Here is a 224,346-nt window from a genome sequence, read left to right as displayed (position 1 = left end):
ATCGAGGTTGCCGCGATCGGGGTGCCCGACGAAAAATGGGGCGAGACCGTCGGCGCTGTCGTGCACCTCCGATCGAGTGATGCGGTGGGGATTCGCGACGTTCTCGAACGCCATTGCCGCGCACGGCTGTCGTCGTTCAAGGTGCCCCAGCACTGGTTCCTCATCGATGCGCTTCCGGTCACGCCGACCGGGAAGGTCCGGAAGTTCAAGCTCCTGGACGCGGTGACCGCAGGCGAGCTGCCGCCGCTGACGTGATCCACCCGGCACCGGGCACGGTTGTCCGGTCGCCACCCTTCAGTTAATCTAATATTGATTAAGTAGCCGAGGAGGTGCGCATGAGCTCGGACATCGAGCAGCGGCGCTCCGTGCTCCGATCCCGCTTCGCGACCTGGACGCCCCGCACGCTGGACGGCTGGCTGGCGCACTGCGCCGACAAGTACGCCGACAGGCCCTTCGTCATCACCGACCAGCGCACCGTCAGCTACCGCGAAGCCGCGACGTGGGCGACCCGGCTGGCCGACGGCCTTGCCGTGCTGGGCGTGCGGCAGGGCGACCGGGTCGGCTTGCTGATGGCCAACCACCTGGAGTTCGTCCCGCTGAAGTTCGCGATCGCCGCGGCGGGCGCGGTGGCGATCCCGTTCAACTACCTGTATCGGCAGGAAGAGCTCGCCTACGTCCTGGCGCAGTCCGGGTGTTCGGTGCTGATCACGATGTCCGAGTTCGGCGATCTCGATTACCTGGGGATGCTGGACGCCATCGCCCCGGGCTGGGAGCGGGGGACCACCGGCACCCTGCCGGACCTGCGGCACGTGGTCGTGCTGCCGACCGGCGGCCCGGACCGCGACGGTGTCCACACAGTCGAGGGTCTTGCCGAACTCGGCGAGTCCCAGCCGGGCGCGGCTGTCTCCTCGTCGGTTCCCGACGACGTCGGCGACATCCTCTACACCTCGGGGACGACCGGCGCGCCCAAGGGCGTCCTGGTGACCCACGACGCCGTCCAGCGCACGGCGTACGCCTCCGCGCTGACGCGGGCGTTCGAGGACGGCCGGCGCATCCTGTTCTCCCTGCCCTGCTACCACATGTTCGGCTACGTCGAAGGACTGCTCGCGGCGATGGTCGTCGGTGGCGCGATCATCCCGCAGACCGCGTTCGACCCCGTCCGGTACCTCGAGGGCATCGAGCGCCATCGCGCGACCGACATCCTGTGCGTCCCCACGATGACCGTCGCCCTGCTGGAACATCCCCGTCGCAACGACTTCGACCTCTCGTCGCTGAACGCCATCCTGTCCGGCGCGGCGCCGGCGCCGGTCTGGCTCTGGGAGCGGGTCCGCGACGAGCTGGGCGCCACCGAGCTGGTCACGGGTTACGGCATGACCGAGTGCGGCGGGGCGATGACCCTCAGCCTCCCGGAGGACGACCTGTTCTTCGCCTCGAAGACCGTCGGACGGCCCAAGCTGGCCGGAGCCGCGGGCGTCGAGGGAACTGACGCGATCACGCAGTACAAGACCATCGACCCCGAGACCGGTCAGGACCTCCCACCCCACACCGAAGGGGAGCTTGCGTCCCACGGGCCGACCCACATGCTCGGCTTCTGGCGAAAGCCCGACGAGACCGCGAAGGCGATGGTGAGCGGGTGTGTGCGGTCGGGTGATCTCGGCCGGGTCCGCGAGGACGGCTACGTCGAGGTCACCGGGCGGAGCAAGGAGCTCTACAAGAGCGGCGGCGAACTCGTCATGCCCAAGGAGATCGAAGAGCTGCTCAGCCGGCACGACGGCGTGAGTCAGGTCTTCGCGATCGGCGTGCCGGACGAGCGATGGGGCGACGCCGGCTGCGTGTGCATCGTGCGAGCGCCCGGCGCCGAGATCACCGACACCGCCGTGATCGCCCTGTGCAAGGAGAAGCTCGCGCGGTTCAAAGTGCCGAAGCACGTGCTCTTCCTGACCGCCGAGGAGCTGCCGACCACGCCGACCGGCAAGGTCCAGAAGTTCCGGCTCGTCAAGTGGGCGCAGGCGCAGCTGGCCGCCGCCGACGGACGAAAGAACCGGACAGACAAAGTGGAGGCGACCCCATGACCGCGACGGTGCCGAACACGGCCGCACCGGATGCGCGACCCGACTACGCGTCACTCATCCAGCCCGACCGGGTGCACGGATCGCTGTACACGGATCCGCGGATCTTCGCCGAGGAGCTGGCGCGGATCTGGTACCGGTCCTGGGTCTACGTCGGGCACGTGAGCGAGGTGCCGGAGGCGGGCGACTACGTGCGCAAGAGCATCGGGCCGCAGGACATCGTCATGACGCGGGATCGCCACGGCGAAGTCCACCTCTTGCTGAACCGCTGCGCGCACCGGGCGAACCTGGTGTGCGAAGACGCGCACGGCAACTCGAGCTCGTTCCGCTGCCCGTACCACGGCTGGACCTACCGCAACACCGGCGAGCTGCTGGGCTATCCGTACAACAAGGGCTACGGCGGCAAGGGAAAGCTGGAACTCGGCATGGGCCGCGTCCCGCGGGTCGAGTCCTACCAGGGCTTCGTGTTCGGCAGCTTCGCCGAGGACGGTCCGACGCTGACCGAACACCTCGGCCCGGCGGCCGGCGAGCTGGACCGTCTTGCTCGGCTGTCGCCCGAGGGCGAGGTCGAGCTGAGCGCGGGTTGGCTCAAGCACCGCACGCGTGCGAACTGGAAGCTGCTCGCGGAGAACGAGACCGACGGCTACCACCCGCAGTTCGTCCACGGTTCGATCTTCAGCGTCACCGGCAGCCCCATCGGCGCGCTCTACAGCGACCAGTCGACGGCGGTGACCCGCGATCTCGGCAACGGTCACAGCGAGAACGACCTGCGTCCCGAGTTCCGGAAGTTCGGCGAGCCGATGCGCTGGTTCGGCACCACCGAGGCGCGCGTCCCGGACTATGTCGCGGCCATGCGCGAAAAGCACGGCGATGCCGCCGAGGAGATCCTCATCGAGGGCGCGCCGCACGTCATGATCTTCCCGAATCTGTTCATCGCCGAGATCCAGGTGTTCGTGATCCAGCCCCTGTCCGCCGACGAGTGCATCCAGCACTCCACCGCCGTGCAGCTCAAGGGCGCACCGGAGCTGAACAAGCGCATGGTGTCCCAGTCGATCGGTTCGGTCGGGCCCGCCGGGATGCTGCTGGCGGACGACACCGAGATGTACGAGCGCAACCAGCGCGGCGTCGCGATGCTGCAACCGGAATGGCTGGACCTGCGCCGCGGCCTGCACCGCCAACAGATCGACGAGCGCGGGCTGAAGATCGGCACCGCGACCGACGAGACCGGCATGCGCGGCTTCTGGTCGCACTACCGAACGCTGATGGAGGCGGACAAGTGACCGCGGCGACCACTTTGGACATCCGGCAGATCGAGCAATTCCTCTACCGCGAGGCCCGTTACGCCGACGAGCACGACTACGACGCCTGGGAAGCGCTGTGGACCGACGACGCCCTCTACTGGGTGCCCGCCGGTGACGACGCCGTCGACCCCTCGACGCAGGTCTCGGTGATCTTCGACAACCGCAACCGGATCGCCACCCGCCTCAAGCAACTGCGCACCGGCAAGCGGTATTCGCAGTCGCCGCCGTCGAACCTGCGACGGGTGATCTCCAACGTCGAGATCCTGGAAGAGGACGGCGCCGACACGGTCGTCGGAGCCAACTTCGTCCTGGTCGAGTCGCGGACCCAGGGAACGGAGATCTGGGCCGGCCGCACGACGTACCGGCTGCGTGTGGTCGACGACGAGATCCGGCTGGCCTACAAGAAGGTCCTGCTGGTCAACAGCGACCAGCCGATCCCCACCATGGCCTTCCTCATCTGACGGCGAAAGGAGACACCATGCCGGACAACGCCGAGACGGGCGCGATCCGCGGCCCGGCCGCGCCGGGCGTCGTCGGAAGCGAGTTCGCCGAGGTCGACGTGCGCGTGGACACGGCCGCGAACGGCCCCCGGCTGCGCCTGGAAGACGTGCGCACCGGACGCGTCCGCTTCCTCGACGCCCTTGAGCTCGAGACGATCGTGTGGCTGCCCGAAGGGCACCTCCAGCAGCTGCTGGACCCGTCGGCCGATCGCTGGCGCGAGAGCGCCCGGCCCTGATGCCGGTCACGGTCACCGATCCGGCGGAACTGGACCTCAGCCGGTACGTACGTCCGGGCGACACGGTGGTGTGGGGACAGGCCTGCGGAGAGCCGCTCACCCTGACCGAGGCGCTGATGGCGCAGCGAGCGGCCATCGGCGGGTTTCGCTGCTTCCTGGGCATTCCCGCGAGCCGGACGGTGCGGCCGGAACACGGCGACGTCGTGGAGTTCGTCTCGTACTGCGGCAGTGGCGGGAACAAGAAGCTGTATTCGGCCGGCGTGCTCGACGTGGTCCCGAGCCACTATTCGACGCTGCCGCAACTGCTGTCCGATGGTTCGCTGCGCGCGGACGTCGTGCTGCTGCAGGTCGCCCCGGCGGACGCGGACGGCCGGTACAGCCTCGGCATGGCCGACGACTACGTGAGCGCGGCCATCCCCGGCGCCCGCGTGGTGATCGCCGAGGTCAACGACCAGGTCCCGCGCACGCCGGGCGACTGGATGCCGACCGCCGCCGACTTCGACGTCGTCGTCCCCACCTCGCGGCCACCGGCGGAACTGCCTGCCCGCGAGGTACCCGAGCAGACCCGGCGGATCGCCGAACGCGTCGCCGGGTTGATCGACGACGGCTCGACCCTCCAGTTCGGCATCGGCGCGCTGCCGGAGGCCGTGCTCGCCCAGCTCGCCGACCGCACTGATCTCGGTGTCCACTCCGGGCTCCTCAACGACGCCGCGGCCGACCTGATGGCAGCCGGGGTGATCACCAATGCCCGCAAGAGCGTCGACCGCGGCCGTTCCGTCACTGGTCTGCTGATGGGCTCGCGGCGGCTTTTCCAGTTCGCCGACGGCAATCCGTCGATCCAGCTGCGCGGAACCCGGTACACCCACGACCCGTCCGTGCTCGCCGCCCAGGACCGCCTGGTCGCGATCAACTCGGCGGTCGAAGTCGATCTGACCGGGCAGATCAACGCTGAGGTCGCCGGCGGGCAGTACGTCGGCGCGGTCGGCGGCGCCGTCGACTTCCTCCGCGGCGCGGCCCGGTCGTTCGGTGGCAAGCCGATCGTCGCCCTGCCCGCGGTGGCCGGTGGCGCGAGCAAGATCGTGGGCCGGCTGTCCGGGCCCGTCAGCACCGCCCGGTGCGACGCCGGGTTCGTCGTGACCGAGTACGGAGTCGCCGACTTGCGCGGTCAACCGCTGAAGGTCCGCCAGGAGCGGATGCTCGCGATCGCCCACCCCGACCAGCGGCCCGCGCTCGAGGCCGCGATCGACAACGCTGGAGTCCTGGTATGAGACGAGCCGCACTGGTCACCCCGCTGCGCACCCCGGTCGGAACCTTCGGCGGCGCGCTGCGGCCGCTACCCGCCGAGGAACTCGCCGCGCTGGTGATCAAGGCCGTCGTCGAGCGCTCTGGGATCGACCCGGCCCGCATCGACGACGTCTCCTTCGCGCAGTCCTACGCGAACTCCGAGGCGCCCTGCATCGGACGGTGGGCGGCCCTGCGCGCCGGACTGCCGGTCGAGGTGCCCGGCTTCCAGACCGATCGCCGTTGCGGCGGCGGGCTGCAGGCGGTCGTCACCGCGGCGATGATGGTGCAGACCGGCGCCGCCGACGTCGTGGTCGCCGGCGGCGCCGAGAGCATGAGCAACATCGAGTACTACTCGACGACCTCGCGATGGGGCAGCCGCGCCGGCACCGTGTCTCTCTACGACCGGCTCGACCGCGGCCGCGAACGGTCCCAGCCGGAAGACCGGTTCGGGAAGATCAGCGGGATGATCGAGACCGCCGAGAACCTCGCGCGGGAGTACAGCATCACGCGCGACGAGGCCGACGCGTTCGCGGCACGCAGTCACCAGCGCGCCGCCGCGGCTTGGGAGTCCGGCCGGTTCGACGATGAGGTCGTGCCCGTCGACGTCCCGCAACGCCGAGGCGAGCCGGTGCGCTTCGGCCGCGACGAAGGCGTCCGCGCGGACTCGACGCCGGAGACCCTGGGTCGGCTGCGCACCCTCATGCCGTCGGGCACGGTCACGGCCGGGAATTCGAGCCAGCAGAACGACGCCGCGGCCGCGTGCCTGGTCGTCGCCGAGGACAAGCTCGGCGAACTCGGCCTCGAGCCGCTCGGCTTCCTCCGAGGCTGGGCCGCGGCGGGCTGCGAACCGGCCACGATGGGCATCGGGCCTGTTCCCGCGGTGCGCAAGCTGTTCGACCGCACCGGCGTCACCTTCGACGACCTGGACCTGATCGAGGTCAACGAGGCATTCGCCTGCCAGGTACTGGCGGTGCTGAAGGGCTGGAACGTCAAAGAGGACGAGGTCGCGGACCGCCTCAACGTCAACGGCTCCGGCATCTCCCTCGGGCACCCGATCGGCGCCACCGGGGTCCGCATCCTGACCACGATGCTCCACGAGCTGCGCCGCCGCGGCGGCCGGCTCGCCCTGGAGACGATGTGCATCGGCGGTGGCCAGGGCATGGCCGCCCTGATCGAAACGGCCTGACCGGCCGGGAAGCGAGAGCGATGTCTGCACCAGGGATCCTCGGCTACGCGAGCTACCTGCCGCGCTATCGCCTGCAGCGCGCTGAGCTGGGCAGCCTGCTCGGCACCCCGCCGGGCAAGGGCGCGCGGGTGGTCGCCTCCTTCGACGAGGACAGCACCACCATGGCGGTCGCCGCGGGAGCGGCTGTGCTGAACGCCGACCTGCCCGCCCCGGCGGCCCTCTACTTCGCGACCACCTCGCCGGCCTACTTCGACAAGACGAACGCCGCCGCGGTCCACGCGGGCCTCGGGTTGCCCACCGGCATCCTCGCGGCCGACGTGGCCGGGTCGGCGAGGTCGGCCGTCGCCGCCTGGCGAGCCGCCGCAGCCGGACGTGGCATGGCCGTCTTCGCCGACGTCCGCGTGGGCCGGCCCGGCTCCGCGGATGAACGTGCCGGTGGTGACGGCGCCGCCGCGTTCTTGTTCGGCGACTCCGACCACGCGATCGCGGAGATCCTCGCGGAGCGGTCCTCGACCCTGGAGCTGCTTGACCGGTGGCGGTTGCCCGGGGCGCCGTCCGCCGAGCAGTGGGAGGAACGCTTCGGCCTCGAGGCCTACTTGCCGCTGGTCCGCGAAGTCGCCCAGGAGACGCTGGCCGAGGCCGGTCTCACACAGGCCGACCACGTGGTGGTGGTCTCGCCGAACAGCGGAGTGCTCAAGCAAGCCCCCAAGGCCCTTTCCGGAGCCGTCTCGACCACGACGTCCCCGATCGGCCACGCGGGTGCCGCGGACCTCGGGCTCGGCCTGGCCGATGCGCTCGACCGCGCCGAACCGGGGCACACGATCCTCGTCGTCTCCGCCGCCGACGGGTGCGACGCGATCCTGCTCCGCGCAACCGATGCCCTCGCCCGGAAACGGCAGACTCGCCCGGTCAGCGCCGAGATCGAGGACGGCATCGACGTCCCGTACGTGACCTACCTGAGCTGGCGCGGTCTTGTCGAACGGGAACCGCCCCGTCGGCCCGAGCCCGAACGTCCCGCCGGCCCGCCCTCGCGACGCACGGGCGACTGGAAGTTCGCGTTCACCGGCTCCCGGTGCCGGGAGTGCGGGTTCACCCACCTGCCGCCGCAGCGGGTCTGCAAGCAGTGCGGGCGCACGGACGAGATGGCGGCAGTGCCCATGGCCACAGCCCGGGGGACAGTCGCGACTTACACGGTGGACCGCCTGGCCTTCTCGCCGTCCCCGCCGGTGATCGACGCGGTGGTCGACTTCGACGGCGGCGGCCGGTACACCCTCGAGGTCGCCGACGCCTTGCCGGACGACCTCGCCGTCGGCACGAGGGTGAGCCTGACCTTCCGCAAGCTGTTCACCGCGCAGAACGTCCACAACTACTTCTGGAAGGCGCGACTGGCATGAGCAGCAAGGGAATCCGCGACCGCGTAGCCATCGTCGGGATGGGGTGCACGCGGTTCGGCGAGCACTGGTCGGCCTCCGCCGAGGACCTGCTCGTCGACGCGACCGGGGAAGCCGTCTCCGCAGCCGGTGGGCTCGCTCGCGAAGACGTCGACGCCTACTGGCTGGGCACCCTCGGCTCGGGTCAGTCCGGTCTGACGCTGAGCAAGGCGCTCGCGTTGGACTACAAGCCGGTCACCCGGGTGGAGAACTACTGTGCCACGGGCTCGGAGGCATTTCGCAACGCCTGCTACGCGGTAGCGTCCGGCGCCTACGACGTCGTCATGGCGGTCGGTGTCGAGAAGCTGAAGGACTCGGGCTTTTCGGGGCTGCTGCGGTCCGATCCGCCGGGGGACGGCACCGCGCCCGAGCTGAGCCTGACCGCGCCGGCTGCGTTCTCGTTGCTGGACCCGGCGTACTGCGCCCGCTACGGCGTCGACCCGGCCGACATGCGGGCCGCGATGACCCACGTCGCCTGGAAGAACCACGCGAACGGCGCGCTCAACCCGCGAGCCCAGTTCCAGGGCGGGGTCACGAAGGAGAAGGTCGAGAAGGCACCCAAGGTGGCCGGGCGGCTCGGGGTGTTCGACTGCTCCGGTGTCTCCGACGGCGCCGCGGCGGCCGTGATCGTGCGCGCCGAAGACGCGCTCCGGTACACCGACCGGCCGATCTACGTGAAGGGCCTGTCACTGGCCGCCGGCCCCGGCATGGGCGCGTCCGACTCCGGCTACAACTACACCACCTTCCCCGAGGTCGTGCGGAGCGCGCAGGACGCCTTCGCCCAGGCAGGCGTCACAGATCCGCGGCACGAGATCTCGTTCGCCGAGGTGCACGACTGCTTCACGCCCACCGAGCTGGTTCTCATGGAGGACCTCGGTTTCGCCGAGCGGGGGAGTGCCTGGAAGGACATGCTCGACGGTGCGTTCCAGCTCGACGGCCGGTTGCCGGTCAACCCCGACGGCGGTCTCAAGTCCTTCGGGCACCCGGTGGGGGCGAGCGGCCTGCGGATGCTCTACGAGTGCTGGCTCCAGTTCCGCGGCGAGGCCGGTGAGAGGCAGCTGAGCGATCTGCGGCGGGCGTTGACACACAATCTCGGCGGGCGGCCGGGCAACTGCGTGTCCTTCGTCTCGGTGGTCGGTTCCGAGCTGGACTGACCACGAATTTTTATCTATATTAAATTCGAAACCGAGGGAGGCGCAGTGGAGCGCACCGAAGCCGAGCGGGTGACCGGCCGGGAGAAGCTGGCCGCGTCGCTGTACGACGCCCTGGCCCGCGGGGACCGCGAGCAGCTCGCGTCGCTGCTGCACCCCGACTTCGTCGGCCGCACGACCGCCGGCCTGCCGATGGACCTGGGCGGCACCTACCGCGGTGCCGACGCGATGCGCCGCGAGTTCTGGGGCGGGATCGCCCGGCACTTCGTCGCCCGCGCCGAGCCGGCGAGCTTTCACGCGGTGGACGGCGACAGCCTGCTCGTCATCGGGACCTACACGGGGAACGCGAAGGCGAGCGGAGGCGTCCTGCACGCCGACTTCCAGCACGTCCTGACCTTCGACGGGGACCGGATCCGCGGTCTCGTCCAGCTCACCGACAGCGAACGCTGGCACCAGGCCCTGAACGGCTCCACCGACGAGTTCCGCACGGTCGAGTACTCCGTGACCGACGGCGTCGGGATGCTGCGCCTCAACCGCCCGAAGGCGCGCAACGCGATCAACGAGGCGATGCCGCCCGAACTCATGGAGGTGGCTCAGCGGGCGGCGGCCGACACCACCCTCCGTGCGCTGGTGATCTCGGGCCACGGACCGGCGTTCACCGTCGGCGGTGACATCGGGGCCTTCGCCGATACGGCGCGGGACGATCTGCCCGGTGTGCTGCGCCGGATGACGAGGAGCTACCACACCGCGCTCCGTCTCCTGAGCGAGATCGATACGCCGGTCATCGCGAGCGTGCACGGCGCAGTCGCCGGTGGCGGCCTCGGCCTGCTCTACGTCGCGGACGTCGCGCTGGCCGCCGAGAACACGAAGTTCGCGACCGGCTTCGCGGCGCTCGGGCTGTCGGGCGACGGCGGGAACTCCTGGTTCCTGCCCCGCCTGGTCGGACTTCGCCGGGCGAGCGAGCTCTACTTCGGCGAGCGCGTGCTGGATGCGCGTGAAGCGCTCGACTGGGGGCTCGTGTCCGAAGTGGTGCCCGCGGACCAGCTCGAAGCGCGCACGGCCGAGGTCACACAGCGACTCGCCAACGGGCCCACGCGAGCGTACGGCGAAATCAGGCGGCTGCTGCGTGATTCGTGGGCAGCCGGCTTGCCCGAGCAGCTCCACGCGGAGACCGAGGCCCTGGCCCGGACCGCGGCCACCCAGGACACGGCCGGCGCGATCGATGCTTTCGTGCACAAGACGCGGCCGAACTTCGAAGGACGGTGAACATGACCGGTCTGGTCATCGACAACGACGACATCCGGCTCGTCCGGGAAAGCGTCGCGAAGATCGCGGCCAAGTACGGGCACGAGTACTTCGCCGAGCGTGCACGCAGCGGCGAAAACATCGGCGAGCTGTGGAAGGAACTGGGGGAGGCCGGCCTGCTCGGCGTGCACCTGCCGGAAGAGTACGGCGGCGGCGGTGCCGGCCTGTCGGAGCTGGTGGTCGTGGTCGAGGAACTCGCCGCGCACGGCATGCCGATGCTCATCGCGGTCATCTCGCCGGCGATCTGCGGCTCCATCCTGGCCGCCCACGCGTCGCCCGAGATGAAGAGCGACTGGCTGCCCGGCATCGCCTCCGGTGCACGGCGGATGGCTTTCGCGCTGACCGAGCCGGATGCCGGCTCGAACAGCCACAACGTCACGACCACCGCGCGCCGCGATGCCGGCGGCTGGACGATCTCGGGCGGGAAGTACTACATCTCGGCCGCCGACGAGTGCGAAGCGCTGCTGATGGTCGTCCGCGACGGCGAGAAGCAGGCGCCCGGACGCAGTCCGCTGTCGTTGTTCGTGGTGCCGACCGATTCGCCGGGCTTGACGCTGCAGCCGATCGAGACCGCGCTCGTGTCGCCGGACAAGCAGTTCACCGTCTTCCTCGACAACGTCCACGTCGGACCGGAGGCACTGATCGGAGAATCCGGGAAAGGCCTGCGGCAGGTCTTCGCGGGACTCAACCCGGAACGCATCCTGGCCGCCGCGCTGTGCAACGGCGTCGGCCGCTACGCAGTCGGGAAGGCGGCGGACTACGCGCGGGAGCGCCAAGTCTGGTCGGTACCGATCGGTGCGCACCAGGGCATCTCGCACCCGCTGGCGGAGGCGCACATCGGCGTCGAGATGGCCCGCCTGGCCACGACCCGTGCGGCCGAGTTGTTCGACGCGGGGCAGAACGCCGCGGAGGCGTCCAATATCGCCAAGTTCGTCGCGGCGGACGCCGCGCTCAAGGCACTGGACCAGGCCATCCAGACGCACGGCGGCAACGGGCTCGCGCGCGAGTACGGCCTCGCGGACCTGTGGTTCGTGACCAGGCTGATGCGCACGGCTCCGGTGAGCCGCGAAATGGTGCTCAACTTCGTGGCCCAGCACAGCCTCGGCCTGCCCAGCTCGTACTGACCGCCGTCCCAGGAGGAAGATCTCATGTCCGGAGTGCAAGACCGGGTCGTCATCATCACGGGAGCGGGTGGCGGTCTCGGCCGCGAGTACGCGCTGCTGCTCGCCGAGGCGGGCGCGAAGGTCGTCGTCAACGACCTCGGCGGCGCACGGGACGGCAGCGGCAGCGGTCAGTCCATGGCGGACGGTGTCGTCGCGGAAATCCGCGAGGCCGGCGGTCAGGCCGTGGCGAACTACGACAGCGTCGCCACCGAAGACGGCGCGGCCGCGATCGTGCAGTCCGCTCTCGATGTCTTCGGAGCCGTGCACGGGGTCGTGAACAACGCGGGCATCCTGCGTGACCGCGCCTTCCACAAGATGGCCACCGACGATTGGGAAAGCGTCCTCCGAGTGCACCTCTTCGGCGGCTACCACGTGACGAAGGCCGCGTGGCCGCACTTCCGCGAACAGGGGCACGGCCGGATCGTCGTGGCCACCTCGACCACGGGTCTGTACGGCAACTTCGGCCAGGCGAACTACGGCGCCGCGAAGAACGGCCTCGTCGGCCTGATCAACACGTTGGCGATCGAAGGACGCAAGCACAACATCTCCGCCAATGCTGTCGCCCCGATGGCCGCTACTCGGATGACCGAAGACGTCGCGCCGGCCGAGTTGCTGGCGAAGCTGGCCCCGGCACACGTCGCGCCCGTCGTCGGCCACCTGCTGAGCGACGAGTGCGCCGACAGCGGCTCGGTGTTCGTCGTGGGCGGCGGTCAGGTGCAGCGCGTCCAGCTGTTCCAGTCCAAGGGCGTCACCTTCGGTGAGGTGCCGACGATCGCGCAGGTCGCCGAGCGCTGGCCGGAGATCACGGACATGACCGGCTCCGTTCCCGGCACCAACCCCGTCGGCTGAAAGGCACGAGATGAGCAACCACGACTTCGACGTACTGGTCGTCGGTGCCGGAGCCGGCGGGCTGTTCACGGCCGCGCGGCTCACCCACCTCGGGTACCGCACCCTGGTGGTCGAGCGCCTCGAGCACGTCGGCGGCCGAGCGTCCACCCGGGACATCGACGGCTTCAAGGTGAACAACGGCGCGATCGTCATCGAGCTCGACGGCATCACGCAGGAGACCTTCGAAGAGGTCGGCGCGAAGTTCGACGTCCGGCGTCCGTCGCCGCCGATTCTCTACCGGATCGGTGGAAAGGACGTCGACGTCACCGGCGGCGGCTGGGGCTTCCTGCTGTCGAAGCTGACCAAGCAGGGCGCCAAGCTGGTGAGCGGCCTCGGTGCCGCCCGCAAGGACGACGGCCTGCCGGAAGACCAGATGACGACCGCGGAGTGGGTCTCGAAGTACACGAAGAACGAGGCCGTGCACGGCATCTTCCGCAACATGTGCGGGTCGGTCTTCGCCGTCGGTTCGGAAGACCTTCCGGCCAAGGTGTTCCTGACGTACTTCACCCGCAAGAGCGCGTTCAAGAAGTTCGGCTTCTGCCCCGAGGGCACCATCGGGATCTGGAACTCCCTCGCCGAGAACATCACGGCCGGCGGCGGCGAGATCTGGATGTCCAGCGCGGTGCGGTCGCTGACCGTCTCCGACGGCCGGGTGACCGGCGCGGTCATCGAGCGCGGCGGCGAGACGGTCGAGGTCACCACCAGGGTCGCCGTGAGCGACGCCGGACCGGCCGCGACAGTCGGCCTGCTCGGCGCGGACGACCTTCCCGCCGACTACCTCGAAGCCGTCCGGCGAGGCGACCGGCCGACGTCGATGATCACCGTGAACTTCGCCAGCCGGGAACGGCTCGTCGAGGCCCCCGGCATGCTGAGCTTCGCCAAAACCCGGCGGCTCTGCTACGTCGCGAACTTCACCGACGTCTGTCCCGAAATGGCCCCCGAGGGCTGGCATCTCTACGTCGGCACCGCGGTGCCGAAGCCATCGGTCGGATATTTCGACGAGGCAGCCGAAACCGAGTTGCTCCTGGCCGACCTCCGCGAGGAGATCCCGGGGTTCGACAGCGCCCGGATCCTGTCCACCGTCGTCACGCGGGACGAGTGGCCGCCGCAGCGCGCGGTCGCCGGGTTCGACCTGCCGCACACCACTCCGATCCCGAACCTGTGGAACGTCGGTGACGGGGTCAAGGAGTACGCCAACGGCGGCACCACGGCGTGCGCCGAAACGGCGAAGCTCGTCGTCGAGCAGATCGCCCGGCAGTACCCGGTCGAAGCCACCCGGTGACCGGAGAAAGGAGAACACCGTGAAGATCGTGGTCGACTGGAACAAGTGCACCGGTCTGGGCATCTGCGAGTCCCTCGCCCCCGACGTGTTCGAGGTGAACGACGCGGGGGAGCTGGAGCTGAAGCTGGAGGTCATTGCGGACGACCAGTTGTCCGAAGTGGAGGAAGCCGTCGCCGGCTGTCCGACCGAAGCCCTGCGCATCGAGCGCTGAACCGGAAGGGGTGCTTGATGTCCAGGAACAAGCTGGTCGTGGTGGGAGCCTCCCTCGCCGGTCTGCGTGCGGTGGAGGCGGCGCGCAAGACGGGGTTCGAGGGCGAGATCACCCTCATCGGCGCGGAGCGGCACCTGCCGTACGACCGGCCGCCGCTGTCGAAGGCCTACCTCGAGGAGCTGGAGCCGGGCGCCCTTCCCGAGCCGACGACGTTCCGCACCGAGGACACGCTGCGGGACGAGCTCGGCGTGCGGCTCCTCCTGGGCGATCCGGCCACCGCGCTCGACACGTCGGCCCGCGCGGTCATGGTCGGCGACCAGGCGGTGCCGTACGACGCCGCGGTGATCGCCACGGGCGCCACGGCGCGGACGCTGCCGGGGACCGGCCACCTCGACGGAGTCCACACCCTCCGAACGGTGGACGACGCGATCGCCGTACGGGAAGCGCTGGACCGAGGTGCGCGGACCGTCGTGATCGGGGCGGGGTTCATCGGCTCCGAGATCGCCTCGGGCGCCCGGAAGCGCGGCCTCGACGTCACGGTGGTCGAAGCGCTCCCCACGCCACTGGTGCGGGCCGTGGGAGAGGTCATGGGCAGCGCCTGCGCGTCCCTGCACCAGCTCAACGGCACCGAGCTGCGCTGCGGCACCGGCGTCGCGGCACTCGAAGGAGACGGACGGGTCGAGCAGGTCGTCCTGTCCGACGGCACCCGGCTGCCCGCGGACCTGGTGGTCGTCGGCGTCGGGGCGACGCCCGCCGTCGAATGGCTGGAGGGATCGGGCCTGCAGTTGGACAACGGCATCGTGTGCGACGAGTACCTGTACACGGGAGTGGACGGCGTCTACGCGGCCGGGGACGTCGCTCGGTGGCACAACCCGCTGTTCGGTCGCCTGATGCGGCTGGAGCACTGGACGAGCGCGGCCGAGCAGGGCGCGTTCGCGGCGCGCAACGCCCTGGACCCGTCCGCGGCGAAGCCGTACCAGACGGTGCCCTACTTCTGGTCGGACTGGTACGACAGCCGGATCCAGTTCGTCGGCTCGCCGCAGGCCGACGAGATCCGCGTCGTCGACGGCGACTTGGAGCGCGACGGCCGGTGCGTGGCGCTCTACCGCGAAGGGGATCGCCTGGTCGGGGCGCTGACGATCAACGGGCAAACGGTGATCATGAAGTACCGGGGCCAGATCATGAAGCGCACGTCCTGGGAGGACGCTCTTGCCTTCGCCGAGAAGCGCCGCCTCATGGCGACAACCTGATCGGCGGGTTTTCGCCGAGCCGCAGCCGGCTGCTGCGGGCTTGCGTCAGCGAGCCGTAACTGCAGATTTCTTAGCGCGGGTCTTGCGCGCAGGTGGCGAGACAGCGTCGGCGACGGCTTCCGGCGTGCCGAGCCCGTGCCGAGCCATCGACTGGGCGGTCTTGACCACCTGATCGAGGGTCCCACGGCGGGGGTTCCACCACTCCGCCGCCCAGCTGAGCGCGCCCAGGATCATCATCCTGGCCACCCGCGCGTCCAAATCGGCCCGGAGCAGGCCCGCGTCGGCGATCTCCTGGACCAGCTTCCGCCAGATGTCGCCGTACTCGGTCGCCTCGGCCGAGTAGCGGATCCGCAGGTCCTCCGGGACCTGGCCGGCGTTGCGGATCGACGCCGTCGCGTAGTCGGAGATCTCGAGCTCGTGGCGGAGGTGCGCCTCCACCGCGGCATCGAGCTTCGCCATGGGATCGGTGTCTTCGGGGAGCTCGGCCAGCGCCGCGGTGAGGTGCTCGCGCATTTGCGCGATCCCCGTCCACATGACCTCTTCGATCAGGTCTTCACGGGACGGGAAGTAGTAGTAGATCGCCGGGGCCTGCAGCTGCGCTTGGTCGGCGACGTCGGTGAGCCGGGTCCCCGCGTACCCCTTCCTGCTCAGGACGTGCGCGGCGGCATCGAGGATCCGCTCACGGGTGCGAGCGGACTTCGAGCCACCGGTCGGCTCCGGGGCGGAGCTCTGCGCAGGTTTTCTAGCCACGAATCGATTATATCGCCCCGGCCCGCGCGCACGGTCGGAACGGCGCGGCGGGCACGGCTCAGTAGCTCAGCCCGCCACGGGAGACGAGCTGGCCGGCGATGACATTGCGCTGGATCTCGTTCGTACCCTCGCCGACGATCATCAGCGGCGCGTCGCGGAAGTACCGCTCGGCGTCGAACTCCGTCGAGTAGCCGTACCCGCCGTGGATCCGGACGGCGTTCAGCGCAATCTCCATCGCGGTTTCCGAAGCGAACAGTTTCGCCATGCCGGCCTCCATGTCACACCGTTGACCTGCGTCGTAGCGCTCCGCGGCGTGCAGCACGAGCTGGCGCGCGGCCGTCAGCTTCGTCGCCATGTCGGCGAGGTAGTTGCCGATCGACTGGTGCTTCCAGATCGGCTTGCCGAAGCTCTCCCGCTCCTGGGCGTAGCGCAGCGCGTCGTCGAACGCGGCCTGCCCGACGCCGAGCGCTCGCGAGGCGACCTGGATGCGGCCGATCTCCAGGCCCTTCATCATCTGGGTGAATCCCTGACCCGGTGTGCCGCCCAGGAGCGCGTCACCCGGAACGTAGAGGTCGTCGAAGGCCAGCTCGCAGCTCTCGACACCCTTGTAGCCCAGCTTCGGTAGGTCGCGGGAAACGGTGAGGCCTTCACCGTGCTCGACCAGGAGGACGCTGATCCCGGTGTGGCGCGGGCTGGCCTTCGGATCGGTCTTGCAGAGCAGTGCGATCAGCTGCGAGCGCCGCGCGTTGCTGATCCAGGTCTTCGAGCCGTTGACGCGGTACCCGTTGCCGTCCGGACGCGCGGTCGTCGTCATCGCCTGGAGATCGGAACCGCCGCCGGGCTCGGTGAGCGCCATCGTCGCGCGGACCTCGCCGGTCGCCATCCGGGGGAGGTATTTCTGCTTCTGCTCCTCGGTGCCGAACACGAGCAGCAGCTTCGACACCACGGTGTGGCCGCCCATCGCGCCGGCGAGGCTCATCCAGCCGCGGGCGAGCTCGGTGGTGACACCCACGTAGCAGGGGGTGGACACCGGTGCTTCGCCGTACGGCTCGGGGATGGCCAGGCCGAAGATGCCGAGCACCTTCATCTGCTCGATGAGCTTCTCGGGATATTCGTTCGCGTGTTCCAGCTCGCGGGCGACCGGTCGCACTTCGCGGTCGACGAACTCGCGGACGACGTCGACGACGGCCTGCTCTTCCGCGGAAATGCTGCTCACCTGTTGCTCCTCGCTCCGACTGTGTGACACAGTCAGTTTATAGTCTAATATAGATTAAAAGAAGGAGGCCGGATGTCGGCTGAGGCACGTTACGCAGTGCGCCGGTGCTGCCTGTCGGTGCCCGCTTCGGACCCGTACAAGGTCGACAAGGCGTTGGCCTGCGGCGCCGATGAGGTGGTCTTCGACCTCGAGGACGCGGTCCCTCCCGCGCAGAAGCCGTCCGCGCGAGAGGTACTCGTCGAACGGCTCTCGATCATCCCCGCCACCGAAAAGCGGCTGACCGTCCGCGTGAACGCACCGCGGACCCCGTGGTGCCACGCCGACATCGAGGCATGCGCGAGCGCCGGCCCGGCAGTGCGGTCGATCATCGTGCCCAAGGTCGAGAGCGCGGGCGATCTCGCATTCGCCGATCGGCTGCTCGACGGCGCCGAGTCCGCAGAAGGGCGTGACGAACCGCTGGCGGTGCAGGCACTCATCGAATCCGCGGCCGGGCTCGCCAACCTCGCCGAGATCGTCGGAGCGTCGAACCGGCTCGACGCCCTCATCCTCGGCTACGCCGACTTGGCGGCTTCGCTCGGCCGCCTCGGCGACGCCGGGCTCGACGCTTGGCTGCCCGCGCAACACCAGGTGCTCGTGGCTGCGCGATCCGCCGGGATCGCGGCAGTCGACGGCCCTTACCTCGGCACCGACACCGATCCCGGCTTCAAGGACGCTGTCGCGAGGGCTGCCGCACTCGGCTTCGACGGGAAGTGGGTCATCCACCCCCGGCAGATCGACGACGTCGTAACTGCCTTCACGCCATCCTCCGAGCAGGTCGACCGCGCTCAGCGCGTCGTCGACGCGCTCTCGGACGCGCACGCCAGGGGAGCCGGCGCGGTCGAAGTCGACGGGCGGATGATCGACGAGGCACTCGCCGTCGAAGCCCGGCGTGTCCTGGCCCGGGTGGGTTCGTGATGACGACGACCGTGGCGGAAGGTCCCTTCTTCGACGAGCTGGAAGTCGGCCAGGTGTTCCGGAACGCGCCCGGTCTGACCTTGACTGCCGGGCTCGCGAGCGCGCACCGGGCGATCGTGGGTGGCCGGATGCCGCTCGCGCTCGACCAGGCGCTGGCCCATGAGGTCGCCGGCCGGTCGATCGCGCCGCCGGCACTCGTCTGGGACGTCGCGATCGGCCAGTCGACGGTGGCGACGCACCACGTGAAGGCCAACCTCTTCTACCGGGGCCTGGTGCTACGCCGGCAGCCGGAGCTGGGGGACACCCTGCGGACGGTGACCGAGGTGGCGGGCCTCAAGCAGAACAGCGCCCGGCCCGGTCGCCGGCCGACGGGGCTCGCGGCGCTCAGGATCACGACGAGCGACCAGGAAGGCCGTCCCGTCTTGGACTTCTGGCGCTGCGCGATGCTGCCGCTGCGGCACGAAGACGCGGTGACCGGGCACGCGGACGACCTGGACCGGATCGGCGTCGTACCGGGACCGGGGGCGTTGTCCGAATCGGTGCGTGGCTGGCGGCTGGACCGGATCGCCGACCGCGTCGACGGACCGCGATTCGCCGACCTGCGGCCGGGACAGGTGTGGGAGGTCGGCGGGGGAGACGTCGTCTCGAGCGGGCCCGAGCTGGCCCGGCTGACCCTCAACGTCGCGAAGGTCCATCACGACGCGGCCGCCGCCGGCGGCGAACGCCTCGTCTACGGCGGCCACACGATCGGGCTGGCCCTGGCCCAGGTCACGCGAGCCCTGCCGACCATCGCGGCCGTGACCGGCTGGCGCAGCTGCGATCACGTCGGCCCCGTCCGCGAAGGCGACACCCTGCGCAGCACCGTCGAGGTCGAGCAGGTCGAGCCACTGCCGTCCGGTGCCGGTCTCGCGCATCTCCGGTCGCGGGTCACCGCGGACGGCGAGCCCGTGCGGGACGTCCTTGACTGGCGTTTCGCGGCAGTGCTGCCCTGAACATCGAACGAGGAGGCCAACGACGATGACGTCGGGACCACTGACCGGATGCCGGGTGATCGAGCTGGCGGGTATCGGGCCCGGGCCGTTCGCCGGCATGACGCTGGCCGACCTCGGGGCGGAGGTGATCCGGATCGACCGCCCCGGCGGCGGCACCGTGTTCCCGGGCTGCCCGGAGGACGACATCCTCAATCGTGGCAAGAAGTCCGTGCTGCTCGACCTCAAGGCGCCGGAGGCGGTCGCGATCACGCTCGACCTCGTGGCGAAGGCGGACATCCTCATCGAAGGCTTCCGCCCAGGCGTCGCCGAACGGCTGGGCCTCGGCCCGGACGCCTGCTTCGCGCGCAACGAGCGCCTGGTCTACGGCCGGATGACCGGCTGGGGGCAGACCGGCCCGCGGGCGTCGGAGTCCGGGCACGACCTGAACTACATCGCGCTGACCGGCGCCCTGCACGCCATCGGCGAGGCCGGCGGCCCGCCGCAGATCCCCCTCAACCTGGTCGGCGACTTCGGCGGAGGCGGCACCTATCTGGTGATCGGCGTGCTCGCCGCGCTGCTTGAGGCACGGCTCGGCGGCCGAGGCCAGGTGGTCGACGCGGCAATCGTCGACGGCACAGCGCACCTGCTGGCCGGCACGCACGCGATGCTCGCGACGGGCACCTGGGTGGACGAGCGGGGAGTGAACCTCCTCGACGGCGGCGCGCCCTTCTACCGGGTCTACGAGACCAAGGACGGCCGCCACATGTCGGTCGGCGCCATCGAGGCGAAGTTCTACGCCGAACTGCTCGACAAACTGGGCCTGAACGAGGACCCGGCCGCGCAGCACGATCGAGCCGGCTGGCCGGCGCTGCGCGAGCGCATCGCCCAGACGTTCGCCGCGCGCACGCTCGTCGAGTGGACGGCGGTGTTCGAAGGCTCGGACGCGTGCGTCGCGCCGGTGCTCAGCCTGGCCGAGGCCAAGGACGATCCGCACCTCGCAGCTCGCGGGACGGTGGTCGAGACGGATGGCCGGCTGCAGCCCGCTCCGGCTCCGCGCTTCTCGCGCACTGCGAACCGGCTCGGAACGCCGCCCCCTTCGCCTGGCCAGGACACCCGTCAAGTCCTCACCGACTGGGGGATCTCCGACGTCGACGGTCTGCTCGAGCGCGGTGCCGCCGTCCAGCAGCCGTCTCCGAACCTGGAGGCCACCCCATGACCGCCACTCCGCCGATCCTCCCGGGCGAGCGTTGCCAGTGCCTCTGCGCACCACTCGGCCACCACTTCTCGTGCTGCACCGGGAACGCGGCACCCGACCTCACGGTGCCGTTCGTCTCGCTGCGTTCCGGGCGGCGCGTGCTCGAGGCCCGGGTGCAGGGATGACCACGGCACAGGACGGTTCGGTGGCCGGCTGGTTGGCCGGCCGAGTGCCTGAGTTGTCCCCGCCGGTCGAGGTACACCGGATCGGCGCCGGTCAGTCCAACGTGACCTGCTTGGTGCGAGACCGCGACGGCCGGGAATGGATCCTGCGCCGGCCGCCGGCCGGTGCCCACGACCGCGCGGCACACGACGTCCACCGGGAAGCCCGGATCCTGCGAGCGCTCGCGGAGTCGCCGGTCCCGGTGCCCGCCGTGGTGGCGACCGGCCGCGACGAGGCCGGAATAGAAGGACCCTCCTACCTGATGGAACGCGCGCCGGGAGCGGTGCTGGAAACCGAGAAAGACGCGGCCGAACTGTCGCCGGAGGAGCGGCTCGGCCTGAGCGAGCACGTCGCCGACGTGCTCGTCACGCTGCACAGCCTCACACCGGCCGACGTCGGTCTTGGTGAGCTCGGCCGTCCGGACGGCTACCTCGAGCGGCAGATCCGTCGCACCGAGCGCAACTGGGTGCTGTGGGGCGAGCTGAGCGAGGCCGCGGCCGAGTGGACCGAGTGCCATCGACGGCTGGTCAGGCGGATCCCTCGCCAGCAGCGGACCTCGATCGCCCACGGTGACTTCCGGCTGCCGAACCTGCTGGTCGAGCGCGGCCGCGTGACCGCTGTCCTCGACTGGGAGCTCTGCACGCTCGGCGACCCGCTCGCCGACCTCGCGTGGCTGGTGGACGATTGGAAGGGCCCGAAGGAGCCGGCCATCGCCATGCCGAGTCCGACCCGGGTCGGCGGGTTCCAGCACCGGGACCGGCTGGTGGACGCGTACTCGGCCGCCACGGGGCTGAACGTCTCCGAGCTGCCGTACTACCGGGCTTTCACCCACTGGAAGGCGGCGACGCTGCTGCAGGGCGTGGTGCTCCGGCGACGAGGCGGCGGGCTCGGCGACCACGGCGCCGTGGCGATCGTCGACCTCGAGTCCACCGTCAAGAGCTTGCTCGACGAGTCCCTCGAACTCGTCTGACCCACCAGGAGACGAAGTGCGTTCCGAAGACGACTACACCCACCCCGTCGGCTCGGAAGTCACCTTCAACGAGTCGATGTACTTCTTCTTCCACGACCCTGCCGCCGGAATCGGCGGCTTCCTCCGCTTGGCCAACCGGCCCAACGAGGGCCACGGCGAGATGACCGTCTGCCTGTACCTGCCCGGCGGCAAGGTCGCGTTCGCGTTCCACCGTCCCGAGATCGCGTCCAACGAGGCGTTCGACGCAGCCGGCCTTCGCTTCGTTGTGCGAAAGCCCTTTCAGCACATCGACATCAGCTTCGACGGCCAGGTCTTCCTCCTGGAAGATCCTTCCCAGCTGGCCGACCCTGGTGCCGCCTTCCGGAACAGCAAACAGGTTCCGTGCTCCATCGAGCTCATGATCACCGGCGCGGCGCCCGCGTTCGATCACTCCTTCGACACCGGCGAAGGTTCGTTCGCGCCCAACCACTACGAGCAACTGATCTCCGCACACGGCCACGTCCGCATCGACGGGAAGGCCACCGAGGTCACCGGCCCTGGCCTGCGCGACCACTCATGGGGCCCTCGCTCTTGGCAGGCGCCGTGGTTCTACCGGTGGATCCACGGGTGCACGGACGGCTTCGGCTTCATGGGCGCCTGGTTCGGCCGCCCGGACGGTTCGGCCGTCCGAGGTGGTTTCGTCTGGAACGGCACCGAAGTCGTTCCGGTCGACTTGCTGCGGATCTCGACGGAGCGAGACCACGCCGACGAACAGGTCGGCATCACCGTGACGCTGGAAGCCGGCGGCAGGGAATGGACCATCCTGGGCAAGGTGATCTCGAAGCTGCCACTGCGCAACAGGCGCCGTGACGAGGGCGGCGACCTGCAGGTCACCCGGATCGTCGAGGGGCTGGCGCAGTGGTCGCTACCTGACGGAACCGTCCTGTACGGCATGTCCGAATACCTCGACCAGATCATCGACCGCCGTCCCGCCGGTCTGGAAGTCTGAGGTCGCATGCAGAAATTCACCTTGCCCCTGGGACGGCGGCTGCCGCGTCGGGCCGAGCGGCTGGCGTGGCGGTGTTGCTTGGCTGCCCCTGTTTCTCACTCACGGCTTCCGGAAGCTTCGTCGAATGTGAGCAGGCCGGGTGAGCGAAGCAACATCCCCGGCACTAGTGAATGTGCGAGCCTCCGTTGACGTCGTAGGTGGCGCCGGTGATGTAGCTGGATTCTTCCCGGCACAGGTAGGTGATCAGGTCGGCGACGTCGGCGGTGCGGCCGTTGCGGCCGACCGGGATGCCGGCCAGCAGGGCGGCTTTCCGCTCGCCTTCGAGCAGGCCGCCGGTGATGTCGGTGTCGATGAGGCCGGGGGCGACGCTGTTGACGGTGACGCCGTGCGGGCCGAGTTCGCGGGCCAGGGCGCGGGCGAAGCCGAGCTGCGCTGCTTTGGCCGCGGAGTAGGCGACGCCGCCGAACACGCCGCCGCCGCGTTCGGCGGAGACGGAGGACAGGAACACGATGCGGCCGAAGCCGCGTTCGGCCATGCCGGGTGCGACGGCGTGGGTGATGTTGTACGCGCCGCGGACGTTCACCGCGAAGATGCGGTCCCACTCGGCGCCGTCCACTTCCAGGAACGGGGTGGGCGAGGTGATGCCGGCGTTGTTGACCAAGGCGCCGATCGGGTGGGCGTTCGCGGTGATGGTGTCGAGCGCGGCGGCCACCGAGGTGTCGTCGGTGACGTCGCAGCCCAGCCCGAGCGCGTGCACCCCGTGATCGGCGGCGATCTCCTCGGCCGCGCTCTTGGCGCCCACTTCGTCGAGGTCGAGGACGGCGACGTTCCAGCCCGCGCCGGCGAGGGTGTGCGCGGTCGCCCGGCCGATCCCGCGGCGGGAGGCGGCGCCGGTGACGATGGCGGTCTTGGCGGTGACGGACATGTCGTTTCTCCAGTCAGAGTTCGGCTTTGACGCGTGCGCAGAGCGAGTCGGTGGACAGCCCGTACCGGTTGTGCAGGGTGGGCAGTGCGCCGGCGGCGAGGAACTCGTCGGGCAGCGCGGCGGTGATGATCCGGGTTCCGGTGCGGCCGTAGGCGGCGGTGGCGGCGACGGCTTCGGACAGCCCGCCGATCACGGTGTGGTTTTCGCAGGTCACGACGAGCCGGTCGGTGCGGAGCTGGGCGAGGACGGTCTCGGTGTCCAGCGGTTTGATGGTGGGCACGTGCAGCACGGCGGCGTCGATGTGGTCGGCTTCCAGCCGGGCCGCGGCTTGTAATGCGCGCATGGTCATCAGCCCGGTGGAGACGAACAGGACGTCGCGGCCGCCGCGGAGTTCGGCGGCCTTGCCGAGCTCGAACCGGTAGTCGTACTCGTCGAGCACGGTGGGGACCTTGCCGCGCAGCAGGCGCAGGTAGGTCGGGCCGGGGTGCGCGGCCAATGCCGGAACGGCCTGTTCGATGTCGACCGAATCGCACGGGTCGACGATCGTCAGGCCGGGGCAGGCGCGCAGGATCGCGAGGTCTTCGGTGGCCTGGTGGCTGGGGCCGTAGCCGGTGGTCAGGCCGGGCAGGGCGCCGACGACGTTGACGTTGAGCCCGGGCTCGACGATGTCGAGGCACAAGAAGTCGTACGCGCGCCGCGTCGCGAAGACCGAGTAGGTGGACGCGAACGGGACGAGCCCGGCTTCGGCCATGCCGGCGGCCGCACCGAGCATGGCCTGTTCGGCCATGCCCATCTGGAAGAAACGGTCCGGGTGCGCGTCGCGGAAGACGTGCATGTCGGTGTACTTGGCCAGGTCGGCCGACAGCCCGACGACCTCCGGGCGCTCGTCGGCGAGGCGGCTGAGCGCGTGCCCGAACGGGGCCGGGCTGGTGCGCTGGCCGGGGTCGGCGAAGGAGGCGATCATCGCCGAGGTCGTCAGGCGCTTGGTCGGAGCGGTGGTCACAGGTGGGCTCCTTCGAGCTGGTCGCGGGCGGCTTGCCATTCGTGCTCGGCCACGGGCATGAAGTGCGCCTTTTCCCGGTTTTCCAGGAACGGCACGCCGCGGCCGATGCGGGTGTCGCAGATCAGCACTGACGGGCCAGCGGTGTGGGTGCGGATCTCGTCGAGGCCGTCGAGCAGGGCCGGGATGTCGTTGCCGTCGACGCGCACGGCGTGCCAGCCGAACGCGCGCCACTTATCGGTCACCGGCTCGGTGCGGAGCACGCCGGGGGTGGGTCCGTCGGCCTGGAGGCCGTTGACGTCGACGACCGCCGTGACGTTGCCGAGTTCGTGGTGGGCGCACGCCATCGCGGCCTCCCACGTCGAGCCTTCGTCGAGTTCGCCGTCGGAGAGCAGGTTGATCACGCGGGCGGGATTTCCCCGGTGGCGCAAGGCGAGTCCCATTCCGCACGCGACGCCGAGGCCGTGGCCGAGGGAACCACCGGAGATTTCCATGCCGGGCGTGTAGGAAGCCATGCCGGACATCGGCAACCGCGACTCGTCGGCGCCGTAGGTTTCGAGCTCCTCGAGCGGGATCGTGCCGGCTTCGGCGAGGGCGGCGTAGAGCGCGATGGCGTAGTGGCCGATCGACAGCAGGAACCGGTCGCGGCCGTCCCAGTCCGGGTCTTCGGGGCGCAGCCGCAGTTCGCCGTCACCGCGGGCGTAGAACACGGCGAGGACGTCGGCGACACCCAGTGCCTGGCCGATGTAGCCCTGGCCCTGCACCTCACCCATGGTGAGCGCGGACCGGCGGATCCGCGTGGCGGCGGCACGCAGGCGCGCGACGAGTTCGCCGCGGTCGCCTGTGCGCGCCGGGGCGGACAGGGGACTGACCGAGGTCATGAGCTTCTCCTTGGGGTGCAACGGTTTCAGCCGATCGGGCTGGGGGTGGGAGTGAGGGAGCGTTCGAGCGCGTCGACCTCGGCGCGTTCGGCCGGGCCCCAGGTCTCCCGGGTCAGCAGCGTGGCGACGAGGCCGAGCAGGCCGTAGGCGCTGAACAGCAGGGCCGGGCCGAGCCAGCCGACGCTGCTGAACAGAGCGGTCGCGATCAGCGGGGTGAAGCCGGAGACGACGGCGGACAGCTGGTAGGACAGCGAGGCGCCGCTGGTGCGGGTCCGGGCGTGGAACAGTTCGGAGAACCAGGCGCCCTGCACGCCGGCGAGGCTGTTCTGGCACACCGCGTAGCTGACGACGAATGCGAGCACGACCGCGATGGCGCTGCCGGTGTTCAGCACGAGGAAGAGGGGAATGCCCCAGGCCAGGGTGATCGCCGTGCCCAGCAGGTAGACCGGGCGGCGGCCGACGCGGTCGGTGAGCGCGCCCCACAGCGTCGTCGCCGCGACACCGAGCCCGGCGGCGAGCATCAGCGCGAACAGCGTGACGGAGCGGTCCGCGAGCTTCTGAGTGGAAAGGTACGACAGCACGAACGTGACCGACAGGGCGTAGCCGGCGGTTTCGGTGATCCGCAGGCAGAACGCCTTGAGGACGTTGCGCCAGTCCGTGCGTAGCACCTCCAGCAGCGGGTTCTTCGCGACCTCGCCCTCGGACTTGAGCTCCTCGAACGCGGGCGACTCCTCGACCTTGAGCCGGATCACGATGCCGACCACGATCAGCACGGCGCTGAGCAGGAACGGGACCCGCCACGCCCACTGGTCGCCGAGCGGCACGCTGACAAGGAACGCCGTGTTCGCCAGGAGCAGGCCGACTGGGAAACCGGCCTGGGTGAGCCCGGTGTAGAGGCCGCGTTTGCGCCACGGGGCGTGTTCGAAGGTCATCAGGATCGCGCCGCCCCATTCGGCGCCGAACGCCAGTCCCTGCACGACGCGCACGATCACCAGGAGGATCCCGGCCCAGACGCCGACCTGGGAGTAGGTGGGCAGGGCGCCGATCAGGACCGTCGCGATGCCCATCACCAGCAGCGAGCCGACGAGGACGGGTTTGCGCCCGATCCGGTCGCCGAGGTGCCCGCCGATGATCCCGCCGAGCGGGCGCACCGCGAAGCCGACCCCGAGCGTGGCGAACGACAGCAGGGTGCCGGACAGGGGATTGCTGGACGGGAAGAAGGCGTCGTTGAAGTAGAGGGCCGCGGCGGTGCCGAAGCCGATGAAGTCGTAGGTCTCGATCGTCGCGCCCACCGACGAGCCGAGTGCGACCCGCCGCCGCGCCGGCGTGCCCTCGAGTGCGGCGCGGGTCGGCTCGGCTCCCGGCTGGCTTCGTTGTCCGGACATGAGATCTCCAGTGATCTGTCGGTCCAAGGTCGAGAGTTGACTGTCAACACTCAACAGATGGCGTTCACCATGCAGCCGCGCGCCGGGATCTGTCAAGCGGTCGGCTGACGCCTCAGCTGCCGGCGGCGCCGCTGAAGTGGTCGGCCGCGGCGGTCATGTGCTCGTGCACGACCTCGAGGGCTTTGTCGAGGTCACCCTCGTCGATGGCGTCGATGATGGGGGAGTGCCGCGTCGGCGTCATCATGCTGGGCGCGCCTTCGGGACCCCGGTTCATGATCGTGATCCGGATGCGTCCTTCCAGGTGGCGCCACGACTCCACGAGCATCGCGTTGCCGGACAGCTCGCACAGTTTCAGGTGGAAGCCGAGGTCGGCCTCCACCCGCGCGGCGAAGTCGTCACCGGCGTCGGCGAGCGACTTGATCGCTTCGCGAAGCGCGGCGACCGCTTTCTCCCGGCTGGGCCCGCCGATGATCTCCGTGACCGCGAGCCCCTCGAGGGCGGCCCGCACCCGGAACAGCCCCTGGATCTCGCTTTCCGACAGCGAGTTGACCCGCAGCATGCCGCGCATCCCGGCCTGGACGAGGCCTTCCTGCTGCAGGTGCCGCAACGCCTCGCGCACGGTCCCGCGGCTGACGCCCAGCCGTTCGGCAAGCTCGACCTCGCCGAGGTGGTCGCCCGGCCGGTACGCGCCGGACATGATCGCCGAACGCAGCGCGTGCAGCACGCGCTCCCGCAGCGTGCTGCGGTCCATCGTCGGCAGCGGTTCGACGGACAAGGCGTCTCCTCTCGACAGTCGTCAGTCTAGTTGCCGACAGTCAACGGCCGACTCCTGACTGACGGTACTCGCAGAGTCAACTCTCGAGTGCCGACTGCCGAGTGTTGACAGTCAAGGTGTCGCGAGTCATATTGAGCGCCCGAACACAGCGCGTCCTCAATGGAGAAGGAGAGCACTGTGCCTCCTGGCAACGTCGTCGTCTCCGGTACCGGAGTCGTCAAGAGCTTCGGCGCCACCCGGGCGCTCGACGGCGTGGACTTCGTCCTGAGCGCCGGCGAGATCCACGCGCTGCTCGGCGGCAACGGAGCCGGCAAGTCCACTCTGATCAAGATCCTTAGCGGCGATGAGCTCGAACACGGATGGCTCCTAAGCACGGGGTTAGCCGGTCGGATGGCCGACGGATCGGCTGTACTCGACTGCGGCGATCGAGGCGTGGATTTGCTCGGCGGCTGGGACGGACAGGGCTGCGTTGACGACGACGGTGAGGCTGCGGCGGCAGATGTCGATGAAGAGCGGATCGATGTCGGAGTCCTCGCACAGTTCCTGCAAGGCGGCTTGCCAGTGCGGGAGGTCGTTGTCCGGGCCGAGGCGTTCCCAGGGGACGATGATCCACTTGCCGCGCTGGAGTGCGCCGGCGATGTCCTGCGGATCGGACACCCAACGAAGGGCGGTCATTGCGCTGCCCGGGAGTCGGTGAAGCCGGCGGGGATCCGCCAGCCGGGGTGGGGGTCGAGGTGGACCCGGCACACCGTCCGGTGTCCGGTGAAGGCGGTGCGGCCGTGCAGCCACCTCCGGTTGTTGACCACGTAGCCACAGCCGGCGGCCGCGGGGACCGAGACCGCGTGGCGGTGGATGGCCTGTCCGAGTACCGGGAGCCACCGCTGGGTGTGCGGTGCGAAGCGTGCCAGCTCGTCGCGCCGCAGCCGCATCCCGACCAGATGGCCGGGGCCGGGTTCGAAGACGTTGCCGACGATTCCGGCCGAGCCTCCGTAGTAGGCCCCGCGGCGCGTGGAGAGGTCGGCGAGCGCGTCGGGAGCGGTGTCGGCCAGCTCGCCGTGGACGGCTTGGCCGTCGACGAGGACGTAGTCGCCGCCGCGCTCGGCAGGGCGCACACACGCCGCCAGCACCAGCCCCGGCGGCTCCAGCCGGTCGGAGCAGTCGGTGTGCGGCGCCAGGGGCTGCTGGCTGAACCCGGCCTGCCCGGGCCGTGGCCGGACGTCGCGGCGGTCGGCCAGGACGGTGATTCCCGAGGGGTTGCTGTCCCGGTGCGGCACGATCCGGCCGAGCCGGGCCGCCAGCTGCAGCAGTTGCTGTTCGCTGCGCACGCCGTCGAACAACGCGACGCCGCGCTGCGCCAGGACCGCGGCCAGCTCGCCGGCGCCGCCGACCGCGGCCACGTCGACGTGGCAGTCCGACAGCACGGTGGCGAGCATCCCGGTGTCTCCTCTCGGCTCATCTCGTTCGGCTTGCTCAGCAGACCGGGTGGTCGCGGGCGCCGTCCACTGACAGATCGTCAACCTCGGAGGTGCACCGGCGACGCCGTTGCGCTGCTACGGTCGGTGACGCGTTGTGTCGGTCGGCAGGGGAGCTGGTGCTGGTGGCGGAGTCCGGATACCCGGTGTCGATCAAGGGTGTGCTGGTCCGGAACGACCGGGTTCTGCTGGTCCATAACGAGCGCGACGAGTGGGAGTTGCCGGGCGGTCGGATCGAGCCCGGCGAGACACCTGAGCAGACCGTGGCGCGGGAAATCACCGAGGAAACCGGGCTGCCCGTCGATGTCGCCGAGATCCTCGACGCCTGGATGTACCACATCGCCGTCGCGAACAAGGACGTGTTCATCGTGACCTACGGCTGCACCACCACGTCCACGGCGGCCCCGGTCCTGAGCCACGAGCACAGCTGGATCGCCGAGTTCGCCGAGCACGAGGTGCCTGGGCTGCGGATGCCGGAGGGGTACAAGCGCTCGGTCGCCACCTGGTTCGACCGTCTCCGCACCTCGGCGACGGCGAGGTAGCGGGCCCATGGCCGGCTGCGAACGCTGCGGCGCCGCACTCAGCCGCCACGCTCGCATGCCGGTGTGCCCGACCTGCCAGGCCGGCACTACGACGCTCTCGGCACGGCCGCCGCGTCTGGCCCCGGCGGTGTGGATGTGGTCCGACCCGGCCGCCGCGGAAGCCTTGGCCTCCCGTGACCTCGCGATCATCCTTCGCGCCTACCGGGCTGCGAACCATCTCAGCCAGGAGGCGCTGGCCGCCGTGCTTGGCTACGACAAGTCGTACATCGCGATGATCGAGACGCGCAGGCGGACACCCGGCGATGTCGGCGGGCGCCAGCACATCGCCAGCGCCCTCGGCCTGCCCTTCCACGTCCTGGGTGTCACCGATCCCGACGGCGCCGACTTCGCCGCGCTCGTGCAGTTCGGCGACAGTGTCGTCCGGCTGGCCGAGGTCGCCCGCCGGTCCGGCCGGGCCGTCGAAGCGGTCAACGAGCTGTGGCCGCTGGTCGCCCGGCTCGAAGCCCGGGCCGCCGACGGCCGCATCGAGCGCGACACCCTCCACCTGCTGGCCTCCGCCCGCCTGGCCCTCGGCGTGTCGCTCGGCACTGTGCTGCCCGAGGAGCGACTGACCGGCGCCGCGGCCTGGACCGGCAAAGCCCTCGTCCTGGCCCGCCATCTCGGCGACGACCATTTCCTCGCCGACACGTTGCGGATGCACGGCAACGAACTCCGCAAGGCCGGACGACTCCCCGCCGCTGTCGCCCGCCTCGAACACGCCGTCGCCGTATCCACCGACGCGGGTGGACGGGGATCGGCGTTCGCACTGCTTGCTCGGGCAGCGGGGGAGACCGCCATGCCGGACCGGTTCATCCACGCGATCGACGCCTGCCGCAGGCTGCTCGACTCCGGGACCGGCCGGGGAATGCTGCTCAATCCCTTTACCCTCCGCGAAATCCATGCCCGCGGGTTGCTCTCCCTCAACCGCCCCGGCGATGCGCTTCGTGCCCTCGAAGGCGCCGACCCCGGAGAGCCGACAGCGCCGCAGTGGCAGGTCATCGAACGCGTCACTACTGGAGAGATATTGGCTGCCGGCGGCGAGCGCACCGGTGCCGAAGACGCCCTCACCGCGGCCATCACGACTGCCGAACGACGTCGGTTGCCTCATCAGCTGCAGAGAGCAATCCGCGCTGCCGACCGCAGCGGCTTGACCCGGGTTGGCTCGGCAGGCCGGGCGGCACTGCAACGCCTGCGCGGCCTTCTGGCTTCAGCGGCGTAGTGCAGCCGCAGCGAGCCTGCGCCTCAAGGCGTTTCGCATGACGGTCCCGGCCGGAAGTCGGCGCAGGTGACTGATCCGCGTTCGAGAGCCTTGAACGTCGACCGGTAGCCCTGGACTGCGTCGGGTTCGCTGACGAAGATGATGTTGTCCTGGTGTCGCAGTGCGACGGTGAAGGCACTGCCCTGGCCTTCGTAGATCGTGAAGGCATCGATCGTCTTCGCAACGGCCGGAGGAACGATCCTGATTGCCAGGCCGGGAAAGTTGGATGCTGCCCGAAGAGCTTGAAGCTGCGGTTCGATCGCCGGGGCCAAGGCCGCAGCGCCGACCAGAACGGTGCGGTGGCCGGTCCAGCCCTGATCGAGCTGCCGGACTTGGTGTTCGAAGATCGCCTGGTCGAGGTCGTCCGGCGCCGCAGCGCGATCCTGCGCAATTGCCCGGATGTACTCGGTCGTCTGCAGTGGTTCAGGGACCACGTGCGGCGCCCATTCGAAGGTGCGGACCGCGAGCTCCTCCAAGGCTCGTCGGTGACTGGTCGAGCCCGCGCCGAGGGCTTCGATGGAAATCGGGTCTTCGAGATGCCGCCGGAGCCGCATGACGCGGTCGTATTCCTCCGGACTCACCCGGAGGAATCCGAGGACGTGCGCCACGTCCTCGATCGCCGGTGCGCGCTTTCCGGTCTCCCAAAGGGATAAGGCTTGCGCTGATACCCCGAGCTTGTGTGCCAGCCTGCGCAGCCCAAGTCCTTCTGCGGTGCGAGCACCACGCAGAGAAGCACTCAGGGCGAGCAGAGCCGGAAGGCAGGGGCTTGCCTTGGTCATGCGCATTCTCGTTCCATGTCGCGGGCTGCCGGGATGATCCCGGCATCGATGTCATCGCCGTGGGAGCGGAGCAGATCGGGTAGTTCGCCGATCTCGTCGGCCAGCTTGTGGTGCTCGTCCGGCGTTGCGGTGCCGTCTCGAAGCTGGATGACAAGCAAGGAGATTCGCAATTGTGTCGCTTCGAGAACGTCGACGAGGTTCTGGGTGTCGCGGGTCATGTCAGCGCCGGGCCTGGCAGCGGGTCTGTCCCTATTGGAGAGTCTGCGCAGCCCGACGAGAACCCGGCAGAGGTGGACATAGTCCGGGTGCTCCGCAATGGACAGATCGGTTTCGGAAGGCCAGGTGATCGTGGTTGACGCCACCGTGCTCCACCACCCCGGGATAGTTCATTGCGCCACATCGTCGGACCAGCCCATCACTTGGCGCAGGACATCTTCCGGTGGGCCGTCGAGAGGTCCTCGCAGCGGGAGTGCTCCGTCCTTTCCCCAGTCACCCAGGGCGAAACGAGCCCCGATCGCACGCGGCGGAGTCTCCAGCACTTCGATGCGCACGACGTCGTGATGGGCATCGGTCGTCCGGTGGCCGACCAGCGTCTCGGGTTTGGTCGAACCGGCGGGAGCGCCACGCCACTCCCAACCGCGGCGCCGGGACTCGTCGATGGCCGCGCTGGATCGCTCCCAAGCCAGGACAGCTTCGTCCCAACGATCAGAATCGGTCATTGTGCCTCCGGGGATCACGCCGCCGCAGTCGTCGCCACCACGAGGCGCCACGCCGGTTGTTCCGGCAGGAGCGTTGATCGACGGCAAGACGCCCGCGGCAGGCCGGGCAGGCGCAGCGCGGAGCCGCGATCATCGGCGCAGCTGAGAACTGGGCGCCGCAGATCCCGCGGTAGGAACCGAGGTCTCGCATTCCGTCGACGAAAGCAGCCTCCGTGACGAGGTGGTTGGTACCGGTCGATGCCTCGGTGACCCAAAGCAGGCGTGGGGGCGTGCGGTGTCTTGCAGGTGCGGTAGCCATCGTGAAATCTCCGCGGTCGGGCTGGATCGAAAGGAACGTTGAACACCCGGCCGGTGCGCTGGGTCGGGGGCAAGCACACCGACCGGGCTGATCAGGGGCGGCTGTCATCTCGCTGCTCAGCCGGTTCTGAGGCCGGTCATCTCCGGTCACCCGGCAGATCGAGGATCAGCATCGCCTGGGCGTGGCTGACCAGTTCCGCCATCGCCTGCCGGGGCAGGTACGCAGGCGGTCCCTCGGCGCCGACCCGGATGGCACGGACAGGTCCGTCGGTCGTGTCGATCAGGCCGAATGTGACCTGCGTCGCCGAGCCTGCCGGAGTTCGTGCGGGGACGATCAGCGGTGTTCCGTGCCAGTGGTGTCCTCGCATGTGCGTCTCCCCGTTAGGCTGTCAGGGCCAGGAGCTGGGCGCTGACGGTGCTACCGAATGTTGGTAGCAAGTGTCAGCGCTGGTAGCGCGGCTGCGCAATGACCTAATCGGGTGAGCTCAGCGATCGGCTCCACCTGCACTAGCATGTGCTGCATGGCTGGTAGCACCGCGAGGCGCCGATGAACCTCGGCGACGCGCTGAAGGAGGCGCGCGAGTCGCGTGGAGTTTCGCTGAGGAAGCTGGCCGTGCTCATCGGTCGCAAGGAGTCGGATTCCGGGCTGATCTCGCGCTGGGAAACCGGCGAGCGCAACCCCAAGCCGGACGACGTGGCATCGATCGTCGAAGCGCTCGGTATCGGAGATGACGCTGGCGCCGAGTTGATGGCGCTGGCCGCCAATGTGGGGCAGGGCGGACGTTGGCATGCCGTGACGGTGGTGGAGCGGCGGCAGCAAATGAACGCGCTGCTGGCCGCGGAGCGGACGGCGACGACCGTCACGCACCTGGCTCCGCTGTTGATCCCCGGCGTTCTCCAGACCAGCGCGGTCATCCGCGCGATCATGGTCGACGCGGAAGTGCCCGCCGACGAAATCGACGAACGCGTGGCGATCCGGATCGGCCGACGCGACCTCATCACCCGCAAGGCGCCGGCAACCCTTGATGTGTTGCTGGGTGAAGCGGCAATCAGGCATGTCATCGGCGGTCGTGACGTCTGGGTCGAGCAGCTGACATATCTCTCGGAGATGATCGAGCTGCCCAACGTCAATGTGCAGATCGTGCCGTTCGAGGCCGGGTGGACGCCGGTCCTCACTGGCTCGTTCATCCTGTTCGACTCGGCTCAGGCGCCGTCGATCATCAATCTCGAGCTGCATCGCGGCGGTCTGATGCTCTACGCCGAGGAAGACATCGCGGTGCATCGGCGGAAGGCCGAGGTAGCGCGTAGGAAGGCGATGAGCGCGGAGGCGAGCCTCGAACTCATCGTGAAGGTGAAGGGTGAGCTGATGGAGGCGGAGAAATGACGAACTCGACCGGCTGGTTCAAGTCGAGCTGGAGCTCCGAGACCGCGGATTGTGTCGAGGTTCGCCTCGGTGACGACGTCGGCGTGCGTGACTCGAAGGCGCCGTCCGATGGGCAGCTTTCAGTCGACCCGGCTGCTTGGGGCGCGTTCCTGGGGTGCCTCACGGAAGCCTGACCAGGCGCGCGGTTAATCGAACGCATGTTCTAGTCGCGTGGTAGGTTCACGTCGTTCGAGGTCGCGGGTCCGGGAGGTCGAAGTGGCGTGGTTGCTGAGGGAGCGAGCCACCGGCTGCGAGTGGCGCATCGGCGACAGTGACCTCGCCTGGGAGGCCGGCGGCTACGACACCGCCAGGTTCGAACTCCACGTCCTCGATGAGGAAGTCATCGGGGCGCCGGACGGCCTTCCCGGCTCCCGTCGGAAGTCGGCAGCCTGCGCCAGCACCTCGTAAGCCCGCTCGGCGGCCTTGATGATCACCGTGTGGCGGCCGAGCTCTGCCGTTCCTACGATGATCACCTCGGGTGCGGGGATCGCGGGGTGGTGCCGGATGACGGGGATGCTTCGTCTGGCCGTCGGATTGGCAGTGGGCCTGGCGCTCACGCCGGTGACCGTGTGCCTGCTGCGCCGGTTGATGAACTTCAAGCTGTCGAGCCTGTGGGTTGCTGCTGTGGTCGTTGTCGTCGCGGCCGCGGGAGCGGTCGTGGCGCTCTGGGTGCCGGCCGCGATGGCCTTTGGCGCTGCATTCGCCGTACTGGGCGTCCCTGCGGCGGCTGTCGACGCCGCCGAGCATCGCATCCCGGACTTGCTCAGCCTCCCGCTTCTCGGCGCAACCGTTGTCGCCGCAATCGTTGCCGCCTTGCTCGGCGATGACGTCGGAGGCGGCCTGCGCGCCCTCGCCGGCGGTGTGTTTTGGGGCGCGGCGCTGCTGCTGTCCTACCTGGTTACCGGTCAGCCGGGCCCCGGGGACGTCAAACTCGCTCCGAGCGTCGGCATTTTGCTGGGCTGGTTCGGCTGGTCCTGGGTCCTGGGCGGCTTCCTCGCGACGTACGTCCTCACCGCGGTGGCGGGCTTGGCCGGCGTGCTGCTCCGCAGGTACTCGTTCCGGGAGGGGCAGGTGCCGATGGGGCCGTCCATGATCGTCGTCGCTTTCGTGTGCGGCACGCTGGCCCAGCTCGGGTCAGGCTGAGCGACGGGCGCCTTCCGAGTCCTGGCTCCGGCGGTGCCGCGCCTGGTCGACGATGTCCGCGTGCTCGCTTACCCAGTCGGCGAGCGGCTGCATGGCTTCGAGCGCTTCCCGCGTCGCCGGGGCCAGCGAGTAGATGACCGACGGTGGGAACACGCCTGCTTCCTGGTCGCGGACGATCAAGCGGTCGGCCGTCATCGTCTTCAACGTGCGTGTCAGCACGCTGGCATGGAGGACCCGCGGCCGGCCGGACCAGCTGTTCGCCGCCGCGGCGGCGTTGAGTGAGCCGACCAAGTCGAGGAGTTCGGTGTAGTGCTTCGGGCCGCTCTTCAATGCCAGCAGGATCGCCGTCATCCAGTCGCCGCCGAAGAGCTGCTTCGCGTCGTGCAGCTTCCGCAGGCGCTCGGCGTCCTCGGCGGTGATCGCTTGTGTGCTCGGTCGAGTCATCGTTCCCTCCCCGGTTCGATCACCCCAGGCTGTTGATCTTAAGTTTCCGCAGGTCACGTCTCAACTATCGAACGGGCATTCACTTGATTGGGTCTTAATTTCAGTTAAGACGCCTGGTCGGCGGTACCGTCGAGGGGAGCTGAGGAGGGGTGATGGCCGAACGCGGGCGTGACTTCGCGGACAAGCTGAACCACCTGTTCGCCGTCACGAAATCGCCGGAGGGCGAGGAGTACAGCAACGACTTCGCCGCGGACTCGATCACGGTCGCCGGCACGAAGATCTCCGGCACGTACATCTGGCAGCTGCGCAAGCGGAAGCGGGACAACCCGACGATCAAGCACGTCGAGGGGCTGGCCAAGTTCTTCGGGGTGCCGGTCAACTACTTCTTCGACGACGGCGTGACCGACCGCGTCGACCGGCAGCTCCGCGAGCTGGCCGCAGAACAGGAACGCGTCAAGGCGAACGCCGGTGACCAGGAAGCGCAGCGGATCGCGATGCGGGCCGGTGAGCTGACTCCGGATCGCCGTCAGCTCGTCATGGACCTGCTCGACGTCGTCTACCGCGACCAGCAGGCAGCGCGGGAGCGAGGGGAGCGGTGAACGAGCGGCTGCTGCGCCGCCGGTGCCGGCGGCTGCTGAAGGAGCTGGAGATCCGGCCTCCGCTGGACGTCGTCGAGCTGTGCCGACGCGTCGGTGAGCGCCGCGGCAAGCCGATCAAGCTGCTGGCCCACTCCATCCCGGTGCCCGGCCCCTTCGGCGTTTGGATCAGCACCCGCCCGGCGGACTACATCCTGTACCAGCGCGAAACCAGCAGGCCGCACCAGAACCACATCATCCTGCACGAGCTGGGCCACTTGCTGGCCGGTCACGAGAGTGATCCGTGTGATGACGAGCTCCTGGCCGGGCTGTACCCGGACATGTCGCCGGAGAGCCTGCGTCAGCGCTACCCGGATCTCGAGCCGGACGCCGTTCGCCGGGCGCTTCGGCGTACCTCGTATGACACCGACCAGGAGCGCGAGGCCGAGACGACGGCAACGATCATCCTCGAGTGGGCGTCGGTCCTGGACCAAGTCGGCGTCAGCGGAAGATCGAGCGAGGCCGCCCAGGAAATGGGGGCCGCGCTCGAAGGCCGTCTGGGGTGGCTGTGACGCCTCTTGTTCTCGCCTACGGGATCGTGTCGGGTGTCCTCCTGCTCTGGCTGGCCGGGAGGTTGGCGCGGAACCCGAGGAACACCGCGCTTCGCAGTGTGACGGCGCTGGTGGCCTGCCTGGCCGTTGCGTTCCCGTTCGGTGCCGCGGCCGACAAGGGCGCTCATGCGTTGGGCCTGCCGCCGATGATCTCGCGGCTGATCCAGCACGGTCTCCTGCTGGTCGGCGTGTACAGCCTCGTGTGCTTCTTCCTGTTCTCGGCGCGGGAGCGCGCGACCGCCCGGCGACGCGCCGGCTGGTACGCCGCCCTGCTGCTGGGAGCCGAAGTCGTGCTCCTCGTTGCCGCGCTGGCAACACCGGTCTCGGCTCGCACCAACGACCAGTCGGTACCCAGCGTGGCGGTCTTCTTCATCGCGGCCGATGTCTTCATGGCGGTCGGCTTTGCGACGGCAGCGGTCTGGGCTTGGCGGTACGCGCGCGAAGCAGGCGGCAGGCTGGCGCGAGGGCTGCGGATCGCCGCCGTCGGCCTGGTCGCGATCGTCTTGGCGAACTGCGTCTTCGTGCCCGCGATCGTGCTGGGGTTGGTTTACAACGTCGGGGTCGCTGATCGCGCCGGATCCGCCGGGACGGTGGTGGGCGCCATCGCCGTCACCGTCCTGCTCATGCCAGGTGTCCTGCTGTTCCTGGCTGGAGTCAGCTATCCCGCCTTGATGACCAGGGTGGGCGCGGTGCGAGTCTGGTGGCGTCACCGCCGCGGGTACCGGCAGCTCGCGCCACTGTGGACGGTGCTGCATTCGGAGTTTCCCGATGACGCACTGGACCGGGTTCCGGCTGCGCCGTGGCGAGATGCGCTTCGGCTACGAGGAACACACCGCCGGTACTACCGCCGGGTCGTCGAATGCCGCGACGGCTTGGTGCGGATCAGCCCGTACCTGGCGCGGACCGACGCTTCCGCCGATCTCCCGAGCCGTCTGCAGGAGGCGCTCGCCGCGCACGCGGCTGGTGAATCTGTCCCCGCGAAGGCGGTGCCGGTCGCGTTGCCGGAAGGCGACGGACTGGACGCTGACGTTCGCGAGCTGGTGCGACTGGCTCGGGGCCTGGAGATGAGGGGAGCGGGATGACCAAAGCGCTGATCATCGGCGGAGGTATCGCAGGGCCGGTGACGGCCATGGCCCTGCAGAAGGCGGGCATCGACTCCGTCGTCTACGAGGCTCACGAGACGGGCGCCGACGACGTCGGCGCCTTCATGACGATCATGAACAACGGCTTCGACGCCCTGCACGCGATCGACGCCGACAAGCCGGTGCTGCAGGCGTCCTTCCCAGCTGACCGCGCGTTGTTCTGGAGCGGCTCGGGCAAGAAGCTCGGCGAATCGCCCATCGGCGGCGGCTCGGCAGGCGGTGGGTACGGGCCGCACACCATCAAGCGGGCCGAGCTCTACCGGGTGCTGCACGAGGAAGCCACCCGGCGCGGGATCACGATCGAGCACGGCGAGCGGCTTGACGACGTCGACACCGACATCGAGCACGGCGTGGCGGCGATCTTCGCGGACGGCTCCCGCCAGGAAGGCGACCTGCTGATCGGCGCCGACGGTATCCACTCGGCGACCCGTGTCCTCATCGACCCGGAGGCACCCGAGCCGCGGTACACCGGAACGGTGGTGCTCTGCGGCTATGCCCGGCAAGCGCCGGTCGATCCGGTGCAGGGCGTGTACCGGATGATCTACGGCAAGCGCGTGTTCTTCGCCTACACGACCGCGCCGGACGGCGAGACGTGGTGGTTCGTGAACTTGCCGCGTCCGGAGCTGTCGAAGGCGGAGCTCGCGGCGACGTCGCTCGAGGAGTGGAAGCGGCAGGCGACGGCGTTGCTCCGCCGTGACCGGTCTCCGGCGGCGGCGATCGTCGAGGCGTCGGAGCAGATCCGCGCGAGCAACGGCTACGACATCGCCTCGACGCCGAGGTGGCACGCCGGCCGGATGGTCGTCATCGGCGACGCCGCCCATGCTGCGGCGCCGAACGCCGGTCACGGCGCGTCGATGGCCATGGAGGACGCCGTCGTCCTGGCCAAATGCCTGCGCGACCTCCGTGAACCGGCGGCGGCGTTCCGTGCCTACGAAGCGCAGCGCCGGGAGCGAGTCGAGCGGTTGGTGGCGACCAGCGCCAGGATGGGCAGCACGGCTACACCGGGGCCCGTCAAGCGGCTCATCCGCGACATGGCGATCTCCAAGCGGCTCAAGAGCGGCCCGCGCAACACGGCTGCGTGGCTGACCCAGCACCGCATCGACTGGGACACGAAAATCGGAGGGTAGGTCCCGACGCTACGCGGCGAGCCCTCGGTATGGCCGCACGACGGCTTCGACGAACGCGGTCAGCTGTTCGTCGATGTGCGCCCTCCCTTCGGTGTCGTTGTCGATGAGGTGAACCCGGCCGGAAACGGTCTTCTGAGCCTTGAGTAGCGCGAAGTCGTCCTTGCGGTAGAGGGCTTCTGCGGCATTGCTGGGCAGCCGGTGCTCGTCGGAAACGATCAGGTTGATCGACTGGCCGGCCACCGAGATCCTCGGCGGCTCGCCTCGCTTGGCCAGCCGCGCGGCGCGCACCGCGTCATGGGCTCGGACGTGGATGACCTGGGAGGCAGCCAAGACTTCGTCGCCGAAGACCTGGAGTGCTCCGATGGTGTCGGCCCGGGCGAATTCGACGAGCGTGATCGGGCTGCTGCGCCGGTTCTCCCACACGCGGTGGCCGAGCGCGTGGAGCGCGGGGCGAAGGTTTTCCTCACGCTCCACTTGGAATGCGCCGCCGAGTTGGGCGCTGAAACCAGTGCCGCGACCGTCGCCCAGCAGCATCAGCGAGTGCAGGAAGTCTTCGAACGCGTAGACGTAGTCGCTCAGCTCGTCCACCTGCAGCCTCCACCGCCGGAGTTCCTCGGCCAGGGCGCGCCGGACCAGCGACTTGCCGGCGCCTGGCAGCCCAGTGATGAAGATGACCGGCGCGCGGTGCCGGAACGCAAGGTGCCGCAGCACCGCGTCTTCGGCTTTGGGAGACAGCTGGTAGGTGGTCCGCAGTTCCCGGATCCGGTCGGCGAGGTGCGGCCAGGCGTCATCGGACGTGCCGCCCAGGACTTCACTGGCCAGAACCGACTCCAAGGGCTCCGACTTGCCCCAGATCTCGTCGAAGTGGCTTCGGAACACCTTGGCAGCCGAGATCTCGTCCAGCCGCTCGGGCCGGTCCTTCCCGCCCCTGCGCCGGTTGAGCACCGTGTGGTGCTCCGAACCGGAGAACACGTGGTACGAAAGGTGGTCAGAGGTGAGCGTGCGGGACACGCGGACCTCGATATCGGCACCGAGAAGCTCGGCTCCGGCCGTCAGAGACTTCGGTTCGGCGCGGGTGATCACTCGCACCCCTCGACGGCTGTTGATCTGCGACCACGATTCCTGGATCTTGGCCAACACCTTGGAGACGCCCGCGGGCAGGAGATTCGGGACCAATGCGTCGAGACGATCGACCTGGTCGTTCTTGGCGACGACGAGCATCTCGGCGAGGTAGTTCCGGCGGGTCATCCGCTGGGAGAGCCCGGTCGGCAACCGGGTGCGTCGCCACAACGACCGGACGATCGCCACAATCAGAGTGACGGTCACGCCGCTGGTCACCGGCACGACGAGCTGGCTCCAGTTCATCGTGATCCCCTCCTCGCCGTCTTCTCGGTGGGAGGTTCGACGTCCACACCACAGATCTTCGCAGCGACTTCACTACCCGCCACCTGGACGAGTGAAACGCCCGGATTGCTGATGCCAAGTCACCACGTGCAACGCCGGTTGGTCCGATGATCTCGACACGCTGGCCGGGACGCGGCGGAATGAATTTCGTCAGAACTTCCATGCGTACTTGGAAGTCCGTGTCATGCGCCGTTTGCAGGGCGTGGCACCACGGCCTGTAGACCGGATTCATAGCAGGAACATGGATCGGTTTGGAGGCCAGAATGCCGAATTTGAATTCTCTTCGCCAGGCGGCTCGGATTACTGCCACGGGTTCTGTCATGGTCGCCTTGCTTGGCGCGGCGTTGACGCCGGTCGCGGATGCTGCTGCCAGCTACGACCTCAGGGATTCTTGCGGCTACCAGGGCTGGGGCGAATACCGGCATTGCGACGGTGGTACAGGTTCTACCGTCATGCTCGACGTCCAGGACATCTGGGGCAACATCTACCACTACTGCGTGGGACCAGGTGTCACCGATCTTCAGCCGGTGATCAGATGGCGTGTCACCGGCGCCTGGTGGAACGGTGGCGTCGGCTGTGCCCCCGGCTACTACGGGCCGGAGTGAAGCACACATTCGAGTGAATAGAACTGTGTTGTCTCGTGTCGTCTCGCTTGCCCGGTTTGATGAACCTGATCAACGGTTCGTCAGGGAGGTAGAACAATGATGCAAAGCTGGTTCTCGGTCGCGGGGCTCATTCTCGTTTCGGCGGGATTGGTGAGTTGCACGGGAGAAACGCGAGGACAGGCGCCGAGCGCCCTGCCTTCCGGGGTGTCACTGCCGTCGGGTTCGAAGCCCGTCCGGCCCGAGGATGAAGCCTCTCAGGCCGCGTTGGCTGCCTACGAGCTCTACTGGCAGATCAGCGAACAGGCTGGTCGTGCTCCCCGCGAGAAAGACTGGCGGCCGGAGCTGGCGAAGGCCATGGCCGACCCGGCGCTGACCGACTACGTGAACGAGGTCGCCAACCTCGCCTCCGTGCCGGCACATACCGTCGGCCGGTATAGGCGGGCGCCGAAGGTGACCTCGGTGTCCCTGGGCGAGCCGCCACGCGTGGTCGTCACCGACTGTCTTGATGCCACCGACGAGCACCTCGTGAGCGACAAGGCCGGCGAGCCCGGCCGGAACCTCGACAACCCCGACCAGCCACGGCGGTACGAGTTCGAGGCCCAGGTCGTCCGCTACCCGAACCCCGACCGCTGGCTGGTCCAGCAAGTCCAACCACGCCTGGAGAAACCATGCTGAAAGGAAGCTGCCTCCTGGCCGTCGGCCTGGTCGCCGCCGCCCTGCCTGCGGCGTACGGCCAGACGGGCCTGGGAGGATGCAAGTCGGTCGGCACCCGCGGGATGTGCTGGGTCGAGGCCACCGACCCAGGACGCCCAGGATCCGTGGGCTCTCCGCAACACGGCTCGGGACCGGCTCAGCAAGCTGGTGGCCGCACATCCGGGCCGCAGTTCGCGTGCGTCGACCAGCCGTGGACACCGCCGCCCGCGGGCGACCCGCTGTGGGGTGGCCATTCGCCATCCGAAGGCTCGTTGAAACTGCTGATCTGCCAGGGCGGCGGAGCACTGCAGGGCTGGCCGCGGGTGGTGTTCACGCCGAACGGGCAGCCCGTCGCCGTGCCGCAAGTATCACCGGCCGAGCTGGCCGAACAAGCCATCTCGGCGATGGGGTTGTCGGCTCCGGACATCCGGCTCGCGCCCCCGGCGGACTCCCCGCACGGTGCGACCATCGGCTTCCCGGTGTGGATGTGGACCGCCCGTCGCGAAGCCACCGTCGGTCCGATCACGCGGACCGCGAGCGCGGGTTCGATCACCGTGACCGCCACGGCGACCTTGGCGAAGATCGACTGGTCCATGGGCGACGGCGCAACCACCAGCTGCACCGGGCCCGGCACGGAGTTCAGCGACGAGCAGGCCGGCCAGCCCTCGCCAACCTGTGGTCACGTCTATCAACGGCTCGTCGCCGGAGGCGTGGCAGGGATCAACGCCACGAGCCGCTGGGAGATCCGCTGGTCCGGCGGCGGGCAGAGCGCGTTCCGGACCTTGGCGTTGACCTCGTCGGCGCGCCTGCCTGTTCGCGAGATCCGCACGCTGAACACCCGGGGGCCGCGATGACGACGCGGGTACAGCAGTTGCGTGGAGTCCCTGACGTCCCGCCGCCGGCGCCGGTTCCGCTCCGGCCGCCCCGGCGTCGCCGCTCCAAGCTGCTTGTTCTCTTCGGTGTGGTGCTGTCCGCGCTCTCGGCCGCGGGCGTGGTGTGGGTCTTCCGCGCGACCGACGAGGCGGTGGCCGCGGTCGGCGTGGCCCGGCCGGTCCGATACGGCGAGATCATCCCCGCCGAGGCGCTGCGCGAAGTCCAGGTCCGGCCTGACCCCGGTGTCCGGCCGTTGCCGTGGGACCGGCGGTTCGACGTGGTCGGCCGGACGTCACCGACCGACTTGCAGCCGGGTGAGATCGTGACGCCCGACGTGGTGTCGGATGCTGCCGCGGTGCCTGGTGCCGGGCAGCAGTTGATCGGTGTGCCGGTCAAGCCCGGACAGCTGCCCGCGGCGCCGTTGCAACCCCGCCAGCCGATCCTTCTCGTACCCGCTGGTGCCGAGGCGTGGCCGCCCGTCCGCGGCGCGGTGATCAGCGTGAGCGACCGCGACGCCACCTCGACGCAGGTGGTGGACGTCGTCGTGCCGGAAGCGAACGGCGTCGGGTTGGCCTCTCGCGCGTCGGCCGGCGGTGTCGCGATCGTCGTGCTGCCGAAGGACCGGTGATCGACGTGCTGATCTCCTTCATCTCGGTGAACGGCAGTCCCGGCGTCACGACTGCGGCGATGGCGATGACGTGGGTCTGGCCGCGGCACGCGGTGGTCGCCGAGTGCGACCCGACCGGTGGCCGCGCGTTGAGCGTGTTCGACCCGGACGGCCGCCACGGGCGGACTGGCGTGTTCGAACTGATGCTTCAGGCGCGGGCCATGCCGCTGCACCGGGCGATGTCCAGTCAGCTGCTCGTCCTGCCGGACGGCACTGGCCGCCACCACCTCCTCCCTGGCGTCAATGCACTGAGGGAGGCCGAGAGCCTGGATTGGCGGCGGCTGACGTCGCTGTTTTTGGACTTGGAGACGGTCGACGTTCTGGCCGACTGCGGTCGGTTCCGCAGCCGGGCCACGCCGGCCGCGGTGCTGTCGGAGGCAGACCTGGTCGTAGCGGTGGTGCGCAACTGCCGCGGCTCGCTGCAGACTTTCGCGAAAGCCGTGGATGTCGTCCGCGAGGAGCACGGAGTCTTCGACAACGAAGGGCTCGTAGTCCTGCTCGCCGATCCCGAGCCGCGGACCCACCAGCGCTATCCGGCCGGCGAGATCGGCAGGGAACTCGGCCTGACCATCGCCGGCACCCTGCCCTGGGACCCCGCCAGCGCCGCGCAGTTCACCGACCGCCACCGGCCGGGCCGGAAGTTTGAGACGTCGCCGCTGCTGACTCAGGCGCGGAAGGCCACGGACGAAATCGGCCGCCGCGCGATGGAGCGCATGAGCTGGCTGCGGAAGCCGCCGCCGGTGGTGAACGGCCATGTCCGTTGACGCCGCCGCGTTCGCGGACATCGACGAGATCGTCGACCGAGTACAGCAGCGTCTGGCGCCGCTGGTTCAGCAGCAGATCGCGTCGGGAGAACGGGATGAGCGGGCAGTCGCGGAGATCCTGCTCGACGACGTCCTCGCGACGGTGATCAAGGAGTGGGCTGGCTTCGGGCGACCGTTCCTCGACTTCGAGCAGGAGCAGGCAGTCAGGTCGGCGGTGCTGGCGGAGATGTTCGGCCTTGGCCGGCTCGAGGCGCTGCTGGCCGACGACGAGGTCGAGAACATCGACATCATCGGCAGCGACCCGGTGTGGCTGTCCTACCACGACGGCCGCGTCGGCAGGGCACCCCGGATCGCCGCGACCGATCAAGCTGTTGTCCAGTGGCTGCAGCGGATTGCCGCCCGGATGGGCCGCACCGAGCACACGATCAACGACGCCCGCCCTCTGCTCAATATGGAGCTCCCGGGCGGGGAACGGCTGTCAGCGGCGATCGGCGTCACCGACCGGCCGCACGTCTCGATCCGCCGGCACCGCCTGCCGACCGCGGGCCTGGAAGCGCTGCGGCAGCGCGGCATGCTCTCGACCGCCCAGCTGGCGCTCCTGCGGGCGGCCGTCCGGGCGGAGAAGAACATCGTTATCTGCGGCCGGCAGAAGGCCGGGAAGACGACGCTGCTGCGCGCACTGTGCTGGGAGGTTCCGCCCACCGAGCGCTTCGCGACGCTGGAGACCGAGTTCGAGCTCGGCCTACACCGTCACCGGGACCGGTTCCCCGCGGTGGTCGCGTTCGAGGAGCGGGAGGGCAACACCGAGCGCTGGGAGAACGGCCGACCGATCGGTGGTGTCGACCTTCCGCGGCTGGTGTGGCAATCGCTGCGGATGCACACCGCGCGCACGGTCGTCGGCGAGGTCCGCGGAGGCGAGATCGTCCCGATGCTCAACGCGCTCGCCGCCGGCGGTGCCGGGTCGCTGTCCACCTTGCACGCGCGCAGTGCCGCGCAGGCCATTCACCGCATGGTGCTGCTGTGCCTGGAGACGAACGCGGGCTGGACGCCCGAATTCGCGTACGAAGTGGTCGCGAACACCATCGACCTGATCGTCCACGTCGACTTGGTGCACGAGCCCGGTCGTCTCGATCGCCACGTCGCCGAAGTCGTCGCCATCGAACCGGGGGAGTACGGACGCCCGGCCCGGACCTACCTCTTCGCCTCGGCGGACGGCCGGCGTCCCGTGCCGACGGGGAACCTGCCGACCGACATCGAGGACTACGAGCGCGGCGGCTTCGACCGCACCTGGCTCACGAGCAGCGGCGACGGCGGCTGGCTGACCGAGCGGAGCGCGCGATGACCGAGTTCATCCTGACGCTGGCCGGCGCGGGTGCAGGCCTGGGCCTTACTCTTGCCGTCCTCGGCATCCACGGGCTCGAGCCGAACGATATGCCGGCGTTCCGGCGCGGCCGGCGGCTCCTCAGCTGGTGGTCGGCCCGGCGGCGCAGCTCCGCGCGCTGGGCGGTGGCCTGCGGTGCAGGCGCGCTCGTCTGGCTGGTCAGCGGCTGGCCGGTCGCCGGACTCGCCATCGCCGCAGCCGGCGTCTTCCTGCCGTGGCTGTTCGGCGCAGTCAAGGTCGCCACTGAGCGGATCGAAAGGTTGGAGGCGCTCGAGGACTGGCTGCGACGCATTGCAGACGTGCTGCGCGCGGGCAACGCCGGCCTCGTCGGCGCGCTGCAGGGCTCCGCTCACGACGCGCCGCCCGCGGCCCGCGATCAACGCCGAGGTCACCACGCTGGGGCAGCGGCTGCGCACTTGGGACGTCGATGACGCTCTCCTGCAGTTCGCCGACGACTTCGATGACCAGATCGGCGACGCGGCCGCGGCTGGCCTCTGCGTCGCCCACCGGCAGGGGACCGGCACCGCCGAACTCCTGACCACCTTGGCCCGCCAGATCGCCGCTGACGTCGCGGCCCGCCGGGACGCGGAGACAGAACGGGCCCGAAGGCGGTCCGCGGCCCGGATCCTGCTGGGGCTCTGGGCCGTGATGTTCGTCGGGTTCGCCGCCTTCGGCAGCGACAGCTATACGTCGGTGTACAGCTCGGTCGGCGGTCAGCTGGTGCTCGCGGTGGTGCTGGGTGTTGTCGGCGTTGCGGTGGTGTGGCTGCGCCGGCTCGGTGTCGAGCCCCCGGCTGCACGGTTCCTTCCTCGGGAACGGCCATGAGCCCCGTGGCGGCGCTGATAGTCCTGGCGATCGCGGCGGCGATCGGCGTGACGTTGGTCGTGGCGGCCTTCGCGCCGACGCGGCCACGGCTCGCCGACGTCCTTCACGGGACGCCGCAGGGGCTACGCCATGGTCTCGTCGCGCGGGCGGACCGGATGAAGCTCATCGCGAAACCCGCTGATCTGGCGTTGGTCGGGCAGTCTCGGGAGTCCTTTGTGGTTCAGCGGGTCGGCTTCCTGCTCATCGGTGCCTTGTGGATCCCGGTCCTGACCATCGTTCTGGCGCTGGTCGGCGCGGCACCGCCGATCGTGCTGACCGGCGCAGCGTCCGTGGGGTGCGCGCTCCTCGGCTGGCAGCTGCCGGTGATCGTGCTCAACAGCGAGGTCAAGCACGCCCGGGCGGCGTTCGCCGGCGCACTGGCGGCCTATTGTCGGCTCGTCGCACTGGGACGGCTCGGCGACCGCGGCCCGGTCGAGGCATCGCGCTACCCGGCCACGCTCGGCGAGGGTTGGGCGTTCCGGCGGATCAAGCTGGCCATCGACGAAGCCACCCTGCGCGGCCGGATGCCCTGGGACGGTTTCACCGAGCTGGCCGAGGAGACCGGCGTCCGCGAGCTGAAGGACATCGGGCACATCATCGCCAGCGCCGGGCAGGACGGCGCCAGCATCGTCGGCACCCTCCGCGCCAAGGCTGCGGCCCTGGACGAGAAGCAGCTCGCCGACCGCAAGACCGGCTCGTCAGTCCGCTCAGACCGCATGGACATGCCCGTCGCCTTGCTCGGTCTGGCGTTCATCGCCTTCCTCGCGTTCCCCGGCCTCTACCTGATGCTCCACACTTAAGAGAGGAGAAGATCATGCACGGCAAGATCACGTTCTGGTGGCTCTACCTCCAGACACGCCTGAGCGAGTTCGCCGAGGAAGGTGAACGCGGCGACGAGAACATCACCAAGGCGTTCTACGCGGCGCTCGGCATCACCGTCGCCACGCTGATCGGCGCTGGCATCACGGCCTTCGTCAACGGCAAGCTCCCGCTGATCGGCGGCCACTGATGCTGGCGGGCGAGCGCGGCGACGACAACGTCGCCGCGGCCATCATCTTCAGCGCCATCCTGCTGGTCACCTGGGCGATCCTCCAGGTCGCCGTCGTGCTGCTCGGCCGCGGCGTCGCGCTCGAAGCCGCCCGCGACGGCGTCCACGCGGCTCGGCTCCCGCCGGTCAACACTGCGGCCGCCGCTTCTGCTGCGGTCGGCTACGTCACCAGGGCCACCAGCTCGTGGCTGAACGACGTCGCCGCGCATGCCGAGATCGACGGCCGCAACGTCTCGGTGACGGTCACCGGTGAAGCCGTGTCGCTGGTGCCGTTCGCGCAGTTCTCGATCAGCCAGACTTCGTCCGGCCCGATCGAGGAGCTGCGGCCGTGAAGCCGTCCGAGCGGGGCGACGTCACCATCGAGGCGGTCGTCGGCGTCGTCGCGCTCTTCCTGATCCTCGGGCTAGGCCTGGTCGGCCTGCGGGTGCTCGTCGCCGACTCGGCTATCGACGAAGCAGCCCGCTCCGCAGCCCGAGCGGCGTCGATCGCTCGCGACGGCCAGGCGGCTGCGGTCACGGCGGACCGGCGTGCCCGCGCGGTGCTGGCCGAGCAGAGGTTGGCGTGCAGCAGCCTGAACGTGGCCGTGGACACCCGCGACTTCGCCAAGTCGCTCGGAGAGACCGGATACGTCGTCGCGACCGTGACCTGCGTCGTGCCCCTCGTCGACTTGGCTCCGGAGATCGGCGGCTCGAAGACCCTTCGATCCGAGTTCCGCTCGCCGATCGACCGGTACGGCGCCCGATCATGAGGTCGCTGCGCGGAGACCGCGGATCAGCGTCGGTGCTGATCCTCGGGTTGAGCGTTGCGGTGCTGGTCGGCGTCGGGTTCGCCGTCGACGCCACTCGCAAAGGCGAGGCCTACTCCCAGGCAACATCGATCGCCGAGGAAGCAGCACGTGCCGGCGGCCAGGCACTGCGCGCCCGTGCATTGGCCGAGGGGACCGATGCCGACGTTGATCCTCAGCTGGCGGTGGCCGAGGCCCAGCGCTACCTCACCGCGTCCGGTGCCGGCGGAACCGCGCGGTGGGACGGCCGGCGTCTGATCGTCGAGACGACGATCACGAGGCCCACCGTCTTCCTCGGCTCGATCGGCATCCCCGCCTTCACCGTCCACGGCACCGGCGCGGCCGTCGTGGTCTCCGCGGGATAGGAGGAACGCGATGCGAACGGCAAGGCTGTTCCTGGGCGTCGCCACCCTCGTCATGATCATCTTGGCTCCGCCCGTAGCGCTGTGGCAGTGGCGGTCCGCCTATCTGCCTGACCACGTACCCACGGCTGGCGAGGCAGTCGCGTGGCTGACGAGCGAGGACAACGGCCGGCTTTTCCTGCTGCTCTTGGTTGCCGCGGGCCTCGTCGCGTGGCTGCAGCTGGCCGCCGCGATCGTCGTGGAGGTGTTCGCTCGCCTCCGCGGGACGACCGTTCCTCGCCTGCCCGGCTTCGGTTGGGCCCAGCGCATCGCCGCGGCCTTGCTGCTGGTCATGCTGACTGGCACGGCTGCCGAAGCAGCTCAAGCGCCGAGCGGCGACGAAGGCCAGCCCACACACGTCGTCGTCCCCGGCGACAACCTGACGAAGATCGCCGCCGGAGACCTCGGCAATCCATTGCGCTACCGGGAGGTCTTCGACCTCAACCGCGGCGTCCTCCAGCCCGACGGCCGGTCCCTCCAGAACCCGGGTCTTCTGCGGCCGGGCTGGGTTTTGCAGCTGCCGCACGACGACCACACCGACTGCGAAGAGATCGTCGTCCGCCCCGGCCAGACGCTGTCTCAGATCGCTCGCGAGGAACTCGGCGACGCTGGACGCTACCGCGAGATTTTCGACCTCAGCCGCGGTCGGCTCCAGCCCGGCGGATACCAGCTGGACGACCCCGACACGATCCGCCCAGGCGATGTCCTGCGCATCCCCCGCCTGCCAAAGCCCGCCGTCGGTGGCGGTGGAGCGCCGGCCGCCGCGGCGTTCCTCCGTGCTCCGGAATCCTGCCAGCCTCCCGAACCGCAACCTCCGACCCCGCCTGCCCAGCCGGCGAAGCCCCCGCCCAGCGTCCGAACCCCGTCCACGCCAGGTCATCCCTCGAGCGTGGCCACGCCATCCGCTGACACCGACGACAGCGCATCGGTCGTGCTGGCCGGCATCGGTGGCCTGCTTGCCGCGGGCCTGCTGACCCTGCTGGCGACCCGGCGACGACGCGCACAGCAACGCCGGCGTCCCGGCTACCGCATCCGAAACAAGCCGCCAGGCAAATTCGAGAACGTCCTCCACGCCGCCGCACGGCCCGCCACCGTCGACGAGCTTGACCAAGCGCTGCGAACCCTCGCCCGAAATGCGGGCGAACAGCTGCCGAACCTGCAGGCGGTCAAGGTCGGAGCCGACGGGATCAGGCTCCAGTTGGTCAAGGGGAGCAAGCCGCTCGAACCGTTCGTCAAGGCCGGTACGGCCGAGTGGCGGTTGGATCCGTCGGCGGGCCTTGACGGCGGCGGCGAATCACCGCCGTACCCGACGCTGGTGTCGCTCGGGCACACCGCCCGCCGCGACCTCGTGCTAATCGACCTGCGCGAAGCCGGCGTCCTCACCCTCGGCGGAAACGGCTACGCAGTCGAGGCCGTCGTCCTCGCGATGGCCTGGGACCTCGTGGCGGCGCCATGGGCGGCGCGCACGCAGATCACGTTGGTAGGTGCCGGGAAGACGTCGGCCGAACGCCACCCGGGCCGATTGCGGTTCGCGCCAGGTTGGGACGAAGCCATCGACTCGCTGGAGCCCGAGGGCGGCCGGCCTCACGTGGTGCTGTCGGTCATTCCCTTGAGCGAGGACATCGCGCAACGGCTCCCGCCCGATGGGCTCGACGCCGTCGTGGCGGCTTGCGGCGACGTCCGTATGCCGAGTGCATGGCACCTCGAGATCGGCGATCAGCGCGCCGCCGTAGACGCGCTGGGTGAAGAGGTCGAGCTGCAGAGGCTCACGCCGACCCAGGTCGACGAACTCGTCGCGGCGCTTGCCGAGGCTGATGCCCCGGTGCAGGTCCCAGCCGAGGGCTACTACAACGTTCCGCTCGACGAGAGTGGAGTACCGGAACCGGTCCAGGCTGTAGCGCTGCCCTCTCTGCAGGTGTTGGGCCCGGTCCGCCTGCATGGAGCGGACCCGCAAGCTGTCGAGGGCAAGAAGCTGAACCGCCTGACCGAGCTGGCCGCATTCCTGGCCCTGCATCCCGGCGTGACGGCCGACGAGATCTCCCGTCAGCTCGGCACGGACGCCCAACCGTGGTCAGCGGCTACCCGCCAGGGCTACATCTCGCGGCTCCGGACCTGGCTCGGCCGCGACGAGGACGGCGAGCTGTACGTCCCGAACGTCGACGCTCGCCACGGCGGCTACCGGATGTCCGCCTCGTTCACCACCGACTGGCAAACCTTCCGAGACCTCGCGCGCCGCGGTCTCGGCGGGCGAGATGCCGTGTTCTCGGACCTGCAGCATGCACTGGACCTGGTCAAGGGGACACCCTTCAGCAACGTCTCGCCCGGCAGGTACGCATGGAGCTCGTGGCTCCAGCGGGAGATGACCGACGCGATCGTCGATGTCGCCCACACCCTCGCCGAGGTGCACCAGAAGGCGGGCGATCTGCTAGCCGCACGCCGCGCGGCGATGCGTGGCCTCCAAGCCGAGCCGGTGAGCGAGATCCTCTACCGAGACCTGCTCCGGATCGAGTACCGGGCGGGCAATCTCGCCGCAGTCCGCCGGACCGCCGACAAGCTCACCGCCTTGGCTGCCTCTCTGGACGTGGAGCTCGACCAGGAGACGAGCGCGCTGGTAAGCACGCTGCTGGCCGGCCGCCCATAACGCAGGGCAAGCATCCGGGGTAATTCATTGAGGCAATCGTGTAGGCGATAGTGAATTGTTTCTTCAGCAGTTCTGCTTGTCTCGCTGAGAGCACCTCTTGGTGGTTGATGTCGAGACGGCGAGACAAGAAGTCTCGCCGTCTCGGCCTTGGGTCTCGCAGGGTCTCGGTGAGCGAAATGGCTGTCTCGACAGAGAAGAAGAGCGCCGATCTGGTTCCGGCTGCGGGCATGACGCCCCGGCAGATCGGTTCTGAATGGTGTTACGATCAGAATCGCTCGCGTGGCGATGATTGTTCTTTCTCTGGTCGCGTTGAGCTCGTTCACGGGGCAAGCGCGCACAACTTGCGTACCCGGCTTGCTCACGCATCGGCAGATCTCCTCCGGTGGGCCGCCGACGCGTCGGCCGCTCAATCCGTCGAGGATGCCTGACTCTCCATGACTTCATTCGAACGTGTGATCATCAACCCGCCGGCTCCCGGCTTTGCCTACGGCCAACGAGACCGCCCTGCTGGGGTCTCGGGACCATCGGGACTCTCCGACCACGCTGTCTCGCCCCTGGGCATGCCCCTGGCCCTCCTGCGCGACGAAGTCCGTGTCGCGTTCCTGGGGCGAACCTCCACAGAGGAGCAACAGGATCCCCGGCAGTCGATCCTGCGCCAGTTGGGGAACAGCAAGACCGGCTTGCCCGAATCCTGGGTCATCGTCGCGCACTTCTACGACGTCGAGTCCGGCCGGATGGAACTCGACCGCCGCGGTCGCGGCGATCACTACGACCGCTTCGACATCCCCATCGCCCGCGACGGCGGCATCGCGGACCTCCTCGCCGAAGCGGCGAGACCGAACCGCCGGTTCGACGTCGTCATCTGCGAGAGCATCGCGCGAGTCGCGCGCCGGGCCTACGAGGGACTCTCGGTCGAGCGAGACCTCGAGCGGTACGAGGTCTCGCTGTTCGCTGCGAACGAGACCATCAGCGTCTCGGGCAGCCGGGCCCAGCGGATCCTGCAACGCCGGATCAACCAGTCCGTCGCCGAGTACGAGGTTCTGAACACTCTCGAACAGTCCTGGGGCGGAACCTGCACTCACGTCCGCGAGGGCTGGAACATCGGCAAGCCCTGCTACGGCTACAAAGCCAAGATCTTCCGGCACCCCAACCCGGCGAAAGCCGCGAAGGGATTCACCAAGTCTCGCCTCGAGCCGGACGGCCCCTGCGGTGAGACGGTCACGCAGATCGCTTCCTGGGCCTACTACGACCACCTGGGCACCGACACCATCGCGGACCTGCTCAACCAAGACCTCGTCAAGCATCCGCCACCGAGCCCGCCGGACAGCCGCCGGGCCCGGGGCTGCTGGAGCAGGTCGAGCGTCAACGACATCCTCCGGAACCCGAAGTACACCGGCTACCAGGTCTACAACCGCCGGGCCACCCGGTCCCGCAAGGGCAAGCACAACGACCCGGTCAAGTGGGTATGGTCGCCCGAGCCTGCCCACGAACCGCTGATCCCGAAGTGGATGTACGACGAGCTCATCGCCCGCCGCAGGAGCAAGGAGCGCTCCAGGGCGAGCAACGAGCCGAACTCACATCCGCAGACGAAGCGGACCTACCTGTTCCGCGGCGTGATCTACTGCCCGTGCGGCCGTCGCATGGTGGGGGAGATCCGCCACGGCCGGCCCTACTACCTGTGTCGGCCGAGCAACAACAACCGCGGACGGCCCGACAAGTACATGGGCCACCCGAAGACCCTCTACCTGCGCGAAGACGCACTCCTCGAAGCCGTCACCGCCTTCTTCGCCGACCGGGTCTTCGGCACGGATCGCCGGGCAATCCTCGATGCCCAACTGGCCGGGCTGGACACCGGAGAGGCCGACGAGCGTGCGGCCCAGCGCGCCCAGCTGCAGAAGGCTCTGGACGGCCTGGTCAAGAAGCAGGAGTCAGTCCTCGAGCAAGCGATGAACGGAGACCCCGACGACGCCTTCACCAAGGCCCTGAGGGGCCGCTACAACGACCTCGAAACCCAACGTGCGGATCTGGTTGCGAAGCTGGCGGCCGTCGACGAGTCGGCCGGAGCCGAGCCCGACAAGCCGAGCGCTGAAGCCCTCTCGATCCTCGACGCGCTGCCATACCTGGCGGTGAACCTGGCGAAGGCGCCGGAGGACCTGTTGAGGACCCTCTTCGAAGTGGTTCAGCTCAGCGTCCAGGTCCACGACGAGGGCGAGCATGCGACAATGACGATCACCCTGCCCGCCGACCAGGTCAACGAGGTGGCGGGCACAGCAGAGAGGATTGGCGACCAGATGAACCCGCAAGGGACGCCCGAGGGGCGCGCCCGTGGGGTTCTGGATCGTGCCCCCGGTGAGATTCGAACTCACACTGGACGGGTTTTGAATCCGTTGCCTCTGCCAGTTGGGCTACGGGGGCTCGACGCGGTAACCCTACGGGATCACCGAACTCACCCGGTGACCGGCCCCGGGTGTCGCGCCCGCCACTTCGTGGTGAACGCCATCTCTTCTTCTGGATCGTTCCCGGTAGGCTTCAGGTTCGCGGGAAGCCGCGAGACCCACCGTCCCGCCGAGTCTTCAGGAGGACCCCGGTGACCGATCAGGCTACCGAGGCCAACGTGCCGCAGCGTCGGGTACTCGTCGCGGAGGACGAGGCGCTCATCCGGCTGGACCTCGTCGAAATGCTGCGTGAAGAGGGCTACGAAGTGGTCGGGGAGGCCGGGGATGGCGAGCAGGCCATCTCGCTGGCCACCGATCTGAAGCCCGACCTCGTCATCCTCGACGTCAAGATGCCCAAGCTCGACGGCATCGAGGCCGCGGCCAAGATCACCGGCGACCGGATCGCCCCCGTGGTCATCCTCACCGCCTTCAGCCAGCGTGACCTCGTCGAACGCGCCCGGGACGCCGGGACCATGGCCTACCTCGTCAAGCCCTTCGCCAAGCGGGACCTGGTGCCCGCCATCGAGCTCGCCGTCAGCCGGTTCTCCGAGCTGCAGGCCCTCGAGGCTGAGGTCGCCGGGCTCACCGACCGGCTCGAGACGCGCAAGGTCATCGACCGCGCCAAGGGCCTGCTGATGAGCCGGCAGGGCCTCACCGAGCCCGATGCCTTCCGCTGGATCCAGCGCACCGCCATGGACCGCCGGACCACCATGAAGGCCGTCGCCGAGGCCGTCGTCGAGAGCATCGGGAACTAGCCGAACCCGGCGGCCGGCGGGCAGAATCACGGACGTGAAACTGCTCCCGGCCGTCGTGGCTCTGGCGCTCCTGACCGGCTGCGAAGCCGCTCCGAGCACCCCCGCGCCCACCACCTACGAGCTGCCGCCGCGGCAGGTCCGGCCCGACGAGACCGCCCTCAAGCTGCCGCCCGCGAAGAACGGCGACACCGAGTTCACCCTGATCGGCCTCGCCGCCGGGCTGCCCAGCATCACCGGCAGCCACGCCGAGATGCTCCCCAAGGGCCAGTACGTGCGCCTGCGGCTCGTCGTCACCAACACCGGCACGTCGAGCGTCCTCTTCGACTCGAAACGCCAGCTCCTGGTCGACGACCAGGGCGCCACCCACCCGTCGGACGAGCAGGCGATGCTGATCAAGCGCCAGCCCGCGCAGTTCGACCTCGGGCACAGCGTGCGCGTCGAGTTCGACCTCTACTGGGACATCCCCAAGGACCGGAAGCCGGTCGCGATGAGAGCCTTCGGCGGGCCCACCATCACCGACATGAAGAACGCCAACGGCACCGACATCAGGCTGTGAGAAAGGGGCCCGGCGAACAGCCGGGCCCCTCCCGCAAAGCAACTCAGACGCCCAGGTCGCCACCGAGGTAGGCGGCCCGCACCTTCGGGTCGTTGAGCAGCTCGGCCCCGGGCGCGCTTTGCACCACGCGGCCCGTCTCCAGTACGTACGCCCGGTCCGACAGCTTCAGCGCCTGCTGGGCGTTCTGCTCCACCAGCAGCACCGTCGTGCCGCGCTTGTTGATCTCGCGGATGATGTCGAAGATCTGCGCGATCAGCATCGGCGCCAGGCCCATCGACGGCTCGTCGAGCAGCAGCACCTTCGGCTTCGTCATCAGCGCGCGGCCGATGGCGATCATCTGCTGCTCGCCGCCGGACATCGTGCCGCCGAACTGCGTGCGACGCTCGTTCAGCCGGGGGAACAGCTCGTAAACCTCGTCGAGGTCGGCCTTCAGGTCGTCCTTGCGGGTGTAGGCACCCATCAGGAGGTTCTCCTGCACCGTCATGCCGGGGAACACGCCCCGGCCTTCCGGCGACTGGCCGATCCCGAGCAGCACGCGCTTGTGCCCCGGGGTCTTCGAGATGTCCTGGCCGTTGAACAGGATCCGGCCGCTGGTCAGCGGCCGCAGCCCGGAGATCGTCTTGAGCGTCGTGGTCTTGCCGGCGCCGTTGGCCCCGATGAGGGAGACGATCTCACCCTCGTCGACCTGGATGCTCATGCCCTTGAGGGCCGCGATCTTGCCGTAGTGGACGTTGATGTCCTGCACCTCAAGAAGCATCTTCGGACACCCCCAGGTACGCCTCGATCACCTTCTGGTTGTTCTGCACCTCGTGCGGGAGCCCTTCTGCGATCTTCTGCCCGAAGTCGAGCACCGCCAGCCGGTCGCTGATGTGCATGACCAGGCCCATGTCGTGCTCGATGAGCAGCACCGTGCGGCCGTCGTCCCGGATCTTGCGGATCAGCGCCTGCAGGGCGTTCTTCTCCGCCGGGTTCATGCCCGCGGCCGGCTCGTCGAGCAGCAGGAGCTTCGGGTCGGTGGCCAGCGCCCGCGCGATCTCCAGCCGGCGCTGGTCGCCGTAGGAGAGGTTCTTCGCGACGTTGTGCTCCACCCGCCCGATGCCGACGAAGTCGAGCAGCTCCCGGGCGATCTCGCGGCCCCGCTTCTCTTCCTTGCGGTGCCACGGCAGGCCGAGCGTCGCGCCGATCGCGCCCGTCTTGTGGTGCGCGTCGACGCCCACCATGACGTTCTCCAGCGCCGTCATGTTGTGGAACAGCCGGATGTTCTGGAACGTCCGGGCGATGCCGCGCTTGGTGACGCGGAACCGCTTCATCCCGTCGATGCGGTCGCCGTCGAAGCGGACCTGGCCCTCGGTCGGCTGGTAGACGCCGGTGACCACGTTGAACACCGTGGTCTTGCCGGCACCGTTCGGGCCGATGAGCGCGAAGATCTCGCCCTCGTTGATGCTGATGTTCACCTCGCGCAGGGCGGTCACGCCGCCGAAGCGCATGGTCACGTTGTCGAACTCGAGCAGGGTGTTCACTTGGCGACCTCCGCCGACGCATCGGAGTCCGGTCCGGCCACTTCGGCGCCCATGGCACCCATGCCGCCGGTTCCTTCCCGTAGTTCGGCCTTGCGCTGCCGGGACGGCAGCAGCCCCTCCGGCCGCAGGGCCATCATCAGGACCAGCACGAAGCCGAAGATGAGGATCCGGTACTCGGAGAGGAATCGGAACCGCTCCGGCAGCCACGCGATCACGAACGCGCCGAGGATGACGCCGGGCAGGTTGCCGGAGCCACCGAGCACGACCGCGGCCAGGATGGTCGCGGACAGGATGAACGGGAAGTTGTTCGGCTCGATGAACACCGCCTTGCTGGCGTAGATCGTGCCGGCGAAGCCACCGATCATCGCGCCGATCGCGAAGGCGAGCAGCTTGAACCGGAACGTCGGCACGCCCATCAGCTCGGCCGCGTCCTCGTCCTCGCGGATCGCCGCCCACGCCCGCCCGACGCGGCTCTTGTTGAGCCGCACCGAGAACACGATGACGAGCACGATCGCGAACAGCATCAGGTAGTAGTACGGCGCCGGGTCGAGGAAGAACTCGACCCCGAAGATCGGCTCCGGGTGCGGGACGTTCGTGATGCCGCGGGCCCCACCGATGGCGTCGGTGTTGTTCGCGGTGATCCGGACGATCTCCCCGAACCCGAGGGTCACGATCGCGAGGTAGTCACCCCGTAGCCGGAGTGTCGGCGCGCCGAGGATGACCCCGGAGATCGAGGCCAGGAAGATGCCGAGCACCACCGTCGGCCAGTACGACCACCCGTACGACGTGCCGATCGACGCCCACGTGTAGGCGCCGATCGCGAAGAACGCGACGAAGCCGAGGTCCAGCAGGCCGGCGTGACCGACGACGATGTTGAGACCGACGGACAGCAGGATGTACGTGCCGACCGGGAAGATCAGCACCGTCGTCCAGTCCGAGTCCGGCGACATGAACGACCCGATCCAGGGAGCGGGCAGGATCAGCGCGAACACGATCAGGGCGATGTAGACGCCGTAACGCTGCCAGTGGGGCGCGTCCGCCCACCAGTCCCGCATCCCGTCGATGGGGTGGAACCCGCCGCGCGCGGGCTTTCCGTTGCTGGTAGCCACTTCTTCGCCCTTCATGCGCGTGCCCGCTGCAGCGATTCACCGAGGATGCCGGTGGGCCGGAACATCAGGACCAGCACCAGGACGACGAACGCGGTGACGTCCTTCCAGGCCGAGCCGAGGAAGATGGAGCTCCAGTTCTCGACCAGGCCGAGCACGATCCCGCCGAGCAGAGCGCCGCGCAGGTTGCCGATACCGCCGAGCACCGCGGCGGTGAACGCCTTGATGCCGAGAAGGAAGCCGATGCGGTAGTCGGTGTTCTCGTACTCCATGACGAACAGGGCGGCCGCGACACCGGCCATGGCCCCGCCGAGCAGGAACGTGATGCGCACGATCCGGTCGATGCTGACACCCATCAGCACGGCGGCCTCGGGGTCCTGCGCCGTGGCGCGGATACCGCGGCCGATCCGGGTGCGGCTGACCAGCTGGTCCAGCACCACCATCACGATGACCGCGCCGATGATCACGAACACGTGGTCGGTGCGCACGACGCCGTTGCCGATCCGGAACAGCTCCTCGTGCGGGACGAACCGCGGTGCGGACTGCTGGACGCGGCCCGGCTTGTCGAAGAGCCAGGGGATGATCTTGAGGCCGAAGGCCTCCTGCAGGAACAGCGAGGCACCGATCGCCGAGATGAGGGCGGCGAGGCGGGTCGCGCCCTTCTTGCGCAGCGGCCGGTAGGCGAGCTGTTCGAGCACGATCGCCGAGCCGCCGGAGACCAGCGCGGACGCGACGATCAGCAGGAGCAGGATGCCGATCATCGAGAAGATCGTGAACGGCGCGGTGGGCGCGATCGTGACGAGGATGAACAGGGACGTCATCGTCCCGATCATGAAGATTTCGGAGTGCGCGAAGTTGATGAGCCTCAGCACGCCGTAGACCATCGTGTAGCCGAGGGCGATGAGGGCGTAGATGGAGCCGGCTACCAGGCCGCCGATGGTGCTGCCCAGAAACTGGCTCTGCAGATCTTGGAACATGACGTAGTTGCCTTACCTGACGGGGCGAGGATGGTCGCCACATTGGCGGGGAGCGGGGGTGCTGTGGCCGTCCACAGCGCCCCCGCTCCCGTGAGGTGTTCCGCTATTCCGTCAGCCGTTGATCTTGGCCTCGGTCGACGCGCCGAGGTTCTTGATGACCCCGCCGACGACCTGGTAGACGTAGATCGCGTTGGTCTGCGGCTCGCCGTTCTCCTTGAACTTGACCTGCTTCGACGCGCCCTTGAAGTCTTCCGTCTTCAGGAAGTCGTTGATCTTCTCACCGGTGGTGTTGCCGGCCTTGACCGCGTTGATGATGGCGGTCGCGGCGTCGTAGCCCTCGGTGGCGTAGATCGCCGGGTCGACGTTGAACTTGGCCTTGTACTTGGTGGCGAACTCGTTCTGGGCACCCGCGTCGGGGATGTTGCACGGGCAGCCGATGACGGCGCCTTCGGCGGCCGCGGCACCCGCACCGGAGACCAGCTGCGGGTCGAGCGAACCGTCACCGGTCGCGAAGATCGCCTTCACGCCACCGTCGCGGAGCTGCTTGAGCAGGCGGCCGCCCTGGGCGTAGTAGCCACCGAACGCGATGACGTCCGGGTTCGCGGCCTTGACCTTCTGGACCGTCGACGAGTAGTCCGACGCGTCCTTGGCGAACTTGTCGCGCTCGGTCGTGATGCCCTTGTCCTTGAACGTCTTCTCGAAGGCGTCCGCCAGGCCGACGCTGTACTCCTGGTCGTCCGAGATGACGTACGCGTTCTTCGGCGACTTCGCCGTGATGAGGAAGTTCGCGATGGCCGGGCCCTGGTCGTTGTCGTTCGCGACGACGCGGTGCCAGTACTTCCAGCCGTTGTTCGCCAGACCCGGGTTGGTCGCCGACGGCGACACGCTCGGGATCTTGCCCTGCTCGAGGACGCCGCCGACGGCCTTCGACTCACCGGAGAACGCCGGGCCGATCAGGGCCGTGATCTTGTCCGTCCCGATCGCGGTCTGCACCAGCGAGGTGGCCTGCTCCGGCTTGCCCTGGCTGTCGTAGTTCTTCAGCTCGAGCTTCACCTTGGGGTTCGTGGCGTTGTACTCGTCGATGGCGAGCTTGGCGCCGTTGTTGGGCGGGATCACGATCCCGGAGTTCTCCCCGGTCAGGTCGCCCATGAACCCGATCTTCAGCGTGCTGCCGTCACCACTGTTGCTGGACGAGCCGCCACCGGCGCAGCCCGCCAGCGCGAGCGACGTCGCCGCTGCGAGGGCGAGAACCCGTCCAAAACGCACTCCTGACACCGACTACCTCCCATGACCAACCAGCCGCCGGTAGGCGTTGCCCCCGACACAGGGGCTAGGTTAGGGCAGGAAGATATCCCTCTCGCCCGTCATGTGCACAGGCGGCCTCACTACTCTGTGTCCACATCGTGACGATCGCAACCGACACGAATTGCACGAAAAGGCGAACGACGTTTCGTTACAGCCCGCCGCTGGTCACGTAGCGATACTAAGTATCGGGGCTCGTTATGCGAATGGGTGACAGCCGTGTTTCCGCGGTATGTCATCGTCCATTTCGGCGGGCGGTGCGTGGCCGGTTTCCCGCCGATCCGCTGTTCACCCTGGCGGGGGTCCTGCCGAGCGGGCACCGCCGTAGGGATGCACCTTACGTCCGGTTCGCGCCGCCGATCGGACCAGCCCCCCGCTCAGGTCTGCCCGAAAGGCCGCCCCGCCGGACCCGGCCGCCACAACCAGCGGTTGTCGTGGCCGCCGGAACGGCTGTTGGACCCGCACCCCGTCCCGGCTGTTCGCTGGAGGCAGCCGAGAGACAAGGAGAGACGGGATGCGGGAAGCAGTCGAGGGCGTCGCGGCGGGGGTGCCGTTCGTGGCGCTGGCGCCGGCGGACCCGGCCGCGCCGGCGGCGGTGCTGGCGGGCTGGCACCTGATGGAGGAGCCCTCGAGCGAGCGGGCCTTCGCCGAAGCGGTGCCGATGACCGGGCTGCAGGCCTGGCGGGTGTACTTCGGCCTGCCGCTGACCGGGGCACGGCTGCCCGAAGGCGGTCCGGCGGAGCTGTTCCGGCTGGCGAGCGAGGACGCGGTGCTCAACGTCTTCGAGCCGGTCACGGAGCAGGCGGCGGCGGAGTTCCCCGCGGCGCTGGCCGAGCTGCGGGACCGGCTGCCGGGCGCGGTGGGACCGCTCGGCGTCTTCGGTGGCTCGGCGGGCTCGCTGGTGGCGCTGGAAGTGCTGGCCCGCGGTGGCGTCGAAGCCGCCGCGGTGGTCAGCCCGGTCGTACGGCTGGCGCCGGTGATCGGCCGCAACGAGCGGCTCTTCGACGTCACCTACCCCTGGACGCCGCGGTCCCGCGCCGTCGCCGACCACTACGACTACGTGCGCCGGGCCGGGGAGCTGACCGCGCCGCTGCTGCTGGTCGCCGGGGCGGACGACGACGTCGCCGTGCGCGAGCCGGCCGAAGCGCTGCGCGAGAAGCTGGGGACCGAGCTGGTCACGGTCGACGGGATGGCGCACGAGTTCCCGCCGGGAACCCCGGAAGCGAAGGCCGTCGACGCGGCCTTCACCGCGTGGTTCGCGCGGCGGCTGCGAGCCTGAGGTCGTCCTCCGGCAGCCAGGCGTGCTCCGGGTCGTAGGCGCACCAGTCCTCTTCACGGCTGGTGCGCCCGGCCAGCGCCAGCAGCCGTCGCAGCGCCGGGCTCGCCTTCCCGCGCCGCCAGACCAGCGACCACGGGAACAGCGGCGACGGCTCGAACGGCAGCACCTTGAGGTTGAGGTCGGGCGCGAGCTCCATGTCCGCGCCGGCGAGGGTGACGCGCCGCTTGCCGTAGCGCGTCTGCTCCAGGGTGTGCCGCAGGTCGAAGCTGACGCCGGAGTCGTCGATCGGGACGCCGAACCGGGCGCACAGCTCCTCGAGGTAGGACAGCCACTCGGCGGGGCCGCGCAGGCCGGGCAGCCAGATCCCGTCGGCGCGCAGGTCGTCGAGCCGCAGGATGTCCTCCTGGGCCAGCGGGTGTTCCGGGGCGAGCAGCGCGACCAGCGGTTCCAGCCGGACCACCCGGTGCTCCAGCTCGTCGGGCAGCGGACGGCCGATCCCGCTGACCCGGCCGACGGCGACGTCGAGCTCGCCGGACAGCAGCGGCTCCACGGCGTTGGCGAACCCGCCGCCGGCGACCCGGTCGATCCGCAAGCCCGGCTCCCGCGCGGCGAGCCGGCGGAGCAGGGCGATGGGGGAGAGCCGGTAGTCGACGACGTCGAGGCGCAGCGGCCGGTCGTCGGCGCCCATCGCGGCCACCGCGGCGTCGGCCACCCGCACCAGCTCGCGCGCGTGCGGGAGGAAGCGCTCGCCGTCGGCGGTCAGCTCGACCGAGCGGTTGGTGCGCAGGAACAACGGCGTCGAGAGCGTGTCCTCGAGCTTGCGGATCCGCTTCGACAGAGCCTGCTGGGTGAGGAACAGCGCCTGGGCGGCCCGCCCGAAGTGGCGCTGCTCCGCGGTCACGACGAACGCCCGCACCTGGCCGAGGTCGAGGTCCACCTCGCTCAGGCGCCCGGCGGGCGGTCCCGGACGACGCAGGTGAGCCGGGCGGTGCAGGTCCGCCTGCCCTCGTCGTCGGTCAGCACGATCTCCGCGGTGATGGTGCCCCGGCCCACGTGCAGCGGCGTCGCGACGCCGGTGACGGTGCCCGAGCGGACGGCCCGGTGGTGGGTGCAGGACAGCTCGAGACCCATCGCGGCGCGGTCCGGGCCCGCGTTCAGCGCGGCGACCGTCGAGCCCAGCGCTTCGGCGAGCACGGCGTTGGCGCCGCCGTGCAGCAGGCCGTACGGCTGGAGGTTGCCCTCGACCGGGATGGTGCCGACCACGCGTTCGGCGGTGGCCTCGAGGAGCTTCATGCCGACCTTGTCGTTCAGCTGCTGGTCCGCGGCGGCCGGATCGATCCCGGCGTAGTTGTCGACCGCGACGTCTGCGGCGCGTTCGGTCACGCAGTGCTCCTCTTCCTATGCGACACGTAAGAGTGTCGGACCCTCAGCCTAGACTCGGCCCCGTGAGCCCGAGTGAGAAGACGACCGTTGCCAACGCCACAGGAACCACCAGCCTCGCCGAGCGGCCGAAGCTGCTGCTGATCGACGGCCATTCGATGGCCTACCGCGCGTTCTTCGCGCTGCCCGCGGAGAACTTCAAGACGAAGACCGGGCAGGTCACGAACGCGGTCTTCGGCTTCACCTCGATGCTCATCAACCTGCTGCGCGACGAAGCGCCGACCCACCTGGCGGTGGCGTTCGACCTCTCGCGCAAGACGTTCCGCTCGGAGACCTACGCCGACTACAAGGCGAACCGCAGCACGACGCCGGACGAGTTCCGCGGCCAGGTGGACCTGGTCAAGGAGGTCCTCGACGTGCTCGGGATCCCGTCGCTGGTGAAGGAGAACTTCGAGGCCGACGACATCATCGCCACGCTCACGACGCAGGCGACGGCCGACGGCTTCGACGTCCTCATCTGTACGGGCGACCGCGACGCGCTGCAGCTGGTCACCGAGCAGGTCACCGTGCTGTACCCGAAGCGCGGCGTCTCGGAGATGACCCGGTTCACCCCGGACGCGGTCGAGGAGAAGTACGGGCTCACCCCGCGGCAGTACCCGGACTTCGCCGCGCTGCGCGGCGACCCGTCGGACAACCTGCCGAGCATCCCCGGCGTCGGCGAGAAGACCGCGGCCAAGTGGATCAGGCAGTTCGGCTCGCTCGACGACCTCATCGACCGCGTCGACGAGGTCAAGGGCAAGGTCGGCGACGCGCTGCGGGCGCACCTGTCGTCGGTCCAGCTCAACCGGCAGCTGACCGAGCTGATCCGCGACGTCGAGCTGGAGGTCGCGCCGTCCGGGCTGGAGCTGCGCCCGTGGGACCGCGAAGCGGTGCACGCGCTGTTCGACGAGCTGGAGTTCCGCGTGCTGCGCGACCGGTTGTTCGCGACGCTGCAGAGCGCCGAGCCGGAGGCCGACGAAGGCTTCGAGGTCTCGGGGTCCGCGCTCGCGCCCGGCGCGCTCGCGGCGTGGATCGAGGCGCACGCGGGGGTGGGCGAGCCGGTCGCGCTGAGCTTCCGCACCGTCGGCACGTCGGTCCGGTCCGACCTGCGCGCGGTCGCGTTCGCCGCGGCCGACGGCGAAGGCGCGTACGTCGACGTCACGGCGATGGACCAGGCCGACGACGCCGCGCTCGCCGCGTGGTTCGCCGACCCGGCGATCCGCAAGACCGGCCACGACCTCAAGGTCCCGCTGCACGCGATCCGCGCCCGCGGCTGGGCGCTCGCCGGGCTCGCCATGGACACCGCGCTGGCCGCGTACCTCGTGCGGCCCGGGCAGCGCACCTTCGAGCTGGACGACCTCGCGCTGCGCTACCTGCACCGCGAGCTGCGCTCGGAGACCGACGGCGGCGACGGGCAGCTGTCCCTGCTCGACGGCGGCGCCGAAGGCCTGGAGCAGAAGGAGATCGACGAGGAGCTGGTGAAGGCCCGCGCGATCTTCGAGCTGGCCGGCGCGCTCGACAAGGAACTCGAGCAGATCGGCGGCGCGCGGCTGCTCGCCGAGCTGGAGCTGCCGCTGCTGGAGGTCATCACCGAGCTGGAGATCGCCGGCGTCGCCGTCGACCTCGAGCAGCTGACCACGCTCGAAGCGCACTACCTCTCGCGCGTCACGCAGGCCGCCGAGGCGGCGTACGAGGTGATCGGCAAGCAGATCAACCTCGGCTCGCCGAAGCAGCTGCAGGTCGTGCTGTTCGACGAGCTCGGCATGCCGAAGACCAAGCGCACGAAGACCGGTTACACCACCGACGCCGAGGCGCTGCAGGGCCTGTTCGAGAAGACCGAGCACCCGTTCCTGCAGCACATGCTGGAGCACCGGGACGCGACGAAGCTGCGCACCACCGTCGAGGGCCTGATCAAGTCCGTCGCCGACGACGGGCGGATCCACACCACGCTGCTGCAGACGATCGCGGCCACCGGGCGGCTGTCGTCGACCGAGCCGAACCTGCAGAACATCCCGGTCCGCACCGAAGAAGGCCGCCGCATCCGCGACGCGTTCGTCGTCGGCGCGGGCTTCACCGAGCTGATGACCGCCGACTACAGCCAGATCGAAATGCGGATCATGGCCCACCTCTCGCAGGACGAGGGGCTGATCGAGGCGTTCAACTCCGGCGAGGACCTGCACACGTTCGTCGCGTCGCGGGCGTTCTCGATGCCGCCGGAGGAGATCACGCCGGAGCTGCGCTACCGCGTCAAGGCGATGTCGTACGGGCTCGCGTACGGGTTGTCGGCGTACGGGCTTTCGCAGCAGCTGCGGATTTCCACCGAGGACGCGAAGTCCCAGATGGAGGCGTACTTCGCCCGCTTCGGCGGCGTACGGGACTACCTCCACTCCGTCGTCGGCGAAGCGGCGAAGTGCGGGTACACGGAGACGATCTTCGGCCGCCGCCGCTACCTGCCGGACCTCAACAGCGACAACCGCCAGCGCCGCGAGATGGCCGAGCGGATGGCGCTGAACGCCCCGATCCAGGGCAGTGCGGCGGACATCATCAAGGTGGCGATGCTGAACGTCCACCGCGCGCTCGTCGAGGCGAAGCTGAAGAGCCGGATCCTGCTGCAGGTGCACGACGAACTCGTGCTCGAGGTCGCCGAGGGCGAGCGCGAGCAGCTGGAGAAGCTCGTGCGCGACGGCATGGGCTCGGCCTACGAGCTGGCGGTGCCGCTGGAGGTCTCGGTCGGCTACGGGCGGTCCTGGAACGAAGCCGCGCACTGAGACATCCGGGGCTTCGCCCCGGGCCGGGGGCTCCGCCACCCGGACCCCCTCAAGCAGGTCACGCTCCGCCACGGCCCGGATCACCGGGTCGTGGCGCGGGTGTACTCGGGCGGCCGTCGTCGGGTGCCGGTCACCGGGGCGAAGCTGTCGTTCATGGCCAGTGACTTCCAGCGACGCAAGATCTCCGGCGTATTCGGCGCGATGGACGCCGACGCCGACAGCTACCTGACCGAGACCGACTTCCGCGCGCTCACGGCGAGATGGCTCGACGTGAGAGGCACCGACGCGAGCACGCCCGAAGGAGAGAAGCTCGCCGCGATCATGATGGGCTGGTGGGCGACGCTGCTCGACGCGTCCGACCGCGACCGCGACGGCAAGGTGACCCTCGACGAGGTCCTCGCCGTCGTCGACGAGCTGCCGAAGATGCCGGGCGCGGTCACCGGCACGGCGGCGGCGATGTTCGAAGCGGTCGACGAAAACGGCGACGGCGCGATCTCGGCGGCCGAGTACCGGCGCATGATCGAGGCGTGGGGCGGCACTCCCGCCGACGAGGTGTTCGCGCTCCTGGACACCGATGGCGACGGCCGCCTGTCCCGCGACGAGTTCACCGGTCACTGGTACGAGTTCTGGGCCGGCGACGACCCCGCGGCGGCCGGCAGCTGGGTGTTCGGCCGCGTCTAGCTGCGCACGGTTTTTCCGACGTCTCTGACGGAAATACTCACCCGCACACAACACCGTTCGGCGTTCCTACCAACGGAGGACTCCGTTCGGGTGAGCCATTACCGCTGGGTAGGGAGGTCGGCGCCCACCCGGGAGCGATCACGGCGTAGGGTCCGCCGAATGGGGTTCGAGCGTGAGCGACGACGCTGGCGGGTCCGGCTGCACGACGAACTCGGCCGGGTGTGCGGTGCGGGCACGGTGCTGGACGAATACCACGTCCTCACGAGCGCGCACGTCGTCGAAACCGCCGGGGGGCCGCGGTCCGCGTTGAGCGTCGACTTCGTCGGCCTGGCCGAGGCATTGCCCGGCTCGGCCACCGTCGTCGAAGGCTGCTGGGTGCCCTCCGACGGCGGCGGCCGCGGCGATCTCGCCGTGCTGCGCCTCGACCGCCCCGAGTCCCGCGTCTTCCGCGCGCCGCTGCACCGCATGCCGCTGGGCGAGCACCAGCTCGTCCGCGCCTTCGGTTTCCCGCCGGGCTCGGTCGGCCGCTGGACCCACGCCCGGCTCGGCGGCCCCGAACAGCCCGGCGGTCCCGGCGGCGAGTGGGTGCGGCTGTTCCGCACGGCCGAAGCCGAACCGCTCGGCCCGGGCTTCGGCGGCACCGCGGTGCTCGACGAGGCGACCGGGCACGTCGTCGGCGTCGTCGTCGGCAAGGACACCGGCACGTGGATGATCCCGGTCGAGACCATGCTCGGGCACCTGCCGCAGCTGAGCATCTGGACCTCGGGCAGCCCGGCCGTCGACGCCAGTTTTTCGCGCCCGGTGGGCGAAGCCGTCGACGTGTCGTTCGTGCAGAGCGTCGTGGACTGGTTCGCCAAGGCCGAGCCCGGCACGGTCTGGGTGGTCGACACCGGCGAGGCCGGTTCGCCGGTGGCCGCGGCGCTGCGGTTCGGGATCGTGCTCGCCGACCGCGAACGCTCCCTGGGCGTGCCCGGCCTGCCGCCGGCGCTCGGGCAGGTGCCGCCGGCGGGCAGCGTCGACCTCGCCGTCGACGCGACCGGCCGCACCGCCGACGCCGTCCGCCACCGCATCGCCGACCGCCTCACGACCGGGGTCGCGGGCCGCACGTTGGTCGTCGACGCGATCGACGACTCGGCCGAACCCGACCGGCTCGTCGGCGAGGTACTGGCGCCGCTCGCGGGTCGCGCGGCCGAGCTCGGCATCCGCCTGCTGCTCGGTTTCCGGGAGGAGTCCTCGCCGGGGGTCGCGGCGATCCGCGCGGGCACGCTCGGCGCCCGGCCGGCACCGGATGACCTCGCGGGCCGGCTCGACGTACTGACGCAGTCGGTGGAGGAGCTGGCCGAGATCGAGGCGTACCAGCTGAGGGTGGCGACGCGGTTCACCGGCGTCGCGATGCTGCCGGCCCGCGCCCAGCGGCTGCGCGCGGCGCTGAAGCAGCTGCGCTCGGCCGAGGTCGACGGCGACGCGGAGTGGGTGGAGAAGCACATCGACGGCCACGAGCACGCGGTGGCCCCGGCGGTCGAGGACGGCCGCCGCCAGCGGGCGGTCCTCGACGGGTTGGTGGCTCGCCGCGAGGAGCTCCGGGCTCGTTTGGCGGCGGACAACGAGCTGGCGCGCGAACACGGGCTCGACGGTGACCCGGAGCTGGAGCAGGCGTACGTGCCGGCGAAGAGGCTGCTGATCGACGGCCCGTGCGAGCTGACGGCCGCGGCGACGGCGGTCGACACCTACGCGGCGGCGGTCCGCGCACGGCTGGAAGACCGCCCCTGAGCGGGACTTGAGCGCCGAAAACTGTCGGTGCCGGCCGGTAGAGTGGAAGACGGGGGGGCGCCCCCGCGGGCTGGAGTCGGTAGCCGCCTCTGGCCTGCCCTGCGGTCTGCCGGTGTTGGGGCGCGACTGCCGTTGCGAGCCGGTGCGATCTACCGGTGTTGGGGAGCGTCCGCTGTCGCGAAGCCGGCGCGGCCTACCGGTGCTGCGGAGCGCCCGTCGCCCCGAAGCCGGTGCCGCCTGTCGGCGGTGGAGTGCGCCGACCACCCCGAAGCCCGATTGTGACTACGGACGGTGGTACCGCGTCAAGGCGGGAAAGCGTGCCTTGACCCGGCACCACCGTCCGTGTTCTGGCTTCGGATCGGGGTGGGGGGAGGGGTCTGGGTGGGGGAGTGTCTGGGCGGGCGAGCCCCGGCTACCTGCGGCCCAAGCCGCGGATCAGCACCATCACCGCTTCTCGCACCTCGTCTCGCGTTCGCTGTGGCCCGAACACCTGCCAGTCCAACGCCACCACCAGCATCGTCCCGAACAGCCCCGCCGCCGCCGTCGGGATCTGCACCCCCTCCGGCAGCCGCCCCGCCGCGTCCAATCGCGACAACTGCTCCTTCACGATCGAGATGATCTCCTCGCGCAGCAGGGAAAGCGTTCCGTGCCACTGGCCCGGTGTCCGCCACAGCTCGCTCACCAGGATCTGCGAGAACCCCGGGTAGGCCGCGATGAACTCCAGCGTCGTGTCGACCTGAGCCTCGATCACGTCCAGCGGGTCCGCCTCGGACACCGCAAGCCGCAGGCGCGAGGCCAGCATGTCCACCCCGTACCTCAGGAGCCCGTCGACCAGGCCGTCCTTCGAGCCGAAGTTGTAGTACACCGTGCCCTTCGCGACGCCCGCCTCGGCCGCGATGTCGTCGACCGTCAGCCCGACCAGGCCCCGGCTCTTCGAGAGCCGCAACGTGGCCTCGAAGAGCTTCTGCTTCGTCCCGCCGCTCACAGGCTCAGCTCGGGCTTGAGCGCGGACACCGTCCAAACGCGACGTTTGCGCGCCGCCAGTGTCGACACCAGGATCCCGCCCGCCAGGTAGGCCAGCAGCACCCCGATGTCACCCAGGATCTGCACCGTGGCCCCGCTGTAGAACAGGTGGCGGAAGCCGTCGATCGCGTAGCCCATCGGCAGCACCACGTGCAGCGGGTACAGCGCGTCCGGGATCGTCTGCCACGGGAACGTGCCGCCCGCGCTGACCAGCTGCAGCACCAGCAGCACCAGGCCGAGGAACTTGCCGACCGCGCCGAAGAACGCGTTGAGCGCGTGCACCACCGACGTGAACGTCAGCGACACCAGCACCGCGAACCCGATCGCGCCCAGCGGGTGCGCGATGTGGATGCCGACCAGCCACGTCACCGCGCCGAACAGCACGATCACCTGCGCGACGCCCAGCAGCGCCGAGGACAGCCAGCCGCCGACCGCGACCCGGAACGGTGCCGCGCCCGCGGTCAGCGCCCGCGTCGAAAGCGGCCGCAGGATCAGGAACAGCACGAACGCGCCGATCCACGTGGCCAGCGAGATGAAGAACGGCGCGAGCCCGGCGCCGTACGTCCCCGCCGACGCCTCGCCGTTGGCGTTCACCGCCACCGGGTCCGCGATCGTGTTGGCCGTCGCGTTGCGGGTCGGGTCGTCCGGGTTCGGGATCTCCTTGAGGCCGGCCGAAAGCCCGTCGCGCAGCTTCACCGCGCCGTCCGCGAGCTGGTTCGTTCCGTTCACTGCTGTCTTCTCGCCGTCGCTGAGCTGCGAAGCGCCGTCACGCAGCTGGTTCGCGCCGTCGGACGCCTGCGCGATGCCGCTGGTCAGCTGCGGCGACGCGGCGGCGAGCTTGGCCGCGCCGTCGGACACCTGCCGGGCGCCGTCGGCCAGCTTCGCGAGGTCGCCGTTGGCCTGCTGGATCTTGCCGTTCGCCTGGTCGACGGGGGAGCGCAGCTGGTCGGCCCGCGCGACGATCGCCTGGACCTGCGTCTCCGGCACGCCGGCGTTGCGCAGGTCCGTGACGAGCTGGGTGCGGTAGGAGTCGAGCTTGCCCTGGATGTCCGACGACGCCGTCGCGGCCAGCGACGCCGCGTCGGCCACCTTCTGGTCCCCGGCGGCCACCTGCGACGCGCCGTCGGCCAGCTTCTGCGTCTGGGACGGCAGGGAAGCGGTGCTGCTCTTCAGCGTGCCCAGGCCGGTGGCCAGCGTCGACGAGCCGTCCGCGAGCTTCGCGGCGCCGTCGGCCAGCTGCTGCTGACCGGACTTCAGCTGCGTGGCGCCGTCGGCGAGCTGCGCCGCGCCGGTCGAGGCCTCCTGGATCTTGGCGTAGATCGTGGAGAAGCCGACGAGGAACCGGTCCGCGGCCTCGCTGCCGACCTTCTCCGCGATCGTCTTGCGCACCTGCTCGGCGACCTGCTTGGCGATGGTGCCCGACAGGTAGTTGTTGGCGTCGTTGGTGGTCAGCGTGATCGTCGCCTGCTGCGGCTGGAAGTTGCCGACCGACAGCAGCGCCGCGGAGAAGCCGCTGGGGATGCCGATGGCGAAGGAGTACTTGTCGTTGCGGACGCCTTCGCGCGCCTCCTGTTCGGACACCTCGTGCCACTGGAAGGTGCCGGACTTGACCAGCTCGTCGGTCACCTCGCGGCCGACGTTGCGCTGCTGGCCGCTCGAGTCCTTCGCCCCGGTGTCGCTGGTGAAGACGGCGGCCGGCAGCTTGTCGAGCCGGCCGTAGGGGTCGTAGTTCGCGTAGAGGTAGAAGGACGCGTAGAGCAGTGGCACCAGCACGAGCGCGACCAGCGCGAGCTTCGGCATCGTGCCGGCGGACAGGCGGCGCAGCTCGTTGCGCGCGATGCGGAAGGCGTTCATTCGGAGACCTCGTCAGTGCTCTCGGGGAGCTCTTCGGTGGGGGCGGGTTCGGGGGAGTGGTGCTGCGGCTCGGGCTGCTCGGCGGCACCCAGGAGCGCGGGGGTGAACGGCAGCGCGGACAGCGGCGTCGTCGCGGTCAGGACGACGACGGCCAGCCCGCGCCCGGCCTGCTCGCGCGCGAGGTCCGCCCAGCTGCCGACGTCGCTGGTGTGCCGGTCCGGCGTGTCGAGGACGAGCAGCCGGACGCCCTTGCGCTCGGCGGCCAGCTCCGTGAGCAGCCGGGTGCGCAGGGTGGGGGCGAGGTTCTCGAACCGCGTGCCGGCGAACGGCGCGGCGTCGTGCGCGGCGAGCCAGGCGGCGACGTCTTCCTTGCCGGCCGGGCGGTGGGCCAGCGCGAGCTCCTCGCCGACGACCACGCGCAGGGGCAGCGCGTCGTCGGGCTCGCTGACGCCGGGGGCGTCGACGACCGCGACGAGCTCGGGCAGGCCGGCGTCGGTGCCTTCGGCATGCACGGTGCCGGTGGTCGGCTTCAGCCGCCCGGCCAGCGCGAGGCCGAACGCGGTGACGCCGACGCCGGGCTCGCCGTGCACGATCGCCAGGTCGCCCTCGCCGACGGTCAGCGAGGTGGGCGGTAACAAGGTGCCGTGGTGCCCTTCGAGGGACACGCGATCGGCTCGGACCTGCACAGGGACTCCAGCGTTTTGAACTGACCGGTCAGTTCAAAAGCTAGTCCTCCGCGAGGTGGGCGGCAAGATCACCGGACGCACGTCACACCCGTGGGTGACTCACCGCAGCGCCGACGCCGGCCGGATCTCCCAGCTCGTCCACAGTGGGCGATAACCTTGCCGGTGCCAGAAGACCGACGACAGCGGGTTGGTCGGGTTGTAGTAGAGGTACGTCCGGGTGGCGCCGCCCCGGTGCAGCTCGCGGTGCACGTGGGCCATCAGCGCCCGCCCGAACCCGCTGCCGCGGTCGCCGGGCGCGGTCACGACGTTGTTCACGTAGCCCCAGCGGCCCGGCGGGAGCAGTTCGGCGGCCTCGTTCCCCGGCGCCGAATCCACCCACGCGCAGTGCGCGAGCGCGCGGGCTTCGCCGTCCTCTTCGGCCAGCCAGACGGGCGGTTCGGCCTCGGCGAGGGCCGCGCGCAGGCCGGGGCCGAGCAGCTCGGCGGTGTTGGGCCGGCGGGGCGAGGCGACGAGGCCGGTGTAGTCGAAGGTCGCCTCGGCGAGCGCCACCGCGGCGGCGTAGTCGGCCGGCCCGGCGCGGCGGACGGTGACCGCCGGGTCCGCTTCGGGCGGGGGAGCGGTCCGCACGCCGACCGCCGACAGCGGGACCAGGCCGTGGTCGAGGAAGGCGCGGATGGCCTCGGCGTCCCGGCTGGGCCAGAGCACGACGCACGCCGAATCGTCGTCCGTCGGCTCCGCCTCCAGCCGGCCCTTGAGCGCGCGCAGCAGCAGGTCGGCGCCTTCCGTGCCGGCATCGCCGAAGTACGGGAACAGCTGCCACGTGTCGGCGGCCGACCACAGCATCGGGACGTCGCCGGGGCCGAACCGGTGCCGCTGCAGGACCCCGGTGACCTGCGTACCCGCCGCCGTCGCCGCGTCCAGGCGTTCGCCGTCGGCGGGCGGCGCGGCGGGCGGCAGCAGTGCGTCGACCGCCGCGAAGCGCGCGCGGTGGGCGGCGAGCAACGGCTCGGCGATGTCCATGGGGCCCCCTGGTGCGTCGGTCAGGACCAGGCGGGTCGCCGGATCCACATCGTCCACAGTGGACGATAGCCCTGCCGGTGCCAGAACACCGGCGAGAGCGGGTTCGCCGGGTGGTAGAAGAGGAACGTACCGCGCGCGTCCGGCCGCAGCAGCTCGCGGTGGGCCGTCGCCATCAGCGCCCGGCCCACGCCGCCGCCGCGCGCCTCGGGCGCGACCGACAGCGTGTCGACGTACCCCCAGCGGCCCGGCTGGAGCCGCCCGTGGATGCTGTCGCCCGGCGCGGGCGAGGCCAGCGCGCACGCGGCCATGCCGACCGGCACGCCGTCGTCCTCGGCGAGCCAGACCAGCCCGCTGAAGCGCAGCGAGCGGACGACCTCCGCGCGCAGCAGCGCCCGCGCGCCCGGCCGGTCCCGGGCGGTGCCGACCAGCGACGTGTAGCGCCACTCCGCCAGGCGCAGTTCGGTCAGCGCCTCGACGTCGCCGTCGTCCGCGCGGCGGACGGTGACCCGCGCCGGCCCCGCCTCGGCCGGTGGTCCGGGCTTGCGCACCGCCAGGTGCGTCATCGGCGCGAAGCCGTGGGCGAGCAGGACCGCGGACGCTTCGGCGTCGCGGCTCGGCCAGGCCACCGTGCAGCCCGAGTCCGGCTCCTGGCGCGTCCCGCGCAACCGGTCGCGCCACGCGCCGAGCAGCGCGGCCAGGCCCGCCGCGCCGCTGTCGCCCGGCACCGCCGTCAGGTCCCGGATCTCCAGGGGGCCCCACAGCGCGGGCCACGACCCCGGCGCGTGCACGACGTGCGTGAGCAGGCCGCCCGCGCGGAGGCTGCCGGTGGCTACCACCAGCGGCTCGCTCGCCGCGGGCGGGGCCGCGATCGGCGGCAGGAGCGGGTCGAGCGCGGCGAACCGCGCGTTCTGCTGGGCTTCGAGCGGGTTCACGAGCGGTGCGTGCGGAAGATCGCGGTGCCAGGGAAGAGCCGGCCGCGCAGCGGGCTCCACTGGCCCCAGACCCGCGTGTGCCCCGCCGGCCACTCGGGCTCGACCAGGTCGGTCAGGGTGAACCCGGCCGCGGCCAGCGCGCGCACGTAGTCGCCGAGGGTGTGGTGGTACTCGACGTAGGTGGCGGTGCCTTCGTCGTCGACCTCGACGTACGGCGTGCGGTCGAAGTACGGCTGGGTGACGGTGAGCCCCTGCGGGCCCGGGTCGTCCGGGAAGATCCACCGTATCGGGTGGGTCACCGAGAACACCCACGGCGCGCCCGGCCGCAGCACCCGGTGCACCTCGGCGAACACGGCGTCCACCGAGGCCACGAACGGGATCGCGCCGAACGCCGAGCAGGCCGCGTCGAAGCTGCCGGACGCCAGCGGCAGGTACTCGGCGTTGGCCTGCACCAGCGGGACGTCGAGCCCGGTGCGGGCGTTGCCGTCGCGGGCGTGGCGCAGCATGCCGGCGGACAGGTCGGTCGCCACGGCGTGGGCGCCCTCGGCCGTCAGCCAGCGCGCGCAGGCGGCCTGCCCGCACCCGACCTCCAGCACGCGCTTCCCGCGGACGTCGCCGAGCAGCCGCGCGTCCGCCTCGCGCACGCCCTCCGGGCACCAGACGAAGTCGGCGTCGCCGAGGAACCCGCCGTGCTCGGCCTGGTAGTCGTCGGCGTCGGCGTCCCACCAGGCGAGGTTCGCGGCGGCCGCTTCGGCGCCCCCGACCTCGCGGTAGGCGACGGCCGCGGTGCCCAGCCGGTGCTCGGCCGCGTCGTGGCGCCCCGGCGCGGGCGGCTCCTCCGGTGGCATGATGGTGGTCTCCGGTCCGCTGCGTGTTTGCTTCCGCGAGGACCTTAGCGATCGAGGGGGACCCTGATTGTGCCCCCTAGCGGCCGCCGCGTACGATAAGTGTTAGCGCAGTGGGTTCGCGCTGCCTTCCGCTCAGCTTCTGGTTGGGACTCGGGTCGCGCACCGTATGCGGGGTCATGCCGCGGTCGTTCACTGGTGGACGTTTGCTCGCAGGGTCGTCGTATGCCGCCCATCGCGTCGACAACTGTCAACCCTCGATTCCCATCCACCGGAGCAACCCGCCTAATGACCACCGACACCGCCACCGCCCCGACCGCCCCCACCGGGCCCCAGCAGGTCGCCATCAACGACATCGGGTCGGAGGAAGACTTCCTCGCGGCGATCGACAAGACGATCAAGTACTTCAACGATGGCGACATCGTCGAGGGCACCATCGTCAAGGTCGACCGCGACGAGGTCCTGCTCGACATCGGCTACAAGACCGAGGGTGTCATCCCCTCGCGTGAGCTCTCCATCAAGCACGATGTCGACCCGGCTGAGGTTGTCACCGTCGGCGATGAGGTCGAAGCCCTCGTTCTCCAGAAGGAGGACAAGGAAGGCCGTCTGATCCTGTCCAAGAAGCGCGCGCAGTACGAGCGCGCCTGGGGCACGATCGAGGAGCTCAAGGAGAAGGACGAGCCCGTCAAGGGCACCGTCATCGAGGTCGTCAAGGGCGGCCTCATCCTGGACATCGGCCTGCGCGGCTTCCTCCCCGCGTCCCTGGTCGAGATGCGCCGCGTCCGCGACCTGCAGCCGTACGTCGGCCGCGAGCTCGAGGCGAAGATCATCGAGCTGGACAAGAACCGCAACAACGTGGTCCTGTCCCGCCGCGCCTACCTGGAGCAGACCCAGTCCGAGGTGCGCAGCGAGTTCCTCAACGCGCTCGCCAAGGGCCAGGTCCGCAAGGGCGTCGTGTCGTCCATCGTCAACTTCGGTGCCTTCGTGGACCTGGGTGGCGTCGACGGCCTGGTGCACGTCTCCGAGCTGTCCTGGAAGCACATCGACCACCCGTCCGAGGTCGTCGAGGTCGGCCAGGAGGTCACGGTCGAGGTCCTGGACGTCGACATGGACCGCGAGCGCGTCTCGCTGTCGCTGAAGGCGACCCAGGAAGACCCGTGGCGCCAGTTCGCCCGCACCCACGCGATCGGCCAGATCGTGCCGGGCAAGGTCACCAAGCTGGTTCCGTTCGGTGCGTTCGTGCGCGTCGAAGAGGGCATCGAGGGCCTGGTCCACATCTCCGAGCTGGCCGAGCGCCACGTGGAGATCCCGGAGCAGGTCGTCCAGGTCAACGGCGACGTCATGGTCAAGGTCATCGACATCGACCTCGAGCGCCGTCGCATCTCGCTGTCGCTGAAGCAGGCGAACGAGGGTGTCACGCCGGACACCGAGTTCGACCCGACCCAGTACGGCATGGCCGCCGAGTACGACGCCGAGGGCAACTACATCTACCCCGAAGGCTTCGACCCGGACACCCAGGAGTGGCAGGAAGGCTTCGACAAGCAGCGTGAGGAGTGGGAGCGCCAGTACGCCGAGGCGCACACTCGTTACGAGGCCCACATGAAGCAGGTCCAGAAGGCCGTCGAGGCCGACGCGGAGGCCGCGGCCGACGCGGCGACCGGCGTCGAGGGTGGCTCGGAGAGCTACACCTCGGGCTCGACCTCGACCGACACGAAGAGCAGCGGCGGCACCCTCGCCTCCGACGAGCAGCTCGCGGCGCTCCGCGAGAAGCTCTCCGGCGGTGCGTGAGCACTAGCGCTCTGAGCTGACGAACGAACCCCCGGTCCACTTCGGACCGGGGGTTCTTTCGTGTTCGGGGGATCAGCGGTTGCGCAGGTCCAGGCCGGTCATCATCGCGGTGACCCCACGGCGGTACATCTCTTCGTTCGCCTCGTCGGTCGGCGGGATGAACCAGTCCGGCAGCGGGGTCCGCGACGCCAGCATCAGCTCCGCCCCGACCAGGCCGTGCATCGCCGTCCACAGCTGGTACGCCGCGGCGCGGGCGTCGGCGCCCGGTGGGCAGACCCGCTCGACCCGGGCGATGAACAACGTGAACGTCGTCCGCAGGACCGCCGACCGCAGCGCCGGGTCCGGGTCGAACCCCGGCACCGGGCGCTCGAACATCAGCGCGTAGCGGACGGGGCTTTCGAGAGCGAACAGCCGGTACTCCAGCGCGAGGTGCAGCAGGTCCGCGACACCGTCCGGGCTCGACGGCGGCAGCCCCTCCAGCAGCTCCCGCAACGAGTCGAACGTGCGTTCGTACAGCGCGTCGAGCAGGCCCGCGCGGCCGCCGAAGCGGGCGTACACCGAGAGCGTCGACGCGCCGGCCGCTTCGGCCACCCCGCGCACCGACAGCCCCGAGACGCCGCGGTCGAACAGCACCGACAGCGCCGCGTCCAGGAAGCGTTCGCGGGTGCCCTGCTCGGCGGGGCGCATCGACAGGTGCCTGGTGGCCACGGCGCACCCCCTTCGCCCACGACGACGTCCGGGTGACCCACCCGCAGCAGAAGATACGATATCCGGACCGTCTTGGGAACAAGCCTCATGTCCGGATGTGCGGGGTTCCCGTCCGGCGGACGCATGTCCGAGCACGGCGCACCCGGGCATCGTCGACGTCATGAACGTTCCCGACAGCGCCCTCGCGCGAGAAGCCGCCGAGTACGTCCGCGACACGGCCGGCCCGCTCCTGTACGACCACTCGTCCCGCGTCTACCTCTTCGGCGCCCTCCAAGGCCGGCGCCGGGGCATCGCCTTCGACGCCGAACTGCTCTACGTCGCGGCGCTGTTCCACGACCTCGGGCTCGTCGAAGGCCACCGCACCGACCGGCGCTTCGAACTCGACGGCGCCGACGAGGCCCGGCGGTTCCTGCTGGACCACGACGTCGACGCCGAACGCGCCCGGATCGCCTGGACGGCCATCGCGCTGCACACCACCCCGGGCATCCCCGAGCACATGGAACCCGAGGTCGCACTGGTGACGGCGGGAGTCGAGTACGACGTCCTGGGCATCGGCTACGACGACCTGTCCGAGCAGGAGCGGGCGGCGGTCGTGGCCGCGCACCCGCGGCCGGACTTCAAGCGGCGCATCCTCGCCGCGTTCACCGAAGGCATCCGTGACCGGCCCGACACGACGTTCGGGAACGTCAAAGCCGACGTCCTGGCCCGGTTCGTGCCAGGCTTCACGCGCACGGACTTCGTGACCACCATCGAGGAATCACCCTGGGAGGACTGACCGCATGGAGCACCCCGAGCCCGGCACGGTGGTCGTCACCGCGAGCGGCGACGGCACCTACACGCAGCAGGTGACGACGGCGACGCACGAGCTGCTGGTCGACGAGCCGGTCGCGGTCGGGGGCGCGGACGCCGGGCCGAACCCGTACGAGCTGCTGCTGGCGTCGCTGGGTTCGTGCACGGCGATCACGCTCCGGATGTACGCGAACCGCAAGGGCATCCCGCTGACCCGCGCGACGATCCGCCTGCGCCACGACCGCATCCACGCGGAGGACTGCGCGAAGTGCGAAACGGAGCGCGGCATGCTGAGCCGGATCACACGCGAGATCACCCTCGAGGGCGACCTGGACGACGACCAGCGCGCGAAGCTGATGGCGATCGCGGACAAGTGCCCGGTCCACCGGACGCTGTCGTCGGAGATCGCGATCGAGACCCAGGAGGTCACCGGCTGAACACAGGCCGGCTCGAGGTGGGTTGCCGGCGGGGCGGCGCTGGCGACCCGGCCGAGCGGTGCCGGCGAGTCGGCGCTGCGGCAGCCGAGCGGGCGCAAACGTTCGCGGGCCGCCTGGAGTCCCTTTGCCGGCCAGGTGGCCTCCGGCGCGGCGGCAGCGAGCCGGCCGCAGAACTGCGGAGCCCGTCGAGTCGTGCCCAGCCGGCAGCTATGCCGCTCGAGCCGTCGCCGGGCGCACCGTTGCCGTGCCCACCGCCGGTACCCAAATGCGCTCGAGAGCCGCCGCGCGGGCCTTGCGGCGCAACCCCGCGAAGCTGTGCTTCGCCGGGACCAGCAGGGTGCTCAGCCACGTTCGGCGGTAGTCCGCCAGCGCCTCGGCCACGGGGCGGTGAAGTACGCAGTGCACCAAGCCCGGCGTGCCGAGCCGGTGCCTCCCGACGTGCTTGCTGTCCGCCATTGTTCCTCCGTGTGGGCGACCCTGTCGCGCGCACGGTACGCAATCGCGCCGGTGGACGTGGGTAAGCAACACGGCGTGTCCGGATATCGGTTGAGTCACGCGTCACGTTCGCCTTGCGGCTCACCCGTCCGTGTGCCTCAGGAGGGTCCGGCCGGGCCGCCGCAGGTCACCGTGCCGAACGGGATCCACGTCCGCTCCACCGTGTACAGCTTCGCGGACGGCGTGTGCCGGAGCCAGGCCTGCACCCGGTACACCCCGGACACGCAGGGCGTCGGCGGCGCGGGCGACGCCGTCACCACGCCGGGCACCGCCATCGCGAGTCCGCCCGCGCACAGCACGGCCGCCACCGGCCTGCCGATCTTCGTCATCCTCATGGCTCCCCCTTCATGACACCGGCATCGGAAATCGATTACCCGTGTTACGGGTCCACCGCCGCTGTCACACGAATGGGCGCACGGACGGCCCACCCGAGACGCCTGACTAGGGTGATCGGCATGTTGCGTGTGGGGTTGACCGGTGGCATCGGGGCAGGCAAGTCGACCGTGGCGAACCGGCTCGCCGAGCACGGCGCCGTGCTGATCGACTCCGACCGGATCGCCCGCGAGGTGGTCGCGCCCGGCACCGAGGGGCTCGCCCGGCTCGCCGAGGAGTTCGGCGAGGAGATCCTCGCCGCGGACGGCTCGCTCGACCGGCCCGCCCTCGCCGCCAAGGCGTTCGCCGACGACGAGTCGCGCCGCCGGCTGAACGCGATCGTGCACCCGCTGGTCGGCGCCCGCACCGGCGAGCTGATGGCCGCCGCCGCGCCGGACGCCGTCATCGTCCACGACATCCCGCTCCTGGTCGAAAACGGCCTCGCCGCGGCGTACCACCTGGTCGTGGTCGTCGACGCACCCGTCGAGGTCCGGGTCCGGCGGCTGGTGACGGCACGCGGCATGGCCGAGGACGACGCGCGGGCCCGGATCCGCGCCCAGGCGAGCGACGAGCAGCGCCGCGCCGTCGCCGACGTCTGGCTGGACAACGGTGGTCCGGAAGACGCCGTGCTCCTCGACGTCGACGCGCTGTGGGCCGACCGGCTGGTGCCGTTCGAGGCGAACGTCCGGCTCCGCAAGCCTCGCCCGCCGGTCTCCCCGAAGATCGCCGAGTACGACCTCACCTGGCCCGCGCAGGGCGAACGGGTGCTCGCCCGGGTCCGCGCCGCGGCGGGGGAGCTGGCGCGCCGTGCCGACCACATCGGCTCGACCGCCGTACCCGGCCTGCCCGCCAAGGACGTCCTCGACCTGCAGCTCACGGTGTCCACTTTGGACGACGCCGACACGCTGGCGGAACTGCTGTCCGACGCGGGGTTCCCGCGGCTGGACGGCGACTGGTGCGACGACGCCCAGGACGGCACCGGGACGTGGCCGAAGCGCCTGCATGTCGGCGCCGACCCGAAGCGCGCGGTGAACCTGCACGTCCGGTCCGAGGAGACGCCCGCCTGGCGGCTCGCGCTGCTCTTCCGCGACTACCTGCGCGCGAACCCGGCCGAGCGCGACGACTACCGCGACGTCAAGCTTCGCCTCGCCGATGCGCACGCCGAGGACGGCAACGTCGCCGCCTACGCCGACGAGAAGCAGGAGTTCGTCAACGGTGTCTTCGCCCGCGCGGAGAAGTGGGCCGCGACCACCGGCTGGACACCCTAGGAGCCGAGCAGCCCGCGTTCGAAGGCGACCGCCACCGCGGCCGCGCGGTCGTTGACGCCGAGCTTCGCGTAGACGTGGATTAGGTGCGTCTTGACCGTCGCCTCGCTGATGAACAGCTTCTTCGCCGCTTCCTTGTTCGTCGAGCCGCGGGCCACCAGGGTGAGCACCTCGAGTTCGCGCTGCGACAGCGGTTCCCGCGCCGGCTCGCGCATCCGGCCCAGCAGCCGGCTCGCGACGGCGGGGGAGAGCACCGCCTCGCCGCGGGCGGCGGCCTCGACCGCGCGGAACAGGTCCTCGCGCGGGGCGTCCTTCAACAGGTAGCCCGTCGCGCCCGCCTCGACGGCGGGCAGGACGTCGGAGTCCGTGTCGTACGTCGTGAGCACGAGGACCCGCGCCGGGTTGCCCAGCCGGGCCAGCTCGGTGATCGCCGCGACGCCGTCGGTGCCCGGCATCCGCAGGTCCATCAGCACGACGTCGGGGCGCAACCGCTCGGCCAGCACGACGGCTTCGGCGCCGTTCGCGGCCTCGCCGACGACCTCGAAGCCGCGGTGGGTGAAGATGCCGCGCAGGCCGTCGCGGACGACGGGGTGGTCGTCGGCGATGAGCACGGTGATCGTCATGCGGAAGCCTCCGGCGGGGCGGGGACGGCGGGCAGGACGGCCGAGATCGCGGTGCCGCCGCCGGGTTCGGACTCCACGTGCAGCGTACCGGCGAGCCGCTGGACCCGGCGCCGCATCCCGGGCAGCCCGAACCCGGGGCCGGGTCCGGGGACGAACCCCGCGCCGTCGTCGCGGACGTCCAGGGTCACTTCGTCGTCCATGTAGGACAAGGTGAGGCCGACCCGGGCCGCCGCGGCGTGCTTGTCCACATTGGACAGAGCTTCCTGGGTGACGCGCAGGACGGTCGACTCGATTTCCGGGTGCAGCGGCCGCGGGACGCCGGTGGTGGTGACCGCGGCGGGCACGCCGGTCCGCGCGCTCCACCGCGCCGCGACCCCGCCGAGCGCCTCGGGCAGCGTCGCGGAGTCCAGGTGCTCGGGGTGCAGGGCGTGCACCGAACGCCGGGCGGCGGTGAGGTTCTCCCGGGCGAGCGCGGTCGCGGAGTCCAGGTGGCGCTGCCATTCCGCCGGCTCGTCCTTGGCCAGTGCGGCGGCTTCGAGCTGCGTGATGATGCCGGTGAAACCCTGCGCCAGGGTGTCGTGGATCTCCTGCGCCAGCCGCTGCCGCTCGTCGAGGATCCCCGCTTCGCGGGCCTGGCTGAGCAGCTGCCGTTGCAGGCCTTCGTTTTCCGCCTGGGCCGCGGCCAGCTCGTCGAGCATCCGCCGGCGTTCCTCGTTCTGGCGGGCGACCGCCGCCGACAGCAGCCCGCCGCCCCCGATGGCCGCGGTCTGCACGACGATGATCGTGATCCAGACGCCCGGCCGCTCCCGCAGGGCGTGCACGGGACCGCCGTTGCCGAGCGTGTTGATCAGCAGCGAGGTCACCGCCAGTGCGGTGAAGGCGAGCCACGTGGGCCGCAGCCGCATGGCGGCCAGGAACGCGTAGATCATGAAGATGACGTACGTGACGTCACGGACCTCGAGGACGCTGCCCAGCCCGACGACGCCCACGAACGTGAGCAGGGCGAAGGCGGGCTGCTCGCGGAGCCGCACCGGCGCGAGGACCACCGTGCCGAGCACCCAGAGCGCGGCCGCGGCGACCAGGGCGCCGGTGAGCGCCCACCAGCGGCCGTCGTGCCCGCCGACGCCGAGGCTGACCAGCGTCGCGACGCCGAGCAGCAGCCCCGGCACGTACCGCTCGACGCGGTTCAGCCACGGCTGCCAGCCGCTCGGGGTCCGCGACGAGAGCGGCGGCCACAGCGACCGGCTCCAGTCGACGTGGAAGCTCACGCTCTCATGTCCTTGAGCCGAGGCCAGATCTCGGCCCAGCCCGCGGTCCGGCCGGAGAGCTGCCAGACGGGCATGTGTTCGCTCGCGTTGCGGACGCCGAGCCGGTTGCCGACCTGGCCGACGATGCGCGTATCCCCGAAGTACTTCGCGAGCTTCGAGGGGTCGTAGCCGACGAAGAGCACGGTATCGGCGTTGTCGGCCGGACGGCCGAAGTACCAGAAGCCGCGGCTCGGGCTGTACGCCTCGGGCAGCCCGCGCTCGGGCCCGTACCGGCCGAGCGCGCCCGCCTGCCAGTAGCCGCCGGTCACGATCGCCGTGCCCGGCGGCGCGGTCCGGTACAGCTCGGCGACGTCGTCGGCGAGGTCCGGCCAGCCGATCTCCTCGGCCGCGTAGGCGGGCCGCGGCGCGGCCGGGTGGTCGGCCAGCCAGTGCGCCGGCCAGACCGGCAGCGTGAACGGGAGACTGAACAGGGCCGACAGCACGAACACCGGCCACGTCGGCACCCACCGCCACCAGCGGGACGGTTCGAGCGCCTCGAAGTGCACGGCCGCCGCGGCCCACAGCACGCCGAACATCCCGGCCGCGTAGTAGTACCGCCCGTTGGCGACCAGGAAGACCGCGACGACGCCCAGCGCCGTCCAGCCGAGGAACCGGTACGGCCGCAGCCGTTTGCTCCCGACCAGCACGGCGACGCCGTAGAGGACGCCGAGCGCGCCGATCACCCAGCCGGCCCCGGCCAGCAGTTGCGGGACGAAGCTCCCGCGCCCACCCGCCGCGTCGACCTCGGCGCCGACCGCGTCGCCCATCCCGAGCTGCGGCCAGCCGTTCGCTCGCTGCCACAGCAGCGTCGGCACCAGCGAACCGGCGGCGATCAGCGCGCCCAGCCAGAGTTTCGGCCGCCGCAGCAGCTCCCGCGGGCCGAACGCGAGCACCGCGAGCCCGGCCACCACCCAGAACGCGCCGATGAGCAGCTTGTCGTTGAGCGCCACCGCCGTCACGACGCCGAGCCACACCAGCAGCTTGTCATCGCGGGTGCGGACCCAGCGCACCAGCAGCCACAGCACGAGCGTCCACAGCAGCGGGTCGATCGTCGACGTCGCCAGGTAGTGGCCGCTGCCGACGAACTGCCCGCAGATCGCGTACGCCGCCGCGGCCCGCGCCTGCGCCTTGCGCCGCCCACCCAGCTCGCGCGCGATCAGCGCGGTGACGATGACGCCGGCCGCGGTCGCGGCGATCGCCGGCAGCCGGAAGACGACGAGCGAGCCGGGCGCCAGGCTGTTCATCGCCCACGCGAGGAAGGGAACCAGCGGCGGCTGGTCGGCGTAGCCCCAGGCCAGGTGCTTGCCGGCGGCGAGGAAGTACAGCTCGTCGCCGAAGTAGCCGTAGCGGCCCGCCGTCAGCAGCAACGCGGTGGCCGTGCCCAGCGCCAGCAGCGCGACCGGCAGCCGGGCGAAGGGGGCGAGGTCGGCTTTCGCCTGGTCGGGTGCCGTGGCTACGGCGTCCATCGTGCTCCTGTCCGTGGTCGGCGCCGGTCCTTCCCGCACCCTACGTGGGGGCGCCGGCCGCCACCGCGCGGATGGTGACGCCGGGCTCATGTGTGCGTGTTCACCAGCTTCGGCCACAGCTCGGACCACGGCTCGACGCGGCCGGTCGCCAGCCACAACGGCACCCCGTCGAAGGAACTCGGCTTCGCCGCACCGGTGTCCACCTCGCCGATCGGCCGCAGGTCGGCGAAGTGCCCGAGCAGCGGCCGCGGATCCGCGCCGACGAACAGCACGCCGGTCGTGCTTTCCGGCGGCACGACCAGGGTCGCGTAGCCGCGGTTTCCGCTGGCCGGCTCGGGAAGGCCGAGGTCGCGGCCGTAGCGGTCGAGCGCGCTCGCCTCCCAGTACGTCTCGGTCACCACCGCGGTCCGGTCCCGGTCGGGCAGCCGCGCGAACGCGCCCGCCACCGAGCGCGCGCCCTCCGGCCAGCCGATCTCGGCGAAGGCGAACAGCGGGCTCGGCAGATACGGGTGCTCGGTCAGCCACGCCCGCGGCCAGACCGGCAGCGCGATCGGCACGACGAGCACCGCGGCCAGCGCGTAGCACGGCCAGGTCGCGACCCACCGCCACCAGCGCGCCGGCTCCCGGCGCTCGAGCGCGACGGCGGCCACCGCCCAGCACAGCGGGTACATCCCGGCGACGTAGTAGAACCGCCCGTTCACGGCGATGAACACGACGGTCAGCAGCACGGTCGTCCAGCCGAGGAAACGGAGTTCGCGGCTGCGCAGGAGCCGCCACAGGCCGTAGCCCAGCAGGACCGCGCCGACCGGCAGCCCGGCGACGAGCACCGCCGTCGGCAGGAACGTCAGCCTGCCGCCCCACGTGCCGCCGACCTCCGCCGAGATCGCGGCGCCCATGCCCAGCTGCGGCCAGCCGTGCGCGGCCTGCCAGAGCAGCGTCGGCACCAGCGCCACCACGGCGATCGCCGCGCCGGCCCACAACGCCGGACGCCGGAGCAGTTCCCGGGGCCCGCAGACGAGGATCGCGACCCCGGCGGCGAGCCAGAAACCGCCGATGAGGAACTTCGTGTACAGCGCCACCGCCGTCACCACGCCGGTCCAGACGAGCAGGCCGTCGGCGCGGGTGCGCAGCCAGCGGACCAGCAGCCACAGCACCAGCGTCCAGAGGAACGGGTCCACAGTGGACGTCGCCAGGTAGTGCCCGCCCGCCAGGAACTCCGTCGAGACGGCGAAAGCGGCGGCCGCGATCGCCTGGGCCTTCGCGCCGCCGCCCAGCTCCCGGGCGATCAGCGCGGTGAGCGCGACCCCGGCGAGCACGGCCAGCATCGCCGGGATCCGCAGCACGACCGGCGACTGCCCGAGCGCGTCCATCGCCTTGGCCAGCAACGGAAGCAGCGGGGGCTGGTCGACATAACCCCACGCCAGGTGGCGTCCGGCGGCCAGGAAGTACAGCTCGTCGCCGAAGTAGCCGTAGCGGTTCGCCGTCAACAGCAACGGGATCGCCATCAGCGCCGTCACCACCGCCACCGGCTTGACCGCGAACGGCCGGACGACGGCCGGGGCGGGTGCGGTCGTCACTCCCATCGGAACACCCGCGCTGCGATCGTCGTGCCGGCGACGGCGAACACCGCCATGGCGCCGAGCTGCAGCAGCTCGGGGGCGTCGCCGGCCCAGGTGGCGCGCAGCGCGTTGAGCGTCGACCCGAGCGGCAGGACGTCGGCGACGTGCTGGAGGAAGACCGGCAGCCGCTCCTTCGGCACCCAGACCCCGCCGAGGGCCAGCATCGGGAAGAACACCGCGCTGCCGATGCCACTTGCCGCCCGTCCGGTCGGCACCAGCGCGGCCACGAGCAGGCCGACCGAGAAGAGCGCGAGCGCTCCGAGCACGAGGGAAAGCAGGAACCCACCCGGGTTGCCGGGCAAGGGGATGCCGAGCGCGAGCCCGCCGACCCCGGCGATGAGCAGGACCACGACGACGGCGGCCGCCAGGTTGACCAGCAGCTGCGCGGCGAGCAGCAGGCCGGGCCGCACCGGGCTCGCGGAAAGCCGCTTCAACAGGCCCTTTTCCCGGTAGGTGCCCATGACGTTCGGGAAGTGCGTCAGTGCCAGCATGGCCAGCAGGATCGTGACGGCCATCGGCGCGATCACCGTGGCCAGCGCGCTGTGGCCGCCGTACTTCGGGTCCGGTTCGTTCGCGCCCGGCATCAGCCCGAACACCAGCAGCAGGGCGAGCGGGATGCCGACGACGATCGCGGGTGCGCCCGGGTCGCGCAGGAACACCTTGGCTTCGGCGGCGGTCAGCTTGGTCAGGACGGACATGGTTTCCCCCTTCAGTCCGGCCGGTGGCCGGTGAGCGCGACGAAGGCGTCGTCGAGGCCGGCCTGGTCGACGCGCAGGTCACCGGCGAGCACGCCGTGCCGCGCGAGCAGCGACGTCACCGCGTGGAGCACGTTCCCGCCGCCGCGGACGACGAGGCGGTCTCCCCGCCGCTCGACCGCGCGGACCTCGGGCAGTGCTTCGAGCACACCGGGGTCCAGCGGCGCCGACGGCCGGAACCGCACGACCTGCTCGTCGGTGACCCGGGCGACCAGCCCGGCGGGCGAGTCGACGGCGACGACCCGGCCGGCGTCGATCACCGCGATCCGGTCGCAGAGCCGTTCGGCCTCCTCCATGAAGTGCGTGACCAGCAGGATCGTCACGCCCCGGTCGCGCACGGTCTCGATCAGCCCCCACGTGTCGCGGCGGGCCTGCGGGTCGAGGCCGGTGGTGAGCTCGTCGAGCACCGCCAGCTCCGGGCTCCCGACCAGCGCGAGCGCGATGGACAGCCGTTGCTGCTGCCCGCCGGAGAGCTTCTTGTACGCGGTGTTCCGGTGCTCGGTCAGGCCGAGCGTGGCCAGCAGGTCGGCCGGATCCGCCGGTGCCCGGTAGAAGGCGGCGTAGAGGTCGAGCAGCTCGCCGACCCGCAGCTTGTCCTGCAGCCTGCCCTCCTGGAGCTGGACGCCGACGCGCTGGCGCAGCTCTGCGCGGTCGCGGCGCGGGTCGAGGCCCAGCACCGAAAGTTCGCCGCCGTCGGGTGTGCGGAGGCCCTCCAGGCACTCGACGGTCGTGGTCTTGCCCGCGCCGTTCGGGCCGAGGATCCCGAAGATCTCCCCGCGCTCGACGGCGAACGAGACGTCGTCGACCGCGACTTTGTCCCCGTACCGCTTGTGGAGGTGCTCGACCTCGATGACCGGCATGCCGCCGTCCCCCTTCTCGATCCGTTTCCGACGGTTCGAGAATCCCGCGACGGAGCGGTGCGGCGCGTCATCAGAACGATCCACCCCGCATCCATCGTTCGGAGGATGCGGCGCCCCCTAGGGGTGGCGGCGCCAGGTGAGCGCGATGTCCTTCGTGGACAGCCAGGCGGTGAGGTCGTAGCCGTGCGCGGCCAGCCCTTCGACCGCCGCGTAGGTGGTTTCCAGCGCGAACCGCGCGTCTTCGGCGGTGACCAGGCCGGCGGCGTGGGCCTCGAGGAGCTCGTCGGTGTCGATCACCCGCAGCGACAGCTTGTCCTTGAGCACGATGTCGACGTAGAGGTCGGTGGCGATCCAGCGGGGGCCGTCGCGGCGGACGCGGACGACGTCGAGGTAGAAGTCCTGGTCGCGTTCGTGGCCGGGGGAGAACCAGAAGTCGGTGAGCCGCAGGCCGAGCCGGGGCACCAGCCACGACTCGAGGTAGTGGAACTGGGCGCGACCCGGCGTCGGGCGGGCCAGGTACAGGCCGAAGGGTTCCTCGCGGTACTCCTCGACCTCCCGCCGGATGCCCTTCGGGTCGATGTTCGCGCGCGCGGCGGGGTCGAAGACCTCGACCTTCGGGGGGTGCAGTGCGGCCATGGCGCTCATCCTGCCGGGCGGGTCACGAATCGCGTATACCCGCCGCGCGCGCCACACGTTCGGGCTAAGGTGCGCCGACTGTGAGTGAGGGGAACCGGGGATGTTCGGGATCATCAGGCCGTGCCGGCACCGGCTGTCCGAAGGCCTGCACGCGGACTGGCTGGCGCACTTGTGCGGGTTGTGCCTGACGCTGCGCGACGAGCACGGGCAGTTCGCCCGCGTCGTCACCAACTACGACGGGCTGATCATCTCGGTGCTGGTCGAGGCCCAGACCGCGCGCGGCGACCTGCGCCGCGACGCGGGCCCGTGCCCGCTGCGGGGCATGCGCTCGACATCGGTGGCGCGCGGCGAGGGAGCCCAGCTCGCGGCGGCGGTGTCGTTGGTGCTGGCGGCGGCGAAGGTGGGCGACCACGTCGAGGACGGCGACGGCGCGTTCGGCCGCCGCTCGGTGGCTTCGGCCGCGCGCCGGGTCGCGGCTCGGTGGGCTTCGCAGGGGAGCAGTACCGGTGGCCGGGTCGGGTTCGACACGTCGGTGCTGACGGAGGCGGTCGCGCGGCAGGGGGTGCTGGAGCGGTCGGTCGGCCTGGGGGATTCGGCGTTGCTGGCGACGGAACCGGCGGAGCTGGCGACGTCGGCGGCGTTCGCCCGGACGGCGGAACTGGCCGGGCGGCCGGGCAATGTGGCGCCGCTGGCGGAGGCGGGCCGGTTGTTCGGGCGGGTGGCCCACTTGCTGGACGCGGTCGAGGACTACGCGGAGGACGCGGCGGCGGGGGCGTGGAACCCGTTGCGGGTCACGGGAACTTCGTGGCCCGAGGCGCGGCGCTTGTGCGACGACGCGGTGCTCGGGGTGGAGCTGGCGTTGCGGGAGGCCGAGTTCGCGAAGCCGGAGCTGGTGCACGCGTTGTTGGTGCACGAGCTGCGTCAGGCGGTGCGACGGGCCTTCGGCCATGGCGCGGCGCATGGTCATGGCGCGGACTTCGGGCACGGCCTCGCCGGGCAGCAACCGCCGCCGGGGTGGATCGGGCCGGGGCCGACTCCGCAACAGCATCCGCACCAGCCGCCGGGGTGGATCGGGCCCGGTCCGACCCCGCAGCAGCATCCGCACCAGCCGCCGGGGTGGGGTGTTTCGCCGCGGCCGCAAGGGTTTCCGCCGCCTGGGCCGGTTCCCCCGCCCGGCGCTCCCGGTCCGGGCGGCCGCGGGCCCGGCGGCCCGGGTGGGCCCGGAGGTCGCGGGCCAGGAGGCCCGGGTGGGCCCGGCGGCGGTGGCCCTGGAGGTCCGGGTGGGCCCGGCGGCGGTGGTCCCGGTGGTCCCGGCGGTCCTGGAGGCCCCGGCGATTCCTCCGGCCCCGAGCCCCTCGACGGCAAAGGCGGCGGTCTCTGGTACCCGAAGTTCGCCGTCCCGCCCAAGAAGCGCAACTTCTTCCTCGGCTGCGCCCTCACGCCGTACATGTGCTGCACCTGCCAGTTCTGCTGCCGCGATCCCTATCCTGGGCCGTGGAGCGGGAAACCCCACACGACCGGCGGCTGCGACTGCGGAGGCTGCGGCGGCTGTGACGGGTGTGACGGGTGTTGCGACTGCTGCTCCTGTTGCGACTGCAGCTGCTGAAGGGGGACCGGGATGACGATGGACGACCTGCACGACCGGGGCCGCGAGAACTTCGCCGAGCTGGTCGAAGACGGCACCAAACGGCTCGACGCGCTGTTCGCCACGATCCCGGCCCTGGGGGAGCTGGCCGTCGGCACCGTCTACGGCCACCTGCACGAACGTCCCGCGCTCGACAGCCGGACGCGCGAAGCCGCCACCCTGGCCGCGATCGTCGCGGCCGGGATGGTGGGGCCGCCGCTGAGCGTCCACCTCCGCACCGGCCTCGCCTCGGGGCTGTCGCCGGCCGAAGTCTGCGAAGTCGTCGTCCAGACGGCCGCGTTCGCCGGCTTCCCCCGCGCCGTTTCGGCCGCCGACCAGCTGAACCGTCTCTTCGAAGGCCACGGCCTGCCGATCCCGCCGCCCCCGGCCCCGCGCGAGGTGGTCCTGGCCTACCTCGCGGCACCCCCGGCGGAGGTCGCCGAGGTGCTGGCTGCCCTCCCGCGCACCGAGGTCCAGGCGACCGGCCCGGACCGGGTGCTGGTCTCGTGCTTCGGGGACGACCCGGTGCCCGGGGCCGTCCTGCACTGCGCCGTGGCCGGCGGCGAAGTCACGTCCGTCACGGTGTTCCGACCGTCCTGACCAGGGCCGACGGAAATTGTCGGTGGGCCGTCGTACTCTGGTCGACGTGGCTTTCGCAACCGAACACCCCGTGCTCGCCCAGTCCGACTTCCGGCCCGTCTCGGAGATCCCGCGGACCGGCGGCCGCTTCGAGGTGGTCAGTGACTACCAGCCCGCCGGTGACCAGCCGGCGGCCATCGACGAGCTCGAACGCCGGATCAAGGCGGGCGAGAAGGACGTCGTGCTGCTGGGCGCCACCGGTACCGGCAAGTCGGCGACCACGGCGTGGCTGATCGAGCGCGTCCAGCGGCCGACGCTGGTGATGGCGCCGAACAAGACCCTCGCCGCGCAGCTGGCGAACGAACTGCGCGAACTGTTCCCGCACAACGCGGTCGAGTACTTCGTCAGCTACTACGACTACTACCAGCCCGAGGCGTACATCGCGCAGACCGACACCTACATCGAGAAGGACTCGTCGATCAACGACGACGTCGAGCGGCTGCGGCACTCGGCGACGATGAACCTGTTGTCGCGGCGGGACGTCATCGTGGTCGCCAGTGTGTCCTGCATCTACGGCCTGGGCACGCCGCAGTCCTACCTCGACCGGTCGTCGAAGCTTTCGGTCGGCATGCAGCTCGACCGGGACGTCTTCCTGCGCGCGCTGGTGGACGTGCAGTACACGCGCAACGACATCGCGTTCGCGCGCGGCACGTTCCGCGCGCGCGGCGACACGGTGGAGATCATCCCGGCGTACGAGGAGCTGGCGATCCGCGTCGAGTTCTTCGGCGACGAGGTCGAGAAGCTCTACTACCTGCACCCGCTGACCGGGGACATCGTCAAGGAGGTCGACGAGGTCCGGATCTTCCCGGCGACGCACTACGTCGCGGGCCCGGAGCGGATGGAAAAGGCGATCCAGGGCATCGAAAAGGAGCTCGAAGAGCGCCTGGCGGAGCTGGAGAAGCAGGGCAAGCTGCTGGAGGCGCAGCGGCTGCGGATGCGCACGGCCTACGACATCGAAATGATGCGGCAGGTCGGGTTCTGCTCCGGTATCGAGAACTACTCGCGGCACATCGACGGCCGCGGGCCGGGTTCCGCGCCGGCGACGCTGATCGACTACTTCCCGGACGACTTCCTGCTGGTGATCGACGAGTCGCACCAGACGGTCCCGCAGATCGGCGGCATGTACGAGGGTGACATGTCCCGGAAGCGGAACCTGGTGGAGTACGGCTTCCGGCTGCCGAGCGCGGTGGACAACCGGCCGCTGACCTGGGAGGAGTTCTCCGACCGGATCGGGCAGACGGTCTACCTGTCGGCGACGCCGGGGCCGTACGAGATGGGCCAGGCGGGCGGCGAGTTCGTCGAGCAGGTCATCCGGCCGACGGGCCTGGTCGACCCGAAGGTGGTCGTGAAGCCGACCGAGGGCCAGATCGACGACCTGGTCCACGAGATCCGCGAGCGCGCGGACAAGGACGAGCGCGTCCTGGTCACCACGCTGACGAAGAAGATGGCCGAGGACCTGACCGACTACCTGCTGGAGCTGGGCATCCGGGTGCGCTACCTGCACTCGGAGGTCGACACGCTGCGGCGGGTCGAGCTGCTGCGGCAGCTGCGGGCGGGCGACTTCGACGTGCTGGTCGGCATCAACCTGCTGCGCGAGGGTCTCGACCTGCCGGAGGTGTCGCTGGTCGCGATCCTCGACGCCGACAAGGAGGGCTTCCTCCGCAGCGGGACGTCGCTGATCCAGACGATCGGCCGCGCGGCGCGAAACGTCTCGGGCGAAGTCCACATGTACGCGGACAAGATCACCGACTCGATGCAGCACGCGATCGAGGAGACGGACCGCCGCCGCGAGAAGCAGATCGCCTACAACAAGGAGCGCGGGGTCGACCCGCAGCCGCTGCGGAAGAAGATCGCGGACATCCTCGACCGCGTGTACAGCGAGGCGGAGGACACCGAGCAGGTCTCGGTGGGCGGCTCGGGCCGCAACTCCTCGCGCGGCAAGAAGCCGGAGCAGGGCGACCGGGTGCGCAGCTCGGGGATGCTGGTGGACAAGGACGTGTCGGCGATGCCGCGCGCCCAGCTGGCGGACCTGATCCAGCAGATGACCGACCAGATGATGCAGGCGGCCCGCGACCTGCAGTTCGAACTGGCGGCCCGCCTGCGCGACGAGATCTCGGACCTGAAGAAGGAGCTGAGGGGCATGGACGCGGCCGGCATCAAGTAGCCGGCCGCGCGGGAGGGCCGGGGCCGGGGGGAGCGGCGGAAGGGCCAGGGTGCAGGAGAGGGCCGCGGCGCGGGTGGCCCGCCGGATTGCCGGCAAGCGAGCCGCGATCCTGGCGCAGACGGGTTGCGCGCTTCCGGCGACCGAGCCGGGCCGCTGGGGCTACTCGGTCAGGTCCGAACGGGTGCCCGCTTTCCGCCGGCCGCGGCGCCCAGCCCAGCGCCGCTCAGCCGCTTCCTACTCCGGCGCCGGCGCTTCCGAGTCCGGCTGCAGCATCCCGAAGATGTTGCCCTCGGTGTCCGTGCAGTACGCCAGCCAGCCCACGCCCGGCACCGGATTCTTCGGCAGCGCCAGTGACCCTCCCGCGTCGCTCACCGATTCGAGCGCCGCGTCCAGGTCCGTTACCGCGATCGTGTTCACGTACCCGTGCACCGGGGCCGACTCCGCCGGTGGCGGGCCGACGCGCGGGACCAGGCCGCCGTCGATGCCGTTGCCCTCGCCCGTCGAAATCACCCAGTAGGGCGCCTCGCCCCAGCGCTCGAACTTCCAGCCGAACACCGCCGAATAGAACGCCACCGCGCGCTCGGGTTCGCCCGCGTGGATCTCGAAGTGGACGGGACGAGGCATGCGCGCCTCCTCGGGCCGGGCCGGCAACGGTGCCGTGAGACTACGCCCGGCCCGGCGAAACTCACAGCCGCGGCCGCTCCGAAAGGGTGAGGTCCGCGTCGAAGTCCGGGAACCCGGCCGGGGCGCTGCGGGCCGACAAGGCAGTGGCGGGCGGCAGGCCGGCCCAGCGCCGGACCGTCGCCGTCGCCGCTGCCGCGTCGGCCGCGGGCAGCTGGGCGATCTTCGACCCGTGGTTGCCGCCCGGCACGTAGTAACGGTACGAATCCCGGCTGCCGAAGCCCAGCTCGAACGGCTCCGCGCCCCACGGGTCGTTCGAGCCGTACACGAACAGCAGCCGCGTGCCGCGGGACTTCACCCAGAAGTCGATGTCCGGCATCGCCAGGTAGTCGAAGCGCGGCAGCCGGATCGACGCCGGCACGAACGTCTTCGGCTGGTCCGCGCCCGGGTAGCGCAGCAGGTCGCGCAGGTAGCCGTCGTAGGCCTCGGGCGAGCCCAGCTGGACCGCCGCCTGGTAGTAGTACGGGATGTACGGCGCCAGGTCCTGGTCGGAGTAGGTGTTGAGGCTCTCGACCTTCTCGTACCAGGCGTAGACGTCGGCCGCGGGCGCGCCCGGCGCCGGCACCGTCGCGCAGTCCGCCTGCTTCTGGTACTGCCAGAACGCGAAGTACGAGTCGATCACCGAAATCTCGAGCGACTTGTCGGCCGAGCCCACGATCGAGAACGTCAGTCCACGACGAGCCGCGTCCGCCGCGGCGATCGCGCCCAGTTCGTCACGCCGCTTCAGCGCGTCCCGCTGGATCGCCTTCAACGCGTCGCGGCACCCCGGGTCGTTGCCAACGCGGGAGAGGAACCGGTTGTAGACGTCGACCGGGTCGATCACGTCGTTCGGCGCGACGTACGGGATCGTCGCGTCGACGTCGTCGGGGAAGAAGCGCCGGAAGTACGTCGCGGTCATGCCGCCCTTGCTGCCGCCGGTGGCCAGCCACTTGCCCGGGTAGATCGCCTTGAACGCCTGCACCGCGCGGTGTTCGTCCGCGGCGGCCTGCCAGATCGTCAGCTGCTTGGCCCAGTTCTCCGGCTGGGGCCGCGACGGCGTGAAGTACCGGTACTCCATCGAAAGCTGGTTGCCGTCGACGATCTGCGTCGGCTCCGACCGGTTCGGCGCGGTGCTGACGTTGTAGCCGCTGGTGAAGGCGACCGTCGGCGCGGCGAAGTCGCGGTGCAGCAGGGTGAACCGCTGCTCGAACGTGCCCGCGCCGGGGTGGCGGTGGTCGGCGGGCTGGGTGAACGTCAGCTCGAAGAACCGGTACCCGGCCGGCGCCGGATCCTCTTTGACGACCGTCAACCCGGGGATCCGCGCCAGCGCGGTCTCGATGTCGGTCGCCGCGCTCGCGGCGGGCGCCAGGCCCGCCACCATCAGCACGGCCGCCACGGCAGTGAACAGTCTGCGCATGGAGCACCCTCCCCGGCTCGATCCCACGTGGGACCCTCACAGAACCGGGCGCGGTCGGCAATCGGCTGTCCGGGCGCAGAATCGGTCAGGTTCCGACTTTCGTCGGGTGGCGCGCGCGTCTCCTTCCGTGCGCAGCCGGGGGCACCGTGCGAGTTGTCCGGGTGATCAGCGCCACGTTACGGTCCGAATCCGTAGGCACCGGCATCGAGCGAGGGGTCCGCCATGAAGGTTTCCGACTGCCCTACGACGCAGGTCGAAGTCCGCATCGCCGCACGGCCGGCCGAGGTCTGGTCCTGGCTGCTGGACGTCGACCTGCCGGCCCGGTTCTCGACCGAGTTCCAGGGCGGCGGCTGGGTCGACGGCGCCGAACCCGGCCTGGGCGCGCAGTTCCGCGGCCGCAACTCCCACCCGGTCGCCGGAGAGTGGGAGACGGTCTCGACCGTGACCGGCTACGAACCCGAGCGGCTGTTCGCGTGGGCCGTGATGGACGTGACGAACCCGGCCGCGTCGTGGAAGTTCGAGCTCGTCCCCGACGGTGACGGCACGATCCTGCGCCAGTGGGCCCAGATCGGCCCCGGCCCGTCCAACCTGACGACGATCATCGGCTCGATGCCCGAGCACGAAGAGGAAATCGTCGCGATGCGGCTCGGCGAGCTGCAGGCCAACATGCAGAAGACGGTCGAGGGCATCAAGTCCCTCGCCGAAAGCGGCGTCCGCGCGGCCTAGCCGAGCACCCCGTCCACATAGGACTTGACGGCGGCGAGGGCCGCGGGTGACCGCCACAGCCGCTCGACCTCCGGGTCGTCGGAGTGGCGGTACTCGGCGATCCGCTCGTGGAAGGGCTGGCGGATCTGGGCCTTGGTGTGCGCGAACGGCTCGGCGGGCAGCTCGCCGAGCCGGGTCGCGACGGCCAGCGCCCGCTCGAGGACGTCGTCCGCCAGCTCGTCGACCAGGCCGCGGGCGAGGGCGTCCTCGCCGCCGTACGTCGAACCCGAGTAGGTGAGCGACGGCAGCGGCGCGGTGCCGTAGGCGCACCGCAGGATTTCCAGTGCCGCCAACGGGAACGGCACCCCGACGAGCAGCTCGGTCACGCCGATGGTGCCCGCGCCGAGCACGCGGTGGTCGCATGCCGCGGCGAGCACGGCGCCGCCGGCGATCGCGGGCCCGTTCAGCGCGGCGACCACCGGCCGCGGGCAGCCGAACACCGCCAGCAGCGCGTCGGACAGCAGCGGCAGGAACTCCGACACGTAGGACGCGCCGCCGTCGTGGAGCCGCTTGAGGTCCACGCCCGCGGAGAAGATCCGGCCGGTGCCGGTGAGCACCACCGCGCGGGCGTCGACGGCTTCCTCCAGCCGGAGGACGAGTTCGCGGCAGGAGGAGGTGTCGAGCGTGTTGGCCTTGCCGTGGTCGATCCGCAGCACGGCGACGTCGTGGTGGTGCTCCAAGGTGATCGGCACGCGCCCGACCGTAACCGCTCAGGTTTTACCGCTCAACCGGACGACACCGAAGTGCTCGCGGCGTGCCAGTTCGGTGACCTCCGCCGGCGTCGGCAGCCGGCCGGCCGGGAACTTCAGGCCGATCTCGCGCCCGGCGCGGCGCAGGCCCAGCTCGGTGATGCGGTCCAGGTAGGTCCGCGCGACCACGGCCTCGTCCTCGATCAGGACGCCGCGCATCGGCGTCGTCCGGCCGGCGAGCGTGACGTCGACGTCCGCGCCGCCCCGGAAGTTCGCCTTCCACTTCGCGGGCGTCAGCGCGAACAGGCCGTCGGCGTCGCGGTGGGCGGTCACCGGGAAGCGGTAGCGCCGGCCGGTCCGGCGGCCGGTGAAGGCGAGCAGCATGAACTCGCCGACCCGGCGGCCGAGCGGGCTGGGCAGGACCCTGCGCAGCACCACGTTGAGCGTCTTCACCAGCGGCGCGGGCGGCTGGTGCCATTCCACCACGGTGGTCATTTCCGCAGCGTACGCCGGGTGCGGGCGTCAGCTGGTGATGTCTTTTTGAGCGAACCGGCGCCCGGCGTAGAGGAAGAACACCGTCCCGTAGATCACCGCCGAGAGCAGTCCGCTCGCGAGGTTGGTCCAGTCGACGTCGGTCGAGATCAGGTCCATCCACGAGAACGCGTAATGCGTCGGCAGGTAGTTCCGGAGACCTTCCAGCGCCGTGATCTGGTCCAGGATCTGCGACAGGATCGCCACCAGCACCGCGCCGCCGACCGCGCCCAGCGGGGCGTCGGTCGACACGCTCAGCGCCAGCGCCAGGCCGGCCACCCACGCCAGCTGCAGGATGATGTACACAGTGGACAGTGCGATGGCCAGCAGGCTGTCGCCGAAGGACACCGCGTCGCCGGTCGGGCTGATCGCGTCGCCCGCGCCGTACCAGATCAGCCCGACGACCAGCGACATCACCGGCAGCAGGACGAGCGCGAACGCCGACAGCAGCCCGGACACGATCGCCTTCTGCCGCAGCACCCGCTGCCGCGGCACCGGCACGGCCAGCAGGTACTTCAGGCTCGACCACGACGCCTCGCTCGCGATCGTGTCGCCGAAGAACAGCGCCACGATCATCGGCAGCAGGAACGTCCCCGACACGAACAGCGCCAGCACGACGAAGTTCGGCGCCGAGGCCGTGGCCAGGTCGACGAACCCGCCGCTGCGCCGGTTCGGGTTCGACTGCCCGAGCTGGAACGCGATCACCAGGATGAACGGCAGGATCGCGACGAACCCGAGCAGGAACTGCGTGCGCCGCCGCTTGAGCTGGCGGCGCAGCTCGACGCCGAGCCGCAGCGTCCGCCGGGCGCTGTAGCCCTCGACGGCGCCGTCCGCCCCGACGCCGGCGTGTTCGGCCGAAGCGACGTCGCTCAGCTCGTCGAGCGCGTGCGGATCGGTGTGCACACCCTCGCTCATGATTCATCTCCGACCAGTTGCAGGAACGCGTCTTCCAACCGGCGCCTCGGCCCGGCCTGCTCGACCGCGACGCCGGCGCGCACCAGCGCGGCGACCGCGTCGGCGCGCGGCAGCCCGTCGAGGTTGGCGTGCACGAGGTCGCCGTCGACGTCCACCGAAGTGACCCCGCCGACCGCCTTGAGCGCCGCCGCGGCCGCGGCCGGGTCGTCGACCCGGAACGTCGCCTCGCCGCCGGCCGCGGCCAGCTCGCCGACCTCGCCCGCGGCGACCAGCGAACCGCGGTGCATGACCACGACGTGCGTGCAGGTCTGCTCGACCTCGGCCAGCAGGTGGCTGGACACCACCACCGTGCGGCCGGTCGCGGCGTACCGCTTCAGCACCTCGCGCATCTGGTGGATCTGGGGCGGGTCGAGCCCGTTGGTCGGCTCGTCGAGCACCATGAGCTCCGGCAGGCCGAGCATCGCCTGCGCGATCGCCAGCCGCTGCCGCATGCCCTGGCTGTAGGTCCGCACCCGGCGTTCGACGGCCGAGCCGAGCCCGGCGATCTCCAGGGCCTCCGCGAAGTGCGCCTTCTCCGCGGGACGCCCGGTCGCGGCCCAGTACAGCTCGAGGTTCGCCCGGCCGGACAGGTGCGGCAGGAACCCGGACCCCTCGACGAACGAGCCGATCCGCGACAGCACCGGCGCGCCCGGGGTGATCTTGTGCCCGAACACGCGGATGCTGCCCGCGGACGGCGTGATCAGGCCCATCAGCATCCGCAGCGTGGTGGTCTTGCCCGCGCCGTTCGGCCCGAGCAGGCCCAGCACCTGGCCCGGCTCGACGCGGAAGGAGAGGTCCTTCACCGCGACGAACCCGCCCGCGTACTGCTTGCGCAGCCCCTCGATCACCAGCGGGGTCGTGGCCAGCTCCGGGTCGACGTCGGTGGCCCGACGGCGGCGAAGCGCCGCGAAGAGCACCGCGGCCAGGCCGATCGCCAGCGTCACGCCGATGCCGACCAGCTGCCCCACCGGCGCCGGCGAACCCACCGACGTCCCGGGGACGACCGGCACGGCCAACGCGGTGCCGCCGGCCAGCGCGACCCGGAACACCGCGGGCGCGGCCGGGCTCGCGAACGCCTGGTCGGTCGTGCCGACGACCAGCCGCAGCGAGTGCCCGCCCTCGATCGGCCGGACGATGCCGGGCAGCGTCACGGTGACCTCGACCGGCGTACCGTCGGCGGGCAGCCCGCTCACCCGGAACGGCGCGATCGCGTTGGCGGGCAGCACCCGGGAGCCGTCCTGGCCGACGTCGTAGAGCTTCGCGAACAGCACCGCGTCCGGCTGCGGGTGCGCCGGGTCCGCGGCGACCTGCAGCCGCACGGTCGACGAGCCGCTGACGACGACCTGCCCGTCCACCGGCGCGGTGGTGAACTGCGCGGCCTGGCCCGGCGGGTCGTTGCCGAACAGCGCGCCCAGCCGCGACGAGCTGCTCGCGACGCCGTTGAGCCCGGGGATCCCGCTCACCGCCGAGGGGTTCGCCCCGGCCGGGCGCACGATCGGCTGCGCGGGACCGGACAGCGCCAGCATCCGCCGCTCGGTGGCCGGGCCGGTCAGTCCGGGGTAGGCGGCCGCGTTGACCGTGCGGACCGACGGCGTCCCGTTGGCGCGCAACGTGCCCTGGACGTCGTAGCTGAACCCGGTGCCGGGGTCGCCGCCGTTGACCGCGCTCCAGAGGAAGTCGCCGATCTTGGCGCGCAGCTGCGGCCCGGGCTTCCCGCCGTCGTGGCCGCCGGTGTACCAGATCGTCTTGACCTTGCCGCCCGCCGCGGTGATCTGCCGCGCGGTGGCGTCGGACTGGTCGAGGCCGAACAGCGTGTCGCTCTCGCCCTGCACCAGCAGCGTCGGCACGGTGATCTTGCCGGTCACCGACGCGGGGGAGACGCGGCGCAGCAGGTCGACGCTCGCCTGGCTCGCCTGCCCGGTCGTGCCCAGCTCGGTGTAGGCGCGGCAGACGGCGGCGGTGAACCGGCCGCACGGGTCGGCGGGCCCGCTCGGGCGCCCGCCGCCCGCACCCGCGGGCGCGGCGGGAACGGCGGCCGCGGCGGCGGTCCCGCCGGCACCGGTCGACCCGGTGTCGGTCTCCTGGCCGGCTTCGGGGGCTTCGGCCGATGGCGAACCGCTCGCCGCCGCGCCCGAGCCCGCCGAGAAGAAGATGCCGGCCCAGCTCTTCTTGAACACGCCGTCGGTGGCGAACGCGCCGGCGGCCGGGGTGCCCGCCGTCGTGGGCGCGGGCGTGGCCGCGTTCGGGATCAGGCCCTGCGCGAGGTCGTTGTAGGTGATCACCGGGGCGATCGCGTCGACGCGCTTGTCCGTGCCGGCCAGCAGGAGCGACAGCGCGCCGCCGTAGGACGCGCCGGTGACGGCCACCTTCGGGTCGCCGTTCGCGTCGAGCGTCACCTGGTGCTGCGCGACGAGCCGGTCGATCAGGCGGCTCGCGTCGGCGACCTCGCCGTCCGGGTCGTTGAGCCCGATCTTGCCGGTGCTCTTGCCGAACCCGCGCGCGGACCACGTCATGACGACGAAGCCCTTGCGCGCCAGCTCGCGCGCGTCGTCGGCGACGCTGGTCTTGTCCCCGCCGAAGCCGTGCGCCAGCAGCACCGCGGGCGCGGGCACGGTGGCGGGCAGAAAGGTGGTCGTGTCGATCTTGACCTGCTCCGTCGAGCCGGGGGCCGCGGGCAGGTCGATCATGGCGTCCTGCGTGGGCACCGGAGGCGGCGCCGCGGGCCGCGTGATCCAGAAAACCGCGCCGGCGGCCAGGACCACGACGACGGCGGCGAGCGCGGTGAGGCGGGCTCCGCGAGTGCGCGGGAGCGGAAGTCGGGGCACGGGAGAAACCTATTTGAGGTTTCCTGAGAGTGTCCTCACCGGCTCACGTCGATCACACGTCCGGGACCGCCTGGTGGACCCAAGTGACCGAAATTACAGGACCAACCCGGTGACGTGCGCGATTCCGGCTGGCGCTCGGGAGGGGAGAACCGGCAAACTGGACGCGCTGTGAGGGGAGTATTCCTTCGCGGCGGTGTCGTCAGCACGGTGGCCCTGCGCCCCCGGCACCGTCGGCCGGTGTTCACCGGCGGGAGAGACCTCCGGTTAGTTGCTCATGCGCACTATCCGGAGGTTCTGGTTCCATGACTGTCCCCCTGTGGCTGTGGATCGCCACGATCGGTGGCCTGCTCGCGCTGATCGCGCTGGACCTGGTCATCGTCGATCGCAAGCCGCACGAAGTGACCACGGGGGAAGCCGCTCGCTGGGTGATCTTCTACATCTCCTGCGCGATCCTCTTCGGCGCCGGCGTGTGGTTCTTCGCCGGGCACGACCCGGGCGTCGAGTTCTTCACCGGGTACATCACCGAGTACTCGCTGAGTGTCGACAACCTGTTCATCTTCATGATCATCATGGCGTCGTTCAAGGTGCCCGCCATCCATCAGCACCGCGTGCTGCTGGTCGGCATCCTGCTCGCGCTGGCCATGCGCAGCGTCTTCATCGCGATCGGCGCCGCGCTCATCGAGCAGTTCGTCTGGGTGTTCTTCCTCTTCGGCGCGGTGCTCGTCTGGACGGCGATCAGCATGCTGCGCGGCAAGGGCGAGGAAGAGGAGTACCACGAGAACGCCGTCACCCGGCAGGTCCGCAAGATCGCGCCGGTGACCGACGACTACCACGGCCACCACTACACGGTGAAGATCAACGGCAAGCGGATGATCACGCCGATGCTGCTGGTGATCGTGGCCATCGGCTCGGCGGACCTGCTCTTCGCGGTCGACTCGATCCCGGCGATCTTCGGCATCACGCAGGAGGCGTTCCTCGTCTTCACCGCCAACGCGTTCGCGCTGATGGGCCTGCGGCAGCTGTACTTCCTGCTCGGCGGCCTGGTGACGAAGCTGGTCTACCTCACCTACGGCCTCGCGGTGATCCTCGCGTTCATCGGCGCGAAGCTGTTCCTGCACGCGCTGCACGAGTACCACGTCGTGCCGGACTGGCTGGACATCAACAACTGGATCTCCCTCGGGGTGATCATCGTCGTGCTGACCGTGACCACGGTCGCGAGCCTGGCGAAGGCCCGGCGCGACGAACGCAAGCAGGTCGCCGCGTAAGTTCCGACTTAAGGTCGTTCGCAGCGCTAAGGATTTCCGGTACGGTCGGGGACGTGCGTCCTGCCGACATCGAAGCCCTCGTCGTCCCCGGTCGTCCCGCGCTGCGCGGGAACCTGCTGCTCACCGCGTTGAAGAGGCCCGACCTCGAGACGAACGCCGCGCACGGTTCGCTGCGCCGCGTCTCGCTCGACGGCGGGGAGACCGCGTGGACGCACGGTCCGCGCGACTCGGCGCCCGCGATCTCCCCGGACGGGCGCTGGGTGGCGTTCCTCCGCGCGGGGGAGGGCAAGGGTGCGGAGGGAAGCCCGCAGCTGCACGTCATGCCGGCCGACGGTGGTGACGCGCGCCGCGTGACGTCGTTGCACCTCGGCGTGGGCGAGCCGGTGTGGGCACCGGACTCCCGGCGGATCGCCTTCACCGCGCGCGTGCCGGAACCCGGCCGCTACGGCACCGAAGACGCCGACGGCGAGACGCCGGAGCCGGCCGCCGAGGCGCCGCGCCGGATCACGCGCATGGACTACCGCATCGACGACATCGGCTTCCTGCGCGACCGGATGCAGCGGCTGTTCGTCGTCGACGCGCTCGACGAGGACGCGCCCGACCCGGAGCCGCTGACCGGCGACGGCTACGACGTGACCGGCCCGGTCTGGACGCCGGACGGCACCCGCGTGGTCTTCACCGCGCCGCCGGACTGGGGTGCGGCCGAGAGCGACTTCCGCGACGTCTGCGCGATTCCCGCGTCGGGCGGCGAGCCCGAAGTCCTGGTGCGGGGCACGGGTTTCTCGGAGCGCCCGGCGTTCGGCGCCGACGGCACGCTGTTCTACTTCGGACAGTCCTTCGACGAGCACCGCGAAGCCGCGATGACCGGGCTGTACGCGGCGACGCCGGAGTTCGGCGCCGGCCCGGTCAAGGCGCGCCGGCTCACCGACATCGAAACCGTGGACTGCGAAGCGTCGGCGGGGCCGCCGGCGCCGCGCGAGGGCGACGTGCTGGTGGCCGTCCGCAACCGCGGCGCGGTGGAGCTGCGTGCGGTGCCCTTCGCCGCCGCGGACGCCCCGCTGGCCGAGCTGCCGGTGGTCTACGCGGACCGCACGGCGCTGCGGTCGTTCACGCTCGACGGTGCGGTGCTGGCGGCGGTGATCGCGACGCCGTCGACCTCGGGTGAGGTCGTGCTGCTCGGCGACGGCGAGCCGCGCGTGCTCACCGACTACTCGAAGCCGTTGCGCGACAAGGGCATCCGGCCGATGATCGAGCTGGAGACCACGGCACCGGACGGCTACCCGGTGCACGGCTGGCTGGTGCTGCCCGAGGGCGAGGGCCCGCACCCGGTGCTGCGCGTGGTGCACGGCGGCCCGTTCACCCAGCAGGACTGGGCGGTGTTCGACGAGGCGCAGGTGTACGCGGCGGCGGGGTACGCGGTGGTGCTCGGCAACCCGCGCGGGTCGGCGGGCTACGGCCAGACCCACGGCCACGCGATCACCGAGGCGTTCGGCACGGTCGACGTCGACGACGTCCTGGCGCTGCTGGACAAGGCCCTCGAACGGCCGGACCTGGACAGCTCCCGCGTCGGGATCATGGGCGGCTCGTACGGCGGGTTCATGACGAGCTGGCTGGCGGCCCACCACGGCGACCGCTTCAAGGCGGCGTGGAGCGAGCGCGCGGTCAACGCGTGGGACTCGATGGTCGGCAGCTCCGACATCGGCTACTTCTTCGTCGACGCGTACATCGGTGCTTCCCCGGAGGTGCAGCGCGAGAAGTCGCCGCTTTCCTACGCCGCGCAGATCAAGATCCCGTTCGCGGTGGTGCATTCGGAGCAGGACTGGCGCTGCCCGCTGGAGCAGGCGCAGCGGATGTTCGTCGCGCTGCGGCGGGCGGGCGCGCCGGCGGAGTTCCTGCTGTTCCCGGGGGAGGGGCACGAGCTGTCCCGCTCCGGCCGTCCCCGGCACCGCGTCCAGCGCTTCGAAGCGATCCTCGAGTGGTGGGGCCGGCACCTGTGACCGTGCCCGCGTGAACTTCGAGCTCGAGACGCGGCGGATGGTGCACTTCCGGGCGTGTCCGCGTGCCGGCGAAATCTCCGAGGAGATGGCGCGGGAACTGCGGCTGACCTCCGGGTGATCATCCCCTTGCCGGAAGCTCAGTTCAGCAGCGTGTAGTTCAGCTCTTCGCAGACCCGGCCGAGCGGGACGTCCAGGCCCGGGTGGTCCAGCGGCAGCAGCACGTCCGGCGCGATCGGCAGCGCCGCTCCCGCCGGCGGGTCCCACAGGCAGATCGCCGGGTCGCCCGAATCCATCGAAGAGCGGTACCAGAGGCCGTCCAGGTCGCTGAACGCGCCGCGGATCGCGCGCGCCCACGCCTGCGTCAGCTTCTTCGGCCCGCTCGAGATCTCCTGGGACGCGCCCACCCGCGTCGGCCACAGGCCGGTCAGGTCGAGCAGGCGCAGGGTGCGCGTCGGGCGGACGACCACCAGGCGCGGCCCGCGCGTGCGGCGGTCGACCGTCGAGCTGGTCTGGAAGACCTCCGCGACCGACGTGCGGACCGTGAGGCCGAAGTAGAGGACCCCGTTCGCGGGGTCGGTGACCGGCGCGCCGCCGCGGCCGGGCGACTGCTGGTCGAACCGGCCGTGCGGGAGCGGGCCGGTGTAGCGGAACGAATTCCACTGCTGGGGGTGGTTGCCGTGCGCCGTGAAGATGCGGACCAGCCTGGTCGCGGGCTGGACCGTGACCACGTCACTCGCACGGTTCAGCTGCCGGACCAGGACGGATCGGGCGGGCGGCAGCGGTAGCCGGGCCATGGGTCGGGGGTGGTCCGTCCTTGTCGGTGATCTTGCTCGGGGACGCTCCAGCCTAGAACGGCGAGCCGAGCGTGGCGATGAGGCGGGCGATGTGCTCCGGGTCACCCCCGGAGAGGAGCCACTGCCGCGGGGTCGCGGGGTGCTCGTTGATGACGAGGTCCGGCTGCGGTGTGCTCATGAACGCGGCGACGACCAGCGCGGGCTGGTCGTCGGGGAGGGCCTTGAGCACGACTTCGAGGCCGGGGAGCACGCCCGAGCCGGCGAACTGCCATGCGGGCAGCCGCCAGCCGCCGTCCTTCCAGCCGGTCAGCCTGCCTTCCTTGAGGCGGTGCCGGATGCGGCTGTCGTCGACGCCGAGGGCCCGGGCCGCCTCGTTGACGCTGAGCGCGCCTTCGGCGAGGACGGCGTGCGCGGCCACGGTGCGCGCGCGGAAGTCCGGTTCGCCTTCCCGGCGCGGCGACAGGTCCAGCCCGACGTCGGTGAGCGCGGCGCGCTGATCGGCCGAGAAGTAGTGCGAGGGATCGGGGTTCGGCGGGGACAGTCTGCGCGCCGCGTCTTCGACGAGCGTGAGGAACTCGTTCGCGTCGACCTTCAGGCCCGCCTTGGCGAGGATGTTCTCCAGCGCTACAGACATGGGAATCAGACTAACCCGAAACAGCGCGGGTGTGCGGGTTCGTGCGGTTTCTTGCCCTATCTGTGGGTGAATTCACCAGAGATCGACACTTACGGCACATCACTCAACACGTTGAGTAGGCAACTTCCGGTCAGTCTGACGGCATCGCGCGACGATGTCCAGGCTTGACAGTGTGCTTGCGCGGCCTTACGTTCCGTGTGAGTAAACGATTTCCGCTCCGTGCTCACAGGATCCGGCGGGTTCGCGCCGGTCATGGGGGACACAGGGGGTGGGGCGTGCCTGGGGGGCCCGGCACGAGCCGGCCCCCCGGGCACGTCGCTCCGGCCCCCGCGCACGGCGTCAGCGGCGCGAACTCTTCCGCTCGATCAGCGTCGCCTCGAGCGTCGTGGTCGTGGCCTCGCGGCTGCTGTCGGAAATCCGTGCCAGCAGGAGCTGGGCCGCCACGCGGCCGACCTCGTACGCCGGCTGGGCGACCACCGTCAGGGGCGGGTCGATGAGCGTCGTCCACGGGGCGTCGTCGAACGAGACGATCCCGACGTCACGCCCGGACCGCAGCCCGCGCGACGACAGCGCCTCCAGCACGCCGATCGCCATCGTGCTGTTCGCGACCAGCAGCGCGTCCGGCGGCGACGGCTCGTCCAGCAGCTCCAGTGCCGCGAGCCGGGCACCCTCGGCGCGGTACTCCGCCCGCCGGGACACGACGTTCGCTTCGCCGACGACGTCGGCGTACCCGGCCAGGCGGTCGTCGGCCGTGCGGACGCCCGCCGGCCCGGTCAGGCAGCCGACGCGGCGGTAGCCGCCCGCCTGCAGGTGCCGGGTCGCTTCGGCGGCCGCGTGGCGCGTGTCCACCAGGACCTGGTCGCCGGTCTCGGCCGGCAGCGGGCGGTCGACCGCCACCAGCGGCGTGCCCTGGCGGCGCAGGCCCTCGACGTTCGTCGACCGGCCGGTCGGCGACAGCACCACCCCGGCGACCCGCTCCTGCAGCGCGACCTCGATGTAGCGGCGCTCCTTGTCCTCGTTCTCGTCGGAGTTGCAGAGCACCACCGAGTAGCCCGACCGCTGCGCGAGGTCCTCGACGCCGCGCGCGATGGCCGTGAAGAACGGGTTTTCGACGTCGGAGATGATGAGCGCGAGGACCGCGGTCTCCTGCCGGCGCAGGTTCCGGGCCAGCCCGTTCGGGTGATACCCCAGCTCGGCGGCGGCTTCCTGCACGCGCGCGGCGAGGGTGGGGTCCACAGTGGACTTCCCGTTGAGCGCCCGCGACACGGTCGCCGTGGAGACGCCGGCCCGCGCCGCGACGTCGCTGATGGTGGCCACACGCCCTCCCTGATCACCGGTCGAGGGGAGAATAGCGCTCTTGGTGGTCGTTTACCGTCCGCTTACCTCCGCGAGTGATGGCCCACTTCCGGTTGACCGCCGGGGTTACGCCGAACGGAGCCGATCACGCTCCGCCACGTCCACAGTGGAGGGACGAGGGAAGTAGCTCCGCGGGGTCAGCCCGGTGAGGGCCCGGCAGTCCCGGCTGAGGTGCGCCTGGTCGGAGTACCCGGCGGCGGCGGCGAGTTCGGCGAGCCCGGCAACGTGCGGAGCGAGCCGGACGGCCCGCTGAAACCGGGTGACGCGCAGGTAGGTGGCCGGCCCGTACCCGACGGCTTGGACGAAGCGCCGCCGCAACCGCCGCTCGCTCACGCCGAAGGGCTCTTCGACCCGCGCGGCCGCGACATCGGGCGAGGTCGCCCGCGCGGTGCGGCTGGGTGGTGCTTCCCGCCGGGCCGGCATCGCCGCCCCCGGGCCGGTCTTCGCGGCGATCCGGGCCGGATCGGCTTCGTGCCGGGTCAACTGGGCGGCGGCTTCGGCGAGGGCGCGGGGGTCGAGCTTGGCGGCGACCGGGGCTGGGGCGACCTCGGCTTGGGCCAGGAGCGCGGCGGCTTCGGCGAGGGCGCGGGGGTCGAGCTTGGCGGCGATCCGGGCCGGGTCGACCTCGCCTCGCGCCAGAAGCGCCGCCGCCTCGCCGACGCCGGGCTTGGCGGAGATCCCGGCCGGGCCGCGCCCCGTCAGCAATGCCGCCGCCTCCGCGACCCGCGCCGCTCCCGCGTCCAGCCGCTCGATCAACTCCGCCACCGCCCGATCCGCCGGCGACACCTCCACCGCGGCGAGCCGCGACGCCACCGCCTCCGCCGGCGACAGCTCGCCCTCCAGCAGCCGCTCCGCCAGCACCTCGCCGTCCCGCCCCCACAGCTCGCCCAACGGCACCCGCCGGTCGCGCAGCTCGTCGGCCGCCACGCCCAGTACCGCCGGGGCGTGCCCCGGCTTGAACCGGACTCCCCGCACCACCGCCCCGGGCCGGGTCACCGACGACCACGCCGCCGTGTCCGGGCCCGCGATGAACACCCCGCCGTCGCCGACGACCAGGTCCAGGCAGCCGTCGGGGACGATCCGCTTGGGGCCCGCCGTCGCCGATCGCCACACGCAGCGCGCCACGCCCGCCAGCCGCCGGGGTGGTGCCGCCTCCTCGTACACACCCCCGATCATGCACCCGGGCACCGACAAAAACCGGAGGGCACCCGTTCGGGTGAAACCCAGCGGGTAACGGCTAACGCGCGGTGAGGTCACGGCGAGATAGAGGTCGACGCACCCGGCGAGGGTGCGCGCGACGAGAGAAGACCTCTTCATGGGTGCTCACACCGCGGGCCGTGACCAGGGCCGCGTCCGGTCGGCCGGCAGCGTCGTGGTCGTGCTGGGGGTGCTCGCCGCGGCCTTCGCGGTGACGTCGTTCGTGGTGCCGCGGTCCGCCCGCGGGCCGGCCAAGGTGGAGCCGGTCGCCGCGCCGGTCGTGCCGGCCGCCGTCGCCACCGTGAGCCACTCCGTCGTCTACGAGCTGCTCGGCGCGCACGGCGCCCAGGACGTCACCTACTCCGGCGCCGGCTCGGTGCTGACCCAGCACGCCGAGGTGGCGACGCCGTGGTCGGCCGCATTCACCCGGGTCGGCCCCCTCGGCCGCACCGAGTTCTACAGCGTCGCCGCGCGCAACCCCGGCCCCGGCGAGCTGCGCTGCCGGATCGTCGTCGACGGGGTCGTCGTCGCCGAGAAGGCCGTCGCCGAGGCGGGTCGCCAGTTCACCTGCGCCGTCTGACGGCACGATGAGCGGCGTGAACGACGCCGCGATCACCTTCGGGCCCGCCCTCGTGGCGGTGCTGGTCCTGCTCGCCGTCGCCGGGACGGCGGTCGTCCGGGCCGGCGGGCTCGGCCGGGGCCGGGACGTGCTGATCGCCTCCGTCCGGGCGGTGGCGCAGCTGGCGCTCGTGTCGTTCGTGATCACGGCCGTGCTGCGCTCGGCGCCCCTGACCGGCCTGTTCGTGCTGCTGATGTTCGGCATCGCCGCGGTGACGTCGGCCCGGCGCGCCGGCGGCTGGGCGAACCTGCCCTGGACGGCGCTGGCGATCGGGGCCGGCGTCGCGCCGGTGCTCGCGCTGGTCCTCGGCGCCGGGGTGGTCCCGCCGAAGCCGATCGCCGTGGTGCCGATCGCCGGCATCGTCATCGGTGGCGCGATGACCGCGACGTCGCAGGCCGCCCGGCGCGCGCTCGACGAGCTCAAGGCCCGCCACGGCGAGTACGAAGCCGCGCTCGCCCTCGGCTTCCTGCCCCGCCCGGCCGCGCTGGAGATCTGCCGCCCGTCGGCGGGCCACGCGCTGATCCCGGCGCTGGACCAGACCCGCACGGTCGGCCTCGTGACGCTCCCGGGCGCCTACGTCGGCGTGCTGCTCGGCGGCGCGGGGCCGAGCGAAGCGGGGCTGACGCAGGTGCTCGTGCTGATCGGGCTGCTCGCCGCGGAAGCCGTCTCGATCCTGGTGACCGTGCAGTTCGTCGCCGCGGGGAAGCTCAGCCGAGCGGCGTAGCCAGGTGGGCGGTGTCGTTGAAGCGCCGGATGATCCAGTTGTCGCCGTGGATCACCAGGTGCGAGATCGAGCCGTTGTCCGCGCCGAGGAACGCGAACCGCTCGATCGAGCGGCTGGCCTGCGCGAACACCTCGCCGATCACGCCGCCGTGGGTGAACACGGCGACGCGCTGATCGGGGTGCGCCTCGGCGATCCGCGTCAACGCGCCGCGCAGCCGGGCGCCGAACGCCTCGTCGGACTCCGCGCCCGGGATGACGTCCCAGCGCTGCTCGGCCCAGAGCCGTTCGATGATCGGGTGGCCGTCGGCGCTGTACTTGCGGAAGAGGCCGTTCTCCCAGTCGCCCAGGTGGATCTCGCGTAGGTCCCGTTCGACGGACGGGGTCAGCCCGAGCTTCTCCGCCAGCGGCGCGGCGGTCTCGGCCGTGCGCCGCAGCGTCGTCACGTAGATCGCGTCGATCCGCTCGCCGGCCAGCCGGTCGCCGACGCGCCGGGCGTGGTCGCGGCCGTCGGGCGCGAGCTCCGGGTCGGCCTGGCCCTCGACCAGGGTGAAGGGGTTCTCGCCCCGCGCGGGAGCCGACTCGCCGTGCCGCACCAGGAAGATCTCCGTCGCGCCCGGGGGCGGGCTGAAGCGGTGCTGGCGGTACTCGATCTCCTGCTCGGGCGTGCTCATGCTTCGACGGTACAGCGGCGCGAAGCGCCTCGGTTGAGGGTGGTGGTGGGGAGGAAGGCGGAGATTAGCCGAGTTGTTTGTCCACGAAACACCACCGCCACGTCTCGCCGGGCTCGAAGCTGCGCATGACCGGATGCCGGGATTCGTGGAAGTGCCGCGTGGCGTGGCGCCGCGGCGAGGAGTCGCAGCAGGCGACGTTGCCGCACTTCAGGCACATGCGCAGGTGCACCCAGGTCGTGCCCTCTTCGAGGCAGGCGGCGCAGGAGTCCGGCGAGCTCGGGTCCTTGTCGGCCCACTCGTGGGCCAGGTGCTTGCACGACCCCGCCGTCGCGGCCGGGGTGCGCAGTTCGCGGCCTTCGACGTCGGGTTCTTCCTCGTCGCGGTCCAGCATGGACTCTTCGATGTCGAGCCGCTCCAGGACCTTGCGCAGGACGTCGTCGTCGGCGCTGCCGCTGTCGCGGGCCTTGAGGAACTGGCGGCGCTCGACGTCGAGCAGTTCCAGGCGCAGGCGGCGGTAGGCGTCGCTCGGCGTCTCGGCCAGCGCGCTCTGGCGGCCGAGCTGCTCCCACGCCGAGTCGGCGCGGTGCTGCAGCCGGTCGCGCAGGCGCTGGATGATCTCCGGCGGGTCGTCGTCCGTCCGGATCTCCTCGAGCCTGGCCAGCGCCGCGCGGGTCATGTCGTGCAGGACGGCCGCCTCCTGCAGCGCGTCCTCCGCCGGGTCCGGCCGCGGCAGGCGCAGCTTCCGGATCAGCGGCGGCAGGGTCATGCCCTGCACGGCCAGGGTGCCGGCCACGACGACGAACGCCGCGAGCACCAGCACGGCCCGCTGCGGGGTGTCCGCCGGCAGCACGAACGCCGCGGCGAGCGTGACCACGCCGCGCATGCCCGCCCAGGCGATCACGGCCGAGTAGCGCCACGGCCAGATCTTCGCCCGCGGCTTCTCCGGCAGCAGGCGCCGTTCGAGGCGCTTCACCGTGCCGATGCCGATCAGGTAGAGCACCCGGGTGAGGATGGTCGCGCCGAGCACGGCCACGCAGATCCAGGTCAGCAGCGCCAGCGACAGGCCGCTTTCGGCGACCTCCGCGAGGATCCGCCGCAGCTGCAGGCCGATCAGCAGGAAGACCATGTTCTCCAGCAGGAACGCGATGGTCTGCCAGTTGAGCCGGGACGCCAGCCGGGTCGAGCCGGACAGGATCTGCGGTGCCTTGTGCCCGAGGATGAGCCCGGCGATGACCACAGCGAGCACGCCCGAGCCGTGGATCGCCTCCGCCGGGATGTAGGCGATGAACGGCACGGCGAACGACAGCGCGGTGTCGAGCACCGGCTCGTTCAGCCGGGCGCGGACGAACGCCGCCGCGAACCCGACGACGAGCCCGACCACGGCCCCGCCGATGGCCGCGCGGAAGAAGTCGGCGCCGACCTGCCACAGGCTGACCGACCCGGCCAGCGCGGCGATGGCCGTGCGGAGGGCGACCAGCGCGGCGGCGTCGTTGAACAGGCTCTCGCCTTCGAGCAGCCGGATCAGCTTGCGCGGCATCCCGACGCGGCGGGCGACGACGCTGGCGGCGACCGCGTCCGGCGGCGCGACGACGGCGCCGAGCGCGATGCCGCCGGCCAGCGGGAGGCCGGGGATCACGGCCCACGCGACCACGCCGACGCCGAGCGTGGTGAACACGACGAGCCCGACCGACATCAGCCCGATCGCGCTGCGGTTCTTCCGGAAGTCGACCAGCGACGTCTGGATGGCGGCCGAGTACAGCAGCGGGGGCAGCAGGCCGAGCAGCACGACCTCGGGGTCGAGGTGGACCTCGGGCACGCCGGGGACGTAGGAGGCGGCGACGCCGACGACGATCAGGCACAGCGGGGCGGACCAGTCCAGCCGCCGCGCTCCGGCGCTGACGACGAGGACGGTCACGACCAGGGCCACTATCTCTGCCGCGATGTGCACGGGGTAATCATCACCCGGGGGCCGCGGCGGGCGTCACCGGGCCAGCTCGGTGAGCACTTCGGCGACCAGCTGGGTGTCCATGTACTCGGTGATCTCGCGGATCCGGCCGTCCTCGAGGCGGAAGACGAAGCAGTACTCGTTGTCGTACCGCGCGCCGGTCTTGGTGGCGACGCTGCCCCGCGTCTCGACCACGACGACGTCGTCTTCGGCCACGAACCGGCTCGCGGTGCTGGTGTAGGTGCCCTCGAACTGCTCGCCGAGCGGGCCCAGCAGGTCGCGGCGGACGGACTCCTTGCCGGCGAAGGTGCCGGACCAGCTGTTGTGCCCGCTCACCGTCCAGGTGACGTCGTCGGCCATCGCGGCGAGCAGGGGGCGGATGTCGCCGGTCGCCCAGGCGTCGAAGGCGGTTCTCAGCAGTTGCTTGTTTTCGGCTGCGCTCATGCCTGGTAGTCAACACGCTGGAGCGCGCTCCACGCCAAGTTCGTAGGCTGGGCCGCGTGACGACGGTGGAGACCGCGGCCGGCGCCCTGCGCGGGTCCGAACGCGACGGAGTCCGGACGTTCCTCGGCGTGCCCTACGCCGAGCCGCCGGTGGGGGAGCTGCGGTTCCGGGCGCCCCGGCCGGCGCCGCCGTGGAGTGGCGTCCGGGAAGCGACCGACTGGGCCCCGCGGGCACCGCAGCCCGAACTGACCGGCCGTCGCTTCACCGGCGATGAAGACTGCCTCTACCTGAACGTCTACGCGCCCTCGTCGCCCGGTTCGTACCCGGTGCTGGTGTGGATCCACGGCGGCGGTGGCGTGATGGGCGCGCCCCACCAGTTCGACGCGTCCGCGTACGCGCGGCGAGGTGTCGTGGTCGTGACCGTCGCCTACCGGCTCGGCGTCCTCGGGATGCTGCACCTGCCCGGCGTCGCCGATTCGAACCTGTCCCTGCGCGACCAGGTCGCCGCCCTCGAGTGGGTGCGCGACAACGCCGCCGCGTTCGGGGGCGATCCGGGGCGCGTCACGCTGGCGGGGCAGTCCAACGGCGGCCGCACGGTCGGGACGTTGCTGGCCGTGCCCGCCACCCGGGGGCTCGTGCACCAGGCGATCGTGCAGAGCGGCACCGGCGTCGGCTCGGTCGTGCACACCCCGGCCGAGGGCGCGGCGGTCGCTTCGGCGGTCCTCCGGGAACTGGACGCCGCGCCGTCGGACCTCGCGACGCTGCCGGTGACGCGGATTCTCGAGGCGCAGCAACGGGTTTCGGCGGTGTCCGGGACCAAGGTGACCTACCGCGTGGTCGTCGGCGACGAACTGCTTTCCCAGCGACCGGTGGTCGGTGTCCGTGAAGTCCCGCTGTTGATCGGGACGACGGCCGACGAAGAGGACCTGTTCAGCTGGCTGCAATCGGGTGGCGCGAAGCTGCTGGGCGTCGGCTCGACGATGCTGACCCCCGAGGAGATCGAGAAGGCCGTCGCGGCCTACACCTCGGTTCTGCCCGATTGGCCCGAAGACCAGGTCCGCAACCGCGCGCTGACCGCGGGGGACTGGTGGATCCCGGCGATCCGCTTCGCCGAACGGCAGCCGGACGCCTGGATGTACCGGCTGGACTGGCGGATCGCGCCGCGCGGCAAGGGACTCGGCGCGGCGCACGGGCTCGACCTGCCGCTGGTGTTCGACGACATCCGCAACAGGAACTGGCGGTTCCTCTTCGCCGGCCGGAGGTTCCCGGCCGAGCGCATGCAGGCGGTGGCCACGGAGATGTTCGACGCGTGGGTCCGGTTCATCGCGACCGGCGACCCGGGCTGGCCGCGTTACACGACCGCGGACCGGGTGACGCGCCTCTTCGACGACGTCAGCGCGACGGTCAGCGACCCGGACCGCGAGCAGCGCCTCCTCTGGGACTGAGCCGGGGCGGCCGCGAGACCGCCCCGGCTCGGACCTAGACGGTGATCTTGTCGACGTTCGGGCCGCCGTTGGCGGTCGTCGCGGTCGCCTTGATCTTGTTCGTGCCGGCGGTCAGCGTGACCGGGATCGTGACCGTCTGCCACGTGTCCCAGTTGCCGGTGCCGCCGAAGGCCACTCCGGACGCCACTTTCGTGCCGTTGACCGCGATGTCCATCGGCCGGTTCGTCGTGGTGCCGTTGGCGAACCGCAGGACCACGTTCGCGCTGCCCGCCGCGGCCGCGGTCACGGTGAACTCCACCGCGCTGCCGGTCGCGTTGTCGTAGTTGACGAACCCGGTGCCCGTGTACCCGAGGTGGTTGGACTCCGCGACGCCGTTCGTGATCGTGGCGTCCTCGGCCTGGTAGTCCACCGGGGTGCCCGGACCGGGGTCGACCGTGCCGTCCGCCGGGATCGTCTTCGTCCCGGTGTTCCAGCCCGCGATCCGCACGGACGGCTTGGCGCCCTTGAGGTCCGCGGTCCGGTACGTCGCCGTCAGCGTCGTCGACTCGCCGGGCCAGAGGCTGACCTGGTTGTCGGTCCACCGCACCGGCAGCACCGGCGCGCCCGCCGCGCCGACGACGTGCGCGTCGACGAAGAACGCCGGCACCTTGCCGGACGCCGGGTTCGTCAGCGTCACCTTGGTCGTCGTGGTCCCGTCGGCGTTGGCCGTCGAGGTCGCGGTCGACCCCGGCGAGACCTGGGCCAGGCCGTTCAGCCCGGACAGGTCCGCGTAGGCCGACTGCGGCGTGTAGTACCAGTCGCTCGCGCCCCAGTTCAGCGTGTCGGCCTTGGTGGACAGCCAGTACACGTTCCGGCTGACCTCCTTGCCCGCCGAATCGGTGAGCACCAGCTTCGCCAGGTACGTCGTGGACAGCCCGCTCACCGAACCGATGGTCAGCGCGGTCGTCTTGGCGCCGTCGCCGCCCACCGAAACGGCCTTGGACTGGTTGAACTTCTCCGTACCGTCCAGGTTGTACAGCTTCACCGACGCGGTGAGGCCCGACGCCGCGTCGTGGTTGTGGTTGACCACCACGACGGACTTCGTGTCGTAGGAGTACTGGATGTGCAGCGGCTCGTTCGCCTTCTTGGCGCCGAAGTACGAGCCGTTCTGGTCGAGGTAGGCGTCGAACAGCTGCCAGTGCAGCGACGTCCAGCCGCTGTTGAGCATCCAGTAGATGATCCCGGTGGCCGGGTTCGAGCTGTCGCTGAAGTTGCGCGAGTGCGATTCGAACTCGGCGCGGACGTTCTCGTACTGCGCCAGCTGCGCCTTGCGGACGAAGTCGTCCAGGCTCGCCGGCTTGCCGTAGCGGGCGGTGAGCGCGTCGCCGAAGAGCTTCAGGTTGGCGAACGTCGAGGACGACGACCGGTGGTACTGCGCGGTCGACGGGCTCTTCCACATCGTGTCCAGCTCACTGGCCGACATCATGCGCTTGAGCGTGTCCATCGTCGGGATGTCCGGCCCGGCGCTGGTCTCGGAGTTGAAGCTCCACGCGCCGCCGAGGTCGCTGTGCGCCTTGTCGTACCAGTAGTTCGGTGGGACGTAGTCGTACGGCCCGTTCATCTTCATCCCGGACGACCCCAGCTGCGGCGACGACTTCGCCGACGCGGCCGGGACCACCGGCGTGGGCCAGTCCGCGGCGCTCAACGCGTCGAGGTAGTTCTTCTCGATCGTCGCGTCGGGCGCGAAGTCGCTGCCGATGAGGAAGGAGATGACGCTCGGGTGGTCGCGCAGCCGTTCGGCCTCCGCGGTCATCGACGCCTTCGCGACCGGGTAGTCGGCGGCGGTCCAGGGGTCGCCCTTCTCGTCGCCGTTGACCTGGCCTTCCCACTTGTCGCAGCACTCCCAGCCGGGCAGCGTCAGCACGCCCATCCGGTCGGCGAGGTCGAAGAACTCGTCCGGCTCGATGTGCCCTTCCAGGCGCACGGTGTTGAGCCCGAGGTCCTTGACGTAGGCGAGCTTGTCGGCCGCGTATTGGGCGTTCCAGCGCAGGAACAGGTCCGGCGAGTAGCCGCCGCCCTTGATCAGCAGCGGGCGCCCGTTGATCGTGTACGACCGGCCGCCGCTCGAGTTCTTGTTCGCCGTCACCGTGCGCACGCCGAAGCTCGAGTGCGAGGTGTCCGACGCGGTTCCGCCGACGCTCGCGGTCAGGTCGAGGTCGTAGAGCGGCTGCCCGCCCATCCCGGCCGGCCACCAGACCTGCGGGTTGTCGATCCCGACCACGTCGAAGGTGACGGTCTTCTTCTCCTTCGCCGCCAGGCTGACCGTCTGGCTGATCGGCTTGCCGGCGACCGTGCCGGAGACGGTCGTGGACACGGCGGCCGCGGAGTCGTTGCGGACGTCGGCCTTCACCGTCAGGTCGGCGTGGGACAGGCCGGTCAGCTTCGTGACGACGTGGCCGCCGCGCAGCGCCACCGGGCCGCTGCGCCGGACGAGGACGTCCCGCACGATGCCCATGTTCTGGTCGGGCGGGGTCTGCGCCCAGTCGATCCAGCCCATCGACAGGTCCTTGTTCGGGTCGTTGGGGTAGACCTTGAACGCGACGCTGTTCGTGCCGGCCTTCACCAGCGCGGTGATGTCCAGGTCGTGGCGGGTGTAGGCGCCGGTGACCTGCGTCTTGTCGGCGACGCGCGTCCCGTTGACCCAGACGTCGGCCTTGGACAGCACGCCGCTGAAGTCGAGGTAGGTGCGCTGGGTGGTGTCGGCGACCGTGAGGTCGGTGCGGTACCACCAGGGGACCTGGAAGTCCGCGGTGGGCACGTTCTTCATGTTCGTCGAGTAGAACGGGTCGGCGTACTTGCCGTTGGCCAGCAGGCCGGCGTAGACGGTCGAGCGCGGGCCGACCGGGTACCAGCCGGAGGTGTCGTACCCCGGCTTCGACACCGCGGAGTCGTCGCCGACCCGCGCCGACGTCTGGATCAGGAAGCCGGGGACGGCGGTGGCCGGGCCCGCGGCCGCGACCGTCGCTCTCGCCTGCTCCTGGCCGGTGGCCGCCGGGACGGTCGCCCCGCTCACGGCGACGGCGAGCACGGCCGCCGCCACGAGGATCCGGGTTCTTCTCTGCCGATAGCTCACTAGCGCGCCTCCTAGGCACCACGGCGGCGTGGGGGACGATCGTTAGGGAACTTTCCTAACAATTGCGGACGATCGTAGCGGCCCGGTCACCCGGAGAACAGGGGCGAATCGGTCAGACCCGGGCCGCCTGCCACGCCGCCGCGGCGCGCAACGCCAGCAGGAGGGGCAGTGAGCCGTCCTCCCAGATCCGCTGCGGAAGTGCCTCGCTGAGCGGGACACCGCCGGCCAGTGCGGCGCCGATCGCCGGGAGGTCGACGTCGAAGAGCGTCAGCCCGGCGCTGTAGAGGCGTTCGCCGCCCGCCGGGCGGCGGGCGGCGACCTCGGTGCTGTCGACCGCCAGCTCGGTCACGCCGAAGAACTCCGGCTTGGCACCGCGTTCCATCCAGCGCGCGAAGCCGACGACCTTCGTCTCGCGGACGTCCTGGGGCGTGAGCCCGCTCTCCTCGCACAGTTCGCGTTCCATGCCGGCGCGGATCGCGGTGTGCAGGAACCGGCGCGCGTTCTTGCCGGGAGTACTCAGGTCCTGCGGCTCGAGCGACCCGCTGCCCGACGGCGCGAGCAGCAACCCGCTCACGGCGTTGAGCGACGACTGCCGCACGGTGACGAGCTTGCCGTCGGTGGTGAAGGCGACCGTCGAGACGCCGATCAGGTCGGCGAGCGTGCTGCTGCCGAGCTCGCGCAGGGCGCCGTCGGTGTCGGTCAGCTCGGCCCGCCGCAGGTCGTACTCCTCGTCGGTGTCGGCGCGGGTGATGCGGAGCGTGCCGAGCTCGTTCGAGCAGACGGCGTCGAAGAACCGGGCGCGGTGCAGCCGGATGGGCGCGGGCCGCGCGCCGGCGGCCGGGAGCGGGTCCCCGCGCATGCCGACGATCGGGCCGTTGAGCCGCTGCTCATGCCCCTCACAAGCCCGGCGTTCAGACAGCGGGACGGGCGGGATCGCTTCCGGGTTGCCGCCGTCAAGCGCCGTTCTGTCCACAGGCACCCCCGATTGTGGACAGCTCGGCTGGGAAACGCGGTTTCGCGCGAGCTTGTCGGTGTGCGCCGATAGACTGGGACGGGGACGCCCCCCAGGGAAGGGCGGGGGACTCTCTGGGGTCAGCCGGCGGCCCGCAGCAACCGGACGTCCCGGGTGAAGGTGGCGACGCCGAGCGCGAGCGCGACGACGGACAGCACGACCCCGACGGCGCTCGGCAGGATGGTGACAAGCCCGAGCACCACGCCCAGGCCGGACGCGGCGAGCGGCCACTCCCGGGCGCCGATGAAGCCGAGGTAGTCCACCTTCGCCCGGGCGCGCCGCGTCAGTTTTCCCATCACCGCTTTGTTTGGCACGGCGCAGGCCCGGCGTGGGGCTATCTCCCGATCTCGAGGTCGGCCTTGAAGAGCGCGATCACGGCGAGCCGCTTCTCGTCGACGGCGGCGACGGTCGCTTCCTCGACGCCGCCGCCCGCGGCGATCCGCGAGTGGACGTCGAGCACGGTGGTCGTGAGCGCCCGGGCCGCCCCGGCGACCTCGGCGCCGGCCAGGACCTCGATCTCGGCCGTGGCGGCGTGCAGGCGGGCGTCCTCGGCGCGGGTCCTCTCGCCGGCCATCGCCTGGCCGTGGCTCGCGCTGATCGAACGGAGGTACTCGGCGTAAACGGCCTGCTTCAGCTTGCCGAGCGCGTCCTCCCGCTGCCACCGGCGGGTGCGCGCGGCGAGCAGGTGCTGGAGGAGCCCGCCGATGAGCACGCCGAGGAGAGCGCCGGTCACGCCGACGACGGCGGTGCCCATCAGGCTTCCGCGTCGAGGTAGACCCACTGGCCGTCCGCCCGGCGGAAGCCGCTGTTCTCCTCCAGGAACCCCTCGCGGCCGTGGTGGCGGTAGTGCGCCCGGAACTCCACCGTCCCCTCGGTGTGCAGCAGGCCGCCGCCGGTGCGGCCGAGGATCTCCAGCCGCGTCCACTCCTGCGCCGGGTCCAGCTGCAGCCGCCGCGGGCGGGTGTCCGGGTGCCACGTGCGCAGCAGGTAGGCGGTGTCCCCGACGGCGAAGGCGCTGAACCGCGAGCGCATCAGCAGCTCGGCCGTGGGCGCCGCGAGGCCGCCGTCGTGGAACCGGCCGCAGCAGGCGGCGTAGGACTCGGCGAGACCGCACGGGCACGAAGTCATGGCGGAATCCTCCCACTCCGACTGTCTACTCAGGACTAACCCGCGTTGACCGGCTTCCCGGTCTCCCGCGCCTCCTGGGCCCCGCGCACCGCGAGCCGGTCGGCGCGCTCGTTCTCCGGGTGTCCCGCGTGGCCCTTCACCCACAGCCACTCGACCTCGTGCACGCCGGCCGCCGCGTCCAGGCGCTGCCACAGGTCCGCGTTCTTCACCGGCTCGCGCGCCGCCGTCTGCCAGCCGTTCTTCTTCCACCGCGGCAGCCACTGCATGATGCCGTTGCGCACGTACGTGCTGTCGGTGTACACCCGGACCTGCGACGGCCGGGTCAGGCTCTCCAGCGCGCGGATCGGCGCCGTCAGCTCCATCCGGTTGTTCGTCGTCGGGGTGGCTTCGCCGCCGTACAGCTCGCGCTCGTGCCGCCCGTAGCGGAGGACCGCGCCCCAGCCGCCCGGTCCCGGGTTCCCGCTGCACGCGCCGTCGGTGAAGATCTCCACGTCCACGCGGCGACCCTACCGGTCCCGGCCCTCGCCGAGAGCCGCCACGCCGGGTTACGGTGAACCTCCGGAGGGGAACCATGAACGGGCGTGACGACACGGGCGAGGGCGCGCTCCTCGCTTACCTCGCCGATGCCGATCGCGACTACCTGCTCGGCCGGGGCACCCGGCGCCGGTTCCGGGCGAACGACGTCGTGCTCATGGAAGGCGACCCCTCCGACCACGTCCACGTGCTGGTCTCCGGCTGGGTGCGCGTCTCGACGATCGTCGAGGACGGCCGTGAGGTGCTCTTCGGCCTGCGCGGTCCCGGCGAGGTGCTCGGCGACCTCGCCGCCGTGACCGGACGGCCGCGCTCGGCGTCGGTGCGCGCGATCGAGCCCTGCACCGTCTTCCAGCTGACCGGCGCGGAGTTCGTCGACGTCCTGCACACCCGGCCGGAAATCGCCATCGCGACGATCAAGACCGTCGCGGCCCGGCTGCGCAGCGCCGAGTCCGCCCGGGTCGACTCCGCCGCCTTCGACGTCAGCCGCCGCGTCGCGGTCGTCCTGGTCAGGCTGGCCGAGGAGCACGGCAAGCGCGTCGCGGAGGGTGTGCTCATCGAGGCCGCGTTCTCGCAGGAGGACATCGCCTCGCAGATCGGCGCCGCCCGGCGTACCGTCGCACGAGCGTTGCGCGTGCTGCGGGAACGGGGGATCGTCGAGACCGGCCGCCGCCGGATCCTCATCCGCGAGCCGCGCGTCCTGCGGGCCTTCGCCCGTTCTGAGCCAAACGGCACACAACACCCGTGACAACGGGCATCTGAGCGCACCCCCTCTCGGCGGGATCCTGGGTTCCGGCCGGAAAAGAAAAGATGCCGACCGGCCGGATTCCCATTTTCGAGCGAGGTCGGGGAGTGCTTTGCCGTGAACGTCTACTGCAGGATCTTGACCCTGGTGAAATCGGTCTTCGCCGCGTTCGTGGTCGGCGCCGTCCTGGGATTCCTGACGGCGACCGGAAACGCGGCGGAACCGGACGCGCCGGCGTCGCACGGCTCCGCTCCGCTCCCCGTCTCGGCCTGGGTGCAGCGATGAGGAGGTGTGTGATGGAGAGCCACTCGATCTGGGCGCTGATCTTCGGCGCGAACTGACCCGCGGCGGCCCGGCCGGCCGGCTCGTGGGGGGTCGGCCGGCCGGGTATTCCGCGAATGCGGTGTCCATGATCTGTCATATCGGCGCGGAATCGCGCTTGGTAATGTGGTCGTTCGATTCCACCGGGGCACGGGAGGGGGTGGGATGCGGCCGGAGAACTCCTTCCCGTTCGTGCGCGAGCTGAACGAACTGCGCCGCGGCCGCGGGCTCGACGCGGCGGACCTGCACCAGCGGATCGGCCCGTGCCTGCGGGAAGCGTGCGAGATCACCGCCGCCGACCAGCCCGCCGCCGCCCGCCGGAAGCTCGTCCTGCGGCTCACCGAGCTGTGCGGGCGGCTGCCCGCCGACCTGCGGCTGGCCGCGCTCGCGGCGCTCGGCCTGCACGAAGAGGCCGCTGGGGAGTTCCTCGACCGGCGGATCTCGTGGCTGGCCAGCGTCCTGGACCGCGATCCGCGCACCGCACGCCGCCGGATCGACCTCGCGTTCCGCCGGCTCGACGAACTGCTCGGCGCGCCCCCGGCCGGGCGCGACCCGCACCCGCTGGCCGGCTGGTACGTCGAGTCGATGAAGGTGATGCTGCGGCTCGACCGCGACCCGCCGGACCTGCAGGAGGAACGCCGGATCGTCGCGGAGGTCGACGAGCTGGACGAGCTCGTGCTCTCGTTCAGCGTCCCCGCCGAGCCGGGCAGCGACCCGGTCCCGGACATCACCGCCGACGTCCTGTTCGGCGGCGAAATCGTCGAGGCGCGCCAGGTTTCGGTGAGCCACGCGCAGTTCGTCATGCGGCTGCCCAGCCCGTTGCGGCTGGGCCAGCGCCACGACTACGGGATCCGGTTCGCGCCGCGGCGCACGTCGCTGCGGCCCTACTACGTCATGACGCCCCTGCGCCGGTGCGAGGAGTTCTCGGTGCGGGTCCGGTTCGACCGCGAGGCACCGCCGTCGCGCGTGTGGCGGCTCAACGGCGTGCCGGGCCGGGTCATCGACGACGGCGTCGACTCCGGGGACGCGCTGACGGTCAACCGGGTCGGCGAGGTGGGGCTCGAGTTCCACGAGCTGCACCAGGGGCTGAGCTACGGCCTGCAGTGGTCCTTCGAGCCCCGGGAGGACTGAGGAGGCCATGCGCACCGTCCCGGTGGCCGCGACCGTCGTCCGGATCGGGATCGTCGCCCCGAGCCGCGGCGGCACCGCCCGCGCGGTGCACCTCGGCACGACCCTCGACGGGGTGCTGGACGAGGTGTTCGACCGCGTCCCGGTGCCGTACCGCACGCCGACGTGGTACCGGCGTCCCGAGGGGGACAACACGACGCTGGTCATCCCGCCGACCGTGCCGCTGCCGTGGGTGGCGGGCGAGTTCGCCGTCGAGCTGGCCGACGCGCTGCGGCGCCGCAACCGCCACCTCAACGAGTTCGGCAGGCTCCGGCTGCGCCTCGCGGCCGACCACGGCGACGTCGTGCTGCGCCCGCCGAACTTCGGCGGCGCCGCGGTCGCGCTGGCGGTCTGGCTGTGCGAAGCCGAGGTGCTGAAGGCGGCGCTGGCCGCGGCGCCGGAGCTGGACGAGCTGCTCATCGTCTCCGACCGGTTCCACGCGGCGCTCCCGGACGGACGGGGGTTCCGCCGCGTCGTCGTCCCGGCCGGTGGTGAGCGCGAACTCGCGTGGCTGCGGACCGGTCCGGATACTGGGACGCGGAATACCGGCCCCGGCGGTGGGTTGGCACCGTCGTAGCCGACGGAAAAGGGGCCCGCGATGAGCACGTTCACGAGCGAGTGGCAGGACTGGAAGACCCGGCGCGAAGAGGACCTCGCGGCACCGCACGGCTGGCTGGCGCTGGTGTCCCTCGACTGGCTGACCGACGCCCCGCGCGAGTACCCCGGCATTCCCGGCCGCTGGTGGCAGGACTCGGACGCGGCGTACGTCGACCCGGCCGGCGCTTCGCTCCTCTTCGACGGCGCCCCGGTCACCGGTGTTCAGCGGTTCGAGCTGGTCAACAGCGGCGCGGGCACGCGGGTGCTGGCCGGCGACGTCGAGATCGAGGTCGCCCGCCGCTCGGGGTACCTGATCCGCGTGCACGACCCGAAGGCCGAGGTGCTGCGCGCGTTCCACGGCGTCCCGGCGTACGAGCCGTCCCCGTCCTGGGTGCTGCCGGGCCGGTTCGAGCCGTTCGACTCGCCGCGGCCCACCACGGTCGGCGCGGTGGTGGAGGGCTTGAGCCACGTGTACACGGCGCCGGGCGTGGTCCGGTTCGAGTACGGCGGCTCGTCGCACACGTTGACGGCGTTCAACGGCAAGGACGGCGGTTTCAGCATCCTGTTCACCGACGAGACGAGCGGGGTGACGACGTACGCGGCGAACCGGTCGCTGCCGGTGCCCCCGCCGTCGGCCGACGGTGCGGTGACGCTGGACTTCAACCGGGCGGTGAACCTGCCGTGCGCGTTCACGGACTTCGCGACCTGTCCGCTCCCGCCGGCGGGCAACCACCTGCCGTTCGCGGTGGAGGCGGGGGAGAAGATCCCGCACGAGCGCGGGTGACTCCCCCGCTCCCCGTCAGTGGGCCACGTCGATGACGACGCGGTTGGGCGAGGTGAGGGTGAAGACGTTCACCGCGGTCCGCGACCGCACCCCGAGCCCGATCGTGAGGGCCGATTCGAAGTCCCCGGTGACGGCGACGGCCATGACGTTGCTCAGGTTCCGGGTCCGGAACTTCTGCGGCCCGGTGTAGGTGGGGTTCCCGTTCTGATCGTGCGCGGCGGCGGCGAAGACGGAGACGTTGACGAAGTACTGCCCGGTGAGCCAAACGACTTCCCCGCTCGGGTCGGCGGTGAGCTCATCGGTGAGCTGGTAGCTGAGGGTCCCGGGAACGTGCCCGGCGGAGAGGTCGAGCACGACCCGGTCGAAGCCGGGGTTGTTCCCGGTCCGGATGTTGGTCAGGGTCGGAGCGGTGGACTGGGCCTGAGCGGGCACGGCGGCGGCAACGCTGCCGGCGACCAGCAGGGCGATGGCGACGAGTGCGCGTCTGACGGGTCTGGACATGGTGGGCCTCCTGGCGGAGCGAACCGGTGGAAGTCCCAGCGCTGGGTCTGCTGAGGACGTCCGGTTGGTCCGGGAGTTGCGCGGGAGTCCCTTATCGTTATGCGGCTGCTTGAGGTTTCGTCAGTCGATTACAGGAAGTACTGCGCTGGGTGTGAATCGTGACGCGGGGAAGGCCGAAGCCGCGCTCGCGATCACCGCTCGACAGGTATGGGACGGAAGCCGTGGTCCGAGCGACTTCACGACGGCGTTCGCCGGAGCGACGGTGTACGCGCAGCGACCCGACCAGCCCGCGCTGCTGGTGACCGAGCTCGGCTCGAGAGGCCGATGGACGGTCGTGTTCTCGACGCTCGAACGGCTGGCGGCACACGTCGGCGATTGTGACTTCCTCGCCACGACGGGTGCGGATTTCCTGGAACTGGTTCCGCCGGGCATCGGTGTGATGGTCGATCCCGATGACGGGCATCGGTTCCCGATCCTGGTTCGCATGGCGCCGCCGGACGTGGTCGCGCGGGTATGGGCTGAGGCCCCGGGGACGGGCAGTGCCGTAGGGGAGTGAAGACGACCGTGTACAACGAGGGGGCGAAAGGTGGAGGGTCCGGGCTTTCACGTCGATGTGGATGTGCTGGAAAGCGCGTCGAAGAACATGAGCGCAGTGGTGCAGGACCAGGACAGCTTCGAGTTGCGAGGCCTGTGCGGGTGAGCCCGAGCTGTATGGACACGCCGGTGTGCACGACGCCCTCGCGGAGCTGTGCGGCCGGTGGAGCGTGGGTATCGATGCCCTGGTCGACCGCGCGAGCGACCTGGGTGATCTGCTCGGGAAGGCGGCCAGTGCCTATCGGGCGGTCGAGCAAAGCAACACAGAAGCGTTGAAGACCGATCCCGGCTGGGACGCCGTCACGCCGGATCCGCCGTTGGTGGGCGGCGTCTGATGGCCGAGCTCGGCCAGACAACGGACCCTCGGGCGCTGGTGCCCGGTGATCCGGCCGCGGTGTTCGAAAACGCCCGCGTCCTGAGTGCGCGAGCGAACACGACCGCGACGGTCGGTGACGCGCTGAAACGTATCGACACCGGAAGCTGGACCGGACAAGCTTCCGACAAGTTCCACCAAGAACACCAGACCGAGGTGCCGCGCCGGCTGCAAGCTGCAGACTCGCTCGACAACGCCGCCCAAGTGCTCGATGGCTACGCCGCTTCCCTCTCGTGGGCGCAAGGACAAGCGTCCGAGGCGATCACGAAGTGGCAGCAGGGGGATGAGGCAACCCGGCAAGCCAGGGCGGCCCATGAACGGGCGGTGTCGGAGGCCCAAGCACAAACGCAGGCGAACGCCCAACGTGGCGACCCGACGGTCGTGCAGCCTCCGTCCTTCACCGATCCGGGTGAAGCGCAGCGCCAGGAGGCGCGAGATATCCTGAACAGGGCGCGACAGCAACTGGCGGGAGCAGGCGACCGTTGTGCCGAGGCACTGCGGGTCGAGGCCTCGTTGGCGCCGCAGGACTCTCGTGCGCAGGCGGACGCGAATTTCTTCGGCGGGATCTGGGACACGATTTCCGGTGCCGGGGAAGCTCTCTGGACCGCGATCACCGATCCCGCCGAAACCGTGGCGGCGATGGCGCACAACGTCACACATCCAGTGGAGACCTTCAAGGAGATGGTGGCCTGGGACGATTGGGTCAACGGACACGGGGACCGCGCGCTCGGCAAGATCACCGGCGGGCTGCTGCTCTTCGGCGCCGGCAAGCTCGCCAAGGGTTTGCTCACCAAGGGCGAGCACGCCGGGGGCGATCACGTACCTGATGAAGCCCGTCCGAAAACACCGGTCGATCGGGCGAACGCGGTACGGGACGCGATTTCCGGCGAAGACGGGAATATCCCGGGCGTCGAGGACAGCAAGGGCGTGCGAATGGTGTCCCGGCAAGACCTCGACGGCATAGTTGACAATGTGCGCTCGAAGCTGGGAGAGCCCGACAAGGTCATCGAAACTCCCAAAGGTAAAATCGAGACCTGGCAGATCAGCGGCGACCCACCGTCCACGGTCACCTATCGTACGTTCAGCAAATCCGGAGGCCCCACGATCGACATCAACAAGGTGGACGGCCTCGACGAGGTCAAGCGGTTCCACGTGACGGGCGGAAGCCACTGATGAGTTCCTACCAGGAAGATCTGGACTACCTGCTGGACTACGCGCGGGAGGACTGGGTCGGGCTTTCGCCGGTTGGTGCGGTAGCGGGTGCTCTCGCGGGCAAGGGGGCCACCTTCGACCAGTTGACGTCGGCGCTGCTGGCCGTCATCGGCGACCTCAGCGACCGCGGGGCGGTGCCCGGTGATCTCGTCGATCAGGATCCGGGGTTCCGGCCTTGGCCGGGCACCAGAGACGAGCACCTTCGCCGCATCGCGGCCGAGGTCGCGGCGCTCGGGCGGCTTCCCGAAACCGGCGAAGTCGCGTGGATCCACGATCCTTCGGCCTAGGTCACCAGCCGCGGTCTTGGCCGGCGTCGCCAGGTCTGCAAGAGACGGGGTCGCCGAGTCGGCGCTCAAGCGTGGCGTGATGCCAACGAGACGACCCCGTTCGGGAAGATCCGCAGCTCACCAGCCGCGCTCGCGCCATTCCTTCAGCTTCGGCCGCTCCGCGCCCAACGTCGAATCGTCCCCGTGACCCGGGTAGAACCAAGTCTCATCCGGCAGCTCGTCGAAAATCCGCGACGACACGTCGTCCAGCAACGACGTGAAGTTCTCCGGCGAAGAAGTCTTCCCCACCCCACCCGGGAACAGCGAATCCCCCGTGAACAGATGCGGGTGCCCGGCAGGGTCGCGATACAGCAGCGCGATCGACCCCGGCGTGTGTCCCCTCAAGTGGATCACCGAAAGGGTGACCTGTCCCACCGTCAGCGTGTCCCCGTGCTCCACCAAGAAGTCCGGCGGCACCGGCAACGGCGGAGCGTCCAACGGGTGCGCCGCCGTGTTGGCGCCGTTCGCGCCCGCCACCGCGCCCAGCGCCTGCCAGTGGTCCTGGTGCTGGTGCGTGGTCACCACCGTCCGCAGCGCGGGCCGGTCCGGGCCGTGGCCGATCAGGTCCGAAATGCGCTCCGGGTCGTTCGCCGCGTCGATCAGCAGCGCCTCGTTCGACTCGCGGCACACCAGCAGGTACGTGTTGTTGTCCATCGGGCCGACGGACAGCTTGGTGATGGTCAGCGCGTCCAGGGTGCGCCGGGTGGCGTCGCCGCCCGGGTCGACGTGCCCCGTGTAGGTCTCCACGATGTTCACCTGGCACACGGTAGTCGTTTCGCTCCAACCGGTTCCACCCGCACAAGCGCTCCGGCGAGCGGACACGTAGGCTCACGGCGACCCCAGCCCAGCCGACCTCAGGACGACCGTGCCCACCTCCCCGACGCCGCGCCGGATCAGCTGGGACCTCCTCCGCGTCGTCGCCGTCCTCGCGGTCATCCTCGGGCACGTCACCCACCAGGGGGCCCTTCTCCACCCCGAGCTGACGGGGTACCCCTTCCGGGTGACCGCGCAGTTCGGCGCCGCGATCCTGCTGGTGATCTCCGCCTTCTTCGTCTGCGCCAGCCTCCGCAAGGGCAACCCGCGCCGGTGGCTGTGGAACCGTGTCGCGCGTCTCGTGCCCGCCTACCTGGTCGCCGTCCTGCTGACCTACGTCGTGACGCGGTGGGCCGCCATCTCCTTCAGCGGCCTGCCCTACCCGCCCGGCGTCACCGGGTTCCTCTTCGGCGTACCGCAGGGGCCACCGACGAACCCGTCGCCGTGGTACATCCCGACCTGGCTGGACCTCGTCGCCAACCTCGGCATGGTGCAGGAGTGGGGCATCCGGTCGGAGACGTTCTACTACCTCGACGGCTCCTACTGGACGCTGCCGGTGCAGCTGCTGGCCTTCACCGGCGCCGCCCTGCTGTGGCCGCGGTCGTGGCGTACCCACCGGCTGACCGTCGCCCTGCTCTGGGCGCTCATCCTCGTCCCGCTCGCGCTGCGCTTCCTCGTCTTCCCGCCCGGGACGGCGAGCCCGCTGGTCGAGACGTTCTTCTACGGCCTGGGCCTGCACCGGCTGCACGTCTTCGCGATCGGCGTCGCGATCTGGCTGTGGGCGCAGGGCCGGCTGAAGACGTGGCACGGCGCACTTTTCGTGCTCGCCGCCGTGGCCGCGCAGGACCTGCAGGTCTTCCCGTTCCACGTCGCGCTGCCGCAGGACGCGCGGCGCTGGCCGTCCACGATCGGGTTCGCCGTGCTGCTCCTGCTGGTCTGCCTGGCCGCCCGCGGCCCGGACTGGCGGTTCCCCGGACTGGCGCGGATCGCCCCGGCCGTCACGTGGCTCGCGGGCATCTCGTATGGTCTTTACCTGGTGCACCAGGAACTGGGCTACATCCTGGCCCGTGCCCTGCTCGACCTCGGCTTCCCCGGCTGGCTGCGGCTCCCCGTCGTCGTCGGCGCCGCCGTGCTGGCCGGCTGGGCGGTCACCGCGGGGGTCGAACGCCCGGCCCACCGGTGGCTCACCAGACGTCGAAAGCCCGAAGAACCGCAGGTCAAGGACGCGGAACCCGTTTTTGTCGGTGGTGGCTCGTAGCATGGGTCGCGGCCACCCGTGCATCTCGAAACCGGGTGAGCGACCGCAGCTGAAGAAGACATTGAGAGGACCCTGGCGTGGCTGATCGCCTCGTTGTTCGCGGTGCCCGCGAGCACAACCTCCGCGGCGTGGATCTCGACCTGCCCCGCGACAGCCTGATCGTGTTCACCGGCCTGTCCGGGTCCGGGAAGTCGAGCCTCGCCTTCGACACCATCTTCGCCGAGGGGCAGCGGCGCTACGTCGAGTCGCTCTCGGCGTACGCCCGGCAGTTCCTCGGGCAGATGGACAAGCCGGACGTCGACTTCATCGAGGGCCTCTCGCCCGCGGTGTCGATCGACCAGAAGTCGACCTCGCGCAACCCGCGCTCGACCGTGGGCACGATCACCGAGGTCTACGACTACCTGCGCCTGCTCTACGCCCGCGCCGGCAAGGCCCACTGCCCCAAGTGCGGCGAGGCGATCAGCAAGCAGACCCCGCAGCAGATCGTCGACCAGGTGCTCGCCATGGAGGAGGGCACCCGGTTCCAGGTGCTCGCGCCGGTGGTGCGCGGGCGCAAGGGCGAGTACGTCGACCTGTTCGAGAACCTGCAGCAGCAGGGCTACGCGCGCGTGGTCGTCGACGGCACGGTCCACGCGCTCACCGACCCGCCGAAGCTGAAGAAGCAGGAAAAGCACCAGATCGGCGTGGTCATCGACCGGCTGACCGTGAAGGCGGCGTCGCGCCAGCGGCTCACCGACTCGGTCGAGACGGCGCTGCGCCTGGCCGACGGGCTGATCGAGCTGGAGTTCGTCGACCTCCCCGAGGGCGACCCGCACCGCATCCGCGGCTTCTCCGAGAACCTGGCCTGCCCCAACGGCCACCCGCTGGCCATCGAGGACCTCGAGCCGCGCTCGTTCTCCTTCAACTCGCCCTACGGCGCCTGCCCCGAGTGCACCGGCATCGGCATCCGCAAGGAGGTCGACCCGGAGCTCGTGGTCCCGGACGACGAGCTGTCCCTGGCCGAGGGCGCGATCGCGCCGTGGTCGGGCGGCCAGAGCGCGGACTACTTCATCCGCCTGCTCGAGTCGCTGTCGGAGACCATCGGCTTCCGCATGGACACGCCGTGGCGGCGGCTGCCGGCGCGCGCCCAGAAGGCGGTGCTGCACGGCGTCGACGAGCAGGTGCACGTCCGCTACAAGAACCGCTACGGCCGCCAGCGCTCGTACTACGCGGCCTTCGAGGGCGTGATCCCGTTCCTCGAGCGACGCCAGGAGCAGACCGAGTCCGAGTACATGCGCGAGCGGTACGAGGGCTACATGCGCGAGGTGCCGTGCCCGGCCTGCCAGGGCACCCGGCTCAAGCCGGAGATCCTCGCGGTGACGCTGCAGCACAAGACCCGCGGCGACATGTCCATCGCCGAGGTCTGCGCGCTGTCCATCGCCGAGGCGTCGCAGTTCCTCGACGAGCTGGAGCTGGGCCAGCGCGAGGCGATGATCGCCGGCGCGGTCCTGAAGGAGATCCAGGCCCGGCTGCGCTTCCTGCTCGACGTCGGCCTGACGTACCTCTCGCTCGACCGCGCGTCCGCCACACTTTCGGGTGGTGAAGCGCAGCGGATCCGGCTCGCGACGCAGATCGGTTCCGGTCTGGTGGGCGTGCTGTACGTGCTGGACGAGCCGTCGATCGGCCTGCACCAGCGCGACAACCACCGCCTGATCGAGACGCTGACCCGGCTGCGGAACCTGGGCAACACGCTGATCGTCGTCGAGCACGACGAAGACACCATCCGCTCCAGCGACTGGGTGGTCGACATCGGCCCGGGCGCGGGCGAGCACGGCGGTCACATTGTCCACAGTGGACCGTACAAGAAGCTGCTGAAGAGCAAGGAATCGCTGACCGGGCAGTACCTGTCCGGCCGGCGGAAGATCGAGGTGCCGGCGATCCGGCGGCCGATCGACAAGAAGCGGCAGCTGACCGTCGTCGGCGCGCGCGAGCACAACCTGCGCGGGCTGGACGTCTCGTTCCCGCTCGGCTGCCTGGTCTCGGTCACCGGCGTCTCCGGCTCGGGCAAGTCGACGCTGGTCAACGACATCCTCGCGACGGTGCTGGCGAACAAGCTCAACGGCGCCCGCCAGGTGCCGGGCCGGCACACCCGCGTGAACGGCCTGAACAACGTCGACAAGCTGGTGCGCGTCGACCAGTCGCCGATCGGCCGGACCCCGCGGTCCAACCCGGCCACCTACACCGGCGTCTGGGACCACGTCCGCAAGCTGTTCGCCGCGACCACCGAGGCGAAGGTGCGCGGCTACCAGCAGGGCCGGTTCTCGTTCAACGTCAAGGGCGGCCGCTGCGAGGCGTGCGCCGGCGACGGCACGATCAAGATCGAGATGAACTTCCTGCCGGACGTCTACGTCCCCTGCGAGGTCTGCAAGGGCGCGCGGTACAACCGGGAAACCCTCGAGGTGCACTACAAGGGCAAGACCGTCTCGGACGTGCTCGACATGCCCATCGAGGAGGCCGCGGAGTTCTTCGAGCCGATCAAGGCCATCCACCGCCACCTGCAGACGCTGGTGGACGTCGGCCTCGGCTACGTCCGCCTCGGCCAGCCGGCGCCGACGTTGTCGGGCGGTGAGGCGCAGCGCGTCAAGCTGGCCAGCGAGCTGCAGAAGCGCTCGACCGGCAAGACGGTGTACATCCTCGACGAGCCGACGACCGGCCTGCACTTCGAGGACATCAGCAAGCTGATCGGCGTGATCAACGGCCTGGTCGACAAGGGCAACACGGTGATCGTGATCGAGCACAACCTCGACGTGATCAAGACCTCCGACTGGATCATCGACATGGGCCCCGAAGGCGGCTCGGGCGGCGGCACGGTCGTCGCCGAGGGCACGCCGGAGTACGTCGCCGAGGTCGAGGGCAGCTACACGGGCGAGTTCCTGCGGACGGTCCTCGCCGGCGAGTGAAGCGGCTACCGCTCCTTCCCGGTGGTCTGGTGGACCACCGGGGAGAGCGGGCCGTAGTGCAGTGCCCGGACGCGGAACGCCGAGTTCTCTTCGCCGGGCAGGAGTGACAGCGCGCACGTCGTCGTGTCCGGGTCGGTCACTTCCACCGGGTCGAAGTCCGGCGCGCCCGGACGCCGGATCTCCAGCAGGAAGCCGGCTTCGTCGCTCGTGCGGTCGGCCCACGTGAACGTCACGGTGTCGCCCGAAACCACCGTGTGCAGGTCCGTGGACACCGGGCCGCCGAACGGCTGTTCCCGGTAGTAGAACGGCGTCTCCGGGATCAGGTCCGGGTGGTGGTAGCTCGTCGTGTGCGGTGGCAGGAACCGCAGCGTCGTCCACGGCCCGGCGGGGTCGTTCGCGTACTCGACGCGGTGGCCTTCGCCGTCGTCCGGCCACGTCAGCACCACGTCGGTCGGTGACGTCAGCGAAGCGGTGAACGAGGGCGGCGGCGCGGCCGCCGAACAGCCCGCGGCCAGCAGCGCCACCAGCACGAGGGGTTTCGCGGACACGGCGGCTCCCGGGACGAGCGGGGCGGCGGTGCGGACGTGATCAGCTTAGGAACCCGCCCGCACGGCGACAAGATCGTGCCGATCACCGGGGCACACCAATCCGGCGGCGAACCGGCACCGAACCGGGCGAAACCGCGCTGAACCGTTTCCGGCGACCGTCCGTGTTCCCAGGTGTCGAGGTCCGCCGGACGGCGGTGCCGCCCTCACCGAGGAGAGAAACGCCATGAACCGTATCCGGCCGGTCGTCGTCAGCGCCCTCGCGCTCGCCGCCGTCGCCACGTTGTCGGCCTGCAGCGAGATGGCCTCCGGGGCGCAGGGGCCGGAACACGGCCAGCCGGGGCACAAGATGCTGTCGGTCGGCTCCGTCAACGGGCTCGGCGCGGTGGTCACCGACGCCGACGGCCGGACGCTCTACCGGTTCGACAAGGACCTCTCGCAGCCGCCGACGTCCAACTGCGACGGCGAATGCGCGACGGCCTGGCCGCCGGCGCTCGCCGGGGTGGCGACGCCGATGCTCAAGGGCATCCAGGAGACCCAGGTCGGCACGGTGACCCGGAAGGACGGCAGCAAGCAGCTCACGCTCAACGGCTGGCCGCTGTACCAGTTCTCGGGCGACAAGGCACTGGGCGACGCGAACGGCCAGGGGGTCAACGGCACCTGGTTCGCGATCGCCCCCGACGGCAGCAAGATCACCGCGGCCAGGGCCTCCGGGTCCTGACCCACGACGGATTCCGGGCAGAACGAGGAAGGACGGGCAGCCGATGAACACCATGGTCGCGCTGCGCTCGACGCACGCACCGCCGGTGGCGCTGAGGGTTGCAGTACTGTCCTCGCCGACTCAGAACACCGTCGGGAGGACGAGGGTGGCGATCGGAGGCAGGCGGCCTAAGAAGGCCAAAGGCGAAGACCTGATTCGGCAGCTGTACGCCGAACACGGCCGGAGCCTGCTGGCCTACGCGACGAGGCTGACCGGTGATCGGGCGGCAGCCGAGGACGTGGTCCAGGAAACGCTGGTCCGTGCGTGGAAACACGCCGACGACCTGCAGAACGACGGGAAGGGCTCGGTGCGCGGCTGGTTGCTGACCGTCGCGCGCAACCTGGTCACCGACCGGGCACGTGCCCGGGCGGCGCGGCCACAGGAGGTGGCCGAACCGGCCGAAGGCGTGCCGACGCCGGCCGTCGAGCGCGACCACGCCCAGGGCGTGGTCGACTCGATGACGGTGCTCGGCGCGATGGACGGCCTGTCGAACGAACACCGAGAGGTCCTGGTGGAGATCTACTACCGGGGACGGACGGTGGCCGAAGCGGCGAGAACACTGGGCGTCGCGCCGGGTACCGTGAAATCACGGTCTTACTACGCACTGAGAGCACTGAGAGCAGCGATGATTTCGAGCGGAACGGAGGTGGCGCGATGAACTCGGTCGACGAGAGTCACACGCAGCTCGGCGCGTACGCCCTCGGCGCGCTCGACGCGAGCGAGGCGGCCGACTTCGAGCGGCGGCACCTGCAGACCTGTGCGCAGTGCCGGTTCGATCTGAACGAGCTGGTGGCCCTGCGCGAGTCGCTCGACGAGGTGCCGCCCGAGGCGTTCCTCGACGGGCCGCCCGAAGGCGGGGACCTGCTGCTGCAGAAGACCCTGCGGCGGGTGCGCGAGGAAGAACAGGCCGCACCGGTCCGTTCCGGCCGTTCGTCCCGCCGGGGCCTGGCCCTGGTCGCGGCGGCCGTGCTCGTGGTGGCCGCGCTCGGCGGCGGCATCCTGGTGGGGCGGCAGACGGCGCCGGACAACGGCGGCGGTATCGCGGCTCCCGCTCAGGACGTGCCCGGCACGAAGAGCGTCGAAGGGCGCGATCCGACGACCGGCGTGCAACTGGCCGCGTCGGTGGCGCCGTTCCAGGGCTGGGTCCGGGTCAACGTCGCCGTGAAGGGCGTCAAGGCCGGTGAACAGTGCCTGCTGCAGGTCGTCACCAAGGAAGGCCAAGCCGTCACCGCGGGCAGCTGGAAGGTGTCCGAGAAGTGGGAGAGCCAGGGCTTCTCGCTCGACGGGTCCGCGCTGGTCGCGCCCGACGACGTCAAGTCGGTCGACATCGTCACGGTGGACGGCCGGAAGCTGGTCTCGGCCCAGGTGTGACGTGACGGGCGCGCGCTACCGGTTCAGCAGCGACTGGCTGCTGCCCGGTACCGCGCCCGAGCGGGTCTTCGGCGCGGTCACCGACCTCGCCGGCTACCCGCGGTGGTGGTCGGACGTCCGCGCGGTGCGCCGGGTGGACGACGACACCGCCGAGCTGGTCTGCCGGTCCCGCCTCCCGTTCCGCCTGGTCGTCCGGATGCACCGGGAGCACCAGGACGAACGGTCCGGCTTGCTGCGGGTCCGGTTGAGCGGCGACCTGGACGGGGTGCTCGCGGGAGCGGTCCGCGCGGCGGGCGCGGGCACGCTCCTGCGGATCACCCAGGACGTCCAGGCTCGCAAGGAGCTGCTGCGGCGGCTCGACGCGGTGGCCCGGCCGCTCTTCCGCGCGAACCACGCGCTGATGATGCGGCGGGGCCACCGTGGGCTGTCGGCCTACCTGGCCTGACACTCCGCCTCCAAGCGCCCCAATGTGGCCTTCGGTGCGTCAGACGCACCGAAGGCCACATTGGGTGCGTCTGACGCAACCAAGGCCACATTGGGGCGCACGTCCGAGCCCGGAGCCGTGCCGGCCACTCGAACCCGTGGCGTCGATCCCGTTGGTGGGTTCGCCGGGATCCTCGCCATCGCCGGTACCGTCTTCGCCGTCGCCGGGTTGCCCCTCAACTACCGCTACGGCAGCTATCCCCTCGCCCAGTACCGCCCCGGCATGGAGTACTCCGTCGGCCTCGTCGCCGCCTGTGCGCTCCTCGCCGGGATCCTCGGCCTCGTCCCGCGGACCCGCTCGCGGACCGGTCCCGCCCTGCTCGTCGGGGCCGGCCTCGCCGCCCTCTTCGGCTTGCTGCGGTTCCTCGGCGAAGCGCTCACCCTGTCCACCGGCTCGGACACCGAACTCGACGCCGGCTTCACCTTCGCGCTGCTCGCGCACCTCGCCTGGACCGTCGCCGGTGGGTGCGGCCTGGTCGCGCTGCGCCGGAACGGCGGGCCGCGCGCCGGGCCCGTGCGCGGGTGGGCCTCCTGGGCCGCCGTCGCGCTGGGGATCCTGGCCGCCGCCGGCTGGGTGTTCCAGCTCGCCGAACTCACCGCCTACGACTCCGACGGCGCCGGCCGCAACGGCGCCTACTTCCTGCTCGGGGCCCTGGTGGCCGTCGTCGTGCCCGTGGTCGCCGTGGTGTTGCGGCCCGTCACGCCCCTGGTGCTCGCCGCCGGGCTCGCCGGGCCGGTCGCGGTGCTGCCGCCGACCTTCGCGGCCATGGCCGACTACTCGTCGCTGACCGAAGCGGGGCAGGTCGTCGCCGTCGTGGCGCTCGTGCTGCTCGCCGCCGACGTCGTCGTGCTGGCCCGGGCGAATCAGCCGATCGAGCGACGGCCCTGAGTTGTCGCCCCGGCACCGCCGGGGTACGACGACGATCATGAAGACAGCGACAGTGGCAGCCGCCGTGGCGGTCGTGCTCGCCGGGCAGAGCCCCGCCCTCGCCGACGGTGGGGTGCAGGCCGACCCGCCCAGCTGGGGCCTCGACCGGATCGACCAGCGCGCCGGGCTCGACCACGCCTACCGCTACGCCACCGATGCGGCGGGCGTCTCCGTCTACGTGATCGACAGCGGCGTCGACGCGAAGCACCCCGACTTCCAGGGCCGCGTCGCGCCCGGGCGGGACTTCCTGAGCGGCGGCTCCGACACCTCCGACCCCAACGGCCACGGCACCCGCCTCGCCGGGATCGCCGCCGGCAAGGACTACGGCGTCGCGAAGGGCGCGCAGATCGTCCCGGTGCGCGTGCTCGACAAGGACGGCGGCGGCGCCACCGACCAGATCATCGCCGGCATCGACTGGGTCGCGCAGAACGCCCAGCAGCCCGCCGTCGCCGTCCTCGGCATCGGCGGGGTCCCGAACGACCGGCTCGACGCCGCCGTCAAGCGCCTCGCCGCCGTCGTCCCGGTCGCCGTCCCGGCGGGCAGCGAGACGGCGGACGCGAGCGGCTTCTCCCCGGGCCGGGTCGCCGAAGCGCTGACCGTCGGGGCGACCGACGCCCAGGACCACCCGGACAAGGCGTCGAACTTCGGCCAGGACGTCGACCTCTACGCGCCGGGTGTCGAGGTCCCCGGCCCGACCGCGGGCGGCACCGGGGCGGGGCCCGAGTCGGGCACCTCGATGGCGGCGGCGTTCGCGGCCGGCGTGGCCGCGCTGTACCTGGCCCAGCACCCGGATTCGACCCCTGCCCAGGTGGACCAAGCGCTTGTTCAGGCCGCGACGGCGAACGCGCTGACGGGTGTCCCGGACGGCACGGCCAACCGGCTGCTTTACGCGCCACCGGGATCCTGACAAGCTGCCCGAACGGCCACCCGGCCAATCCCCAGCGGCGCATGATGTCCATCACCCGGGACTGAACTCCCGCAGAGCGGGAAGAACCGGGTAACGTGCGTTGACTTACCGATCCAAATGGGAAGGACCGGGCATGTTCCGCAAGGTGCTGGTGGCCAACCGCGGGGAGATCGCGATCCGGGCGTTCCGCGCCGGCTACGAACTGGGCGCGGGGACCGTCGCCGTGTTTCCGCACGAAGACCGCAACTCCCTGCACCGGCTGAAGGCCGACGAGGCGTACGAGATCGGCGAACCCGGTCACCCCGTGCGTGCCTACCTCTCGGTCGACGAGATCGTCGCCGCCGCCAAGAAGGCGGGAGCCGACGCCGTCTACCCCGGTTACGGTTTCCTCTCGGAGAACCCGGACCTGGCGCGCGCGTGCGAAGAAGCGGGCATCACGTTCGTCGGGCCGAGCGCCGACATCCTCGAGCTCACCGGCAACAAGGCCCGCGCGGTCAAGGCCGCGCGCGAGGCCGGCGTTCCGGTGCTCGGGTCGTCCGAGCCGTCCAGCGACGTCGACGCGCTGGTCGCGGCGGCCGAGGAGCTGGGCTTCCCGGTGTTCGTCAAGGCCGTCGCCGGTGGTGGCGGGCGCGGCATGCGCCGGGTCGAGGACCCCGCCCAGCTGCGCGAGTCCATCGAGGCCGCCGCGCGCGAGGCCGAGTCCGCCTTCGGCGACCCGACCGTCTTCCTGGAGAAGGCCGTCGTCGAGCCGCGGCACATCGAGGTCCAGATCCTCGCCGACGGCGAAGGCAACGTCATCCACCTCTTCGAGCGCGACTGCTCGGTGCAGCGGCGCCACCAGAAGGTCGTCGAGCTGGCCCCGGCGCCGAACCTCGACCCCGAGCTGCGCGACCGCATCTGCGCCGACGCCGTCAAGTTCGCCCGCCAGATCGGCTACCGCAACGCCGGCACCGTCGAGTTCCTGCTCGACAAGCAGGGCAACCACGTCTTCATCGAGATGAACCCGCGCATCCAGGTCGAGCACACGGTCACCGAAGAGGTCACCGACGTCGACCTCGTGCAGTCGCAGCTGCGGATCGCCTCCGGCGAGACCCTCGCCGACCTCGGGCTGGCCCAGGACAAGATCTACCTCCGTGGCGCCGCCCTGCAGTGCCGCATCACCACCGAGGACCCGGCCAACGGCTTCCGCCCGGACACCGGGATGATCTCCGCCTACCGCTCGCCGGGCGGCTCGGGCATCCGGCTCGACGGCGGCACCGCCTTCTCCGGCACCGAGATCAGCGCGCACTTCGACTCGCTGCTGGTGAAGCTCACCTGCCGCGGGCGGGACTTCAAGACCGCCGTCGGGCGCGCGCGCCGCGCGGTCGCCGAGTTCCGGATCCGCGGTGTCGCGACGAACATCCCGTTCCTGCAGGCGGTGCTCGACGACCCGGACTTCCGCGCCGGGCGCGTCACGACGTCGTTCATCGAGGAGCGCCCGCAGCTGCTCACCGCGCGCCAGTCCGCCGACCGCGGCACGCGGCTGCTGACCTACCTCGCCGACCAGACGGTCAACAAGCCCAACGGCGAGCGCCCGAAGACGCCGGACGCCACGCTGAAGCTGCCGAAGCTGGCCAAGGACGCCCAGCCGGCGCCGGGGTCGAAGCAGAAGCTCGTCGAGCTGGGCCCGGCCGGGTTCGCGGAGTGGCTGCGCAAGTCGCCGCACATCGGCGTCACGGACACGACGTTCCGCGACGCGCACCAGTCGCTGCTCGCCACCCGTGTCCGCACGAAGGACCTCCTCGCGGTCGCGCCGGTCGTCGCGAACACGCTGCCGGAGCTGCTGTCGCTGGAGTGCTGGGGCGGCGCGACCTACGACGTCGCGCTGCGGTTCCTCGCCGAGGACCCGTGGGAGCGGCTGGCCGCGCTGCGCGAGGCCGTGCCGAACATCTGCCTGCAGATGCTGCTGCGCGGGCGCAACACCGTCGGGTACACGCCGTACCCGACCGAGGTGACCACCGCCTTCGTCGACGAGGCCACGAAGACCGGTATCGACATCTTCCGCATCTTCGACGCGCTCAACGACGTCGAGCAGATGCGGCCGGCCATCGAAGCCGTGCGCGAGACCGGGACGGCCGTCGCCGAGGTGGCGCTCTGCTACACCTCGGACCTGTCCGACCCGGGCGAGAAGCTCTACACGCTCGACTACTACCTCAAGCTGGCCGAGCAGATCGTCGGCGCCGGGGCGCACGTCCTGGCGATCAAGGACATGGCCGGGCTGCTGCGCGCGCCCGCGGCGACCAAGCTGGTCACCGCGCTGCGCAAGGAGTTCGACCTGCCGGTGCACATCCACACCCACGACACCGCGGGCGGCCAGCTGGCCACCTACCTCGCGGCGATCAACGCGGGCGCGGACGCCGTCGACGGCGCCGTGTCGTCGATGGCGGGCACGACTTCCCAGCCGTCGCTGTCCTCGATCGTGGCGGCCACCGACCACTCGGCGCGGACCACCGGGCTGGACCTGCGGGCGATCGGGGACCTGGAGCCGTACTGGGAGAGCGTGCGCAAGATCTACGCGCCCTTCGAGGCCGGGCTGGCGTCGCCGACCGGCCGGGTCTACGACCACGAGATCCCCGGCGGGCAGCTGTCGAACCTGCGCACGCAGGCCATCGCGCTGGGCCTGGGCGACCGGTTCGAGGACATCGAGGCGATGTACGCGGCCGCCGACAAGATCCTCGGCCACCTGGTGAAGGTGACGCCGTCGTCCAAGGTCGTCGGCGACCTCGCGCTGCACCTGGTCGGCGCGGGCGTCTCGCCGGCCGACTTCGAGGCGGAGCCGAACAAGTTCGACATCCCGGACTCGGTGATCGGCTTCCTGCGCGGTGAGCTGGGCGACCCGCCCGGCGGCTGGCCGGAGCCGTTCCGCACCAAGGCCCTGGAGGGCCGGGCGGCGGCGAAGCCGGTCGCCGAACTGTCCGAAGAGGACCGTGCGGCGCTCGCCTCGGAACCCCGCCGGACGCTGAACCGGCTCCTGTTCCCCGGCCCCACGAAGGAGTTCGAGGCGCACCGCGAGGCCTACGGCGACACGTCCGTGCTGCCCAGCAAGGACTTCTTCTACGGGCTGCGGCCGGGCGAGGAGTACTCGGTCGACCTGGAGCCGGGGGTCCGGCTGCTCATCGAGCTGGAGGCGATCGGCGAGGCCGACGAGCGCGGCGTCCGCACGGTGATGTCGACGCTCAACGGGCAGCTGCGCCCGATCCAGATCCGCGACCGGTCGATCGCGTCGGACGTCCCGGCGACCGAGAAGGCGGAGAAGGGCAACCCGAAGCAGGTCGCGGCGCCGTTCGCCGGCGTCGTCACGCTGCAGGTCGCCGAGGGCGACACGGTCGAGGCCGGCGCGACCGTCGCGACGATCGAGGCCATGAAGATGGAGGCGTCGATCACCGCGTCCGCCGGCGGCAAGGTGGGCCGGCTGGCGATCACCTCCGTCCAGCAGGTCGAGGGCGGCGATCTCCTGCTCGTCCTGGAATGACGCTGATCAACGCGGTCCCGCAGCGCCAAGGCGCCGTGGGACCGCGGGCGGCGGAGCTGCCGGACGGCTGCCTCGCGCTCGCGGAGCTGGCCGGGCACGTGCTCGGCAGGCCGGTGCACCACGTCCGGCAGACCCAGGCACTGTCCGAAGTGGACGGCGGGATCGCGTCCCGGGCGGTGCTGACCGGCCCGAACCGCGCGGCCCAGCTGGCGGCCCTGGAGGCCCCGGGCGGCCCGGTGCTGACGATCGGCGGCGACTGCGGCGTCGAGCTGGTCCCGATCGGCGTGGCGCGCTACCGCCACGGGCCCGGCCTGGGTGTCGCGTGGTTCGACGCGCACGCGGACCTGAACACGGCCTCGACGTCGCCGTCGGGGGCGTTCCACGGGATGGTGCTGCGGTCGTTGTTCGGAGAGGGCGATCCGGAGTTCGCGGCGGACCCGGCGCTGACCCCGGGGAGCGTGGCGCTGCTCGGAACGCGGGCGTTCGACCCGGAGGAGCGGGCGGCGGTCGTGCGCGGGCTCGCGGTCACGTCACCGGATGCCTTGACCGGCGTGGAAAAGCTGTACGTGCACGTGGATCTGGACGTGCTGGACGTCGCCGAGTTCCCAGGGCTGAACTACCCGGAGCCGGACGGGTGGACGATCGACCGCCTGGTTGCGGAGCTGGATGCCTTGGCGGGGTTCGAGGTCGTCGGCGCGGGGATCACCGAGTGCGTGGGGACTTCGCGCGAAGTCGAGGTCCTGGAACCGGTCCTGGCCGCGGTGGGCCGGCTTCTCACGGCCACGCCGCGCGAAGGGCGTTGATCGCCGTGTCCAGATCGGCGCCGAGTTCCCGGGCTTGGGTCGCGTAGGTCGTCGCGGCCTTGAGAAGCAGCTCGGCCGGGGCCGGGCGGCCTTCGGGGAGCGTCACGACCGTGCCGCGGGCGCGGGCCGTCGTCACCCAGCCCGCCGCCTCCAGTTCGCGGTACGCGCGGGCCACCGTTCCGGACGCCAGTCCCAGGTCGCGGGCCAGCTGGCGGATCGGCGGCAGGCGCGCGCCCTCCGCCAGCGCGCCCGTCGTGACCGCGTGGACCACCTGGTCGTGCACCTGCCGCCAGGGTGCCAGCCCGTTCTCGGTGTCGACGACGATCTTCACGCGACGGCCGGCTGCCGTTTCACCGGGGCCGTGACGGCGAGGAACGCGGCCAGCCCGGCCACGACCGCCAGGAGCGAGCCGAAGTCGCCGCCCGGCCAGCCGATCGACGTGCAGGCGCCGATGCCCAGCCCGATCGCCACCCGCGTGCTGCGCCGGCGCAGCGCGAGGTCGACCCGGGGGCCGCCGACCGCCGGGCGGCGCACCGCGAGCAGGGTGATCGCCGCGCAGATCACCGCCGCGCCCGCGGCCACCGCCAGCAGCTTCCACTGCGCCGTCAGCGCGAGGTGCGTGATCGCCCCGGCGACGGCCAGCACGCCGAGCACCAGCATCCAGGCCGGGACGATCCCCAGCAGCGTCCGCGGGACGAGGTCCGCCTCCCGGCGCGGGCCGCGGGACGGCCGCTGCGCCAGCAGTTCGGCGATCAGGCCGCCCAGCAGCAGGGTGGCGAAGAGCGAGCCCGGGCCGGTGTCGTCGACCAGCGGCGGCAGGGCGAGGAACAGCCACGGGTACCAGAACCGCCGTCGCTTCAGGTAGCGGACGGCGAGCATCACCTCGCCGGCGTCCGGGTCCGGTACGCCCCAGCGCACGAGCAAGCGCTTTCCCTGCTTTTCGCCCGGCCAGAGCACGATCAGGATCGCCAGGCCGATCAGCCCGGTGATGAGCGCGACGCCGAGCACGTTGTCCCACGGCATGCGGACCTCCTCGCTTGTATCAACCACACGATACAAGATGCCCGCGTAACCGCGCAGCGCGGCGCTCGTTGGAGGTTCGTCCGTTCGTATGCAGGCGAACGTGCAGTCGGCGGGGCACTTGTCAGCTTCCCGCAGCCGCGTCCGGTGAACTTGTCACGAACCTGACAAGAAATCGGTTTCCTCTCATTCGGGTGACACATTCGGCGCTAGCTTTTCGATGTGTCCGTTGTCACCCCGCTTCAGGTGCGGGGTGCCCGGCCACGCATGCGCGGGCCGGGGTCGGCGGGGCGGAGCGAAGGAGCTGCGATGTCGGTGGAGCGCGGATTCGAACACGCTGCGCCACCGGCCCCACTGCCCCGCAAGCTCGCCGACATCCTGCGGCCGGAGCTGGCCAGCCTCGCGGCCGAGATCGTCGACGAGATCCGCGCGACGATCCCGGCCTACGCGCGCCCGCTCGACGGCCCCTACGGCAAGTCGATCCGCGCCGGCGTCGAATACGCGATCACGTTGTTCGTCGCGCAGATCGCCGACCCGACCGTCTCGAAGGAACAGTCCCACGAGGTCCACCACCGCCTGGGGCAGAACGAAATGCGCGAGGGCCGCAGCCTCGACACGCTGCAGTCGGCGTACCGGGTCGGTGCGCGCGTGTCGTGGCGGCGGATCATGCGCGTCGGGCGGCGAAGCGGGCTTTCGTCGGCGGTGATGTCCCAGCTGGCCGACGCGATGCTGGCGTTCATGGACGAACTCGCCTCGGTCGCGCTCGACGGCTACCTGGAGGCGAAGGCGCGCACGGCGGGAGCGCTCGACACGTGGCGCCGCAAGCTGCTGCACCTGATCCTGGAGACGCCGCCGGCGTCCCCGAAGGCGATCGCCGAGCTGGCCCAGCTGATCGGCTGGCCGGTGCCGGCGGACGCGACCCCGGTGGCGGTCTGCCCGGCCGACGGCGTCGCCCCGGCCCGCCGCCACGCGGGCCTCGACGCCGACATCCTCGCCGAGCTCGACACCCCGGACCCGAAGCTGGTGGTCCCGGGCGAGTTGGGCGGCGCCCGCCTGGCGACGCTCCAGGTGGCCCTGCCGGACTGCCGGCTGTCGATCGGCCCGTGCGTCCCGCTGGCGTCGGTGGCGGATTCGTTGCGCTGGGCCCGCAACGCGCTGCACCTGGCCGAGCGCGGCGTCCTGGCCCCGCGCCCGGTGCTGCGCGCGGAGGAGCACCTGGCGACGCTGCTGGTCAACTCCGACACGGGCCTGGTCGGCACGCTCCGGCACCGCCTGTTCGCGCCGCTGGCGGACATGACGGGCAAGCAGCAGGAGCGCCTGCTGGAGACGCTGCGGGCCTGGCTGGACAGCCAGGGCAACGTGGTGGAGATCGCCGACCGCCTGGGCGTCCACCCCCAGACGGTCCGCTACCGCATGCGCCAGCTGCAGGCAACGTTCGGCGACAGCCTGCGCGACCCGGCCGCGCGGTTCGAGATGGAGCTGGCATTGCGCGCGGGCGCGGCGCCGTTGCCGTTGCGGTACCCGGTGAGCGAGCTGCTGCCCTCGCCGCGGGCCGGTGGTTCGCGTCCACAGTGGACGCCACGGTAGCCGGTCACGGTTCCTCCTGCTCCTCCTCCGCCGGGTCGCGGACTTCCCAGCCGGACCAGTCGGGGTACTCGTGGTGGTGAGTGGTGGATCTCCCGATCGCGCGACGCCGGGAGCAGGGTGCTCGATCCGGTCCAGCTGGTGGGCCGGGACCATCGGTGCGACGAGCGGCCGGAGTTCGGCGGTATCGGGTGCGCCGTGCCACCGCGCGGCCGTGCTCCTGGCCTCCGCGGCCGAGCAGGGGAGTCGTCGACGAGCACATCCGGGTCGAGCGCGGCCGGTTCTGCGGTGCTGATCCGGGACTACCGGTCCGCCGGGTCAGTGGCTCGCACGGTAGACCTCAGCGGGGATCGGCGCCACCGGCGGGCAGTTGCGGTGGTCGGCCTCCGTGCACAGCTGGATGATCGTCAGCCGCGCCGATGCTTGGTTGCCCGGGCCCGAGTTCTGGCCCGTGAACAGCGAACTCAGCTTTTCCGCCGCGCCGCAGTTCTTGAACGGGGGCAACGAGAAGCCGCGGTACTTCGGGTCCGCGTTCGCCGGGTCGGTGCCGATCAGGCCGCCGGTGAACGGGTCGTACTCGCCGATCATGTCGATCGGCATCGGCGTCGCCGAGACGCAGTCCGGGCCGGCGTCGAGCGGGACGCCGTTCACCTTGACGTCGCTGAGCCGCGACACCACGTCGAGGTGGTTGCGGAGGATGCCGTCGAACAGGGTGCCGAACGAGTGGATCATCGTGGCGCCGCTTCGGTAGTCGACCGGCAGGAACTCGACCGTCGCGGTGATCGGCAGGAACCCGTAGCCGAGGTAGGACACCGTCACCGGCGCGAACGCCAGCTCGCCGGTGATCTCGCTCCGGATCGGGAACCCGTCGGGCGTCGTGATCCGGAACCAGACGCCGTTGACCAGCGCGGCCGGCTTGCTGTGGATCTTGGCGCCGGTCTTGGTGATCGTGGCCGTGTTGTCGACCTGGTTCGGCTGCAGCGGCAGCACCATCGTGACGGTGTCGTCCGGCGGCGGCTCTTCGTCCAGCAGGGAGTGCTTCTGCGAGCCGCCCGGCTGAGGCGCCGGCGTGGTCTTCTTGCCCGGCGCCGGTTTCCCGGACGGCGGTGCGGCGGCCGCCAGCACCGCGACCGAGCCGAAGGAGAGGTCCTCGCCCGCGTCGGCGGTGCACGCCACCTGCTGGGCGGGCTGTTCCGGTGGTGCGCCCGTCGGGCCCAGCGCGAGCTTCGGTGCGGTCAACCGGATCTTGAGCAGGCCGGCGGTGGAGGGCGAGAACGCCGCGAGCTTCCCCTTGGCCGTCAGGAGCAGGTCGCCGTCGGCCGGGAGCGGCGTCGCGGCGATGGTCAGCGGGACGGCGAGGGTGTCCTTGACCTTGCCCTGCTCCAGCAGCAACTGGAAGGTCAGGCCGCCTTCGAGGGTGGTGGCGGTACCCAGCAGCTGCTGGGCGGCGGCGCGCGGTAGCGGAAACGACACGGCCAATCCGTCGATCGTGGCGGGCTTGCCCGTGGTCATCGAGGCGGGCAGCGTGGCCTCGGTCTTCACGTCGAGCTTCAGCGGTCCCACCGGGTCGGCGAAGACGCAGGTCGTCGCGACCGTCTTCGCGACCTCGCGCCCGCCCTTGCCCACGTCCGCGGCGGCGGCCCCGGGCGCGGCCGAACCCGTCCCGGTGAACGCGCCGGTGGTCACCGACACCGCGCACACCAGCGCGAGCGCGCCGCGGGTCGCCGTCCGCCGGGTCAGCCGTCGGGCCATGCCGTGCTCCTGTCCGTGCCGCGGGGAAACGAGCCGTAGGGATGGCCGGGGCCCCGGCCATCCCTACGGTGAAGCTGGTTCAGCTCGGTCACGTGATGACGAAGTTCGGCGAGAACGCGAGGTTCTGCGCCGGGCTCGTCGTCTTCGGCGTGCAGCTCATGTTCCAGTTCGCCCAGGTGTTGTTGGACGCCTTGTGGAACTGCAGGGCCGCGGTGATCGGCGTGCCGAGCGACAGGGTGTCGCTGCCCGCGGTGGCCGGCGCGGTGTAGGTTGGGACCGACGAGGTCGCCACTTGGCTGATGTTGACGGTGATCGGCCCGCCGGCCGGGTAGATCGTTTCAGGGATGTTCAGGCCGCTCGCCGGGCCGGAGACCGTGCCGCGGGCGGCGGTCACCGGCACGGTGGCGGTGCCGCGGAGACCGTCGTAACCCACCGCGGTGAGCAGCGAGTGGACGGCCGCGGAGATCGTCGCGGTGCCACCGACGTTGGTCGGCACGGCGGTGCCGCCGGCGGCGATCGAGTCCGGGCCGGTCAGGAACGCGGTGATGGCCACGTCCTGCTGGGGGATGCCGGGGAAGGTGCACCGGTAGGTCGCGCCGGCGTTGTAGGTCGTGTCGGCCGAGGCCACACCGGTCAGCACCATGCCGAGCGCGCTGACAGTGGCGGCGGTCGCGGCCGCCTTGAGGGACAGGTTCCTGAGTCGGGTCATGACTGCCAATCTCCTTCGATCATCCAGTTGACGTCTCGGGCGGGCGTTGCCCACGCGCCCTGCGGACCAAAGTGGTACCGCGAATTCCCCCGGTGTTTTCCCTGGTGCAGCCCGAACCCTCGCGAGGTGGCTGTGATAAATGAGGTTACTCGCCAGTCGGTTGCGCAACAAGGATGTCACGTGGTCGGTTTCCACCGGCCATTGGCCCGCTGAGTTCTTGTCAACTCCGGAGTAGTGCGGTGATGACCTTGGTGCGATTTTGACAAATACTCGCACGCGTTCCGATCGGTGGTTGTCCGCGTTACTATCGATACCACGCGCGCACCGTGACCGCGGGAATCGATTCAGCGAAAGAGGATGCCGTGGCCCCCCGTTTCCGCACCGCCCACCGCCGGGCCTCCGTGCTGCTCGCCGCCACCCTGGCCGCCGTGCCCGTGGTGTCGGCCGCGTCCGCTTCCGCACAGGCGCCGGACACCGGCGGCGTCGTCGAATGGGGCTTCTCGAACTACATCATGGGTCCGCCGCCGGAGGCTTCCGACGGGCTCAGCGCCGTCTCCATGGGCGGGATGGACGCCATGGGCCTGAAGGGCGGCCAGGTCCTGGTGTGGGGGGACAACAACTTCGGGCAGACCGAGGTCCCCGAGGCCGCGCTGTCGGGCGTGAGCGCGATCGCCGCCGGCTGGGGCCACGAGCTCGCGCTCAAGAACGGCGGCGTCCTGGCCTGGGGGAACGACTGGTACGGCCAGGCCGACGTGCCCGCCGACGCGAAGTCCGGCGTCACCGCCATCTCGACCAGCGCCATGCACAACCTCGCCCTCAAGGGCGGGCGCGTGCTCAGCTGGGGCCTGCGGTCGGACGTCCCGGCCGCGGCGACCTCCGGTGTCGTCGCCGTGTCCGCCGGAGGCGACCACAGCCTGGCGCTCAAAAACGGCGGGGTGCTCGCCTGGGGCGCCGACGACCACGGCCAGACCGACGTCCCGGCCGACGCCAAGTCGGGCGTCACCGCGATTTCCGCCGGTCACCAGCACAGCCTCGCGCTCAAGGACGGCCGGGTCATCGCCTGGGGCCGCAACGACAACCACCAGGTCGACGTCCCCGAATCGGCGCAGTCGGACGTCGTCGCGATCGAGGCCGGGTGGACCTTCAACTTCGCGCTCAAGAGCAACGGGGACTACGTCGCCTGGGGGTCCAACGACGTGACCGAGGGCGACCCGGTGAGCTGGGGTCTCTGCGGGCCGTTCCTCTCCCTCTCCGCCGGCGACCGGTTCACCGTCGCGCTCAAGGCGGACCCCAACGCACCCTGCTGACCGGCTACGAAAGAGGGGCTTCCCGCGCCGGGAAGCCCCTCTTCGCGTACCGGGTCAGCCTTCGGTCTTGGCCGCCAGGTCCAGGGAAATCGTGTTGCCCGGGCCCGACACCAGCGCGCCCAGTGCCAGGTCGGCGATGAAGCAGTTCTTGAAGTCCGGGATCGTGTACGTGCCGGTCACCGTGATCTTCGGGCCGAAGATGTCGACGTCCTTGGCGCTCAGGTCCAGGTCGAGCGGCTTGCTCGCCTTGCAGCTGCCCGGCACCGTCGGCAGCGGGAACACCGGGACCAGCAGGCCGGCCCAGATGTCGTAGATCTCCATGTTCGCCTGGGCGTGCGTGGTCAGCGTGCCGTCGGCGATGGTGCCCGTGGCCGGGCCCGTCGGGGTGATCTTGACCTTCGCTTTGATCTTGAAGATGCCCGACACCAGCGAGATGTTGGCCTGCGACGGCGGCAGCGTCAGGTCGGCGCGCAGGCCGACCGAGCCGGTCTGGTCGTCGATGATCAGGGCGCCGTCGAGGTTGCCCGGGCCCAGGGTCATCGCGCTGCCGGTCTTCTTGACGACCGTGCTGCCGGTGACCGTGTAGCCGACCGGGATCTCGACCACGTCGGCCGAGGCGGGAACGGCGGTGACAACGCTCATCGCGATGCCGGCGGCCGCCGTGACCGCGGCCGCGCGCGCCCATTTCCGGCCGTTCTTCCGAGTGCGCGACAAAGTAGGCATGCCGACTCTCCTTCACAGTGTGAAACAGCGGGGAAAACGGGGTCAGCGAGGGGTGAGCCCGGTGATTTTCCAGGTGTTTCCCTCACGTTCCGCGGCCACCGAAAGCTGGGCCGCGGCGGAACTGCTGGAATTGTTGTCGGCGCGGGTCGCCGATTGGTCGAGGAACACGAGCAGCCGGGCGTGGCCGTCGCGGATCTCCTGCACCGCGGAAGACGTCACCCGCGTCGTCAGCACCAGTTTCTGGGCCGGTGCCTTTTCCTTCACCTGCGCGAACAGCCGGTCGTAGGTGGTGCGGGCGTCCCCGCGCAGGACGTCGTCGGCGGCCTGCTCGGTGACGTCGGTCCGGTCGTAGGAGTAGGAGAAGATCCGGTTGAGCGCGAGCGTCACCGCCGAGGTGACCTCCGCGGTGGCCCCGACGTCGGTCAGGGCGTGGTTGGCCGCGGCCGGGTCGTCCGCCGCCGACCGCGCCGCCACGGTGAACGCCACGCCGGTCCCGGCGAACAGCACCGAGACCGCGACCAGCAGCGACAGCAGCCACTGGCGGCGCCGCGGCTCCTCGGCGGCGACCTCTTCGGTCGTCACTTCGGCTTCTTCGGTAGTGGTGCTCATCTCGCCCCCACCGGCAGCTCGTCGAGCGCACTGAGCTTCCAGCCGCCCTCGGTCCGGGTCAGCCCCGCGGCGAACCGGTTGCGCTTGGTCGCCGGGGCGACGCCTTCCTTCTGCGCGGTGATCTCCACCGACGCGATCAGCTTCGCGGTGCCGGCGTGCTCGTCCAGCTCGCTGAGCGCCGCGTCCAGCACCTTGCCGGTGGACACCGTGGCGTCCTGGGTGAGGGTTTTCTTCGTGGCGTCGTCGGTGTGGGCGAGCCGGTCGTGCAGCGGGCCGGTCGAGGCGTCGAGCCACTGGTCGAGCCCCTGGTCGAGCTGGTGGTAGTCGAGGGTGCACAGCCGCGCGACCAGCTCGCGGCCGGCGGTCAGCGCCTCGTCGCGCGCGGTGCCGTAGGTCAGCTCGGCGCTGTGCGCGGTGCGGTACCAGGTGAACCCCGACCAGCCCGCGAAGGCGGCGGTGACGACGACGGCGAGCACCGCCGCCCGCAGCGGCCACTTCACTTTCCCAGCCACAGCATCTCCTCGAGGGTCGGGGACACCGTCAGGCCGTCCGGCGCGGTGAGCGGGACGCCGGAGCCGGGCACCGCCGGCGCGGGGACCGGCAGGTGGGCCGCGTTCTGCGAGCCACGCACCGAAGTCGCGTCGCCCTTCTCGAGCGTGCACGACGCGCCGGTGTTGAACGGCAGCGGCGAGGTGTCCGTGCTGGGCCGGAACCGCGTGCCTTCGTACCCGGCCCGGCAGGGGACGGGGTCGTAGAACGTCAGCGCCATGCCGAGGTTGCCGTCGCCGCCGTCGAACGCCGTCGACGTCGCCGCGACCACCTTCGGCGTCGCGATCAGCAGCTGCTCCAGGTCGCCGGTGCGGGCCTGGACCACCTGCGCGGTGGTGAGCAGGTTGGCCAGCACGATCGGCAGCCCGGGGTCGGTCTCCTTCAGCAGGGTGCCCAGCTCGGACGCGGCGGGCGGCGCGGTGGCGATCAGCCGCCGCAGGTCACCGTCCGAAGAGGACAGCTGCGCGGCGAACAGCTTGGCGTTGCTCGTGAACGAACGCCATTCGGCCGAGGAGTCCAGCTGGGTCCGCAGCACGGTCGAGCCGTCGTCGATCAGCTTCGTCGTCTGCGGCAGGTTGGCCGCCGCGTCCTTCGTGAACGACGTCGCGGTGTCCAGCAGCACCTGCAGGTCCGGGCCGGTGCCGCGCAGCGCGTCGTCCAGCTCGTCGACGACCGTGCGCAGGTCGCCGGTCGGCACCGACGCGGTCAGCGAGTCGAGGTCGCCGAGCAGGTGCTGCACCGGCATCGGCAGCGTCGTCTTCTCCCGCGGGATGACCGAGCCGCCGGCCAGGTACGGACCGTCGGACGTGCGCGGCTGCAGGTCGACGTACTGCTCGCCGACCGCGGACCGGTTGGCCACGACGGCCTGGGCGTTCGCCGGGATCGGCGGCGCCGAGCCGTCGATGACGAGGTCGGCCTCCATCCCGGACGGCGTCAGCCGCAGCTCGCCGATCCGCCCGACGGCGACGCCGCGGTAGGTCACCTCGCCGTTCGTGAAGATGCCGCCGCCCTCGGCGAGCTCCAGCTTCACGGTGTAGCCGCTGCCGCCGAAGAGCCGGTCGATCCCGGCGTAGTTCGCGCCGACGAACGCGACCGTGACGAGCGAGATCACGACGAACGCGACGACCTGGACCCGGACCCGGGTGGTGAGCATCACTGACCTCCCGTCGGCAGCGGGAGGACCGGCAGGCCGGGCGGGGTGCCCTCGCCGGGCGGCGGCAGCGGCACCCCGGGCGCCGGGATGACCGACAGGTAGACGTTGAGGTAGTCGCCCTTGATCGCCGGGATCACCGCGTCGGTGTACGGGAAGGACGGCAGGATTTCCAGGGCCCTCGGCAGCGACGCCCCGGCGTCGGCGAGGCGGTGCAGGATCGGGGCGAGCGCCCGGAGATCGGCGACCAGGTCGTCCTTGCTCTTGTGGATGACGTCGGTGGCGACGCCGGAGAGGTCGTCGAGCGACTGCAGCATCGCCACGAGCTGGGTGCGCTGGTCGGTCAGCGTGCGCAGGCCCGGCGTCAGGTCGGTGAGCGCGCCGGACACCTGCTTGTCGCGGTCGGCGAGCGTCGTCGCGAGCCGGTTGACGCCTTCGAGGGCCGCGGTGATGTCCTGGCGGTGCGCGTCGAGGTCGGTGGCCAGGGTGTTGACGCCGGAGAGGAACGAGCGGATCTGCGTCTCGTTGCCGGTCATGACCTTGGACAGCTCGCGGTTGATGGTCTGCAGCTGCCCGATGCCCCCGCCGTTGAGCAGCAGGGAAAGTGCGCCGAAGACCTCTTCGAACTCGGGGTTGCGGTTGGTGCGCGACACCGGGATCACGGCGTTGTCGGCCAGCCGCGCGCCCGCCTTCGCTTCTCCTTCGGGGGCCGCGAGCTCGACGAACTTCTCGCCCAGCAGGCTGGACTGCCGCAGCCGCGCGACGGCGTCGGCGGGCAGCACGACGTCGCCGTTGACCTCGACGACGGCCTCGGCGGTCCAGCCGTCCGAGCCGAGCCGGATGGTCTCCACGCGCCCGACCGGCACGTCGCCGACCTTGACCGCGGCCTGCGGCACCAGGTCGAGGACGTCGGCGAACTGGACGGTGACGTGGTACGGGTGGTCGCCGACGTCGGCGCCGCCGGGCAGCGGCAGGTCGTAGACGCCCTTGAACTCGCCGGAACAAGCCGTTAGTACCAGGCAGCAGCCTGCCGCCAGTGCCGCGACGCGTCTCAGTGGTCTCATCGGCCGCCCGCCTCGTTCGTGTAGACGGATCCGGTCACCGGGAGCGGCAGGTAGTCGAGCAGGTCGGTGCGGCTCTGCAGTGCCCCGGTGGCGGGGTCGATCGTCTGGAGCAGGTTGGTCGCGGCCAGCGGCGCGGTTTCGAGGTACTCGGCCAGGGACGCGCGCTGGTCGACGAGCGTCTGCGTGGTCACCGCCAGCTTGTCCACATTGGACTTGATGAGCGCCCGGTTGTCCTTGAGGAACCCCTGGATGTCGCCGAGCGCGGTGCCGAGCGAGCGCAGGGCCGAAGCCAGTTCGTCGCGGTTGGCCGACAGCGTGCCCGACACCGACGAGAGCTGCTGGTTGACCTTGGCCACCTGGTCGTCGTTGGCGGCCAGCATGGACGTGAACCGCTGCAGCTCCCGGACGGTGGTGAACAGGTCGCCGGAGTTGCCCGCCAGGGTCCGGGCCAGCTCCGCCAGCTGCCGCACGGAGTCGTTGAACGCGGTCCCGTTGCCGCGCAGGTTGTTCGCGCCGGTGGTGAGCAGGTCCGACAGTGCGCCGTTCTTGTTGGCGCCGTCCGGGCCGAGCGCCTTGGTGAGGGTGTCGAGGCTCGCGTACAGCTCGTCCAGCTCGACCGGGGTCGCGCTGCGGTCGACGCCGATGGTCGCGCCGTTCACCAGCCGCGGCCCGCCGCGCGCCGGCTTCGAGAACTGGACGTACCGGTCGGCGACGACGCTGGGCGCGATGACGACGACGTCGGTGTCGGCGGCGATCGGCGCGGAGCCGTCGTAGGTCAGCGTCACCTCGACCTGCTCGCCGCGCGGGGTCACCGACTCGACCTGGCCGATCCGGACGCCGAGCAGCCGGACGTCCGAGCCGCTGTAGACGCCGACCGCGCGGGAGAACAGCACGGTGGCGCGGTCGAGGCCGGTGCCGGAGAAGACCCACCACAGCCCGGCCACGACGACGAGCGCCGTGACGACCGCCGCGGCGAGGAACCGGTAGGTGCGGGTGGCGTTCACTTCGGGGCTCCGAACTGCTTCGGCGGCGTGCACGGGTCACGGTTTTCGGGCAGCAGGCCGCAGAGGTAGGCGTCGAGCCAGCGGCCGTTGCCGAGCGCGTTGTTCGCCAGCCGGAAGTACGGGCCGGCCGCGGCCAGGCTCTTCTCCAGGTTGCCGTTCTGGCGGGACAGCAGGTCGGTGACGGTGTTCAGCTGGCTCAACGCGGGCTTGAGCGCCGCGGTGTTGTCGGCGACCAGCCCGGAGAGCTGCGTGGCCAGCGCCTGCGCGCCGGTCAGCAGGTCGTGGATGGCCTGGCGGCGCCGGTCCAGCTCGCCCAGCAGCAGGTTGCCGTCGGAGAGCAGCTGCTCGAAGTCCTCGTTGGAGTTCGCCAGCGTCGTCGTGATCTTGCGCGCGTTGGCCAGCAGGTCGGCGAGCTGGTCGTCGCGGGAGGACACCGTCTTCGACAGCGCGGACAGGCCGTCGAGCGCGGTGCGCACGTGGGCCGGGGCGTTGCGGAAGGTGTCGCTGATCGCGGTGAAGCTGTCGGCGAGCTGCGTGGTGTCGATCGAGCCCGCGGTGTTCGCGAGGCCGTTGAACGCCTCGGTGACGTCGTAGGGCGTGACGGTCCGGGTGCGCGGGATCGCCTGGTCCGGGTCCTGCACGGCGTCCCCGGTCGGCTTGAGAGCGAGGAACTTGCGGCCCAGCAACGTCTTGATCCGGATCTCCGCCGACGTCCGGTCGCCGACCCACGCGTTCTCGACGCGGAAGGTGACGAGCACGTGGTCGTCGGCCAGCTCGACGTCGCGCACCTCGCCGACCTTGATGCCGGCGACGCGGACCTCGTCGTCGGCCTGCAGCCCGGCCGCTTCCGAGAACTCGGCGCGGTAGGTGGTGCCGCCGCCGACGACCGGCAGGTTGTCGTAGTTGAACGTCACGGTCAGCAGCGCGGCGAGGACGACGCTCCCGGCGACGCCGAGGGCGAGCGGATTGCGTTCCTTGAAGGACTTCACGAGCCGCACCTCTCCGCCGTGACGGGCGTTCCGCGCGGGGGCGTGGTCTGCAGGGTGGAGCTGCAGAGGTAGAAGTTCATCCACGAGCCGTAGGAGGCGATCCGGCCCAGGCTGTTCAGCTTCTCCGGCAGCGTCGTCAGCGTCTGTTCCAGGCCCGGCAGGGTCTTGTCGTCGGCGAGGTTCTTCGTGACGCCGTCGAGCCCGGTGATGCTGTCCTTCAACGGCGTCCGCGCGTCGCCGAGCAGGCCCGCGGTGGCCGTGGAGAGGTCGCCGAGGCCGCCGATCGCGTCGCCGATCGCCGTGCGGTCCGCGGCCAGGCCGGAGACGAGCTCCCGCAGCGTCGAGATCAGCGTCGTCAGCGCGGTGCCCTTGCTGTTCACCGTGCCGAGCACGTGGTTGAGGTTGGTGATGACGTCGCCGATCAGCCGGTCCCGGCTCGCCAGCGTCGAGGTGAGCGAGCCGGTGTGGGCCAGCAGCTCCTCGACGGTGCCGCCTTCGCCTTGCAGCACCTGGACGATCTCGCCGGAGAGCTGGTTGACGTCGGTGGGCGAGAGCGCCTGGAACAGCGGCTTGAAGCCGTTGAAGAGGTCGGTCAGGTCCAGTGCCGGCGTCGTGCGGTTCAGCGGGATCTCCCCGCCGACCGGGAGGGTGCCCTTGCCGCCCGCGCCGCGTTCGAGCGCGATGTAGCGCTGCCCGACCATGTTGCGGTACTTGATGACCGCGCCGACGTCGGCGGGCAGCTGCCGGCCTTCGTCGAGGGAGAACTTCACGTGCGCCAGACTGTGGTCGGCGATCTCCAGCTCCTCGACCTGGCCAACCCGGACGCCGGAGATCCGGACGTCGTCGCCGACGTTCAACGAGGTCGCGTCGGTGAACGTGGCGCCGTAGAGGTCGGTGCGGCCGACGCCGGTGTTCGCGATGGACACGGCCAGCAGCACGGTCGCGGCCGTCGTGACCAGGATGAAGATCAGGCTCTTGACCAGCGGGGCGGCGAACTTCCTCACTTGAGCGTCACCTCCGTGCCGCGGTAGAGCGCGCCGACCAGCACGCTGCTCCAGTCCGCGACCTGCCCGGTGGGCACGCCCAGCTGCGGCGCCAGGATCGTGGCGAGCAGTTCCCGTTCCTGGGGCGAGTTCGCGACGCCGAGGTCGTCGCGCGTGCCGGTCACGAGCGGGTGCTGCGGCGCGCCGGGCGCGACCGCGGCGGTGCCGGTCGTCGGGGCGACGCCGCTGGGGTAGCAGCGCGGGCCGCCGCCGTCGGAGGGGTACATCGGGTCGTCCTTGCCGGGCACGTACTTGCCGCGCGCCTGGCTGACGGTGACCTGCGCGTGCATGCCGGGCTGGTTCGTGCCCTTGCCGAGCGCCTCGTCGACCGGCCCGCGCAGCGCGTCCATCGCCTTGATGGTGCACGGGAAGCTGGGGGAGTAGCGCGCCGCGACCTCCAGCGCCGAGCGGCTGTCGGCGGAGAGGGTGATGATGTTGTTCTTGTTGCGGTTCAGGAACTCCCGGACCTCACCCGAAGAACTCGAGACCTCCTGGTAGACGGTCGCGAGGTCGGGTGCCTTGTCCCGCACGGTGTTCAGCGTGACGGCGGAGTCGGTGAGCGCGTCCAGGAGGTCCGGGGCGATGTCGCCGTAGAGCCGGGACACCGACGCGAGGTCCTGGACGTCCTTGGTGAACGCCGGCAGCTGCGGGTTGAAGTCCGTCAAGTAGCCGGCGGCGGTGGAAAGCGTTTCGCCGATCTGCTCGCCGCGGCCCTGCAATGCCGTCGACACCGCGGTCAGCGTCGTCGCGAGCTTCTGCGGCTGGACGGCTTTCAGCAGCGGCAGCAGGTTGTCGAAGACGCGTTCCAGCTCGATCGCGTTCGCCGAGCGGTCCTGCTCGATCACGGACCCGGCGACCAGGTGCGGGGTACGGACACCGTCCGGAATGGACAGCTGGACGTACCGCTCGCCGAACAGCGTCTTCGGCACCAGCAGCGCGGAAACGTTGCCCGGCAGCATGTCCACCTTGTCCGGCTCCAGAGCAAGCGCTATCTCGGCGCCCTGCGGTGTCGCCCGGACCTCGCGGATCTCGCCGACGAGCACGCCGCGGGCCTTGACCTGGCCGCCCGCCTGCAGCTGGTTGCCGATCCGGCTCGCCTTGAGCGTCACCGGGACCGTGCTGACGAAGTCCTTGTCGTACACCTTGATCGAGAGCGTCACGAGCACGCCCAGCACCACCAGGAACAGCACGCCCGCGGTGCGGATCCCGGCCTTGCGGCGGGTTTCGCGTCTCATCCGGCCACCTGCACGGTGGTCGTCGCGCCCCAGATCGCCAGGGACAGGAAGAAGTCGAGCACGCTGATCGCGACGATCGCGGTGCGCACCGCGCGGCCGACCGCGACGCCCACGCCCGCCGGGCCACCGCTCGCGCGGAAGCCGTAGTAGCAGTGGGCCAGCACCACGACGACGCTGAACACCAGCACCTTCCCGAACGACCACAGCACGTCGCCCGGCGGGAGGAACAGCAGGAAGTAGTGGTCGTAGGTGCCCGCGGACTGCCCGAAGAACCAGACGGTGATCTGCCGCGAGGCGAGGTAGCTCGACAGCAGCCCGATCGCGTAGAGCGGGATGACGGCGAGGAAACCGGCGATCACCCGCGTCGTCACCAGGTACGGGACGCTCGGGATGCCCATGACCTCGAGGGCGTCGATCTCCTCGGAGATCCGCATCGCGCCCAGCTGCGCGGTGAACCCGCAGCCGACGGTGGCGGACAGGGCGAGGCCGCTCACCAGCGGCGCGATCTCGCGCGTGTTGAAGTAGGCGGAGACGAACCCGGCGAACGCCGACGTCCCGACCTGGTTGAGCGCGGAGTAGCCCTGCAGCCCGACGACCGTGCCGGTGGCCACGGTCATCCCGATCATCACGCCGATCGTGCCGCCGATGACGGCGAGCGCGCCGCTGCCGAAGCTGACTTCGGCCAGCAGCCGGACGATCTCGCGCAGGTAGCGGCGCAGCGCGCGCGGGATCCAGGCGATCGCGCGGAGGAAGAAGAGGATCTGGTCGCCGAGGACGTCGAGGAAGCCGAACCGGCGGTCGACGGCTTCGCGGACCCTCGCGGCCGGGGTGGTCGTCACCATGTCAGCTCCCCTTCGGCGGCACGAGCTGCAGGTAGACGGTGGTGAGCACCAGGTTCAGCACGAACAGCAGCAGGAACGTGATGACCACGGACTGGTTGACGGCGTCGCCGACCCCCTTCGGCCCGCCCTTGGGGTTGAGCCCGCGGTAGGCGGCCACGACGCCGGCGACGAACCCGAAGATGACCGCCTTGATCTCGCTGATCCACAGGTCGGGCAGCTGGGCCAGGGCCGAGAAGCTCGCCAGGTACGCGCCGGGTGTGCCGTGCTGCATGATCACGTTGAAGAAGTAGCCGCCGAGCACGCCGACGACACTGACCATGCCGTTGAGGAAGACGGCGACCCCCATCGCGGCGAGCACCCGCGGCACGATCAGCCGCTGCACGGGCGAGACGCCGAGGACCTCCATGGCGTCGATCTCTTCGCGGATGGTGCGCGACCCGAGATCGGCGCACATCGCGCTGCCGCCCGCGCCGGCGATGAGCAGCGCGGTGACGATCGGGCTGGCCTGCTGGATGATGGCGAGGACGCTGGCCGCGCCGGTGAACGACTGCGCGCCGATCTGCGTCGTCAGCGACCCGATGTGCAGCGCGATGACCGCGCCGAACGGGACGGAGACCAGGGCCGTCGGCAGGATCGACACGCTCGCGATGAACCAGAACTGCTGGATCAGCTCACGCGCCTGGAACGGGCGGCGGAACGTCAGCCGGACGACGTCGAGGCCGAGCCCGTAGAGCCGCCCGGTCTGCCGCAGCGCGGCGGCCCCGGGGAACGACGCCGTCGTCGTCCGTTCGGCCATTCGTGTGCCTCCCCAGCGGTTCCGGCGGCACGCCGAATACGCCCGAGATGAGCAAGGGGAAATGGTCCGAACGGGGTAACAAATGTCGGCCATTCACGGTCTCGGGGAACACCGTGCCGTTTCCTACTGGTCGGTACGCTAACGACGGCCCTGCTGGGAGACAAGAACTTGAGCGGGATCGCGCGGTCACGGGCTGGTAACCGCGCATTTCTTGTCCGGCGCTGACAAACGGACCGGATCTTGTTGTCAAAGATGGAAAAGAAAATACCGACCCGGCTGCCGGAAGTGCCGGAAGGGCACTTTTGTAGCACCCGGACACGCGGAAGGGCACCTCCAGCGCGTGCAGGTGCCCTTCGGTGCGGCGGGTCAGGACTTGAGGCCGGCCAGCAGCTCGTAGGAGCGGACCCGGTCGGCGTGCCCGTGGACCATCGTCGTGACCATCAGCTCGTTCGCGCCCGTGTCGGCCAGCAGCTGCTCGAGTCCCTTGTGGACCGTCTCCGGCGAGCCGATGATGCTCGAGCCGAAGCGCTCGGCCAGGAACGCGCGGTCCATCTCCGTGTACGGGTACTCGGCCGCTTCCTCCGGGGTCGGCAGCGCGATCGGGCGGCCGCGGCGCAGGCTCAGGAACGTCAGGCCGGACGGCCCGGCGAGGAACCGCGCGCGCTCGTCGGTCTCGGCGGCGACGACCGACACGCCGAGCATCACGTACGGCTCGTCGAGCACCCCCGGCCGGAAGTTCTCGCGGTACAGCTGCACGGCCGGGATCGTGTTCTCGGCGGCGAAGTGGTGGGCGAAGGAGAACGGCAGCCCGAGGCGCCCGGCCAGCTGCGCGCTGAAGCCGCTCGAACCGAGCAGCCACACCGGCGGCTGGTTGCCCTCGGCCACCACCGCGTTGACCCCGCGGGCCTCCGAATGGGTGAAGTAGCCGATCAGCTCCTGCAGGTGCTCCGGGAAGTTCTCCGCGGACAGCCCGCCCGGGCCGCGCAGCGCCAGCGCCGTCCGCTGGTCGGTGCCCGGCGCGCGGCCGATGCCCAGGTCGATGCGGCCCGGGTGGAACGCCTCCAGGGTGCCGAACTGCTCGGCGACGACCAGCGGCGCGTGGTTGGGCAGCATGATCCCGCCCGACCCGACGCGGATCCGCTCGGTCGCGTCGGCGACGTGCCCGATCAGCACGGCCGTCGCCGAGCTGGCGATGCCGGGCATGTTGTGGTGCTCGGCCAGCCAGTAGCGGGTGAAGCCCAGCCGTTCCGCGTGGCGGGCGAGGTCCAGGGTGTTGCGCAGCGTCTCGCCGACGGTGTTCCCCTCCGAAACGGGGGACAGGTCGAGCACGGACAGCGGCACGTCAGGCAGTGAGCTCACAACCGGGGTCAACGCCCCGGTGCCGCGTTTGCTTCCCGGCCCGCTGTGACGGCCTTCACGGACCGGGGAAGATGACGCATGGCCGAGCTTCCCCTCCGCGATCGAGCGGGCAACGTCCTGCTGGCCGTGCGCCAGGTCGCGGAAAGCGATCTCACGCGGCCGGCCGCCGCGGTCCCGATGCCGGCTTCCCTGGTCGTGGCCGTCCACGCCGGCGCCGTCCTGATGATGTTCGACCGGCGGCGGCAGCAGTGGGAGCTGCCCGGCGGCATGCGGGAGGCCGGGGAGAGCTGCCGGCGGGCGGCGGCCCGGGAACTGGCCGAGGAGACCGGCATCCGCGGGGTGGCGCTGACCTTCGCGGCGGTGGCCGAGTTCGCCCTGACCCGGCCCGCGCGCCGGGAGCTGCTCGCCGTCTACCGGACCGATCTCCCCGCCGCGCCCCGGCTCAGTCTCGGCGAAGAAGGGCTCGGCTTCCGCTGGTGGTCGCCCGGCGCGCCCGTGGGCGCGGACACGAGCCCGCTGGACGCGGAGATCGCCGCGCGGGTCTTCGCCTGAAGGCGGCCGGTTTTCCCGAACGGGCCCGGCCCGGCGCGCGACCCGATACCGTGGGACGGAAACCGGAACAGGGAGGACGGGGTGCCGCGTCCGGAGCGACCCTTGGATCCCGGGGACGACCCGCTGACCGCATTCGCCGCCGATCTGCGGCGGTTGCGGGAAAGCGCCGGGAATCCGACGTACCGCGAGCTCGGCCGGCGTGCGCACTATTCGGCCGGGACGCTTTCGGAGGCCGCCGGCGGGCGGAAACTTCCCAGCCTGGCCGTGACGCTGGCCTACGTCCGGGCCTGCGGCGGAGTACCCGGTGAATGGGAAGAGCGCTGGCACGCCGTCGCCGACGACGCGCGTTCGGAGGTAGCCGGCGCGCCGCCCGCGCCGGAAACCGGGGAAAAGCCGCCGTACGTCGGGCTGGCCGCATTCACCCCCGCCGACGCGAGCCGGTTCTTCGGCCGCGAGCGGCTGGTCGAAAAGCTCGTCACGCGGCTTTCGGGACAACGTTTTCTCGCCGTTCTCGGCGCGTCCGGTTCGGGGAAGTCGTCGCTGCTGCGGGCCGGCCTGCTGCCGTCGGTGAAGGACCCGGTCGTCCTGCTGACCCCGGGCGCCCGGCCGCTGCAGGAGTGCGCCGTGAAGTTCGCGGCCGCGCTCGGTCTCGCGCCCGGCGCGCTGCTCGACGACTTCGCCGCGCACCCGCGCAACCTCGGCCTCGCCGCTCGGCAGCTCGCCGAGCTGGACGACACTGACGTCGTGCTGGTCGTCGATCAGTTCGAAGAGGTCTTCACCCTCTGCCAGGACGAGCAGGAACGCGCCCGGTTCCTCGACGCGCTCGTCACCGCGACCACCGAGCCCGGCAGCCGGACCCGGGTCGTCCTGGGCATCCGCACCGACTTCTACACCCACTGCGCGCGGCACGCCGACCTCGCCGAAGCCATGCAGGACGCGCAGGTCCTCGTCGGCCCGATGACCACCGAGGAGCTGCGGCAGGCGATCTCGCGGCCCGCCGTCGACGCCGGGTACCGGGTCGAGACCGCGCTCGTCTCCCGGCTCGTCGCCGACGCCGCGGGCCGGCCGGGCGTCCTGCCGCTGCTCTCGCACGCCCTCCTCGAAACGTGGCGGCGGCGCCGCGGCACCACGCTCACCCTGGCCGGGTACGAGTCGACCGGCGGCATCGAGCGGGCCATCGCCCAGACGTCGGAAAGCACTTTCGCGCGGCTCTCGCCGCGCCAGCAGCGGCTGGCCCGGCAGGTCTTCCTCCGGATGACCGCGCTCGGCGAAGGCACCGAAGACACCAAGCGCCGGATCGGCCGCGGCGAGCTCGACACCGACGACGAGGACACCGCCGTCGTGCTCGACGGCCTCGCCGCCGCGCGGCTGGTCACCCTCGACGACACCGGCATCGAGATCACGCACGAGGCTCTCATCCGCGGCTGGCCGCGGCTGCGCGAGTGGCTCACCGAAGACCGCGAGGGCCTGCGCGTGCACCGCCAGCTCACCGAGGCGACCGACGCCTGGGAGGCCGTCGGCGAGGACCCCGGCTGGCTCCACCGGGGCACCCGGCTGGCCATCGCGCGGGAGTGGGCCGCGCGCCAGGACACCGCGCTGTCCCAGCGGGAACGGCGGTTCCTCGACGCCAGTCTCGCCGTCGAGCACGCCGAACAGGAGCGCGACCGCCGTCGCACCCGGCGGCTGCGGCAGCTCGTCGCGCTGCTCGCCGTGCTGCTGGTGGTCGCCGTCGCGGCCACCGCGTACGCCGTGCACGCCCAGAGCACGGCCACCGGCCAGCGCAACAGCGCGCTCGCGCAGAAGGTCGCCGGGCAGGCGCTGGCCATGCGGGCCACCAACCCCGCGCTGGCCGCGCAGCTCGCGCTCGCCGCGTACCGCCTCGACCCGAGTGCCGAAGCGCGCAGCAGCGTGCTCGGCGTGTTCGCGACGCCGTATTCGACGCGCGTCACCGGGCACACCGGCCGGGTCAACACCGTCGCCCTGCGCCCGGACGGCCGGGTCCTCGCCACCGCGAGCTGGGACGGGACCGCGCGCCTGTGGGACGTCCGGGACCCGCACCACCCGGTCCCGCTGGGCGTGCTGACCGGGCACACCGGCAACGTCAACAACGTCGCCTTCTCCGCCGACGGCCGCACCGTCGCGACCGCGGGCTTCGACGGCACCGCCCGCGTCTGGGACGTGCGCGACCCCGCCCGGCCGGGGCCCGGGATGATCGTCGAGCAGCACGAGGGCAAGTCCTACGCGGTCGCCTTCAGCCCGGTCGCGCCGCTGCTGGTGACCGGTGACGTCGCCGGCACGCTGCGGCTGTACGACACCACCGACCCGGCCCACCCGCGGCCGGCCGGGGAGCTGACCGGGCACACGTCGTACGTCAACAACCTCGCCTTCAGCCCGGACGGCCGGCTGCTGGCCTCCGCGTCGGCCGACAAGACCGCCCGCCTCTGGGACGTCGGGGCGCGGCGCCCGCTCGGTGTCGTGACCGGGCACACCGACGTCGTGCACTCGGTCGCCTTCAGCCGGGACGGGCACACCCTCGCGACGGCTTCGGCCGATCAGACGGCGCGCCTGTGGGACGTCACCGATCCCGCCGCGCCGGCGCAGCTGGCGTCGCTCGGCGCGCACAAGGCGATCGTCCGGTCGGTCGCGTTCGGTCCGGACGGGCACACCCTCGCCACGACCGGCTTCGACCGCACCGCGCGGCTGTGGGACGTCGCCGACCCGCGGCAGCCGCGTGAGCTGCAGTCCCTGCCCGGGCACATCGGCGCGGTCGGGTCCGTGGTGTTCGGCCGCGACGGGCGCACGCTCGCCACGGCCAGCGACGACCAGTCCGCCCGGCTCTGGGACCTGCCCGGCCCCGCCGTCCCGGCCCACACGGCGCGGGCGTGCCACGAAGCCTTCGGCCGCGGGGTGCTCGCGACCGGCGGTTACGACCAGGTCGTGCGGCTGCACGACCTCGCCGACCCGGCCGCGCCGCGGACGGTCGCCACGATCGGCGGCTTCGGCAACGCGGTCTGCGGCGTCGCGATCAGCCCGGACGGCCGTACGCTGGCCACCGGCAGCTGGGACCACACGATGACGCTGCGGGACATCACCGACCCGGCCCGCCCCGGGCCGCCGACGGTGTTCTCCCGCCCGCACGACGAGATCGACGCGGTCGCGTTCAGCCCGGACGGCAGGCTCCTCGCCACGGCGGGCGACGGCCACACCGTCCGGCTCTGGGACCTCGCCGACCGCCTGCACCCGGTCGAGATCGCGAAGCTGCAGGGCCACGACGACGACGTCCACACGCTCGCCTTCAGCCCCGACGGCCGGACCCTGGCCAGCGGCAGCTGGGACCACACCGCGCGGCTGTGGGACGTCTCGGCGCCCCGAGCCCCGCGGCCCCTGGCCAAGCTCGAAGGGCACACCGACACGGTCTTCTCGGTCGCGTTCAGCCCCGACGGCCGCACGCTGGCGACCGCGGGCGCCGACCGCGTGGTGCGCCTGTGGTCCGTCGCCGACCCCGCCGCCGCGCGGGTTTCGGCGGTCCTCGCCGGGCACACCGACATCGTCATGGCGGTGTCCTTCAGCGGCGACGGGAAGGTGCTGGCGTCCGGCAGCTACGACCGCACGGTCCGGCTGTGGGACGTCGCCCGCGCCGAGCCGTACGCGGTGCTGCCGGAGGAAGCGGACCGGGTCTACGCGGTCCAGTTCGCCCCTGACGGCCACACGCTGGCGGGCGCCGTCGCGGACGGCACGGTACGGTTCGCGGAGACCGATCCTGACCGGGCGGCCGAACGGATCTGCGCGGTCGCGGCTCCCCGGATCACGGAAACCGAGTGGTCGGCGAGCCTGCCGGGCATCGACTACGCCCCGCCCTGTTCATAACGAGTTGTTCGGCGTTGTTGTTCGGTGCCGACGCGCGGACACCGAACAACTTTTGTCCACTAGACATGCCCTCGGACGGCGTCCGTCCGCGAGACGTTTCTTCACCGGGGGTCTGAAGGGCTCCTTCGAGGGCGCGGGAAACCCCGCATCCCGCCTCTCGAAGGGGCCCTTCAGCGTGTCAGGCGGCCGGGATCCAGCCGGGGTCGGACGCCAGCACGATCAGCTGCTGCGTCGCCCGGGTCAGCGCCACGTACAGCACCCTGCGGCCGGTCGTCGACTCCACGATCAGATCGTTCGGCTCGACGAGCACCACCGCGTCGTACTCCAGGCCCTTCGAGTCCAGGCTGCCGACGACCTTGAGCCGCTCGTCCGCCTGCCCCGAGACCCAGGCGGCGACCTCCGGCACGCGGTCCATCGCCGTGATGACGCCGACCGTGCCCTCGACCGCGCCCAGCAGCTCCTTCACCGCCGCCTGCGTCGCGGCCGCCAGGCCCGCCGCCTCGACCGGGCGGACCTCCGGCTCGACGCCGGTCTTGCGCACGGCCACCGGCAGCTCGCCGGCCTCCGCGTGCCCCGCCACGACCTTGGCCGCGAGGTCGAAGATCTCCGCCGAGTTCCGGTAGTTCGTCCGCAGCGTGAACCGCCGCCGGGCCGTCTTCAGGCCGAACGCCTGGTCGCGCGCGGAAGCCGCCTCCGCGGGGTCCGGCCACGAGCTCTGCACGGGGTCGCCGACCACGGTCCAGCTCGCGTACTTGCCGCGCCGCCCGACCATCCGCCACTGCATCGGCGAGAGGTCCTGCGACTCGTCGACGACGACGTGGGAGTACTCGTCGTAGTGCTCCGGCCGCGTCGGCGCCCCGCCGGAGCGCTCCGGCTCGGCCTCGAGCACCTGGCGGCGCTTGCGCTTCGGCGGCGGCCCGATCAGCACGCGCAGCTCGTCGAGCAGCGCGACGTCCGCGATCGACCAGCCCCGCGAGCGGTCCGCGAGGTCCGCCGCCAGCAGCGAGATCTCCTGCCGGTTCAGCACGCCCTTGGCCACCGACGCCAGCCGCTTCTCCTCGCCCAGCCACTTGAGGACCTGCGCCGGGTAGAGCACCGGCCACCACACGACCAGGAACCGGTGGAAGTCGATCCGCTCGCCCAGGTCGGTGATCAGCTCGGCGCGGTCGATCTGCTTGCCGTCGGCCTTCGCGTACTCCTCGGCCTTCGCCGCCAGCGCGTCGAGCAGCAGCTCCGCCGCCCGGATCCGCGACCGGTTCGGCGGCGCGCCCTGCGTGTGGGCCTTGCGGCGGACCTTCTCCAGCTCCCGGGCGGTCAGCTTGAGGACCTCGCCGCGGTAGACGATCCGCATCTCCTCCGGCGCGCCCGGCGGCGTGTCGCGCAGCGCCCGCAGCAGGATCTTGCGCATCCGCAGCGAGCCCTTGATCGCGGCCAGCGGCGCCGCGTCCTGCCGGGTCGCCTCGAGCCCGTCGAGGACCTCGCCGAGCGCGCGCAGTTCGACGTTCGTCTCCCCCATCGAGGGGAGGACACGCGAGATGTAGCTGGTGAAGACGCCCGACGGCCCGATGACCAGGACGCCGGCGCCGCCCAGCTGGCGGCGGTAGCGGTAGAGCAGGTAGGCCGCGCGGTGCAGGGCGACGGCGGTCTTGCCGGTGCCGGGACCGCCGGTGATCTCGGTGACCCCGCGCCACGGCGCCCGGATGACCTCGTCCTGCTCCTTCTGGATGGTCGCGACGATGTCGCGCATCTTCTCGCCGCGCGAGCGCCCCAGCGCGGCCATGAGCGCGCCTTCGCCGACGATCCGCATGTCCTCGGGGACGGCGTCGGCGATCAGGACGTCGTCGTCGACGTCGAGGACGTTCTGGCCCGAGCAGCGGATCACGCGCCGCCGCACGACGTCCATCGGCTCCTCGGCGGTGGCCTGGTAGAACGCGGCCGCGGCCGGCGCGCGCCAGTCCGTGACGAGGTTGTCGAACTCGGCGTCGCGGATGCCGAGCCGTCCGACGTAGGTGCGTTCGCCCTCGCGGTCGTCGAGGCGACCGAAGACCAGCCCCTCGTACTCGGCGTCGAGCGACTGGAGCGTCTGGTTCGCGTGGTAGACCATCATGTCGCGCTCGAACAGCATCGACGCCTGCTCGAAGATCGCCTCGCGCTGGGCGCCCTGGCCGATCTCGTAGCCCTTCGTGCGCATCGCCTCGGCTTGGGTGCGCAGTTCGTCCAGACGGGTGTACACGCGATCGACGTGGGCTTGTTCGATGGCGATCTCGGCCCGTCTGACCCGAGGTTCCGACACGCATGGCTCCTTGACAGCTCTGGATCGCCTCCGAGGGCGAAGAACGACTCTACGCGTTGGCTCCGGCGGGCACACCGATGTCCCGGCCATCAGTGCGCCGTGTCATGCCGCCACAATCGGGGGGTGACCAGGATCGTGGCCGGGACGGCGGGCGGACGGCGGCTGAAGGTGCCGCCGAAGGGCACCCGGCCGACGTCGGAGCGCGTGCGGGAAGCGCTGTTCAACGCCCTGGAGACGGCCGGCGAAGTGGACGGCGCCCACGTCCTCGACCTCTACGCCGGCTCGGGCGCGCTCGGGCTCGAAGCGCTCTCCCGCGGCGCGGCGGACGCCCTGTTCGTGGAGGCCGACCGGCGCGCGGTGGACGTCCTGCGCGGCAACGTCGCGGCGCTGGGCCTGGGCGGCACCGTCCGGGCGGGGCAGGTCGAGACGGTCGTCGCGGCACCCGCGCCTTCGCCGTTCGACCTGGTACTGGCGGACCCGCCGTACGCCGTCGACGCGGCCGCGCTGGGCAAGGTGCTGGCGTCGCTGGCCGCGGGCGGCTGGCTGGGCTCGTCGGCGCTGGTGGTCATCGAACGCGCGGCCCGCGACGGCGCGCCCGCGTGGCCCGCCGGCTTCGCGCCTTCGCGCGAGAAGAAGTACGGCGACACGGCCGTCTTCTGGGCCGAATACACGCCTGTGGCGTGAGCCACGCGGCGCACACCGGGCCCGGCACGGTAGCGTCCGCGCCATGCGGCGTGCGGTCTGTCCCGGTTCCTACGATCCGGCCACCAACGGCCACCTCGACATCATCGAACGGGCCAGCGTGCTGTTCGACGAGGTCGTCGTCGCGGTGGGGGTGAACAAGAGCAAGAAGGGCCTCTTCGAGATCGAAGAGCGCCTCGAGATGCTGCGCGAGATCACCGCGAAGCTGCCGAACGTGCGCGTCGACTCGTGGGAGGGCCTCCTGGTCGACTACTGCCGCGAGAACGACATCGCGGCGGTCGCCAAGGGCTTGCGCTCGGTCAGCGACTTCGACTACGAGCTGCAGATGGCCCAGATGAACCGCGAGCTGACCGGCGTCGAGACGCTGCTGATGGCGAACAACCCGGCCTACGGGTTCGTGTCCAGCTCGCTCGTGAAGGAGGTCGCGGCCCTCGGCGGCGACATCGAGCACCTGGTCCCGCCGGTGGTCTACGAGCGGCTCTCGGAGAAGTTCCCGAAGCTCGGCCGCTGATCGGCCCCCTACGTTCGTCGGGACTTGCGGCCCGCTGCCGCCCGAGTTCACGTTCTCGTCTTCTGGCGATCACTCCGTCGGGTTACGGTCCGAAAATGACCAACTACCGATCACGCCTGGTCGCGATTGTCTTCGCGCTCCTGGCCACGCTGTCCATGGGGGTCACCGCCGCCGAAGCGGTGACGAATTCACCCGCGGTCGCCGCGCAGAACGCGTGCGGCAACCTCTCCGGGTTCTCGCACACGACGCTCTCGGCCCTGCCCGCCGAGGCGACGACGACGTACAACCTGATCCAGCAGGGCGGCCCGTTCCCGTACCCGCAGAACGACGGGGTCGTCTTCGACAACCGCGAAGGCATCCTCCCGTCGTGCGCGTCGGGCTACTACCACGAGTACACGGTGCCGACGCCCGGTTCGAGCAACCGCGGCACGCGCCGCATCGTGACCGGCTCGGGCGGCGAGTACTTCTACACGGGCGACCACTACGCGACCTTCAAGGTCATCGACATCTCCGGCGGCGGCACGACGCACGCCTGCGGCGACCTGTCGGGGCTGGCCAAGATCGGCTACTCCCAGCTGTCGTCGGCCGCTCGCACGGTGGTCGACAACGTCCGCGGCGGGGCATCCAGCAGCACGACGTACGAGAACCGCGAAGGCGTGCTCCCGGCCTGCGCGTCCGGCTACTACAAGCTCTTCACCGTCGGCACGAACGACCGCGTGATCTCCGGCAAGGCGGGCGAACTGGCCTACACGCCCGACCACTACGCCACGTTCAAGCGGATCGACCCGAATTCCTGAGTTCCCGTGCAACGCGCCGCGCTTTCCCGTCCGTGAGTACCGGGGGAACATCGGACGGGGAGGCGCGATGCGGGCTGGGGACGAATCGGGGTTCCGGGAGTTCGCCAGGGACCGGGCGCTGCCGCTGCGGCGGACGGCGTTCCTCCTGTGCGGCGACTGGCACCTGGCCGAGGACCTCGTCCAGCCCTGCCCCACCACCACCCTCAACGGAGGCGCTTCGCGCCGCTGTGTTCTCTCAATCGCGCTCATCAAGCTCTACCGGGTCTGGCCGAAGGTCGCCCGGACGGGGCCCGTCGACAACTACGCGAGACAGGTCCTGCTCCGCTGCTGGCTCGACGAGCGGCGACGGCCGTGGCGGCGCTACGAGCGCCACGACGGGGTCGTCCCCGAAGAGCCGCGGCCCGATGCGGCCGACGCCGGCATCTCCGGTGACCTGCTCCGCGCCCTCGCCGGGGTTCCGCCGAAGCAGCGCGCCGCCGTCGTGCTCCGCTACTGCGCCGACCTCCCGGTCGCCGAGGTCGCGAAGGTACTGCGCTGCTCGGAAGGAACCGTCCGGAGCCAGGCCGCGCGCGGGCTCGAAGCCCTGCGCGCGGCTCTGACGCGGCCCGAGGCCGCCGAGAGGAGCGTGTGATGACCGACTTGGAGACGCGGTTGCGCGAGGTGACGCTCGCCGAGCCGCCGCTGGGGTTCGACCCCGACGCCGTCGTGACGAAGGCGGCGAAGCGGGTGCGCAACCGCCGCGCGACGGTGGCGACTGTCGTCGTGACGCTGGCGATCGCCGGCACGGCGGTCGTGGCGCTGCGGCCGTCGCCCCCGCCGCCCGCGCCCCCGCCGCCCGCGCCCCCGGCGGCGACGTACCCGCCGCCGGTGATCATCGTGAAGCCCTCGCCGCGCAATGCCCTCGAGCAGCGAACGCTCGATCACCTGAAGGAGGCACTGCCCACGGTGCTGGCCGGTGCGCGCAAGATCCTCATCGGCGGCTTCTACAGCGTGGGCGGCGAGCTGCACCCCGACGAGCTGACGGCGACGGTGTCCTTCCTCGACTACGACGGGAAGGGGCACTCGTTCAACCTCGGCCTCATCGGCGAGCTGACGGTCTCGCGGAACATGGTCCCGGTGGCCCAGGCGTGCGCGGTGCGCCAGCGGGACCGCTGCGACAAGCTGCCCGACGGCAGCACGGTCGTGCTCGCCGAGCGCAGCGCCGTGCACTACCGGACCGACGGCACCGCGGTCGACGTCAACGACGTCGGCAAGCTCTACCCCGACGACGCGCCCGCGCTGGGTCTTCCCGCCGGTCCGGGCATCGCACCCTTCGCGGACGGCGCGACCTTCGACGAGCGGCAGCTGATCGCGCTCGTCACGGACCCGGGCTTCGCCGCCCGGTAGCGGAGGACACGCCCGGTGCCGGTGGCGTTCACCGGTTCGGCGCGGAAAACGGGCAGACTGGTCCCAGCGACAGGGGATTGGAGTTGCCGTGTACCGGGTTTTCGAGGCGCTCGACGAGCTCGTCACCATCGTCGAGGAGGCGCGCGGCGTCCCGATGACGTCCAGCTGCGTGGTGCCCCGCGGCGACGTGCTCGAACTCCTCGACGACGTCCGGGACGCGCTCCCCGCGGAGGTCGACGACGCCCAGGACGTCCTCGACAAGCGCGACGACCTGATCCACGCCGCCCGCAAGGAGGCGGGGGAGACGGTCGCGGGGGCGAACGCCGAGGCCGAGCGCACGATCGCGGAGGCGACGGACGAGGCGGAGCGCATCCTGGCCGACGCGCGCGCCCGGGCGGAGCAGATGCTCGCCGACGCCCACGACCAGGCAGACCGCACGGTGGCGGCGGGCCAGGCCGAGTACCAGAACCTCACGGACCGCTCGCGGGCGGAGTCCGAGCGCATGATCCAGGCCGGCCGCGACGCCTACGACCGCGCGATCGAGGACGGCCGCGCCGAGCAGGCGAGGCTGGTGGCCCAGACGGAGGTCGTCCAGGCGGCCCACGCGGAGTCGGCCCGCATCGTGGACGAAGCCCACGCGGAGGCCGACCGCCAGCGAGCGGACTGCGACGCGTACGTGGACGGCAAGCTGGCGGAGTTCTCGGAGCTGCTGGCGACGACGCTGCGGACGGTGGACTCCGGCCGCAACCACCTGCGCTCCCCGGCGAACCTCCCGAGCTCGGGCGGGCGGCCGACGCTCTACGACTATCAGGTGTGACGAGCTTCTCAGCCGCCACGTGACGTGCCCGGGTGCCAGCTCGAAAGGGGTGGCACCCGGTGCGTACCCTGGACTGGATGTCCGAGAACAAGACCCCCCAGCTCGACGACCGCAGCCCGTGGGTGATCGACACCCGTGAGCTCGGCCGTCACGCCGGCCTCAGCCGCGCCCTCACGCGCAGCGTGCCGGTGGAGACGCCGCTCGGCGTCCCCGACGTCATCACCATCGAAGCCGGCTCCGAGCTGGAACTCGACCTGCTGCTCGAGTCCGTCGTCGAAGGCGTGCTGGTCAGCGGCACCGCGAAGGCCACGGCGAAGGGCACCTGCGCCCGCTGCCTCGACCCCCTCACCGAGGAGGTCGAGGTCGAGGTCCAGGAGCTGTTCGCCTACCCGGGGTCGGCCACGGAGGAGACCACCGAGGAGGACGAGATCCCCCGGCTGGTCGACGACAAGATCGACCTCGAGCCCATCGTGCGCGACGCGATCGTGCTGGCCCTCCCGCTGGCGCCGCTGTGCACCGAAGACTGCGCCGGGCTCTGCACGGAGTGCGGCGTCAAGTGGGCCGATCTCGAGCCCGGACACGGGCATGAGAAGATAGACCCTCGGTGGGCCGCACTGGTCGAGCGCTTCGACGAGAACGCGGGCGAAAAGCCTGGGCCCAGCTGAGCAAGCCTGACGAGCGCCCCAGCTCGTTCCGGAGGAAAGTTCGCTCGCACCGCGAGCAGACCGTCATAAGGAGATCTACTCGTGGCCGTCCCGAAGCGGAAGATGTCGCGATCCAACACGCGCTCCCGCCGCAGCCAGTGGAAGGCGGCTCCGGTGCAGCTGGTGCCCTGCTCCAACCGCGCCTGCAAGCAGCCGAAGCTCCAGCACGTCGCGTGCCCGTCGTGCGGCCAGCACAACGGCCGCCAGGTCGTCGAGCCCGCCTGATCGGGTAGCCGACATGGGGGGCAAGACGCCCGGGGGACCACCCGCCGATCCGGCGCCGTTGCTCGAAGCGCTCGGGGTCACACTCGACCCCGAGCTGCTCCGGCTGTCGCTGACCCACCGTTCGTACGCGTACGAAAACGGGGGTCTGCCGCCGAACGAGCGGCTCGAGTTCCTCGGTGACGCGGTGCTCGGCCTGGTCGTCACCGACCACCTCTACACCACGCACCCCGACCTGCCCGAAGGTCAGCTCGCGAAGCTCCGCGCCAGCGTCGTCAACATGCACGCGCTGGCGCGGGTCGCCCGCGGGCTCGGCGAGGGCGGGCTCGGGGCACACCTGCTGCTCGGCAAGGGCGAAGAGCTCACCGGCGGCCGGGACAAGGCGAGCATCCTCGCCGACGGCCTCGAAGCCGTCATCGGTGCGGTCTACCTCGAGCACGGCATCGAGATCGCCCGCAAGCTCGTGCACCACCTCTTCGACGGCCTGCTCGCCGAAGCGCCGCTGCGCGGTGCCGGGCTCGACTGGAAGACGAGCCTGCAGGAGCTGACCGCGTCGGCCGGCCTCGGCGTGCCCGAGTACAAGGTCGAGGACACCGGGCCGGACCACCGCAAGGAGTTCACGGCCACGGTGCTCGTCGCCGGCCGTCCCCTCGGCCACGGCACCGGCTCGACGAAGAAGGAAGCCGAGCAGAAGGCCGCCGAGACGGCGTGGCGTTCGCTGTCCGCCGAGCTCGAAGCCGAGAAGAAGGACGGCGCGGAGTCCTGATCACCGGGAACCTCCGTTGACGATTTCCCGAACCGCTCAGTAGCGTGTGGCGATCCGCCGCGCTCGTTTCTTGACTGAGAGGTTTGGCGGAATGCGTTTGTTCTTCGTCCCCTTGCTCGCGGCGGCGCTCGTCGTCGTACCCGGACCGGCGGCGTCGGCCGCGCAGGTCCGCGTCACGTCGCTTTCGGCGCTGCAGTCCGCCATGGACAAGGCCAACCCCGGCGACACGATCGTGCTCGCCGACGGCTCCTACTCCGCGGGCTCGACGCTTTCGATCAAGCGGTCCGGCACGAGCGCCGCGCCGGTGACGGTCGCCGCGGAGCACACCGGCCAGGCCACGATCACCGGCTCGAAGACGTTCGCCTTCGCGAGCGGCGTCTCGAACGTGGTGCTGCGCGGGTTCAAGTTCCGGGGGAGCGCGCGGCTGAGCGTCCCGGCCGGCGCGTCGAACAACCGCTTGACCCGCAACGACTTCCAGCTCACGACCGACGGCAACTGGGTGACGGTCAGCGGCGACGACACCGTCGTCGACCGCAACGTCTTCCAGAACCGCACGACCCAGGGCGTGTTCCTGCAGATCCTCGGGCCGTCCGGCGCGATGGCGAAGCACGTCCACGTGCACCACAACTACTTCTACAACCACCAGTTCAGCGGCTCGAACGGCGGCGAGTCGATCCGGCTGGGGCTCAGCGACCACCAGTCGTACACGGCCAACGCCCTGATCGAGAACAACCTGTTCGAGAAGGCGGACGGCGACAGCGAAGCGATCTCGGTCAAGTCGTCCGACAACGTGGTGCGCTACAACACGATCCGCGACAGCAAGGGCTACATCGTGCTGCGCCACGGCAACCGCAGCACCGTCGAAGGCAATGTGCTGTTCGGCTCGGGAATCCGGTTCCACGGGAACGATCACAAGATCGTCGACAACTACGTGGCGAATTCCGGCGACCGCGCGATCGTGTTCGGGTCCGGCGACGAAGCCGACAGCGGGCCGACGAGCAAGCTGCACGACCGCCCCGACCGCGTCACGGTCGCGTACAACACCGTGCTGGGCAGTTCTTCGGTGATCGACGGCGACGGCGGCGACTTCAAGCCGAAGGACTGCGTGGTCGCGGACAACATCGTCAAGGGGACGTCGGGGCCGCTCGTGACGCTGCCGAGCGGGTCCACGGTCAAGTACGAAGGCAACATCACCTTCGGCGGCACCGCGGGGATCCCGTCGCGGTCGGTGGACCCGAAGCTGGTCAAGGACGCCGCCGGGCTGTACCGGCTGGCTTCCGGCAGCCCGGCGATCGACGCGGGCGTGGGGTCGTACCCGTTCGCGGCGAAGGACTTCGACCTGCAGGCGCGTAGCGGGGCTTACGACGTCGGCGCCGACGAGTACTTCGCGTCCGGCACGACCCGCGTTCCGCTGACGAAGGCCGACGTCGGACCCACCGCGCCGTAGGTGCCTTTTCGAAAACTGTCGTATCCCCCGGGCACAATGGCCGTATGCCCGAACTCCCCGAGGTCGAAGTCGTCCGCCTTGGCCTGCAGGCGCACGTCGCGGGCCGGACCATCCGCGAGGCGGAGGTCCTGCACCCGCGCGCCATCCGCCGGCACGCGCTGGGCGCGGAGGACTTCACGAAGAGGCTGATCGGCAGCCGCGTCGAGGCGGCGCGGCGCCGTGGCAAGTACCTGTGGCTGGAGCTGTCCGACAAGGAGGCGCTGCTGGCTCACCTGGGGATGAGCGGCCAGATGCTCGTCCAGCCCGAGGGCGCGCCGGACGAGAAGCACCTGCGGGTGCGGCTGCGCTTCGCCGACGACGGCCCGGAGCTGCGGTTCGTCGACCAGCGCACGTTCGGCGGCCTGGCGCTCGACGACGTGCACGACGTCGGCGACGACGTGCTGCTCCCGGACACGATCGCGCACATCGCGCGTGACCCGATGGACCCTGCGTTCGACCTCGACGCTGCGGTGCGCGCGCTGCGGTCGCGGCGCACCGAGGTCAAGCGGGCGCTGCTGGACCAGACGCTGGTGTCGGGCATCGGCAACATCTACGCGGACGAAGCGCTGTGGCGCGCCCGCCTGCACTGGGCCCGGCCGACGGAGAAGCTGACCCTCGCGAAGGGGCGCGAGCTGCTGTCGGCGGCGTCGGACGTGATGAACGCGGCCCTGGGCGCGGGCGGCACGTCGTTCGACGCGCTGTACGTGAACGTGAACGGGCAGTCGGGGTACTTCGACCGTTCGCTGGACGCGTACGGCCAGGAGGGAATGCCCTGCCACCGCTGCGGCACGGCGATCCGGCGGGAGCCGTTCATGAACCGGTCGTCGTTCTCCTGCCCACGCTGCCAGCCCCGGCCGCGCGCCAACTTGCGTTGATAAATGGTGTTCAGCTTTCAGCTAGGATGAATGTGCCTGGCAGCTGAGGGAGTGCATCGTGGTCAAGGAGCCCGGAAAGTCGACGCTGGCCGACAAGATCGACCGGCTGTTCCACGTGGTCCGCAGGCCCGATCGGGAGCCGTACAGCAACGAAGAGGTCGCGAAGGCGTGCCGCGAGGCAACGGGCGAGAGCTTCTCGACGACGTACTTGTGGCAGCTGCGCACGGGCCGCCGCGACAACCCGACGAAGCGGCACCTGGAGGCACTGGCCCAGTTCTTCGGAGTCCCCCCGGCATACTTCTTCGACGACGAGCAGAGCACGAAGATCGCGGAAGAGCTGGCGCTGCTGGGAGCACTGCGCGACGCGGGGGTCCGGGACCTGGCACTGAGAGCGGTGACGCTGTCCTCGGACGGCTTGGACACGATCAGCGACATGATCGACGCGATCGCCCGAAGGGAGGCCGGTCGCGGCACACCGAAGAGGGAGGCCTGAGGTGACGACGCCGGCCGCCGACCCGAGCCAGGGGCCGAAGGTGGGGATAGTGGCCGCGGCCGGGCGCTGCCGCGAGTTGTCGGTCGGGCGCGGGTCTTGGCCGCCGCGCTGCGGCGAGCCGCCGACCGGGCGTACGCGTCGGTTGCCCGCCGGGTCCTGCCGCAAGCCGTCGGCCGAGCGCTGCTGCCCTTGGCCGCCGGTCCGCCGCCGCTCCGAGACCCCAGCCGAAATTCGCGCCCCCTTCGCGTATCCCCTCCGCACCCGCCGCGTTGAACCGGCGAGGCCGTGGGGGTGCGGCGTGAGGGAGGGCTGACGTGGCGCAACCGTCGCGGCGCGCCGGGCGCGCTCTGTGGAAGCGAGCCCGGGAAGTCGCCGATTCCGTAGCCCTGCCCGAACCCTTCGATGCCGGGACCTTCGTCGCGAGCCTCGCCGCGACCCGGGGCCGGCCCATCGAGCTCATGCCCGTCAGCGCCCCCGAAGGCGCTCCCTGCGGGCTGCTCATGAGCACCGAACGCGCCGACTACATCCTCTACCCCACCAACACCACCGCCCTGCACCGGCGGCACATCCTGCTCCACGAGGTCGGCCACCTGCTCTGCGGCCACACCGGGGCCGACGGTGGCGCGGACGGCGTCGCCATCGACGCCGCCGCCGGGCGGCAGCTCATGCCGAACCTCTCGCCCGAGCTCGTCCGGCGCGTGCTCGGCCGCACCACCTACACCGAGGTCGAAGAACGCGAAGCCGAGCTCGTCGCGAGCCTGCTCGCCCAGCGCGCCGTGCGGCCCGAAGAACCCCGCGCGCTCGGCGCCGACGTCCCGGACGGCGTGCGGCGCTTCGACTCCCTCTTCGGCGGCCGGGGCCGCCGCCGGGCGCCGTGATCGAAACCCTCGCCTACCACCTCTGCCTGGTGGGGTTCGCCGGGTTCGGGTACAAGCTGGTCGAGGCGCGCCGCAGCCAGCCCGTGCGGACCATGTGGTTCCTCGCCGGCTTCGGCATCTGCATCGCCGCCGGCATCATCGTGCTGACGCCCGCGATGGCCAACCTCGCCGGACCCGGGCCGGTCGCCGAATGGGTGCTCAGCCTGGCCGGCGACGAGCTCAAGCTGGGTGCGATCGGGTTCGCCGTCGCGTTCACGCAGTCCGTCTGGCGCGGCGAAGGCGCGCGGCTCGCCCCGCACGCGCTGTTCACCGGCGCCACCATGGTGCTGCTCGCGGTGTGCTTCACGCTCTCCGAGCCGCACCGCGTCGGCAACGACACGGTCTTCTCTTCCGGCGGCCTGCCGTTCGCCCTCGCCGACAAAGTCGTCTTCCTCCTCTACAGCCTGATCAGCCTCGGCCTGCTGATCGCGGTGTTCGCCCGCAGCGCGTGGCACGCGGAGCCCGGCGCGCTGCGCACCGGGCTGTGGCTGCTGCTGGTCGGCGTGGTGGCGGCGTTCGCGTGGACGTTCTGGGACGTCGACGACGTCCGCCTGCTCGCCGAAACGGGGCGGATCGGCGCGCGCGAGGACCTGCCGTCGTCGGTGCTCGCCGCGGCGACGATCGGGTTCGTCGCCGCCGGCGCGACGCTCTCCGCGTGGTCGCCGGCGGTGTCGTCGGTGCTCGGCCGGGTCCGGGCGTACCGCGCGTACCGCCGCATCGAGCCACTGTGGACGGCGTTGCGCGCCGCGGTGCCGGGCATCGCGCTCGACCCGGGCCGCGAACTGGCGGGCGGCGCCGAATTCGCGTTGTACCGCAGGGTGATCGAGATCCGCGACGGCCACCTGGCGCTGCGGGCCCATTTCGACCCGGACCTCCCGGCCCGCGCCGAGACGGCGGCCCGCCGCGCCGGAGTCCGCGAAGCCGACCTCGCGCCGACGGTCGAGGCAGTGGCCCTGGCCGCGGCGATCGAAGCCGGCCGCGAAGGCCGCCGCTTCGAACCGGCGCGCCGCGAGCCCGGCGACCTGCGGGAAGCCGACGCGGACGTCGAAGCCGAAGCGGCCTGGCTGGTCCGGGTCAGCCGGGCCTGGCGGCGCGGCGCGGTGGTGGAGCGGGTCCGCGCTAGCGCGGGTAGCGGGCCCCGGTGACCGTCACCCGCAGCGTGTAGACCGAACTCGACGCCGTGATGAACAGGTCGTTCCCCCTCGCGCCGCCGAACGTGAAGTTGGCGCAGATCTCCGGCACCCGCAGCTTGCCGATCAGCGTGCCGTCCGCGGCGAAGCAGTGCAGGCCGTCGTGGGCCGCCGCCCAGACCTGGCCTTCGCTGTCCACGCGGACGCCGTCGAACACGCCGTTGTCGCACGTCCCGAAGACCTCGCCGCCCGAGAGCTTCCCGCTCGCGCCCACCGAAAACACCCGGATGTGGCTGGGCTGCTGCCGGGTGTCCACTATGTACAGCAGCGACTCGTCGGCGGAGAACGCCAGCCCGTTCGGCCGCGAGAAGTCGTCCGCGACGATCCGCACCTCGCCCGACGGGTCGACGCGGTACACGTGGCACGCGCCGATCTCGCTCTCCGCCCGGTACCCCTCGTAGTCGCTGTCGATGCCGTAACTCGGGTCGGTGAACCAGATCGACCCGTCCGAGTGCTCGACGACGTCGTTCGGGCTGTTGAACCGCTTTCCCTCGAACTCCGCCGCCAGCACGGTGATCGAGCCGTCGTGCTCGGTCCGCGTGACGCGGCGGGTGCCCTGCTCGCAGCTGATCAGCCGTCCGTGCCGGTCGACAGTGTGCCCGTTCGAGTACTGCGACGGCTGCCGGAAGACGCCCACCTCGCCGGTCGTCTCGTCCCAGCGCAGCGTCCGGTCGTTCGGGATGTCGCTGAACACGAGGTAGCGCCCGGCGGGGAAGTACGCCGGCCCCTCGGTCCAGCGGCAGCCGGTGTGCAGGCGCTGCATCCACTCGTCGCCGTTGACGCGCGCGAAGCGTTCGTCGAGCACCTCGAAGTCGGTCTTGACCAGATCCATTTCCCCATCTTCGTGCCAGGCGGCCGCGCTGGACACGCCCGTTCGGCGCTCCGCCGTGCGCACTACTGTGCAATGCGTGGTACCTTTCCAAGCGTAAGACTGGAGGGTGCAGTGGAGATCAGTCAGCTGCTCAAAGGGGTGCTCGATCTCGCCGTGCTCGCGGTGCTCCGCGAGGAAGACGGCTACGGGTACGACGTCCTGCGAAGACTCAGGAGCGCCGGCCTGGACGAGGTGGGGGACGCGTCGGTGTACGGGACGTTGCGCAGGCTCTACAAGGCCGGCCTGCTCACCTCGTACGTGGTGCCGAGCGAAGAGGGGCCGCACCGCAAGTACTACAGCCTGAACGAGCCGGGCCGGCTCCGCCTCGCGGAGTCGGGCAAGACCTGGCAGAGCTTCGCGTCGACGATGAACGTGCTTTTGGGAGAGGCAGCATGAGCGACAAGCCGACCGCCGTGCGGGTGTATCTGGCGCGGGTCCGCACCGCGCTCGCCGACCTGCCCGCGAGCGAGATCGAAGAGATCCTCGAGGACGTCCGCCCGCACCTGGCGGAGCTCGAAGCCGAGCTGGGGGAGGGCGCCCGCGTCGAGGCCCTGATCGAACGGCTCGGCACGCCCGAGAGCTACGCCGCCGAGCTGCGCGCGTCCGGCGGGTACCCGGCGCCGGCCGAGGGGACGACGCAGGTGCTCGCCACCGCGAAGGCCCCGAGCCTCGCGAAGCCGCGGATCGCATTCTGGGGCCTGGTGCTCAGCGCCCTGGCGCTCGCGCTGTTCGCGTTCGCCGCCGCGGTGCGCGTCGAGCCGGACGCGCTGCTGGGCGCCGTGCTCTTCCTGCCCGTCTTCCTCGTCAGCCTCATCCTGCTGCTGCGCGGCGGCGTCGAGCCGGTGCTGGCGCTGCCGGAAGTGGCCTGGCTGAGGCAGGCGCTCGCCAAGGGGCGGCAGCAGGAGGACTCCGGCAAGGCGATCAGCTACCTCGCGTCGCTGAAGCCGGCGTGGTGGGTCGTGTGCGCCGTCGTGCTGGTCGCGTTCGGGCTGCTGCTCATGCTGCGGTCGCGCAGCGCGGTGCTGCTGCTGCCGTTCCTGCTCGTCGCGGGCGGCGCGGCCGTGTGGGCGGGCCCGCGGCTGCGCGGCGACCGGCGGCTGCTGTGGGTCGCGGTGCCGATCTCGGCGTTCGTCATCGGCGGCATCCTGGGCGGCTTCGGCGCGGCGGTCGACCTCATCTCGCACCGCAACTCCTACTCGAGCTCGCCGTCGTACTACCAGTCGTCCGACCGGTACGGCAACGAGCAGCTGACCTACGGCGGCAACGAGGTCGAGAACGTCTACGCGTTCGACGCCGACGGCAAGCCGCTGACCGAGGTCTACCTCTACGACGAGGAGGGCCGTCCGCTCACGCTGACCCGCTACGGCTGCGAACGATCGAGCGGGACCAAGGAGAAGATCGGCGCGGACAACCGGTTCCCGCGGCCGCGGATCGAGCAGGGCGTGACCGACGACCAGGGCAACTACAACGGCTACAACGGGTACCGCTCGGCCTGCCGCGAGGACGCGGGCGTGCCGTTCAGCGCGGCGATCCCGAAGGTGACGGCCCCGCCGCCGACCTCGTCCACCGCACCGGCTTCCTCGTCGGCCCCGGCGACGCCGACGCCGACGAGGTAACGGGGGAACGGACGCCGGGAGCCGGTTCGGGGCCGCTCCCGGCGTTCACCCGATCCCAACGTGGGCGAAACGTGCCGCGAACGCGGGCGTGCTGAGCTGGGTGGGTGCCGGACACCTTCGCCCCGCGGACCCGGGTGGTCCACGGGTACGAGCGCGCCTACCGAATGGCCGGGAGCGGGCCCGCGCTGCTGTTCCTGCACGGCATCGGCGACGACTCGGCGACGTGGCTGGAGCTGCTGGCCTCGCTTGCGGCCGACCACACGGTGATCGCACCCGACCTGCTCGGGCACGGTGCTTCGGCCAAGCCGCGCGCGGACTACTCCGTCGCGGCCTACGCGTGCGGGATGCGCGACCTGCTGACCACGCTCGACGTCGACCGGGTGACGGTGATCGGGCACTCGCTCGGCGGCGGCGTCGCGATGCAGTTCGCCTACCAGTTCCCGGAGCGCTGCGAACGCCTGGTGCTGGTCGGCTCGGGCGGGGTCGGGGCGAGCGTGCACCCGCTGCTGCGGCTGGCCGCGGCGCCGGGGGCGGGGCTGGCCCTGCCGCTGCTGGGCAGCCGTCCGGCGCTGACGGCGCTGCGCGGGTTCGCCGGGCTGCTGCGGGTGTTCGAGGACACGGACCTGGACTACGTGCTGGCCCGCTACGTCCGGCTGCTGGAGCCGAGCACCCGGTCGGCGTTCCTGCGGACGCTGCGCTCGGTCGTCGACTGGCGCGGGCAGGTGGTCAACATGCTGGACCGCTGCTACCTGACCGGGGGAATCCCGACGCTGCTGGTGTGGGGCACGGAGGACCGGGTCGTGCCGAGCGGCCACGCGTTGCGCGCGCACCGGGCGATGCCGGGCAGCAGGCTGGTGCTGTTCGAGGGCGCGGGACACTTCCCGCACCGGTCCGACCCCGAGCGGTTCTTGGCGATCCTGCGGGAGTTCCTGGCTTCGACGGCACCGGCGGAGTACGACCGGGCGCGCTGGGGCGAGTTGCTGCGGGCGGGTCGCCCGGCGGGGACCCCGGATCCGGCGGGGGTTCCGGACGCTCCCGCGGTGGCTTCGGGGACCTGAGCCGGCGCGCCGCCGGTCCCGGAACCCCAGACGCGGCGAAGGCCGCCCCCGGGAGTCCCGGAGGCGGCCTTCACGAACAGCAGGGTCAGTGGCCGAACGCGCTGCGCGCCGCGAGGTCCGCCAGGAGCGCGCGGCCCTTTTCGGCGTTGCGCGGCTGGGAAAGGACGTCGTAGCGGCGGGCGACCAGCTGGCTCTGGGAGATGAACCCGCGCTTGTTGCGGTTCACCGCGTAGCCCAGCGCGCCGAAGAGCAGGTTGAACCCGAGCCCGGCGACCAGGCCGATCACGATCGGGACCAGGCCCGCGCCCGGGTTCAGCAGGCTGAGCACCAGGCCCAGGAACAGACCGAACATCGCGCCGGAGGTCGCCGCGCTGCTCAGCACCTTGCCCCAGGACAGCTTGCCGGCGACGCGCTCGACGAGCATCGGCTCCACGCCCACGATCGTGACGTCGGTGACCGGGAAGTCCGTGCCCGCGAGGTGGTCGACCGCGCGCTGCGCCTGCTCGTAGGACTCGTAGGAGCCGATCGGCCAGCCGGTGGGCATGGTCGGCAGCTGGGGCCGCGCCTGCTGCTGTCCGATCGCGTTCTGCTGCGTGAATGCTGTGGTCATCGATCTCACCTCTCCTGCCCCGTACAACGTGGGAGTACCCGGGATTCCTCCCGCCGGGACGAATTCACAGACTCTTCTCAGCCGGGCAAACCGCGCATACCGGCGGCGAGCGTAGGCCGGGTGGGCAGCGGGGGTGGTAGGCGGTGGGGTGATCGATGCCAGGGAGTGGGGAGGCAGCCGCGGCGCGAGTCCGGCGACCCGGACCCGGAGCGGTGGTGGAAACGGCGGGCCGGGAGCCGGCGCAGGATGCCGAGCGCCAAGGTGGCCGACCTCGCCGGGGGAGTCAGAGCACGAATCGAATGGCTCAAAAAGATACCTTTGCTCTAGTTGACCGCGCCGCTACGACCGGGTAGGAAGAACCCGCAAAGGATTCGCATCAAACCTTTGGGGCGGCTGATGGCACGCAGGCGAGGCATGCTCACCCTCGACGAGCTCCGGGCGCGCGTGGACGCGGGCACGATCGACACCGTGCTCGTCGCGATCACGGACATGCAGGGCAGGCTCCAGGGCAAGCGCTGCTCGGCGGAGTACTTCCTCGACGAGGTCGTCGGCCACGCCACCGAGGCCTGCAACTACCTCCTCGCCGTGGACGTCGACATGAACACCGTCGACGGCTACGCGCTCTCCTCGTGGGACAGCGGCTACGGCGACTTCGTGCTGCGCCCGGATCTGGAGACCCTGCGCGAAATCCCGTGGCACGAAGGCACCGCGCTGGTCCTCGCCGACGTCGAGCGCGTCGAAGGCGGGCCCGTGCCGATGTCGCCGCGGCAGATCCTGCGCCGGCAGCTCGACCGGCTCGCCGAACGCGGGCTCGCCGCCTACGTCGGGACCGAGCTGGAGTTCATCGTCTTCGACGACACCTACGAAGCCGCCTGGGACAAGCGCTACCACGGCCTCAAGCCCGCCAACCAGTACAACGTCGACTACTCGATGCTCGGCACCGCGCGCCTCGAGCCGCTGCTGCGCCGCATCCGCAACGAGATGGCCGGTGCCGGGCTCTACCCCGAGTCCGCCAAGGGGGAGTGCAACCCCGGTCAGCAGGAGATCGCCTTCCGCTACACCGATGCCCTGCGCACCTGCGACAACCACAGCGTCTACAAGAACGGCGCCAAGGAGATCGCCGCGCAGGAGGGCAAGAGCCTCACCTTCATGGCGAAGTACAACGAGCGCGAGGGCAACTCCTGCCACATCCACATCAGCCTGCGCTCCACGGAAGGGCGCGCCGTCCTGGCCGGGGACCACGACCACGGCTTCTCGACGCTGATGGAGCAGTTCCTCGCCGGCCAGCTCGCCGGGCTGCACGAGCTGACGTACTTCTTCGCGCCGAACGTCAACTCCTACAAGCGGTTCGTGCCCGGCAGCTTCGCGCCGACGGCCATCGCCTGGGGCACCGACAACCGCACCTGCGCCCTGCGCGTCGTCGGGCACGGCGAGTCGCTGCGCGTCGAAAACCGCGTGCCGGGCGGGGACGTCAACCCCTACCTGGCCGTCGCCGCGCTCATCGCCGCCGGCCTGCACGGCATCGAGAACGAGCTGGAACTGGAAGAACCGTTCACCGGCAACGCCTACGGCTCCGATCGCCGCACCGTGCCGACGACGCTGCCCGAAGCCGCCGCGGCCCTGGACGGCAGCGACCTGGCGCGCGCGGCCTTCGGCGACGACGTCGTCGACCACTACCTGAACGCGGCGAAGATCGAGATCGACGCCTACAACGCCGCCGTCACCGACTGGGAGCTGATCCGTGGCTTCGAGCGCCTCTAGCCCCGTCATCGGTCTCACCAGCTACCTCGAGCCCGCGAAGTTCGGGGTCTGGGAGACCGACGCCGTGCTGCTGCACCGGTTCTACGTCGACTGCGTCGTCGCGGCCGGCGGCATCCCGGTCCTGCTGCCGCCGGTGTCCGACGCGTACGACCGGCTGGTGTCCACAGTGGACGGGCTGGTGCTCACCGGCGGCGCCGACGTCGAACCCGCGCGCTACGGCGCCGAGCCGCACCCGGCCACCTACACCCGGCCGGAGCGGGACGCCTTCGAGTTCGGCCTCTTCGAAGCCGCCCGGCGCCGGGGCAAGCCGGTGCTCGGCGTGTGCCGCGGCCTGCAGGTGATGAGCGTCGCCCTCGGCGGCACCCTCGTCCAACACCTACCCGAAAGTGTGAGCTCCACCGAGCACCAGCCCGCCCCGGCGACGTTCGGCCGCGGCACGGTGACCCTGGCCGAAGGCAGCCGCGCGGCGGCGATCCTCGGACCCGAGACCAAGACGCTCTGCTACCACCACCAGGCCATCGACCGGCTCGGCGCCGGGCTGGAACCGGTCGGCTGGGCCGCCGACGGCACTGTCGAGGCCGCCGAAATCCCGGGCGAGTTCACCCTCGGCGTCCAGTGGCACCCCGAGCAGGACACCGACGACGTCCGGCTGTTCCAGGCTCTCGTCGAAGCGAGCAAGGAGAAGTAGATGACCACCTTCGACGTCCGGAACCCGGCCACCGAGGAGGTGGTCCGGACCGTCCCGCTGACCAGCGCGGAGGAGACCGACGCGGCGATCGCCCGCGCCCAGGCGGCGTTCCCGGCCTGGCGCGACGTCACCCCCGGCGACCGCGCGCGGCTGCTGCGCCGCTTCGCCGACGCCGTCGAGGCGGACATCGAAAACCTCGCGCGGCTGGAGGTCGAGAACTCCGGGCACACCATCGGCAACGCCCGCTGGGAGGCGGGCAACGTCCGGGACGTCCTCAACTACTACTCCGCCGCGCCGGAACGCCTGATCGGCAGGCAGATCCCGGTGCCGGGCGGCGTCAACGTCACGTTCCAGGAGCCGCTGGGCGTGGTCGGCGTGATCGTGCCGTGGAACTTCCCGATGCCGATCGCCGGCTGGGGGTTCGCGCCCGCGCTCGCCGCCGGCAACACCGTCGTCCTCAAGCCCGCCGAGCTGACCCCGCTGACCGCGCTCCGGCTGGCCGAGCTGGCGCGCGAGGCGGGCATCCCGGAGGACGTCTTCCAGGTGCTGCCCGGCAAGGGATCCGTTGTCGGCCAACGGTTCGTGGACCACCCGGGTGTGCGCAAGGTCGTCTTCACCGGCTCCACCGAGGTCGGCAAGCAGATCATGGCCGGCTGCTCGGCCCAGGTGAAGCGCGTGACGCTGGAGCTGGGCGGCAAGAACGCGAACATCGTCTTCGCCGACTCCGACCTGGAGAAGGCCGCGGCGACCGCGCCCTACGGCGTCTTCGACAATGCCGGCCAGGACTGCTGCGCGCGGTCGCTGATCCTGGTGCAGGCCAGCGCGTACGACCGCTTCATGGAGCTGCTCGAACCCGCGGTGCACGGCGTCGTCGTCGGCGACCCCGGCGACGAGAAGACCGAGATGGGCCCGCTGATCTCGGCCGCGCACCGGGAGAAGGTCGCTTCCTACGTGCCGGACGACGCCCCGGTCGCGTTCCGCGGCAGCGCGCCCGCCGGCCCGGGCTACTGGTTCCCGCCGACCGTCCTCACCCCGCCCGACCTGCGGCACCCCGCCGTGGCGGAGGAGGTGTTCGGCCCGGTCGTCGCCGTCGTGCCGTTCGCGGAGGAGGCCGACGCGATCCGGATGGCCAACGCGACCGAGTACGGCCTGTCCGGGTCGATCTGGACCCGCGACGCCGGCCGCGCGTTCCGCGTGGCGCGCGGCGTCGAAGCCGGCAACCTGTCGGTGAACTCGCACTCTTCGGTGCGCTACTGGACGCCGTTCGGCGGCTTCAAGCAGTCCGGCCTCGGCCGCGAGCTGGGCCCCGACGCCGCGGCGGCGTTCACCGAAACCAAGAACGTCTTTCTCAGCACGGAGGAGTAATGGTCCAGCGTTTCGAAGGCCGCGTCGCGGTGATCACCGGCGGCGCGAGCGGCATCGGGCTCGCCTCGGCCCGCCGTCTGGCGAGCGAGGGCGCGAAGGTCGTGATCGGGGACCTGACGCCGGATTCGGGCAAGGCCGCGGCCGACGAAATCGGCGGCGCGTTCATCCAGACCGACGTCACCGACGCCGAGCAGGTCGAGAACCTGTTCCACAGCACGGTCGAGCAGTTCGGCTCGGTCGACGTCGCGTTCAACAACGCCGGGATTTCCCCGCCCGAGGACGACTCCATCCTGACCACCGGCATCGAGGCGTGGGAGCGGGTGCAGCGGGTCAACCTGACGTCGGTGTACCACTGCTGCAAGGCCGTGTTGCCGCACATGCAGCGCCAGGGTCGCGGGTCGATCATCAACACGGCGTCGTTCGTGGCGGTGATGGGCGCGGCGACGTCGCAGATCTCCTACACCGCGTCCAAGGGCGGCGTGCTGGCGATGAGCCGGGAGCTGGGCGTGCAGTTCGCGCGGGAGAACATCCGCGTCAACGCGTTGTGCCCGGGCCCGGTGAACACGCCGCTGCTGAAGGAGCTGTTCGCGAAGGACCCGGAACGCGCGGCGCGGCGCCTGGTCCACGTCCCGGTCGGCCGGTTCGCCGAGCCCGAGGAGATCGCGGCGGCGGTGGCGTTCCTGGCCAGCGACGACGCCAGCTTCATCACGGCCTCGCAGTTCCTGGTCGACGGCGGCATCTCCGGCGCGTACGTCACCCCGCTCTAACGCTTGGTCGGTTTCTTGACGCCGTAGACCTCCCGCAGGTAGCTCCAGGCGGCGTTGAGCTTCTTGCGCTCTTCGGACACGAGCCTCTCGCGGCGGCGAAGCACGCGAACGGCGATCTCGGAGGCGAGGAAGGCCCCGGCGGCGAAGGTCACGACGCCGACGATGAGCGTCAGGGCGATGATGGTGGTGGTCATGGTCACAGCGTCGGGCGGGCGTGGGCGATTCGTCCCTGCGCAAAGCTAGCGGGTTTCGTTAGCTTTGTGAGGTGACGCACTGGCGCGCCGGCGAGTGGGCGGAAGCGGTCCGGACGGGCATCCGCGCGAGGGGCCTGTCCCTCGACGAGGCCGCCCGCCGGATCGGCGTCCCGACGTCGACCCTGCGCAGCTGGATCGAGCACCGGCACGCGCCGAAGGTGACCGTCTTCGACCACTGGGCGCAGCTCGCCGAGGTCACCGGGCTGAGCGAGGCCGAACTGCTGCGCGTCGCCGGCGTGCTGCCCGAGAGCCTCGCCAGCCCGGTGCACGTCGCCCAGGCGGCGAAGGCGCTGCGGGAGGGCATCGACCAGGCCGGGCAGTTCCTCCGGCAGGCCACCGCGCTCGTCTACTCCTCGCCCGGCACGCAGGTCGCCAACGCCATCGCCGCGTCGCCGATCGACTGGGAGATGCGGATCCGGTCGGCCACCCGCGGCGACGAGGTCCGCGTCACCTACCACCACTACGTCGGGATCGTGCCGCCGCGGGACTTCCCCCATGACGACGCCGAGGTGCGCCGGATCATCGAGCACGACATCCTCGGCGAGCTGTGGCGGCCGCTCGGCCTCTACTGGCGGGTCGCCGAGGTGCACGACTGGCACGAGCCGCCGCGGCTGGTCATCCAGGTGCCCGAGCAGGAGGCGACGCGCCCGCCCGCGCCGTCGCCGGTGGTCGCCGCGCCGCCGGTCGTGGTGCTGTCGCCGATCTGGGGGTACGGCGAGCTGCTGGCGTCGCTGGTCGCCGACGGGCTCGGGTTCGGCAACGTCGACTTCCGCTACTTCGGCCTCCCGGACGCGATGGCCGACCGCGTCCGGGTCACCGCGCGCGAGCTGGCCGAGCCCGCGCCGCGGCTGGTGCACTCGGTGCCGCCGATCATGCTGCTGCACGGACTGGCCGTGCCGGACCTGACCGGACGGCTCCCGGTCGTCGTCCGCTACGGGCCGCGCATGCGGGCACGGGCGGCGCGGATCTACCGCGAGCCGCTGCTCGAAGCCGGGTTCGCCGACCCCCTCGACGGCGCGCGGGCGATCGAAGAGGCGCTCTCGGTCCCGCCGGGCTGCTCGTACTTCGAGGTGACGCTCGCCGACGAGGACGTCTTCGACGGCGACCACCCCTCGCTGGACCGGCTCAACGACTCGGTGGCGTGGCTCGCCGAGCAGATCGTCGAGCAGGTGCTGCTGGGCGCCGGGCACCCGCCGGTGCCGGTGGGCGGGCCGCTGAAACGCCTGGTCCTGCCCTCGGGCCGGGTCCGGCGCCCGCCGGCGCTGGCCGGCCACGTGGTCCGCCGGGTCGCCGGTCGAGTGCCGCTCGAAGACTGATGTGGCGTTGCCCGGGTGAAGTAGACGGACCTCGAACCCGGCAGGTACCGTGACCGTCACAACTGCAGATCGGGCCGTAGAGCCGGGGCGGGAGAGCCCTCACGAAGTCAGTGGGGCACCGAAGGAGCAAACTCCCCAGAATCTCTCAGGTACCTGTTACCGCTTCGCGCGAGGCCACTCTGGAAAGCAGGCGCACCCGCGCCTCACCCAAGGTGAAAGCCGTGTCTCCCACGGTGAAACTCTCAGGTGCCATGACAGAGGGGGAGTTCCCAGCGCACCCGTGTGCCCGGCCCGAGGAGCTCCCCATCACTTCAACGCAGTTCGACGCCCGCCACATCGGCCCGTCCGAGACCGAGCGCGCGAAGATGCTGGCCGAATGCGGTTACGGCAGCCTGGACGCCCTCGTCGGCGCCGCCGTCCCGAGCGCCATCCGCGCGACGAAGGAACTCACCCTGCCGCCCGCCGCGTCCGAAGAGGACGCCACCGCGGAGCTGCGCGCTCTCGCCGCGCGCAACCGGCCGATGACCCAGATGATCGGCCTCGGCTACTCCGACACCGTGACGCCCGGCGTGATCCGCCGCAACGTCCTCGAGAACCCGGCCTGGTACACCGCCTACACGCCCTACCAGCCGGAGATCTCGCAGGGCCGCCTCGAAGCGCTCCTCAACTTCCAGACCATGGTCGCCGACCTGACCGGCCTGGCCACCGCGAACGCCTCGCTGCTGGACGAGTCGACCGCCGTCGCCGAAGCCGTGACGCTGATGCGCCGGGCGTCCAAGTCGAAGTCGAACAAGGTCGTCCTCGACGCCGAGTGCCTGCCGCAGACCATCGCCGTCGTGCGCACGCGCGTCGAGGCCCTCGGCATCGAGGTCGAGGTCCGCGACCTGCTCACCGGCCTGCCGGACGAGTTCTTCGGTGTCGTCGTCCAGTACCCCGGCGCGTCCGGCGTGCTGCGCGGCCGCGGCTTCTACCACGCGATTTCCGAGTCGGCGAAGGCCGCGGGCGCGCTGTTCACCGTCGCCGCCGACCTCCTCGCGCTCACCATGATCACCTCGCCCGGCGAGTTCGGTGCCGACGTCGCCGCCGGGTCGACGCAGCGCTTCGGCGTCCCGCTCGGCTACGGCGGCCCGCACGCCGGGTACATGTCGGTCCGGTCCGGCCTGGAGCGCTCGCTGCCTGGGCGCCTGGTCGGCGTCTCGGTCGACGCCGACGGCAATTCCGCCTACCGCCTCGCGCTGCAGACGCGTGAGCAGCACATCCGCCGCGAGAAGGCGACCTCGAACATCTGCACCGCGCAGGTCCTGCCCGCGGTGCTCGCGGCGATGTACGCGGTGTACCACGGCCCGGACGGCCTGAAGAAGATCGCCCAGCGCGTCCACGGCCTCGCCGCGGGCTTCGCCGACGCCCTGCGGCAGACCGGCGTCGAGGTCGTGCACGAGTCCTTCTTCGACACCGTCGTCGCGCGGGTGCCCGGCCAGGCCGCCGAGGTCCACGCGGCCGCCCGCGAGGCCGGGATCAACCTCGGGCACGTCGACGCCGACCACGTCCGCGTCGCCTTCGACGAGGTCAGCACCCCCGCGATCACCGCGAAGGTGCTGAAGGCGTTCGGCGTCGAGGCCGACGTCCAGGACGGCGTCGCCCTGCCGAACGGCCTGGCCCGCGAGAGCGGCTTCATGGGCCACGAGGTCTTCGGCACCCACCGTTCCGAGACGGCGATGCTGCGCTACCTGCGCAAGCTGTCCGACCTGGACTACGCCCTCGACCGCGGCATGATCCCGCTCGGCTCGTGCACGATGAAGCTCAACGCCACCACGGAGATGGAGCCGATCAGCTGGCGCGAGTTCGCCGGCATCCACCCGTTCGCCCCGGCCGAAGACGCGGCCGGGTACCACGAGCTGGTCGGGCAGCTGGCCGGGTGGCTGGCCGAGGTCACCGGCTACGACAAGGTGTCGCTGCAGCCGAACGCGGGCAGCCAGGGCGAACTCGCCGGCCTGCTCGCGATCCGCGCCTACCACCGCGCGAACGGCGACGAAGCCCGTGACGTCTGCCTGATCCCGTCGTCCGCGCACGGCACCAACGCCGCTTCCGCGGTGCTCGCCGGGATGCGCGTGGTCGTCGTGAAGTGCACCGACGAGGGCAACGTCGATCTCGAGGACCTACGGTCCAAGGTGGACACCCACCGCGACACGCTCGCCGCGATCATGGTCACCTACCCGTCCACGCACGGCGTGTACGAGCACGACATCGACACCCTCGCCAAGATCGTGCACGACGGCGGCGGCCAGGTGTACGTCGACGGCGCGAACCTCAACGCCCTGCTCGGGCTGGCCAAGCCGGGCGAGTTCGGCGGCGACGTCTCGCACCTGAACCTGCACAAGACGTTCTGCATCCCGCACGGCGGTGGCGGCCCCGGCGTCGGCCCGGTCGCGGTGCGCGCGCACCTCGCGCCCTACCTGCCGAACCACCCGCTGCTCGACGCGGCCGGTCCCGAGACCGGCGTCGGCCCGATCAGCGGCGCGCCCTACGGCTCGGCGTCGATCCTGCCGATCTCCTGGGCCTACGTCCGGATGATGGGCGCACCCGGCCTGACCGCGGCCACCAAGGTCGCCGTGCTGGCCGCGAACTACGTGGCTTCGCGGCTCGCGCCGCACTACCCGGTGCTCTACACCGGCCAGGACGGCCTGGTCGCGCACGAGTGCATCCTCGACCTGCGCCAGATCACCAAGGAGACCGGCGTGACGGTCGACGACGTCGCCAAGCGGCTCATCGACTACGGCTTCCACGCGCCGACCATGTCGTTCCCGGTCGCCGGCACGCTGATGGTCGAGCCGACCGAGTCCGAGGACCTGGGCGAAATCGACCGGTTCTGCGACGCGATGATCGCCATCCGCGCCGAGATCGACGAGGTCGCAGGCGGCAAGTGGAGCGCCGAGGAGTCGCCGCTGCGCGGGGCCCCGCACACGGCCGAGACGCTGGTCGGGGAGTGGGACAAGCGCTACGACCGGGAACTGGCCGTGTACCCGGCGGGTGTTTCGCGCAAGAACAAGTACTGGCCCCCGGTGCGTCGCATCGACGGCGCCCGCGGCGACCGTAACCTCGTGTGCTCCTGCCCGCCCCTCAACGCTTACGAAGGCTGAACCCGTGTCTCGCGAAACCTCTCTGCACGGAGTCCACAAGGGACTCGGTGCGCTGTTCACCGACTTCGCCGGCTGGTCCATGCCGGTCCGCTACGCCAGCGAGCTGGCCGAGCACAAGGCCGTCCGCGAGGCGGCCGGGCTGTTCGACCTCTCGCACATGGCCGAGATCCACGTCACCGGCAAGCAGGCGGCCGACGTCCTGGACTTCGCGCTGGTCGGCAACCTGACCGGGGTCAAGCCGGGCCGGGCGCGGTACACGATGATCTGCAACGCCGACGGCGGCGTCCTGGACGACCTGGTCGTCTACCGGCTGGAAGACGAGCACTACCTGGTCGTCGCGAACGCGGGCAACGCGAAGGTCGTCGCGGACGCCCTCGCCGAGCGGGTCGCGGGCTTCGACGCCGTCGTGGACGACAAGTCCGAAACCACGGCGCTGATCGCCGTCCAGGGCCCCAAGGCCGTCGAGATCCTGGGCGCGGTCACCGACGCCGACCTGGACGCGCTGAAGTACTACGCCAGCGTCCCGGCCTCGGTGAAGGGCCACGACGTCCTCCTGGCCCGCACCGGCTACACCGGCGAGGACGGCTTCGAGCTGTTCGTCGACGCCGACGAGGCCCCGGCGCTGTGGCGCCTGCTGCTGGAAGCCGGCGAGCCGCACGGCCTGGTCCCGGCTGGTCTCGCCTGCCGTGACACGCTGCGCCTCGAAGCCGGGATGCCGTTGTACGGCAACGAACTCACCGTCGAGCAGAGCCCCTTCGAAGCCGGGCTCGGCCGCGTGGTCAAGTTCGAGAAGCCGGGCGACTTCGTCGGCCGCGCGGCTCTGGAAGAGCGGTCCAAGGCCGACGTCCCACGCGTGCGCGTCGGCCTTCGCGGGTCGGGTCGCCGTGCCCCGCGGCACGGCTACCAGCTGCTGGTGGACGGCACCGAGATCGGCGAGGTCACCAGCGGTGCCCTGTCGCCCACGCTGGGGTACCCGATCGCCATGGCGTACGTCGATCGGGCGTACGCCGAGCCCGGCACCGAGCTCTCCGTCGACATCCGGGGCAGGATCGAGCCCGTCGAGGTCGTCGCCCTGCCCTTCTACTCCCGCGCGTAAAGGACTCCCAGCTGTGAGCATCCCCGAGAACCTGCAGTACACGAAGGAACACGAGTGGCTGAAGGTCGAGGACGGCATCGCCACCGTCGGCATCACCGCCTTCGCCGCCGAGTCGCTCGGTGACATCGTGTTCGTCCAGCTGCCCGACGCGGGCTCGACGATCACCGCCGGCGAGGTGTTCGGCGAGGTCGAGTCGACCAAGTCGGTCAGCGAGCTGTACGCGCCGGTCTCCGGCGAGGTCGTCGAGGTGAACGGCACCACATCGGACACCCCCGAGGTCATCAACTCCGACCCGTACACCGAAGGATGGCTCCTGAAGGTGCGTCTGACCGGGGACGTGCCGGACCTGCTCGACGCCGCCGCGTACGCCGCGCACACCCAGGAGAACTGATGCCGACTTTCGACGCCCACCTCGCCGACGTCGACCCCGAGGTCGCCGCCGCCGTCGCGGACGAGCTGACCCGCCAGCAGTCGACCCTGGAGATGATCGCCTCCGAGAACTTCGCCCCGGTGGGCGTGCTCGAAGCGCAGGGTTCGGTGCTGACCAACAAGTACGCCGAGGGCTACCCGGGCCGCCGCTACTACGGCGGCTGCGAGCACGTCGACGTCGTCGAGCAACTCGCCATCGACCGCGCGAAGGCACTCTTCGGCGCCGAGCACGCCAACGTCCAGCCGCACTCGGGCGCGCAGGCCAACGCGGCGGCGATGTTCGCCGTGCTCAAGCCGGGCGACACGATCCTCGGCCTCGACCTGGCGCACGGCGGTCACCTGACGCACGGGATGAAGATCAACTTCTCGGGCAAGCTGTACAACGTCGTCGCCTACCACGTCGACAAAGAGACCGGGATCGTCGACCTCGCCGAGATCGAGCGCCTCGCCGTCGAGCACCAGCCGAAGCTGATCATCGCCGGCTGGTCGGCCTACCCGCGTCAGCTCGACTTCGCCGAGTTCCGCCGGATCGCGGATCTCGTGGGTGCCCGCCTGATGGTGGACATGGCGCACTTCGCCGGGCTGGTCGCGGCCGGGCTGCACCCGTCGCCGGTGCCGCACGCCGACATCGTCACCACGACCACGCACAAGACCCTCGGCGGCCCGCGCGGCGGGCTCATCCTGTGCCGCGAGGAGCTGGCGAAGAAGATCAACTCGGCGGTGTTCCCGGGCCAGCAGGGTGGCCCGCTCGAGCACGTCATCGCGGCCAAGGCCGTCGCGCTGAAGATCGCCGCGAGCGAGGAGTTCAAGGAGCGTCAGCAGCGCACCCTGGAGGGCTCGCGGATCCTCGCGTCGCGGCTCTCGCGGGAAGACTGCGCCTCGGCCGGTGTTCGGGTGCTGACCGGCGGCACCGACGTCCACCTGGTGCTCGTCGACCTCGTCCAGTCCACTCTGGACGGTCAGCAGGCCGAGGACCGGCTGCACGAGGTCGGCATCACGGTCAACCGCAACGCCGTCCCGTTCGACCCGCGCCCGCCGATGATCACCTCCGGCCTGCGGATCGGCACGCCGGCGCTCGCCACCCGCGGCTTCCGGGCGGACGACTTCGCCGAGGTCGCCGACGTCATCGCCGAGGCCCTGAAGCCGGACTTCGACGACGCCTTGCGGTCGAAGCTGCGTGACCGCGTCGAGACGCTGGCCAAGAAGCACCCGCTGTACGCGGACCTTTCGCGATGAGCGCGTTGCCCGAGGGCCGGAAGCTGCTGCGTCTCGAGGTTCGCAACAGTGAGACGCCGATCGAGAAGAAGCCGTCGTGGATCAAGACGCGGGTGCGGATGGGGCCGGAGTTCACCGAACTCAAGGGTCTCGTGCGTCGCGAGGGTTTGCACACGGTGTGTGAAGAGGCCGGTTGTCCCAACATTTACGAGTGCTGGGAAGACCGTGAGGCCACGTTCCTGATCGGTGGGGATCAGTGCACGCGCCGGTGCGATTTCTGTCAGATCGACACGGGTAAGCCTGCTGCGTTGGATCGCACCGAGCCGCGGAAGGTCGCGGAGTCCGTGCAGGCCATGGGCTTGCGGTACTCCACGGTGACCGGCGTGGCCCGGGACGATCTTCCGGATGGTGGCGCGTGGCTGTATGCGGAGACCGTGCGGCAGATTCATGCGTTGAACCCGGGTACCGGGGTCGAGCTGTTGATTCCGGACTTCAACGCGGATCCTGAGCAGCTGGCCGAGGTGTTCGGGGCGCGGCCGGAGGTCCTTGCCCACAACGTGGAGACGGTGCCGCGGATCTTCAAGCGGATCCGCCCGGGTTTCCGGTACGCACGCTCGCTGGAGGTCATCACGAAGGCGCGTGAGGCCGGGCTGGTGACGAAGTCGAACCTGATCCTGGGCATGGGCGAGACCCCGGACGAGGTCGCCCCGGCGATGCAAGATCTGGTCGACGCGGGGTGCGAGATCCTGACGATCACGCAGTATCTGCGTCCCTCTGCTCGGCATCACCCGGTGGACCGGTGGGTCAAGCCGGAGGAATTCGTCGAGCACTCTCGCGCGGCGGAGGCGATGGGTTTCGCGGGCGTCATGGCCGGACCGCTGGTCCGGTCGTCCTACCGCGCGGGACGGCTCTACGCCCAGACCAAGGGTTACCGTGGAGAGGAGCTGCCGGAGAACCTGCAGCACCTCGCCGACCAGGGCCCGGCCGCGCAAGAAGCCAGCTCCCTGCTGGCGCGATAGGAAGGGGCGGATCAATGGCGATCAGCGTCTTCGACCTGTTTTCCATCGGCATCGGCCCGTCGAGTTCCCACACCGTCGGGCCGATGCGGGCGGCACTGACCTTTGTGGACGGACTCGGCGACGACCTGCCGTCGGTGTCCCGCGTCCAGGCCGAGCTGTTCGGCTCGCTCGGCGCGACCGGGTTCGGGCACGGCAGCGACAAAGCCGTCCTGCTCGGACTGTCGGGCGAACGTCCGGAAGAGATCGACACCGACACCGTGCCGGCCCGCATCGCGGCGATCCGCGAATCCGGCCGGCTGCTGCTGGCCGGCACGCACGAGATCGCGTTCGACGAGGACACCGACCTCACCATGCACCGCCGCAAGTCGTTGCCCGCGCACCCGAACGGCATGGTCTTCCGCGCGTTCGACGCGTCGGGTTCGCTGCTGCGCGAACGGACGTACTACTCGGTCGGCGGCGGGTTCGTCCGCGACGAGTCGTACGAGACGGACACGGTGTTCGTCGAGGACTCGACCCCGGTGCCGTACCCGTTCCGCACCGGCGCCGACCTGCTGGGGCACTGCGCGGCCACGGGGAAGCCGATCAGCGAAATCATGCTGGCGAACGAGCTTTCCTGGCGTTCTCGTGAAGAGGTGCGGTCGGGGCTGCTGGACATCTGGGCGGTCATGGCGGAGTGCGTCCGCAACGGCTGCACGCACGAAGGCGTCCTGCCGGGCGGGCTGAAGGTGCCGCGGCGGGCCCGTTCGCTGCACGAGAAGCTGCTGGCCGAAGACGGCGCGGACGACCCGTTGTACGCGATGGACTGGGTGAGCCTGTACGCCCTGGCGGTCAACGAGGAGAACGCGGCGGGCGGCCGGGTCGTCACGGCCCCGACCAACGGCGCGGCGGGCATCATCCCGGCGGTGCTGCACTACTACCAGCGGTTCATCCGGCACTCGACCGACGACGGGATCGTGACCTTCCTGCTCACGGCGGGCGCGATCGGCTCGATCCTCAAGCAGACGGGCTCGATCTCGGGCGCGGAGGTCGGCTGCCAGGGCGAAGTCGGTTCGGCGTCGGCGATGGCGGCGGCCGGGCTGACGGAGGTGCTGGGCGGCACGCCGGCCCAGGTGGAGAACGCGGCGGAGATCGGCGTGGAGCACCACCTGGGGCTGACGTGCGACCCGGTCGGCGGCCTGGTCCAGATCCCGTGCATCGAGCGCAACGCGGTGGGAGCGTCGAAGGCGATCCACGCGGCGCGGATGGCCATGCGCGGCGACGGCAGCCACGTGGTGACGCTGGACAAGGCGATCAAGACGATGCGCGAGACGGGCGCGGACATGAGCGTGAAGTACAAGGAAACCGCCCGCGGCGGCTTGGCGGTGAACGTCATCGAGTGCTGAGGCCGGCGGCGTCAGTTGCGGCGGTCCTCCGGTTCCGCCGCCAGCCGCAGGCCCACCTCGACCAGGCGCCAGCCCAGCTGCTGCTTTCGCGTTCCCGGGCTGCGGCTCGGCGTCGCCCGGCCCGGCGGGCGGTTGCGGACGCCGTGGCGCAGCTCGTCCTCTCGCTCGTGGACCAGGTCTTCCGCCATCAGGAAGTGCACCGGATCGCCCCCTGCGTCGATGTTCGGTGTCGGTGGTGCCATCGTCGCCGACCCTGGCCGTCCGGTTCCACTGGTTTTCCGCACCGCGAACACAGTGTGACCGCCGCGCGAGCCCGAAGCCACTCCGAAGGTGCGCCGCGGCCTAGACTCGCGGGATGGAGTCGACCTCGGTGGCGAATGCCGGTGAAGCGCTGTTCCGGCCGGTTCGCGCGGGCAACGCCTTCGAGGAGACCGTCGAGCGGCTGCTGCAGGCCATCCGCCTCGGCGTGGTCGGCGCGGGGGAGCGGCTGCCGTCGGAGCGCGAGCTCGCCGAGCGCCTCGGAGTCAGCCGCGTCACGCTCCGCGAAGCCATCCGCGCGCTCTCCGACGCCGGTTACGTGGAGTCACGGCGGGGCCGTTACGGCGGCACGTTCGTGCACGACACTCTCCCCGGCCCACCCGAACCCGAAGGCAAGATCGACGCCGCCGGCCTCGAGGACGCGCTGTGCCTCCGGTACGTCCTCGAAACCGGCGCCGCGGAGATGGCCGCCGCCCGGTCGCTGAGCCCGGCCGACCGCCGCCACCTCACCGGCACGCTCGCCGAAGCCGCCGGCGCGGACCTCGCCGACTACCGTCGCAAGGATTCCCGCCTGCACCTGGCGATCGCGGAGGTGACGGCGTCCGGTTCCCTGACCACGGCGATGGCCGACGCGCGCACCCGCGTCAACCAGCTGCTCGACCGCATCCCGCTGCTCCCGCCCAACCTCGAGCACTCGAACGCCCAGCACGAGGCGATCGTCGACGCGATACTGGCGGGCGACGCCCCCGCGGCCCGCCAGGCGATGGCCGAGCACATCGAAGGCACGGCGTCCCTCCTGCGCGCGTTCCTCTCCTGACGACGCTGACCGCGTCTTGACAGGATTCGAACAACTCTCGGTAGTCCTCCACAGAACCTTCTCACTCGTTCGGCCGTCATCCATTCGTGACCTTGTCGACCGAGGAGACAGCCGAAACCCCGGCGCAGCCGGACACCCCGCGCCGCCGGCGATGGCGGCGTTTCCGGCGGATCGCCTACTGGACCGTGGGCACGCTCGTCGGCGGTCCGCTGATCGCCTTCTGGGTCGCCTACCTCGTCCTCGACGTCCGCAGCCCGCAAGAGGTGCTCGCCGGGCTCGACAAGACCGTCGTGCTCACCTACTCCGACGGCTCCGAGCTGCTCAAGGTCGTCCCGGCCGACGGTGACCGCACCTTCGTGCCCTACGCGCAGGTGCCCGCGAAGCTGCGCGACGCCATCATCGCCACCGAAGACCCGACCTTCTGGGACAACCAGGGCTTCGACCCGACCGGCATCGGCCGCGCGTTCCTGACCGGCGTCGGCGGCGGGTCCGGGATCACCCAGCAGTACATCAAGAAGTCCACCGGCGACGACGACGCCACGCTTGGCCGCAAGTTCGCCGAGCTCGTGCTGGCCACGAAGATCACCCAGGAACAGAGCAAGGAACAGATCTTCGAAAGCTACGTCAACATCATCTCCTTCGGCCGCGGCACGTTCGGGCCCGCCGCGGCGATGAACGCCTACTTCGGCAAGAAGCTCGACGACTCGATCACCTGGAGCGAAGCGGCCTTCCTCGCCGGGATGATCCAGTCGCCCTCGGTGCACGACCCGGCCGCGTCCGGTGACGCGCACGCCGCCCGGCGCTGGGAGTACGTCCGGGACAAGCTCAAAACGCGCGGATACGTGAAGGCGAGCGAACCCATGGCCTACCCCGGCGCCGAGATCCAGTCGCCGTCCGAAACCCGCGCCGGCCGGCTCACCTATGACCAGTTCCACGTCAAGCAGGAGGTCCTCGCCGAACTGGAACAGGACGGCTTCCCGCTCGGCCGGCTGCAGCAGGGCAACATGACCGTCGAGACGACGCTGGACCACGGCCTGCAGGACGCCGCGAAGAAAGCGTTGCAGGACAGGCTGAAGGGCGAACCGAAGGAGTTCCGCGGCGCGCTGGTCTCCGTCGACCCGAAGACCGGTGCCGTCCGCGCCTACCAGGGCGGCGACCAGGGCGTCCGCGACTACGCGAGCACCCCGCACGCGGCGGGCTCGGCGTTCTACCCGTTCACGCTCGCCGCCGCGCTGCGCCGCGGTTACGGCCCGGACGTGCCGGTCCCGGCGCCCGCGGAGCAGGAGTTCCTCGGCGAGAAGTTCAAGTACCCCGAGGTCTGCGGCCCGAAGTGCACCCCGCGCACGGCGATGCGGGCGCACGCCGACGGCCCGTTCGTCGCGCTGGCGAAGAAGCTCGGGCCCGACGCGCTCAGCGAAACCGCGCGGCAGGCGGGCATCCCGGAGACCGTCGACGGCACGCCGACCATGCGCGAGAAGGACGGCTTCCTGATCGGCGCGGGTATCGCGATCGGCCGGTATCCGCTGCGGCCACTGGACCTCGCGGGTGCCTACGCGACGTTCGCCGCGGACGGCCGCCGCACGACCCCGCACCTGGTGGCGAAGGTGCGGGACGAAAGCGGCGCGGTCGTCTGGGAGCACACCGACACCGCGCGGCCGGCGTTCGACGAAGACGGCGACGAGAGCCGCCGCATCGCCCGGGGCGTCACCGGCACGCTGTCCGACGGGACCGGGGCCGCGCTGCGCACCGGCGAGGCCGAGCACGGCAACAGCCCCGACTTCCAGGACGCCTGGGCCGTCGGCTACACGCCCGAGCTGGCGACGGCGGTCTGGATCGGCTCCGACGACGAGCGCCGGCTCGTGGACGCGACCGGCGCCAAGCTCACCGGCGACGTCGTCCCGGCCGACGTCTGGCGCGGGTACACGGCCGCGGCACTGCGGGGGCAGCCGGCCCGGCCGATCGCCGTGGGGCCGCCCCCGGTGGTGCGGCCGCCGCGGTGACTCAGCGGACCAGGGCCAGCACGAACCCGTCGTGCCCCTTGGCGCCCACGGTCTGCACGGCGGTCGCGTCCAGCCGCGGCTCGGCGGCCAGGACGTCGAACATCTCGCGCGCGCCGAGGACGTTCGGGTCGGTGCTCGCGGCGTCGGCCACCGCACCCTGCCGGACGACGTTGTCGACGACGATCGTCGTGCCCGGCCGCGCCAGCTCCAGCGACGCGCGCACGTAGTTCGCGAGGTTGCTCTTGTCGGCGTCGATGAAGACGAAGTCGAACGGCCCGGTCAGCGTCGGCAGCGTGTCGAGCGCGGCGCCGACGCGGATGTCGACGACGTCCTCGCCGAAGCCCGCGCGCGCCAGGTTCGCCCGCGCGACTTCGGCGTGCCGCGGCTCGTATTCGCAGGTCACCAGCTTGCCGCCGGACGGCAGCGCGCGGGCCAGCCAGATCGTGCTGTACCCGCCGAGCGTGCCGATCTCCAGGATCGAGCGGGCGCCGGCCAGCCGGGCCAGCAGGTTCAGCAGCTTGCCCTGGTTGGGCGCGACGGCGATCCGCGGCAACCCGGCGGCGGCCGAATCGGCCAGCGCAGCGTCGAGCACGGGGTCGGCCGGGAGCAGCGCCTCGGTGAGGTAGTCGTCGACTTCGGCCCAGGTCTTGTCGGTCATGGCACCTCCGTCCTCAATCTAGCGGGCTGGGATCATGCTGGAGGATCGATCGGAAGCGGAAAGGTGGACATGGACGACTACCGCGTCGTCGCGGACGCCCTCGCCGCCGACATCGAAGCCGGCCGGCTGCGGCCCGGCGACCGCCTCCCGCCGCAGCGGCGGTTCGCGCGGCAGCGCGGGATCGCCGGCTCCACCGCCGCCCGTGTCTACGGGGAGCTGATCCGGCGGGGCCTGGCCGTCGGCGAAGTCGGGCGCGGGACGTTCGTCCGGGCCGCGAAACCGCCGCCCGAGCCCGCGCTCGCCGAACCCGGGGACGCGCGCGTCGACCTCGAACTCAACTTCGCCGTCCTGCCCGGCGAATCCGCGAAGCTGGCCCAGGCGCTGCAACCCCTGCTGCGGGACGACGTCCTCACCGCCGCCCTGCACCCGATCGGCGCCGCGGGCACGCCGGCCGCCCGGCAGGCCGCCGCCACGCTGCTCGCCCGCGGCGACTGGCGGCCGGACCCCGCGACCGTGCTCTTCACCGGCAGCGGGCGGCAGGCCATCGCCGCCGCGGTCGCCGCGTTCGTGCCGGTGGGGGAGCGGCTCGCCGTCGAATCCCTGACCTACCCGGTGGCGAAGGGCCTCGCCGCGCGCCTCGGCGTCGAACTCGTGCCGATCGAGACCGACGAGCACGGTCTCGTCCCGGCCGCGCTGGCCGCGGCCGGCCCGGTCCGCGCGTTGTACGTCCAGCCGACGCTGCACAACCCGCTCGGCACGACCATGCCCACCCGCCGCCGCGAGGAGCTGGCGGACGTCGTGAAACGGCTGGACCTGCCGGTGATCGAGGACGGCATCTACACGTTCCTGCGCGACGACGTCCGGCCGTTCGCCGCGTACGCACCGGAGCGGACGGTGTTCGTCGACAGCCTCTCCAAGCGCGTCGCACCGGGCTTGACGGCGGGATTCCTGGTGGCGCCGCCGGCGTGGACCCCTCGGCTCGCTTCCTCGGTGCGGTCGGGCGCGTGGGCCGCGTCGCGGTTCGCCGTCGAAGCGGCGACGCGGTGGATCACGACCGGCACCCTCGCCGAAGTCGAAGCCGCGAAACGCCGGGACGCCGCCGCGCGGGCCCTTGTGGTGCGGGAAAAGCTGCCGGGCCTGCGCGGCGACGCCGCGTCCTACCACCGCTGGTGGGAACTGCCGGAGCAGTGGCGGGCGGAGACGTTCGTCGCGGCGGCCGCGCGGCACGGCATCGCGCTGCTGCCGGCGGCGGCCTTCGCGGTCCTGCCCGGCCACGCGCCGAACGCCGTGCGGCTCGCCGTGTCCGCGCCGCCGGTGCCGGCCCTGGAAGCCGCGCTCGACGTCCTGGCGGCCCTGGTCAGCGGCAGCCCCGACGACCTGCTGGCCGACTGACAGCGGGTGCCAGCGGCGTGCCAGTGCGGTGTGCGGTCCGCACCAGGGGCCCGCGCCAGTCTTCGGTCATCGGCAACGAACCGGAGGAACAACCATGACCGTCACGATCATCGGCGCCGGCCTCGGCGGCCTCACCCTGGCCCGCGTCCTGCACGTCCACGGCATCCCCGCCACCGTCTACGAGGCCGAGGCCTCACCGATGGCGCGGACGCAGGGCGGGATGCTCGACATCCACGACTACAACGGCCAGCTCGCCGTCGAAGCCGCCGGCCTGACGGCCGGGTTCCGCGAGCTGATCCTGGAAGGCCGCCAGGCGATGCGGGTCCTCGGCACCGACGGCGCGCTGCTGTTCGAAAAGGCCGACGACGGCACGGGAGGCCGTCCCGAAGTCCAGCGCGGCGAGCTGCGGCAGCTGTTGCTGGACTCGCTCCCGGCAGGCACCGTCCACTGGGGACACAAAGTCACCGGCGCCCGCACCCTCGCCGACGGCCGTCACGAGGTGACCTTCGCCGACGGCGCCACGGTCGTCACGAGCCTGCTGGTCGGCGCGGACGGCGCCTGGTCGAAGATCCGGCCGCTGCTCACCGACGCCACCCCCGAATACACCGGCGAAGCCTTCGTCGAGATCTACCTCTACGACGCCGACACCCGCCACCCGGCCGCCGCGCGGGCGGTCGGCGGCGGCTCGCTGATGGTGCCCGCGCCGGACAAGGGGATCCACGCCCACCGGGAAAGCGGCGACACGCTGCACACCTACGTGTCGCTCACCCGGCCGCTGGAGTGGTTCGACGCCATCGACTTCACCGACCCGGCCGCGGCCGCCGCCCGGGTCGCGGCGGAGTTCGACGGCTGGGCGCCCGAGCTCACGGCGCTGATCACCGACGGCGACACCGCACCCGTCCTGCGCCCGCACCACACCCTGCCGATCGGGCGCTGGTGGGACCGGGTGCCAGGGGTGGCCCTCGTCGGCGACGCGGCCCACCTCATGCCGGCCAACGGCGAGGGCGCCAACCTGGCCATGCTCGACGGTGCGGAGCTCGGCGAGGCCCTCGCGGCCCACCCCGGCGACGTCGAGGCGGCGCTGGCCGCGTACGAGCGGGCCATGTTTCCCCGCGCCGAAAAGATCGCCGCCGAGGGCGTCGAGTTCGGCGAGCTCTTCACCGGCGAGGAGGGCGAGGACACCGCGCGGGTCCTGATCGACGCGTTCACCACGTTCCTCGAGACCGGGCGGGCTTCCTGAGCTCAGGGCGCGTACTTGCCCACGAAGCTCCCGCACGTGACGGCGCGGCCCGTGAGCCGGGCCTGGATCGCCTTCTCCAGGCCGAGGTAGTCGAACACCGGCGTGTCCGCCGGGATCGACTCCGGCACCGGGCCGCCCGTCGCGAGCTGCCGGATCGAGTCCGTCTCGAACAGCACCAGGTAGCCGCCTTCGCGGTTCAGCTCGTCGGCCCGCGCGAGCATGCGCTCGGGCGCGTCGCCGACGATCTCCAGCGGCAGCGGCCATTCGAGCGGGAACGGGTTGCGCAGGCCGAACGCGGGGTAGGCGAACGGGCTGTCCGGCAGGATCGCCGTCTTCGCCGCCGGGAAGCGGTCCAGGCAGTCGCGGATCTGCCGGACGAACGTGTGCGTCGAGGGGTTGGTGCGGATGCCGGCCATCGCCGGCGTGACGTCGCCGAGGTCCTCGGTCAGCCGGTCGTGGCCGAGGTCGAGGTAGGCGGCCTGGTCGTGGCGGGCGACGACGACCCAGCCGCACACCGCCACCGCGGTCAGGCCCGCCGTCGCGGTCACCCAGCGGCGGGCCAGCCGCGGCCGCGGCGGGACGACGTGGCTCAGCAGCAGCAACGCCGTCAGGGCGAGGGTGCCGGTGAGCAGCGTCGGCGTGTCGTTGCCCCAGGACAGGCTGGTCATGAACCCGGTGGCGAGCACGAGCAGCCCGGCCCACGGCACCTTCCGCGCGACGGCCGCGTTGACCGGCACGCTGACCGCGACGATCCACCACAGGACGTCCGCCCAGCGCGAGGAGCCGGTGAACCGGCCGTCGACGACCGTCCAGACCACCGCGGCGGCACCGGCGAGCACCAGCACCCAGGACGCGATCCGCCCGGCCGCGCCGAGCCGGTCACCCGGCAGCCGGACGGCCAGCAGCACCACGGCGATCGCGGCGAAGAAGGCCAGTTCCCGCACGGGCGCCCGGGTGAGCGCCTCGGGGTCTTCGAGCCAGAGCCCGAGCAGGCGTTCGCCGTACGCGGGAACGCCGCCGGTCAGCTGCTCGACCATCTCGGCGAACCCGCCGCCGATGCTGACCCACGCGACGTAGAGCAGCCCGGGCGCGCCGAGCGCGAGGAGGTCGAGGACGAACCGCAGCACGCGCCGGCTGCCCGCCCGGGTGGCCGGGTGCAGCAGCAGCCACAGCACGCCGATCACCGCGGCCAGCACGAAGCTCTGCTTGACGAACACCGCGCAGCCGAGCAGCACGAGCCCGCCGCGGCGGGCGAGCGCGTGGTTCTTGGAGAGCCCGGTGTCGAGGGCCCAGGCCCCGCACGCGGTGAGCGCGATGCCGTCGACGGTGTGCCAGGCCATCAGCGGGAAGGCGTTGAGGTTGATCAGCGACGCCGCCGCGACCATCGCCGTCATGCCCGGGCCCCACTCCAGCACGCGGCGGCGTGTGACGAGCGTGGCGAACGCGATGGTCGCGACGACGATCTCGACCATCGAAAGGAAGCTGGACCCGAAGAACAGCGGCATCGGCAGCGCGAAGTCGGCGACGTGCAGCACGGCGGACCCGAGCGGCCGCGCGGAGATGATGTCGGCGTGCGGGACTTCGCCGTGCAGCACGCGCCACGCCTGGGCGAGGATGAAGCCCTGGTCGGAGGGGTGGAACCCGAAGCGGCCGACGCGCAGTTCGGTGGCGAGGGCGAGCAGCACGACCCAGCCGGCGTGGAGGCCCCACCGCAGCAGGGGCCGCGCGGTCTTGGCGGACACGGGTTCCGGTGCGGCGGCGCGCGCAGGACTCGCCACGTCCACGCCTGCCCGCCTTCCGCTCCCCGATCACGCCCGGAAAGCGATGGTAGCGGCCGGGCCCGGCCCCGGCATGCACAGCACCACCGGGGCCGCCCCGCTCGGGCTCAGCCGAGGGTGTGCCTGGCCGTGCCGATCGCGGCCGTCTCGTCGGCCGCGGCGAACCGTTCCCCAGTGCTGGTTTCGCGCATTTCGAACTCCCCAGTTCACGCCCGTACCGGTGTACGGGACTCGCGCGAGGGTAGAAGTACCGTCGTCGTCAAATCCAGCGTTTCGGCGGAATTCGCGGAGATCAAGCACGACGGCGCCAGATCAGGCGGGTGATCGCCGCCGCGACCGCCGCCGGCGCGGGCCGGCGGGGCAGCCCGCGGGCCTCGGGCGCGGACTCCCGCATCGCCGAGTACGCCAGGTGCGCGGCGAACCGCGCGACCCGCGGCGCGGCGAGCGTCGCCAGCTCGGCGGCCCGGCCCTCGGGCAGGCTCAGGATCTCCGGCCGCTCCTCCAAGGCCTTCACGACGAGCGCGGCCGCACGCTCCGGGCTGCTCGACGGGATGCCGCGGTACCCGGTCGGCGCGATCATCGGCGTCCGCACCAGCGGCATCCGCACCGACGTGAACGTGACGCCGTCGGAGAGCGTCTCGCGCCCGGCCGTCAGCCCGAACTCCTCCAGCGCGGCCTTCGACGCCAGGTACGCCGAAAAGCGCGGGGTGTCGGTCTGCAGGCCCTGGGTCGTCACGTTGACGACGTGGCCGAAGCGCCGCCGCGCCATCGACGGCAGGAACCCGAGGATCAGCCGCACCGGCCCGAAGTAGTTGATCGCCATCGTGCGCTCGAAGTCGTGGAAGCGTTCGGTGGACAGCGCGACCGAGCGCCGGATCGACCGGCCGGCGTTGTTCACCAGCATGTCGACCGCGCCGTGCTCGCCGAGGACGTCCTTGACCAGCGCGTCGACGGCGTCGCCGTCGGTGAGGTCGCACGGGTACGCCGCGGCGACGCCGCCGGCCGCGGTGATCTCGTCGCGGACCTCGGCCAGCTCCGACTCCCGCCGCGCCACGAGGATCACCTTCGCGCCCTTGCGCGCCACGGCGAGCGCCGACGCCCGGCCGATCCCCGACGACGCGCCGGTGATCAGCACCGTCCGACCGGCCAGCCCGGGCCGGCGCCGGGCGCGGTCGGGGTCGAGGTGGGCCTGCCAGTACCGGTAGAGCGGCGCGGCGTAGTCCCGCAGCTCCGGCAGCTCGATCCCGCTGCCGAACAACGCGGTCGTCGTCCGCGCGGTGTCGAAGACGACGTCCATGCCGAGGTGCGACAGCACGTCCAGCGGGATGCCGAGTTCGTCCAGAACGGCGGCGCGGGTGGCCCGGCCGCCGGGCACGCGGTCGACGCCGCCGGCCGCCGCGTGTGCGAGCCGGGTGCCCACGCGCCGCACCACACCGGGCAGTTCGGCCCGGACCCGCGGTCCGCCGGCCGCGCGCGCGAAGGCGTTGTAGACGGAGTTGAGCGACTGCGGCCGCGCGGCGGCGAGGTGGTAGGTCGCCCCGGACGGCGCGTCCTGGTGCATCAGGTACTCCATCGCCTCGACGACGTAGTCGACCGGCACCAGGTTCGTCGCGCCCAGGTCGGGTGCGGCCAGCGGGAGCCGCGCGGGCAGGGCGGCCAGCCGCGAGATGGCGGGCAGGAAGAAGTACGGGCCGTCGACCTTGTCCATCTCGCCGGTGCGCGAGTCGCCGACGACGGCCGACGGCCGGTAGACGCGGAAGGGCAGGGACTGCTCGCGGACGAGCTTCTCGGCCTGGAACTTCGTCGCGTGGTACGGCGAAGGGAAGTGCTGCCCGAGGTCGAAGTCGGCCTCGGTGAACCGCCCGGCGTGGTCGCCCGCGACGGCGATCGAGGACACGTGGTGCACCAGCCCCGCCCCGGCCGCGGCGGCGAAGGCGAGCAGGTGCCGCGTGCCGTCGACGTTGGCGTGCCGGTTGGCCTCTTCGCCGGCGGTGAGGTCGTAGAGCGCGCCGAGGTGGACGACGTGGTCGAGGTGGGGGAGCACGGCGGGGTCGGCGCCGAGCCGCGGTTCGGCGAGGTCGCCGACCACCGGGTGCAGCTTCTCCGCGCCGGGCCAGGCCGCGGCCAAGGCGGTCAGGCGCTCGCGGGAGGTCTCGCGGACCAAGGCGTACACGGCGGACGTCTCCGGCCGCCGCAGCAGGCGGGCGACCAGGCGCTTCCCGATGAAGCCCGTCGCGCCCGTCACGAAGTAGGTCGTCATGGCCGGTCCCTTCGGTAGGGCACCGACTCTAACCTACTGGAAAGTAGGAACGGTAGTTGTCAGGTTTCGGTCGTCTCGTCGGCGGTCGCCACGACGGCGTCGCGCAGGGCGGCGCGCAGCCGTCCGACGTCGAGCGGGCCCAGTACGGCCGCTTCACCCGGCGGCGCGACCAGCACCACCTTGTCGTTGCTGACGAACACCGTCACGTCCCTGCGCCTGCCGGCCAGATCCCGGCAGCCGACCGACCATTCGCCCCGACTCATGGTCGCCGCCCTCCGTCTTCTCCTGGTGGTCTTTCTGCTGGTGGTCGTGCTCCGTGCGAAGAGGGGAGCGCGGCGCGGAGGCGCTATGACGCCGGTTCACCCGATCTGCCTACTCGCGGGTTTTCTCTTGCGCTTCGCGGATTTCCGGCGTATCCCCCGGTCGTGGCGACGCCCGTTCGGGAGTACCGTCCGCACCGTCTCGTCGACGTGGGAGGTCACTGATGTCGGAGCCGCGGAAGATCGTCATCGTCGGTGCGGGCCTGGGCGGGGCGTCCGCCGCGGGTGCGTTGCGCGAACGCGGCTACACCGGCGAAGTCCTGCTGATGGGGTCCGACCCGCACCGGCCGTACGAGCTGCCGGCGCTGTCGAAGGGCGTCCTGCTCGGCAACGGCGACGAACCCGACTGGGTGCACGAGGAGAAGTTCTACGCGGAGAAGGACATCCGGTTCACCCCCGGCGTCACGGCGACCCGGATCGAGCTGGGTGCCCGCCTGGTGCTGGACGACGCCGGCGGCGAGCACCGCTACGACCGCCTCGTCCTGGCGACCGGCTCCCGGCCGCGCTCGCTCCCCGTCCCGGGCGGCGACCTGCCCGGGCTGTACACACTGCGCAGCCTCGACGACTCGCTCAAGCTGCGCTCGGCGTTCGCCGAAGCGGAGCGCGTGGTGATCGTCGGTGCCGGCTGGCTCGGCTCGGAGGCCGCGGCGGCGGCGAGGACGCACAACGCGGACGTGACGGTCGTGGACCCGGTACCGGTCCCGCTGGCGAACGTCGTCGGCGAGATGATCGGCGGGGTGTTCCGGGACCTGCACGTGGCGAACGGGGTGCACTACCGCTTGGGGGAGCAGGTCGCGGAGATCACGGGCGGCCCGGACGGCGTCCGCGGGGTCCGGCTCGGCAACGGCGAGGAGCTCACGGCGGACGTGGTCCTGATCGCGGTCGGCGCGGCACCCCGGGTCGAGCTGGCCCACGCGGCGGGCCTGGAACTGTCCGACGACGGCGGGGTGGCGGTGGACGCGGGCCTGCGCACGGCGGCCCCGGACGTGTACGCGGTGGGCGACATCGCGGCGCACTTCCACCCGCGCTACGGGCGCCGCATCCGCGTCGAGCACTGGGCGAACGCGAAGGACCAGGGGACGCACGTGGCGCAGAACCTGCTGGGGGAGAACGAGCCGTTCCTCAAGTCGCCGTACTTCTTCACCGACCAGTACGACCTGGGGTGCGAGTACCGCGGTCTCGCGGACCCGGCTTCGGACGAGCTGGTCGTCCGCGGCGACCTGGCGTCCCGGGAGTTCACGGCGTTCTGGCTGCGCGACGGCGAAGTCGCGGCGGCGATGAACGTGAACATGTGGGACGACGGGGATGCGTTGGGAGCCTTGGTGGACGGCCGCGCGAAGGTGACGGCCGAACAGCTCAAGACGGCGGATCTGGCGTCGCTCGGCTGAGGCGTTCGCGGAGCAGCGCGTCGAGCCGCCGCCAAGCGGGTGACGACGCGTTGACCGCGCCCTGCACCAATGCCGGGATCGCGGAATCCCGGTCGTACGAAGGCAGTGCGGCGCCGTAGCGCGCCCGGGTCGCCGACACGAGCCGCTCGGCCAGCGCGTCGACGCGGGGGTCGTGCGGGTCGAGGTCGTGCACCCGGTCGTACTCGAGGACCAGTTCGAGCAGGGCCGGATCCGCCAGCATCGACGACTGGTCCCGGAAGTTCGCGCGAGCCGTCTCGGGGTGGGTGGCGAACACCAGCAGCCACAAGTCGTTCTGCAGCGCGACCCAGCGTTCGCTGAACCCGAGACCGGCCAAGCCCGCGAGGTGGTCCACGACGTCCACGGGCAATGCGGACAGCCGGCCGTCGGCGAGCCGCCGCAACTTCTCCCGGGTGGCTCGCAGCTCGCGGATGCGGGCGGCGAGGTCGTCGTCGATCTGCTTGAGCGCCGGAAGGAGGCCGTCACCCGAACGGAGGTCGCGGATGCGCGCCAGCGGCACGCCCGCCTCGGCCAGCGTCCGGATCTTGATCAGCTCGACGGCGTCGGCCGCGCCGTAGCGGCGGTAGCCGGACGCGTCGCGCGGCGGCTCCGGGAGGAGTCCCTTCGCGTGGTAGACGCGGATCGCCTTGGTCGTCACCCCGACGTACGCGGCGAGCTGTCCGATGGTGAGCACGCCGCCATCGTCGCACTTGACCTTGCCCCAGGGGCAAGGTTGCAGGATGCCCGGCATGGCGGACTACGAGATCCTGCGCGCGCTGGCCGACGAGGGCAACGAAACGGCGCTCGACCGGCTCGCCGACCTCGCCGACGCCCGCGGCGACGTCGACGGGCTGAGCGAACTGCTGGACGAGGGCTGCGACCACGCCGGCGCGCTGCTGACCCGCCGCGCGGTCGCCGCGGGCGACCTCCTGGAGCTGCAGCGGATCGCCGACGCCGGCCACGAACCGGCCGCGGCCGAACTCGAGCGCCTCCTGTCGTGAGTGGCCAGGGCGGTGCTAACCGTCCTGACCATTCACGACGACTCGCGCCGGGCGGGCCAGGAGCAGAAATGCCAGCAGCGCCAGCACGGCGAACCCCGCCATGGTCGCGGCCATCGGCACCGCCGTCCCCGGCCCGCCGAGCCCGACCAGCGGCGTCGCCATGGCGCCCACCACGAACTGCAGCACGCCCAGCAACGCCGACGCCGCCCCCGCCGACCGGGCGTGCGAAGCCAGCGCCAGCGAACTCGCGTTCGGCGTCACCAGCCCGACGCTCGACACGAGCAGGAACAACGACACCAAGAGGAAAGCCAGCGGAGCCCGGGTCAACGCGGACACCAGGACAAGCGCCCCGCCGAGAACCCCCTGCAGCAGCCCGGAAAGCAGCAGGACCCGCTCGGACACCCGTCCCACGAGCCGCCTGTTGAGCCGGCCCGCCAGCACGATGCCGACGCCGTTGGCCCCGAACACGACGCTGTACGCCTGCGGACTCAGCCCGTACCCGCCCTGCAACGCGAACGAAGACCCCGAGATGTAGGCGAACATCGCCGCGAACAGCAGCCCGGACGCCAGTGCGTACCCGGCGAACGACCGGTCGAGCGCCAGCCGCCCGTAGGTCCGCATCACCTGCCCGAGCCGCGCGGGAGACCGCGAAACCGACGGCTCGGGCAGGAAGAACGCCACCGCGGCCAGCAGCAGCGTCCCGAACGCCGTCAGCACCACGAACACCCCGCGCCAGGACGTCCAGTTCAGCAGCTGCCCGCCGAGCAGCGGCGCGAGGATCGGGGCCAGCCCGCTGACGAGCATCAGCGTCGAGAAGAACTTGGTCATCGCGGTGCCGGAGAACAGGTCGCGCACGGTGGCGCGGGCGATCACGATGCCTGCGGCCGCGCCGAGGGCCTGCACCAGCCGCGCCGCGACCAGCAGCCACGCGTCCGGGCTCACCGCGCACAGCACCGACCCCACCACGTACAGCACGAGCCCCGCCAGCAGCGGACGGCGGCGGCCGAGGGAGTCCGACAGCGGGCCGACCACCAGCTGTCCCAGCGCCAGGCCCGCGATGAACGCGCTGAGCGTCAGCTGGACCGTCGTGTCCGCCGCGTGCAGGTCGGCCGCCATCCGCGGCAGCGCGGGCAGGTACATGTCGATCGACAGCGGCCCGAACGCCGAGAGCCCGCCCAGGACGAGGACGAACTTCAGCTGCGACCGCCCGCTCGGCGCGGTACGTTCCGCCGTGGGGGTCATGTGCCTCCCGTAGGTCCTGATTCCGACCAGCGACGCGGTGACCTGCGCTATTCCGGCTGTGATCGGTGACACGGCGTGCTCGAATGAGCACTGAACCGGTACTGATCCGATCAATTTTCCGGCCGATTGGGCGTCAGCTCTAGATCGAGCGAACGGGCTGCGATATACATCGGATGTCTGGTCGGGCGGGTGAAGGGAAAATCCGTGCAGCTTGTGCGTCTCGGGGAGCCGGGGAGTGAGCGTCCGTTCGTGCGTGCCGACGACGGTACGGCCTACGAGCTGGGCGGGCTGACCGCCGACATCGACGGCGGTTTCCTCGCCGCGGACGGCGTCGCCCGCGCGGCCGCCGCGCTCGCCGCCGGGGACCTGCCGAAGGCCGACGTCGGGGAACTGCGGGTCGGTTCGCCCGTCGCCCAGCCGGGCAAGGTCGTCTGCATCGGCATGAACTACCGCCGCCACGCCGAGGAAACCGGCGCGACGCCGCCGACCGAGCCGGTCGTCTTCATGAAGGCGCCGGACGTCGTGGTCGGCCCCGGCGACGACGTCCTCATCCCGCGCGGCTCCACGAGCACCGACTGGGAGGTCGAACTCGGCGTCGTCATCGGCAAGACCGCGCGCTACCTCGAGAGCGTCGACGAAGCCCTGGACTACGTCGCCGGTTACGTCGTCTCGAACGACGTCTCCGAGCGCGCGCTGCAGTTCCGCACCGCCCAGTGGGACAAGGGCAAGTCGTGCGAGAACTTCAACCCGCTCGGCCCGGCGCTGGTCCCGGCGAGCGAGGTGCCCGACCCCCAGGACCTCGGCCTGCGGTTGTGGGTCAACGGCGAGAAGAAGCAGGACTCGTCCACCAAGGACATGATCTTCAGCGTGGCCGAGATCGTCCACCACCTGAGCCAGGTGATGGTGCTGCGGCCGGGCGACCTGATCAACACCGGCACGCCCGAAGGCGTCGCGCTCGGGCAGCCCGACCCCAAGCCCTACCTGCGTGACGGCGATGTCATCGAGCTCGAGATCGACGGGCTCGGCAGGCAGTGCCAGGTCGCGAGGCAGGCCTGACGATGGCGAAGATCACCGGCATGGAGGTCCTCGACGTCCGGTTCCCGACGTCGAAGGAGCTGGACGGCTCGGACGCGATGAACCCCGACCCGGACTACTCGGCCGCCTACGTCGTGCTGCACACCGACGGCGGCCCGGACGGCTACGGCCTCGCGTTCACCATCGGCCGCGGCAACGACGTCCAGGCCGCGGCGATCCGCGCGCTCGCCCCGCACGTCGTCGGCCGGGACGTCCCGGAGGACGCGGCCGCCCTCGGCGACCTGTCCCGCACGCTCGTCGGCGACTCGCAGTTCCGCTGGCTGGGTCCGGAAAAGGGCGTCGCGCACATGGCCGTCGGCGCGATCGTCAACGCCGCGTGGGACCTCGCCGCGCGGCGCGCGAACCTGCCCGTCTGGCGGTTCGCGGCGCGCATGACCCCCGAAGAACTGGTGTCGCTGGTCGACTTCCGCTACCTGTCCGACGCGCTCACCGAGGCCGAGGCGCTGGAGATCCTGCGGCGCGCGGAACCCGGTCGGGCCGAGCGCGTGAAGCAGCTCGAAGCCCACGGCTACCGCGCCTACAGCACGTCTCCCGGCTGGCTCGGGTACTCCGACGCGAAGCTCGTGCGGCTGGCCGAACAGGCCGTCGCCGACGGCTTCGAGATGATCAAGCTGAAGGTCGGCGGCAACCTCGACGACGACGTCCGGCGGATGAAGCTGGCCCGCGAGACGGTCGGGCCCGACGTCCGGATCGCCGTCGACGCCAACCAGCGCTGGGACGTCTCGGCCGCGGTCACCTGGATGACCGCGCTCGCGCCGTACGACCCGTACTGGATCGAGGAACCGACGTCCCCGGACGACGTCCTCGGCCACGCGGCCATCGCGAAAGCGCTTGCGCCCATCCGCGTCGCGACCGGCGAGCACGTCCAGAACCGCGTGGTCTTCAAGCAACTGTTGCAGGCGGACGCCATCTCCGTGCTGCAGCTGGACGCCGCGCGCGTCGGCGGGTTCAACGAGAACCTGGCGATCCTGTTGCTCGCGGCCAAGTTCGGCGTCCCGGTGTGCCCGCACGCCGGTGGCGTCGGACTCTGCGAACTCGTCCGGCACCTCTCGATGTTCGACTTCGTGGCGGTGTCCGGCACCGACGCGGACCGCTCGATCGAGTGGGTCGACCACCTGCACGAGCACTTCACCGACCCGGCCGTCGTCGAGCGCGGCCGGTACCTCGCCCCGACCGCACCCGGGTTCTCCGCGCGCATGCACGACGCCACGCTGCGCCGGTTCCGCTTCCCGGACGGTCCCGAGTGGACGGAGACCGCAAGTGAGTGAATTCGAGGGCCTGGTGGCCGCCGTCACCGGAGGCGCCTCGGGCATCGGCAAGGCGGCCGCGGACCTGCTGGCCGAGCGCGGCGCGCAGGTGGCCGTGCTGGACCTGAAACCCGGAGACGACGGCTTCCGCTGCGACGTCTCCTCGGACGACGAAGTGCGCAGCGCGATCGACGCCGTCATGGAACGCTTCGGTCGCCTCGACATCCTGGTCAACAACGCCGGGATCGGTGCGCAGGGCGACGTCACGGCCAACGACGACGACGAGTGGCACCGCGTGTTCGACGTCAACGTCGTCGGCATGGTCCGGCTCGCCCGGGCCGCGCTGCCGCACCTGAAGAACTCGCCGTCCGCGGCGATCGTCAACACCTGCTCCATCGCGGCCTGGGCGGGCCTGCCCAACCGCGCGCTCTACTCGGCCACCAAGGGCGCGGTGCTCTCGCTGACCCTGGCCATGGCGACCGACCACCTGCCCGACCGGATCCGCGTCAACTGCGTGTGCCCGGGCACGGCGGACACCCCGTGGGTGGGCCGGCTCCTCGACGCCGCCGACGACCCCGCGGCCGAACGCGCGGCCCTCGCGGCCCGCCAGCCGATGGGCCGGCTGGTCACCGCCGACGAGGTCGCGAACGCGATCGTCTACCTCGCGAGTCCCCTTTCCGCGTCGACCACCGGCACCGCGCTCGCGGTCGACGGCGGCATGTACGGCCTGCGCCCGCGCGGCCCGGTGCAACCCCAGTAAGACTTTCCGCTGTCATCAAGGAGGATGCGGTGCGCAATAGGGTGATCCAGGTGGCCGCCACGGCCGCCGTCTGCGGTCTGGTGCTGGCCGCCTGCGGGTCCACTAAGGACAATGCGGCGGCGCCCGCGGCGGGCGGCGGCGCGGGCGGCAAGGTCGGGGCCACGCTGCCCCTGCTGACCTCGCCGTTCTGGCAGGCCTACAACAACTACGTGCCCAAGATGGCCAAGGAGGAGGGCGTCGACGTCCTCCCGACGGTCAACGCCGACAGCGACCCGGCCAAGCTGATCACCGACATCGGCACCTTCCTCAACCAGGGCGTGAAGGGCCTGGTCGTGACGCCGCTGGACTCGGCCGCCATCGTCGCCGGGCTCAAGCAGGCGGAGAACAAGGGCGTGCCGGTCGTCGCCGTCGACGTCGCTCCCGAGAGCGGCAAGGTCGCCATGGTCGTACGGGCCGACAACAAGGCCTACGGCACCAAGGCGTGCGACGCGATCGGCGAGAAGGTCAAGTCCGGCAAGGTCGTGCAGATCATGGGCGACCTGGCTTCGGTCAACGGCCGCGACCGCTCGGAAGCCTTCCGCGACTGCATGAAGTCGAAGTACCCGGGCATCCAGGTGCTGGAGATCCCGGCCGAGTGGAAGGCCGACAAGGCTTCCTCCGGTTTGGACAGCATGCTGACCGCCAACCCGGACATCAAGGGCGTCTACATGCAGGCCGGCGGCGTCTACCTGGCCCCGACCGAGCAGGCCCTCAAGCGCAAGAACCTGTTCTTCCCGGTCGGCGACCCGAAGCACATCGTGCTCGTGTCCAACGACGGCATCCCCCAGGAACTGGCCGCGATCCGCGCCGGCGAGCTGGACGCCACCGTGTCCCAGCCGGCCGACGCGTACGCGAAGTACGGCCTGTACTGGCTGAAGAAGGCCATGGCGGGCGAGACGTTCAAGGCCGGGCCGACCGACCACGGCAGCACGGTCGTGGAGATCAGCCCCGGCATCCTCGAAGACCAGCTGCCCGCGCCCGTCATCACCAAGGACAACGTGGACGACAAGGCCCTCTGGGGGAACAACCTGTGACCGCGCTGCCCGCCGGCGAATCCGCCGTCCCGGTGGTCAGCGCCGTAGGTGTCGGAAAGCGCTACGGCCCGACCGTGGCGCTGCACGACGTCAGCCTCACCGTGCACCCCGGCGAGTCGCACGCGCTCGTCGGGCGCAACGGGGCCGGCAAGTCGACGCTCGTCTCCATCCTCACCGGCCTGTCCGCCACGGACACCGGGCACGTCGAGTTCGGCGGCGAGCCGGCCCCGCCACTGTCCAAACAGGACGACTGGAAGGCGCGCGTCGCCTGCGTGTACCAGCACGCGATGGTCGTCCCGCAGCTCACCGTCGCCGAAAACCTGTTCCTCAACCGGCAGGCGGGCGGCGGGTTCTCGATCGGCTGGAAGTCGTTGCGGCGCAAGGCCCGCGAGCTGCTCGACTCGTGGGACGTGCACGTCGACGTCGACACCCCGGCCGGCGAGCTGTCGGTCGAGGACCGGCAGTTCGTCGAGATCGCCCGCGCGCTGTCCTACGGCGCCCGGTTCATCGTCCTCGACGAGCCGACCGCGCAGCTGGACAGCCAGGCCATCGAGCGGCTCTTCGAGCGGATGCGCCAGATGCAGGCGGGCGGGGTGACGTTCCTGTTCATCTCGCACCACCTGCACGAGGTGTACGAGGTCTGCCAGGCCGTCACGGTGCTGCGCGACGCGAAGCACGTGCTCACCGCGCCGGTGTCCGAGGTCGGGAAAGCCCAGCTGGTGGACGCGATGACCGGCGAACCCGGCGGCCTGTCGGTCCGTGACGCCGCTTCCCGGGAGTCGCTGGAAGCGGACGCCGCCGAAATCCTTTCGGTGGACGGGCTCTCCGGCGACGGCTTCCGCGACGTCTCCTTCCGGCTGCGACGCGGCGAAGTCGTCGGGCTCGCGGGCAGCAACGCCAGCGGCAAGCACCAGGTCGCCGAGACGGTGTACGGCCTGCGGCCGCCGTCGGCGGGCACGATCCGCGTCGACGGGAAGCCGCTGCGACCGGGCGACATCCCGGCGGCGATCCGGGCCGGCATCGGCTGCGTGCCGCGCGACCGGCACCACGAAGGCCTGGTCCTGGAGCACTCGATCGCCGACAACGCCACTCTGTCCATTTTGGACCGGATCGGCCGCGGCGGGATCGCGTCCCCCTCCGCCCGGCGCGCGAAGGCCACGCAGGCGCTCGCCGACTACGACATCGTGGCCGCGAGCGCCGAGCAGCCCGTGTCGGACCTCTCCGGCGGCAACCAGCAGAAAGTCGTGCTGGCGCGGGCGCTGATCGGCGATCCGCGGGTCGTGGTGCTGATCAACCCGACGGCCGGGGTGGACGTGAAGTCGAAGGAGGCGCTGCTCGCGGTCGTCGACCGGGTGCGCGCCGAGGGCAAGGCGGTGCTGATCGTCAGCGACGAGCTCGACGACCTGCGCCTGAGCGACCGGGTCCTGGTGCTGCGCGCCGGGGCCGTCGTCGCCGAACACCAGGCCGGGTGGTCCGACGGCGACCTCGTGGCCGACATCGAAGGAGTCGAGCTTTCGTGACCGACGTGATGACCTCCCCCACGACGCAGCTGCCCGCGCCACCCCGGCGACGCAAGGCCGTCTGGCTGCGTGAACTCGCGCTCCTGCCCGCTCTGGTCGTGGTGTTCGTGATCGGCGGCCTGGTCGACGACACGTTCGTCGGCTGGAGCAACATCGTCAGCATCCTGACCGCGTCGGCGGCGCTGTCGCTGGTCGTGCTCGGCGAGTCGTTGGTGCTGATCACCGGGAAGTTCGACCTGTCGCTGGAATCCACGATGGGCCTGGCGCCGGCGCTGGGGGCGATGGTGGTGATCCCGGCCGCGTCGGCCGGCTTCGGCGTCGAACTGCCCGCGGCGATCGGGCTCCTGATCATCCCGCTGTGCGGCGCGCTGGTCGGGTTCGTCAACGGCTTCCTGATCGTGAAGCTGAAGCTGAACGCCTTCATCGTGACGCTGGCGATGCTCACCGTGCTGCGCGGGGTGCAGGTCGGCTCGACCAAGGGCAAGACGCTGTTCAACCTGCCCGACTCGTTCACCGACCTGGCCACGACGACGTTCGCCGGGCTGCCGATGTCGGTGTGGCTGGCGGCGGTGCTGTTCGCGATCGCCGGCTGGGTGCTGCGCTACCACCGCGTCGGCCGCGCGCTGTACGCGATCGGCGGCAACCGCGAAGCCGCGCGAGCGGCGGGCGTGCGCGTCGACCGGATCGCGTGGGCGGTGTTCGTCGTCGCCGGAATCCTCGCGGCGATCGGCGGGCTCGCGTACACCGGTTACGTCGGGGCCTTGGGCGCGAACCAGGGATCCGGCATGATCCTGCAGGTGTTCGCGGCGGCGGTGATCGGCGGCGTCTCGCTCGACGGCGGCAAGGGCACCCTGGTCGGCGCCCTCACCGGCGTCCTGCTGCTGTCGTCGGTGTCGAGCCTGCTCAACTACGCGCACGTGACGGCGGAGTGGCAGGGCGCGATCTACGGCGCCATCATCCTGGTCGCGCTGATCATCGCCCGGTACGCGGGCGGAAAGCCCCAGACCTGATGGTCAGCCGGTGATCATCGGATCACTGTCAGGAGGCTTCCGCGGCCGGCCCGTCGTCGGAATCGGGCACCGTCGGGTCGTCCGCGGTGCCCAGGGCGTTGCGCAGCCACTGCTCGACGCCCGCGACGTGCACGGTCGCCCAGGAGCGCGCCAGCTCGGGCTCGCGCGCGGCGATGGCCTCGTAGATCGCCGTGTGCTGCTCCCGCGTCTTCGCGACCGCGCCCTCCTGGGTGAGGCCGCGCCAGATGCGGGCCCGGGCGGTCGGCCCGGAGAGGCTGTCGAGCAGCGAGCACAGCACCGGGTTGCCGGAGCCGTCGGCGATCTTGCGGTGGAACTGCAGGTCGTTGGCGACCAGCGCCTCGACGGTCGGGGAGTCCTCCAGCTCGCCCAGCAGCTGGCCGAGCTCGGTGATGTCGTCGTCGCTCATGTGCAGCGCGGCCAGCGCGGTCGCGGCCGGCTCCAGGATCCGCCGCACGGCGAGGAAGTCGAGCACGGTGTCGTCGCGGTGGAAGTCGACGACGAACGTCATCGCGTCGAGCAGCAGGTTCGGCTCGAGGCTGGTGACGTACGTGCCGTCGCCCTGCCGGACGTCGAGCACCCTGATCAGGCACAACGCCTTGACGGCCTCCCGCAGGGAGCTGCGCGAGAGCCCGAGCCGCTGGGCCAGCTCGGCCTCCTTCGGCAGCCGGTCGCCCGGCGCCAGCTCGCCGGAGATGATCATGTCCTTGATCTTGTCGATCGCGACATCGGTGACGGGCATCGCGTCCGCCCTCCCTGCAACAGACCTCGGATGTTTCGGTGTTCGACCCCAGCGTGCCATGACCCGGCCAAGGAGTGGTGATGACCCACCAACGCGAACCGCAAAGAGTGGCCCTGCATACGCGGCTCAAGCCCGGCAAGGAGGCCGAGTACGAGTCCGTCCACGCCGTGATCCCGCCCGAGCTGGACACCGCCCTGCGGGAAGCGGGGGTGCGCACCTGGCGGATCTGGCGTAACGGTCTCGACCTCTTCCACGTCGTCGAAGTCGACGACTACGCGGCGATGCGGGCGGCCCTGCGGGACCACCCCGCGAACGTCCCCTGGCAGGCCAGGATGGCCGAGCTGCTGGCCGTCGAAGACGACTACTCCGGCGGCGACACCGGCATCGGGCTGGTCTGGGAACTGCCGGAAAAGGAGTGACGGCGTTGGAACTCTCCCTGTCCCCGCTGGGGCTCGGCTGCGCGCAGCTCGGCAACCTCTACCACGCGATCAGCGACGACACCGCGGCCGCGACCGTGCGCCGCGCGTGGGACGAGGGCGTCCGCTACTTCGACACGGCACCGCACTACGGCCTCGGCCTCTCCGAGACCCGGCTCGGCGCGGCGCTGCGGTCGTTCCCCCGCGACGAGTACGTGCTGTCCACGAAGGTCGGCCGCGTGCTGGAGCCGAACCCGGACGGCGCCGGTGGTGTCGACGACCAGGGCTTCGCCGTCCCGGCCGCGTACAAGCGGCGCTGGGACTTCAGCCGCGACGGCGTCCTGCGGTCCTTCGAAGACAGCTTGACGCGGCTCGGGCTCGACCGCGTCGACATCGTCTACGTCCACGACCCCGACGACCACTTCGAGGAAGCCCTGCGCGGCGCCTTCCCGGCGTTGCGCGAACTGCGCGAGCAGGGCGTGATCCGCGCGTTCGGCGCCGGGATGAACCAGGCGCCGATGCTGGCGGAGTTCGTCCGCCGCACCGATCTCGACGTGCTGCTGGTGGCGGGGCGCTACACGCTGCTCGACCAGCCGGCGCTCGACGAGCTGCTGCCGCTCTGCCTCGACCGCGGCGTCGCCGTCGTCGCCGGCGGTGCGTTCAACGGCGGCATCCTGGCGACGGCCGAGCCGGGCCGCTTCTACGACTACGCCGAGGCCCCGGCGGAACTCGTCGAGCGGGCCGGGAAGATCGCGGCGATCTGCGCGCGCCACGGCGTCGAGCTGCCGGAAGCGGCGCTGGCCCTGCCGATGGCGCATCCCGCGGTGGCGTCCGTCGTCGTGGGCGCGCATGATCCTGCGCAGGTCAGCGTCAACGCGCGGCGCGCGCGGGCCGCGGTGCCGCCGGCGCTGTGGACCGACCTGGTCGATGCGGGCTTGCTGCGCCCCGACGTCGTTCTCGCCGAAGGAGTCTCATGATCGACGCGCACCACCACCTCTGGGACCCCTCGCGGCGCGAGTACCCGTGGATGGCGGGGGCGGAGCTGGACCCGATCCGCCGTCCGTACACGGTGGACGACCTGCGCGCGGTGACCAAGGCGGCCGGCGTGCACGCGACCGTGCTGGTCCAGACCGTGTCGTCGGCGGAAGAGACCGCGGAGTTCCTGTCGATCGCCGCCGCCGAGCCGGTCGTCGCGGGCGTCGTCGGCTGGGTGGACCTGGCGGCGCCGGACGTCGGGGATCGGCTGGCCGCGTTCGAAGGCCCCTTGGTGGGGATCCGGCACCAGGTGGAGAACGAGCCGGACGACGAGTGGCTGCTGCGTCCGGAGGTCGTCGCCGGGCTGAACGCGGTGGCGTCGGCGGGGTTGGCGTACGACCTGCTGGTCCGCGCGCCGCAGCTGCCCGCGGCGGCCTCGCTGGCGGCGCGGCTGCCGGAGCTGCGGCTGGTGCTGGACCACGCGGCGAAACCGCCGATCGCGGCGGGGGAGTGGGAGCCGTGGGCGTCGGGCGTCGCGGCGCTGGCCGCGCACGAGAACGTGGTCTGCAAGCTCTCCGGGCTGGTCACGGAGGCGGACTGGACGGGCTGGGAGGTCGGCCACCTGCGCCGGTACGTCGACCACGTGCTGGACGTCTTCGGCCCGGCGCGGCTGCTGTTCGGCTCGGACTGGCCGGTCTGCGAGCTGGCGGCGTCGTACGAGGTGGTCCTGGACGCGGCGATCGCGCTGACCGGCTCGCTGTCGGACGCCGAGCGGCTGGACGTGTTCGAGCACAACGCCCGCCGCGGCTACGGCTTGGATGCGAGCGGGGAAACCTCTTCCAGGGGGTAAAAGAGGTTTCCCCGCCCGCCGCTGGGGTGGCCTAGAACTCTTCGTCGCTGATCATGGCGCGCAGCCGCGTCAGGGCGCGGTGCTGCGTCACGCGGACGTTGCCCGCGGAGATGCCGAGCGCTTCGGCGGTCTCCTGCGCCGAGAAGCCGACGGCGATGCGCAGGGTCAGGATCTCCTGCTGCACGCGCGGCAGCGAGGCGAGCAGCCGGCCGAGCCGGGCGCCGAGGTCGAGGTGCAGCGCGTGGGACTCGGGCTCGTTGCCGGCGACCAGCGGGCGCTCCGGGAGCTCGGGGACGGGCTCGGAGCGGTCACGGGCGACGGCGCGGTAGGCGTCGGCGACCTTGTTGGCGGCGATCGCGTGGACGAGGTACAGGAAGGAGCCGCCGCGGTCCTGGTAGTCCGGAAGGGCCTTCAGGACTGCGAGGCAGACCTCCTGGGCGACGTCGTCGGCCGAGAGGTAGGAGAGGTCGCGGCCGCCCATCCGCGCGCGGCAGTACCGCACGACGACCGGCTCGATCATCTGGAGCAGGTTGTGGATCGCGGCGGGGTTGCCCTCGCCGGCGTCCTTGACCAGAGGGTCGAGGTCCTCCTTCGTCAGGCGTCCGCTCGGCCTCGGAGATGACTCCAGGGTGCGATAATCGCGAACGTCGGAAGCGGATTGCTCGGTGGTCCTCGGCGGTGCTGTCATGGTCGTCTCCCCGGCCGACCCTCGACCGTCGCTGCCGGGGGGCTCCACTCTCCGTGACTTTCCGGTTGCAGATCTTCTCGGGCTCCCCCGCTTGACCTGCGCTCCGTGCGACGCTGGGTAATCGTAAGCACCTCTCGGGCCATCAGTCCAGATTTCAACGACCAATACCCCGTTAGCAGCAGCGACCGTGATGTTCCCGCGACCCGGCCGCGCACATTGCGATTAATCGGTTTCAGGATGTGCCGAGTTCACCCGTCAGTGGAGGACGGCCACGGAAGCGGCAGTCACGGTCACGGCGAGCGACGCGACCGCGGGCAGGAGCGGGCTCATCGCCACCGGCTGTTCGGTCCGCAGGGCGCGTTCCCGCCGCACGCCCACGCCCGCGAGCAGGGCGGATGTGGCGGCGGCGAGCAGGACGGGGACCACGGAGACACCCCAATGGCGCTGGGCGGCGGAGTGCAGGAGCAGTACGGTGCAGGCGGCGGAGGCAAGGGCGGTCCGCCGCCAGGCGAGCCCGGTTCGCTCGGCTTGAGCGCCGCCGGGGCCGGTCACGCGGGGGTCCGAAGGTGGATGACGGTACTTCTGACGTCGTGATAATCGCGAGGAAGCGGTATTCGGGCGGCGAAGCGGAATGAAGCGCGGCTGAGCCGAATGGCCGGAGCGGCGTTCTCCGAGGCCCGGGTAACCCGAGCGGGTGGGGTCCGAGTGAGTGCGGTCCGTGGTCGCGGGCTGGTGCGCGGGTGCGCCCTTGGCGCGATCGGACCCGGTCGCGCTCGTCCGGCGCGCGCCTTCTTCACTGCATGGCCGCCGTCACGATGAGGGCCGGCGGGGCGCCTGTGAGGACCGCGATCGTCCGGCTTCACGACACCACCAGCAGCACGGCCGCCGCCACGATCAGGGCCAGCAGGCCGCCCGTCAGGACCACGATCATCCGGCTTCGCGGCAACGGCTCCCCGGCCCGCATCGCGATCTGCACCCGCCGCCACCGCGGATAGGCCGTCGCCGCCAGCGCTGCCGCCAGCACCACGCACAGCCCCGCCAGTACCGCGCTCGCCGCCGCGGGCGACGGGACCAGCTGGTGCACCGCGACCCCGCCCGCCAGCAACCCCAGCGCCGTCCGCAACCACGCCAGGAACGTCCGCTCGTTGGCCAGGGTGAAGCGATAGTCCGGTTCGCTGCCGCCCGAATGGGGCGTGATGTCGTCCGAGGCCACGCCCCCAGACGCTAGCCGGTGTGGACCGCCGCGGCGCCTTCGGTGCGGTGCGCGAACACCCACCAGCGCAGCACCGCGAACCGCACGAACCCGCCGACCAGGCTGGCCAGCAGCAGCGTGCCCGTCTCCTCCCAGGACGTCGGCCGGTCGACCACCGCGTCCAGGATCGCCAGCACCGCCGAGCCGTACCCGGCGTAGAAGGCGAACGTCAGCAGGTCCTGCAGGTGCCGCTTGCCCGCGTTGCTCCGCCGCCCGGAGAAGGTCACGCGGCGGTGGAACTCGGTGTTGCCGACCGTCGTCAGCGCGATCGCGACCAGGTTCGCCACCTGGGAGCCGAGCTCGTCGCGCAGCAGCAGGAACAGTACGGCCTGCATGCCGGTCGTCACCACGCCGGCCACGACGTACCACGCCGCGTGCGTGCCCAGCTCGTGGTGGCGGTCGGGGTCGGTGGCGAGGAGCCGGCGCTCCAGTGCGCACCTGGTGGTGGCCATGATGCCAAGCTACCTTGCGTTCACAAACTTGTGAATGTGTTAAACCAGTTGAAGAAATGTGATCCCGGCGACACCGCCGGAGTTTCGGCCTTCGGGACCCCGGGTAGGTCATCACCGATGATGCCCATTGCCTACGCGCCGGGAGAGACCAGTGAGTGACCGTGACGCGGCCGAACCGGAAAGCTTGGACCCCAGCGAAGCGCTGGACGAGGACGAGCTGCGCGTGGACCCCCTCGAAGAAGGGGTGGAGCCGCCCGAGCACTGGAGCGCCGCCAACCGCTTCGGCACGACGCCCCGGGAGATCCGCGAGGGCGAGCCGATGGACCAGCGCCTCGCCGAAGAGGTGCCCGACACCGAGCCGGAACCCGTCCCCGAGCGCCCGCTCGCGGTGACCCCGGCGGACGAGCTCGACGAGTCCGTCGAAGACGCGCCGCCGGACTTCGAGCCGGTGGCCCCGGACGACGAGGTGCCGCGCCGGCACGCCGACTCGGATCCGCGCGAACAAGCGGATTACGCCGGCGGGTCCGTGGCGGACGCCATCCGTGAGGCGCGGCAGGGCTGATCCGCTCAGACTGCACGTCCGAACGGACGCCCCTAGCGTGGGGGCTTCCAGTGCATCGGACCGCGACGAAGGGAAGGCCGTAGATGCTGACCGTGACCGAAGCCGCCGCCGAGGCGATCACCGCACTGACCAGCCAGGGGGAGGGCGACGCCGGGCTCCGCCTGGCGGTGCAGAACGCCGACGGCGAGAGCGCGCAGCTCGCGCTGTCCGTCGCCCCCGAACCCGCGGAGGGCGACAGCGTGCTCGGCGCCGAGGAAGGCCCGAAGGTCTTCCTGGAACCGCAGGCCGCGGCGTTGCTCGACGACAAGGTGCTCGACGTCCAGGAGGACGAGGCCGGCGGAGTCGCCTTCGCCGTGCTGCCGCAGCACACGAGCTGACCTCGGCGGACGGGCCTTTCGCGGCGTGGCGGAAGGTCCGTTCGCCGGACCGGGCCGTCGGCAGGCGCGCACCGCTCGGGTCATCGCTCAGCCGGCGCGCCAGGTGCGCACCACCTCCTCCGCGCGAGCCCGCAGCAATTCCGCCGCGTGCTCCCGCGCGTACTCCAGCGACGGCGCGTGGTCGATCAACGCGCTGCTCCCCACCACGCCCAGCCGCTCCAGCCCGGCGGGATCTAGCTGGATCCGCCCCGCCAGCGCCAGCACCGGCACCCCGCGCGGACGCGCCCGGTCCGCGATCCCGGCCGGCGCCTTGCCGTTCAGGCTCTGCTCGTCGAGCGACCCCTCGCCGGTGATGACGAGATCGGCGCCGTCCAGGGCCTGGTCGACCCCGGTCAGCCCGGCGATGAGGTCGAACCCGGACTCGACGCTCGCCCCGAGCGCGATCGCCGCCGCGGCCACCCCGCCGCCCGCCCCGGCGCCCGGCACCCGCGAGACGTCCGGAGCCCCACCCACTTGGAGCGCGTGCGCCCACCGGCCGAGCGCTTCGTCGAGCAACGCGACTTCCGACGGCCCGGCGCCCTTCTGCGGCCCGAACACCGCCGCCGCCCCCGACGGCCCGAGCAACGGGTTCGTGACGTCGGTCGCGACGGCGACACTCACCCCATCCAGCCGCTCCCGCACCGGTGTCAGCTCCGTCGAGGCGACGCGCCTCAGCGTGCCGCCGCCCAGGCCGACCGGCGCGCCGAACGCGTCCAGCACGCCGGCGCCGAGCGCGCCCAGCATCCCGGCGCCGCCGTCGGTGCTGGCCGTGCCGCCGACCGTCAGCACCAGCCGGCGAGCGCCGTGCACGAGCGCGTCCATGAGCAGTTCGCCGACACCCCAGGTGTGCGCGGCCAGCGCCGTTTCCGGGCTGGGCTCGACGAATTCGATACCGCACGCGCGCGCCGACTCGATGTAGGCGGTGCCGTCCAGTACCGCGTAAGAAGCCTTGACCTGCTCTTCGAGCGGACCGCGGACCGTCAGCCGCACGATCCGCGCGCCCGCGGCTTCGAGGACGTCGAGGGTGCCTTCGCCGCCGTCGGCGACCGGGCACGTGACGACCTCGGCGTCCGGCAAGGCGTCGCGCACGCCGAGCGCGATCGCCTCCGCGGCCTCGACCGCGGTGAGACTGCCCTTGAACTTGTCGGGCGCGATGACGACCCGGGTCACGGCTTCACCTCCGTCAGCGGGGCCCGCCCGCCCAGCACTTCGACGACGTTGCGAGCGGCCAGCACGGCCATCTCGGTGCGCGTTTCCACCGTGGCGGACCCGAGGTGCGGGCTCAGCACGACGTCGTCGCGGCCGAGCAGCCGCGGTTCGACGTCGGGCTCCTTCTCGAACACGTCCAGCGCCGCGCCGGCGATCTCGCCGGCTTCGAGGGCGTCCGCCAGCGCGGCCTCGTCGACGACCGGGCCGCGCGTGGTGTTCACCAGGTAGGCACTCGGTTTCATGGCGCGCAACGCGGCGGCATCGATGAGGTGCCGGGTCTCGGGCGTCAAGGGGCAGTGCAGCGAAACGACGTCCGACCGCGCCAGGAGTTCCTCGAACGACACGTACTCCGCGTCGAAGTCCTGCTTCGACCGTCCTGAGTAGACGATCGACATCCCGAACGCCTGGGCCCGGCGGGCCATCGCGCGGCCGATCTGGCCGAGCCCCACGATGCCGAGCGTCTTGCCCTGCAGGCCCGAGCCGAGCAGGAACCCGAGGTGGAACGACCACGGCGTGCGCGAGCGCAGCAGCCGTTCCCCTTCGCCGATCCGGCGCGTGACGGCGAGCAGCAGGCCGAACGCGAGATCGGCGGTCGCGTCGGTGAGCACGCCCGGCGTGTTCGTGACGACGATCCCGCGCGAAGCCAGCGCCGGGACGTCGACGTTGTCGTACCCGACGGCGACGTTCGCGACCACCTTCAGCCCGGGGCCGGCGGCGTCGGCCAGCGCGCCGTCGAGCCGGTCGTGCAGCATCCCCACGACGGCCGAGGCGCCGGAGACGAACTCGTGCAGTTCGGCCGGCGTCAACGGCCGGTCGGCGGGCGACATCTCCACGTCGCCCGCCTCGGCGAGGAGCTTCACCGCGTCGTCGGGAATCCATCGGGTCACCACGATCTTGGTCACGCCGACAGCCTAGTTCACGGCACCGACGATTCAGCCGCGTCGAACCGGCGATCGGGATGACCGGCCCGCGGTGGACTTCGCCTTGCACGTGCTCACCGGCAGCAGGTTGAGGCACTTCGCAACGTCTCGACGGCGAGCGCGCCGGCCAGCTCGTGCGGGTGGTCCGAAGTGGACTGTGCGCCGAGGCGGCGAAGGCGGGCACCGCGGCCGGGGGAAAGTCAACGGGCCTCACCCGCCCCGGTCACGCCGATCGGCGTGGGTGATCAGACCCTGGTCAGCCGCACGACGGCACTCGCGTAACCGCTTCCCGGCAGGTCGACGTCGAGGCCGTGGCTCAGCAGCACCGCCCCGTCGTGCACGACGCCGCCGGAGTCGCGGTACCGCGCGGACGGATCCAGTCCCGCCAGGCGCGGTGGCGTGACCGGCCGGGCGAACTCCGTCGGACGCCGCCAGAAGAAGACGACCACCTCGCCGTCCAGGACGTACTGGACGGCGGTCAATGCCGACGTCGCCGGGTCCGCCAGCCGGTACAGCTCGCCGTGCTGCACGACCGGCCGGATCTCCTTGTACAGCGCGACGAGTTCCGCCGCTTCCGCCAGGTCGGCGGCGGACCAGCGAGGCAGGTCGCCGCCCAGCCCGAGCACCCCGGCCATCGCGACGTGGAAGCGGAAGCTCAGCGGCGCTTCGCGGCCGGTCGTCGGGTTCGGGCTGTCGGTGACCCAGGCCGACATCGTGCCCGCCGGGTAGAGCTGCCCGTAGCCGTGCTGGATGGTGATCCGGTCGGCGGCGTCGGTGTTGTCGGACGCCCAGATTTCGTCGGTGCGCGCGAGGATCCCGAGGTCGGTGCGGCCGCCGCCGCCCGCGCAGCCCTGGATCCGCAACGCGGGGTGGTCGGCGCGCAGCCGGTCCAGGATCGCGTGCACCGCGCGGACGTGGTCGACCCACACGCGCCCGGCCTCGCCGCCGGGCCAGCCCGCTTCGGTGAACGCGCGGTTCATGTCCCACTTGAGGTAGTCGATGCCGTGCTCGCCGACGAGCCGGTCGAGCCACTTGTGCGCCCAGTCCGCGACGTCCGCGCGCGCGAAGTTCAGCACGAGCTGGTTGCGCAACGTCGTCCGTTCGCGGTGTGCCATGTGCAGCACCCAGTCCGGGTGTGCGCGGTAGAGGTCGCTGTCCGGGTTGACCATCTCCGGCTCGACCCACAGCCCGAACTTCATCCCGTGCGCGTGGACGGCGTCGACGAGAGGCCGGAGCCCGTCCGGGAAGCGCTGTTCGTTGGGGGTCCAGTCGCCCAGTCCCGCGGTGTCGCCGGTGCGGGCGCCGAACCAGCCGTCGTCCATGACGAACAGCTCGGCCCCCAGTTTCGCCGCGGCCGCCGCGAGGGCCGTCTCGGTGGCTTCGTCGACGTCCCAGCCGGTCGCCTCCCACGAGTTGTAGACGATCGGCCGCAGCTCCTCGGGGTACGGCTGGACGAACTCGCGGACGTAGGCGTGCCACCGCCGGCTCGTGCCGCCGAAGCCGTCGGCCGCGTAGAGCCCGGCGAACACCGGCGTCTCCCACGTTTCGCCGCGCAGGAGCC

General features: G+C 71.1%; 227 protein-coding genes, 1 tRNA gene, 2 pseudogenes and 1 riboswitch (2 of these 231 only partly in view). Of the genes and pseudogenes, 133 read left to right on the top strand and 97 right to left on the bottom strand.

Features of this window, described 5'->3' with window-relative positions; all coding sequences use genetic code 11:
• The 15 genes from AB0J40_RS12350 to AB0J40_RS12280 form a co-directional block, all read left to right on the top strand.
• A protein-coding gene (locus tag AB0J40_RS12350) for an AMP-binding protein (protein WP_364451278.1) crosses the window boundary here: on the top strand, positions 1–255 show its 3' end. It extends 1,392 nt beyond the left edge of the window; 255 of the gene's 1,647 nt are visible here — the last part of the coding sequence; its start codon lies off the left edge, out of view; its stop codon occupies positions 253–255.
• Positions 256–335: 80 nt separating this feature from the next.
• Positions 336–2,072 (top strand): AMP-binding protein, encoded by a 1,737-nt coding sequence (locus AB0J40_RS12345; RefSeq protein ID WP_364451276.1) that lies wholly within the window; start codon positions 336–338, stop codon positions 2,070–2,072.
• Complete coding sequence (locus tag AB0J40_RS12340; protein ID WP_364451274.1) at positions 2,069–3,349, top strand: aromatic ring-hydroxylating dioxygenase subunit alpha; 1,281 nt, start codon at positions 2,069–2,071, stop codon at positions 3,347–3,349. Before AB0J40_RS12345 ends, AB0J40_RS12340 begins: the two co-directional genes overlap by 4 nt.
• Positions 3,346–3,831, top strand: a complete 486-nt coding sequence (locus tag AB0J40_RS12335) for an aromatic-ring-hydroxylating dioxygenase subunit beta (protein ID WP_364451272.1) — start codon at positions 3,346–3,348, stop codon at positions 3,829–3,831. Before AB0J40_RS12340 ends, AB0J40_RS12335 begins: the two co-directional genes overlap by 4 nt.
• 17 nt (positions 3,832–3,848) lie before the next feature.
• Positions 3,849–4,106 carry a hypothetical protein gene (locus AB0J40_RS12330; protein WP_364451269.1) on the top strand — a complete coding sequence of 86 codons (258 nt, stop codon included), beginning with the start codon at positions 3,849–3,851 and terminating at the stop codon, positions 4,104–4,106.
• Entirely contained in the window at positions 4,106–5,374 is a 1,269-nt protein-coding gene (locus AB0J40_RS12325) for an acetyl-CoA hydrolase/transferase C-terminal domain-containing protein (protein WP_364451267.1), read from the top strand. The genes AB0J40_RS12330 and AB0J40_RS12325 overlap by 1 nt, the downstream gene beginning before the upstream one ends.
• A complete protein-coding gene (locus AB0J40_RS12320) occupies positions 5,371–6,576 on the top strand; it encodes an acetyl-CoA C-acetyltransferase (protein WP_364451264.1) in 1,206 nt (401 codons plus the stop codon). The genes AB0J40_RS12325 and AB0J40_RS12320 overlap by 4 nt, the downstream gene beginning before the upstream one ends.
• Before the next feature lie 20 nt (positions 6,577–6,596).
• Entirely contained in the window at positions 6,597–7,970 is a 1,374-nt protein-coding gene (locus tag AB0J40_RS12315; RefSeq protein WP_364451261.1) for an OB-fold domain-containing protein, read from the top strand.
• Entirely contained in the window at positions 7,967–9,160 is a 1,194-nt protein-coding gene (locus AB0J40_RS12310; protein WP_364451258.1) for an acetyl-CoA acetyltransferase, read from the top strand. Before AB0J40_RS12315 ends, AB0J40_RS12310 begins: the two co-directional genes overlap by 4 nt.
• A 45-nt stretch (positions 9,161–9,205) precedes the next feature.
• Positions 9,206–10,423 carry an enoyl-CoA hydratase-related protein gene (locus AB0J40_RS12305; protein ID WP_364451255.1) on the top strand — a complete coding sequence of 406 codons (1,218 nt, stop codon included), beginning with the start codon at positions 9,206–9,208 and terminating at the stop codon, positions 10,421–10,423.
• A 2-nt stretch (positions 10,424–10,425) separates the two neighbouring features.
• Positions 10,426–11,586, top strand: coding sequence for an acyl-CoA dehydrogenase family protein (locus AB0J40_RS12300; RefSeq protein WP_364451252.1), 1,161 nt, complete (start codon positions 10,426–10,428; stop codon positions 11,584–11,586).
• Between the two features lie 24 nt (positions 11,587–11,610).
• Positions 11,611–12,474, top strand: a complete 864-nt coding sequence (locus AB0J40_RS12295) for an SDR family oxidoreductase (protein ID WP_364451249.1) — start codon at positions 11,611–11,613, stop codon at positions 12,472–12,474.
• Positions 12,475–12,484: 10 nt separating this feature from the next.
• Entirely contained in the window at positions 12,485–13,795 is a 1,311-nt protein-coding gene (locus AB0J40_RS12290) for an NAD(P)/FAD-dependent oxidoreductase (protein WP_364451246.1), read from the top strand.
• A gap of 19 nt (positions 13,796–13,814) precedes the next feature.
• The gene (locus AB0J40_RS12285; RefSeq protein WP_364451244.1) at positions 13,815–14,006 is read left to right on the top strand and encodes a ferredoxin; all 192 of its coding nucleotides are present in this window, start codon (positions 13,815–13,817) and stop codon (positions 14,004–14,006) included.
• A gap of 17 nt (positions 14,007–14,023) precedes the next feature.
• Positions 14,024–15,256 carry an FAD-dependent oxidoreductase gene (locus AB0J40_RS12280; protein ID WP_364451241.1) on the top strand — a complete coding sequence of 411 codons (1,233 nt, stop codon included), beginning with the start codon at positions 14,024–14,026 and terminating at the stop codon, positions 15,254–15,256.
• A gap of 45 nt (positions 15,257–15,301) precedes the next feature.
• Here AB0J40_RS12280 and AB0J40_RS12275 read toward each other — a convergent pair whose 3' ends face one another.
• Positions 15,302–16,006, bottom strand: a complete 705-nt coding sequence (locus tag AB0J40_RS12275; protein ID WP_364451239.1) for a TetR/AcrR family transcriptional regulator — start codon at positions 16,004–16,006, stop codon at positions 15,302–15,304.
• A gap of 58 nt (positions 16,007–16,064) precedes the next feature.
• Positions 16,065–17,222 carry an acyl-CoA dehydrogenase family protein gene (locus AB0J40_RS12270; protein WP_364451237.1) on the bottom strand — a complete coding sequence of 386 codons (1,158 nt, stop codon included), beginning with the start codon at positions 17,220–17,222 and terminating at the stop codon, positions 16,065–16,067.
• Positions 17,223–17,294: 72 nt separating this feature from the next.
• Between AB0J40_RS12270 and AB0J40_RS12265 the strand changes: the two genes are divergently transcribed.
• From AB0J40_RS12265 to AB0J40_RS12240, 6 genes are all read left to right on the top strand, one after another.
• A complete protein-coding gene (locus tag AB0J40_RS12265) occupies positions 17,295–18,176 on the top strand; it encodes a CoA ester lyase (protein ID WP_364451234.1) in 882 nt (293 codons plus the stop codon).
• Complete coding sequence (locus tag AB0J40_RS12260; RefSeq protein WP_364451232.1) at positions 18,176–19,168, top strand: MaoC family dehydratase; 993 nt, start codon at positions 18,176–18,178, stop codon at positions 19,166–19,168. Before AB0J40_RS12265 ends, AB0J40_RS12260 begins: the two co-directional genes overlap by 1 nt.
• Before the next feature lie 25 nt (positions 19,169–19,193).
• Complete coding sequence (locus tag AB0J40_RS12255) at positions 19,194–20,363, top strand: CaiB/BaiF CoA-transferase family protein (protein WP_364451231.1); 1,170 nt, start codon at positions 19,194–19,196, stop codon at positions 20,361–20,363.
• Positions 20,360–20,527 (top strand): hypothetical protein, encoded by a 168-nt coding sequence (locus AB0J40_RS12250; RefSeq protein ID WP_364451228.1) that lies wholly within the window; start codon positions 20,360–20,362, stop codon positions 20,525–20,527. The genes AB0J40_RS12255 and AB0J40_RS12250 overlap by 4 nt, the downstream gene beginning before the upstream one ends.
• Complete coding sequence (locus tag AB0J40_RS12245; protein WP_364451226.1) at positions 20,524–21,534, top strand: phosphotransferase family protein; 1,011 nt, start codon at positions 20,524–20,526, stop codon at positions 21,532–21,534. The genes AB0J40_RS12250 and AB0J40_RS12245 overlap by 4 nt, the downstream gene beginning before the upstream one ends.
• 76 nt (positions 21,535–21,610) lie before the next feature.
• Entirely contained in the window at positions 21,611–22,522 is a 912-nt protein-coding gene (locus AB0J40_RS12240) for a hypothetical protein (RefSeq protein ID WP_364451224.1), read from the top strand.
• Positions 22,523–22,685: 163 nt separating this feature from the next.
• Here AB0J40_RS12240 and AB0J40_RS12235 read toward each other — a convergent pair whose 3' ends face one another.
• The 5 genes from AB0J40_RS12235 to AB0J40_RS12215 all read right to left on the bottom strand — a co-directional run bounded on the left by AB0J40_RS12235 (position 22,686) and on the right by AB0J40_RS12215 (position 27,488).
• On the bottom strand, positions 22,686–23,447 hold the full coding sequence (locus tag AB0J40_RS12235; RefSeq protein WP_364451222.1) for an SDR family NAD(P)-dependent oxidoreductase: 762 nt from the start codon (positions 23,445–23,447) through the stop codon (positions 22,686–22,688).
• A gap of 13 nt (positions 23,448–23,460) precedes the next feature.
• A complete protein-coding gene (locus AB0J40_RS12230) occupies positions 23,461–24,450 on the bottom strand; it encodes a transketolase C-terminal domain-containing protein (RefSeq protein WP_364451219.1) in 990 nt (329 codons plus the stop codon).
• Positions 24,447–25,328 (bottom strand): transketolase, encoded by an 882-nt coding sequence (locus tag AB0J40_RS12225; RefSeq protein WP_364451216.1) that lies wholly within the window; start codon positions 25,326–25,328, stop codon positions 24,447–24,449. The genes AB0J40_RS12230 and AB0J40_RS12225 overlap by 4 nt, the downstream gene beginning before the upstream one ends.
• 26 nt (positions 25,329–25,354) lie before the next feature.
• Positions 25,355–26,713 carry an MFS transporter gene (locus tag AB0J40_RS12220; RefSeq protein WP_364451213.1) on the bottom strand — a complete coding sequence of 453 codons (1,359 nt, stop codon included), beginning with the start codon at positions 26,711–26,713 and terminating at the stop codon, positions 25,355–25,357.
• Between the two features lie 112 nt (positions 26,714–26,825).
• Positions 26,826–27,488 carry a GntR family transcriptional regulator gene (locus AB0J40_RS12215; RefSeq protein WP_364451210.1) on the bottom strand — a complete coding sequence of 221 codons (663 nt, stop codon included), beginning with the start codon at positions 27,486–27,488 and terminating at the stop codon, positions 26,826–26,828.
• Positions 27,489–27,647: 159 nt separating this feature from the next.
• Between AB0J40_RS12215 and AB0J40_RS12210 the strand changes: the two are divergent.
• A pseudogene (locus AB0J40_RS12210) lies at positions 27,648–27,788 on the top strand (hypothetical protein); the annotation flags it as partial.
• Between the two features lie 78 nt (positions 27,789–27,866).
• Here the strand turns inward: AB0J40_RS12210 and AB0J40_RS12205 are convergent.
• A complete protein-coding gene (locus AB0J40_RS12205; RefSeq protein WP_364451208.1) occupies positions 27,867–28,145 on the bottom strand; it encodes a hypothetical protein in 279 nt (92 codons plus the stop codon).
• A 14-nt stretch (positions 28,146–28,159) separates the two neighbouring features.
• Complete coding sequence (locus AB0J40_RS12200; protein WP_364451202.1) at positions 28,160–28,921, bottom strand: TauD/TfdA family dioxygenase; 762 nt, start codon at positions 28,919–28,921, stop codon at positions 28,160–28,162.
• 164 nt (positions 28,922–29,085) lie between these two features.
• Between AB0J40_RS12200 and AB0J40_RS12195 the strand changes: the two genes are divergently transcribed.
• A complete protein-coding gene (locus AB0J40_RS12195; protein ID WP_364451199.1) occupies positions 29,086–29,502 on the top strand; it encodes an NUDIX hydrolase in 417 nt (138 codons plus the stop codon).
• 7 nt (positions 29,503–29,509) lie between these two features.
• Complete coding sequence (locus AB0J40_RS12190; protein WP_364451198.1) at positions 29,510–30,760, top strand: helix-turn-helix domain-containing protein; 1,251 nt, start codon at positions 29,510–29,512, stop codon at positions 30,758–30,760.
• A 23-nt stretch (positions 30,761–30,783) separates the two neighbouring features.
• On the opposite strand, the gene AB0J40_RS12185 is transcribed toward AB0J40_RS12190, so the two are convergent.
• The 4 genes from AB0J40_RS12185 to AB0J40_RS12170 all read right to left on the bottom strand — a co-directional run bounded on the left by AB0J40_RS12185 (position 30,784) and on the right by AB0J40_RS12170 (position 32,962).
• Positions 30,784–31,578 carry a Scr1 family TA system antitoxin-like transcriptional regulator gene (locus AB0J40_RS12185; RefSeq protein WP_364451194.1) on the bottom strand — a complete coding sequence of 265 codons (795 nt, stop codon included), beginning with the start codon at positions 31,576–31,578 and terminating at the stop codon, positions 30,784–30,786.
• Positions 31,575–31,940, bottom strand: coding sequence for a hypothetical protein (locus tag AB0J40_RS12180; protein ID WP_364451191.1), 366 nt, complete (start codon positions 31,938–31,940; stop codon positions 31,575–31,577). Before AB0J40_RS12180 ends, AB0J40_RS12185 begins: the two co-directional genes overlap by 4 nt.
• 24 nt (positions 31,941–31,964) lie before the next feature.
• The gene (locus tag AB0J40_RS12175; protein ID WP_364451188.1) at positions 31,965–32,297 is read right to left on the bottom strand and encodes a hypothetical protein; all 333 of its coding nucleotides are present in this window, start codon (positions 32,295–32,297) and stop codon (positions 31,965–31,967) included.
• 434 nt (positions 32,298–32,731) lie between these two features.
• Complete coding sequence (locus tag AB0J40_RS12170; RefSeq protein ID WP_364451185.1) at positions 32,732–32,962, bottom strand: hypothetical protein; 231 nt, start codon at positions 32,960–32,962, stop codon at positions 32,732–32,734.
• Positions 32,963–33,141: 179 nt separating this feature from the next.
• On the opposite strand from AB0J40_RS12170, the gene AB0J40_RS12165 reads away from it, so the two are divergent.
• The 3 genes from AB0J40_RS12165 to AB0J40_RS12155 all read left to right on the top strand — a co-directional run bounded on the left by AB0J40_RS12165 (position 33,142) and on the right by AB0J40_RS12155 (position 35,160).
• The gene (locus tag AB0J40_RS12165; protein WP_364451183.1) at positions 33,142–33,978 is read left to right on the top strand and encodes a helix-turn-helix transcriptional regulator; all 837 of its coding nucleotides are present in this window, start codon (positions 33,142–33,144) and stop codon (positions 33,976–33,978) included.
• Entirely contained in the window at positions 33,975–34,151 is a 177-nt protein-coding gene (locus tag AB0J40_RS12160) for a DUF397 domain-containing protein (RefSeq protein ID WP_364451180.1), read from the top strand. Before AB0J40_RS12165 ends, AB0J40_RS12160 begins: the two co-directional genes overlap by 4 nt.
• Before the next feature lie 331 nt (positions 34,152–34,482).
• Positions 34,483–35,160 (top strand): prepilin peptidase, encoded by a 678-nt coding sequence (locus tag AB0J40_RS12155; RefSeq protein ID WP_364451178.1) that lies wholly within the window; start codon positions 34,483–34,485, stop codon positions 35,158–35,160.
• Here AB0J40_RS12155 and AB0J40_RS12150 read toward each other — a convergent pair.
• The gene (locus AB0J40_RS12150; RefSeq protein ID WP_364451175.1) at positions 35,152–35,604 is read right to left on the bottom strand and encodes a helix-turn-helix domain-containing protein; all 453 of its coding nucleotides are present in this window, start codon (positions 35,602–35,604) and stop codon (positions 35,152–35,154) included. The two genes, AB0J40_RS12155 and AB0J40_RS12150, sit on opposite strands and share 9 nt — an antisense overlap.
• Positions 35,605–35,756: 152 nt before the next feature.
• Between AB0J40_RS12150 and AB0J40_RS12145 the strand changes: the two genes are divergently transcribed.
• Genes AB0J40_RS12145 through AB0J40_RS12130 form a run of 4 tightly spaced genes read left to right on the top strand, consistent with a single transcriptional unit; the run spans position 35,757 to position 39,059 of the window.
• The gene (locus AB0J40_RS12145) at positions 35,757–36,203 is read left to right on the top strand and encodes an XRE family transcriptional regulator (RefSeq protein ID WP_364451173.1); all 447 of its coding nucleotides are present in this window, start codon (positions 35,757–35,759) and stop codon (positions 36,201–36,203) included.
• A complete protein-coding gene (locus AB0J40_RS12140) occupies positions 36,200–36,751 on the top strand; it encodes a hypothetical protein (protein ID WP_364451171.1) in 552 nt (183 codons plus the stop codon). The genes AB0J40_RS12145 and AB0J40_RS12140 overlap by 4 nt, the downstream gene beginning before the upstream one ends.
• Entirely contained in the window at positions 36,742–37,872 is a 1,131-nt protein-coding gene (locus AB0J40_RS12135) for an MAB_1171c family putative transporter (RefSeq protein ID WP_364451169.1), read from the top strand. Before AB0J40_RS12140 ends, AB0J40_RS12135 begins: the two co-directional genes overlap by 10 nt.
• The gene (locus AB0J40_RS12130) at positions 37,869–39,059 is read left to right on the top strand and encodes an NAD(P)/FAD-dependent oxidoreductase (RefSeq protein ID WP_364451167.1); all 1,191 of its coding nucleotides are present in this window, start codon (positions 37,869–37,871) and stop codon (positions 39,057–39,059) included. Before AB0J40_RS12135 ends, AB0J40_RS12130 begins: the two co-directional genes overlap by 4 nt.
• 9 nt (positions 39,060–39,068) lie before the next feature.
• Here the strand turns inward: AB0J40_RS12130 and AB0J40_RS12125 are convergent, their stop codons facing one another.
• Positions 39,069–40,424 (bottom strand): hypothetical protein, encoded by a 1,356-nt coding sequence (locus AB0J40_RS12125; RefSeq protein WP_364451165.1) that lies wholly within the window; start codon positions 40,422–40,424, stop codon positions 39,069–39,071.
• Between the two features lie 359 nt (positions 40,425–40,783).
• Here AB0J40_RS12125 and AB0J40_RS12120 point away from each other — a divergent pair, with 359 nt between their 5' ends.
• The 15 genes and pseudogenes from AB0J40_RS12120 to AB0J40_RS12050 form a co-directional block, all read left to right on the top strand.
• The gene (locus AB0J40_RS12120) at positions 40,784–41,068 is read left to right on the top strand and encodes a DUF6355 family natural product biosynthesis protein (protein WP_364451163.1); all 285 of its coding nucleotides are present in this window, start codon (positions 40,784–40,786) and stop codon (positions 41,066–41,068) included.
• A 96-nt stretch (positions 41,069–41,164) separates the two neighbouring features.
• Complete coding sequence (locus AB0J40_RS12115) at positions 41,165–41,743, top strand: hypothetical protein (RefSeq protein ID WP_364451161.1); 579 nt, start codon at positions 41,165–41,167, stop codon at positions 41,741–41,743.
• A 290-nt stretch (positions 41,744–42,033) separates the two neighbouring features.
• Positions 42,034–42,615, top strand: a complete 582-nt coding sequence (locus AB0J40_RS12110; protein WP_364451158.1) for a hypothetical protein — start codon at positions 42,034–42,036, stop codon at positions 42,613–42,615.
• Between the two features lie 110 nt (positions 42,616–42,725).
• Positions 42,726–43,262, top strand: a complete 537-nt coding sequence (locus AB0J40_RS12105; RefSeq protein ID WP_364451157.1) for a flagellar biosynthesis protein FlgA — start codon at positions 42,726–42,728, stop codon at positions 43,260–43,262.
• A complete protein-coding gene (locus AB0J40_RS12100; RefSeq protein ID WP_364451154.1) occupies positions 43,259–44,065 on the top strand; it encodes a hypothetical protein in 807 nt (268 codons plus the stop codon). The genes AB0J40_RS12105 and AB0J40_RS12100 overlap by 4 nt, the downstream gene beginning before the upstream one ends.
• On the top strand, positions 44,055–45,407 hold the full coding sequence (locus tag AB0J40_RS12095) for a CpaF/VirB11 family protein (RefSeq protein ID WP_364451152.1): 1,353 nt from the start codon (positions 44,055–44,057) through the stop codon (positions 45,405–45,407). Before AB0J40_RS12100 ends, AB0J40_RS12095 begins: the two co-directional genes overlap by 11 nt.
• Positions 45,404–45,877, top strand: a complete 474-nt coding sequence (locus AB0J40_RS12090; protein WP_364451150.1) for a hypothetical protein — start codon at positions 45,404–45,406, stop codon at positions 45,875–45,877. The genes AB0J40_RS12095 and AB0J40_RS12090 overlap by 4 nt, the downstream gene beginning before the upstream one ends.
• A gap of 112 nt (positions 45,878–45,989) precedes the next feature.
• The gene (locus AB0J40_RS12085) at positions 45,990–46,271 is read left to right on the top strand and encodes a hypothetical protein (RefSeq protein ID WP_364451147.1); all 282 of its coding nucleotides are present in this window, start codon (positions 45,990–45,992) and stop codon (positions 46,269–46,271) included.
• A complete protein-coding gene (locus AB0J40_RS12080; protein WP_364451144.1) occupies positions 46,268–47,110 on the top strand; it encodes a type II secretion system protein in 843 nt (280 codons plus the stop codon). The genes AB0J40_RS12085 and AB0J40_RS12080 overlap by 4 nt, the downstream gene beginning before the upstream one ends.
• Positions 47,111–47,124: 14 nt before the next feature.
• Positions 47,125–47,319 (top strand): hypothetical protein, encoded by a 195-nt coding sequence (locus AB0J40_RS12075; protein ID WP_364451142.1) that lies wholly within the window; start codon positions 47,125–47,127, stop codon positions 47,317–47,319.
• Complete coding sequence (locus AB0J40_RS12070) at positions 47,319–47,690, top strand: hypothetical protein (protein ID WP_364451140.1); 372 nt, start codon at positions 47,319–47,321, stop codon at positions 47,688–47,690. Before AB0J40_RS12075 ends, AB0J40_RS12070 begins: the two co-directional genes overlap by 1 nt.
• The gene (locus AB0J40_RS12065) at positions 47,687–48,106 is read left to right on the top strand and encodes a hypothetical protein (protein ID WP_364451138.1); all 420 of its coding nucleotides are present in this window, start codon (positions 47,687–47,689) and stop codon (positions 48,104–48,106) included. Before AB0J40_RS12070 ends, AB0J40_RS12065 begins: the two co-directional genes overlap by 4 nt.
• A 32-nt stretch (positions 48,107–48,138) precedes the next feature.
• Positions 48,139–48,507, top strand: a complete 369-nt coding sequence (locus AB0J40_RS12060; protein WP_364451135.1) for a hypothetical protein — start codon at positions 48,139–48,141, stop codon at positions 48,505–48,507.
• 10 nt (positions 48,508–48,517) lie between these two features.
• Positions 48,518–51,184, top strand: coding sequence for a BTAD domain-containing putative transcriptional regulator (locus AB0J40_RS12055; RefSeq protein ID WP_364451133.1), 2,667 nt, complete (start codon positions 48,518–48,520; stop codon positions 51,182–51,184).
• A gap of 434 nt (positions 51,185–51,618) precedes the next feature.
• Positions 51,619–52,953, top strand: a pseudogene (locus tag AB0J40_RS12050) (recombinase family protein); the annotation flags it as partial.
• A gap of 159 nt (positions 52,954–53,112) precedes the next feature.
• On the opposite strand, the gene AB0J40_RS12045 reads toward AB0J40_RS12050, so the two are convergent.
• Both AB0J40_RS12045 and AB0J40_RS12040 read right to left on the bottom strand, forming a co-directional pair.
• A complete protein-coding gene (locus AB0J40_RS12045) occupies positions 53,113–53,400 on the bottom strand; it encodes a hypothetical protein (protein ID WP_364451130.1) in 288 nt (95 codons plus the stop codon).
• A gap of 125 nt (positions 53,401–53,525) precedes the next feature.
• A tRNA-Leu gene (locus AB0J40_RS12040) sits at positions 53,526–53,599 on the bottom strand.
• 172 nt (positions 53,600–53,771) lie between these two features.
• Here AB0J40_RS12040 and AB0J40_RS12035 point away from each other — a divergent pair.
• Positions 53,772–54,374 carry a response regulator gene (locus AB0J40_RS12035; protein ID WP_364451127.1) on the top strand — a complete coding sequence of 201 codons (603 nt, stop codon included), beginning with the start codon at positions 53,772–53,774 and terminating at the stop codon, positions 54,372–54,374.
• Between the two features lie 34 nt (positions 54,375–54,408).
• The gene (locus tag AB0J40_RS12030; protein ID WP_364451125.1) at positions 54,409–54,930 is read left to right on the top strand and encodes a hypothetical protein; all 522 of its coding nucleotides are present in this window, start codon (positions 54,409–54,411) and stop codon (positions 54,928–54,930) included.
• A gap of 43 nt (positions 54,931–54,973) precedes the next feature.
• Here the strand turns inward: AB0J40_RS12030 and AB0J40_RS12025 are convergent, their stop codons facing one another.
• The 5 genes from AB0J40_RS12025 to AB0J40_RS12005 all read right to left on the bottom strand — a co-directional run bounded on the left by AB0J40_RS12025 (position 54,974) and on the right by AB0J40_RS12005 (position 59,799).
• Positions 54,974–55,687 (bottom strand): ABC transporter ATP-binding protein, encoded by a 714-nt coding sequence (locus tag AB0J40_RS12025; RefSeq protein WP_364451123.1) that lies wholly within the window; start codon positions 55,685–55,687, stop codon positions 54,974–54,976.
• A complete protein-coding gene (locus tag AB0J40_RS12020) occupies positions 55,677–56,450 on the bottom strand; it encodes an ABC transporter ATP-binding protein (RefSeq protein WP_364451121.1) in 774 nt (257 codons plus the stop codon). The genes AB0J40_RS12025 and AB0J40_RS12020 overlap by 11 nt, the downstream gene beginning before the upstream one ends.
• Positions 56,447–57,574, bottom strand: a complete 1,128-nt coding sequence (locus tag AB0J40_RS12015; protein ID WP_364451119.1) for a branched-chain amino acid ABC transporter permease — start codon at positions 57,572–57,574, stop codon at positions 56,447–56,449. Before AB0J40_RS12015 ends, AB0J40_RS12020 begins: the two co-directional genes overlap by 4 nt.
• Positions 57,571–58,533 carry a branched-chain amino acid ABC transporter permease gene (locus AB0J40_RS12010; protein WP_176171421.1) on the bottom strand — a complete coding sequence of 321 codons (963 nt, stop codon included), beginning with the start codon at positions 58,531–58,533 and terminating at the stop codon, positions 57,571–57,573. The genes AB0J40_RS12015 and AB0J40_RS12010 overlap by 4 nt, the downstream gene beginning before the upstream one ends.
• 111 nt (positions 58,534–58,644) lie before the next feature.
• Positions 58,645–59,799: a branched-chain amino acid ABC transporter substrate-binding protein gene (locus AB0J40_RS12005; RefSeq protein WP_364451116.1), complete on the bottom strand. Its 1,155-nt coding sequence runs from the start codon at positions 59,797–59,799 to the stop codon at positions 58,645–58,647.
• Positions 59,800–60,349: 550 nt separating this feature from the next.
• Here AB0J40_RS12005 and AB0J40_RS12000 point away from each other — a divergent pair.
• Entirely contained in the window at positions 60,350–61,114 is a 765-nt protein-coding gene (locus AB0J40_RS12000) for an alpha/beta hydrolase (RefSeq protein WP_364451115.1), read from the top strand.
• On the opposite strand, the gene AB0J40_RS11995 is transcribed toward AB0J40_RS12000, so the two are convergent.
• Together AB0J40_RS11995 and AB0J40_RS11990 are read right to left on the bottom strand one after the other, a co-directional pair.
• On the bottom strand, positions 61,080–62,051 hold the full coding sequence (locus AB0J40_RS11995; RefSeq protein ID WP_364451112.1) for a LysR family transcriptional regulator: 972 nt from the start codon (positions 62,049–62,051) through the stop codon (positions 61,080–61,082). The genes AB0J40_RS12000 and AB0J40_RS11995 overlap by 35 nt on opposite strands.
• A gap of 5 nt (positions 62,052–62,056) precedes the next feature.
• A complete protein-coding gene (locus tag AB0J40_RS11990; protein ID WP_093952561.1) occupies positions 62,057–62,497 on the bottom strand; it encodes a hotdog fold thioesterase in 441 nt (146 codons plus the stop codon).
• 62 nt (positions 62,498–62,559) lie between these two features.
• Here AB0J40_RS11990 and polA point away from each other — a divergent pair, with 62 nt between their 5' ends.
• The 3 genes from polA (at position 62,560) to AB0J40_RS11975 (ending at position 67,752) form a co-directional block, all read left to right on the top strand.
• Entirely contained in the window at positions 62,560–65,301 is a 2,742-nt protein-coding gene (gene polA / locus AB0J40_RS11985; protein WP_364451109.1) for a DNA polymerase I, read from the top strand.
• A gap of 153 nt (positions 65,302–65,454) precedes the next feature.
• Complete coding sequence (locus tag AB0J40_RS11980) at positions 65,455–65,982, top strand: EF-hand domain-containing protein (protein WP_364451106.1); 528 nt, start codon at positions 65,455–65,457, stop codon at positions 65,980–65,982.
• Between the two features lie 159 nt (positions 65,983–66,141).
• Positions 66,142–67,752, top strand: a complete 1,611-nt coding sequence (locus AB0J40_RS11975) for a trypsin-like peptidase domain-containing protein (RefSeq protein WP_364451105.1) — start codon at positions 66,142–66,144, stop codon at positions 67,750–67,752.
• A 412-nt stretch (positions 67,753–68,164) separates the two neighbouring features.
• Here AB0J40_RS11975 and AB0J40_RS11970 read toward each other — a convergent pair whose 3' ends face one another.
• The 6 genes from AB0J40_RS11970 to AB0J40_RS11945 all read right to left on the bottom strand — a co-directional run bounded on the left by AB0J40_RS11970 (position 68,165) and on the right by AB0J40_RS11945 (position 74,115).
• The gene (locus tag AB0J40_RS11970; protein WP_364451103.1) at positions 68,165–68,737 is read right to left on the bottom strand and encodes a TetR/AcrR family transcriptional regulator; all 573 of its coding nucleotides are present in this window, start codon (positions 68,735–68,737) and stop codon (positions 68,165–68,167) included.
• Positions 68,734–70,629, bottom strand: a complete 1,896-nt coding sequence (locus AB0J40_RS11965) for a YhgE/Pip domain-containing protein (RefSeq protein ID WP_364451101.1) — start codon at positions 70,627–70,629, stop codon at positions 68,734–68,736. The genes AB0J40_RS11970 and AB0J40_RS11965 overlap by 4 nt, the downstream gene beginning before the upstream one ends.
• Complete coding sequence (locus AB0J40_RS11960; protein ID WP_364451098.1) at positions 70,626–71,315, bottom strand: ABC transporter ATP-binding protein; 690 nt, start codon at positions 71,313–71,315, stop codon at positions 70,626–70,628. Before AB0J40_RS11960 ends, AB0J40_RS11965 begins: the two co-directional genes overlap by 4 nt.
• A gap of 99 nt (positions 71,316–71,414) precedes the next feature.
• A complete protein-coding gene (locus tag AB0J40_RS11955; protein WP_364451096.1) occupies positions 71,415–72,335 on the bottom strand; it encodes a GNAT family N-acetyltransferase in 921 nt (306 codons plus the stop codon).
• Between the two features lie 20 nt (positions 72,336–72,355).
• Positions 72,356–73,267, bottom strand: coding sequence for a GNAT family N-acetyltransferase (locus tag AB0J40_RS11950; protein ID WP_364451094.1), 912 nt, complete (start codon positions 73,265–73,267; stop codon positions 72,356–72,358).
• Positions 73,264–74,115, bottom strand: a complete 852-nt coding sequence (locus AB0J40_RS11945; RefSeq protein WP_364451092.1) for a class I SAM-dependent methyltransferase — start codon at positions 74,113–74,115, stop codon at positions 73,264–73,266. Before AB0J40_RS11945 ends, AB0J40_RS11950 begins: the two co-directional genes overlap by 4 nt.
• Positions 74,116–74,400: 285 nt before the next feature.
• On the opposite strand from AB0J40_RS11945, the gene rpsA reads away from it, so the two are divergent.
• The gene (gene rpsA / locus AB0J40_RS11940; protein ID WP_364451091.1) at positions 74,401–75,900 is read left to right on the top strand and encodes a 30S ribosomal protein S1; all 1,500 of its coding nucleotides are present in this window, start codon (positions 74,401–74,403) and stop codon (positions 75,898–75,900) included.
• A 72-nt stretch (positions 75,901–75,972) separates the two neighbouring features.
• On the opposite strand, the gene AB0J40_RS11935 is transcribed toward rpsA, so the two are convergent.
• Positions 75,973–76,587 carry a TetR/AcrR family transcriptional regulator gene (locus AB0J40_RS11935; RefSeq protein WP_364451377.1) on the bottom strand — a complete coding sequence of 205 codons (615 nt, stop codon included), beginning with the start codon at positions 76,585–76,587 and terminating at the stop codon, positions 75,973–75,975.
• 181 nt (positions 76,588–76,768) lie between these two features.
• Between AB0J40_RS11935 and AB0J40_RS11930 the strand changes: the two genes are divergently transcribed.
• The gene (locus AB0J40_RS11930; protein WP_364451089.1) at positions 76,769–77,383 is read left to right on the top strand and encodes an HD domain-containing protein; all 615 of its coding nucleotides are present in this window, start codon (positions 76,769–76,771) and stop codon (positions 77,381–77,383) included.
• A gap of 4 nt (positions 77,384–77,387) precedes the next feature.
• Positions 77,388–77,834: an OsmC family protein gene (locus tag AB0J40_RS11925; RefSeq protein WP_364451086.1), complete on the top strand. Its 447-nt coding sequence runs from the start codon at positions 77,388–77,390 to the stop codon at positions 77,832–77,834.
• Between the two features lie 207 nt (positions 77,835–78,041).
• Here the strand turns inward: AB0J40_RS11925 and AB0J40_RS11920 are convergent, their stop codons facing one another.
• Both AB0J40_RS11920 and AB0J40_RS11915 read right to left on the bottom strand, forming a co-directional pair.
• Positions 78,042–78,290, bottom strand: a complete 249-nt coding sequence (locus AB0J40_RS11920) for a hypothetical protein (protein WP_364451083.1) — start codon at positions 78,288–78,290, stop codon at positions 78,042–78,044.
• 137 nt (positions 78,291–78,427) lie between these two features.
• Positions 78,428–78,664 (bottom strand): hypothetical protein, encoded by a 237-nt coding sequence (locus AB0J40_RS11915; protein WP_364451081.1) that lies wholly within the window; start codon positions 78,662–78,664, stop codon positions 78,428–78,430.
• Positions 78,665–78,784: 120 nt separating this feature from the next.
• Here AB0J40_RS11915 and coaE point away from each other — a divergent pair, with 120 nt between their 5' ends.
• Entirely contained in the window at positions 78,785–79,969 is a 1,185-nt protein-coding gene (gene coaE / locus AB0J40_RS11910; RefSeq protein WP_364451078.1) for a dephospho-CoA kinase, read from the top strand.
• Here coaE and AB0J40_RS11905 read toward each other — a convergent pair.
• The 7 genes from AB0J40_RS11905 to AB0J40_RS11875 all read right to left on the bottom strand — a co-directional run bounded on the left by AB0J40_RS11905 (position 79,966) and on the right by AB0J40_RS11875 (position 87,232).
• Positions 79,966–80,589 (bottom strand): response regulator transcription factor, encoded by a 624-nt coding sequence (locus tag AB0J40_RS11905; RefSeq protein WP_364451075.1) that lies wholly within the window; start codon positions 80,587–80,589, stop codon positions 79,966–79,968. The genes coaE and AB0J40_RS11905 overlap by 4 nt on opposite strands.
• On the bottom strand, positions 80,586–81,857 hold the full coding sequence (locus AB0J40_RS11900; protein ID WP_364451074.1) for a sensor histidine kinase: 1,272 nt from the start codon (positions 81,855–81,857) through the stop codon (positions 80,586–80,588). Before AB0J40_RS11900 ends, AB0J40_RS11905 begins: the two co-directional genes overlap by 4 nt.
• The gene (locus AB0J40_RS11895; protein WP_364451072.1) at positions 81,854–83,362 is read right to left on the bottom strand and encodes a glycosyltransferase family 39 protein; all 1,509 of its coding nucleotides are present in this window, start codon (positions 83,360–83,362) and stop codon (positions 81,854–81,856) included. The genes AB0J40_RS11900 and AB0J40_RS11895 overlap by 4 nt, the downstream gene beginning before the upstream one ends.
• Positions 83,363–83,448: 86 nt before the next feature.
• Positions 83,449–84,945, bottom strand: a complete 1,497-nt coding sequence (locus tag AB0J40_RS11890; protein WP_364451070.1) for a glycosyltransferase family 39 protein — start codon at positions 84,943–84,945, stop codon at positions 83,449–83,451.
• A complete protein-coding gene (locus AB0J40_RS11885) occupies positions 84,936–85,679 on the bottom strand; it encodes an ABC transporter permease (RefSeq protein ID WP_364451068.1) in 744 nt (247 codons plus the stop codon). Before AB0J40_RS11885 ends, AB0J40_RS11890 begins: the two co-directional genes overlap by 10 nt.
• Before the next feature lie 11 nt (positions 85,680–85,690).
• Positions 85,691–86,596, bottom strand: coding sequence for an ABC transporter ATP-binding protein (locus tag AB0J40_RS11880; protein WP_364451065.1), 906 nt, complete (start codon positions 86,594–86,596; stop codon positions 85,691–85,693).
• A 117-nt stretch (positions 86,597–86,713) separates the two neighbouring features.
• Positions 86,714–87,232: a DUF402 domain-containing protein gene (locus AB0J40_RS11875; RefSeq protein WP_364451062.1), complete on the bottom strand. Its 519-nt coding sequence runs from the start codon at positions 87,230–87,232 to the stop codon at positions 86,714–86,716.
• 100 nt (positions 87,233–87,332) lie between these two features.
• Between AB0J40_RS11875 and AB0J40_RS11870 the strand changes: the two genes are divergently transcribed.
• From AB0J40_RS11870 to uvrB, 3 genes are read left to right on the top strand one after another with little or no spacing between them, the layout of a single operon-like run.
• A complete protein-coding gene (locus tag AB0J40_RS11870) occupies positions 87,333–88,838 on the top strand; it encodes a DUF5685 family protein (protein WP_364451060.1) in 1,506 nt (501 codons plus the stop codon).
• Positions 88,839–88,850: 12 nt separating this feature from the next.
• Positions 88,851–89,456, top strand: a complete 606-nt coding sequence (locus AB0J40_RS11865) for a carboxymuconolactone decarboxylase family protein (protein WP_364451057.1) — start codon at positions 88,851–88,853, stop codon at positions 89,454–89,456.
• A gap of 46 nt (positions 89,457–89,502) precedes the next feature.
• The gene (gene uvrB / locus AB0J40_RS11860) at positions 89,503–91,659 is read left to right on the top strand and encodes an excinuclease ABC subunit UvrB (protein WP_364451054.1); all 2,157 of its coding nucleotides are present in this window, start codon (positions 89,503–89,505) and stop codon (positions 91,657–91,659) included.
• 234 nt (positions 91,660–91,893) lie between these two features.
• Here uvrB and AB0J40_RS11855 read toward each other — a convergent pair whose 3' ends face one another.
• Both AB0J40_RS11855 and AB0J40_RS11850 read right to left on the bottom strand, forming a co-directional pair.
• Positions 91,894–92,283 carry a VOC family protein gene (locus tag AB0J40_RS11855; RefSeq protein WP_364451052.1) on the bottom strand — a complete coding sequence of 130 codons (390 nt, stop codon included), beginning with the start codon at positions 92,281–92,283 and terminating at the stop codon, positions 91,894–91,896.
• A gap of 61 nt (positions 92,284–92,344) precedes the next feature.
• The gene (locus AB0J40_RS11850) at positions 92,345–93,736 is read right to left on the bottom strand and encodes a S28 family serine protease (protein ID WP_364451050.1); all 1,392 of its coding nucleotides are present in this window, start codon (positions 93,734–93,736) and stop codon (positions 92,345–92,347) included.
• 222 nt (positions 93,737–93,958) lie between these two features.
• Here AB0J40_RS11850 and AB0J40_RS11845 point away from each other — a divergent pair, with 222 nt between their 5' ends.
• Positions 93,959–94,462 (top strand): SRPBCC family protein, encoded by a 504-nt coding sequence (locus tag AB0J40_RS11845; protein ID WP_364451048.1) that lies wholly within the window; start codon positions 93,959–93,961, stop codon positions 94,460–94,462.
• Here AB0J40_RS11845 and AB0J40_RS11840 read toward each other — a convergent pair.
• Genes AB0J40_RS11840 through AB0J40_RS11825 form a run of 4 tightly spaced genes read right to left on the bottom strand, consistent with a single transcriptional unit; the run spans position 94,459 to position 99,500 of the window.
• On the bottom strand, positions 94,459–95,193 hold the full coding sequence (locus tag AB0J40_RS11840) for an enoyl-CoA hydratase/isomerase family protein (protein WP_364451046.1): 735 nt from the start codon (positions 95,191–95,193) through the stop codon (positions 94,459–94,461). The genes AB0J40_RS11845 and AB0J40_RS11840 overlap by 4 nt on opposite strands.
• A gap of 18 nt (positions 95,194–95,211) precedes the next feature.
• Positions 95,212–95,685, bottom strand: a complete 474-nt coding sequence (locus AB0J40_RS11835; protein WP_364451043.1) for a hypothetical protein — start codon at positions 95,683–95,685, stop codon at positions 95,212–95,214.
• A 27-nt stretch (positions 95,686–95,712) separates the two neighbouring features.
• Positions 95,713–96,636 carry an ABC transporter permease gene (locus AB0J40_RS11830; RefSeq protein WP_364451041.1) on the bottom strand — a complete coding sequence of 308 codons (924 nt, stop codon included), beginning with the start codon at positions 96,634–96,636 and terminating at the stop codon, positions 95,713–95,715.
• Complete coding sequence (locus AB0J40_RS11825; protein WP_364451039.1) at positions 96,633–99,500, bottom strand: alpha/beta fold hydrolase; 2,868 nt, start codon at positions 99,498–99,500, stop codon at positions 96,633–96,635. The genes AB0J40_RS11830 and AB0J40_RS11825 overlap by 4 nt, the downstream gene beginning before the upstream one ends.
• 302 nt (positions 99,501–99,802) lie before the next feature.
• On the opposite strand from AB0J40_RS11825, the gene AB0J40_RS11820 reads away from it, so the two are divergent.
• Together AB0J40_RS11820 and AB0J40_RS11815 are read left to right on the top strand one after the other, a co-directional pair.
• The gene (locus AB0J40_RS11820; protein ID WP_364451036.1) at positions 99,803–100,765 is read left to right on the top strand and encodes a TerC family protein; all 963 of its coding nucleotides are present in this window, start codon (positions 99,803–99,805) and stop codon (positions 100,763–100,765) included.
• Positions 100,766–100,818: 53 nt separating this feature from the next.
• Complete coding sequence (locus AB0J40_RS11815; RefSeq protein WP_364451033.1) at positions 100,819–102,762, top strand: S9 family peptidase; 1,944 nt, start codon at positions 100,819–100,821, stop codon at positions 102,760–102,762.
• A gap of 137 nt (positions 102,763–102,899) precedes the next feature.
• On the opposite strand, the gene AB0J40_RS11810 is transcribed toward AB0J40_RS11815, so the two are convergent.
• The 4 genes from AB0J40_RS11810 to AB0J40_RS11795 all read right to left on the bottom strand — a co-directional run bounded on the left by AB0J40_RS11810 (position 102,900) and on the right by AB0J40_RS11795 (position 106,722).
• Positions 102,900–103,556, bottom strand: a complete 657-nt coding sequence (locus AB0J40_RS11810) for an RES family NAD+ phosphorylase (RefSeq protein WP_086680664.1) — start codon at positions 103,554–103,556, stop codon at positions 102,900–102,902.
• A 52-nt stretch (positions 103,557–103,608) separates the two neighbouring features.
• Positions 103,609–104,190, bottom strand: a complete 582-nt coding sequence (locus AB0J40_RS11805) for a DNA-binding protein (protein WP_364451030.1) — start codon at positions 104,188–104,190, stop codon at positions 103,609–103,611.
• 339 nt (positions 104,191–104,529) lie between these two features.
• Positions 104,530–105,507 (bottom strand): LacI family DNA-binding transcriptional regulator, encoded by a 978-nt coding sequence (locus AB0J40_RS11800; protein ID WP_364451027.1) that lies wholly within the window; start codon positions 105,505–105,507, stop codon positions 104,530–104,532.
• A gap of 105 nt (positions 105,508–105,612) precedes the next feature.
• On the bottom strand, positions 105,613–106,722 hold the full coding sequence (locus AB0J40_RS11795) for a helix-turn-helix domain-containing protein (RefSeq protein WP_364451025.1): 1,110 nt from the start codon (positions 106,720–106,722) through the stop codon (positions 105,613–105,615).
• 139 nt (positions 106,723–106,861) lie between these two features.
• Between AB0J40_RS11795 and AB0J40_RS11790 the strand changes: the two genes are divergently transcribed.
• Positions 106,862–107,323, top strand: coding sequence for an MmpS family transport accessory protein (locus AB0J40_RS11790; protein WP_364451023.1), 462 nt, complete (start codon positions 106,862–106,864; stop codon positions 107,321–107,323).
• 16 nt (positions 107,324–107,339) lie between these two features.
• Positions 107,340–108,086, top strand: coding sequence for an ABC transporter permease (locus tag AB0J40_RS11785; protein ID WP_364451020.1), 747 nt, complete (start codon positions 107,340–107,342; stop codon positions 108,084–108,086).
• Here AB0J40_RS11785 and AB0J40_RS11780 read toward each other — a convergent pair.
• From AB0J40_RS11780 to AB0J40_RS11770, 3 genes are all read right to left on the bottom strand, one after another.
• Positions 108,070–108,756 (bottom strand): histidine phosphatase family protein, encoded by a 687-nt coding sequence (locus tag AB0J40_RS11780; protein ID WP_364451018.1) that lies wholly within the window; start codon positions 108,754–108,756, stop codon positions 108,070–108,072. The genes AB0J40_RS11785 and AB0J40_RS11780 overlap by 17 nt on opposite strands.
• A gap of 64 nt (positions 108,757–108,820) precedes the next feature.
• Positions 108,821–110,704: a Na+/H+ antiporter gene (locus tag AB0J40_RS11775; protein ID WP_364451015.1), complete on the bottom strand. Its 1,884-nt coding sequence runs from the start codon at positions 110,702–110,704 to the stop codon at positions 108,821–108,823.
• 33 nt (positions 110,705–110,737) lie between these two features.
• Positions 110,738–111,145, bottom strand: coding sequence for a nuclear transport factor 2 family protein (locus AB0J40_RS11770; RefSeq protein WP_364451013.1), 408 nt, complete (start codon positions 111,143–111,145; stop codon positions 110,738–110,740).
• Positions 111,146–111,201: 56 nt separating this feature from the next.
• Between AB0J40_RS11770 and AB0J40_RS11765 the strand changes: the two genes are divergently transcribed.
• Entirely contained in the window at positions 111,202–112,590 is a 1,389-nt protein-coding gene (locus AB0J40_RS11765; RefSeq protein WP_364451010.1) for a carboxylesterase family protein, read from the top strand.
• A 34-nt stretch (positions 112,591–112,624) separates the two neighbouring features.
• Here the strand turns inward: AB0J40_RS11765 and AB0J40_RS11760 are convergent, their stop codons facing one another.
• The 6 genes from AB0J40_RS11760 to rnhA form a co-directional block, all read right to left on the bottom strand.
• Positions 112,625–115,702, bottom strand: coding sequence for a carbohydrate-binding protein (locus AB0J40_RS11760; RefSeq protein ID WP_364451008.1), 3,078 nt, complete (start codon positions 115,700–115,702; stop codon positions 112,625–112,627).
• Positions 115,703–115,814: 112 nt separating this feature from the next.
• Positions 115,815–116,681 (bottom strand): hypothetical protein, encoded by an 867-nt coding sequence (locus AB0J40_RS11755; protein WP_364451007.1) that lies wholly within the window; start codon positions 116,679–116,681, stop codon positions 115,815–115,817.
• Between the two features lie 113 nt (positions 116,682–116,794).
• On the bottom strand, positions 116,795–117,010 hold the full coding sequence (locus AB0J40_RS11750; protein ID WP_364451004.1) for a hypothetical protein: 216 nt from the start codon (positions 117,008–117,010) through the stop codon (positions 116,795–116,797).
• Between the two features lie 38 nt (positions 117,011–117,048).
• On the bottom strand, positions 117,049–117,468 hold the full coding sequence (locus tag AB0J40_RS11745) for a hypothetical protein (RefSeq protein ID WP_364451002.1): 420 nt from the start codon (positions 117,466–117,468) through the stop codon (positions 117,049–117,051).
• Positions 117,468–117,842 (bottom strand): YchJ family metal-binding protein, encoded by a 375-nt coding sequence (locus tag AB0J40_RS11740; protein WP_364450999.1) that lies wholly within the window; start codon positions 117,840–117,842, stop codon positions 117,468–117,470. The genes AB0J40_RS11745 and AB0J40_RS11740 overlap by 1 nt, the downstream gene beginning before the upstream one ends.
• A gap of 35 nt (positions 117,843–117,877) precedes the next feature.
• Positions 117,878–118,339, bottom strand: a complete 462-nt coding sequence (rnhA, locus tag AB0J40_RS11735) for a ribonuclease HI (protein ID WP_364450996.1) — start codon at positions 118,337–118,339, stop codon at positions 117,878–117,880.
• 74 nt (positions 118,340–118,413) lie between these two features.
• Here rnhA and AB0J40_RS11730 point away from each other — a divergent pair, with 74 nt between their 5' ends.
• From AB0J40_RS11730 to AB0J40_RS11710, 5 genes are all read left to right on the top strand, one after another.
• Positions 118,414–119,121, top strand: coding sequence for a Crp/Fnr family transcriptional regulator (locus tag AB0J40_RS11730; RefSeq protein WP_364450993.1), 708 nt, complete (start codon positions 118,414–118,416; stop codon positions 119,119–119,121).
• 144 nt (positions 119,122–119,265) lie between these two features.
• Positions 119,266–119,403, top strand: a complete 138-nt coding sequence (locus tag AB0J40_RS11725) for a hypothetical protein (RefSeq protein WP_364450990.1) — start codon at positions 119,266–119,268, stop codon at positions 119,401–119,403.
• Between the two features lie 201 nt (positions 119,404–119,604).
• On the top strand, positions 119,605–120,570 hold the full coding sequence (locus tag AB0J40_RS11720) for a hypothetical protein (protein WP_364450987.1): 966 nt from the start codon (positions 119,605–119,607) through the stop codon (positions 120,568–120,570).
• 7 nt (positions 120,571–120,577) lie between these two features.
• Complete coding sequence (locus AB0J40_RS11715; protein WP_364450985.1) at positions 120,578–121,183, top strand: hypothetical protein; 606 nt, start codon at positions 120,578–120,580, stop codon at positions 121,181–121,183.
• A gap of 21 nt (positions 121,184–121,204) precedes the next feature.
• Positions 121,205–121,987, top strand: a complete 783-nt coding sequence (locus AB0J40_RS11710; RefSeq protein WP_364450983.1) for a DUF1684 domain-containing protein — start codon at positions 121,205–121,207, stop codon at positions 121,985–121,987.
• 15 nt (positions 121,988–122,002) lie between these two features.
• On the opposite strand, the gene AB0J40_RS11705 is transcribed toward AB0J40_RS11710, so the two are convergent.
• On the bottom strand, positions 122,003–122,488 hold the full coding sequence (locus tag AB0J40_RS11705; RefSeq protein ID WP_364450980.1) for a hypothetical protein: 486 nt from the start codon (positions 122,486–122,488) through the stop codon (positions 122,003–122,005).
• Between the two features lie 151 nt (positions 122,489–122,639).
• On the opposite strand from AB0J40_RS11705, the gene AB0J40_RS11700 reads away from it, so the two are divergent.
• From AB0J40_RS11700 to AB0J40_RS11685, 4 genes are all read left to right on the top strand, one after another.
• A complete protein-coding gene (locus AB0J40_RS11700; protein ID WP_364450977.1) occupies positions 122,640–123,044 on the top strand; it encodes an SseB family protein in 405 nt (134 codons plus the stop codon).
• Between the two features lie 169 nt (positions 123,045–123,213).
• On the top strand, positions 123,214–123,417 hold the full coding sequence (locus AB0J40_RS11695) for a hypothetical protein (RefSeq protein WP_364450974.1): 204 nt from the start codon (positions 123,214–123,216) through the stop codon (positions 123,415–123,417).
• Positions 123,417–124,628 carry a putative T7SS-secreted protein gene (locus AB0J40_RS11690; protein WP_364450972.1) on the top strand — a complete coding sequence of 404 codons (1,212 nt, stop codon included), beginning with the start codon at positions 123,417–123,419 and terminating at the stop codon, positions 124,626–124,628. The genes AB0J40_RS11695 and AB0J40_RS11690 overlap by 1 nt, the downstream gene beginning before the upstream one ends.
• A complete protein-coding gene (locus tag AB0J40_RS11685) occupies positions 124,628–124,954 on the top strand; it encodes a hypothetical protein (RefSeq protein ID WP_364450970.1) in 327 nt (108 codons plus the stop codon). The genes AB0J40_RS11690 and AB0J40_RS11685 overlap by 1 nt, the downstream gene beginning before the upstream one ends.
• Positions 124,955–125,071: 117 nt before the next feature.
• Here the strand turns inward: AB0J40_RS11685 and AB0J40_RS11680 are convergent, their stop codons facing one another.
• Positions 125,072–125,749, bottom strand: coding sequence for an MBL fold metallo-hydrolase (locus tag AB0J40_RS11680; RefSeq protein WP_364450967.1), 678 nt, complete (start codon positions 125,747–125,749; stop codon positions 125,072–125,074).
• 109 nt (positions 125,750–125,858) lie between these two features.
• On the opposite strand from AB0J40_RS11680, the gene AB0J40_RS11675 reads away from it, so the two are divergent.
• Positions 125,859–127,064 carry an acyltransferase gene (locus tag AB0J40_RS11675; RefSeq protein WP_364450964.1) on the top strand — a complete coding sequence of 402 codons (1,206 nt, stop codon included), beginning with the start codon at positions 125,859–125,861 and terminating at the stop codon, positions 127,062–127,064.
• Positions 127,065–127,141: 77 nt separating this feature from the next.
• A complete protein-coding gene (gene uvrA / locus AB0J40_RS11670; RefSeq protein ID WP_364450961.1) occupies positions 127,142–130,003 on the top strand; it encodes an excinuclease ABC subunit UvrA in 2,862 nt (953 codons plus the stop codon).
• Positions 130,004–130,008: 5 nt separating this feature from the next.
• Here uvrA and AB0J40_RS11665 read toward each other — a convergent pair whose 3' ends face one another.
• The gene (locus tag AB0J40_RS11665) at positions 130,009–130,551 is read right to left on the bottom strand and encodes a fibronectin type III domain-containing protein (RefSeq protein ID WP_364450959.1); all 543 of its coding nucleotides are present in this window, start codon (positions 130,549–130,551) and stop codon (positions 130,009–130,011) included.
• Positions 130,552–130,774: 223 nt separating this feature from the next.
• Here AB0J40_RS11665 and AB0J40_RS11660 point away from each other — a divergent pair, with 223 nt between their 5' ends.
• The 8 genes from AB0J40_RS11660 to AB0J40_RS11625 all read left to right on the top strand — a co-directional run bounded on the left by AB0J40_RS11660 (position 130,775) and on the right by AB0J40_RS11625 (position 139,311).
• Positions 130,775–131,269 (top strand): hypothetical protein, encoded by a 495-nt coding sequence (locus tag AB0J40_RS11660; protein WP_364450956.1) that lies wholly within the window; start codon positions 130,775–130,777, stop codon positions 131,267–131,269.
• A gap of 145 nt (positions 131,270–131,414) precedes the next feature.
• Positions 131,415–131,966: a sigma-70 family RNA polymerase sigma factor gene (locus tag AB0J40_RS11655; protein ID WP_026469270.1), complete on the top strand. Its 552-nt coding sequence runs from the start codon at positions 131,415–131,417 to the stop codon at positions 131,964–131,966.
• Entirely contained in the window at positions 131,963–132,679 is a 717-nt protein-coding gene (locus AB0J40_RS11650; protein WP_364450953.1) for a zf-HC2 domain-containing protein, read from the top strand. The genes AB0J40_RS11655 and AB0J40_RS11650 overlap by 4 nt, the downstream gene beginning before the upstream one ends.
• Before the next feature lies 1 nt (position 132,680).
• Positions 132,681–133,124 (top strand): SRPBCC family protein, encoded by a 444-nt coding sequence (locus AB0J40_RS11645; RefSeq protein WP_364450951.1) that lies wholly within the window; start codon positions 132,681–132,683, stop codon positions 133,122–133,124.
• 117 nt (positions 133,125–133,241) lie between these two features.
• A complete protein-coding gene (locus tag AB0J40_RS11640) occupies positions 133,242–134,051 on the top strand; it encodes a hypothetical protein (RefSeq protein WP_364450948.1) in 810 nt (269 codons plus the stop codon).
• A 37-nt stretch (positions 134,052–134,088) separates the two neighbouring features.
• A complete protein-coding gene (locus tag AB0J40_RS11635; RefSeq protein ID WP_364450945.1) occupies positions 134,089–134,997 on the top strand; it encodes a S8 family peptidase in 909 nt (302 codons plus the stop codon).
• 133 nt (positions 134,998–135,130) lie between these two features.
• A complete protein-coding gene (locus AB0J40_RS11630) occupies positions 135,131–138,508 on the top strand; it encodes a pyruvate carboxylase (protein WP_364450942.1) in 3,378 nt (1,125 codons plus the stop codon).
• Positions 138,505–139,311 (top strand): arginase family protein, encoded by an 807-nt coding sequence (locus AB0J40_RS11625; protein WP_364450940.1) that lies wholly within the window; start codon positions 138,505–138,507, stop codon positions 139,309–139,311. Before AB0J40_RS11630 ends, AB0J40_RS11625 begins: the two co-directional genes overlap by 4 nt.
• Here AB0J40_RS11625 and AB0J40_RS11620 read toward each other — a convergent pair.
• Both AB0J40_RS11620 and AB0J40_RS11615 read right to left on the bottom strand, forming a co-directional pair.
• Positions 139,283–139,642 (bottom strand): GntR family transcriptional regulator, encoded by a 360-nt coding sequence (locus AB0J40_RS11620; protein ID WP_364450938.1) that lies wholly within the window; start codon positions 139,640–139,642, stop codon positions 139,283–139,285. The genes AB0J40_RS11625 and AB0J40_RS11620 overlap by 29 nt on opposite strands.
• Positions 139,639–140,334 (bottom strand): hypothetical protein, encoded by a 696-nt coding sequence (locus tag AB0J40_RS11615; protein WP_364450935.1) that lies wholly within the window; start codon positions 140,332–140,334, stop codon positions 139,639–139,641. The genes AB0J40_RS11620 and AB0J40_RS11615 overlap by 4 nt, the downstream gene beginning before the upstream one ends.
• A gap of 306 nt (positions 140,335–140,640) precedes the next feature.
• On the opposite strand from AB0J40_RS11615, the gene AB0J40_RS11610 reads away from it, so the two are divergent.
• Positions 140,641–141,918, top strand: a complete 1,278-nt coding sequence (locus tag AB0J40_RS11610; RefSeq protein ID WP_364450932.1) for a helix-turn-helix domain-containing protein — start codon at positions 140,641–140,643, stop codon at positions 141,916–141,918.
• Between the two features lie 315 nt (positions 141,919–142,233).
• Here AB0J40_RS11610 and AB0J40_RS11605 read toward each other — a convergent pair whose 3' ends face one another.
• A complete protein-coding gene (locus tag AB0J40_RS11605) occupies positions 142,234–143,667 on the bottom strand; it encodes a DUF6801 domain-containing protein (RefSeq protein ID WP_364450929.1) in 1,434 nt (477 codons plus the stop codon).
• Positions 143,668–143,755: 88 nt separating this feature from the next.
• A complete protein-coding gene (locus AB0J40_RS11600; protein ID WP_364450926.1) occupies positions 143,756–144,376 on the bottom strand; it encodes a DUF6801 domain-containing protein in 621 nt (206 codons plus the stop codon).
• A gap of 362 nt (positions 144,377–144,738) precedes the next feature.
• Here AB0J40_RS11600 and AB0J40_RS11595 point away from each other — a divergent pair, with 362 nt between their 5' ends.
• The gene (locus tag AB0J40_RS11595; RefSeq protein WP_364450923.1) at positions 144,739–145,683 is read left to right on the top strand and encodes a hypothetical protein; all 945 of its coding nucleotides are present in this window, start codon (positions 144,739–144,741) and stop codon (positions 145,681–145,683) included.
• A gap of 54 nt (positions 145,684–145,737) precedes the next feature.
• On the opposite strand, the gene AB0J40_RS11590 is transcribed toward AB0J40_RS11595, so the two are convergent.
• From AB0J40_RS11590 to AB0J40_RS11535, 12 genes are all read right to left on the bottom strand, one after another.
• Entirely contained in the window at positions 145,738–146,406 is a 669-nt protein-coding gene (locus AB0J40_RS11590) for a hypothetical protein (protein WP_364450922.1), read from the bottom strand.
• A gap of 42 nt (positions 146,407–146,448) precedes the next feature.
• On the bottom strand, positions 146,449–147,015 hold the full coding sequence (locus AB0J40_RS11585) for a hypothetical protein (protein ID WP_364450919.1): 567 nt from the start codon (positions 147,013–147,015) through the stop codon (positions 146,449–146,451).
• Complete coding sequence (locus tag AB0J40_RS11580; protein WP_364451376.1) at positions 147,012–147,515, bottom strand: hypothetical protein; 504 nt, start codon at positions 147,513–147,515, stop codon at positions 147,012–147,014. The genes AB0J40_RS11585 and AB0J40_RS11580 overlap by 4 nt, the downstream gene beginning before the upstream one ends.
• A complete protein-coding gene (locus AB0J40_RS11575; RefSeq protein ID WP_364450916.1) occupies positions 147,512–148,717 on the bottom strand; it encodes an MlaD family protein in 1,206 nt (401 codons plus the stop codon). Before AB0J40_RS11575 ends, AB0J40_RS11580 begins: the two co-directional genes overlap by 4 nt.
• Positions 148,717–149,778, bottom strand: coding sequence for an MCE family protein (locus tag AB0J40_RS11570; protein WP_364450913.1), 1,062 nt, complete (start codon positions 149,776–149,778; stop codon positions 148,717–148,719). Before AB0J40_RS11570 ends, AB0J40_RS11575 begins: the two co-directional genes overlap by 1 nt.
• On the bottom strand, positions 149,775–150,782 hold the full coding sequence (locus AB0J40_RS11565; protein WP_364450911.1) for an MCE family protein: 1,008 nt from the start codon (positions 150,780–150,782) through the stop codon (positions 149,775–149,777). Before AB0J40_RS11565 ends, AB0J40_RS11570 begins: the two co-directional genes overlap by 4 nt.
• Positions 150,779–151,771 carry an MCE family protein gene (locus AB0J40_RS11560; RefSeq protein WP_364450908.1) on the bottom strand — a complete coding sequence of 331 codons (993 nt, stop codon included), beginning with the start codon at positions 151,769–151,771 and terminating at the stop codon, positions 150,779–150,781. Before AB0J40_RS11560 ends, AB0J40_RS11565 begins: the two co-directional genes overlap by 4 nt.
• The gene (locus AB0J40_RS11555; RefSeq protein ID WP_364450905.1) at positions 151,768–152,775 is read right to left on the bottom strand and encodes an MCE family protein; all 1,008 of its coding nucleotides are present in this window, start codon (positions 152,773–152,775) and stop codon (positions 151,768–151,770) included. Before AB0J40_RS11555 ends, AB0J40_RS11560 begins: the two co-directional genes overlap by 4 nt.
• A complete protein-coding gene (locus tag AB0J40_RS11550; RefSeq protein ID WP_364450903.1) occupies positions 152,772–154,049 on the bottom strand; it encodes an MCE family protein in 1,278 nt (425 codons plus the stop codon). The genes AB0J40_RS11555 and AB0J40_RS11550 overlap by 4 nt, the downstream gene beginning before the upstream one ends.
• Positions 154,046–154,891: an ABC transporter permease gene (locus AB0J40_RS11545; protein WP_364450900.1), complete on the bottom strand. Its 846-nt coding sequence runs from the start codon at positions 154,889–154,891 to the stop codon at positions 154,046–154,048. The genes AB0J40_RS11550 and AB0J40_RS11545 overlap by 4 nt, the downstream gene beginning before the upstream one ends.
• Position 154,892: 1 nt before the next feature.
• Positions 154,893–155,687, bottom strand: a complete 795-nt coding sequence (locus tag AB0J40_RS11540; RefSeq protein WP_364450897.1) for an ABC transporter permease — start codon at positions 155,685–155,687, stop codon at positions 154,893–154,895.
• 366 nt (positions 155,688–156,053) lie between these two features.
• On the bottom strand, positions 156,054–157,046 hold the full coding sequence (locus AB0J40_RS11535; protein ID WP_364450895.1) for an LLM class flavin-dependent oxidoreductase: 993 nt from the start codon (positions 157,044–157,046) through the stop codon (positions 156,054–156,056).
• Between the two features lie 78 nt (positions 157,047–157,124).
• Between AB0J40_RS11535 and AB0J40_RS11530 the strand changes: the two genes are divergently transcribed.
• Positions 157,125–157,598 carry an NUDIX hydrolase gene (locus AB0J40_RS11530; protein ID WP_364450892.1) on the top strand — a complete coding sequence of 158 codons (474 nt, stop codon included), beginning with the start codon at positions 157,125–157,127 and terminating at the stop codon, positions 157,596–157,598.
• A gap of 102 nt (positions 157,599–157,700) precedes the next feature.
• Positions 157,701–161,465 (top strand): hypothetical protein, encoded by a 3,765-nt coding sequence (locus tag AB0J40_RS11525; protein ID WP_364450890.1) that lies wholly within the window; start codon positions 157,701–157,703, stop codon positions 161,463–161,465.
• Between the two features lie 178 nt (positions 161,466–161,643).
• On the opposite strand, the gene AB0J40_RS11520 is transcribed toward AB0J40_RS11525, so the two are convergent.
• Entirely contained in the window at positions 161,644–163,758 is a 2,115-nt protein-coding gene (locus AB0J40_RS11520) for an AAA family ATPase (RefSeq protein ID WP_364450887.1), read from the bottom strand.
• A 123-nt stretch (positions 163,759–163,881) separates the two neighbouring features.
• Between AB0J40_RS11520 and rsmD the strand changes: the two genes are divergently transcribed.
• The 14 genes from rsmD (at position 163,882) to AB0J40_RS11450 (ending at position 174,579) form a co-directional block, all read left to right on the top strand.
• Positions 163,882–164,442 carry a 16S rRNA (guanine(966)-N(2))-methyltransferase RsmD gene (gene rsmD, locus AB0J40_RS11515; RefSeq protein ID WP_364450884.1) on the top strand — a complete coding sequence of 187 codons (561 nt, stop codon included), beginning with the start codon at positions 163,882–163,884 and terminating at the stop codon, positions 164,440–164,442.
• Positions 164,443–164,485: 43 nt separating this feature from the next.
• Positions 164,486–164,971, top strand: a complete 486-nt coding sequence (gene coaD / locus AB0J40_RS11510) for a pantetheine-phosphate adenylyltransferase (protein ID WP_364450881.1) — start codon at positions 164,486–164,488, stop codon at positions 164,969–164,971.
• Positions 164,972–165,066: 95 nt separating this feature from the next.
• The gene (locus tag AB0J40_RS11505) at positions 165,067–165,768 is read left to right on the top strand and encodes a ribonuclease domain-containing protein (RefSeq protein WP_364450878.1); all 702 of its coding nucleotides are present in this window, start codon (positions 165,067–165,069) and stop codon (positions 165,766–165,768) included.
• Between the two features lie 67 nt (positions 165,769–165,835).
• On the top strand, positions 165,836–166,399 hold the full coding sequence (locus AB0J40_RS11500; protein ID WP_364450875.1) for a sigma-70 family RNA polymerase sigma factor: 564 nt from the start codon (positions 165,836–165,838) through the stop codon (positions 166,397–166,399).
• Positions 166,399–167,154 (top strand): hypothetical protein, encoded by a 756-nt coding sequence (locus tag AB0J40_RS11495; RefSeq protein WP_364450872.1) that lies wholly within the window; start codon positions 166,399–166,401, stop codon positions 167,152–167,154. Before AB0J40_RS11500 ends, AB0J40_RS11495 begins: the two co-directional genes overlap by 1 nt.
• Before the next feature lie 88 nt (positions 167,155–167,242).
• On the top strand, positions 167,243–167,971 hold the full coding sequence (locus AB0J40_RS11490; RefSeq protein WP_364450869.1) for a DivIVA domain-containing protein: 729 nt from the start codon (positions 167,243–167,245) through the stop codon (positions 167,969–167,971).
• Positions 167,972–168,048: 77 nt separating this feature from the next.
• On the top strand, positions 168,049–168,636 hold the full coding sequence (locus tag AB0J40_RS11485; RefSeq protein ID WP_364450866.1) for a YceD family protein: 588 nt from the start codon (positions 168,049–168,051) through the stop codon (positions 168,634–168,636).
• A gap of 81 nt (positions 168,637–168,717) precedes the next feature.
• On the top strand, positions 168,718–168,900 hold the full coding sequence (gene rpmF, locus AB0J40_RS11480; RefSeq protein ID WP_003090635.1) for a 50S ribosomal protein L32: 183 nt from the start codon (positions 168,718–168,720) through the stop codon (positions 168,898–168,900).
• Between the two features lie 13 nt (positions 168,901–168,913).
• The gene (rnc, locus tag AB0J40_RS11475; RefSeq protein WP_364450863.1) at positions 168,914–169,663 is read left to right on the top strand and encodes a ribonuclease III; all 750 of its coding nucleotides are present in this window, start codon (positions 168,914–168,916) and stop codon (positions 169,661–169,663) included.
• Between the two features lie 91 nt (positions 169,664–169,754).
• Positions 169,755–171,110 (top strand): polysaccharide lyase 6 family protein, encoded by a 1,356-nt coding sequence (locus AB0J40_RS11470; protein WP_364450861.1) that lies wholly within the window; start codon positions 169,755–169,757, stop codon positions 171,108–171,110.
• A gap of 44 nt (positions 171,111–171,154) precedes the next feature.
• Positions 171,155–172,024 (top strand): bifunctional DNA-formamidopyrimidine glycosylase/DNA-(apurinic or apyrimidinic site) lyase, encoded by an 870-nt coding sequence (mutM, locus tag AB0J40_RS11465; RefSeq protein WP_364450859.1) that lies wholly within the window; start codon positions 171,155–171,157, stop codon positions 172,022–172,024.
• 58 nt (positions 172,025–172,082) lie between these two features.
• The gene (locus AB0J40_RS11460) at positions 172,083–172,517 is read left to right on the top strand and encodes a helix-turn-helix domain-containing protein (protein ID WP_086674935.1); all 435 of its coding nucleotides are present in this window, start codon (positions 172,083–172,085) and stop codon (positions 172,515–172,517) included.
• Between the two features lie 347 nt (positions 172,518–172,864).
• Entirely contained in the window at positions 172,865–173,395 is a 531-nt protein-coding gene (locus AB0J40_RS11455) for a hypothetical protein (RefSeq protein WP_364451373.1), read from the top strand.
• Complete coding sequence (locus tag AB0J40_RS11450; RefSeq protein ID WP_364450856.1) at positions 173,392–174,579, top strand: MAB_1171c family putative transporter; 1,188 nt, start codon at positions 173,392–173,394, stop codon at positions 174,577–174,579. The genes AB0J40_RS11455 and AB0J40_RS11450 overlap by 4 nt, the downstream gene beginning before the upstream one ends.
• Here the strand turns inward: AB0J40_RS11450 and AB0J40_RS11445 are convergent.
• The gene (locus AB0J40_RS11445; protein ID WP_364450853.1) at positions 174,554–175,456 is read right to left on the bottom strand and encodes an SMP-30/gluconolactonase/LRE family protein; all 903 of its coding nucleotides are present in this window, start codon (positions 175,454–175,456) and stop codon (positions 174,554–174,556) included. The two genes, AB0J40_RS11450 and AB0J40_RS11445, sit on opposite strands and share 26 nt — an antisense overlap.
• Positions 175,457–175,567: 111 nt before the next feature.
• Between AB0J40_RS11445 and AB0J40_RS11440 the strand changes: the two genes are divergently transcribed.
• From AB0J40_RS11440 to AB0J40_RS11430, 3 genes are all read left to right on the top strand, one after another.
• A complete protein-coding gene (locus AB0J40_RS11440) occupies positions 175,568–175,891 on the top strand; it encodes a PadR family transcriptional regulator (protein WP_364450851.1) in 324 nt (107 codons plus the stop codon).
• The gene (locus AB0J40_RS11435; RefSeq protein WP_364450848.1) at positions 175,888–177,111 is read left to right on the top strand and encodes a hypothetical protein; all 1,224 of its coding nucleotides are present in this window, start codon (positions 175,888–175,890) and stop codon (positions 177,109–177,111) included. Before AB0J40_RS11440 ends, AB0J40_RS11435 begins: the two co-directional genes overlap by 4 nt.
• A 164-nt stretch (positions 177,112–177,275) precedes the next feature.
• A complete protein-coding gene (locus AB0J40_RS11430; RefSeq protein WP_364451371.1) occupies positions 177,276–178,169 on the top strand; it encodes an alpha/beta fold hydrolase in 894 nt (297 codons plus the stop codon).
• 85 nt (positions 178,170–178,254) lie between these two features.
• Here the strand turns inward: AB0J40_RS11430 and AB0J40_RS11425 are convergent, their stop codons facing one another.
• Positions 178,255–178,779, bottom strand: coding sequence for a general stress protein (locus AB0J40_RS11425; RefSeq protein WP_364450845.1), 525 nt, complete (start codon positions 178,777–178,779; stop codon positions 178,255–178,257).
• Positions 178,780–179,193: 414 nt separating this feature from the next.
• Between AB0J40_RS11425 and AB0J40_RS11420 the strand changes: the two genes are divergently transcribed.
• The 4 genes from AB0J40_RS11420 to AB0J40_RS11405 are packed head-to-tail and all read left to right on the top strand — an operon-like array spanning position 179,194 to position 183,360.
• A complete protein-coding gene (locus AB0J40_RS11420; RefSeq protein ID WP_364451368.1) occupies positions 179,194–180,540 on the top strand; it encodes a glutamine synthetase family protein in 1,347 nt (448 codons plus the stop codon).
• On the top strand, positions 180,521–181,228 hold the full coding sequence (locus tag AB0J40_RS11415) for a gamma-glutamyl-gamma-aminobutyrate hydrolase family protein (RefSeq protein WP_364450842.1): 708 nt from the start codon (positions 180,521–180,523) through the stop codon (positions 181,226–181,228). Before AB0J40_RS11420 ends, AB0J40_RS11415 begins: the two co-directional genes overlap by 20 nt.
• Positions 181,229–182,593 carry an aldehyde dehydrogenase family protein gene (locus tag AB0J40_RS11410; RefSeq protein WP_364450839.1) on the top strand — a complete coding sequence of 455 codons (1,365 nt, stop codon included), beginning with the start codon at positions 181,229–181,231 and terminating at the stop codon, positions 182,591–182,593.
• The gene (locus AB0J40_RS11405) at positions 182,593–183,360 is read left to right on the top strand and encodes a 3-oxoacyl-ACP reductase (protein WP_364450837.1); all 768 of its coding nucleotides are present in this window, start codon (positions 182,593–182,595) and stop codon (positions 183,358–183,360) included. Before AB0J40_RS11410 ends, AB0J40_RS11405 begins: the two co-directional genes overlap by 1 nt.
• Here AB0J40_RS11405 and AB0J40_RS11400 read toward each other — a convergent pair.
• Positions 183,357–183,554 carry a hypothetical protein gene (locus tag AB0J40_RS11400; protein ID WP_364450835.1) on the bottom strand — a complete coding sequence of 66 codons (198 nt, stop codon included), beginning with the start codon at positions 183,552–183,554 and terminating at the stop codon, positions 183,357–183,359. The genes AB0J40_RS11405 and AB0J40_RS11400 overlap by 4 nt on opposite strands.
• Before the next feature lie 71 nt (positions 183,555–183,625).
• Between AB0J40_RS11400 and AB0J40_RS11395 the strand changes: the two genes are divergently transcribed.
• The 7 genes from AB0J40_RS11395 (at position 183,626) to AB0J40_RS11365 (ending at position 193,208) form a co-directional block, all read left to right on the top strand.
• Positions 183,626–184,930 carry a helix-turn-helix transcriptional regulator gene (locus AB0J40_RS11395; protein WP_364450832.1) on the top strand — a complete coding sequence of 435 codons (1,305 nt, stop codon included), beginning with the start codon at positions 183,626–183,628 and terminating at the stop codon, positions 184,928–184,930.
• Positions 184,931–185,099: 169 nt separating this feature from the next.
• Positions 185,100–185,198, top strand: a riboswitch (glycine riboswitch).
• On the top strand, positions 185,182–188,067 hold the full coding sequence (gene gcvP, locus AB0J40_RS11390; protein ID WP_364450829.1) for an aminomethyl-transferring glycine dehydrogenase: 2,886 nt from the start codon (positions 185,182–185,184) through the stop codon (positions 188,065–188,067). It overlaps the preceding riboswitch by 17 nt.
• 4 nt (positions 188,068–188,071) lie before the next feature.
• Complete coding sequence (gene gcvT / locus AB0J40_RS11385) at positions 188,072–189,163, top strand: glycine cleavage system aminomethyltransferase GcvT (RefSeq protein ID WP_364450826.1); 1,092 nt, start codon at positions 188,072–188,074, stop codon at positions 189,161–189,163.
• Positions 189,164–189,176: 13 nt separating this feature from the next.
• Positions 189,177–189,554, top strand: a complete 378-nt coding sequence (gene gcvH / locus AB0J40_RS11380) for a glycine cleavage system protein GcvH (protein ID WP_364450823.1) — start codon at positions 189,177–189,179, stop codon at positions 189,552–189,554.
• Positions 189,554–190,828, top strand: coding sequence for a serine hydroxymethyltransferase (gene glyA / locus AB0J40_RS11375; RefSeq protein WP_364450821.1), 1,275 nt, complete (start codon positions 189,554–189,556; stop codon positions 190,826–190,828). Before gcvH ends, glyA begins: the two co-directional genes overlap by 1 nt.
• On the top strand, positions 190,825–191,826 hold the full coding sequence (gene lipA / locus AB0J40_RS11370) for a lipoyl synthase (RefSeq protein WP_364450818.1): 1,002 nt from the start codon (positions 190,825–190,827) through the stop codon (positions 191,824–191,826). The genes glyA and lipA overlap by 4 nt, the downstream gene beginning before the upstream one ends.
• Before the next feature lie 14 nt (positions 191,827–191,840).
• The gene (locus AB0J40_RS11365; RefSeq protein ID WP_364450815.1) at positions 191,841–193,208 is read left to right on the top strand and encodes an L-serine ammonia-lyase; all 1,368 of its coding nucleotides are present in this window, start codon (positions 191,841–191,843) and stop codon (positions 193,206–193,208) included.
• Between the two features lie 11 nt (positions 193,209–193,219).
• Here AB0J40_RS11365 and AB0J40_RS11360 read toward each other — a convergent pair whose 3' ends face one another.
• Complete coding sequence (locus tag AB0J40_RS11360) at positions 193,220–193,450, bottom strand: hypothetical protein (RefSeq protein WP_364450812.1); 231 nt, start codon at positions 193,448–193,450, stop codon at positions 193,220–193,222.
• A gap of 113 nt (positions 193,451–193,563) precedes the next feature.
• Here AB0J40_RS11360 and AB0J40_RS11355 point away from each other — a divergent pair, with 113 nt between their 5' ends.
• Together AB0J40_RS11355 and AB0J40_RS11350 are read left to right on the top strand one after the other, a co-directional pair.
• Complete coding sequence (locus AB0J40_RS11355; protein WP_364450809.1) at positions 193,564–194,283, top strand: GntR family transcriptional regulator; 720 nt, start codon at positions 193,564–193,566, stop codon at positions 194,281–194,283.
• Between the two features lie 92 nt (positions 194,284–194,375).
• The gene (locus AB0J40_RS11350) at positions 194,376–196,283 is read left to right on the top strand and encodes a transglycosylase domain-containing protein (protein ID WP_364451366.1); all 1,908 of its coding nucleotides are present in this window, start codon (positions 194,376–194,378) and stop codon (positions 196,281–196,283) included.
• Position 196,284: 1 nt separating this feature from the next.
• Here the strand turns inward: AB0J40_RS11350 and AB0J40_RS11345 are convergent, their stop codons facing one another.
• Positions 196,285–196,941: an O-methyltransferase gene (locus AB0J40_RS11345; protein WP_364450807.1), complete on the bottom strand. Its 657-nt coding sequence runs from the start codon at positions 196,939–196,941 to the stop codon at positions 196,285–196,287.
• 69 nt (positions 196,942–197,010) lie between these two features.
• Here AB0J40_RS11345 and AB0J40_RS11340 point away from each other — a divergent pair, with 69 nt between their 5' ends.
• Positions 197,011–198,333 carry a PLP-dependent aminotransferase family protein gene (locus AB0J40_RS11340; RefSeq protein WP_364450805.1) on the top strand — a complete coding sequence of 441 codons (1,323 nt, stop codon included), beginning with the start codon at positions 197,011–197,013 and terminating at the stop codon, positions 198,331–198,333.
• A 94-nt stretch (positions 198,334–198,427) separates the two neighbouring features.
• Positions 198,428–199,573: an NAD(P)/FAD-dependent oxidoreductase gene (locus AB0J40_RS11335; protein WP_364450802.1), complete on the top strand. Its 1,146-nt coding sequence runs from the start codon at positions 198,428–198,430 to the stop codon at positions 199,571–199,573.
• Between the two features lie 2 nt (positions 199,574–199,575).
• Here AB0J40_RS11335 and AB0J40_RS11330 read toward each other — a convergent pair whose 3' ends face one another.
• From AB0J40_RS11330 to AB0J40_RS11320, 3 genes are all read right to left on the bottom strand, one after another.
• Positions 199,576–201,357, bottom strand: coding sequence for a hypothetical protein (locus AB0J40_RS11330; protein ID WP_364450800.1), 1,782 nt, complete (start codon positions 201,355–201,357; stop codon positions 199,576–199,578).
• A 286-nt stretch (positions 201,358–201,643) separates the two neighbouring features.
• Complete coding sequence (locus tag AB0J40_RS11325) at positions 201,644–203,611, bottom strand: SDR family oxidoreductase (protein WP_364450798.1); 1,968 nt, start codon at positions 203,609–203,611, stop codon at positions 201,644–201,646.
• A gap of 59 nt (positions 203,612–203,670) precedes the next feature.
• Positions 203,671–203,874 (bottom strand): hypothetical protein, encoded by a 204-nt coding sequence (locus tag AB0J40_RS11320; RefSeq protein WP_364450795.1) that lies wholly within the window; start codon positions 203,872–203,874, stop codon positions 203,671–203,673.
• A gap of 221 nt (positions 203,875–204,095) precedes the next feature.
• Here AB0J40_RS11320 and AB0J40_RS11315 point away from each other — a divergent pair, with 221 nt between their 5' ends.
• Positions 204,096–205,319: an FAD-dependent oxidoreductase gene (locus AB0J40_RS11315; protein ID WP_364450792.1), complete on the top strand. Its 1,224-nt coding sequence runs from the start codon at positions 204,096–204,098 to the stop codon at positions 205,317–205,319.
• Here AB0J40_RS11315 and AB0J40_RS11310 read toward each other — a convergent pair.
• Complete coding sequence (locus AB0J40_RS11310) at positions 205,288–206,031, bottom strand: MerR family transcriptional regulator (protein ID WP_364450790.1); 744 nt, start codon at positions 206,029–206,031, stop codon at positions 205,288–205,290. The two genes, AB0J40_RS11315 and AB0J40_RS11310, sit on opposite strands and share 32 nt — an antisense overlap.
• 46 nt (positions 206,032–206,077) lie before the next feature.
• On the opposite strand from AB0J40_RS11310, the gene AB0J40_RS11305 reads away from it, so the two are divergent.
• Positions 206,078–206,338 (top strand): hypothetical protein, encoded by a 261-nt coding sequence (locus AB0J40_RS11305; protein WP_364450788.1) that lies wholly within the window; start codon positions 206,078–206,080, stop codon positions 206,336–206,338.
• 15 nt (positions 206,339–206,353) lie between these two features.
• Here the strand turns inward: AB0J40_RS11305 and AB0J40_RS11300 are convergent, their stop codons facing one another.
• Entirely contained in the window at positions 206,354–207,580 is a 1,227-nt protein-coding gene (locus tag AB0J40_RS11300; RefSeq protein WP_364450786.1) for a multidrug effflux MFS transporter, read from the bottom strand.
• Between the two features lie 204 nt (positions 207,581–207,784).
• Here AB0J40_RS11300 and AB0J40_RS11295 point away from each other — a divergent pair, with 204 nt between their 5' ends.
• Genes AB0J40_RS11295 through AB0J40_RS11270 form a run of 6 tightly spaced genes read left to right on the top strand, consistent with a single transcriptional unit; the run spans position 207,785 to position 214,285 of the window.
• Positions 207,785–208,636 (top strand): fumarylacetoacetate hydrolase family protein, encoded by an 852-nt coding sequence (locus AB0J40_RS11295; RefSeq protein WP_364450783.1) that lies wholly within the window; start codon positions 207,785–207,787, stop codon positions 208,634–208,636.
• 2 nt (positions 208,637–208,638) lie between these two features.
• Complete coding sequence (locus tag AB0J40_RS11290) at positions 208,639–209,943, top strand: enolase C-terminal domain-like protein (protein ID WP_364450780.1); 1,305 nt, start codon at positions 208,639–208,641, stop codon at positions 209,941–209,943.
• Positions 209,936–210,682 (top strand): SDR family oxidoreductase, encoded by a 747-nt coding sequence (locus tag AB0J40_RS11285; protein WP_364450778.1) that lies wholly within the window; start codon positions 209,936–209,938, stop codon positions 210,680–210,682. The genes AB0J40_RS11290 and AB0J40_RS11285 overlap by 8 nt, the downstream gene beginning before the upstream one ends.
• Before the next feature lie 41 nt (positions 210,683–210,723).
• The gene (locus AB0J40_RS11280; RefSeq protein WP_364451363.1) at positions 210,724–211,755 is read left to right on the top strand and encodes a sugar ABC transporter substrate-binding protein; all 1,032 of its coding nucleotides are present in this window, start codon (positions 210,724–210,726) and stop codon (positions 211,753–211,755) included.
• Entirely contained in the window at positions 211,752–213,275 is a 1,524-nt protein-coding gene (locus AB0J40_RS11275; RefSeq protein WP_364450775.1) for a sugar ABC transporter ATP-binding protein, read from the top strand. The genes AB0J40_RS11280 and AB0J40_RS11275 overlap by 4 nt, the downstream gene beginning before the upstream one ends.
• On the top strand, positions 213,272–214,285 hold the full coding sequence (locus AB0J40_RS11270; RefSeq protein ID WP_364450772.1) for an ABC transporter permease: 1,014 nt from the start codon (positions 213,272–213,274) through the stop codon (positions 214,283–214,285). The genes AB0J40_RS11275 and AB0J40_RS11270 overlap by 4 nt, the downstream gene beginning before the upstream one ends.
• Positions 214,286–214,313: 28 nt before the next feature.
• On the opposite strand, the gene AB0J40_RS11265 is transcribed toward AB0J40_RS11270, so the two are convergent.
• Entirely contained in the window at positions 214,314–215,045 is a 732-nt protein-coding gene (locus tag AB0J40_RS11265; RefSeq protein WP_364450769.1) for a FadR/GntR family transcriptional regulator, read from the bottom strand.
• An 80-nt stretch (positions 215,046–215,125) separates the two neighbouring features.
• Here AB0J40_RS11265 and AB0J40_RS11260 point away from each other — a divergent pair, with 80 nt between their 5' ends.
• From AB0J40_RS11260 to AB0J40_RS11250, 3 genes are read left to right on the top strand one after another with little or no spacing between them, the layout of a single operon-like run.
• Positions 215,126–215,464, top strand: coding sequence for an L-rhamnose mutarotase (locus AB0J40_RS11260; protein ID WP_364450767.1), 339 nt, complete (start codon positions 215,126–215,128; stop codon positions 215,462–215,464).
• 5 nt (positions 215,465–215,469) lie between these two features.
• Positions 215,470–216,438 (top strand): aldo/keto reductase, encoded by a 969-nt coding sequence (locus AB0J40_RS11255; protein ID WP_364450765.1) that lies wholly within the window; start codon positions 215,470–215,472, stop codon positions 216,436–216,438.
• Positions 216,435–217,286, top strand: a complete 852-nt coding sequence (locus AB0J40_RS11250; RefSeq protein WP_364450763.1) for an amidohydrolase family protein — start codon at positions 216,435–216,437, stop codon at positions 217,284–217,286. Before AB0J40_RS11255 ends, AB0J40_RS11250 begins: the two co-directional genes overlap by 4 nt.
• Positions 217,287–217,317: 31 nt before the next feature.
• On the opposite strand, the gene shbA is transcribed toward AB0J40_RS11250, so the two are convergent.
• The 4 genes from shbA to AB0J40_RS11230 form a co-directional block, all read right to left on the bottom strand.
• Entirely contained in the window at positions 217,318–217,974 is a 657-nt protein-coding gene (shbA, locus tag AB0J40_RS11245; protein ID WP_364450761.1) for an RNA polymerase sigma factor ShbA, read from the bottom strand.
• A gap of 255 nt (positions 217,975–218,229) precedes the next feature.
• Positions 218,230–218,526 carry a DUF202 domain-containing protein gene (locus AB0J40_RS11240; protein ID WP_364450759.1) on the bottom strand — a complete coding sequence of 99 codons (297 nt, stop codon included), beginning with the start codon at positions 218,524–218,526 and terminating at the stop codon, positions 218,230–218,232.
• A 307-nt stretch (positions 218,527–218,833) separates the two neighbouring features.
• Positions 218,834–219,187 carry a DUF202 domain-containing protein gene (locus AB0J40_RS11235; RefSeq protein WP_364450756.1) on the bottom strand — a complete coding sequence of 118 codons (354 nt, stop codon included), beginning with the start codon at positions 219,185–219,187 and terminating at the stop codon, positions 218,834–218,836.
• Between the two features lie 11 nt (positions 219,188–219,198).
• Positions 219,199–219,678 (bottom strand): GtrA family protein, encoded by a 480-nt coding sequence (locus tag AB0J40_RS11230; protein WP_364450753.1) that lies wholly within the window; start codon positions 219,676–219,678, stop codon positions 219,199–219,201.
• A gap of 151 nt (positions 219,679–219,829) precedes the next feature.
• Here AB0J40_RS11230 and AB0J40_RS11225 point away from each other — a divergent pair, with 151 nt between their 5' ends.
• Together AB0J40_RS11225 and AB0J40_RS11220 are read left to right on the top strand one after the other, a co-directional pair.
• Positions 219,830–220,240, top strand: a complete 411-nt coding sequence (locus tag AB0J40_RS11225) for a hypothetical protein (protein ID WP_364450751.1) — start codon at positions 219,830–219,832, stop codon at positions 220,238–220,240.
• An 83-nt stretch (positions 220,241–220,323) separates the two neighbouring features.
• On the top strand, positions 220,324–220,617 hold the full coding sequence (locus AB0J40_RS11220) for an iron-sulfur cluster biosynthesis family protein (protein ID WP_020644357.1): 294 nt from the start codon (positions 220,324–220,326) through the stop codon (positions 220,615–220,617).
• An 87-nt stretch (positions 220,618–220,704) separates the two neighbouring features.
• On the opposite strand, the gene AB0J40_RS11215 is transcribed toward AB0J40_RS11220, so the two are convergent.
• The 3 genes from AB0J40_RS11215 to AB0J40_RS11205 form a co-directional block, all read right to left on the bottom strand.
• Positions 220,705–221,826 (bottom strand): glycerate kinase, encoded by a 1,122-nt coding sequence (locus tag AB0J40_RS11215; protein ID WP_364450749.1) that lies wholly within the window; start codon positions 221,824–221,826, stop codon positions 220,705–220,707.
• Entirely contained in the window at positions 221,823–222,767 is a 945-nt protein-coding gene (locus tag AB0J40_RS11210; RefSeq protein ID WP_364450747.1) for a D-glycerate dehydrogenase, read from the bottom strand. Before AB0J40_RS11210 ends, AB0J40_RS11215 begins: the two co-directional genes overlap by 4 nt.
• 263 nt (positions 222,768–223,030) lie before the next feature.
• A protein-coding gene (locus AB0J40_RS11205; protein WP_364450744.1) for an alpha-galactosidase crosses the window boundary here: on the bottom strand, positions 223,031–224,346 show its 3' portion. It continues 769 nt past the right edge of the window; the window shows 1,316 of its 2,085 coding nt (coding positions 770–2,085); its start codon lies off the right edge, out of view; its stop codon occupies positions 223,031–223,033.

Source organism: Amycolatopsis sp. NPDC049691 (assembly GCF_040675005.1).
Taxonomy (GTDB): domain Bacteria; phylum Actinomycetota; class Actinomycetes; order Mycobacteriales; family Pseudonocardiaceae; genus Amycolatopsis.
This window is presented reverse-complemented; position numbering and strand designations above follow the sequence as displayed.

Bases quoted from the DNA above. Each gene is read 5' to 3' on its own strand.
- AB0J40_RS12190 (WP_364451198.1), top strand. From the start codon at position 29,510: ATGGCCGGCTGCGAACGCTGCGGCGCCGCACTCAGCCGCCACGCTCGC.
- AB0J40_RS11830 (WP_364451041.1), bottom strand. From the start codon at position 96,636: ATGAGCGAGGGTGTGCACACCGATCCGCACGCGCTCGACGAGCTGAGC.
- AB0J40_RS12220 (WP_364451213.1), bottom strand. From the start codon at position 26,713: ATGTCCGGACAACGAAGCCAGCCGGGAGCCGAGCCGACCCGCGCCGCA.
- AB0J40_RS11485 (WP_364450866.1), top strand. From the start codon at position 168,049: ATGTCCGAGAACAAGACCCCCCAGCTCGACGACCGCAGCCCGTGGGTG.
- AB0J40_RS11230 (WP_364450753.1), bottom strand. From the start codon at position 219,678: ATGGCCACCACCAGGTGCGCACTGGAGCGCCGGCTCCTCGCCACCGAC.
- AB0J40_RS11660 (WP_364450956.1), top strand. From the start codon at position 130,775: ATGAACCGTATCCGGCCGGTCGTCGTCAGCGCCCTCGCGCTCGCCGCC.
- AB0J40_RS11600 (WP_364450926.1), bottom strand. From the start codon at position 144,376: ATGACCCGACTCAGGAACCTGTCCCTCAAGGCGGCCGCGACCGCCGCC.
- AB0J40_RS12300 (WP_364451252.1), top strand. From the start codon at position 10,426: ATGACCGGTCTGGTCATCGACAACGACGACATCCGGCTCGTCCGGGAA.
- AB0J40_RS11305 (WP_364450788.1), top strand. From the start codon at position 206,078: ATGCCCGGCATGGCGGACTACGAGATCCTGCGCGCGCTGGCCGACGAG.
- AB0J40_RS11575 (WP_364450916.1), bottom strand. From the start codon at position 148,717: ATGCTCACCACCCGGGTCCGGGTCCAGGTCGTCGCGTTCGTCGTGATC.
- AB0J40_RS12245 (WP_364451226.1), top strand. From the start codon at position 20,524: ATGACCACGGCACAGGACGGTTCGGTGGCCGGCTGGTTGGCCGGCCGA.
- AB0J40_RS11905 (WP_364451075.1), bottom strand. From the start codon at position 80,589: ATGACGATCACCGTGCTCATCGCCGACGACCACCCCGTCGTCCGCGAC.
- AB0J40_RS11805 (WP_364451030.1), bottom strand. From the start codon at position 104,190: ATGTCTGTAGCGCTGGAGAACATCCTCGCCAAGGCGGGCCTGAAGGTC.
- AB0J40_RS11425 (WP_364450845.1), bottom strand. From the start codon at position 178,779: ATGACCACAGCATTCACGCAGCAGAACGCGATCGGACAGCAGCAGGCG.
- AB0J40_RS11810 (WP_086680664.1), bottom strand. From the start codon at position 103,556: ATGGCCCGGCTACCGCTGCCGCCCGCCCGATCCGTCCTGGTCCGGCAG.
- AB0J40_RS11890 (WP_364451070.1), bottom strand. From the start codon at position 84,945: ATGGGAGTGACGACCGCACCCGCCCCGGCCGTCGTCCGGCCGTTCGCG.
- AB0J40_RS11355 (WP_364450809.1), top strand. From the start codon at position 193,564: ATGGAGTCGACCTCGGTGGCGAATGCCGGTGAAGCGCTGTTCCGGCCG.
- AB0J40_RS11625 (WP_364450940.1), top strand. From the start codon at position 138,505: ATGACGCTGATCAACGCGGTCCCGCAGCGCCAAGGCGCCGTGGGACCG.
- AB0J40_RS12200 (WP_364451202.1), bottom strand. From the start codon at position 28,921: ATGCTCGCCACCGTGCTGTCGGACTGCCACGTCGACGTGGCCGCGGTC.
- AB0J40_RS11420 (WP_364451368.1), top strand. From the start codon at position 179,194: ATGCTCACCCTCGACGAGCTCCGGGCGCGCGTGGACGCGGGCACGATC.
- AB0J40_RS12155 (WP_364451178.1), top strand. From the start codon at position 34,483: ATGATCACCTCGGGTGCGGGGATCGCGGGGTGGTGCCGGATGACGGGG.
- AB0J40_RS11220 (WP_020644357.1), top strand. From the start codon at position 220,324: ATGCTGACCGTGACCGAAGCCGCCGCCGAGGCGATCACCGCACTGACC.
- AB0J40_RS11685 (WP_364450970.1), top strand. From the start codon at position 124,628: ATGAGTTCCTACCAGGAAGATCTGGACTACCTGCTGGACTACGCGCGG.
- AB0J40_RS11545 (WP_364450900.1), bottom strand. From the start codon at position 154,891: ATGGTGACGACCACCCCGGCCGCGAGGGTCCGCGAAGCCGTCGACCGC.
- AB0J40_RS11435 (WP_364450848.1), top strand. From the start codon at position 175,888: ATGAGCGACAAGCCGACCGCCGTGCGGGTGTATCTGGCGCGGGTCCGC.
- AB0J40_RS11795 (WP_364451025.1), bottom strand. From the start codon at position 106,722: ATGATCGGGGGTGTGTACGAGGAGGCGGCACCACCCCGGCGGCTGGCG.
- AB0J40_RS11955 (WP_364451096.1), bottom strand. From the start codon at position 72,335: ATGGACATCGCCGAGCCGTTGCTCGCCGCCCACCGCGCGCGCTTCGCG.
- AB0J40_RS11445 (WP_364450853.1), bottom strand. From the start codon at position 175,456: ATGGATCTGGTCAAGACCGACTTCGAGGTGCTCGACGAACGCTTCGCG.
- AB0J40_RS12235 (WP_364451222.1), bottom strand. From the start codon at position 23,447: ATGTCCGTCACCGCCAAGACCGCCATCGTCACCGGCGCCGCCTCCCGC.
- AB0J40_RS11650 (WP_364450953.1), top strand. From the start codon at position 131,963: ATGAACTCGGTCGACGAGAGTCACACGCAGCTCGGCGCGTACGCCCTC.
- AB0J40_RS12075 (WP_364451142.1), top strand. From the start codon at position 47,125: ATGCACGGCAAGATCACGTTCTGGTGGCTCTACCTCCAGACACGCCTG.
- AB0J40_RS12340 (WP_364451274.1), top strand. From the start codon at position 2,069: ATGACCGCGACGGTGCCGAACACGGCCGCACCGGATGCGCGACCCGAC.
- AB0J40_RS11875 (WP_364451062.1), bottom strand. From the start codon at position 87,232: ATGGCCGCACTGCACCCCCCGAAGGTCGAGGTCTTCGACCCCGCCGCG.
- AB0J40_RS11590 (WP_364450922.1), bottom strand. From the start codon at position 146,406: ATGCCTACTTTGTCGCGCACTCGGAAGAACGGCCGGAAATGGGCGCGC.
- AB0J40_RS12125 (WP_364451165.1), bottom strand. From the start codon at position 40,424: ATGAACTGGAGCCAGCTCGTCGTGCCGGTGACCAGCGGCGTGACCGTC.
- AB0J40_RS11965 (WP_364451101.1), bottom strand. From the start codon at position 70,629: ATGAACGCCTTCCGCATCGCGCGCAACGAGCTGCGCCGCCTGTCCGCC.
- AB0J40_RS11920 (WP_364451083.1), bottom strand. From the start codon at position 78,290: ATGGCGGACAGCAAGCACGTCGGGAGGCACCGGCTCGGCACGCCGGGC.
- AB0J40_RS11715 (WP_364450985.1), top strand. From the start codon at position 120,578: ATGCGCACCGTCCCGGTGGCCGCGACCGTCGTCCGGATCGGGATCGTC.
- AB0J40_RS11780 (WP_364451018.1), bottom strand. From the start codon at position 108,756: ATGAGCACGCCCGAGCAGGAGATCGAGTACCGCCAGCACCGCTTCAGC.
- glyA (WP_364450821.1), top strand. From the start codon at position 189,554: ATGCCGACTTTCGACGCCCACCTCGCCGACGTCGACCCCGAGGTCGCC.
- AB0J40_RS11335 (WP_364450802.1), top strand. From the start codon at position 198,428: ATGACCGTCACGATCATCGGCGCCGGCCTCGGCGGCCTCACCCTGGCC.
- AB0J40_RS11980 (WP_364451106.1), top strand. From the start codon at position 65,455: ATGGCCAGTGACTTCCAGCGACGCAAGATCTCCGGCGTATTCGGCGCG.
- AB0J40_RS11880 (WP_364451065.1), bottom strand. From the start codon at position 86,596: ATGCCGGTCATCGAGGTCGAGCACCTCCACAAGCGGTACGGGGACAAA.
- AB0J40_RS11770 (WP_364451013.1), bottom strand. From the start codon at position 111,145: ATGAGCGCAGCCGAAAACAAGCAACTGCTGAGAACCGCCTTCGACGCC.
- rpsA (WP_364451091.1), top strand. From the start codon at position 74,401: ATGACCACCGACACCGCCACCGCCCCGACCGCCCCCACCGGGCCCCAG.
- AB0J40_RS11300 (WP_364450786.1), bottom strand. From the start codon at position 207,580: ATGACCCCCACGGCGGAACGTACCGCGCCGAGCGGGCGGTCGCAGCTG.
- AB0J40_RS11250 (WP_364450763.1), top strand. From the start codon at position 216,435: ATGATCGACGCGCACCACCACCTCTGGGACCCCTCGCGGCGCGAGTAC.
- AB0J40_RS12120 (WP_364451163.1), top strand. From the start codon at position 40,784: ATGGTCGCCTTGCTTGGCGCGGCGTTGACGCCGGTCGCGGATGCTGCT.
- AB0J40_RS11790 (WP_364451023.1), top strand. From the start codon at position 106,862: ATGGGTGCTCACACCGCGGGCCGTGACCAGGGCCGCGTCCGGTCGGCC.
- AB0J40_RS12045 (WP_364451130.1), bottom strand. From the start codon at position 53,400: ATGCTCGCCCTCGTCGTGGACCTGGACGCTGAGCTGAACCACTTCGAA.
- AB0J40_RS11610 (WP_364450932.1), top strand. From the start codon at position 140,641: ATGTCGGTGGAGCGCGGATTCGAACACGCTGCGCCACCGGCCCCACTG.
- shbA (WP_364450761.1), bottom strand. From the start codon at position 217,974: ATGACAGCACCGCCGAGGACCACCGAGCAATCCGCTTCCGACGTTCGC.
- rnc (WP_364450863.1), top strand. From the start codon at position 168,914: ATGGGGGGCAAGACGCCCGGGGGACCACCCGCCGATCCGGCGCCGTTG.
- AB0J40_RS11320 (WP_364450795.1), bottom strand. From the start codon at position 203,874: ATGAGTCGGGGCGAATGGTCGGTCGGCTGCCGGGATCTGGCCGGCAGG.
- AB0J40_RS11500 (WP_364450875.1), top strand. From the start codon at position 165,836: ATGCGGGCTGGGGACGAATCGGGGTTCCGGGAGTTCGCCAGGGACCGG.
- AB0J40_RS11410 (WP_364450839.1), top strand. From the start codon at position 181,229: ATGACCACCTTCGACGTCCGGAACCCGGCCACCGAGGAGGTGGTCCGG.
- AB0J40_RS11315 (WP_364450792.1), top strand. From the start codon at position 204,096: ATGTCGGAGCCGCGGAAGATCGTCATCGTCGGTGCGGGCCTGGGCGGG.
- AB0J40_RS11550 (WP_364450903.1), bottom strand. From the start codon at position 154,049: ATGAGACGCGAAACCCGCCGCAAGGCCGGGATCCGCACCGCGGGCGTG.
- AB0J40_RS12260 (WP_364451232.1), top strand. From the start codon at position 18,176: ATGACGACGACCGTGGCGGAAGGTCCCTTCTTCGACGAGCTGGAAGTC.
- AB0J40_RS12315 (WP_364451261.1), top strand. From the start codon at position 6,597: ATGTCTGCACCAGGGATCCTCGGCTACGCGAGCTACCTGCCGCGCTAT.
- AB0J40_RS12170 (WP_364451185.1), bottom strand. From the start codon at position 32,962: ATGCGAGGACACCACTGGCACGGAACACCGCTGATCGTCCCCGCACGA.
- AB0J40_RS12330 (WP_364451269.1), top strand. From the start codon at position 3,849: ATGCCGGACAACGCCGAGACGGGCGCGATCCGCGGCCCGGCCGCGCCG.
- AB0J40_RS11750 (WP_364451004.1), bottom strand. From the start codon at position 117,010: ATGGGAAAACTGACGCGGCGCGCCCGGGCGAAGGTGGACTACCTCGGC.
- AB0J40_RS11340 (WP_364450805.1), top strand. From the start codon at position 197,011: ATGGACGACTACCGCGTCGTCGCGGACGCCCTCGCCGCCGACATCGAA.
- AB0J40_RS11585 (WP_364450919.1), bottom strand. From the start codon at position 147,015: ATGAGCACCACTACCGAAGAAGCCGAAGTGACGACCGAAGAGGTCGCC.
- AB0J40_RS12325 (WP_364451267.1), top strand. From the start codon at position 4,106: ATGCCGGTCACGGTCACCGATCCGGCGGAACTGGACCTCAGCCGGTAC.
- AB0J40_RS11405 (WP_364450837.1), top strand. From the start codon at position 182,593: ATGGTCCAGCGTTTCGAAGGCCGCGTCGCGGTGATCACCGGCGGCGCG.
- AB0J40_RS12055 (WP_364451133.1), top strand. From the start codon at position 48,518: ATGCGAACGGCAAGGCTGTTCCTGGGCGTCGCCACCCTCGTCATGATC.
- coaD (WP_364450881.1), top strand. From the start codon at position 164,486: ATGCGGCGTGCGGTCTGTCCCGGTTCCTACGATCCGGCCACCAACGGC.
- AB0J40_RS11895 (WP_364451072.1), bottom strand. From the start codon at position 83,362: ATGGACGCCGTAGCCACGGCACCCGACCAGGCGAAAGCCGACCTCGCC.
- AB0J40_RS11925 (WP_364451086.1), top strand. From the start codon at position 77,388: ATGGAGCACCCCGAGCCCGGCACGGTGGTCGTCACCGCGAGCGGCGAC.
- AB0J40_RS11265 (WP_364450769.1), bottom strand. From the start codon at position 215,045: ATGCCCGTCACCGATGTCGCGATCGACAAGATCAAGGACATGATCATC.
- AB0J40_RS11325 (WP_364450798.1), bottom strand. From the start codon at position 203,611: ATGACGACCTACTTCGTGACGGGCGCGACGGGCTTCATCGGGAAGCGC.
- AB0J40_RS11855 (WP_364451052.1), bottom strand. From the start codon at position 92,283: ATGCCTCGTCCCGTCCACTTCGAGATCCACGCGGGCGAACCCGAGCGC.
- AB0J40_RS11870 (WP_364451060.1), top strand. From the start codon at position 87,333: ATGTTCGGGATCATCAGGCCGTGCCGGCACCGGCTGTCCGAAGGCCTG.
- AB0J40_RS11615 (WP_364450935.1), bottom strand. From the start codon at position 140,334: ATGCCGTGGGACAACGTGCTCGGCGTCGCGCTCATCACCGGGCTGATC.
- AB0J40_RS12165 (WP_364451183.1), top strand. From the start codon at position 33,142: ATGAACCTCGGCGACGCGCTGAAGGAGGCGCGCGAGTCGCGTGGAGTT.
- AB0J40_RS11745 (WP_364451002.1), bottom strand. From the start codon at position 117,468: ATGGGCACCGCCGTCGTCGGCGTGACCGGCGCTCTCCTCGGCGTGCTC.
- AB0J40_RS11690 (WP_364450972.1), top strand. From the start codon at position 123,417: ATGGCCGAGCTCGGCCAGACAACGGACCCTCGGGCGCTGGTGCCCGGT.
- AB0J40_RS11260 (WP_364450767.1), top strand. From the start codon at position 215,126: ATGACCCACCAACGCGAACCGCAAAGAGTGGCCCTGCATACGCGGCTC.
- coaE (WP_364451078.1), top strand. From the start codon at position 78,785: ATGTTGCGTGTGGGGTTGACCGGTGGCATCGGGGCAGGCAAGTCGACC.
- AB0J40_RS11505 (WP_364450878.1), top strand. From the start codon at position 165,067: ATGACCAACTACCGATCACGCCTGGTCGCGATTGTCTTCGCGCTCCTG.
- mutM (WP_364450859.1), top strand. From the start codon at position 171,155: ATGCCCGAACTCCCCGAGGTCGAAGTCGTCCGCCTTGGCCTGCAGGCG.
- AB0J40_RS12090 (WP_364451150.1), top strand. From the start codon at position 45,404: ATGACCGAGTTCATCCTGACGCTGGCCGGCGCGGGTGCAGGCCTGGGC.
- AB0J40_RS12310 (WP_364451258.1), top strand. From the start codon at position 7,967: ATGAGCAGCAAGGGAATCCGCGACCGCGTAGCCATCGTCGGGATGGGG.
- AB0J40_RS11345 (WP_364450807.1), bottom strand. From the start codon at position 196,941: ATGACCGACAAGACCTGGGCCGAAGTCGACGACTACCTCACCGAGGCG.
- AB0J40_RS12130 (WP_364451167.1), top strand. From the start codon at position 37,869: ATGACCAAAGCGCTGATCATCGGCGGAGGTATCGCAGGGCCGGTGACG.
- AB0J40_RS12025 (WP_364451123.1), bottom strand. From the start codon at position 55,687: ATGCTTCTTGAGGTGCAGGACATCAACGTCCACTACGGCAAGATCGCG.
- AB0J40_RS12175 (WP_364451188.1), bottom strand. From the start codon at position 32,297: ATGACCGATTCTGATCGTTGGGACGAAGCTGTCCTGGCTTGGGAGCGA.
- AB0J40_RS12095 (WP_364451152.1), top strand. From the start codon at position 44,055: ATGTCCGTTGACGCCGCCGCGTTCGCGGACATCGACGAGATCGTCGAC.
- AB0J40_RS11730 (WP_364450993.1), top strand. From the start codon at position 118,414: ATGAACGGGCGTGACGACACGGGCGAGGGCGCGCTCCTCGCTTACCTC.
- AB0J40_RS11605 (WP_364450929.1), bottom strand. From the start codon at position 143,667: ATGGCCCGACGGCTGACCCGGCGGACGGCGACCCGCGGCGCGCTCGCG.
- AB0J40_RS11835 (WP_364451043.1), bottom strand. From the start codon at position 95,685: ATGACCACCGTGGTGGAATGGCACCAGCCGCCCGCGCCGCTGGTGAAG.
- AB0J40_RS11635 (WP_364450945.1), top strand. From the start codon at position 134,089: ATGAAGACAGCGACAGTGGCAGCCGCCGTGGCGGTCGTGCTCGCCGGG.
- AB0J40_RS11400 (WP_364450835.1), bottom strand. From the start codon at position 183,554: ATGACCACCACCATCATCGCCCTGACGCTCATCGTCGGCGTCGTGACC.
- AB0J40_RS11540 (WP_364450897.1), bottom strand. From the start codon at position 155,687: ATGGCCGAACGGACGACGACGGCGTCGTTCCCCGGGGCCGCCGCGCTG.
- AB0J40_RS12320 (WP_364451264.1), top strand. From the start codon at position 5,371: ATGAGACGAGCCGCACTGGTCACCCCGCTGCGCACCCCGGTCGGAACC.
- lipA (WP_364450818.1), top strand. From the start codon at position 190,825: ATGAGCGCGTTGCCCGAGGGCCGGAAGCTGCTGCGTCTCGAGGTTCGC.
- AB0J40_RS12080 (WP_364451144.1), top strand. From the start codon at position 46,268: ATGAGCCCCGTGGCGGCGCTGATAGTCCTGGCGATCGCGGCGGCGATC.
- AB0J40_RS12015 (WP_364451119.1), bottom strand. From the start codon at position 57,574: ATGAAGGGCGAAGAAGTGGCTACCAGCAACGGAAAGCCCGCGCGCGGC.
- AB0J40_RS11495 (WP_364450872.1), top strand. From the start codon at position 166,399: ATGACCGACTTGGAGACGCGGTTGCGCGAGGTGACGCTCGCCGAGCCG.
- AB0J40_RS12250 (WP_364451228.1), top strand. From the start codon at position 20,360: ATGACCGCCACTCCGCCGATCCTCCCGGGCGAGCGTTGCCAGTGCCTC.
- AB0J40_RS11530 (WP_364450892.1), top strand. From the start codon at position 157,125: ATGGCCGAGCTTCCCCTCCGCGATCGAGCGGGCAACGTCCTGCTGGCC.
- AB0J40_RS12280 (WP_364451241.1), top strand. From the start codon at position 14,024: ATGTCCAGGAACAAGCTGGTCGTGGTGGGAGCCTCCCTCGCCGGTCTG.
- AB0J40_RS11885 (WP_364451068.1), bottom strand. From the start codon at position 85,679: ATGTCCGTCCTGACCAAGCTGACCGCCGCCGAAGCCAAGGTGTTCCTG.
- AB0J40_RS12255 (WP_364451231.1), top strand. From the start codon at position 19,194: ATGACGTCGGGACCACTGACCGGATGCCGGGTGATCGAGCTGGCGGGT.
- AB0J40_RS11360 (WP_364450812.1), bottom strand. From the start codon at position 193,450: ATGGCACCACCGACACCGAACATCGACGCAGGGGGCGATCCGGTGCAC.
- AB0J40_RS11865 (WP_364451057.1), top strand. From the start codon at position 88,851: ATGACGATGGACGACCTGCACGACCGGGGCCGCGAGAACTTCGCCGAG.
- AB0J40_RS11430 (WP_364451371.1), top strand. From the start codon at position 177,276: ATGGCCGGGAGCGGGCCCGCGCTGCTGTTCCTGCACGGCATCGGCGAC.
- AB0J40_RS11705 (WP_364450980.1), bottom strand. From the start codon at position 122,488: ATGTCCAGACCCGTCAGACGCGCACTCGTCGCCATCGCCCTGCTGGTC.
- AB0J40_RS12265 (WP_364451234.1), top strand. From the start codon at position 17,295: ATGTCGGCTGAGGCACGTTACGCAGTGCGCCGGTGCTGCCTGTCGGTG.
- AB0J40_RS12010 (WP_176171421.1), bottom strand. From the start codon at position 58,533: ATGTTCCAAGATCTGCAGAGCCAGTTTCTGGGCAGCACCATCGGCGGC.
- AB0J40_RS11710 (WP_364450983.1), top strand. From the start codon at position 121,205: ATGAGCACGTTCACGAGCGAGTGGCAGGACTGGAAGACCCGGCGCGAA.
- AB0J40_RS11470 (WP_364450861.1), top strand. From the start codon at position 169,755: ATGCGTTTGTTCTTCGTCCCCTTGCTCGCGGCGGCGCTCGTCGTCGTA.
- AB0J40_RS11845 (WP_364451048.1), top strand. From the start codon at position 93,959: ATGAAGGTTTCCGACTGCCCTACGACGCAGGTCGAAGTCCGCATCGCC.
- AB0J40_RS11740 (WP_364450999.1), bottom strand. From the start codon at position 117,842: ATGACTTCGTGCCCGTGCGGTCTCGCCGAGTCCTACGCCGCCTGCTGC.
- AB0J40_RS12345 (WP_364451276.1), top strand. From the start codon at position 336: ATGAGCTCGGACATCGAGCAGCGGCGCTCCGTGCTCCGATCCCGCTTC.
- AB0J40_RS11820 (WP_364451036.1), top strand. From the start codon at position 99,803: ATGACTGTCCCCCTGTGGCTGTGGATCGCCACGATCGGTGGCCTGCTC.
- AB0J40_RS12185 (WP_364451194.1), bottom strand. From the start codon at position 31,578: ATGACCAAGGCAAGCCCCTGCCTTCCGGCTCTGCTCGCCCTGAGTGCT.
- AB0J40_RS11290 (WP_364450780.1), top strand. From the start codon at position 208,639: ATGGCGAAGATCACCGGCATGGAGGTCCTCGACGTCCGGTTCCCGACG.
- AB0J40_RS12145 (WP_364451173.1), top strand. From the start codon at position 35,757: ATGGCCGAACGCGGGCGTGACTTCGCGGACAAGCTGAACCACCTGTTC.
- AB0J40_RS12070 (WP_364451140.1), top strand. From the start codon at position 47,319: ATGCTGGCGGGCGAGCGCGGCGACGACAACGTCGCCGCGGCCATCATC.
- AB0J40_RS12150 (WP_364451175.1), bottom strand. From the start codon at position 35,604: ATGACTCGACCGAGCACACAAGCGATCACCGCCGAGGACGCCGAGCGC.
- AB0J40_RS12160 (WP_364451180.1), top strand. From the start codon at position 33,975: ATGACGAACTCGACCGGCTGGTTCAAGTCGAGCTGGAGCTCCGAGACC.
- AB0J40_RS11365 (WP_364450815.1), top strand. From the start codon at position 191,841: ATGGCGATCAGCGTCTTCGACCTGTTTTCCATCGGCATCGGCCCGTCG.
- AB0J40_RS11720 (WP_364450987.1), top strand. From the start codon at position 119,605: ATGCGGCCGGAGAACTCCTTCCCGTTCGTGCGCGAGCTGAACGAACTG.
- AB0J40_RS11915 (WP_364451081.1), bottom strand. From the start codon at position 78,664: ATGAGGATGACGAAGATCGGCAGGCCGGTGGCGGCCGTGCTGTGCGCG.
- AB0J40_RS11935 (WP_364451377.1), bottom strand. From the start codon at position 76,587: ATGCGCCCCGCCGAGCAGGGCACCCGCGAACGCTTCCTGGACGCGGCG.
- AB0J40_RS12000 (WP_364451115.1), top strand. From the start codon at position 60,350: ATGCGGGAAGCAGTCGAGGGCGTCGCGGCGGGGGTGCCGTTCGTGGCG.
- AB0J40_RS11570 (WP_364450913.1), bottom strand. From the start codon at position 149,778: ATGAGACCACTGAGACGCGTCGCGGCACTGGCGGCAGGCTGCTGCCTG.
- AB0J40_RS11630 (WP_364450942.1), top strand. From the start codon at position 135,131: ATGTTCCGCAAGGTGCTGGTGGCCAACCGCGGGGAGATCGCGATCCGG.
- AB0J40_RS12115 (WP_364451161.1), top strand. From the start codon at position 41,165: ATGATGCAAAGCTGGTTCTCGGTCGCGGGGCTCATTCTCGTTTCGGCG.
- gcvP (WP_364450829.1), top strand. From the start codon at position 185,182: ATGACAGAGGGGGAGTTCCCAGCGCACCCGTGTGCCCGGCCCGAGGAG.
- AB0J40_RS11850 (WP_364451050.1), bottom strand. From the start codon at position 93,736: ATGCGCAGACTGTTCACTGCCGTGGCGGCCGTGCTGATGGTGGCGGGC.
- AB0J40_RS11930 (WP_364451089.1), top strand. From the start codon at position 76,769: ATGAACGTTCCCGACAGCGCCCTCGCGCGAGAAGCCGCCGAGTACGTC.
- AB0J40_RS12240 (WP_364451224.1), top strand. From the start codon at position 21,611: ATGTACTTCTTCTTCCACGACCCTGCCGCCGGAATCGGCGGCTTCCTC.
- AB0J40_RS12225 (WP_364451216.1), bottom strand. From the start codon at position 25,328: ATGACCTCGGTCAGTCCCCTGTCCGCCCCGGCGCGCACAGGCGACCGC.
- AB0J40_RS11975 (WP_364451105.1), top strand. From the start codon at position 66,142: ATGGGGTTCGAGCGTGAGCGACGACGCTGGCGGGTCCGGCTGCACGAC.
- AB0J40_RS12295 (WP_364451249.1), top strand. From the start codon at position 11,611: ATGTCCGGAGTGCAAGACCGGGTCGTCATCATCACGGGAGCGGGTGGC.
- AB0J40_RS12290 (WP_364451246.1), top strand. From the start codon at position 12,485: ATGAGCAACCACGACTTCGACGTACTGGTCGTCGGTGCCGGAGCCGGC.
- AB0J40_RS11945 (WP_364451092.1), bottom strand. From the start codon at position 74,115: ATGCCACCGGAGGAGCCGCCCGCGCCGGGGCGCCACGACGCGGCCGAG.